This window comes from Mesorhizobium sp. M1050, assembly GCF_040318715.1.
Classification (GTDB): Bacteria; Pseudomonadota; Alphaproteobacteria; order Rhizobiales; family Rhizobiaceae; genus Mesorhizobium.
This window is the reverse complement of sequence record NZ_JAMYMV010000006.1, coordinates 1-181853: the sequence shown is the minus strand read 5'-3', so window position 1 is coordinate 181853 and position 181853 is coordinate 1. Positions and strand designations below refer to the sequence as shown.

Genomic DNA, 181853 nt, shown 5'->3' with positions numbered 1-181853 from the left:
CGCACACCCCGCGGCCGCGCGGTCGCCCCCCCACCCCCGCGCCCACACCCACACACCCCCCCCCCCGCGGGGGGGGGGGCGCCCGGGGTTCCCTACCAGCAGACCGAGGTCTATCGCTTCGGCAACAAGATCGTCGACGACTGGGAAGGAGAGGTGAACTCCTGGCCGCTGGACGAAGGGCTGATCGATTATGTCGCCAAGAGCTATGGCACCGAATCGGATGCGAATGCGCTCTATACGGCCGATGTGATCGCCAACAAGGGGATCGAGATCAACGGCAAGAAAGTCGACGCTTCGAGCCTTTCGCCGGAATTCCTCTCCGGCACATTGCAGGAAGCCGGCGGCGTGGAGGCAAACGTCGCCACCGGCTATCATGCCATCGAATTCCTGCTCTGGGGTCAGGACCTGCATGGCACCGGCCCGGGTGCCGGCGAGCGCCCCTATTCCGACTACGACCTCAAGAACTGCACCGGCGGCAATTGCGACCGTCGCGCCCAATACCTGAAATCGGCGACTGACCTTCTGGTCGGCGACCTGCAGAAGATGGTCAACGACTGGAAGGAAGGCGGTGCCGCACGCAAGGCCCTCATCGACGGCGACCCGAACACCGCCATCTCGATCATCTTCACCGGCATGGGCTCGCTATCCTACGGCGAACTGGCCGGCGAGCGCATGAAGCTCGGCCTGCTGCTGCACGATCCGGAAGAGGAGCATGACTGCTTCTCCGACAACACCTATAACTCGCATCTCTATGATGCCATCGGCATCCGCTCCGCCTATCATGCCAGATATACGAGGCTCGACGGCACCGTCGTTTCGGGTCCCTCGGTGGCCGATATGGTGAAAGCAGCCGATCCGGCGATCGACAAGGAACTGTCGGACAAGCTCGACGTGACGGTCGCCAAGATGGAGGCGATCAAGGCGCGGGCACTGGCTGGCGAGGCCTATGACCAGCAGATCGCCGAGGGCAATGCGCAAGGCAATGCGACCGTGCAGGCGGCAATCGACGCGTTGATCGACCAGACGAAGTCGATCGAACGCGCCGTTGGCTCCCTGAAACTCAGCACCATCGCCTTCGAAGGATCCGACAGTCTCGACGCACCCGACAAGGTGTTCAAGTAAGTCAAAGGGTTGGAGCCTGATCCGGAGCCGGGCAATCGGTGTCGGACGGGCTTCGATAGGAAATCAAGCCACACGGCGCGGGAGGCGCCGCCAGCCATCCGAGCAAACCAATGCTGATCTGCCATTGCAACATCATCACCGAGAGGGAAATCGAGCAGACGATCATTGCGCTGCTGGATCAGGACCCCTGGCAACTGATCGTGCCGGCAAAGGTCTATCACGCCATGCAAAAGCGCGGGCGCTGTTGCGGCTGCTTCCCAAATGTGGTGGAAACGATCATTCGGGTCACCGAAAATTACCACGCCCGCTCCGAGGCGAGCAGCGTCGATATCGTTTTACACCTGGATCGCGTCAGAAGCCTGCGCGTCCAATACGGGAGCAGAAATCATGAAAGGCGACCCCCAGGTCATCGAGCGGCTTAACGAGGCTCTTTTTCTGGAGCTGGGGGCCGTCAATCAGTACTGGGTACATTTCCGTCTGCTGGAGGACTGGGGATACGCCAAGCTGGCAAAGAAGGAGCGGGCGGAATCGATCGAGGAGATGCACCATGCCGACAAGCTCGTGGCCCGCATCATCTTCCTTGAAGGCCATCCGAACCTGCAGTCCGTGGCGCCGCTGCGCATCGGACAGAACGTCAAGGAAGTGCTCGAATCCGACCTTGCCGGCGAATATGACGCGCGTACCGCCTACAAGCGTTCACGCGAGATCTGCAACGACGCCGGCGACTATGTGACAATGAAGCTGTTCGAGGAATTGCTGGCCGACGAAGAGGGTCACATCGATTTCCTCGAGACGCAGCTCGACCTGCTTGCCTCGATCGGCGAGGAAAAATACGGCCAGCTCAACGCTGCATCGGCGCACGAGGCCGATTAAGGACATGCGGGGATGCGGCGCCTGTTAGAATTCATGCGCCGCGTGCGGCGGGCCGACGGCTCGCTGCTCCTTCGGAAGACGCCGGCCGGATTGGCGCGTCGGCGCTGTATCGTCTTCGCAATCGCGCTCTCCTCTTCCGCGATGGCAGGTGATCTTCAACCTGCCGGCCTCGCCACCACGCGCACCGACCTCAGTCCGAAGGATCAGGCGCGCGTCACCGCCATCACCAGGCCGACCGCTGATTTTTCCAGGCCTGAGCAGTTCGAGCTGATGCAAGGCGGCGCCGGCACGTTCAGGAAGGACGTCAGCCGCGATTCCTTCTCGCAATCCTCGGCCAACATCACCTTCGAGGAGGAGGGCGACTTCAAGCTCGGCAATGCCCTGTTTCGCAAGAACTGGGTGTCGTCGCCATCCTCGACGCAGGCGTCGGATGGGCTCGGCCCGCTGTTCAACGAACGCGCCTGCCAGAACTGCCATTTGAAGGATGGTCGCGGCCGTCCCCCGCAAGGCGATGCCGGCACGACTTCGATGTTCCTGCGGCTGGCGCGCGATGCCAGTACGGCCGAAGAGAAAGCAGCGCTTGTCGACCACAAGGTGCTGAACTTCCCCGATCCGGTCTATGGCGCGCAATTGCAGGACCTGGCGGTGCCCGGCCTGCGCAGCGAGGGCCGCATGCATGTCGACTATCAGGAGCGTAAGGTAGAACTGGCAGACGGCGCCGTGATTTCCTTGCGCAAACCCAGCTATTCGGTGGTCGATCCTGCCTATGGACCTCTCGATCCGCGCACCACGCTGTCGCCGCGCCTGACGCCGCCGATGATCGGCCTTGGCCTGATCGAAGAGATTGCACCAGCGGATATTCTTGCCAACGCCGATCCGCACGACCGCAACGGTGACGGCATTTCCGGCAAGCCGAACATCGTGCGGGACAGCTCCAGCGGCGAATTGACGCTTGGCCGTTTCGGCTGGAAGGCGCAAGCCGCATCGATCCGCCGGCAGGCGGCGGACGCTTTCGCCGGCGACATCGGCATCTCGACGCCGGAAGTGCCAAAACACTGGGGCGACTGCACCGCCACGCAAGTCAAATGCCTCGCCATGCCGAACGGCGTGCAGCAGCGTCTCGGCCCGGTCGAGGCGCCGCCGCCGGTGATGGATCTGGTCACCTTCTATTCGCAGAACCTGGCCGTGCGGGCGCGCCGCGACCTCGACCAACCAGATGTGCTCACCGGCAAGAAGGTCTTCTATGAGATCGGCTGCATTGCCTGCCACACGCCGAAATTCGTCACCCGTCGTGGCACGCCCAACAAGGCGCAAGCCTTCCAGTTGATCTGGCCTTATTCCGACTTCCTGCTGCACGACATGGGGCCTGATCTGGCCGACGGCCAGGCCGTAGGCGATGCGACGGGCAATGAGTGGCGCACGCCGCCTTTGTGGGGCATCGGCCTGACCGAGACGGTCAACGGCAATTCCTTCTTCCTGCATGACGGGCGCGCGCGCAGTCTGACCGAGGCGATCCTGTGGCATGGCGGCGAAGCGCAGAAGGCGCGTGACCGCTTTGCCGCCGCTGACGCGGCCGACCGCGATGCGCTGCTCAAATTCCTGGGGTCACTGTGATGCTCAAGCGCTCTGCATTGTTTCTCGTTCTCCCGCTGGCTCTGCTCGCCGTCCCGGCATCTGCGGCGGTCAAAGCCTCCGAAATCATCCAGGGGGCGATCGACGGCTTTGTTCGCCCAGCCTATGCCGGCCTGCACGAGCATGCGGAAGCCTTAACGAAAGCGATGCACAAGCTCTGCGAAGCGCCCTCGCAAGGGGAGCTCGATGCCGCGCGCGCGGCATTTTCCGCCACCGTCTATGCCTGGTCGTCGGCCGAAATCATCGGCTTCGGGCCGATCAAGGACAACAACCGGCTGGAACGCATGCTGTTCTGGCCGGATCGCAAAGGCATCGGCCTGAAGCAGGTGCAGGCGGCCTTGGCGAACAAGGATGCGACCGCCACCGACCCGGCACAGCTGGCCAGTAAAAGTGTCGCCATGCAGGGGCTGGGTGCGCTGGAATTCGTGCTTTATGGCGATGGCGCGGAAGCACTGACCGCGAAGGGCGATCCCTATCGCTGCGCCTATGGCGCCGCGATTGCCGGCAACATCGAAACCATGGCCGGCGACGTCAACGATGCCTGGAACAAGCCCAACGGATTTGCTGCCCTTTGGGCCAATCCGGGGCCACAGAACCCGCTCTACCGCGACGGCAACGAAGCGGTGACCGAACTGGTCGGCGTCTTCATCAATGAACTGGAAATGGTTCGCGATGTGCGCCTGAAAGGGTTTTTCGGCGACAAGCCGGATGCGGACAAGCCGAAACAGGCGATCTACTGGCGCTCGCAGAACACTGCCAATTCGCTAGCCGGCAATCTGTCCGGGATAGACACGCTGTTCCAGGCGTCGAAGCTTGGCGACGCACTGCCGGCCGATGCGCGCTGGATGGCGGAATCGATCCGTATCCAGCTGATCAATGGTATCGCTACCGCGAAGTCCATCCAGGGTCCGATCGACAAGGCGCTTGCCGATCCGGCACTGCGTGACAAGCTCGACCATTTCGCGCTGATCACCTCCAGCCTGTCGACCCTGATCGGCACCAGGCTGACCGCCGAATTCGGCCTGACCGCCGGCTTCTCGTCGCTGGATGGGGACTGAATTGAGAACCCCGCTGTTAGATCGCCGCGATTTCCTGAGGGCTGCAGGCGTTGGCTTCATCGCGGCAATGGCGCCGTCGGCCTGGGCGAAGGCGCTCGCGGCGGACGCCGTCTTCGCCACCGCCTTCGTCAAGCGTGATGGCAGCTATGGCGCCGCTGTCCTATCCGAGGCCGGCAAGATCCTGCACGCGATCGACCTGCCCGATCGTGGCCATGACGTCACCTTCGATCCGGTGTCGAAGCGTTCGGTGGTCTTCGCTCGCCAGCCCGGCACGTTCGCCGTTGTGTTCGATCATTCGGGCCGTGACGCGCCGTTGACCATCGCCAGCATCGCGGGCCGGCACTTCTTCGGCCATGGCGTGTTCTCGCCCGACGGGGCACTGCACTACGCCACCGAAAACCACTTCGACAACGCCGCCGGCGTGGTCGGTGTCTACGATGCGCGGTCCAAATTCAGTCGCGTCGGTGAATTCCCGACCTACGGCATGGGTCCGCACGAGCTGCTGCTGCTGGGCGACGGCAGGACGATCGCTGTTGCCAATGGCGGCATCGAAACCCATCCGGATTACGGTCGCGCCGAGCTCAACATCGCCACCATGAAGCCGTCCTATGTGCTCATTGACCGCCTCACCGGCGATCTCATCGAGAAGCATGAACTCCCGGAGGCACTGCACCAGTTGTCGATCCGCCACATGGACGCAGATCGATCCGGCACCGTCTGGTTCGGCTGCCAGTACCGGGGGCTGGGCACCGATCGCCCGCTGCTGGTCGGCCGCGCGGCGCGCGGCAAGGACTTGCAGTTGCTCGACATGCCGCAGGACGTGCTGTCCGGCTTCCGCAACTATATCGGTTCGGTCGCCGCCAATCCGGCTGCCGGCACCGTCGCCGTCTCGTCGCCGGAAGGCAATTCGCTTGTCGTGATCGATGCGGCGAGCAGCCGGATCGTCTCGGCCAGCGCACTAGTCGAGGTTTGCGGCGTGGCGCCCGACGGAACCGGCTTCATGGCCTCCACAGGCGCCGGCGAAATCGTCGAGAGCAGCGGTGCGACACGCTCCGAACCGGACTATGTCTGGGACAACCACATGCTGCGCATCGAACAGGCTGCCTAGATATTTCCTGCGGGCCGAAGCGAAGCCGCTTAACGAATTATGCACTATCCACTTGCGGTGGCGAGCCGTGGCAGGCACAGGGAACTCTCTTTCGAACCGGTCGCTTCATGAAACTGCTTGCCATCGACTGTGCCGCCAACCTCTGCGCCGCTTGCGTCTACGACGAGGCGGCGAAGCAGGAGCTTGGCCGTTCGGTGCTTAATCTCGGCAAAGGCCATGCCGAGCACCTGATGGCGGTCATTGCCGAAGCGCTGAAGGCAAGTGCCACCGACTATGCCGGTCTTGGCGCCATCGCCGTCTCCGTCGGCCCCGGTTCCTTCACCGGCCTGCGCGTCGGCGTCTCGACCGCGCGTGGCCTGGCGTTGGCGCTGAAGGTTCCGGCTATCGGGGTGACGACGCTCGAGGCGCTGGCTGCTGAGGCGGCAGCGGCATTTCCCGATCGCGCCGTCCTGGCGGCGCTCGATGCTGGTCGCGAGGAAATCCATGCCGCCCTTTATGATGAAATGTCGGTTTTGACTTACGGTCCGGCTGTCGCCACACTGGCTGACGTGGTGGCGATGGCGACGGAACGTTCTTCGGTGCTTGCCGGTACAGCGGCGGCGCTGATTGCCGCGTCGGCTGGAAGCGGCTTCGATATCGGGCCTCAGACGGCTACCGCCGATATTGTCACATACGCCCGTCTGGCTGCCGCCAAGGGTCCCGGCGAAAGGCCAAAACCGCTTTATTTGCGCGGCGCCGACGCCAAGCCGCAGGCCGGGTTCATTCTTTCAAGGCAAGAAAATTGATGCGCATACCTTTTCTCCAACCACGCCGCCGGGACTATGCGCTCGAGCCGCTGAAGATCGCCGACAGCCCGGCGGTCTCCCTGTTGCATCGCGAGGACTTTGTCCGCCCGTGGACCGATGGTGAATTCGCTGCCTTGCTCGAACAGGACACCGTATTCGGCTATGCCGCGCGTGAAACCGGACAGGGCGCCAAGCCTCCGGTCGGCTTCGTGCTGGCCAGGCTGGCGGCCGGCGAAGGCGAGATCCTGACCGTCGCGGTCGCTCGATCCCACCGCCGGCAGGGGCTCGGCTGGCAATTGATGGATGCGGTGTTGCGCGAACTTCACGCGCAGCGCGCCGAAGCGCTGTTCCTGGAGGTCGACGAGACCAATGTCGCGGCGATCGCGCTCTATCGGCGGTTGGGCTTCCGTGAGGTCGGCAAGCGACCGAATTACTACAAGTCGCCGGAACATGGACCGACCGGCGCGCTTGTTATGCGCCGCGATCTTCGCTAGCCGGAGGCCAGGGTAGGGCGATGATCAAGAAAATCAGGATTTTCCTGGCGCTGGGCCTCGTTGTCGCCGGTTCATTGGTCCTCGTGCCGTTACAGATCCTGTCGATGAAGACCGGCTGGTGGCCGGAAACCTTCATCCTCAAGATATGGCACAAGCTGATCATCAGGGCGGTCGGCATGCGTATCCACGTCAAGGGAACGCTATCGACCAAGCGTCCTTTGCTGGTGGCATCCAATCACATCTCGTGGACCGACATCATGGTGCTCGGCTCCATGGCCGACGTGAAGTTCATCGCGAGAGCTGATATGGAAGGCTGGCCGCTGATCGGCATGCTGTCGAAACTGCAACGCACCGTGTTCATCGAGCGCGAGCGCAAGCGGTCCTCCGGCGACCAGGCCAGCGAGATCGCCAGCCGCATGGGCAAGGGCGATGCCATGGTGCTGTTTGCCGAGGGCTCGACTGGCGACGGCAACATCGTCCTGCCGTTCAAGAGCACGCTGTTTGGCGCCGCCTCTATGGCGATTTCGGAAGGCGCGACGGAGCAGGTCTACATCCAGCCGGTGGCTATCGCCTATACGCGCCTGCATGGCGTGCCGCTCGGTCGCCGCCACCGCCCGCTTGCCGCCTGGATCGGTGATGAAGACCTAATGCCGCATCTCAAGGTGCTACTGGCAGAGGGCGCCCTCGACGTCGAGGTGCATTTCGGCGAGGCGATCGCCTTTTCCAAGGGTTCGAACCGCAAGGAAACGTCGAAATTGATGGAAAGCCGGGTGCGCGAGATGATGCAGGCAGCGCTTGCCGATCCGCGCCCGAGCCGCTAGCCCCGGGCAAGCAAACTGCAGGCGCATGCCGAGAATCGTCTGTTTTTTGTCACGGAAAGGCGTTAGAAGCCGCCTTATGGACTTGAACACGATAGAGCGCGACGACATCGACGCCGCGGCCCAAGCGATGGCCGCGCCTGCGGCAACCGCCAGGAAGGTCTTCGTCAAGACCTATGGCTGCCAGATGAACGTCTATGATTCACAGCGCATGACCGATGCGCTGGCCGCCGACGGCTATTCCACGACCGATGCCATCGGCGAGGCCGATCTGGTGCTGCTCAACACCTGCCATATCAGGGAAAAAGCGGCGGAAAAGGTCTATTCCGAGCTCGGCCGCATCCGCGATATGAAGGCCGAACGTGCCTTGGCCGGCCGCGAGATGCTGGTCGGCGTCGCCGGCTGCGTGGCGCAGGCTGAAGGCGCCGAGATCATTCGCCGCTCGCCGGCCGTCGATCTGGTCATCGGCCCGCAGACCTATCACCGGCTGCCTGACGTGCTGGCGCGGGTGCGCGGCGGCGAAAAGATCGTCGAGACCGACTACGCCATCGAGGACAAATTCGAGCATCTGCCGCAGCCGAAGCGCGCCGAGGTCATCAAGCGCGGCGTCACCGCCTTCCTCACCGTGCAGGAAGGCTGCGACAAATTCTGCACCTTTTGCGTCGTGCCCTACACCAGAGGCTCGGAAGTCTCGCGTCCGGTGGCGCAGATCGTCGCGGAGGCCGAGCGCCTGGCGGAAGCCGGCGTGCGCGAGGTGACGCTGCTTGGCCAGAACGTCAATGCCTGGCATGGCCGGGGCGAAAACGGCGAGGAATGGGGCCTTGGCCGCCTGCTGTTCAGGCTGGCCGAAATCCCGGGCCTGGCGCGGCTGCGCTACACCACCAGTCACCCACGTGACATGGACGACGAACTCATCGCCGCTCACCGCGATCTGCCGGCATTGATGCCTTATCTGCATCTGCCGGTGCAATCAGGTTCCGATCGCATCCTCAAGGCGATGAACCGCCGGCACACGGCCAAGGATTATCTGGCGCTGCTCGACCGCATCCGCACTGCCCGGCCCGACATCGCGCTTTCCGGCGATTTCATTGTCGGCTTCCCCGGTGAGACCGAAGCGGATTTCGAGGCGACCATGGAACTGGTGCGGCAGGTGAATTACGCCTCGGCCTTCTCGTTCAAATATTCGCCGCGTCCCGGCACGCCGGGCGCTGAAATGCCCGATCATGTTCCGGAGACGGTCAAGGATGAGCGCCTGCAGCGGCTACAAGCTCTGCTTCTGAAACAGCAGCAGGACTTCGGCACAAGCCTGGTCGGCAGCATCATCGACACGCTGATCGAGAAGCCCGGCCGACAGGCCGGCCAGAAGGTCGGCCGCTCACCGTGGCTGCAGCCGGTTATTGTTGATGAAAAGGCCGGCGAAATCGGTGACATTATCCAAGTGCGAATCACGAAGACGGGCTACAACAGCCTGTTCGCCGAATTGGCCTGAGGGTCTCGGCAGATGAGGAGAGACGGTTGAGCGCTGCGGAAGTTAAGAATCTACCCCAGGCCACGGCATCCGGGGCTTCTGATATGGCGCATATCGTTCTGACTTTCGACAACAACAAGCTTGCCAGCGCCCTTTACGGTCAGTTCGACGAAAATCTCGCCAGGCTCGAGCAGAAGCTCGGCGTCGACATCCGATCCCGCGGCAACCAGCTGACCATCAAGGGCTCGGCGTCAGCCGCAGAGCAGGCGCGCCGCGCCCTGGACAATCTCTACGGCATTCTCCAGAAAGGCGTCGATATCGGCCAGTCCGACGTCGATGGCGCCGTCCGAATGGCAATCGCCGCGGACGATCAGCTGACGCTACCGACGCTGGAGCGCAAGGGCAAGGTCTCCGCCGCCCAGATCGCCACCCGCAAGAAGACGATCTATGCCAGATCGCTCAACCAGGACGCCTATATGCGGGCGCTGGAGCGGTCGGAACTGGTGTTCGGCATCGGCCCGGCCGGCACCGGCAAGACCTATTTGGCGGTAGCGCATGCGGCGATGCTGCTTGAGCGCGGCATGGTCGAGCGCATCATTCTGTCGCGGCCGGCCGTCGAGGCCGGCGAGCGGCTCGGCTTCCTGCCGGGCGACATGAAGGAAAAGGTCGATCCCTATCTGCGGCCGCTCTATGATGCGCTTTACGACATGATGCCGGCCGACAAGGTCGAGCGCGCCATTGCCGCCGAAGTCATCGAGATCGCGCCGCTCGCCTTCATGCGCGGCCGCACGCTGGCTCACGCGGCCGTCATCCTCGACGAGGCGCAGAACACCACGCCGATGCAGATGAAGATGTTCCTGACACGTCTCGGCGAGAATTCGCGCATGATTGTCACCGGCGATCCGACCCAGATCGACCTTCCCTCCAACACCAAATCGGGCCTCGTCGAAGCCTTGCGGGTGCTGGACGGCGTGGCAGGCGCGGTCACCGTGCGCTTCAACGACGGCGACGTGGTCCGCCATCCGCTGGTGGCGGAAATCGTCAGGGCCTATGACCGGGATGCCAAATTGGCGCGCGGCCTCGGTGCCGAAAATTGATTTTGACGATGCGGCTTCATGCCTGAGGACATAATATCCGGCGACGGGAATGTTCCCGTCGACATCGATATCTCAGTCGAAGCGGGCGAATGGCCGGATGAGGCAAGCCTGAAGCGGCTGGTCGATCGCGCTGTCGCGGCTGCCTTTGCCGAGACCGGCGGGGCTGGCCATTCCGAACTCAGCCTCGTTTTTTCCGACGACACGCATATTCGAACCCTGAACGCCGGCTGGCGCGGCAAGGACAAAGCGACCAACGTCTTGTCTTTCCCGGCTTTTCCGCTTGTGAAAGGCGCTCCTTTGCCGCCGATGCTGGGCGACATCGTGCTCGCCGCAGAGACGGTCGCGCGTGAAGCGGCACTGGAAGACAAGCCGGTTGAGAACCATATCACTCATCTCGTCATCCACGGCCTGCTGCATTTGCTGGGCTACGATCACGAGACCGATGCGGATGCCGAGGCGATGGAGGCCGTTGAACGCGCAGCGCTCGCGAGACTTGCCATTCCCGATCCCTACGCGTAACTACATCTGATCAATTGACCGGACGACGATGAACGACAAACCAGAGACTGCCGCCCGCCCCGACGCCGGCAGTGCGACTAAGGCTTCCGATACGTCGGAAGAGGGATCAAGTCCCAGTACCATTACCTCTGGTGCTGCCAGCACCGGCAGCGCTGCCAGCGAAACCTCGCCTGCCGGCCCCTCCCTGTTCGACCGCGTGCTGCGTTTGTTCCGGCAACGCAACGGAACCAGCCTGCGCGAGGAAATTGCCGGCGCCCTTGCCGAGACGACGAGCGACGCCGGGGCCTTCTCGCCCGGCGAACGCGCCATGCTCAACAACATCCTGCGCTTGCGCGAGGTGCGCGTCGAGGACGTCATGGTGCCGCGCTCCGACATTCAGGCGGTCGAGATCACGACGACGCTCGGCGATCTGCTTGGCACCTTCGAGCAGTCCGGCCATTCGCGCATGCCGGTCTATTCCGAGACGCTCGACGATCCCCGCGGGATGGTGCATATCCGTGACGTGCTGGCTCACATCACCAAGATCGCGCGCGTCAAAAAAGGCCGCACGACAAGGAAAACTCCTGCCGCGACGGTTCTTGACCTCGCCCAGGTCGACCTCGCGCGCACCATTGGCGACCTCAGTCTGATCCGTCCGGTGCTGTTCGTGCCGCCGTCGATGCTTGCCTCCGACCTGATGGCCCGCATGCAGACGACGCGCACGCAGATGGCGCTGGTCATCGACGAATATGGCGGCACCGATGGCCTCGCCTCGCTGGAAGACATCGTCGAGATGGTGGTCGGCGATATCGAGGACGAGCATGATGACGATGAGCCGATGATTACCCGGAGCGGCGACGGCGTGTTCATTGTCGACGGCAAGGCCGAGATCGACGATGTCGCCAAGATGATCGGCGAGGATTTCGCCGCTGGCGAACATGGCGACTACGTCGACACCATTGGCGGCATGATATTCAACACGCTCGGTCGCGTACCGGCGCGCGGCGAGGTGGTTCAAGCCATTCCCGGCTTCGAATTCCATGTGCTGGATGCCGATCCGCGCCGCGTCAAGCGCGTGCGCATCGTGCAGAGCCAGAAGGGCGAGCGCCGCCGGCGCGCCACGGCCCGTGCCGAACAGGCGTGAGCGTTTCGCTCGCCCGATGACCGTCGACGACCCGTTCAAGCACGCAAGCCTGGGCTCCGGCGTGTTCTACAAGGATCCTCGAGCCGCGCTGGACTGGCTGGAGGCGGCTTTCGGCTTCGAGCGCAGCATGGTTATCAGCGATGCCGAGGCAAAGCTCGTCCATTCCGAGATGCGGTTTGGCGACAGCTACATCATCGTCGATTCCGAATGGACCGATCACGTCGCCAGCCCGGCCTCAGTCGCCGGCAAGAACACGCAGTCGGTCTATGTCAGGCTGAAGGACGGCCTGGATGCCCATTGGGAGCATGCCAGGGCCAGGGGTGCCGAGATCGTCCAGGAGCCGGCGGATCAGTTCTATGGCGAACGCCAGTATCGGGCACGCGATCCCGAGGGCCATGTCTGGACCTTCACGCAAACCCTGTGCTCTGTTTCTCGTGAAGAGGCCGAACGGCTGGGCGGCCTGCGCATCGAAGGCTGGCACCGCTAGGCTCGGTCCACCTCTGGCGATCTCCTGCCGTTTGGCCCGCGGACCGTGGCCTGTTAAATCTTGGCTATTGATTCGCGCGACTCGGAAGTATGCATGGTGCGCCTTGCCGGCCGGATAATTCTGCTTTGGGGTTGGGGGCGCGCGCTCGTGGCGTTTCTCGCTGGCGCGCTGGCGGTGCTTGGCCAGGCGCCTTACGATTTCTTCGCCGCCTGTTTCATCTCTTTTCCCGTGCTGGTCTGGCTGCTCGACGGCGTAACCGGTGATGCTTCCGGCAGCCTGGTGCGGCGCCTGCGGCCGGCCTTCGCCGTCGGCTGGTGGTTCGGCTTCGGCTATTTCCTTGCCGGCCTGTGGTGGATCGGCTCGGCTCTGCTGGTCGAGGCCGACAACTTTGCCTGGGCGCTTCCCTTCGCGGTGGTCGGCATTCCCTTCGCACTCGCCTTTTTCTACGGCTTTGCGGCCATGGTTGCGCGGCTGTTGTGGAGCAGCGACATCGGACGCATCGCCGCCCTTGCCTTCGGCTTCGGGCTGGCGGAATGGCTGCGCGACTTCCTGTTCACCGGTTTTCCCTGGAATGCCATCGGCTACGCGGCCATGCCCGTGCCGCTGTTGATGCAAAGCGTCTCGGTCACCGGCATGATCGGCATGAACGCGCTCGCGGTGTTCGTCTTCGCTCTGCCGGCGCTGCTGGCAGCGCGCCGGCATCTGCGCCTCGGCGCCGGATTGTTTGTCGCGCTTGCCGCTGCCCATGTCGGCTACGGCTATGTCAGGCTTGCCGCTCCCGAAAAACCTGCGGTTCACAGCCTGGACGTCCGCATCGTCCAGCCGGCCGTAGACCTCTCGGAAAAATGGGACGCCTCGGTGCGCGACCGCATCTTCGCAACCTTGATGGGACTATCGGCCAAGGCACCCGATCCGGGTCACGGCAAGCCGCAACTGATCCTGTGGCCCGAAACCTCGGTTCCGTTCCTCTTCACGGAGCGTCCGGACGCATTGACGGCGCTGGGCGACATGCTGGCACCCGGCCAGATGCTGATGGCCGGCGTCGTCCGCGAGGAGGGCGGTTCGGCCGCAAGTGCCGACAGCCGCTACTACAACTCCGTGGTGGCGATCGACGACAAAGGTGAAATCACTGATGCCGTCGACAAGGTTCACCTTGTGCCGTTCGGCGAATATCTGCCTTTCTCCGATCTGCTCGATCATTTCGGTATCGAGCAACTCGTTGCCGGGCCGATGAGTTTTGCGGCCGGCAACGAGCGGCACGCCATTGCGTTGCCTGATGGCATCCGTGCACTGCCATTTATCTGCTATGAGGTGATCTTTCCCGATCTCGTGGCAGTTGACGCTACGTCAGCACAGCTTATTGTGAACGTCACCAATGATGCGTGGTTCGGCGACACGCCGGGTCCGTATCAGCATTTCAGGCAGGCCCAGATCCGTGCGGTGGAGAATGGATTGCCATTGTTGCGTGCAGCCAACAACGGCATCTCGGCCGTCGTCGATCCGCGCGGGCGCATCGTCGATGCGCTGGCGATCGATGCCCGCGGCGCCATCGACGCCCATGTGCCGATTTCCGAACAGGCGGTCATCTCTCCTGGCCAACGACGCATTAACGGAATGCTGATCATGTTGCTGTTTGCCATTGCGGCCGCACTTTTGAGCGTAAGGCAGAGGCTACGGGTGAATTGACAGCCCACACATTAGAAACTCATACTGTAAGCGCCTGATATTTCTCGAAGTCGGTTGATCGTTCTGTTGGGGCAGTTGCCTCCGGCTTCATTTGGGCAGGAAAAAATAGAGAAGCCGAAAAAATTCGGCGAGGAAAAAATGATAGAAGATAACAAGAAGAAACCGAATCCGATCGACATCCATGTTGGCAGTCGCATTCGGCTTCGCCGCAATATGTTGGGAATGAGCCAGGAAAAGCTGGGAGAAAATCTCGGCATCACATTTCAACAAATTCAGAAGTATGAAAAGGGCACCAACCGCGTCGGCGCCAGCCGTCTGCAGGCGATCGCGTCCATCCTCGGCGTGCCTGTCGCCTTCTTTTTCGAGGATGCGCCCGGCCAGGAGGCCGTGGCAGGCCGGGGATTTGCCGAGGATGCGTCGATGGCCTTCGCCGTCGAATTCTGCGGCAGTCCCGAAGGCCTCCAACTCAACCGGGCCTTTGTCAAGATCGCCGACGCCAAGGTCCGCCGCAGGATCATAGATCTGGTCAAGTCTCTCTCCACCGACGATGCCGACTGATCCGCAATCACGCTTGGACCGGCGGCGCCCTGCCGCCGGTGGCACAAGATAACTGCAGCGACATTCATGCCAGAACCGAAGCATCGCTTGACGAGCGGCGCATCGCCCCGCTAACACGTGGCGCGCCAAAGTCGGCAGCCTGCCGATCGTTTTTCAAGAGGGGACACCCGTGACGCGGCAGAACTACTTCTTTACCTCGGAATCCGTTGCCGAGGGCCATCCCGACAAAGTCTGTGACCGGATTTCCGACGAGATTGTCGATCTGGTCTATCGCGAAGCCAAGAAGACCGGCATGGACCCATGGAAAGTCCGAGTCGCCTGCGAGACACTTGCGACAACCAACCGCGTCGTCATCGCCGGCGAGGTGCGCGTCCCGGAGACACTGCTGAAAAAGGACAAGGCAGGCAACATCCTCACGGATGCCGCCGGCCATCCCGTCGTCAATCCGGCCAAGTTCAAGTCGATCGCCCGCAAGGCGATCCGCGAAATCGGCTATGAGCAGGCCGGCTTCCACTGGAAGACTGCGAAGATCGAGGTCCTGCTGCACGGCCAATCGCCGGACATCGGCCAGGGTGTCGACAATGCCTCCGACCGTCAGGGCGAAGAAGGCGCCGGCGATCAGGGCATCATGTTCGGCTACGCTTGCCGCGAGACGCCGGATCTGATGCCGGCTCCGATCTATTACAGCCACAAGATCCTGGAACTGCTGGCCGCTGCCCGTCACGAAGGCAGCGGTGAAGCCGGCAAGCTCGGGCCGGACGCCAAGAGCCAGGTCACCGTCCGCTACGTCGACGGCAAGGCCGCCGAGGCGACGCAGATCGTGCTGTCCACGCAGCACCTCGATGCGAGCTGGGACTCGAAGAAGGTCCGCAAGGTCGTCGAACCCTATATCCGCGAGGCATTGGGCGAGCTGAAGATCTCCGACGACTGCATGTGGTACATCAACCCGACCGGCAAGTTCGTCATCGGCGGGCCGGACGGTGACGCCGGCCTGACCGGCCGCAAGATCATCGTCGACACCTATGGCGGTGCCGCTCCCCATGGCGGCGGCGCTTTCTCCGGCAAGGACACCACCAAGGTCGATCGTTCGGCGGCCTATGCGGCGCGCTATCTGGCCAAGAACGTCGTGGCGGCGAAACTCGCCGACCGCTGCACCATCCAGCTTTCCTACGCCATCGGCGTCGCCCAGCCGCTGTCGGTCTATGTCGACCTGCACGGCACCGGCAAGGTCGACGAGGCAAAGCTGGAGGAGGCGCTGCGCAGCGTGATGGATCTGTCGCCGTCCGGCATCCGCCGCCATCTCGATCTCAACAAGCCGATCTACGCCAAGACGTCGTCCTACGGCCATTTCGGCCGCAAGGCCGGCCGTGACGGGTCTTTCTCCTGGGAAAAGACCGATCTCGCCAAGGCGCTCAAGGACGCTGTCGCCGCCTGATAGCGACGCCGCAAAGTCCCGCCATGGACCCGAAGGACAGACCAAGCCGCGCGACCGAAGCCTTTTTCGGTCGCCGGCGCGGCAAGACCATGCGTCCGCAGCAGGCGGCCGCTCTGGAGAGCGGTTTCGGGAAATACCGACTCGATCTGACGGATGGACCGCCGGCCGATCTGCAAGCTCTGTTCAAAGCCGATGTTTCGGCGGTTCGCCTCGAGATCGGATTCGGCGGTGGCGAACATCTTCTCCATCGCGCGGCCGAGGCGCCCTCGATCGGCTTTATCGGCGTCGAGCCGTTCGTCAACGGCATGGCCAAGTTGATGATGGCGGTGCGGGAGAAACCGCTCGCCAATCTGCGGGTTTATGACGACGATGCCACCCGGTTGCTGGACTGGTTGCCGCAAGCCTCGCTCGACGGGATCGACCTGCTCTATCCCGATCCCTGGCCGAAGAAGAAACACTGGAAGCGGCGCTTCGTCAGCCCGGTCAATCTCGATCGGTTCGCGCGCGTGCTGAAGCCGGGCTCGAAGTTCCGCTTTGCGTCCGATATCTACACATATGTCAACTGGACGTTGCTGCATTGCCGTGCGCATGGTGCGTTCGCCTGGCAGGCTTCGGAGGCGGCGGACTGGCACCGGCCCTATGATGGCTGGCCGGGCACTCGCTACGAAGCGAAGGCCATTCGTGAGGGCCGGCGGCCGGCCTATCTCACTTTTGTCAGAACATAGGCGCGCTCACGGACGCACCAGCCTCCGGCCGCCGCAAAGGCGAGTCCACTCGCCAAATCTAGAAACGACCGATCCTGTTGAAGACAGCCGGATCCATTCCGAGCTTGCGCAGGTCGTCAGCACGCGGCTTGCGGCCCATTTGCACCGCGCGCGAGGCGGCGACCGCGCTGCCAAATGTCGTGAAGAGCTCGCCAATGGCGGAAAAGATCTTGCGGCTGGTCATGTCATGCCTCTCTGTGCTGTGTCGTGCATTCCTTGTGCGATGTGCTATAAATGGAAATGCAGCGGCAAGGCTCACAGGGGTTTCGCCGCAGGGAGGCCACGCGTCTGGCGCAACACTGGCGCCGCAATGGGTTTTGTGCGGCCCGCACGGCGGGCTTGAAAGACCGGCCGCGATCGTCTATATCAGCCTCAAATTCTTGGTCGGTATGACGAAGAGTGGGTCCACCCGGTCCCGCTCTTTTTTATTTCCTGCCGATAACTTCGGATAGAGCGACAGGATATCAATGACTGCAACGGCAAGCGAGGGCGACGATCGCATCATCCGCGAAAGCGGCATCGATGCGCGCATCGCGCTGATCGTCCAGCCGGTTCTGCGCGGCATCGGCTTCCGCCTCGTGCGGGTGCATCTGTCGGGCCAGAATGGGCTGACGCTGCAGATCATGGCCGAGCGCGAGGACGGCACCATGACCGTCGAGGATTGCGAAGAGGTCAGCCGGGCGGTGTCGCCGGCGCTCGACGTCGACGATCCGATCGAAAAGGCCTATCATCTGGAGGTCTCGTCGCCCGGCATCGACCGGCCGCTCGTCCGCAAATCGGATTTCGCGACTTGGACGGGTCATCTGGTCAAGATGGAGACATCGATCGTCGTCGCCGACCGCAAGCGGTTCAAGGGCAAGATCGTCGAGGCCGGCGAAGACGATGTGTTGATCGAGCGCGAAAAGGCTGCCTATGGCGAGGAGCCCACGGTGCGTGTCCCCTATGATGCGATTTCCGAAACGCGCCTGATCCTGACCGACGATCTCATTCGGGATGCCCTGTCGAAGGACAACAGGGCGCGCAAGGAAGCCAAGAAACGTCGCGGCGAACCGGACGACGATGAGTCGGGTACGGAAGCGGACGCCACGGAAGAACACGAACAGGAACTATGATTGAGCTGCTGGGCGCGAAGGTCCGGCAAACAGGCTCGGGAGAAAAACGATGGTTGTAAGCGCCAACAGACTTGAACTGCTGCAGATCGCCGACGCGGTCGCGCGCGAAAAGTCGATCGACAAGTCGATTGTCATCGCCGCCATGGCCGACGCGATCCAGAAGGCGGCACGTTCGCGTTACGGTCAGGAGACCAACATCCGCGCCGACATCAACCCGAACACCGGCGAGATGAAGCTGCAGCGGCTGATGGAAGTGGTCGAGAAGGTCGACGACTACGCCACGCAGATCGCCATTTCCTCGGCCCGCGAGCGCAATCCCGATGCCCAGCTCGGCGACTTCATCGCCGAACAGCTGCCGCCGATGGATTTCGGCCGCATCGCCGCCCAGTCGGCCAAGCAGGTCATCGTGCAGAAGGTCCGCGAGGCCGAGCGCGATCGCCAGTACGACGAGTACAAGGACCGCATCGGCGAGATCGTCAACGGCACGGTTAAGCGCGTCGAATACGGCAACGTCATCGTCGATCTCGGCCGTGGCGAGGCAATCATCCGTCGCGACGAACTGATCCCGCGCGAAAACTACAAATACGGCGACCGCGTCCGCGCTTATGTCTATGACGTGCGCCGCGAGCAGCGCGGCCCGCAGATATTCCTGTCGCGTACCCATCCGCAGTTCATGGCCAAGCTGTTCACCATGGAAGTGCCGGAAATCTATGACGGCATCATCGAGATCAAGTCGGTCGCCCGCGACCCCGGCTCGCGCGCCAAGATCGCGGTCATCTCGCGCGATAGCTCGATCGATCCGGTCGGCGCCTGCGTCGGTATGCGCGGCAGCCGCGTCCAGGCCGTCGTCGGCGAGTTGCAAGGCGAGAAGATCGACATCATTCCGTGGTCGCCATCGGCGGCGTCCTTCATCGTCAACGCGCTGCAGCCGGCGGAAGTCGCCAAGGTCGTGCTCGACGAGGACGCCGAGCGCATCGAAGTCGTGGTTCCCGACGACCAGCTGTCGCTGGCCATCGGCCGTCGCGGCCAGAACGTGCGGCTTGCTTCGCAGCTGACCGGCTGGGATATCGACATCCTGACCGAGGCCGAGGAATCCGAGCGTCGCCAGAAGGAATTCGTGGAGCGTTCGTCGCTGTTCATGGAAGCCCTCGACGTCGACGAGATGGTCGGCCAGGTGCTCGCCTCCGAAGGATTCACCAGCGTCGAGGAAGTCGCCTATGTCGATTCCGGCGAAATCGCCTCGATCGATGGCTTCGACGAGGACACCGCTTCGGAGATCCAGACCCGCGCCCGCGAATATCTGGAGAAGATCGAAGCCGAACACGACGACAAGCGCAAGGCGCTCGGCGTCTCGGACGAATTGCGCGAAATCCCCGGCATCACCACCGCCATGATGGTGACGCTCGGCGAGGACGGCGTGAAGACGATCGAGGACTTTGCCGGCTATGCCGCCGACGACCTGACCGGCTGGAAGGAACGCAAAGACGGCGAGACCAAGGTCTATCCGGGCGTGCTGGCCAATCATGGCGTGACACGCGCCGATGCCGAGCAAATGGTTCTGGCCGCCCGCCTCAAGGCTGGATGGATCACCGAAGACGAGCTTGCAGCCGAAGAAGAATCGGCTGACGAAGCCGTTGGTGCGTGAGGTGAAACCGCATCGCACCGAACCCGCCCTTGGACGAGATGAACGATCGCACCTGCATCGTCACCCGCAGGCAGGCCGAACCGGATGATCTGATCCGGTTCGTCGTCGGCCCGGATTCGGCCGTCGTTCCCGATATCAAGAGAAATTTGCCTGGCCGCGGTTGCTGGGTGAGTGCCGACCGCCTACATATCGACAAGGCTGCGGCGAAGAACCTTTTCGCTCGCGCCTTCAAGGCACAGGTGGTCGTGCCGCCCGATCTTGGCGGCATGGTCGACGGGCTGCTTTCCAGACACGCTCTGGGCATGCTCGGTCTTGCCCGCAAGGCAGGCGCGATTGCGCTGGGCGCCACCAAAGTCGAGAGCGCTGTGCGTGGCGGATTGGCGCTTTTCGTGCTCCACGCGACCGAGGCGTCCGACGACGGTGTACGCAAGATCAGTCAGGCACGACGGGCGACAGTCCATCTCGGCGGCCCTGTTATCCTTGCCTACAAACTTTTCTCCGAGGCCGAGTTGAGCTTGGCATTGGGGGGTACAAATGTGATACATGCTGCCGTTCTCGCGGGAGACGCGGGCAGGGCGGTCCAGAAGCGCATGGTTGCGCTCGACCGGTATCGGGGCGGTTCCCCGGACGATCTGGCAATGCTTGCGGCTGTTGCTGACGAAGATGATGCCGCAGAGGATATGGAATGAGCGATACGAAATCGGGTGACGACAATACGCTGAGTGTGACGCCGAAGAAGACCTTGACGCTGAAGCGCCCCGGTATGGAACAGGGCACTGTGCGCCAGAACTTCTCGCACGGCCGCACCAAGCAGGTCGTCGTCGAAACCAAGAAGCGCAAGTTCTCGATGCCTGGCGACAAGCCGGAGCCGGTTGCCGCCCCCGTCTTCACACCGAAGCCGGCGGTCGTGGCCGCACCCGTCGTCGTGCAGGAAGCGCCGAAGGCGCCGCCACCCCCGCCACCGGCCCCGGTCGAGCGCAGCGGCATGGTGCTGAACGAACTGTCGCGCAGTGAAATGGAAGCACGCCGCAGGGCGCTCGAGGGTTCGAAGGTTCGCGAGGTCGAGGACCGTCAGCGCGCCGCCGAGGAGGCCAAGCGCCGCGCCGAGGACGAAGAGCGCCGCAAGCGCGAACGCGATGAATCGGCGCGCCGCCAGGCCGAGGAAGAGGCGCGGTTGCAGACCGAGGCCGAGTCTCGCCGTCGGGCCGAGGAAGAGGCGCGCCGCCGCGCGCCGCTGACCGCTGAACTGGCGACGGTCGACGACGAAGAACAGGTCAAGCCGAAGCGGACTGGTGCCGGTGTGCCGGTGCGCCGTCCGGTTACGCCTGAAGTGGCGCGTCCGGCCAAGCCGACCAAGAGCGAAGAGGACCGCCGCCGCGGCAAGCTGACCCTGAATTCAGCATTGTCCGATGAGGATGCGCGAGCCCGTTCGCTGTCGTCGATGCGTCGCCGCCAGGAAAAATTCAAGCGCGCGATGCACAATGAGCCGCGCGAGAAAGTCATGCGCGAAGTGATCCTGCCAGAGACGATTACCATCCAGGAATTGGCGCAACGCATGTCCGAGCGTGCGGTCGACCTGGTCAAGTTCTTCATGAAGCAAGGCCAGATCCTGAAGCCGGGCGACGTCATCGACGCTGACACGGCCGAACTGGTTGCTACCGAATTCGGCCATACGGTTCGCCGCGTCGCCGAGTCCGACATCGAGGAAGGCCTGTTCAACATCGCCGACAATGCCGAGGACCTTGTGTCGCGTCCGCCCGTCGTGACGATCATGGGTCACGTCGATCACGGCAAGACCTCGCTGCTCGATGCCATCCGCAACGCCAACGTCGTCTCCGGCGAAGCCGGCGGCATCACCCAGCATATCGGCGCCTATCAGGTCGAGAAGAACGGTCACAAGATCACCTTCATCGACACGCCCGGCCACGCCGCCTTCACGGCAATGCGTGCTCGTGGCGCCCAGGCGACCGACATTGCCATCCTGGTGGTTGCGGCCGACGACAGCGTCATGCCGCAGACGATCGAATCGATCAGCCATGCCAAGGCGGCCGGCGTTCCGATCATCGTGGCGATCAACAAGATCGACAAGCATGATGCCGATCCGCAGAAAGTGCGCTCCGAACTGTTGCGCCATGAGGTCTTCGTCGAATCGATGGGTGGTGAAGTTCTGGACGTCGAAGTGTCGGCGACCAAGGGCACCAATCTCGACAAGCTGCTCGAGGCGATCCTGCTGCAGGCCGAAATTCTCGACCTGAAGGCCAATCCGGATCGTACCGCCGAGGGCGTCGTCATCGAAGCCCAGCTCGACAAGGGTCGTGGCCCCGTTGCCACCGTGCTGGTGCAGACCGGCACGCTGATGCCGGGTGACATCCTTGTTGCCGGCAACGAATGGGGCCGGGTACGTGCGCTGGTCACCGATCGTGGCGTGCAGATCAAGGAAGCGCCGCCGGCGATGCCGGTGGAGGTGCTTGGTCTGCAGGGTACACCGCAGGCCGGCGACCGCTTCGCCGTGGTCAACAACGAGGCCCGCGCCCGCGAAATCACCGAGTATCGCCAGCGTCTGGCGCGCGAGAAGGCGGTTGCCAAGCATGCCGGCCAGCGCGGTTCGCTCGAGCAGATGATGTCGCAATTGCAGACGAGCGGGCTGAAGGAATTCCCACTGGTCATCAAGGGCGACGTGCAGGGTTCGATCGAGGCGATCAACGCGGCGCTGGACAAGCTCGGCACCGACGAAGTGCGTGCGCGCATCGTCCATGCCGGCGCTGGCGCCATCACCGAAAGCGACGTCTCTCTGGCGGAGACTTCCGGTGCCGCGATCATCGGCTTCAATGTCCGCGCCAACGTCCAGGCGCGTGCGGCAGCTGTGGCAGCGGGCATCGAGATCCGCTACTACTCGATCATCTACAACCTCGTCGATGACGTTAAGGCGGCTTTGTCGGGCCTGCTGTCGCCGGAGCGTCGCGAGACCTTCATCGGCAATGCGCAGATCCTCGAAATCTTCGACATCACCAAAGTCGGCAAGATCGCCGGCTGCCGTGTCACCGAAGGCAAGGTCGAGCGTGGTGCGGGCGTGCGCCTGATCCGCGACAACGTCGTCATCCACGAAGGCACGCTGAAGACCCTGAAGCGCTTCAAGGACGAAGTTTCGGAAGTCCCCGGCGGCCAGGAATGCGGCATGGCCTTCCAGAACTACGAGGACATGCGCGTTGGCGACGTCATCGAGTGCTTCCGCGTCGAGATGGTGACCCGGACGCTCTGAGTTCGAGTGACTTTTCCATACGGGCGGTGGTCGAAGGGCCGCCGCCCGAGGTCTATTGAGAATGGCCCAGATGAGACATGAGGCGCGGTCCCATCCCGCGCTTCACGCTTTCAGGATTGAGAAAAATGCCCCGTCCAACCGCATCCAGCCCATCCCAGCGCATGCTGCGCGTCGCCGAACAGGTCCGCCATGCGCTGTCCGAAACCCTGCAGCGGGGCGAGATCATCGATCCGTTGATCGAGAACACCGTGGTGTCGGTCTCGGAAGTGCGCATGTCGCCCGACCTGAAGGTCGCCACTGCTTTCGTCTCGCCGCTCGGCGCCAAGGACACAGATGCGGTGGTCGAGGCTCTGAACAAGCATGCGAAGTTCGTCCGTGGCCGCGTCTCCGGCGCATTGCGGCAGATGAAGTTCATGCCGGAGTTCCGCTTCAAGCTCGACACCTCCTTCGATAATTTCGCCAGGATCAACGACCTGTTGAAGTCGCCCGAGGTGGCGCGCGATCTGGGTCCTGAAGACCAGGACAAAGACGACAACAAGGACACCGAATAGTGGCGCGTCGCGGCAAGAAGAAAGGCCGGCCGATCTCGGGCTGGCTGATCCTGGACAAGCCGGTCGGCATGGGTTCGACTGAAGCCGTCTCCAAGATCAAATGGCTGTTCCAGGCGGAAAAGGCCGGCCATGCCGGTACGCTCGATCCGCTGGCGTCCGGCATGCTGCCGATCGCGCTTGGCGAGGCCACCAAGACCGTGCCTTACGTGCAGGACGGCGCCAAGATCTATCGCTTCAATGTTGCCTGGGGGCAGGAGCGCTCCACCGATGACCTCGAGGGTCCGGTGACGAAGGAGTCCGGCCTGCGTCCGTCTGAAGCCGAGGTGCTTGCCCTTTTGCCGAAATACACCGGCGTCATCATGCAGACGCCGCCGCAATTCTCGGCCATCAAGATCGCGGGTGAGCGCGCCTACGATCTGGCCCGCGATGGGGCGACAGTCGATATTCCACCACGCGAGGTCGAGATCGGCCGGCTCGATATTGTCGGGCACAACGCCGACCATACGGTTTTCGAGGTCGAATGCGGCAAGGGCACTTACGTGCGCTCGCTGGCCCGCGACATGGGCCGCGACCTCGGCTGCTTCGGCCATATTTCCGAATTGCGCCGGGTCGAGGTCGAGCCGTTCACGCCAGAGGATTTCGTCACCATCGCCGAGCTGGAAGCCGCCCGTTTCGGCGTGCGGGATGAAGACAGCTCGGAGGCGACGGATGTCGCCGACGCGATAGAAGCCGCCGACACGATAGAAGTCGCTGACGCGGTGGAAGCGCCAATCGACTTCGACGCCATCGATGCGCTTCTGGTCGATACATCGGCTGCCCTCGACTGCCTGCCGCAAATCGCCATCAGCGACGATGCGGCGACCAAGATCCGCCTTGGCAATCCGGTCATCATTCGTGGCCGCGACGCACCGGTGGAAGCCGAGGAAGCCTGCGCCACGGCACGCGGCAAGCTGGTCGCCATCGGAGCGATCGAGCAAGGCATGTTCAAGCCCAAGCGGGTCTTTGCCGGCTGAGCGCACTCATCTAATGTCTGCGGGACATAGCGTTAGAGGGGCTCCATGGCAAAGGCTGAGGCGATCAAGAAGCGGGCGCCGGTGAAGACGCGGCGGCCGCCGGTCGGTGCATCGCCGGGCACGCTGATCGCCGACCCGTCGGCGCGGCGTAGCGAACTCAGGCTGACGCTGATCTCGCCAGAAAAATTCAAGACCATCGAAAATGCCAGCATCGACGACCTCAACACCCATTGCGACAAATGGCCGGTCATCTGGCTCGACTGTACCGGCCTCGCCAACATTCCGCTGATCGAGGAGATCGGCCGCATTTTCAGCCTGCATCCGCTGGCACTGGAGGACGTCGTCAACACTGGCCAGCGGCCCAAGGTCGACTTCTTCGAGGACCATGCCTTTGTCGTCGTCAGGATGATCGACGATGTCACGTCGCACCGCTATGAGCAGATCGCCGTCTTCTTCGGCAGCAACTTCGTCGTCACCTTCCAGGAACGTGAAGGCGATCCCTTCAATCCCGTGCGCAAGCGCATCGAAAGTTCGGCGCCCAACCGGTTGCGCGCGCGCGGTGCCGACTACCTCGCCTATGCGCTGATCGACGCCGTCGTCGACAGTTATTTCCCGCCGATCGAGTCGGCCGGTGAGATGGTCGACAGCATCGAGGACGAGATGCTGCATTCGCCGCACAAGCATCAAATGCGGCAGCTGCATGAATTGCGGCGCGATGCCAATGTGCTGAAAGGGGTGCTGTGGCCGATGCGCGACGCGCTGGCGACGTTGATCCGCAATGACGTGCCCTATGTGAAGGCCGAGACCAAGATCTTCCTCAACGATACGCTCGACCATTCGCTCAGGCTGATCGAACTGGTCGAAACCCAGCGCGACATGCTGACCGGCCTGATCGAGATGCATCTGTCACTGAGCCAGGCGCGCACCAACGACGTCATCAGCTATCTCACCATCGTCTCGGTCATCTTCATGCCGCTGACCTTCCTGGTCGGCATCTGGGGCATGAATTTCGATCCAGGGACTTCGCCCTGGAACATGCCGGAACTGAAGGCCTATTACGGCTATCCCTTGTCGCTTCTGTTCATGGCGCTTGTCGCGTTCGGGCTGATTGCCTTCTTCAAATGGAAGAAATGGCTCTGACAAGGATAGAACCGGCCATTTTAGCCTGAAAAGCCGGCTTGTGAATTGGGCTGGTGTTTTCCGGGGAATTGCACTATATGCGCCGCAGCATAGCGCTAAGACGCTTTGCCTGCACCGGCCCCTGCTGGACGACATCCCGGCTGAGGGCGACCCGTTTCCTCAAACAGATAAGGAAAAACACGATGTCGATTACTGCCGAGCGCAAACAGGAATTGATGGGTGAATTCGCAACCGCCAAGGGCGATACCGGGTCTCCGGAAGTCCAGGTGGCCATCCTTTCCGAGCGCATCAAGAACCTGACCGACCATTTCAAGGACCACAAGAAGGATAACCATTCCCGCCGTGGTCTGCTCGCTCTCGTCTCCCAGCGCCGCAGCCTGCTTGATTATCTCAAGCGCAAGGACGACGCGCGCTATCAGACGCTGATCGAGAAGCTCGGTCTGCGCCGTTGACGAATTGACCGGCGGGCTTTCTTCGGAGAGTCCGCCGGTCGCGCATTCTGCCAGTCGCATCGACTGGCCAGACCCGGTTTCGATCGTGCAGAGGGCACTCGAAACCGCCCATGGACGGTCATGGGGCAGGATTGCAGGACGCTCGTGCGCGCTCGCCCGCGCCGAAATTACCCGAGCCTCCCGTTGTCTTGCCCGTGGCTGCCCGAGAAAGGAAGCCAAGGGAAAGGGCATCCCGCACCGTGAAACGGCGCGGCCCTTTCCTCATATTAAGGACAAGATATGTTCAATCACCACAAAGTGGAAATCGAATGGGGCGGTCGTCCGCTCATCCTCGAAACCGGCAAGATCGCCCGCCAGGCTGACGGCGCGGTGCTCGCCACCTATGGCGAGACCAAGGTTCTCGCCACCGTCGTTTCGATGAAGGAGCCGAAGCCCGGCCTCGATTTCTTCCCGCTGACCGTCAACTACCAGGAAAAGACCTACGCCGCCGGCAAGATCCCGGGTGGCTATTTCAAGCGTGAAGGCCGTCCGAGCGAGAAGGAAACGCTGGTTTCCCGCCTCATCGACCGCCCGATCCGCCCGCTCTTCGCCTCAGGCTACAAGAACGACACCCAGATCGTCGTCACCGTCGTCCAGCACGATCTCGAGAACGATCCCGACATCCTGTCGATCGTTGCCACATCGGCTGCCCTGACGCTCTCGGGCGTGCCCTTCATGGGCCCGATCGGCGGCGCCCGCGTCGGTTACATCAACGGCGAATACGTGCTCAACCCGCATGTCGATGAGATGCAGGAATCGAAGCTCGACCTGATCGTCGCCGGCACCACCGACGCCGTGCTCATGGTTGAATCCGAAGCCAAGGAACTCGGCGAAGAGTTGATGCTCGGCGCCGTCATGTTCGGCCACAAGGGCTTCCAGCCGGTCATCGACGCCATCATCAGGCTGGCCGAAGTTGCCGCCAAGGAGCCGCGCGATTTCACCGCGCCGGACTATTCCGCCCTTGAAGCCGAGATGCTGAAGATCGTCGGCGACGAGCTCAGCACTGCCTACAAGAACGTCGACAAGCAGAAGCGCTACGCCGCCGTCGACGCCGTCAAGGCGAAGGTCAAGGCCGCGTTTGCCCCGGCTGAAGGCGAAGACGCCAAGTACACCTCCGAGCAGATCGGTGCCGTGTTCAAGGAACTCCAGGCCAAGGTCGTGCGCTGGAACATCCTCGACACCGGCTCGCGCATCGATGGTCGCGACCTGAGCACGGTCCGCAAGATCGTCTCGGAAGTCGGCGTCCTGCCGCGCACCCATGGTTCGGCGCTGTTCACCCGCGGCGAGACCCAGGCGCTGGTCGTTGCCACGCTCGGCACCGGCGAGGACGAGCAGTATGTCGATTCGCTGACCGGCATGTACAAGGAGAAGTTCCTCCTTCACTACAACTTCCCTCCCTACTCCGTCGGTGAGACCGGCCGCATGGGTTCGCCGGGCCGCCGCGAAATCGGCCATGGCAAGCTCGCCTGGCGCGCCATTCGCCCGATGCTGCCGAGTGCCGACCAGTTCCCCTACACGCTGCGCGTCGTCTCGGAGATCACCGAGTCCAACGGCTCGTCGTCGATGGCGACTGTCTGCGGCACCTCGCTGGCGCTGATGGATGCCGGCGTGCCGCTGGCCAAGCCCGTCGCTGGTATCGCCATGGGCCTGATCAAGGAAGGCGAGCGCTTCGCGGTTCTGTCCGACATCCTGGGTGACGAAGATCACCTCGGCGATATGGACTTCAAGGTCGCCGGCACCGCCAACGGCATCACCTCGCTGCAGATGGATATCAAGATCGAGGGCATCACCGAGGAGATCATGAAGATCGCGCTGGACCAGGCCAAGGATGGCCGCCAGCATATCCTCGGCGAGATGGCGCATGCTCTGACCGGCGCGCGTGCGGAACTCGGTGAGTTCGCGCCGCGCATCGAAGTGATGCACATTCCGACCGACAAGATCCGCGACGTTATCGGATCGGGCGGCAAGGTCATCCGCGAGATCGTCGAGAAGACCGGCGCCAAGATCAACATCGAGGACGACGGCACGGTCAAGATCGCTTCGTCCAACGCCAAGGAGATCGAGGCGGCGAAGAAGTGGATCCACACCATCGTCGCCGAGCCGGAAGTCGGCGAAATCTATGAAGGCACGGTCGTCAAGACCGCCGACTTCGGCGCTTTCGTCAACTTCTTCGGTCCGCGTGACGGCCTCGTCCACATCTCGCAGCTTGCCAACGACCGGGTCGCCAAGACCTCGGACGTGGTCAAGGAAGGCGACAAGGTCTGGGTCAAGCTGATGGGCTTCGACGAGCGCGGCAAGGTCCGCTTGTCGATGAAGGTCGTCGACCAGGCCACCGGCAAAGAACTCGCCCGCGACAAGAAGACCGAAGGCGAAGAAAACGCCGCCTGATCGGCCTGAACACACAATCGAAGCGGGCGCGCCGGTAGGTCGCGCCCGTTTTCATTTGAAGGGGACACGGGAATGTCTGCTGAGGCGTTGAAGACGCTTTTTCATCCGTTCGAGGCCGAGGCTGTCGCCTTGCCGCAGAAGGGTGAGCGCGTTCTCTTTCTCGGCGCTGAACCGGGCTTTCGCACGCCGCAAGGGTTCTAGGCAACGCTGCATCTCGTGCAAGGCTTCCGGCCGCATTTTCGCGCGCTGCAGGCCTCCGGCGTCATCGTCACCGCGCAAGCGGAAGGCGACGGTTTTGATATGGCACTCGTGCTGGCCGGCAGGCATCGCGGGCTGAACGAAGTGCGTATCGCGCAGGCGCTTGAGCGCGTGGCGCCGGGCGGGCTGGTCATCGTTGCCGGCGGCAAGGATGATGGCATAGCCAGCCTGCGCAAGCGCGTTGACGAACTTGTGCCGCTTGAGGACCATCTGCCGAAATATCACGGCATCGCCTTCTGGTTACGCCGTCCTGTCGATCTGGCTGCTGCGGAAGAATTGCGCGCCGCCAACCCCGCCTTGCTGGTTGAAGGCCGGTTCCATACCGCGCCCGGCATGTTTTCCTTCGACCGGATCGATACCGGCTCGAGATTGCTGGTTGAGAACTTGCCCAATGATCTGCGTGGCAACGTTGCCGATTTCTGTGCCGGCTGGGGCTATGTGGCGGCCGAGATCGCCGCCCGCTCACAGGGCCTGTCGGAGCTTGATCTCTACGAGGCCGAATTCGATGCGCTCGAAGCCGCGAAGCTCAATCTGGCAGGGGTTAGCCAGTCGGTCGCCAGGAACTTCTTCTGGGTCGATCTGTTGAAGGAACCGGTAGAGAAGCGCTACGACGGGATCGCCATGAACCCGCCCTTTCATCGCAGTCGGGCGGCCGAGCCCGAGATCGGTGCCGGCATGATCCGCGCTGCAGCCAAGGCCTTGAAGCCGGGTGGGCGGTTGTTCATGGTCGCCAACCGCCAGCTTCCTTATGAGCCGATCCTGTCGGCCGCCTTTTCGAGCCATGTCGAGCTCGCCCGCGACGGCATGTTCAAGGTGCTTGCCGCGCGCCGTTGATACAATGCGTAGCATTCAATGCAGATTGGCGACGCGTCGGACCTCGTCGGTGACATGCGCGTCGCCAATTCTGATCTTGAGTGGCGCCGGCCTGCCAAACAGATAGCCCTGCACCACCTCGCAGCCGGCCGCCCGCAGCAGCGTCGCCTGGCTTTCGGTCTCGACGCCTTCGGCAATGATGCCGACGCCGAGCGCGCGCGAAAGGCCGACGATCGTCGAGACGACCGCGCCTGAGCTGGAATCCGTATCGAGGCGGCTGACGAAGGACCGGTCAATCTTCAGCTTGCCGAATGAGAAGTCGATCAGGTAGCTCAAATTGGAATAGCCGGTGCCGAAATCGTCGACGGCGACCGAGATGCCCATGTCCGCAAGCTGCTTCAGGATGGCGGCGGCGCGGTCGCGATCCTGCATCATCGCCGTCTCGGTCACTTCCAGTTCCAGCCGCGACGGTTTGATGCCGGTGCTCGTCATGGTGTCGCGCACGGTGCCGACGAAGTCCTTGGTCATGAACTGCACGGGCGAGATGTTGACGGCGACGAAGCAGTCGTCGGGCAGATGCCGGGCGTCGCTGCAAGCCTTGCGCAGCACCCATTCGCCGATCGGGCCGATCATGCCGGTTTCCTCGGCGATCGGGATGAACTCCATCGGCGGGATCATGCCGCGTTCGGGGTGCCGCCAGCGGATCAGGGCTTCATAGCCGACGATGCGGCCGGTCGGTAGGTCGAGCTGCGGCTGGTAGTGAAGATCGAAGTCACCGCGCTCGAAGGCTGTATTCAGCTCGGATTCGATCCACTGGCGATGATCGGCGACCCTGCCCATTTCGGCATGGAAGACAGACCAGTTGCCGACGCCGCTGGCGCGGGCATTCTGCAGCGCCAGATTGGAGCGGCGCAGGATGAGGACGGGATCTACGCCGTCCTTGGGCATCGCCACAATGCCCACCGACAGGCTGACCGATTGCAGGTGAGTGCTGAGTTCATAGGGCTCCATCATCTCGTCGATGAGCCTCTCGATGGTGCTTTCCAGCGACCCGGACACCTGATTGTCGGGGAGTAGAACCGCGAATTCACCGGCGCCAATGCGTCCGATCAGCGCCCGCTGCGGGACGCAGCTCTTCAATCGCTTGGTGAAGGCGCGGATCAACTCATCGCCCTGGCTGTAGCCGATGGCGTCGTTGATCTGCTTGAAGCGGTCTATGTCGATGTCGATGAGGAACATCGGCTCGCCGGTCCGGCTTGTCGCGCACGCCGCCTCGGCAATCTTGCCGACCATTGCCGGACGCGCCAAAAGGCCCGTCAGTTTGTCGAAATGGGTTTCCGTGAAGACGAAATCCGCCGATTCATCCACGCCGGCGAAGAAGGACATCGCGGCTGCCGACGCCGCCAGTGCGCAAAGCGCGGCCATCATCGCGACCATCATGTCCGCGGAGATGCCGGCAAAGCCTTCGCCGAGACCGAGCTTCAGGCCCCAGAGTCCGAGGACGAAACTGCCGAGACCCGAGCTCGCTATGGTGAGCAATCGGAACACCGGTGTTCGCTTCGGGTTGCTGACGGCCGACATTGAAAGATCCCCAGAGTACGGGGCTTTCTAGCGGATATCTCCTTAAAATGAGTTTCCGCCAATGCATCTAATTTTATTCGACCGAAAGTATTTCTTTAGAGGGTTAAAGCGCGTCGCGTTGAAACGGATTCCGCCGGCGCATCTTAAGCCTTTGTTTCATAAATGTCGTTGTCCCAAGACCGCTGCGCACGCTTCGGCGACGTGCATTAGTCTCGTCCGCCGTCGGTCTGCTTCAATTCGTCCAGCGTCGGCATGGAAACGATGTGATAGCCGGAATCGACATAGTGGATTTCGCCCGTGACGCCGGACGACAGACCCGACAACAGATAAAGCGCGGAGCCGCCGACCTCGTCGATGGTCACCGTGCGGCGCAGCGGCGAGTTGCGCTGCTGATAGGAGAACATGTGGCGGGCGTCGGAAATGCCGGCGCCGGCAAGCGTGCGCACGGGTCCAGCCGATATGCCATTGACCCTGATGCCGCGTGGACCGTAATCGTTGGCAAGATAGCGCACACTGGCCTCCAGTCCTGCCTTGGCGACGCCCATGACATTGTAGTTCGGCATGACGCGGACCGACCCCGCATAGGTCAGCGTGATCATCGATCCACCGTCCTGCATCAGGGCGGCGGCATGGCGGGCGACCTCGGTGAAGGAGTAGCAGGAGATCACCATGGTGCGGACGAAATTATCCCGGCTGGTGTCGGCGTAGAGGCCTTTCAACTCGTTCTTGTCGGAAAAGCCGATGGCGTGGACGACGAAATCCAGCCCGCCCCATTCCTTGCCCAGGGTCTCGAACGTGGCGGCGACCGAAGCGCTGTCCTCGACGTCGCACGGCACCACCAGCGAGGCACCGAGCTTGTCCGCCAGCGGCTTGACCCGGCGCCCGAAGGCATCGCCCTGATAAGTGAAGGCGAGTTCCGCTCCATGTTCGGACAATTTCCGGGCGATGCCCCAGGCGATCGAATGATCGTTGGCGACACCCATGACAAGCCCGCGCTTGCCCTTCATCAATCCGTCCATGGCCGGCAAATCCTTATGCGGAATAGCGCTGGAAAACGAGCGTTGCGTTGGTGCCACCGAAGCCGAACGAATTTGACAAGACGGTGTCGATCCTGGCGTCGTCGATGCGCTTTCGCACGATCGGCATGCCCTCGAATTCGGGGTCGAGCGTCTCGATATGGGCGCTTTCGCCGATGAAACCGCCCTGCATCATCAGGATCGAATAGATGGATTCCTGCACGCCGGCTCCGCCGAGCGAATGGCCGGTCAGCGATTTTGTCGAGGTGATGTAGGGCATCTTCTCGCCGAACACCTCGCGGATCGCGCCCATTTCCTTGGAGTCACCCACCGGCGTCGAAGTGCCATGGGTGTTGATGTAGTCGACCGGCGTGGAAACCGTGGCCAGCGCCTGGCGCATGCAGCGAACCGCACCCTCGCCTGAAGGGGCAACCATGTCATAGCCGTCCGAGGTCGCGCCGTAGCCGACGATCTCGGCGTAGATCTTAGCGCCCCGCGCCTTGGCGTGCTCAAGCTCTTCCAGCACCAGCACGCCCGCGCCGCCGGCGATGACGAACCCGTCGCGATTGGCGTCATAGGCGCGCGAAGCGGTCGATGCCTTGTCGTTAAACTTCGACGACATGGCGCCCATGGCGTCGAACAGGTCCGACATCGTCCAGTCGAGATCCTCGTGGCCGCCGGCAAAGACTATGTCCTGTTTGCCCCACTGGATCAGTTCGTAGCCATTGCCGATGCAATGCGCCGAGGTCGAACAGGCCGAAGAGATCGAATAGTTGACGCCGTGGATCTTGAACCAGGTGGCAAGCGTTGCCGATGCGGTCGACGACATTGCCTTCGGCACCGCGAACGGACCGATACGCTTGGGACTGCCGTTCTTCAGAGTGGTCTCGGCTGCCTCGAAGATGGTGCGGGTGGATGGTCCGCCCGATCCCATGACGATGCCGGTGCGCTCGTTGGTGATGTCGCTCTCTTCCAGGCCCGCATCCGCGATCGCCTGATCCATGGAAACGTGGTTCCAGGCCGCACCTTGGCTTAGGAAGCGCATCGCTCGGCGGTCGATCATGGCGGATGGATCGAGCGTCGGCGCACCCCAGACCTGGCACCGGAAACCATGCTCGGCGAACGAATCGGAGAAACTGATGCCGGATCTGGCATCATGCAGCGAGGTTTGCACCTCGTTGGCATTGTTGCCGATCGACGACACGATGCCGAGGCCTGTGACAACGACACGTCTCATTCGCAACTCCTTCCAGGGATGCTGGCCAAGGGCCGGCTAGGAATTCTGGTCAGCCGACCGTCGGCTGTTTCGACAGACCGACCTTCAAATCCGTTGCCGCGTATATGGGCTCGCCATCCGCCTTTAGCCAGCCATCGGCGATGCCAAGCACCAGCCGGCCACGCATCACGCGCTTGAAGTCGATGCCGTACTCAACCTTCTTCACCGAGGGCGTGACCATGCCCTTGAATTTCACTTCACCGGTCGACAGTGCCATTCCCTTGCCGGGTTCGCCGAGCCAGCCAAGATAGAAGCCCGTCAATTGCCACATGGCATCGAGGCCGAGGCACCCCGGCATGATCGGATTGCCGATGAAATGGCAGGCAAAGAACCACAGGTCCGGCTTGATGTCGAATTCCGCGCGGATGAAACCCTTCTCGAAGGCGCCGCCCGTCTCGCTGATCTCGGTGATACGATCGAACATCAGCATGGGAGGATAGGGAAGCTGGGCATTGCCCGGTCCGAACAACTCGCCGCGGGCGCAGGCCAGCAATTCGTCATACTCGTAGCTGGATTTACCCGTCATCAACCTCATCCCCATACCGTTCGGGCTATCGGGTGCCCTGTCGTTGGCTTCCTAACACAATCTGTTTCAGGCCGGAAACCGGCGTTTGCGCTTAACCTGCTCGTTTGCCTGGGTCAATGCGCGCTATTGATCGCATTCGGACGACAGAATATATGTCCTGAAAAGGTCCGGTATCGGCAGAAGTTCATTATTTTGCCATTCTGGACGTGTCTTGGGGCGGAACTGTGAGGTTCGACGAGAAGATGGACCTGGACGGCCGGAAGGGAAATGTGGCTGTGGACAAGCGGGTCCGTGAAGCCGGGCTGAGGCCGACGCGTCAGCGCATTGCGCTGGCCGACCTGCTTTTCGCCAAGGGCGATCGTCATTTGTCGGCCGAGGAACTGCACGAGGAAGCGGTCGCCGCCGGCGTGCCGGTATCGCTGGCCACTGTCTACAACGCCCTTCATCAGTTCACCCAGTCGGGACTGTTGCGTATCCTCGCTGTCGAGGGCGCGAAGACCTATTTCGACACCAACACCTCCGACCATCACCATTTCTATATCGAAGGCGAAAACCGCATATTCGATATCGACAGCGGTCCGGTGACGGTCGCCAACCTGCCGGAGCCACCGGCGGGGATGGAGATCGCCAATGTTGACATCGTGGTGAGGCTGCGCCCCAAGCGCCGCGAAGGATCGGCGGGAGATTGAAATCGCTTGATCTGGCAATCCGGCTCGAATGGGCCATCGTTGCGGCAGCTGCCGTCGTTTTCTACGCCTCGACTGGCATGTCGTGGTGGCTCTTCGGGGTGCTTATCCTGGCGCCGGACTTATCGATGTTGGGCTATCTGGCGGGGCCGCGCGTCGGTGCCCTTGCCTATAACGCCCTGCACATCCTGATCGTACCGGTATTCCTGCTGCTGGCCGGGCACCTGTCCGGCAATGCGACCGTGATGGCGGTCGCATTGATCTGGATCGCTCACATCGCCATCGACCGTGCGCTGGGCTACGGCCTCAAGCTGTCGACCAGCTTTCAGGACACCCATCTCGGCCGCATCGGGCGCCAAACGACCACGGTCTGATACAGGCGACCAGACTGCGTGATACTGAACCGGTCGCATGGATTGCCGGGTTTGCCAGCCAGCAGGATTACGCTCCTGACACGGCCGCGTTGCCGTCACCGTGATTTGCCGGGCCTATATATATCTGATCCCGCGTCCTCTCGATGGGGTGGTCAGTTCTTGACTCGCTCGCCGGGGTAAGCGCCCCACACAATCGACTGGGCAAGCCAGCCGGTGTGGCCATCGAACGTCATTTCGCACCACTGGCCGTCGCAGGATTTGATCGTGCCCATGACGCCAGGCTCTACCATCGCGACCACCCGAGCGTCCTTGTCGGGGCTGTTGAGAAGGTTGATCTGAGCGCCCTTGCCGCGCTGCCACGGTGCGACGATTGCCGTGCGCCGGCCGGAAAGCAGCGACTGATTGATCCAGCCTTCCGAACCATCGGCATCGCGCACGCGGCGCCATGTGTCGAATTCCTGGATGATCTCCATCGGCAGGCCAGCCTTCATATACATCCAGTCGACCGAATAGTTGGCGCCGGGGCCGACGCGCGAGTTGACGCGGCCGGATTTCAGGCTGACGAATCGCGGCAGCGGCAAACCGCTCGGCCCGACCGTGACGACGCTCTGGGCAGGTGCTGCTGCACTCTGCGCCGCGGCAAGCGGAGAATAAAGCAAAGCGCCGAGAAGTGCTCCGCTGAGGGTCAGGCGAAACGACGCGAAACCAGACACTTTCATTCCTTTCGGCGCTTGCCTGGCGGCATCGGCGCCCCTTTTTCTTTGTCTTCGGCGGCACCGCTTGTTACATGGGGTAATCGGCACCGCGACCGGCTTTCAGTTTCGCCGGTCTTGGTTAAAGAGGTCTCAACGAGATCGGGGTACGAGGAAACAATGGCAGGCAAAAAGAAGCCTCTCGTCGTCATCACGCGAAAGCTGCCCGATCCGGTCGAGACCCGCATGCGCGAACTGTTCGACGCCCGGCTGAATGTCGAGGACAGGCCGATGACGCAGCCTGAACTGGTTGCCGCGGTCAAGGAGGCCGACGTGCTGGTGCCGACGGTGACCGACCAGATCGACGCGGCGCTGATCGCCCAGGCCGGCGACAACCTCAAGCTGATCGCCAATTTCGGCAATGGCGTCGACAAGATCGATGTCGAGGCCGCGGCCAAGAGGGGCATCACCGTCACCAACACGCCCAATGTGCTGACCGAGGACACCGCCGACATGACTATGGCGCTGATGCTGGCGTTGCCGCGGCGGCTGGCGGAAGGCGCCAACGTGCTCACCGGCGACAAGAAATGGGCCGGCTGGTCGCCGACCTGGATGCTTGGCCGACGCATTTGGGGCAAACGGCTGGGCATCGTCGGCATGGGGCGCATTGGCACGGCGGTTGCCAGGCGGGCCAAGGCGTTCGGCCTCTCGATCCACTACCATAACCGCCATCGCGTGCTGCCTGACGTCGAAGACGGGCTGGAGGCGACCTATTGGGAAAGCCTCGACCAGATGCTGGCCCGCATGGATATCATTTCGGTCAATTGCCCTTCGACGCCGGCGACCTTCCATCTGCTTTCGGCGCGGCGGCTGGCTCTGATGCAGCCCACGGCCTATATCGTCAACACCGCGCGCGGCGACATCATCGACGAGGAAGCGTTGGTCAGGCTCATCCAGGACGGTAAGATTGCCGGAGCCGGCCTCGATGTCTATGAGCACGAACCGGCTTTGAACAGCAAGCTGCTGAAGCTCGCCGCCAAGCACAAGGTCGTGTTGTTGCCGCACATGGGCTCGGCGACGCTCGAAGGCCGCATCGATATGGGCGAAAAGGTCATCATCAACATACGCGCTTTCGTCGATGGCCACCGCCCGCCGGACCGCGTGCTGCCGCTCAGAACCTGACGCAATCGAAACGCAGAATGAAAGACCAGGCTTACACAAGCACCTTGCGCATGGTGATCGAGGTCGGCTTGAAGAGCCCTCATGCGCCGTCCGCTCGGTTTCGTGAAAGCCGAGTCGGGCAAAGGCTGCATGGTTTGCGGTCAGTTCGATCCGCGTCTGAAGCTCGAGTGCCGCCTTGCCGCGGCTTAGGGCAAGATCTTCGACCGCCTGCATCAACCGCCGCCCAATACCTTGTCCCTGGCAGTCCGGCGCGACAGCGAGTTTGCCGACATAGAGTTCCGCCACCTTTTCAAGGGCAAAGATACAGCCGACGCTCCTGCCGTCCTTGAGTGCCACGAAGCCGGTCTCCCGCCGCGCCTTGTCCCGTAGAGTATCGGTGGTCAGCAGGCGGGCAGAGGAGGGTGGGTCGATCACGCCGTCCATCGAGGCGAAGGCGCGCATGATCAGTGCGAGCACATCGTCCCAACGGTCGAAATCGGCCGAAATCTGTGTGATGGAGACAGCTTCAGTCTGTTCCACGGGATCAGTTTCTCTTGTAGCGGATCGTGTCGAAACGCGCCGCCAGCCCATCATAGAGCAGCAGCCTGCCGACCAGCGGCTCGCCGACGCCGGTGATCAGCTTGATCGCCTCCATTGCCTGCAGTGTGCCGACGACACCGGTCAGCGCACCAAGCACGCCGGCTTCGGCACAGGACGGCACCAGCCCAGGCGGTGGCGCTTCGGGAAACAGGTCGCGGTAGCCCGGATTGGGCTTGCCGTCCTTGCCGTCCTCGAATGGCTTCAACACCGTCACCGAGCCATCGAAGCGCCCGACGGCGGCATGAACCAACGGTTTCCCAGCGCTCGCGCAGGCATCGGCCACCGCGTAGCGGGTTTCGAAATTGTCGGAACCGTCGACGACGATGTCATAGCCGGCGACGAGGGCAGGGGCATTGTCCGCAGTCAGCCGGAATGTGTGCGTTTCGACGCTGGTGTTGGGATTGATGCGGGCGATTGCCGCCTTGGCGCTGTCGGTTTTCAGCATGCCGACACTGTCCGTGCCGTGAATGACCTGGCGCTGCAGGTTGGAGAGCGAAATGGTGTCGTCATCGACCACGCCGAGCGTGCCGACGCCGGCTGCGGCAAGATATTCAAGCACCGGCGCGCCCAGCCCGCCGGCGCCGATGACCAGCACTCGCGCCTGTTTCAGCCTCTGCTGGCCAACGCCGCCGATCTCGGGCAGCACGATGTGGCGGGCATAGCGTTCGATCTCGTCGGCGGTCAGGGCGGCAGGGGTCATCGCCGGATCATATAGCGGCTGCAAAATCCTGTCAGGGGCTAATGCATGTCGCCCAAAAGTGTAGAGCGGTTTTGGGACAACGACATGCATAATCTCATGCATGTCGCCCAAAAGTGTGGAGCGGTTTTTGGGACAGAGTTAGATCGTTGGCCCAACTGTGCCGTGGTCGACAGTCAGGAATTGCGCACGCCCCTTGAGACTGGAAAAAAGCGCAGCATCGGTTCCGGTCATGAACACCTGGCAGTTCAATTCTTCAAGGATGGAAAATAGCGCCGCGCGCCGCCCGCCATCGAGATGCGCGGCGATCTCGTCGAGCAGCATGATAGGTGTCATGCCCGACATTTCGCCAGTCAACCGGGCATGTGACAGCACGATGCCGACCAGCAGCGCCTTTTGCTCGCCTGTCGAACAGAGCTCGGCCGGCATCGCCTTGGGACGGTGCCGCACCACCAGATCGGAACGGTGTGGCCCTTCGAGCGTGCGCCCGGCGGCACAGTCGCGGTCGCGGCCGTCTGCAAGCGTCCGGCGGAAGCTCTCCTCGACATCGACTGCCGGTGTGCTGGAAACCGCGGCCTCCAGGTCTCCTGAAAGGCCGATATCGGCCTGCGGAAACGGCCCCGTGTCAGGCAACCTGTCGATCATCGCGGCGAGCAGCCGCACCATCTCGGCCCGCGCCGCGGCGATCGCCACCCCGGTTTCTGCCATCTGCGTCTCGATCGCGTCGAACCAGCGGTCGTCTCGAGACCCATCTGTAAGCAGACGGTTACGACTGCGCATCGCTTTCTCGTAGTCGATCGCACGTTGCCCGTGGCCGGGGTCGATCGCCAGCACCAGCCGGTCGAGAAAGCGCCGGCGATCCGCGGCCGGCCCGGTGAACAACGCGTCCATCGCCGGCGTCAGCCACACCACGCGCAGCCATTCCAGCATGTCCTCGGCCGAACGCGCCGAAGCTCCGTTGATGCGCACCCGCCTGCCGCCTTCGCCGGGGTTGTCGCCACCGGAAATGCCTGTTCCGATCTCGACCTGGCCGTCAGGCCCGTCGAGCCGTGCATGCAGGGCAAAACCGCCGTCGCCGCCCTCGCGAGCGACGTCAGCGTAAGGGGCGCGGCGCAAGCCACGCCCCGGTGTCAGGAGGGAGATCGCTTCGAGGAGATTGGTCTTGCCGGCACCGTTGTCGCCGGAAAAAACCACGGCGCCCGGCGCCAGATCGATCGTCAGCGTCGCGTAATTGCGAAAGTTAGTAAGTGTAAGCTTACTTATGTGGGTCTGTGCCGGCAACCGCTATCCGCCTGTAGAGCGTTCATCGTTTCACGGAAACGCCGAACCGCTCTATCTCTTTGTTTCGACGCAATTCCGGACGGAAAGCCGTTTCACACCTTTCCTGGGACTGCTCTGGAAGTCGCCGCAACCATCATTCTCGTAGCCGGTCCCGGCTGCAGAGCCGGGCTGATGACTCGGCCGAGGCTACACTCGCATCGGCATCAGCACATAGAGTGCAGTTTCGTCGGCCATGTCGTGGATCAGCGTCGGCGAACCGGCGTCGGCCAGCATGAACTTGGCCTCCGTGCCGGTCAGTTGCGCGGCAACGTCGAGCAGATACTTGGCATTGAAGCCGATTTCGATCGGATCGGACGAATAGTCTGCGGCCAGTTCCTCGGTGGCGCTGCCTGAATCCGGATTGTTGACCGCAAGCGTCACCTGACCCTCGCTGATCGAAAGCTTCACCGCGCGGCCGCGCTCGGAAGAGATGGTCGACACGCGATCGACCGCGGCGGCAAAACTCTGGCGGTCGATGATCAGCTTCTTGTCGTTGCCGGTCGGAATGACCCGCTGATAATCGGGGAAGGTGCCGTCTATCAGCTTCGAGGTCAAAATTACGCTGCCGATGGTGAAGCGGATCTTGGTGTCCGACAGTTCAGTGGTCACCGCGACATCCGGATCGTCCACCAGCTTCTGCAGCTCGCTCACCGTCTTGCGTGGAATGATGATGCCCGGCATGCCCTCGGAACCCGCCGGCGCGTCGATCTCGGCGCGCGCCAGGCGGTGGCCGTCGGTCGCCACGGAACGAAGCTTCAGCTTGCCGCCGACCTCATGCGTGTGCAGGTAGATGCCGTTCAGGTAATAGCGTGTCTCTTCGGTGGAGATGGCGAACTGGGTCTTCTCGATCAGGCCTTTCAAGCCAACCGACTCGAGACGGAAGATATGCGAGAACGATCCGGCCGAAAGCTCCGGGAAGTCGGATTGTGGCAGGCACTGAAGGCGGAAGCTCGATCGGCCTGACGTCACCGTCATGGCATTGCCGTCCTCGTCCGTCTTAAGCATCACCTCGGCGCCATCGGCGAGCTTGCGCACGATGTCGTAGAGCAGATGTGCCGGAACCGTCGTCGCCCCGCCGCGCTCCACTTTGGCGGGCGTCGCTTCCGTCACCTCGAGGTCGAGGTCGGTCGCCTTCATTTCAAGGCTGGCGCCTTCGGCGCTGAGCAGCACGTTGGACAGGATCGGTATAGTGTTGCGCCGTTCGACCACACGGTGGACGTGGTTGAGCGACTTCAGGAGATTTGACCGTTCCAGGATAACACGCATGACGAAACAAGCTCGCTTGAATGAATGACGGGGTCACCAGTAAGCGGCACCCCGCGAAAGGTCTGAACAGGCTCAGAATCTGCGTAGACTGACAGGAAAAAATCAGCGAACGCAAGCCCGCGCGACCGGTTCGGGCCGGCTACGCGGGCTTTCTGGGGATAAAGCGTGCCAAGTCCGCGCGCCGGTGTCGCAAAACCGAAATCCGGGTCGATTCCATGCGCCGCCACGAGCCCGTTCCGGGCCCGAGCCGCACTGGCAAGCCATTGAATTCCGGCGTTGTTCCGGTTCGCCCCAGTCCGGTCAGGCCTGATCGTTGATCAACCGCCTCAACAACTCGAGTTCCTGCGCCAGCGTGTTGTCGTTGCCAGAAAGGTCCTCGATCTTGCGCACGGCATGCAGCACCGTGGTGTGATCGCGGCCGCCGAAACGCCGTCCGATCTCGGGCAGCGAGCGCGGCGTCATCACCTTCGACAGGTACATGGCGACCTGCCGCGGCTTGACGATGGTGCGCGTGCGCCGGTTGGACAGCAATTCGGTCTTCGACACATTATAGTGGCGCGCGACGATGCGCTGGATGTCCTCGATGCGGACCCGCTTCGGTTCACCGGTGCGATAGATGTGGCCGAGGATTTCGTCGATGCGGTCGATGGTGATCTGCGGCTCGAAGGATTGACGAAACAGCAGCTGGTTGAAGGCGCCTTCCAGTTCACGTCCGCTGCCGGTCACGGTACGGGCAACGTGATTGAGGATCTCTTCCGAAATATTCAGCGACCCGTCATCGACCCTGGCGGTGGCAAGGCGCAATTTGAGCATGCCAAGGCGCATGGAGAAATCGGGCGCCGACATTTCAAGCGCGACGCCGCCATTGAGGCGCGAGCGGACCCGCGGTTCAAGCGATTCCAGTTCCGACGGCGGCCGGTCGGCGGCAACGACGACCTGCTTGGCGCTGTCGAGCAACATGTTGATCAGGTGGCAGAACTCATGCTGGATGGACTTGCCCTGCAGGAATTGCATGTCATCGATGATGAGCAGGTCGATGTCGCGCAGCTGCTCCTTGAGCGTCAGCGCGTTGTTGTCGCGGATTGCGGTGGCAAAGCGCCACATGAAATACTCGGCCGTGAGATAGACGACGCGCGACTTTGGATTCTGCTTCAGCGATTCCGCCGCGATAGCCTGCAGCAGATGTGTCTTGCCGAGACCGACGGTTGCGTGAAGGAAAAGCGGGTTGAAACGCACCGCGCTCGATTGCGATTCCGCCACTGCCTTGGCGGCGGCGAAGGCCACCCGGTTCGACGGTCCCTCGATGAAGGAGCTGAATGTGTAGCGAGGATCAAGCGGTGACCCCAGCACATTGTGCCGGAATTCGCTCTCGACCGGTGTGCCCGGACGCGGGACCGGTGCACGCTCTGTCCGGCCGGGGCTGACGGTGCCGGCGGCGAGCGCAGTCTGCGTCTGGCGGGTCATCTTGCGTGCCGGCACCACCTCCGCCTCGGCCTGGCTACGGCCCTGGCGGGTCGCCGTGCGCACGACGATGTCGATCTTGAGGAGACCCGGATCCTCCTGCTTCCACAGCTCTGAGATGAGGTCGAGGTAATGTCCGTTGATCCATGATCGCAGGAATGCCGTGGGCACCGAGATGCGGACAATGCCCTTGGAAGCTTCCGCGACCTTCATGCGGCCAAACCAGCTAGAATAAACTTCGGTTCCCAGACGCGCCTTCAACTGGGCTTTCACCCGGTCGAATTTCTGTTCCGCGTCATTGGGGACCGCCATGTCGCTTGCTCCGATCAAAGTTCCAGGAAATGGGAGGTCGCCCGCAAGCTCCCTTTCGATGCCGCTCTGCATGATCTTTTCCTTGTCCTTCCGTACCTGTTTTCCACCGGGGATGCGCCTCCTGCATCCGGTTCCGGCGACTGCGTCTTCGCTACGATGTCCGCTGCCGCCGCCGGCAGATGAACGTCGCCCACTATCAGCGGGAACCGGTGCCGGCCCATGGAAGCCAGTCCGCGTTGGGTATGTCAGGGCAACACAACACCGTCCGGCGAAAAGAGCGCCGGCCGCCGTCTACCTGCCATGTCTAGTTACGCCAGTCCCCTACCGTATCGAAAAAAGACAAGCCAAATCGGTCCGCGGACTTGATCCGCGTTGCAAATCCCGCCAATTTAAGCTGGCCGATTCAGGCTGGGTTTAAGGCCCAGAGCCCGTCCCTTTCGATGGATCGACATTACCGAAATCGCTGTGGATAGGGCAAGGCCACGTCTAACGGATTTTTAAGGAATCTGGTTACTGGAGGCGAGTTCGAGCGGCGTACCGCAACGGCACATTTTAACAAAGCCATTGTGATTCAAACCCTTTTCCGGCGAATATGAAAAACCGCGCGCTGAGAGAAATATTCTGAAATAATTCACTTGACAGCCACTTGTCCCCCATCGCTCCGGCTCGATGTGGACAAGCTGTGGATCACCGCCGGTAAATGTCTGAAAATTAAAGACTATTTCTGGTAGCTAAGAATCTTTAAGTCGGCCCATTTCAAGCATGCTGACCAAGTGCAGGCATGCATACGCCGGCAAAGTATTCCCAATGGACAAATCCGCATAGAACGTCGTTTTCGGACATTCTTTTTAAGTGCTTGCCGGCAAACGAAAAAACCCGGCACAAACGGCCGGGTTCGAAGAACATCAGTCTAGGCAAGTAATGTTAGGCTGACAGGACTTTGACCCGTTGAGCCAGTCGCGACACCTTGCGGGACGCCGTGTTCTTGTGGATCACGCCCTTGGTTGCGGCGCGCATCAATTCCGGCTCCGCGATCTTGAACGCAGCCTGCGCGGCGGCCTTGTCACCGGAGGCAAGCGCCTCTTCGACCTGGCGGATATAGGTACGCACGCGCGAGCGGCGGTTCTTGTTGATCGCTGCGCGGCGTACGATCTTGCGCGTTGCCTTTTTGGCCGAGGATGTATTGGCCATGATGCCTCTCTTCTGATCTGGTAGGCGCATGCGGGATGCCGCAGGGCGCAAAAAACAAACGGGCAGCCACGGGGCCGCCTCGGTTGGTGCGGCTTATAGTTCAGCTTTTCCGGCGCGTCAACGCTGCCCGGCCTTCTTTTTGGCGGCCAACAGCCAACTTCTTCCCAGCCAAAGGATTGGCATCAGCGGTTGGTGAAATTCGGCTTCCGCTTCTCGGCGAAAGCCGCCATGCCTTCCTTCTGATCGTCCAGTGCGAACAGCGAGTGAAACAGTCGGCGCTCGAACCGCAAGCCCTCGGCAAGCGTCGTCTCGAAGGAGCGGTTGACAGCCTCCTTTGCCATCATCACCGATGGCAGCGAGAAACTGGCGATCTTGGCGGCCGCCTTCAGCGCCTCATCGACAAGATCGGCGGCGGGCACGACCCGCGACACGAGGCCCGAACGCTCCGCCTCGGCGGCATCCATCATCCGTCCCGTCAGGCACATGTCCATCGCCTTTGCCTTGCCGACGAAGCGGGTCAGCCGCTGCGATCCACCCATGCCTGGGATGACGCCGAGCGTGATTTCGGGCTGGCCGAACTTTGCCGTGTCGGCGGCAATGATGAAATCGCACATCATCGCCAACTCGCAGCCGCCACCGAGTGCATAGCCGGCGACCGCCGCGATAACAGGCTTTCGCGCCCGCGTAAGTTCCTCCCAGCCGACGAAGAAGTCTTGGGCGTAGGCGTCCGCATAAGAGATAGACTGCATCTCCTTGATGTCGGCGCCGGCGGCGAAAGCCTTTTCGGAACCGGTGATGACCATGGCGCCGATACCGGCATCGGCACTGAAGCCGTTCACGGCTGCGACCACTTCGGTCAGGATCTGCGAATTCAACGCATTGAGCGCCTGCGGCCGGTTCAGCCTGATCAGTCCGACCTTGCCATGCGTTTCGGTGATGATCGCTTCATAGGTCATGGCTGCTTCTCCTTGCTCGCGCTCGTCTAACTCACCGCTGACATGTCCGGCAATAGAACGTCGATCGGCCGCTCTGCACGATCCGTTCGATGTGGCCGCTGCAACCGGGCTTCGAACAGGCCTCTCCTTCGCGATCGTAGACCGCGAAGGAATGCTGGAAATAGCCCAGTGACCCATCGGTCTGCATATAGTCACGCAGTGAGGACCCACCCGCAGCGATCGCATCTGATATCACCGAGCGAATTGCCTGGGCGAGTTGTTCGCTTTGAGCATGGCCTTTCTTTCCCGGTTTGGCGATCGTGCCCGCCTCGCGCAGCGGCGATAGGCCGCCGCGCCACAGCGCCTCGGAGACATAGATGTTGCCGAGCCCGGCGATCAGTCGCTGGTCGAGAAGCGCTGCCTTCAGTGGTGATCGCCGCCCTTTCATCAACGAGGCAAGCAGTACGCCGTCCAATGTGTTGCCCGTTGGCTCAACGCCGAGCCCGGCCAGCATCGGGTGAACGTCCGGCGATCCTTCCGCAAACAACATGAAACCGAAGCGGCGTGGGTCGTTGAAGATCACGCGGGATCGGACGCCCGCCGGAGATACGACATGGAAGACGACGTGGTCGTGATTGGAACTCTTCGAGCGGTCATGCTGGAAGATGCCAGGCATGTCGCTGCCGTCCGTCGTCTCGATGCGGAATGAGCCCGACATGCCGAGATGGCAGATCAGCACCGGACCGCCTTCCAGGTCCATCGTCAGATATTTGGCCCGGCGGCCGAGGGCCGTGATCGTCTTGCCGGTCAGCCGCTGCGAGAACTTCTCGGGAAATGGAAAGCGCAAATCCGGTCGGCGCGCCTCGACACGGGCAATGGTGGCGCCTTCCAGGACCGGCTGCAGTCCACGCCGGACGGTTTCGACCTCCGGCAATTCAGGCATGGCCGCCAATCGCCGTATAGAAGGAAGTGCCGTAACGGCCGTGCGCCAGCCCAAGATGCTCGGCCACCGTTTCACCGATGTCGGCGAATGTCGTTCTCAGCCCGATGTCGCCGCCCTTGAAACCCGGTCCGGTGCCGATCACCGGAATGCGCTCGCGCGTATGATCGGTACCGCGCCAGGTCGGATCGTTGCCGTGATCGGCCGTCAGGATGAGAAGATCGCCCTGCCGCAGCCTTGCAAATGCTTCCGGCAGTCGCCGGTCGAACGCTTCGAGCGCGGCAGCATAGCCTGCAACATCGCGGCGATGGCCGAATTCGGTGTCGAAGTCGACGAAATTGGCGAAGACGAGATCACCGTTGCCGGCATCATCCATCGCGCCCAGCGCCTCGTTGAACATCGCCATATTGCCCGCCGCCTTGCGCTCCTGCGAAATCCCGCGATGGGCGAAGATGTCGCCGATCTTGCCGATGGCGATGACACGGCTACCACGCGCCGTCAGCCGGTCGAGCAGGGTCGGCTCCGGCGGTGGCACGGCGTAGTCATGGCGGTTGTAGGTTCGCTCGAAAGTGGCGGCGGTTTCGCCGACGAAAGGCCGCGCGATAACCCGTCCGATCCTCAGCGGGTCGACCAGCCTGCGCACCACCTTGCAGAATTCATAAAGCCGCTCGAGGCCGAAATGGACTTCATGCGCGGCGATCTGCAGCACCGAGTCGACAGACGTATAGCAGATCGGCATGCCGGTACGGATGTGCTCCTCGCCGAGCCGCTCGATGATCTGGGTGCCCGGCGCATGACAATTGCCGAGAATGCCCGGCACCTTGCCTTCGCGGATCATCGCCTCGGTCAGCTCGGCCGGAAAGGCGGGAACCGTATCCGGGAAATAGCCCCAGTCGAAGCGCACCGGCAGGCCGGCGATTTCCCAATGGCCCGACGGTGTGTCCTTGCCGCTTGAAACCTCCTGCGCGGCGCCGTGGAAGGCAGTGGTAAGCAGATCTGTCCCGCTACTGGCAAAGCCCAGTCCCGTCGCGGTTTCGGCAGCCTTGCCAAGCCCGAGCGAGGCCATGTGGGGGACAAACAGCGGTCCACTGCGAAGCCCTTCGCGATCCGCGCGGCCTTCTGCGCAGGCCTCGGTGATGTGCGCGAATGTGTTGGCGCCGGCATCGCCGTATCGATCGGCGTCGGGGGCGCCACCGATGCCGACGGAGTCCAGAACGAAGAGGAAAGCGCGCGCCATCGAGTTGTTGCCAGTTTGAATGACCAGACATAGGGTTCCGCGACTTCATTGGCAATTCGGAAACCAAACGGCAACGGCCAGGCGTGATGGTCCACTGATGTCGCCCAAAGCTGCGCAGCGGTTGGGCAACGACATGCACATACAAACGACATGCACATACAAAGAATGCATGTCATCAACGATGAGACGAGCATGGGCATGGGTCTAGAAAAACAGACGGCGGTTTTGTCATGAGCGTTGCGCTGAAGGTGTCTGCCGCCCTCATGCTGGTTCAGGCCACGTTCTGGTCCAATCCGGCGCATGCCGACTGGCGCGACGATATCGGCACGTTTCGCATCGGCATTGTTGCCGAGCCAGGCGCCGGCAATACCGTTCCCGGGCTGGCTGTGTTGACCGACGCCTACACCAAGGCCCTGGGTATGAAGGTCGAGTTTGTCGTTGCCCGCGACTATGCCGCGCTGATCGAGGCGCAGGCCAATGCCCGCATCGAATACGCGATCTATTCGGCGACCGCCTATGCGACGGCCTCGCAGCGCTGCTTATGTATCGAGCCACTTGTGGCTGCGGTCGATTCCAACGGCGCGACCGGTATCCGCTCCGTTCTGCTGACCCGGGACGGCAAGCTGCCCAATCTGGCGGCGATGGAGAGCCATCGCATCGCCATTGCGCCTTCTGACAGCGTCGGCGGTTCTCTTTTGCCACTGGTGGCGTTGGCGGCGGAAGGCCACAAGCTGGCGGAAGATGCACCGTTTCTGGTCCGCGCCGACTCGGCTGCAGCGGCCGAAACGATGCTGATTGATGGCACGGCCGATGGTCTGTTCGGCTGGGTGACGGCTGCGGCGGACGGTCAGCCGGAAGCATCGGGCACGCAGGCCAGGCTCGAAGCGGCAGGCCTTTCAGCGGCGGAACTTCGGGTCGTATGGACGTCTGGCCTGCTGAGATATGGTCCCCACGCGGTGCGTAGCGATCTCGACCCTGAAGCCAAGCGACGGCTCACCGTGTTCCTCACCAACCTCAAGTCGACGACTCCGGACATTTACCACCTCCTGGAACCGAAACATTCCGGTGGCTTCGCTGCCGTTGCCCCAAAGGACTACGAGATGGCGGCTTCTATCGTGCGCTTCGTCTCGGGCAGAGGTCAGCAGCACTAGCGCATTTCCAAAACGGAAAATCTGCGTAACGGCTTCTCACCTGCAATCGCGGTGGATTAAGAGCCGGAGCGGTTCTGCAAACTGCCTGGCCGTCATGGTTCAACAGTCGCTGCAAGTAACCGCCACGCTTCTGCGGGGACGCAGATAATAGGTTTCGCCCATCGTTATGTTGCTGAAAGCCGAGGTCAATCCGAGCTTCTGCTGGTCGCTCGCCGTCCAGGCGATGACCGGGATGTAGCCAAGATTGCTTTCGGCGCGGATGAGGAAGGTGTTGGCGACCATGAGCGGTGCTGGAACCGTGGTCTCCGTGGTCGCGGCGGCGCCGGGGCCGGCGACGCCTGCGACCAACTTGCGCGACCATACCACCAATGCCCTCGTCCCGTCGGCCGAGACCTGTATTGCCGTTATGGTGATGCTCGGGTTCGAGCGGTTGTAGGGTTGAAGGGTTACGGAGCCGATCTTCATGATGCCGTCGATGTCGGCTTTGAGGACGCTTGTCTGCTGGGTGACGAGATCAGCCACCATGCTGCCGATACGACTGACCTTCTTGCTGGTCTCGATGGCCTGTGACGCCTCCATTGTCAGGAAATACATGATCAGCAGAATGGGCATGATCAAGGCGAATTCGACTGCCGCGATGCCGCGGCGATCGGACCAGAATCGACTTGCTTTCCGCCAAATTCCCGTAATCCCAAGATGTGCCCCCGCACGCATCATGCCCATTGCCTTTTTTCTTCTTGCTGCTCGTGCATCCGCCTCGAACTCAGTTGTCGAACGGCTCGTTCTGCCAGGTTACCGATGCGAAATGCAGCGTCTTGTTGCCGCCCATCGACTGCGCCAACAGGTCGGTCATAATAGGCCATTTGTAAAAGACCCGAAGCATGTTCCGCGACCCCGCCGCCCCCCACGTAACAGCAAAGGGCGGCTCGGCGGTGCCGTTCGTCAGGATGATTTGGCCGCCCTGGATCTTGAAGCCGGCCGCGGCCGCGTCGGCGAACGTCGTATATTGGCGAAGATCCACTTGCAGCTGATTGGGACAATCCTGCGAGACCATGATCTCCAGTTTTGTGCAGATCGTGGTCGTCAAACTGTCTTTGGAGACGTCGGCCGCCTTCAACTGGCCAGTGCGCAATTGGCGCGCGACATCATCGGTGATGTTGGCCATCACTTCCTGGCTGGCGAACGAGATGCAGCTTTCCAGAATGGCAAAGACAAGCAGCGCGAACGGGACCGAAAGGATTGCGAATTCGATTGCCGTGGCGCCGCGCCGGTCGCGCAGAAAACGGCCGAAAAAACTTGGGCGTCTCGCCTTGTGTTCGCCTGCGGAGCCGAATTCCATGCTCATGTCTGATCCTGCCGGTCTCTATGCGGTCTCGGAGGGAGCATTAGCGCAAACCGATTGAGTTCCGGTTTGGATGATCGTTAAAGTCGGCGTTGGCTTCTTAACCAGGCGATAACCTGAACGGCATTCAGCTGCACCATCCTAGTGGCTGACACTCATTTCAGCTTCGGAGGACTTCTCCGCATCGCTCTTGTAAGAGCTTTCGCAATAGGGCGTGCAGGACATTGTCTGGATTTCGGCGCGCCTATAGATACGCACGGACGAGGCAGCCTGCCGCATGACGGTAACCTGCTCGTCGACGATTGGGCTGCCATCCGCATCGAGCACGACCAGATTGGTGACGCCGAAGCCTTTGCCGGTCAGCACGATCGTCGAGGCATCCTGCACGGAAGCGTCGGCGATTGCCGGGTTGCCGACCACTATTGTGTCGGCGGGGCGCGACAGTTTGACGATCTTGGCCTGGTTCATCGTGACCTCGATGCCGGCGCCGGCCATGGCTGGCGCGACGAAGGTCGTGGCGGCAAGAAGCGCGGCAATCACGATTGACGATCTCGGCTGGGCCATTGAGGCGCTCCACGCAAGCAGACTGATCAACGGAACATGAACGAGATTGGTGAACCAACGGTTAAGCATGCGGTGCTGCCAACGGTGTCATGGCCAGCAAGGGTGCTCGCGAGGCATGGTCCGGGTGCGGCCGCAAGGCTGCCAAATCCTGGACTGGAAGGTTCGGCGGCACTTTAGCCCGAAGTTAACCACGCAATATGTTCGAACCGGGAAAGGAATCGGTAAGGCTGTTTATTAAGCCGATCGAAAGAGCTTCTCCCTAGATTGGCAGCATCCGATCGACCATCACAGAAGTTGACGGAAGTGCTGTAACACGTGGAGTAGGAGCTCTCGAATGTCTAATCTCATCGCACGTTTTGTGAAGGACGAATCCGGCGCGACCGCTATCGAATATGGTCTGATCGCCGCTCTCATCGCGCTCGCCATCATCACTGGCGCCGGCGCGCTCGGCAATTCGCTCAACGCTAAGTTCACCGCCATCGGAACCACCCTGAACTCCGCGCCGGGCGGCGCCTGATCGGCCTTGTCGCCGAGCGCACTTGGATTGTGTTTTGGAAAAGGGCCGCCGCTTGGCGGCCCTTTTTCCATGCCGCTGCCAACATCACTCGTTTTTTCGGCCGGCCCTCATCAATCGTTAATCGAACATATCTAGGTTAAGCCCCGTGAAAGCCGACAATAGGCATAGCGCCGATGCTTGAAGCCCTGATCTTCGTGGTTTTTCCGTTCTGCATGCTGTTTGCCGCGATCTCTGACATGCTGTCGATGACGATCGCCAATCGCGTGCCGGTGCTGCTCGTCGTTGTCTTTGCGCTGGTTGCGCCTCTGACGGGTATGGAATGGGCGGCCTATGGCGGACATTTCGCCGCCGGCGCCCTGGTCCTTGCAGTGACGTTTGGCTTGTTTGCGATGGGCGGGATGGGCGGCGGCGACGCCAAGCTTCTGGCAGCCACCGCGATGTGGATGGGTCTCAACGTCAATCTCGTCGAGTATCTTGTGGCCTCGACAATCATCGGCGGCCTGCTGACGCTCGCGATCATCATCTACCGGAAGTCGTTGCTTGCGACCGTTACCGGCCAGAATCCGTTTCTGCGCCATTTCGCCGACGAGGCAAAGGGCGTTCCCTACGGCGTCGCGCTAGGCCTTGGCGGGTTGCTGACCTATCCGGATTCGCCCTTGATGGTATGGGCGCTCACCAGGCTGGCGGCCTGAGCACGATCTTTTTTATTATCTGCCTGCATTGCCGCAACCGGCTCGAAACAGGGCCGGCCCGGCCATTTTGGCCGGTCAGGGCGCGTTCCGGCTAATTTATGTAAACCTTAAATTAATCACGATCGTAAGCATTACATTAACCTTGTTTTGACGATTGCCGCTGCAAAGTCCGGCTTGGCTACGTGGTTTGCCAGGGCAAGGGTTCGGACAGATGCCAGCATCGCGATTGATAATTCTGAGCGTGGCGGTGGCCGCGGCGGGTGGTGCGGGCTATGTCGCGAAAAACATGGTGGCACCGCCGCCCCAGGTCGTCGTCGAATCCGGCCCTCAGGCCCCTGCGGTGGCTCTGCAGGATGTGCTTGTGCTTTCGGGCGACGTTCCGATGGGCAGCCCGATCGAAAGCAACATCGCCTGGCAATCCTGGCCCGCCGACGGCGTCAATGCGAATTTCATCACCCGCGCCGCCGAGCCCGAGGCGTTGGAGAAGCTGAAGAGTTCCGTTGCCCGTGTGGCGATGTATGCCGGAGAGCCTCTGCGGCGTTCCAAGCTGATCGGCGAGGGGCAGAGCTTCATGTCGTCGATCCTGCCTTCCGGCATGCGGGCGGTCGCCACGGCTATCTCGGCCGACACGTCGGCCGGCGGCTTCATTCTTCCGAACGATTTCGTCGATGTCATCATGACCCGCAGGGCCGATGCCAGCGCCGCTGGCGCCGGTTTCAACACCGAGACCATCCTCAAGAACATCCGCGTCCTGGCCATCGACCAGACCATTCAGGAGGATGAGGAAGGCAAGAAAACCAGGGTGGGCCAGACGGCCACGCTGGAACTGACGCCCAAGCAGGCAGAGATCATCACTGTCGCCCAACAAATGGCCGATCGCTTGACCCTGGCACTGCGGGCAGTCGCGGACACGCAGGAAAAGAATCTGGGTGAGGCCGACTATCTCGTTTCCGGCAATGGCCGCAGGGGAACGGTGAGGCTGATCAAGTCGGGCGAAGTTTCCGAGGTAGGGGCAAGGAAATGAGGCTAAGTGGTAAACTGCCGGCAATTGTAGCCGCGGCATTCGGCCTGCTGCTCGTCGGAACGAATGTGCAAGGCAGCATTGTCGAGGCAAAAAACGCTCAGGTCACGGCATCGACGGCCACCCAGCGCGTCAAGCTCGGTCTCAACAAGTCGGTGGTCATCGATTTGCCGAGCGATGCCTATGACATTCTCGTCGCCAACCCGGCGGTGGCCGATGCGGTGACCCGCACCGCAAGGCGCATCTACTTGTTCGGCAAGGCGGTTGGTGAGACGAACATCTTTGTCTTCGGCCCGAATGGCGAGCAGATCGTCAGTCTGGATCTGGCCGTCGAACGCGACGTTGCCGGCCTTGAGGATTATATCAGGCGCTTCCTCCCAACGTCGGCCATCAAGGTGGAGCTGCTCAATGACAACGTCGTCCTGACCGGAACGGTCGATACGCCGCTGGACGCAAAACGCGCGGTCGACCTGGCGACGATCTTCGTTTCGGGCGGTGAAGCGACGACGGGCCAATATTCGCAGACGGCGGCCGGCGGTTCGGCCCAGAGCGGTGTCGACATCAACAATCCGGACCAGGAGCGCCGCACCAGCAAGATCGTGAACCTGCTCCAGATCATCGGCGACGATCAGGTCACGCTGAAGGTGACGGTGGCCGAAGTCAGCCGTTCGGTGATGAAGCAGCTCGGCGTCAACATGGTCGGCAGCGGTGGCAGCAACGGCATCAGCTACGGCGCGATCAGCGATAATTTCATGGGTCTCGGCAAGCAGCTGTCGAACTCGGGCTTTCAGATCGGCGCGTCGGGGCTGCAGGCTTATGTCAACGCCATGGAGCAGTCCGGGGTCATGAAGACCTTGGCGGAGCCGACCCTGACCGCGGTTTCCGGCGAGAAGGCGACCTTCAAGGTCGGTGGTGAATACAACATGGTGTCAAACGTCGACCAGAAGGTATCCACCGACAACCAGACTGGGTTGAAGACCTACACTGTCGAAAAGATCGAGTACGGCATCGGCCTGGAATTCCAGCCGGTGGTGTTGTCTCCCGGCCGCATAAGCCTGAAAGTCCGAACCTCCGTTTCCGAACCAACAACCGAGGGATCCGTATCGTTGTCCGAAGGCGTGACGAGCGCCGGCATGAACGCCCTTTCGCTTCGCAAGCGTCTCGCCGACACCACGGTGGAACTGCCATCTGGTGGCTCCATGATGATCGCCGGCCTGGTTCGCGACGATGTCAGGCAAGCCGTCAACGGCTTGCCCGGGCTGACAAAAATCCCGGTGCTCGGTGCGCTCTTCCGCAGCAGGGACTTCGTGCGCAACGAGACCGAGCTCGTCATCATCATCACGCCCTATCTGGTGAAACCGGTCGCACGCAACGACCTTGCCAAGCCAGACGACAATTTCAACGCCGCCAGCGACGGCGCCGCCATGTTCCTCGGCCGCGTCAATCGCGTCTACGGCACCATGCAGACCGACAAGCCCAACGGCCGCTACCACGGCGTCGTCGGCTTCATCTACAAGTAAGCGGGGAAGCGGACATGTCTCAGTCAGCATTGAAGGCAAGCACCATCGCCACAAGGATGCGCTTTGGCAGTTCGCAGGTCAGCCGGCGAGCCGTTCCGGTCGTGGCGGTTGCAATGGCGGCGCTGCTCGCCGGCTGCGCCCATCGCGACAGCATCACGGTCGGCGCCATCCCGGATGACTATCGCACCAACCATCCAATCGTGATCGCGGAGAAGAACCAGAAGATCGACCTGCCTGTCGGGGCTGGTGACCGCGGCATGACCGGCTCGCAGCGCGATACGCTTCTTGGCTTTCTCGACGGCTATGACAAGAGCGCCGCCCCGACGCTGACGATTCAGGTCCCGAGCGGATCGGCCAACGAGGTTGCCGCGACGGCGGCCGGCCGTGATTTCGCCAGGCTCGCAGTCGCCAGCGGCATCAAGCGCAACCGCATCGTCGTGGTCTCATATCAGGCCGGCTCGAGCGAGACATCCGCCCCGGTTCGCATCTCCTATATCTCGGTGAGAGCCCAGACCGACAAATGCGGACGCTGGCCCGACGACCTCGTCGATACGTCGGAAAACAAGCACTATGCCGATTTCGGCTGCTCCTATCAGAATAATCTTGCCGCCCAGATGGCCAATCCGGCCGATCTGCTCGGCCCGCGCAAGCCCTCCACAATCGATGCTGAAAATCGCGGCGCGGTGATCGATGTCTATCGTGCAAGAGGCATTTCGGACGAGTTTCTCGGCAATTCGGAAGTGACGTACTGAGCCGCCAGTCTCGGATTGAACAGGCCACGGAAAAGAGCATGACGATGAGCAACCTTGCCTACGATGCCCCGGTGGATGGCAGCGATACCTCGCAGCAGGACATTGCCGCGATGCAGGCATTGCGGCCGATCCCGCGCATCTCGATCCAGGCATTTTGCGAGACCGAGGGAGTTGCCAATCCGGTCGAGCGCGCCGGCGAGGACCGCCGCATGACGAAGGCGCATCTCAAGGTCCATATGGGCGGCGTCCCCACCGCAATAGAATTCTACCAATCGGCGCCGACGCCCAACCTGATCCTGCTGGAATCGCGCAGCGAACCGAAGCAATTGCTGGAGCAACTCGCCCAGCTTTCGGAATATTGCGATCCGACCTCGAAGGTGGTGGTGATCGGTCATTACAATGATGTCGGCCTCTACCGCGAACTCATCCGCAACGGCATTTCCGAATATGTGATCGCGCCGGTGTCGATGGCCGACATCGTCAGCGTGATATCGTCGATCTTCATCGATCCGGAAGCCGAGCCGCTCGGCCGCTCGATCGCCTTTGTTGGCGCCAAGGGTGGTGTCGGCTCCTCGACGATTGCTCATAATATCGCCTGGGCGATGTCGACCCTGTTCAAATCCGAAGTGGTCGTTGCCGATCTCGATCTTGCTTTCGGCACGGCCAACATCAACTTCGACCAGGATCCGGCGCAAGGCATCGCCGAGGCCGTGTTTTCGCCGGAGCGTATCGATGAAGTCTATCTTGACCGGCTGCTGACTCAATGCGCCGAGCATTTGTCGCTGCTGGCAGCGCCTTCGACACTCGATCGGGTCTATGATTTCGATCCCGAGGCCTTCACGCAGCTCGTTGACACTGCTCAGCGCAGCGTGCCGCTTTTGGTTCTCGATGTTCCCCATGTCTGGACGGGCTGGACCAAGAACACCCTGATAAAGGCCGATGAGATCGTCATCACGGCGACGCCGGAACTGGCCAATCTGCGCAACACCAAGAACCTCGTCGACATGCTGAAGCGGCTTCGTCCCAACGATCCGCCGCCGAAGCTGATCATCAACCAGGCCGGCGTCCCGAAGCGCCCGGAAATTTCGCCGTCCGATTTCGCCGAGCCGCTCGGCCTGTCGGCAATGTCGGTCATTGGTTTTGATCCGTTGCTGTTCGGCAATGCCGCCAACAACGGACGCATGCTCGGCGAAATGGATGCCAAGAACCCGGTTGTCGCAATGATCAACGAAATGGCGCATGTGCTGACCGGGCGCAGCGAAATCAAGGCCAAGAAGAAGGCCGGGCTTGGCAATTTGCTCGGCAAGCTTTCGCGCAACAAGAAGTGACGTTTCAGCAGTGGAATCGGTAGTCGATCATGTTTGGTAAAAGAGGCAGCGACGACGGCAACCGGTTCACGCCGGAATTTCGCCCGCCAGCACCAGCGCCTGTTGCGCCGCCGGCTGCAAGTTCCACGGACACGGCGGTTCTGGCCAGGCCTGCGGCTGCGCCAAGCTCACCTGTCGCGCCGCCGGCGCGCCGTGCGGTCGAGGCGCCGCCATTGGCGCCTGAGCCGAAGCGGGCACAGCGCGAAAAGAGCGAGACTTATTACGACACCAAGAGCCAGGTCTTCTCCGCGCTTATCGACACCATCGACCTGTCGCAGCTTTCCAAGCTTGATCCTGAAAGCGCGCGCGAGGAAATCCGCGATATCGTCAACGACATCATCGCGATCAAGAATTTCGCGATGACGATCGCCGAGCAGGAGGAACTGCTCGAGGACATCTGCAACGATGTGCTCGGCTATGGGCCGCTCGAGCCGCTGCTCGCCCGCGACGACATCGCCGACATCATGGTCAATGGCTCCAGGAACGTCTACATCGAAGTCAACGGCAAGGTCGAGCAGACCGGCATTCGCTTCCGTGACAACCAGCAGCTCCTCAACATCTGCCAGCGGATCGTCAGCCAGGTTGGCCGTCGTGTCGACGAGTCCAGCCCGATCTGCGACGCCCGCCTTCCCGACGGCTCACGCGTCAACGTCATCGCGCCGCCGCTCTCCATCGACGGTGCCACGCTCACCATCCGCAAATTCAAGAAAGACAAGCTGACGCTCGATCAGCTGGTCAAGTTCGGCGCGATCTCGCCGCAGGGCGCCGAAGTTCTCAAGATCATCAGTCGTGTTCGCTGCAACATCGTCATCTCGGGCGGTACCGGCTCGGGCAAGACGACGCTGCTAAACTGCCTGACCAACTATATCGACCGCGAGGAGCGCGTCATCACCTGCGAGGACTCGGCCGAGCTGCAATTGCAGCAGCCGCACGTCGTGCGCCTTGAAACCCGCCCGCCCAATCTGGAGGGCGAGGGTGAAGTGACGATGCGCGACCTGGTCAAGAACTGCCTGCGCATGCGGCCCGAGCGCATCATCGTCGGCGAAGTGCGCGGACCCGAAGTGTTCGACCTTCTGCAGGCGATGAATACCGGCCATGACGGCTCGATGGGAACGATCCACTCGAACAGCCCGCGCGAATGCCTGAACCGTATCGAATCCATGATCGCCATGGGCGGCTATTCACTGCCGCAGAAGACAGTGCGCGAAATCGTCGTCGGCTCCATCGATGTGATCATCCAGGCGGCACGCCTGCGCGACGGATCGCGCCGCATCACCCACATCACCGAGGTGATCGGGATGGAGGGCGACGTCATCATTACTCAGGATATCGTCCTCTACAACATCAAGGGCGAGGACGCCAATGGCAGGCTGCTGGGAGAACATGTATCGACCGGCATCGGTCGTCCGCACTTCTGGGACCGTGCCCGCTACTATGGCGAGGAGCAGCGCCTCGCCATTGCGCTCGAGGCGATGGAGAAACGCGCTGACTGACGCATCTTGGGGCGTAAGGGTTCGAGCCAATGTTTGGATTTGACGGCACAGTACTGGCGTTTGTCGTACTCGCCGGCTTCAGCGCCGGCGCCGTCGCCTATGCATTTCTGTTCACTCGGATCAGCAACGAGAAACAGGTCGGCAAGCGGCTCGAAACGATCAGGACCGCCGAGACGGATCGCTCGGTCGTCAAGGCCTCGCGCGATCGCGCGGCGGAAGCCACCAAGCGGCGCAAGTCGGTTCAGGATTCACTCAACGAGCTCGACGCAAAGCAGAGAACCAAGGACAGCGCCGTCAAGAAACCGCCGCTGAAGGTCCAACTCCGCCAGGCCGGCCTGAAGACCACAGTAGAGCGCTTCTATATATATTCCGCCGTATGCGGCCTCGTTTTGACAATGGCCGCCTTTGTGGCCGGAGCGCCGAAGCTCGCCTTGCCTGGCGTGCTGCTGGCCGGGGCGCTCGGCCTGCCGCGCTGGTTCGTCTCGTTTCGTCGCGCGCGTCGGGTCAAGGCATTCCTCAACGAATTTCCAAACGCGCTCGACATCATCGTGCGCGCGGTCAAATCCGGCCTGCCGCTGAACGATGCCGTGCGCCTGATCGCCAACGAATCGCCCGAGCCTGTGAAGGCCGAGTTTCGTCGCATCGTCGATTCACAACAGATGGGCCTCTCGATCCCCGACGCAACCTTGCGCATGCCCGAAACCATGCCTTGCACGGAGGCGAGCTTCTTCGGCATCGTCATCCAGATTCAGTCGCAGGCCGGCGGCAATCTCTCCGAGGCGCTGGGCAATCTTTCGCGCGTGCTTCGCGATCGCAAGAAGATGAAGGCCAAGGTGCAGGCGCTGTCGATGGAAGCAAAGGCGTCCGCCGCGATCATCGGTGCGCTGCCCTTCATCGTCGCCTTTCTCGTCTACCTGTCGAGCCCGGCCTACCTGATGCCGCTTTTCACCACCAGCGTCGGAAATCTGATCCTTGGTTGCGCTGGGGTCTGGATGTCGATCGGCATCCTGGTGATGCGCAAGATGATGAACTTCGAAGTCTAGGATGCTGGCATGACCGAGCAAGTTGTCAAAACCCTGACGGATCCAAGCTTCCTGATCGCGCTACTGGTCGGAATAGCGGTGTTTGCGACCGTCTTCACTTTGCTGCCGGCGTTTGGCGGAAACCAGCTCAAGTCACGCATGAAAACCGTTGCGCTGGAACGCGACGAATTGCGTGCCAAACAGCGCGCCCGGCTTGCCGTCGAGGCGGATCGCCGTCGCAAGGGCCTGCGCGAGGAACAGTCTGTTGGCATGCGCAACATTGTCGACCGGTTGGATCTGAGGCGCGCGCTCGCCGACGAAGGCACGTTGCAGATACTTAAAGTGGCCGGGTTTCGGGGCCAGAATCCGCTGACGCGGTTTCTTTTCTTCCGTCTGGTACTTCCTTTTGTCGGCTTTGCGCTGGCCACAATCTACATCTTCGTGCTCGGGGCGTTGCCCGACAAGCCTTTGGTCATCCGGCTGTTCGTCTGTATCCTCGTTGCGTATGGCGGCTTCTACGCACCGGTCGTCTATGTCAACAACCGTGCCACCAAGCGCAAGCAGTCAATCCAGATGGCATGGCCGGATGGGCTCGATCTGATGCTGATCTGCGTCGAATCGGGCATGTCGGTGGAAGCAGCGCTGCGCAAGGTCGCCGATGAGATCGGCGCGCAATCGGTGCCGCTGGCGGAAGAATTCATCCTCACCAATGCCGAGCTTTCCTATCTGCCGGAGCGCAAGCAGGCCTACGAGAACCTGGCAAGTCGCACCGGACTGGATTCGGTCAAGTCGGTGTCGCAGGCACTCGTCCAGGCCGAGCGTTACGGCACGCCGGTGGCGCATGCGCTACGCGTGCTTGCCGCCGAAAGTCGCGACATGCGCATGAATGCGGCCGAGAAGAAGGCCGCCGCCTTGCCGCCAAAGCTCACCGTGCCGATGATCCTGTTTTTCCTGCCTGTGCTTTTCGCCATCATTCTGGGCCCCGCCGGCATTCAGGTCAGTCAGCGCGGCATCTTCGGAGATCGTCCGGCGCCGGCAGCATCTCAGTAGCAGCGCGGCAAATCCCTGTACGACATGTGAAAAAGCCGCGCTGGATGCAGCGCGGCTTTTTCATTCATTCAAGGTTCTTGCGGATTGCCGTTTCAGTTGGTCGCGGACTTTGACTTGTCCTGATCCTTGAGCTGGCTCCAGGCATTCTGCTGTGCCAGCATCTGCCTGAGATAGGCGACGTTCGCCTGCGCCTGCTCAGGCGAGAGTTCCTGCGAGGCGATCTTCTCGGCCTCGTCGAAACGGCCTTGCAGCCCGACGACCAGCGCCAGGTTCTGGCGGACCCGGCTGTCCGCATTGGGCTGCTGCGCGGCCGAGCGCATATAGGTTTCGGCGGTGCGCAGGTCCCCTTCCAGCACATAGGACATGCCAAGGTTGGAGAGCACCGAAGGCTCGTTCGGCTTGAGTTCGAGCGCCTTGCGGTAAAGCTGGCGCGCATTATCCTTCTGGCCGGTCTGGTCGAGAATGGCCGCTTCGGCCGACACCAGCCTCCAGTCGGGATATTCCGGTGTCTGAGCGCGGCGCACGGCGTCAAGCGCCGCCTCGAACTGGCCGTTGGCCGCCAGCGCCTTGCCATAGGCGGCAAGCACGTCACGATCCTTCGGCAGAGCGATCGCCAGCTTGCGCATCACGGCGAGCGACTGGTCGGCGTCACCATCCATCTGCAGTGCCGCCGCATAATTCGTCGCTATCCGCTTGTCGTTGGGGTTCCTGGCGTAGGATTGGCCAAGGGCGCCGGTGGCATTGTGCAGTTCTCCGGTCGACATGGTTTCCAGCGGTTTGCCTCCGGTGCGCCCGATCGAGCCGGTGGAGAGCTTGTCGGTTCCGCAACCGGCGACGCCCGCCGCGAGCGCCAGCGCAAGGGCCGTGGTGATGAGCCGTTTTCCCCTGGCGTTGATCGTGCTGTTGGTCGGCATGGCTACCTAAGCCTCCATTCATGCGCGGCCATTGCGTGGCCGTCTTCCCTCTCGCAGAAATATTCTGTTAACCCTAACGGACAGTTAAGAACGCCGAGTCGGGGGCGCCCGCCGCACGGAGACCATCGAATGCCTGTCGAACTCGTCGAGAAGAAGCTGCCGGGCGCACTGCCGGTCCATCTGGTCGCCAGCGACGGGCTGGACGCAGCCGGTCTCGCGCCAGCGGCTGTCGCCTGGGCCAGAGCCAACGGCTTTTCCGGCGAGGCAGGCAGGACGCTGGTCGTGCCTGGCGAAAACGGAGCGCTCGGCGGCGCGCTCTTCGGTACCGGCGATGGCGAAGGCGCGCTCGCCCTCGGCGCATTGTCGAGAGCCTTGCCGGAAGGCGACTGGCATTTCGCCTCGACGCCGGCCGAGCCGGAACTCGCGGCAATCGCGCTGATGCTCGGCGGCTATGTCTTCACCCGCTATGGCAAGAAACCTGGCAGGGCGCTACGCTTCGGCCTGCCGGCCGGTGTCGATACCGGGCGGGCTCGCCGCATTGTCGATGGCGTTTTCCTGGCCCGCGATCTGGTCAACACGCCGACCAGCGATATGGGCCCGGAAGACCTGGAGAAGGCGGTACGGACCCTTGCCGACAGGCACAAGGCCGAAGTCTCGGTGATCAAGGGCGACGAGCTCCTCGATCAAAATTTCCCGATGATCCACGCCGTCGGCCGCGCGTCGACCGCCGCGCCGCGCCTGATCGACATGCGTTGGGGGCAGCAAGGCGCGCCGAAGGTGACGCTGGTCGGCAAGGGTGTCTGTTTCGATACTGGCGGTCTCGACATCAAGCCGTCGTCCGGCATGCTTTTGATGAAGAAGGACATGGGCGGTGCCGCCAACGTGCTTGGCCTGGCCTCGATGATCATGGCTGCCGGGCTGGATGTGCGGCTGCGCGTGCTCATTCCGGCGGTAGAGAATTCGATAGCCGGCAACGCGTTCCGGCCCGGCGACGTGCTGTCGAGCCGCAAGGGCATGTCAGTCGAGATCGGCAACACGGACGCCGAGGGGCGGCTGGTGCTCGCCGATGCGCTGGCGCTGGCCGACGAGGAGGAGCCGCAGCTTCTGGTCGACATGGCGACACTGACCGGGGCTGCCCGTGTCGCGCTCGGTCCCGACCTGCCACCATTCTATACCGGCGACGAAACGCTCGCATTCGACCTCGCGGCGGCTTCTGTTGCGGTCGAGGATCCGCTGTGGCGGATGCCATTATGGCGGCCTTACGATTCAAAACTGGCGTCGAAGATCGCCGACATCAACAATGTCACCACGGACGGTTTTGCCGGCTCGATCACGGCGGCACTGTTCCTGAAGCGCTTTGTCGAAAAGAGTGTGGCCTGGGCGCATTTCGACATCTTCGCCTGGAACCCTGCCGATCGCCCGCATGGTCCTGCAGGCGGCGAGGCACAAGGCATCCGAGCTCTGGACTGGATCATCGCGAAACGTTTTGGCTAACGACGGTCCCGAAAAGTCGGAACCGGCTTTCTGCCAAAATCCCGATTCAGCAGGTTGGAAACTGAAACGGAACCGAAACAATTTGCCGTCATGCTGGCGCGATGTCGATTGCGATGCGCCCGAGCCAGGCCTTGCGACTGTGGCAGCAAGTGATGCTGTCGCAAGTGCGCAACGATGCACCCGATCTGACCATGCGCCAGACCGCGATCCTGTTCACAATCTATCTCGACCCGCCGCCACATACCGTGCGTGGGCTAGCTGCCCGCCTCAACGTCACCAAGCCGGTGATTACGCGCGCGCTTGACACGATGGGCGCATTGAAACTGGTATCGCGCCATCGCGACGAACTCGACAAGCGAAATGTGCTGATCAGACGCACGGTCGAGGGCGCTCTCTTTGTTGAGCGCTTCGGCGATGATATCATCGCCAAGGCCCATGAGTTACCCATCTAATTTCAGAGTTGCCGATTTGACTGCCAGGGATGCCCGCCTTCACGCTTTCCGTTCCGACCTCGCCGATGCACGGCTGAAGGGCGAAGTCGCCGCAGACCGCTTCGTTGCCGGTCGGCCGGCGCGGATCACTGCAGCCGTGGCCGATATCCGCAAGGCGCCGCGGCCGGATGCCGGCGTCAACACGCAAGCCCTGTTCGGCGACGATGTCCTGGTCTTCGAGGTCGCTGAGGGCTGGGCCTGGGTCCAGGCGGAACGTGACGGCTATGTCGGCTATGTCGCCGATACCATGCTGGGCGGGCGGGAACATGCGCCCACGCACATCGTCTCGGCACCACGCACTTTTCTCTATCCTGGACCCGATTTGCGGTTTCCGATCTCAGGACAATTGTCGATGGGATCGACGGTGACAGTGACGGATGCGGCCGAGACACGCGGCACCCACTATGCCGTTCTGCCCTCCGGCGAAGCGTTGATAGCAGGTCATCTGCGGCCTCTCGGTGAAGTGGCCACCGATTACGTTTCGGTGGCTGAGATGTTTCTCGGCACACCCTATTTGTGGGGCGGGGCTTCCGGCTTCGGCATCGATTGTTCGGGCCTGGTGCAACTGGCGATGCGCATGGCCGGCAGGAACGTGCTGCGCGATACCGACATGCAGGCGACGACGCTCGGCGAGCCGCTGGAACCGGGGCCCGCTTTCTCAGGGTTGCGGCGGGGCGACCTGGTGTTTTGGAAGGGCCATGTCGCCGTTATGACCGATGCCGACACCATGATCCACGCCAACGGCAACACCATGCTGGTGTCGCGCGAGGGACTGAAGGATGCCGTCGCCCGCATCGGCTACCTCTATGGCGGCCCGACGGGGTTTCGGCGGCCGTAGCAAAGAACGATCCCCTTTTGTTCCGATTCTTCTTGGCGATTGATTGCCGTCGCGCTAACTCTGGCACGTGACAGAGCAACCGCGCCTTGCCGAACAGAATGCCACCGTAGTCCTGCCAGAACCATTCATCCGATGGTTTGGCGAGAAAGGTTGGTCGCCGCGCGCCCATCAGATTGAACTTCTGTCGAAGGCCCAGGCCGGACAGTCGGTCCTGCTGATCGCCCCGACTGGCGCCGGCAAGACGCTGGCTGGGTTCCTGCCCTCGCTGACTGAACTTGCGAACCGGCCAAGGCGAAAGCCGGGCCAGGCGCATCGCGGCATCCACACGCTCTATATCTCGCCACTGAAGGCGCTTGCCGTCGATATCGAGCGCAACCTCGGCAAGCCGGTGGAGGAGATCGGGCTGCCCGTCACCATCGAGACGCGCACCGGCGACACCCCCGGGCACAAGCGCCAGCGCCAGAAGCTGGTGCCCCCCGACATCCTGTTGACCACGCCCGAGCAGCTGGCGCTGCTGATTGCAGCCAGTGATGCGAAACGCTTTTTCGAGGACCTGCGCTACGTCGTGCTCGACGAATTGCATTCACTGGTGACGTCGAAACGCGGACATCTGCTGGCGCTCGGGCTGGCGCGGTTGCGCAGCTTTGTCCCTGGCCTGCAGACGATCGGGCTATCGGCGACGGTGGCCGAGCCAGACGAGTTGCGGCGCTGGCTGGTCAGCCAGAATCCACCCAAAGAGTCGACAAGCCCGGGGATGGCCGAATTGATCGTCGTTACGGGCGGTGCGAAGCCGGAGATCTCCATCCTCGATTCGGAAGAGCGCGTGCCGTGGGCGGGGCATTCGGCGCGCTACGCCACGCCGGAGATTTACCACGAGATCAAGCGCCACAAGACGACCCTGTTGTTCGTCAACACCCGCAGCCAGGCGGAGCTGCTGTTCCAGGAATTGTGGCGGGTCAATGAGGATACCTTGCCGATCGCGTTGCATCACGGCTCACTCGACGTTGCCCAGCGCCGGCGCGTCGAGAAGGCGATGGGCGAGAATGCGCTGCGTGCCATCGTCGCCACCTCGACGCTCGATCTCGGCATCGATTGGGGCGATGTCGACCTGGTCGTGCATGTCGGCGCGCCGAAAGGGGCGAGCCGGCTGGCGCAGCGCATCGGCCGTGCCAACCACCGCATGGACGAGCCGTCCAAGGCGATCCTGATCCCGGCCAATCGTTTCGAGGTGCTGGAGTGCCGGGCCGCCCTCGATGCCAATTATCTCGGCGCGCAGGACACGCCGCCTCTGATCGATGGCGGCCTCGATGTGCTGGCCCAGCATGTGCTGGGCTGCGCCTGCGGCGCGCCATTCCGTGCCGATGATCTGTTCGAGGAAGTGCAAACAGCCGCGCCCTATGTCAGCCTCGATCGGTCGACATTCGATCGTGTCGTAGATTTCGTCGCCACCGGCGGCTATGCGCTGAAGAATTATGAGCGCTATGCCCGCATCCGGCTGAACAAGGATGGGTTGTGGCGCGTGTCCAATCCGCGCGTTGCCCAGCAATACAGGCTGAATGTCGGCACCATCATCGAGGTGCCGGCCCTCAACGTGCGTTACATCAAGGCCGGCAGCAAAGGCGCGGCTTCGCGCGGCGGCCGGGTTCTCGGCAAGATCGAGGAAGCCTTCCTCGAAACGCTGACGCATGGCGACACGTTCATGTTTGCCGGCAAGGTGCTGCGCTTCGAAGGCATTCGCGAGAATGAATGCTTCGTGTCGAACGCGCCGGGCAGCGATGCCAAGGTGCCCTATTATGGCGGCGGCAAGTTCCCGCTTTCGACCTATCTCGCCGAACAGGTCCGCATCATGCTGGACGACCCGCAGCGCTGGAAGAAGCTGCCCAAGCAGGTCGCCGACTGGCTGCGGTTCCAGGCCGACAAATCGGTGCTGCCCAAACGCAATGACCTGCTGATCGAGACCTTTCCACGAGGCAATCGCCATTATCTCGTGGCCTACCCGTTCGAGGGCAGGCTAGCGCACCAGACGCTCGGCATGCTGCTCACCCGCCGCCTCGACAGGACGGGAGCCAGGCCGCTCGGCTTTGTCGCCACCGACTATGCACTGGCGATATGGTCACTGGGCGACATGGGCACGATGTTCAAAGCTCGGAAGCCTTCGCTCAGTGCACTTTTCGACCAGGACATGCTTGGCGACGACCTCGAAGCCTGGCTGGCCGACAGCTGGCTTCTCAAGCGCACCTTCCGCAACTGCGCGCTGATTTCGGGATTGATCGAAAAACGCCATCCGGGGCAGGAAAAGAGCGGCCGCCAGGTCACCGTGTCGACCGATCTCATTTACGATGTGCTGCGCAGCCATGAGCCGGACCACATCCTGCTGCAGGCGACACGTGCGGATGCGGCGACCGGTCTGCTCGATGTCAGCAGACTTGCCGACATGCTCTCGCGCATCCAGGGTCGAATCGTGCATAAGGCGCTTGAACAGATTTCGCCGCTTGCCGTGCCGATCATGCTTGAGATCGGCAAGATGCCGGTGAACGGCGAGGCTGATGAAACGCTGCTTATGGATGCGGCGACATTGGTCGAGGAGGCAATGGGGCCGGGGATGGTCGAGGAATGAATTTTTCGCTGGCGCGCACATCGCTGATCGGCGAGGCCGACCTTGTCGGCATCGCCGGCGAGCGCGCCGTCTGCGATCCGCGCGGTGTGCTCTATTTTCCCGAGTTCAGGCTTCTGGCTGTGTCCGACCTGCATCTGGAAAAGGGTTCGTCGCTGGCAAGGCGCGGCACGCTGATTCCGCCTTACGACACCGGTGCAACCTTGCTGAGACTGCAGGCCGTGATCGCTGACTATCAGCCATCCATGGTCATCAGCCTGGGCGATAGTTTTCACGATGGCGGCGGCGCCGGACGCATGCATGCGAGCTTTCGCGAGCGGCTGGAGGCGCTGATGTCAGGCCGCGACTGGTTCTGGGTTGCCGGCAATCACGATCCGGAAGCACCCGGCGACCTGCCGGGCGAAACGGTGCGCGAACTCGCCATAGGCTCGCTGCTGTTCCGGCATGAGCCATCGAAGGTGCGCGTCGAGGGCGAAATAGCAGGACATCTGCATCCCTGCGCCCGCATCGTGCAACAGGGCCGCTCGGTGCGGCGGCGCTGCTTCGCTGGCGACGGCGGCCGCATGATCATGCCGGCCTTCGGCGCCTATACCGGCTCCCTCAACGTGCTCGACCGCGCCTATGCCGGGCTGTTCCGGCTGGATACTTTGATGGCCTACATGCTCGGCGCGGACCGCATTTTTGCGATATCCCGCTCGATGTTGCGGCCGGGCTGAGATTAACGTCCGTAGTACAGGGTAACCGTGTGCTTCGCCTCGGCGAAGAACAGCCAGCGCTCGACCAGCATGCCGGCGAATTGTGCCATCGCGGCGATCACCGAAACCACCGCCACGAACGGCCATGGCAAGGAAAAAGCGGCGACCAACAGTAAGACGGGCAGTGCGAAGGCCAGGAGTTGCGTGATCTGGCGCAGCCGCGCGCTGTGTTTGCGTGCGATGCGAAAACCCATTTCCTTGAGCAGGTAGTTTTCCTCGGTATGCGGCCATTCCAGCGACCGCACCGTGCCGCCGGCCAGCCCCGTCGCGGTGTTGGCGTTGGTTGCGATCTCCAGCCGGTCATTGTAGCGCCAGGTCGCCAGCTTCCAGCCCCAGCCGAGCATGGTTAGCAGCAGGCAAGCCGCCAGGAGCACCTTCGAACCAAGCGCAAATCCCTGCAACAGCGCGTTCATCAGCACACTGCCGGTCATTGCCGAAAAAATGAGGTAGCCGGGCAGGGTGAAGCGGCTGTGCCACTGGGCGATCGGTTTCAGCGACGCGTATATCATGCCGGTCGTGCAGACGGTGACCACGGCACCGCAGGTGGCCAACAACCCGGCAATGGCCACCCAGCCATTGGTCCGGCCAAAAAATATCCAGCCGATACCGAACAGGCCCGCCGGGATGAAGGTGATGACCGAGGCGACGCCTTCGCGCGACAGCCACGAGCTGCGCCATTGCGAGAAGGCCCGCCAAGCCCGTTCGGGTCTGCCGAGGTGGCCGGTCGAGGACAACAGCCCGGCCGCGATCAGCTCGAGCGCCAGGCCCATGCCGATGAAGCCCAGCCAGAAGTCAGGCGGAATGATCTGGAATCCTCCGAGCACGCCAAGCAGCGCCAGCAATCCATAGCCGGCGCCGGTGGCGGTGGTGAAGAAGACGACGGAGAAGGCTGGATGCATGGTCAGTTCGAAAGCATGCGGTCGACCCAGCCAAGAAAACCGCCTTCGGCCCGCACCGGTTCGAGGGCCGGCGCGGCAACCGATGCGGCGCGGTTGGTATGGGCGCGCGGCGGCAGGTATTTGTTGGTCGGGCGATAACCGAGCTCCGGCATCAGATCGACGCCGCCGCGCTCCGCCACCAGTTGCGAGACAGCCGACTGAGGATCGCTGAGATCGCCGAAATGGCGGGCACTGGTCGGGCAAGCGGCGACGCAGGCCGGCACGCGGTCTTCTTCGGCCAGATTGTCATTGTAGATGCGGTCGACGCACAGCGTGCACTTCTTCATCACCCCGACATCGGTGTCGAATTCGCGCGCCCCATAGGGGCAGGCCCAGCTGCACAATTTACAGCCGATGCACTTGTCCTCGTCGACCAGCACGATGCCGTCCGAGGCCCGCTTGTAGGAGGCGCCGGTCGGGCAGACGGTGACGCAGGCCGGCGTCTCGCAATGCAGGCAGGAGCGCGGGAAGTTGACCGTGCGCCCGCCCATCTCGGTGGTGTGCTCGTAGCTGTGAACACGGTTGAACCAGACGCCGTCGACATGGCCACCATAGGGATCGATGTCGGTCAGCGGCGCCATGTGGCCGCCGGTGTTCCACTCCTTGCAGGCGGTGACGCAGGCCTGGCAGCCGACGCAGGTGTCGAGATCGATGACTAGCCCTAGTTTCTTGCCGCTCTGACTTGGCAGACAGGTCATTCGGCCGCCTCTCTTGCCCTGCGGAACTCAGCGCCGAAGGTCAGCTTGTCGGGCGAGGGTTCGAAATGCGGTGGCTGCTGAAAACGCTCGAACTGCGGCTCGGTGAAGCCGGCTTCCTCGGCGGCGCATTTGACGACGCGCACGCGCAGATCGAACCACGCCGCCTGTCCGGTGACAGGATCGGAGTTCGAATAGCGTTTGCCCTGAGCATCGGCGGAAGTCTGGTCGCCGATGATATGGTTGAGCAGGAAGCCACGATTGGATTCGGCCGCGTCGTCCTTCAGCCCCCAGCTGCCGCGCCGCTTGCCGATGGCGTTCCAGGTCCAGACCGTGCTTTCGTTCACCCCGTCGATCAGCTTGATCTGCCCCTTCACTCTGCCATTGATGCTTTCGATCCACACCCAGTCGTCATCGACAAGGCCTAGATCTGCTGCCGTCCGCTGATGCACGAACAGCCGGTTCTGGCTGGTGATCTGTCTCAGCCACGCATTCTGCGACCCCCACGAGTGGTACATGTGCATGGGCCGCTGCGTCAGCGCGTGCAGCGGATATTTTTCGAGGTCGATGGCTGCTTCCTCGAAGGGCATGTACCAGAAGGGCAGCGGGTCCATGAAGGTCTCGATGCGCTGGCGATCGCCCTCCGGCGGCAAGACGCGGCCATGGCCGCGTGAGGCCAGGCGGAAGCGCTGCATCGGCTCGCAATAGAGCTGAAAGATGATCGGCTCCGCCTTGGGGATGAAGCCCATCTGCACGGCGAAGTCGAGATAGGAGCGATTGGCCATCTTGTAGTAGCGCTGGTCGTCAGCGAAATCGTGATGCCAGAAGCCGCCATTGTCGATGTAGCGTTGCAGCTGATCGGGGTTGGCCTCGCCCCTGCCGACCGACGCCCCGTCCTTGCCGCGCCAGCCGGCGAGCGGGCCGATGCCTGATGTGCGCTCATGGTTGACGATGTAGTCGGCATAGTCGCGGTACTTGGCCGTGCCGTCCTCGTCGACAAACCCTGGCAATCCAAGCCGCGCGCCGAGTTCGATCAGCACCGACTGGAACGGCCGGACATCACGGTCCGGTTCGACGACGGGATGGCGGATGGCGTCGCCCGGGCCATCGGCGTGGCTGATCGGCCGGTCGAGCAGGCTGATGCAGTCATGCCGCTCGAGATAGGTCGTATCCGGCAGGACGAGGTCGGCGAACGGCACGGTCTCGGAATAATAGGCGTCGGAATAGATGATGAAGGGGATCCTGTATTTTCCCGCGTCATCATGGTCGGTCAGCATGGCGATGGTCTCGACGGTGTTCATCGAGGAATTCCAAGCCATGTTGGACATATACATCATCAGCGTGTCGATCGGGTAAGGGTCACCGGCCCAGGCGTTGCGGATGACGGTGTGCATCAGGCCGTGCGCGGCCAGCGGCGCATCCCAGGAATAGGCCTTGTCGATGCGAAGAGGTGCGCCGGCCTCGTCGACCAGCAGGTCGTCCGGCCCGCAGACGAAACCGAGCGGCATGCCTTCAAGCGGCGTCATCGGCTTGACGGTCTTGCCGGCCGGCTTCGGACCGGGCGGCGCAGATCGGGGGTAGGGCGGCTTGAAGCGGAAACCGCCCGGCACATCCACCGTGCCCAGCAGCACCTGAAGCAAATGGAGGGCGCGGCAGGTATGAAAACCGTTCGAATGGGCCGAGATGCCGCGCATGGCGTGCATCGAAACAGGTCGCCCCTTGATCGTCTCGTGCCGACGCCCGGCCCAGTCGGTCCAGGCGATCGGCAGTTCGATCGTCTGTTCGAAGGCGACGTGCGCGAGTTCGGCGGCGATCCTGCGGATCGTATCGGCGGCAATGCCGCAGCGCTCGGCGACCGCGTCCGGTGCATAGCTCTCATCGAGGTAGCGGTCGGCGATCAACTGGAACACCGGAACGCAGTGGCGTCCGTCGATCGTGAAGCTGCCGGTCAGCGCCGGTTTCGCGCTGGCATCGGTGGCGCTGATCGGTATCTTCGCCATCCTGTCCCAGGCCAGCGGATTGCCCTCGCCGTCACGGACGAACAGCCCGTCATCGGCCGCACCCGGCTCCTGGACGACGAGGACGTGAGCGTTGGTGTAGCGCAGCAAATAGTCGAGATCGACGCGGCCCGCCCTGAGCAATTCATGGATAAGCGCGAACACGAACAGTCCGTCGGTGCCGGGCCGGATGCCGATCCAGTCATCGGCGATCGCATTGTAGCCGGTCCGGCACGGATTGATCGAGACGACTTTGGCGCCGCGCGCCTTGAGCTTGCCGAGACCGATCTTGATCGGGTTGGAATCATGGTCCTCGGCAACGCCGAACAGCATGAAATATCGGGTGTTGTCCCAGTCCGGTTCGCCGAACTCCCAGAACGAGCCGCCGATCGTGTAAAGGCCGCCCGCCGCCATGTTGACCGAACAGAAGCCGCCATGGGCGGCGAAGTTCGGAGTGCCGAACTGGCTTGCCCACCAGCCGGTCAAGGATTGGGATTGGTCGCGGCCCGTGAAGAAGGCCAGTTTCTTGGGGTCGGTCCGGCGGATGTTCGACAGCCGCTCCGTCGCGATCGAAAACGCCTCTTCCCACTCGATTTCCCGGAACTCGCCAGAGCCGCGCGGACCGGTGCGCAGCAATGGCTTCCTCAGCCTTGCCGGGCTGTAGTGCTGCATGATACCGGAGCTGCCCTTGCCGCAGATCACGCCGCGATTGACCGGATGGTCCTTGTTGCCGTTGATGTAGCGGACCTTGCCATCCTTGATGTGCACGTCGATGCCACAGCGGCAGGCGCACATGTAGCAGGTCGTCTTGGCGATGCTGTCGGAGACATCAGGCGAGGTGTCGACGCCATCGCCTTCATCCGGTGCGCGCGTGTCGGCAAGCGGGCGTTGCGATGGTGCCGAATTCGCGCCGCGCGGCGGTCTGTGCATCATGATCCGGGGGTGCCTGTACGGCCAACGGATTTGGCACGTGTCCTCGGTCCGGGGCCGCGCATGTAGTGCTCTTCCGGATGATAGCGATCGCCCGCCAACCGTCGCCTTATGCCGCGGGTCCAATGCGCAAACAGGGATCTGAACCGCTCGATCATTCTGCTCTCTGCGATATCTCGGCGAATTTGTTCTAAACTCCCAGAAAACTTAGAATAGAGGCATCGATCTGTCTAATTAGTTGTTCTTGTAAATTCGATCGATATTGGTTCTTAATGCGCTCATGACCCTGGACCAGTTGCGGATTTTCGTCGCCGTCGCCGAGCGCGGCCATATGACCAAGGCGGCGGAACTGCTGGGCATTTCGCAGTCGGCAGCATCGGCCGCCATCCGGGCGCTTGAAGAACAGCATGGCGTTCATCTGTTCAACCGGGTTGGCCGCAACATCGAGCTTGCCCAGACCGGACACCGGTTCCTGCCCGAAGCCAAGGCAGTGCTCGAACGGGCGGCTGCCGCGCGCAATGTACTGGAGCATGTCTCGCAGACGGTCACCGGCAGCCTCTCGATCGCCGCCAGCCAGACCATCGCCAGTTATTGGCTGCCGCGCCGGCTGGCGTCCTTCCATGAAGCCTATCCGGCCGTCAGGCTGAGCGTCAGCATCGGCAACACCAGGCAGGTCGAGGCCAATGTCCTTGATGGTGCGGCCGATCTCGGCCTGGTCGAGGGGCGCACTGAGTCCGACATATTGCGCCGCGCCAAGGTCGACGTCGACAGGCTCATGCTGGTGGTTGCCAGCTCGCATCCGGAGATCGCCGAGATTGCGCCCGGCCACCCCGACATCAAGGGCCTGCGCTGGATCATCCGCGAGGGCGGTTCGGGCACGCGCGAAGTGCTGGAGGATCTGGCGCGTCGCGAAGGAATTTCGCTCGCCGATTTACAGATATTCCTGGTGCTGCCGAGCAACGAGGCTATCCGCCAGGCGGTCGAGGCGGGAGCCGGCGCCACCATCATTTCGGAGCTTGTCGTGGCCCGTGCAGTGGCCGAAGGCAGTCTCAGGTCCGTGCCGCTCGAATTGCCGAAGCGCGACTTCGCCATGATCACGCATCGCGATCGCCAGGCAAGCCTTGCCCAGATGGCGCTGAAGGCGCACCTCGGCACCGGCGTCGACGAAACGGTGCCCGCCCGCCCGTGAATGGGCCGCGTCAGCCGAACTTTCGCTGAGCATCCAGCGCCAGGCCAAGTCCGACCGAGCCGAACATGTCGCCTTCGATGACGGATGCCTGCGGCACCAGCGACAGGATCTCTCGTCTGGCGAGCGGAATCGCGGTCGATCCGCCGGTCAGGAACACCGCGGTGATATCGGATGGCCTGACCTCAGCGTCCCGGATGGTCTGCGCCACCGTTCCTGTGACCCGCTCGATATCCCTGGCGATCGTGGCTTCCAGCCCGCTGCGCGTAATCTCGGCGGCGAACTCCGCGCCCGGCAGCCTCACCGCCACCTGAGCGGACGAGCTGTCGGTCAGCTCGATCTTGGCCTTCTCGACAAGTGCCGCCAGCGCGTGTCCATAGCGGTGTTCGACGATGTGGATGAAGCGGTCGACCAGGTCGGCGCGCTCGGCCTCGTAGCGGATCTGGCGCAGATGCGTCATCGCCTTGGCGGTGTAGACCAGGTTGATGCGCTGCCACGTCGCGAGGTCGATGAAGTAGCTTGCCGGCAGGTTGCGTTTGCCGTCCTTGGTTGGCGTCAAATAGCCGAGCTGCGGCATCACATGGGCGATGCTCAGCAGCCGGTCGAAATCCGTGCCGCCGATATGGACGCCCCGGCTGGCCAGGATGTCGTCCTTGCGGTCGAGCGAACGGGAGCGCCGCGGTGAAACGCGCACGACCGAGAAGTCCGACGTGCCGCCGCCCATGTCGATGATCAGCGCCAGCTCTTCCCTCGCCACCTTCTGCTCGTAGTCGAGCGCCGCCGCGATCGGTTCGAACTGGAATGCGATGTGCTTGAAGCCCTGGGCGCGCGCGGCGTTCTCAAGTTCGCTTTGCGCCTTCGCGTCGGCCTCGGCGTCGTCATCGACGAATTGAACCGGCCGGCCAAGCACCACGGTCTCGACGGCATCGCCGGCATCTGCTTCGAGCTTCTTCTTGAGATGGCCGAGGAACAGGCCGACGATTTCCATGAACCCGATCGAGCGCGCCTTGATACGGGTCTTCTCGTGCGCAAGCGAACTGCCGAGCACGCTCTTCAGCGAGCGCATCAGCCGGCCTTCGATGCTGTCGGTGTAGTTGGCGATGGCGTGGCGGCCAAAACAGGTGCGGTTGTCCTCGAAGTTGAAGAACACGGCACTGGGCAGCGTGATCTGGTCGTCCTCAAGCGTGACGAGGCGCGGCTGCCCGTTCCTGACCACGCCCACGGTGGAATTGGAAGTGCCGAAGTCGATGCCGGCGAAGGCTGGTCGCATGACAAGTTCCTGTATTGGTCGTCGACGAGCCGATAGGCGCCACGAGAAATCGCGCGCTGCCCGGGGACGGGCTGCTCTGCCGAACCGAATTGTTTGTGTCTGCCTGTTGGCTGGGAGCGCGGTCTACCGCATGCTCCCGCAAAGGGAAACCACTTTTCGGGAAAAGTTCTAAAAGCGCGTCGCGTTTGAACGAATTCAGGCGACGCGCCTTAGGTTTTTGATTCGATGCATGTCGTTCTCCCAAAACCGGGGCCACTTTTGGGCGACATGCATTAGTCTCTCCGGAAGATCAGCCTTCCGAGCCAGCCGGTCAGCATGGCTAGCGATATCGCGAAGACGCCGTAGAGGAAGGAATAATTGTGTGCGACACGGAAGATCGACTGTTCAAAACCGGATTTGCGGATTTCGAGCTGGGCCGAGCTCTCCTTGATGAACAGGCCGCTCTTGAACAGGAAGGCGCGCGCCTTGTGGGTGCCGACCGGAACGTTCGGCGCCAGCCTGACGGTGGCGCGGAACAGGTTCTGCGACAGGAATTGCACGCCGCCGACATTCTCGCTGTAGAGGCCGGTCGCCGACTTGCGCTCCCGCAGCGCCGCGGTGAATTCCTCGATCGTCGCCGGGCTGTCGCCGGGATCGGCGGGTTGCATGTAAAGGTTGGAGGCGCCGAGCGACAGCTGCTTGTAGCTGTTCGGCTCGGTGATGTCCTGCAACGGCCGCGTCGTCGCCACCGAATAGGACACCGGCACGTTCTCGAAGGTCTCGGAGTCCAGATTTATCCAGACGCCGAGAACGCGGTCCTTGCGGCGCACCACCACCGGCTTGGGTGGCCCTTCGAGCACGACGATGACATCATAGCGGCCCTGGCGCGCCACGAGTGGATCGGGATTTTCCAGCGAACCGAAGATGGTCAGGTCGGCGCCGGAAAAGCCGGCGGTGATTGAGACATTGTCGGTGGAGAGCCCGATCTGGATGCCTTCCGTCAGCGGGACCTGTGCCTTCGCCGGCACGGCGGCCGCAAGCAGCGACAGGAAAATGGCTGTTGCGAACGCGTTCGGAGCCCTCATCAGTTGAGGCCCGCGGCAGACAGCGAATAGAGGTTGGGCGGGGTGACGAAGAGACCGATGGCCAGTCGTATCGCTACCGCCAGCACCAGCACCGCCAGCAAGGCCCTGAGCTGTTCGCCGCGCAGCCTCTGGCCGGCCTTGGCGCCATATTGCGCACCGGCCACGCCGCCCGCCATCAGCAGGAAGGCCAGCACGACGTCGACCGTCTGGTTGGTGGTGGCGTGGACCAGCGTCGTATAGGCGGAGGTAAAGATGATCTGGAACAGCGATGTGCCGATAACGACATTGGTCGGCACTTTCAGGAGATAGATCAGCGCCGGCACCATGATGAAACCGCCGCCGACGCCCATGATTGACGACAGGAAGCCGATGCCGACGCCCAGGCCAAGCACTGGGATGACGCTGACGAACAGCTTTGAGGCCCTGAAACGCATCTTCAACGGCAAGCGATGGATCCAGTTGTGCTGCCCGGATTTCTTCAGCACCGGTGCCGCGCCGCTACGTGTGGCACGCAAGGCATTGACGCTTTCGACCAGCATCAGCCCGCCGACGGTGCCAAGCAGTACGACGTAGAGCAGCGAGATGAACAGGTCGAGCTGGCCGAGGCGGCGCAGGAAGGCGAAGACGTAGATGCCGGCAGTGGAGCCGATGATGCCGCCGGCCAGCAAGACCCCACCGAGCTTGAAGTCGAGCGTCCCTCGCTTCATGTGCGAAAGGACGCCGGAGACGGAGGAGGCGATGACCTGGTTGGCGCCGGTGGCGACCGCGATCGCCGGCGGTATGTTGTAGAAGATCAAGAGGGGCGTGATAAGGAAGCCCCCGCCGACCCCGAACATGCCCGACAGGAAGCCCACCGCCGCACCCATGGCCAGCAGGACGAAGACGTTGACGGAAATTTCCGCGATCGGGAGATAGATGCCCACCCGTCAGTCTCGATCAGTTCTGCCTGTCGGCGAATGCAACCGTTGCGGGCATCTTGGACCGACAAGCCAATTCGTTCTTGCGCCGGAGGTGCTGCGAAGTCAAACCGCGCTACGCCGCCGAAACAAAAAACATCTCAATCAGTTAACAGGCAAATGTGTGGCAAGGGCGTCGTGGAAGCGACGCCTCTGCCGTTATTTGCGCGCCAGCAGCGCCTTGACCAGTTTTTCATCGACCTCGCCGGTCGCCGGCATCTTGTTATCGGTCTGGAAAGCCATGATCGCGATCTTGGTCTTCTGGCCCATCTTGCCGTCGGCGCCACCGGCGTCATAGCCATTCTTGTTGAGAATGCGCTGGATATTCTGGACGGCCTTCGTCATGTCGATGCTGGCGGTCGTCTGCGGTGCGCCGTTCTGCCAGGATTCGGGAACGTCGGCCGAATTGGCTGCCGCGTCCAGCGGCTTGGCCTTCCACAGTTCGACCGCGGCGCGGGCGCGTTCGAGCTGCTCGGGCCGCAGCGCATTGGCGATCTCGTCACGCTTGGCCGCCGCATCCTTGTCGCCGGTCTTGGCGACGAGCGCGAACCATTTGTAGGACTCTTCGAGGTTCTGCTTCATGCCGACGCCCTTGGCGGCGAGGATGCCGAGGTTGAACTGGCTGTCCTTGACGCCGACGTCGGCCGCCGCCTGGAACCAGTGCGCGGCCGATTCATTGTCGGTCACGCCGTCCGCGGCCATGGCGAAGAGCACGGCCAGATTGTGCATGCCGCTGGCATTGCCCTGCTCCGCGGAAAGCTGGTACCAGGTCTTCGCCTTCTTGATGTCGCGCGCGACGCCGATGCCCTTTTCATAGAAGTTGCCGATGCGATACTCGGCCGGCGCAAAGCCGAGCTCCGCCGACTTCTCGTACCATTTGGCCGCTGCCGCCATGTCTTCCTTGACGCCGCGCGCCTCGGCATAACGCGAGCCGATCTCGAACAGCGCCTTGGCATCGCCACTGGCGGCGGCGTCGCGCAAGGCGTCCGGGCCGGCGTCAGCTGGAATGTCGATCGTGGCCGTGATCGCGGCCGGCGAAGCGTCCGTCGGGGGAACCGCGCCCGTGGTGTCCTTGGCTGTCGCCGGCTGGGCCGTCAACGGCTGGGTGCCGATGTCGGCATCGGTTGCGTCCGTGGCGGTTGAAACAGTCGGGGCCGGGGCAGTTGTGGCCGGCGCAGCCGAAGCTTTCGTTTCGAACATCGCCGCGCTGGCATCGACGGGCGCAGGAAGCGGCTCGGCTGCTAGCGCGGCCGTCGACGGATCGGCGCCTGGCGGCGTGGTTATCGTGCTTTGCGCCGCTACGTCGTCCTTGGTTGCCGGTTCGGACGGCTCGGATGGTCTCACGCCACGATCCGGCGCGCTTTCCGCTGCTGTGGGCCGAATATCGGTCTTTGGCTGGCCAGCGGCATCGAGTGAGGCGGTTTTCACTGACTGCGAGGCGACGATCGGCGCGACATCGTTGCTTGCCACCTGGGCGGGATCGGCGAAAAAGGCCTTGCCCAGTTGCAAGGCACCCAGCGCCAGCAAAATCGCGGTTGTCCCCATCAGGATCGGCTTGCGACGTGCCTTGAGCAGGTCGCCGATCCGCAGCGCCTTCACCGGTCCGGTCATCGTCGACTGGCGTTTCAGCGCATCGGCCTCGGCAGCCGCAGCTTGCGCCGCGCGCCGGGCCGCGGCGATGAAGTCCGATTTCGCGGCATCGGTGTCGCTGGGCTTGGCCGGCTGGCCGCGCTCGTCGCGCACGCGCTTCATGATGGCATTGAGATCAGGTGCGCCCGAGCCCGGCTCCAGCGGCCGATTGGCCATTCTCGGATCGAGCGGCTCGTCGAGATCGACGCTCGGTATTGGGGTGCTCGGCGCCGAGCCGGCCAGTGGCGGAATATCCGCTTCCTTCTTGCCCTTGAATGCGCGGGCCAGCCCGCCGAAGATCGATCTGCGGCCCGCTTGTTCGTTCTTTTCGGAACCCGTGTCGGAGCCCAGCGCAGCCATGGCGGCGGCAGCGGCGGCCTCGGCTGGCGTGCGGGTGCCGACACCGTGGCCGCTATGCGTGCCCAGGCCGCTATGCGTGCCCAGGCCGCTATGCGTGCCCAGGCCGCTGCGAGCGCCCGGCTCATTGCGCAGGCTGGAGCCGGCGCCGTCGAGATCCGCCATGTCCCCAGTCAATGGCAAGGGCTGATCGATATCCATCGACGGCGGCTCGACGGCCATCTTGGGTCGCCGTGCGCCGCGCCAGTTGCTCGGTTCGGCCGAAGCCGCGTCCAGCAATTCGCTCATCGCCTCGACCGGCTCGCTGGGTTCCAGCGAACCAAGCCGGTCCACGATCTTGAGCAACGTGTCGTGGATGGCCTCGAACGTTCGCGAATTGCGCTCGTCGGAGCGCCGCGTCAGCGTTTCAAGCGTCTTCAAATCCTGGGCAAGGCCGGAAACGGCCGTCGTGTTGGCACTCGAACCGGCCAACGATCGCACCGCGTTCTCGGCCGCTTCGCGCGCCGCGCCGAGGATGGAATCACGGGTTCCGGCCAGGGACTTCTCGATTTCGTCGAGACGTGGGCTGATGTCTTCGAATTCTGGCAGCGGCGTGCTGGGCTTGGAAAGATGGGCGGACAGGCCTGCGACCTGCGCCTCCAGGCTGCGGATCAGCGCCGGATCAATGCCGGCGACGTGCGCGGCCGACGCATCCAGCCGGCTTGAAATGTCTTCGAGCCGGCTTTCCAGGCCGCGGATCGCCGCTTCGCCCGCGGGATCGGGAACGCGCGTTTCCATGCGCTTGGCCAGTGCGGTGAAGCGGGCATCAATGGCGTCCATGATGCCGGCGCTGTCGATTTGCGGCATCCGCTGGTCAAGCCTGTCGGCAACCTCGTCAAGCCGGCGTTCGAGATCGCGAAACAGCATGTTGCTCTGTTCGATGGCGTCGCCCTGGCGGCGTTCCATCATGCCCGACAGCACGTCGAAGCGTTGATCCAGGCCGTGGAAGATGTAGTCGGCGTCAGGCATGGTAGGCGCCTGGTCAATCTTGTCGGCGATGAGTGCGATCTGCTTGGCCAGGCGCTCCATAGCCTGCTCGGGCAGATTGGCTCGGCCGGCGAGTTCGTCGACCCGGCTCGACAGAGTGCTTAGCCGGTCGATGACCGCGTTGCCGGGACGATCCTGCGCCACTTCCTCTATCTGCTGGGCAAGCGAGTCGATCCGCTTCTCGATGCGCTCGAAAGCCTCGTGGTCGAATGAATTGGCTTGTGCCGCTACCGTCGAGGCAACGATGGCGCGGGAAATCTCGTCCAGCCGCTCGTCGATGAGGCCAAGCGTGTCGCTGCCGCGGTTGTCCTGCTGGCTGGCGAAATGGTCGACGGCGCCGGCAAGTGCGCGCACCTTCTCCTCCAGCGAACGCAGCGACAGCGATTCCGGCAGGTTGTTGACGGCGTTGCTGATCTGCTCCAGCCGGTCGGTCAGAGCAGACAGGCCGGGGTCGTCCGAACGCTTGCGCTGGTCGGCGTCGACACGGTCTTCGAAAGCCGTCCAGCGGCGATCGAAATCGTCCCAGCGGCGGTCGACCCTCTGCACGCTCTCTTCGCGCGCCAGCGTGTCGAGCGCGGCTTTGACCTGCTCGAGTTCGAGCCGCAGCATGTTGACGCTTCTGTCGTCGCTCTTCTCGGCCAACGTCTGGATGGCGCCGGAAAGCCGTTCGAATTCAAGTCCGAGTTCGGCACTGCCCTTGGCCTGGGTACCGGGCTTGGCACCTGACTGGAAAGCCCGCTCGATGTCCTTGCGCAGTGCTTCGAATTCACGCTGCAGCCCTGATGTCATCTGGTGGCGCAATTCCTCGCGCATGCCGCGCAGTTCGCCGGCGATCTTGCCGACCATGGCAACGCCGTCTTCCTGGCCGCGCACGCGATCGATGTCGCGGGCAATGGCCTGGTAGTTCTGCCCGAAAGCGGCGGCTCCCTGCATCTGGGTCGTCGGGCGCGGCGCGGCCTGCGGATCCTCATACCAGCGCTGCTGGCTGGCGGGTCGGGCGGCGGGATAACGCGCGTCGGCGCCATATTGACGGGGATCTGGACGTGCCATCGGGTCCTCGCGCGTCCGCTCCAGCCGCTGCTCCAGCGTCTCCAGCGACTGGTTCAACTGCTCGAGCGTGGTCTGCGGCCTGCGCTGCCTGCCGGCGTTGAGTGTATCGAGATAGGACCGCTTGCTGTTCATAGGTGCGTCCGTCTTTCAGAATGGCTGGCTCGTGGCCAGTTCCCCCAAGTCTCTGTCGGAACGAAGGCGACCGGCGACAATGCCGCGGTGGAAGACGAGCTTCCCAGGTTACCACCCGCGCTCCGAAAAACCGTGAAAAATTCGATACAGGATAAACACGGGTAGCCGACGCGCCCACATTTCACCCAACGTGGTAAACAACGCGTTAACCAAATTTAAGAAGTTGCAAGGATGTTGGATGTCGGCCTGACGGTGCGGCATAAAGTTCGGAGCGTAGAACACCCTTGCGTCACAAGGCGGCAATCGGTATAGAATTGACGTAAACGTAAAAGGCGCGTCGAGCGTGCCGTTTTGCGATTTGTTTGTTGAAACCACGATTGGAAGCAGGCCCCCGCTTCCAGTCAGGCGACGCACGGTCCAGGAGACCGCGACGCCACCAGACGGGGAAAGCCAGTGACCATGAAGCTTATCTCGGCCGGCGAGACCGCGGCCAATACCAATATGTCTGTCGAAGCCGGCGAGGACCTTGTCCGCATCGGCGAGATGGCGAAAAAATACGGAGTGACGCTGCGCACGCTGCGTTTCTACGAAGACAAGGGCCTGCTCAACCCGCAGCGTGACGGTTCGACCCGTCTCTACACGCGCCGCGACAAGGCCCGGCTGAAGCTGATCCTGCTTGGCCGCAAGGTCGGGTTCTCGCTGCGCGACGTCAAGCAGATGATGGATCTCTACGATCCGACGGGTTCAAACACCAAGCAGCTGCGGCTGGCGCTGGACAAGTCGGAAAAGCAGCTTGCCCGCCTGCAGAAACAACGGGCACTGATCGATGACGCCATTAGCGAGCTGAGCGCCTCGATGTCGGCGGTGCGCCAGATGCTGGCCGAGCGTTCGGCACCACAGGCTAGCGTCGCTCGCTAAAGCAATTTCGGGAGTAGTGTGAAACGGTTCTCCCGGGTAAGTGCATAGCGTTTCCCCTTGGGAATTGCGCTACGCCTAAAGTCATCCGCTGACTGTCTGACGATCAAAGCCGCGTGGCAATGCCGCGCGGCTTTTCGTTTTCTCGCCTCCCGACCCATAGGGTTTCGGCTCGCGCGCTGCCGCACCGCCACGCTCATTGCTGCGATGGGCGGGAAATCTTGTTGCATCGAAAAATTGACGTTTACGCAAACGTCAATTTTTGCTATCTCCGCTCTCAACATGGGTCCGCATGCCGCACTGGCTGTCATCGGGGCGTTCGGACCGGGTTCGCAGGGTGGAGAAAACGCATGCCGACATACAGGGCTCCGGTCCAGGATACGCTGTTCGTGCTCAACGAGGTGCTGGGCTACCAGCGCTATTCGAACCTTCCCGGATTTTCCGACGCCACGCCCGATGTGCTCGAGGCGATCCTCGCCGAAGGCGCCAAGCTCGCCGAAAACGTCATTCACCCGTTGAACCGTGTCGGTGACATGGAAGGCTGCGTTCGTCATGATGATGGCTCGGTGACGACGCCGAAGGGCTTCAAGGAGGCCTTCGACCAGTATCGCGAGGGTGGCTGGATGGGACTGGCCGCACCGGTCGAGTTCGGCGGCCAGGGTCTGCCCTACGCCGTACACACTGCGGTCTCCGAATACATGGTCTCGGCTAACATGTCGCTGATGATGTATCCGGGCCTGACGCAAGGCGCGATCGCGGCAATCATCACCCACGGCACCGACGAGCAGAAGGCCAAGTGGCTGCCCAGGATGATCGAAGGCGTCTGGACCGGCACCATGAACCTGACCGAGCCGCATTGCGGCACCGATCTCGGCCTGCTGCGGACCAAGGCGGTGCCGAATGGCGATGGCACCTACAAGATTTCAGGTCAGAAGATCTTTATTTCGGCCGGCGAACACGACATGTCGGACAACATCGTCCATCTGGTGCTGGCCCGCATCGAGGGCGCGCCGGAAGGCGTCAAAGGCATCTCGCTGTTCATCGTGCCTAAACTCAAGCTCGATGCATCGGGCAATCCAGGCGACAGGAACACTGTCTCCTGCGGCTCGATCGAGGAGAAGATGGGCATCCACGGAAATTCGACCTGCGTCATGAACTATGACGAGGCGCAAGGCACGCTGCTCGGCGAGGCCAATGGCGGCCTGAAGGCGATGTTCACGATGATGAACGAGGCACGCCTTGGCGTTGGCCTGCAGGGACTGTCGTTGTCGGAGATCGCCTATCAGAACGCCGTTGCCTACGCCAAGGACCGCCTGCAGGGGCGCTCGCTGTCTGGGCCGAAAGCACCCGACAAAAAGGCCGACCCGATCATCGTCCACCCCGATATCCGCCGCAGCCTGATGACCATGAAGGCGTTCAACGAAGCCGGCCGCGCGCTGGCGCTGTGGACGGCGATCAAGTCGGATGTCGCCCACCGCGCCGGTGACGACAAGGACCGTCAGGCGGCCGACGACTACACCGGCCTGATGACGCCGGTGGTCAAGGGCGTGCTTACCGACAAGGGTTTCGACCATGCGGTCATGGCGCAGCAGGTGTTCGGCGGTCACGGCTACATCGAAGAGCATGGCATGAGCCAGTTCGTGCGCGATGCCCGCATCGCCATGATCTATGAAGGCGCCAACGGCATCCAGGCCCTCGACCTTGTCGGCCGCAAGCTCGGATTGAACGGCGGCCGCGCGGTGCAGGCCTTCTTCAAGGAGGTCGGCGAATTCTGCGAGGAAAACCGCGCCGACGATAAGATGGCGCCGTTCACCAAGGCAGTGAAGAAGGGCCTCAACGACCTGCAGGCCGCTACCATGTGGCTGGTGCAGAACGGCATGGCCAAGCCCGACAATGCGGGCGCCGCCTCGACCGACTATATGCATCTCTTCGGCCTTGTGGCGCTGGGCTACATGTGGGCGCGGATGGCCAAGGCGGCACTTGGCAAGACGGACGCCAATGGCGCTCAGTCGTTCTACGACAACAAGGTCGTGACGGGGCGCTTCTTCATGGAGCGGATCATGCCGGAGACATCGGCGCATCTCGCCCGCATTTCGAGCGGCGCCGACACGCTGATGGCACTGCCGGCGGAAGCGTTCTAAAGATAGTTCCCTCCCCCCCTTGAGGGGAGGGTGGCCCGAAGGGCCGGGTGGGGTCCTGCGTGAAGCGCGCCGACCTCACTCTGAAGATGCGCTCTGGGAGGAGTATCATACCAGCATGACCAACCCAGCCGAAATCCTTGGCCTTCCCAAACCCGCCTGGGCGGCGGACGAGGTCGGCATGCTCTACGACATGGCGCACCGCTTCATGTCGGAAGAGATCGCGCCGCGCTACGACGAGTTCGAGAAAAATGAGATGGTCGATCGCGAAAGCTGGCTGAAGGCCGGTGCGGCCGGCCTGCTTTGCGCCTCGATGCCGGAGGAATATGGCGGCTCGGGCGGTACCTTCGCGCATGAGAGTGCCATCATCGAGGCCATCGGCCATGTCGGTGTCGATGGCTTCGGCATCGGCCTGCACAACTCGATCGTTGCCCCCTACATCCTCCATTACGGCTCCGAAGAGCAGAAGAAGAATTGGCTGCCGAAGCTGGCGACCGGCGAGTTGATCGGCGCCATCGCCATGACCGAGCCCGGCGCAGGCTCCGACCTGCAGGGCGTCAAGACGCGAGCGCAGAAGGATGGCAACCAATACAAGATCAACGGTTCAAAGACCTTCATCACCAACGGCCAGCTTGCAAACTTCATCATAGTCGTCACCAAGACCGATCCGGAGAAGGGCGCCAAGGGCACCTCGCTGATCGTGGTCGAGACCGACGAGGTCGAGGGTTTCCAGCGTGGCCGCAACCTTGACAAGATCGGCCTGAAAGCCAACGACACCTCGGAGCTGTTCTTCAACGACATGCGCGTGCCGACCTCAAACCTGCTCGGCCACGAGGAAGGGCAGGGCTTCGTCCAACTGATGCAGCAATTGCCGCAGGAGCGCCTGCAGATCGGCACCGGGGCAATTGCCATGATCGAGCGGGCGCTGGCACTGACCATCGACTACGTCAAGGAGCGCAAGGCGTTCGGCAAGGCGATCATCGATTTCCAGAACACCCAGTTCAAGCTGGCCGAGCTCAAGACCGAGGCCACCATCGGCCGTGTCTTCTACAATGATTGCGTCAGCCGCCACATCAATGGCGGCCTCGATCCTGTGACCGCATCGATGGCCAAGTATTGGCTCAGCGACCTGCAGGGAAAAGTCGTCGACGAATGCCTTCAATTGCATGGGGGCTATGGCTACATGAATGAATATCCGATCGCCCGCATGTTCCGCGACGCCCGCGTCCAGCGCATCTACGGCGGCACCAACGAGATCATGAAATTGCTGATCGGACGCTCGCTCTAATGCATGTCGCCCAAAAGTGGTTCCGGTTTTGGGAGATCGACATGCATCAATCTAAAACCGTCGGATAAACCAAGGAGCAAGAGATGGCCGAAGCTTATGTCTATGACGCCGTGCGCACGCCGCGCGGCAAGGGCAAGAAGGACGGATCGCTGCACGAGGTGCCGGCGGTTCGGCTTGCCGCCAAGACGCTCGAGGCGCTGCGCGACCGCAATGGGCTGGACACCGGCACTGTCGACGACATCATCTTCGGCTGCGTCGATCCGGTCGGCGAGGCGGGCTCGGTCATTCCGCGTGCCGCCGCCTTCGAGGCCGGCTACGACACCAAGGCGCCGGGCATGCAGATCTCGCGCTTCTGTGCCTCGGGGCTAGATGCCATCAATTTCGGCGCCGCCAAGATCGCGCAGGGCGCCGACGAGATCGTCATCGCCGGCGGCGTCGAATCGATGTCGCGCGTCGGCATGGGCGCCTCCGGCGGCGCCTGGTTCATGGATCCCTCGGTCGGCCTGCCCGGCTGGTTCGTGCCGCAAGGCATCTCCGCCGACCTGATCGCCACCAAATACGGCTTCAGCAGAGACGACGTCGACGCCTATGCGGTCGAGAGCCAGAAGCGCGCCGCAAAATCCTGGGCCGACGGCCGCTTCAAGAAATCCGTCATTCCGATCAAGGACCAGAACGGCCTGACCATCCTGGACCATGACGAGCATATGCGCCCGTCGACCGACATGCAGTCGCTGGCCTCGCTCAACCCGTCCTTCGTCATGCCTGGCGAAATGGGCGGCTTCGATGCCGTCGCCGTGCAGAAGCATCCTGAGGTGGAAGAGGTCAACCACGTCCACCACGCCGGCAATTCGTCCGGCATCGTCGACGGTGCGGCGGCCGTGCTGCTCGGGTCGAAGAAGGCCGGCAAGGCGATGGGTATCAAGCCGCGCGCCCGCATCCGCACCTTCGCCAACATCGGCTCCGAACCGGTGCTGATGCTGACCGGTCCGGTCGACGTCACCGAGAAGCTGTTGAAGCGCGCCAAGATGAAGCTGTCCGACATCGACCTGTTCGAGCTCAACGAGGCCTTCGCCTCGGTGGTTTTGCGTTACATGCAGGCGTTCGACATTCCGCATGACAGGATCAACGTCAATGGCGGCGCCATTGCCATGGGCCATCCGCTCGGCGCCACCGGTGCGATGATCTTGGGCACGGTGCTGGACGAACTCGAGCGTCGTGATTTGAATACCGCCCTGGTGACGCTGTGTATCGGTGCCGGCATGGGCACCGCAACGATCATCGAACGCGTCTGACGGGAGAGAAACGATGAGCTATACAAATTTCACCCTCGACGTCGACGCCGACGGCATTGCGCTTGTCACCTGGGACATGCCGGGCCGATCGATGAATGTCTTCACCGAAGAAGCCATGCGGGAACTGAACGCCATCGTCGATCACGTGACGGGTGACGCCGCCATCAAGGGCGCGGTGATCACCTCCGGCAAGGATACCTTCTCCGGCGGCGCCGACATCACACTGCTGCAGAAGATGCTGACCACGTTCGCCGCTGAAAAGGATAAGGACGCCGAAAAGGCCACCAAGGCGCTGTTCGACAATGCCGGCATGATGACCGGCCTGTTCCGCAAGCTGGAAACTTGCGGCAAGCCATGGGTGTCGGCGATCAACGGCACCTGCATGGGCGGTGCCTTCGAGATGTCGCTGGCCTGCCACGGACGCGTTGCCGCCGACAGCGACAAGGTCAAGATGGCGCTTCCCGAGGTGAAAATCGGCATCTTCCCGGGCGCCGGCGGCACCCAGCGCGTGCCGCGCCTGACCGATCAGCAGCAGGCGCTGCAGATGCTGACCTCCGGCCAGACGCTGTCGCCGCAGAAGGCCAAGTCGATGGGCCTGATCCATGAGATTGCCGAGCCCGCCAAGCTGGTCGAAACGGCCAAGGCGATGATCAGGAATGGCTTGAAGCCGGTGGCGCCATGGGACGAGAAGGGCTTCAAACTGCCCGGTGGCCAGATCTATTCGCCCGCCGGCTTCAATCTGTGGCCGCCGGCCATCGCCATCCTGCGTCGCGAGACATATGGCAACTATCCGGCTGCTGCCGCGATCCTCAAATGCGTCTATGAAGGCCTGCTGGTGCCGTTCGACACCGCCTTGCGTATCGAGCAGCGCTATTTCACCGAGATCATGCAGACCAGGGAAGCGGCGGCGATGATTCGCTCGCTGTTCGTCTCGCTGCAGGAACTGAACAAGGGCGCCCGCCGCCCGGCCGGCGTGCCGGAAACCAAGTTCAAGAAGATCGGCATTCTCGGCGCCGGTTTCATGGGCGCCGGCATCGCCTACGTCACCGCCAAGGCCGGCATCCCGGTGGTGCTGCTCGATCGTGACATGGAGTCGGCCGCCAAGGGCAAGGCACATTCCGACAGCCTGATCTCGGATCAACTGAAGAAGGGCCGCGCCAAGCCCGAGGAGAAGGACAAGTTGCTGTCGCTGATCACGCCGACAGCCGACTATGCAGACCTTGCCGGCTGCGACCTGGTGGTCGAGGCGGTCTTCGAGGACTCGGGTGTCAAGAAGAGCGCCACCGAACAGGCGGAGGCCGTGTTGAAGCCATCGGCGATCTTCGCGTCGAACACCTCCACCATCCCGATCTCGGCGCTGGCCAAGAATTCGGCGCGGCCAAAGAATTTCATCGGCATCCACTTCTTCTCCCCTGTCGACAAGATGATGCTGGTCGAGATCATTTTGGGCAAGAAGACCGGTGACAAGGCGCTGGCCACGGCGATCGATTTCGTCCGTGCCATCAAGAAGACGCCGATCGTCGTCAACGACACGCGCGGCTTCTATGTCAACCGCTGCGTGCTGCGCTACATGTCGGAAGCCTACAAGATGCTGATCGAAGGCGTTCCGGCGCCGATGATAGAGAATGCCGCGAAGGCCGCCGGCATGCCGGTCGGACCCCTGGCGCTGACCGACGAGACGGCCATCGACCTTGCCCAGAAGATCATGAAGCAGATCATCCGGGATCTCGGCGACAAGGCGGTCGATCCGAAGCAGATGGCGCTGATCAACACCATGGTCGACGATCACGGCCGCTTCGGCCGCAAGAACGGCAAAGGTTTTTACGATTATCCCGCCAAGCCGGCCAAGAAGAAGCTGTGGCCGGGACTGAAGGAGCTCTATCCGCAGTTGGCGCCGGAGAAGGTCGACTATGAGGAACTGCAGCAGCGACTGCTGGTCACCATAGCGCTGGAAGCGGCCCGGGTGATGGAAGAGGGTATCGTCACCGACCCGCGCGAGGCTGATGTCGGCTCGATCCTGGCCTTCGGTTTCGCGCCCTACACCGGCGGCGCGCTGTCATATATCGACGGCATCGGCGCCAAGGCATTCGTCAAGATCGCCAAGGGCTTGCAGAAGAAATACGGCGCCGAGTTCAAGGCGCCCAAGCTGCTGCTCGACATGGCCGAGAAGGGCGAAAGCTTCTACGAGCGCTTCGATCCTTATACGAAGGGCGAGACCAGAAAGGCGGCGTGAGGCAGCCTTGCACTGTGGACAAGAGGATGGCTCCGGGTTAGAAGCGAAAAAGGTATTTTTTCCTGTTTGAAGGAGAGCAAGAATGCTCTCGCATGACCGTGTCTGGGCCGCCATAGATGCTCTTGCCGAGCGCTATTCGCTTTCGGCCTCGGGTTTGGCCAAGCGCGCGGGGCTCGATTCCACTGCGTTCAACAAGTCGAAGCGTCTGTCGTCGGACGGCCGGCCGCGCTGGCCTTCGACCGAATCGCTGGCCAAGATCATCGAGGCGACGGGCGCTTCGCTCGATGAATTCACCGGCCTGATCGAAGGCCGAGCCGCGACCAGCCATGCCGCCGCCCTTGCCCGCACACGCTCCGTGCCGTTGCTCGGTTTTGCCCAGGCGGGCGCCGGCGGCTACTTCGACGATGCCGGTTTTCCGGCCGGGCAGGGCTGGGATCTGGTCGAACTGCCGGCGCAATCCACCGAGAACTCCTATGCGCTGCAGGTGCAGGGCGATTCCATGCTGCCGCTCTACCGCAATGGCGATGTCCTCATCGTCGAACCGGGCGCCATCACCCGCAAGGGCGATCGCGTCGTCGTCAAGACCACCGCCGGCGAGGTCATGGCCAAGGTGCTGGAGCGCCAGACCGTCAAGTCGATTGCGCTGGTCTCGCTCAATCCCGATCATCCCGACCGCGATATTCCCATGCGCGATGTCGAATGGGTGGCGCGGATCGTATGGGCAAGCCAGTAGGTCGGCTGGTGCGTCTCCTTCATGTTGCCCTTTCGGTTCTGATGGTCCCGGTGATGGCGACCATGGTCGTCACGGGCGGCCGCACGCTGAAAGGAAGCGACAGCGTTGTCGTGCTGGACCAGCTTGATGCGGGCGCCGACACGATTTCGCAGCAAGGCGCCGAGACGGTGCCCGACGAGCCGGCCACTTCGGCCATTTCAGATCCACAGCCGCCGAAGCTTGCGCCGCATTCGAGGGCGATCGATCCCGAGCTCGTTGCACCGCCTCAGCGTGCCGCCGAGGAACTGGAACGGGTCGAGCCGCGCGAGCCGCTGAGCAAGCTGGCCCTGGCCGTGCCGCCCAAACCGAAAATGCCCGACGACTGGAACGGCACAAAGCTGTTCCAGCCGGTCGCGCCGGCCGCCGGCCGGATCGAAGCGAAGGGTTACTCGATCGCGGTTTCCGGCATCGACATCGTCAGTCAGGACGAGGTTTGCAGTGATGACGGCAAATCCTGGCCATGCGGCGTCCGGGCGCGGACGGCGTTCCGTGCCTTCCTGCGCGGCCGTGCGGTGGTTTGCAGCGTACCGCCCGACGGTGGTCGCGACCTGATCGCCGCCGAATGCCGGATCGGCAAGCAGGATGTCGGTCGATGGCTGGTCGAAAACGGCTGGGCGCGCGCCGCCAACGGTGGACCCTATGTCGAGGCCGGCGACAAGGCACGCACGGCGAAGAAGGGCATTTTCGGATCGGCTCCCGATCTGTCCGGCATGCCGGCAATGCCGGCCGCGCCAAGCCCGGCGCCTCAGGCGCCGAGTTCGATCCTGGAAGAGGTGGACGGCGTTCTCAAGCCAGCTGACCAGCCAGCGCCCGCTCAATAAGCGCCCGCGTTTCGGCAATGCCATAGAGTGCTGCGAACGATCCGAAGCGCGGACCGCGCTCCTGGCCGATCAGCACCTGGTAGATCATCTGGAAAAAGGCACCAGAGACGCCGGGGCCGCCTTCCGGGCTTTGCTTGGAATGATCCTGATAGCGTTCGATCCTGCGTGCGACGTTGAGCGATGCGTTCTGGATCGCTTCGCCATTGGCGTCATCCGGCAGCGCGCCGAGCGCCGCGTCGAGAGCTTGCAATGCCTCGCGCTCGACTTCGTCGGCCGGACGGAAGGTTTTCGTCGGCTTCACGAAGTCGTCGAAATAGCGGATCGCGTGGCCGACCAGCTGGTCGAGCTCGGGATGCGTCTCCGGCGTCACGCCTTGCGTGTGGCGTAAAATGAAGCCCCACAGCACATCCTTGTTCTGCGCGTTGGAGGCGCTGACCAGGTTGAGCAGCAGCGAGAACGGCACCGGCATGTCGATGGCGGGCGGGTTGCCGTCATGCATATGCCAGACAGGGTTACCCAGCCGCTCCTTCCAGTCCTGCCGTGGATACGCGGCAAGGAAGGTGTAGTACTCGTCCACGGCGCGCGGGATGACATCGAAATACAGTTTCTTGGCCTGCCGCGGCCGCTGGTACATGTAGAGCCCGAGGCTTTCGGTCGGCGCATAGGTCAGCCAATCGTCGATGGTCAGCCCGTTGCCCTTCGACTTCGAGATCTTCTGGCCGTTCTCGTCGAGGAACAGTTCGTAGACGAAGTGCTCCGGAGCCCGTCCGCCCAGTATGTTGCAGATGCGGTCGTACACCACCGCATTGGTCTGGTGGTCCTTGCCGAACATCTCGAAATCGACGCCAAGCGCTGCCCAGCGCATGCCGAAATCCGGCTTCCACTGCAGCTTCACGCGGCCGCCGGTGATCGAAAGCGTGGTCTCGGTGCCTTCGTCGTCAAAGGTTATGGTGCCGGCCTTGGCGTCGACATGCTTCATCTGCACGTAAAGCACGCGGCCGCTCTTCGGTGAAATCGGCAGGAACGGGCTGTAGGTCGCCTGGCGCTCAGGGCCGAGCGTCGGCAGCATCACCGCCATGATCTGGTCATAGCGTTCGGCAGCGCGCAGCAGCATCGCGTCGAAACGCCCGGACTTGTAATATTGCGTCGCGCTGGCGAACTCGTAGTCGAAGCCGAACGTGTCGAGGAAGCGGCAAAGCATCGCGTTGTTGTGGTCGGCGAAGCTGGCATAGTCGCCGCCGAACGGATTGGGAACCGACGACAGCGGCTTGTGCAGATGCGGCTCGAGTGCGGCGCGGTCCGGCACGCTGTCGGGTATCTTGCGCATGCCGTCCATATCGTCTGAAAAGCACAGCAACTTGGTCGCAACCTTATCCTGCGTCAGGACACGGAAGGCATGGCGCACCATCGACGTCCGCGCCACCTCGCCGAATGTGCCGATATGCGGCAGGCCGGACGGTCCGTAGCCTGTCTCAAACAGGATCGTTTGGGGAAAGTCGGCGTCTTTGTAGCGTTCGATTATCTTTTTGGCTTCCTCGAACGGCCACGCCTTGCTCTCGGTCGCGGCCGCCAGCACCTCGGGATTGAGATCGATGATGTTTGATCCCGCCATGTCACTTTATCCAAATTGTCCACCGGCCCAAGTCATTTAAGGCGGGGGCCGGAGCAGGGGTTGTTCAATCCGGTCTCTAGGCGTGCATTGCCGGAGCGTCAACGCGTGCGGCGCTTTTTCCTTGCGATGCAGATTGTGCATTCCTACGTTCGAGTCCCGGTTGAAGGAGAAAAAATTGCCGACGCCGCATGAAGCCCTGATCTACCTGATGGTCATCACCTCGGCCTCCGATCGTGACATGACCGATGTCGAACTGGCCAGGATCGGCGACGTTGTCCGCTCCTGGCCGGTATTCGAGGATTTCAATCACGACCGGCTGGTCAGTGTCGCCCAGGCCTGCCAGAAGCGCCTGCACGAAAAGGATGGGCTGGAAGGCGTTCTGGCAGAAGTCGCCGAGGCCCTGCCCGAGCGCTTGCGCGACACTGCCTATGCCGCCGCCTTCGAGGTGGCCGCCGTCGATCTTGAAATGCGCATGGAGGAAGTGCGGGTGTTGCAGCTGATCCGGCGTGAGCTCGATCTCGACACGCTGACGGTGGCTGCGATCGGCCGCGCCGCCAAGGCGCGGCTGCGTACGCTCACCTGAATATCAGCAGCGTCCTAGCAAAATCTGACGGGGACCGGATCAGAAAAAACTGACCGGGAAATAGCGCAAATAAAATTCGGCGAACGTGCCTTTCATCGAAATCTCCTGCAGCGCGTAGTCGAGCGCGGCGGCCAGTGCCGGATCGTCAGCCCGGGTGGCGATGGCCATGCCCGAGCCCAGATATTCGGGCGCCAGGTAGGGACCGCCGGCAAAGCGGCAGCAGCTCGCCGCATCCGAGCCGCCCAGCCAGAAGGCCAGGCGCATGCCGTCGCCGAAGGCGGCGTCGAGCTTGCCGGTCTTGAGGTCGGCATAGAGGTCTTCCGGCCTGTCGAAGGGGACGATCTGAACGGTGTTGAAATAGTCGCGCAGCATGCGCTCATGCGCTGAGCCGGCGACCACGCCGACACGCTTGTCGCGCAATTTGGCAAAGATAGGTTCGGCCAGCGCCTTGCTCTTCGGCATGATGAATCGCGCCGGAAACTGTAGATAGGAGCGCGAGAAGGCATAGGTCGCGCGCGATTCCGGCGTTGCGGCGATGCCGGCGATGATCGCCTCGCCTTCACCCTTCTGCAGTGCGCCTTCCAGCTCGGCCCAGGGCAAGGCCTGGATCTGGCATTTCTCGACAATGCCAAGCTCGGCGCAGATGGCGCGTGCCAGATCGATATGGAACCCGGACAGCTTTCCCGAGCCATCGAGGAAATTGAAGGGCGGGAAATCCGTGGTCGTCAGGAATCTCAGCCGGGGCAGCGCCGAAAGGTCTGGCTTGGGCAGTCGCTCCTTGGCATCCCATAGAACCGGAACTTGAGGCGCCGCGGCGCGCGCGCCAACGGCGAACGACAGCAATCCGATCATCATCGCAAGGGCGAAGGACCTCCACTGGAACGCCAAGATAAAACTCCGCCACGGTCGTGCTCGCACCGGTTTTCGTATGAAAATGGGACAGGCACAATGGTTTTTGATTTTGAACACGCCGATTTCAGGATATGAATTAGCCGGTTTGCAAATCAGCTTTGGCCGCCTTGGTGGGAAGATCAGGGTCGAAGCCACAGAATAAGCATGCGGTTGCAATCCGTGGTCGGTGGCAAAGTGTAAATCAGGCACGCATCATCGGCTGCAATGCATGAGGCAACATGGGGTTGATGTTGCGATGAGTCAGTTCGATCGCACGCTGGAATTCATAGACCAACTGCAGCACGCCGCAACGGCGGCAGCAGTCTGCGAAACGCTGCTGGGTATAACGTCGGATTTCGGTCTCACCGCACTGATGGCGGGAACCGTCCCGCAGCCGGGCACGCCGGCCGGCCAGCAAAAGCAGCATGTGCTTCTCTGCGATTGGCCTGGCGAGTGGCTGGAGCGCTACGTCGCGCGCAACTATGTCGATCACGACCCGGTCGTCAGCCATATGAAACAGTTGCAGGCGCCCTTCCAGTGGCGCGACGCCTCGCAGAGCATTCAGATAAACAAGAGCAGCGGCGAGGTGATGGGCGATGCCGGTGCCTTCAAACTGCGCGATGGACTGGCCTTCCCGCTGATCACGCTCGACGGCCAGATCGTCATGGTGTCGCTGGGCGGCGAGGCCGTGGAATTGTCCGCTGCCGAGTTTGGCCAGGTGTCGCTGGTGTCGACCTACGCGGTTGGCCGCGCCATGCAACTCCACACCATGGCGAGCAAGACCGTCGATCATATCGTGCTGACGCCGCGCGAGCGCGAATGCCTGCAATGGGCCGCCGTCGGCAAGTCCGAATGGGAGATTTCGCAAATCCTCGGCATCTCCGAGCACACCTCGGAGAAACACCTTCTTAACGCCAAAAGCAAACTCGGTGCCGTCAACCGGGTCCAGGCCGTCGCGGAAGCGATAAGGCGCGGCTATATTAGCTAGGTCGGCCGTGCCGGCCTGGAAATTCTTGCCTACGCGATCACGCAATTTTCTCATCGAAGCACGGCCGTATCTTCCTCTGAACACAGGAGACGGCGGAAATGCTTTTTTCTCTTACAACCCAGGAATTGATGGAACGTCCCGAGCTTTGGGAGGCTGTTCATCGGCTGCGCTACAAGATATTCGTCGAAGAGATGGGGTGGGATGATCTTAGGCGCCCCGACGGACTCGAACGCGACCAGTTCGATCATGACGAGGCCGTCCATCAGATCGTCGTCAGAGGTAACGAAGTCGCAGGCTATCAAAGGATGTTGCCGACCACGCGGCCACATCTGTTGACCGAGGTTTTGACCGACCTTTCCGAGGGAACGCCGCCATCGGGCCCAAACATCTGGGAATTGACCCGCTATGCGGTGGCTCCCGGTTTCCGCGATGGCCGCCGCGGCGTTTCAACCGTCGGCACCGAATTGATCGCCGGCTTCGTCGAGTGGGGGCTGAAGCGCGGCGTCGACAAGGTGATCATCGAGTTCGAGCCGATGTGGGTGCTGCGTGCATTGCAACTGCATTTCCTGGCAACCCCGCTGGGCTATCAGCGCACCTATGGCAACCAGCAGGTCGTAGCCACCTTGCTGACCTTCAACGCGCACACGCTCGACGTGGTGCGTTCGCGCCGCAATCATTTTGCTCCGGTGCTGACCAGGGGATACCCCGACATGCTCGGGCAAAGGCGTGCGTCATGAGATCGGAGACAATCATGAGCACACATCCGCAACCTGAACTTCGCAACCACACGCTGGTGGTCACCGTGTCATCGAGTGACAGCCGGCCGGTGCTGGACAGGAGAGCCTATGAGAGCCTGGCAAAGACTTTCCATGAAGCCGCCGACAATGAGGAGGTGCGCGTCGTCGTACTGCGTGGCCTGGCAGGCTGCTTCTGTCTCGGCGGCGACTTCTCCGAATTCCTCGACGCCAGCAAACACCAGAAACTGATCGCCGCCGTCACCGATCTGTTCCGCACGCTGGCGACATTTCCAAAGCCCATCCTTGCCTGCGTCGACGGCGATGCCGTCGGGGTCGGCTGCACCATCCTGTTCCATTGCGACATGGTGATCGCGTCTGATGAAAGCACGTTCCGGGTGCCATTCGTCGATTTTGGCCTGGTGCCGGATGCGGCGACCAGCATTCTGGCGCCGCAGAAGCTTGGCTACGCCGGTGCTTTCCGCTTCTTCTGCCTCGGCGATACGCTTCGCGCCGCAGATGCCAGGGCGCTCGGCCTCGTCGCGGAGATCGTGCCGGGCGGCAGCGTCGAGGAAGCGGCGCTCGGCCGGGCAAGGCAGCTTGTCAAGAAGCCGGTCGCCGCCCTGCTGCAGACGCGCGGCCTGCTGAAGGGGAACACGCAGGTACTATGCGACCGTATCGACCAGGAGATTTCGCTTTTCCAGCAGGCGCTGCAGGACGACACCACGCTGCGGCGATTGCAGCGCATCGCCTGGCTGGCAGCCTAATGCATGTCGCTCAAAAGTGGCCCCGTTTTGAGACACGACATGCATGGAAACAAAGATCTAAAGCGCGGCGCATGAATCCGCTTCGACGCGATGCGCTTTAGGACAAACGAGGAGAAAAGCATCGCCGCGTGCCCCTGGCTGCGCGGCGCAAAAAGTCAATCCTGCTTGCCCAGGAACGACGGCCCTTCGCCGATGAGCTTCTTGTCCTCCTTGCCGATCACGTCGAGGTCGCGCCCGTCATAGGGCAGCGACATCAGGATGCGCCGCATGACCGCCAGCCGCGCGCGCCGCTTGTCATTGGCCCGCACGATGATCCACGGCGCGAACTCCTTGTGGGTGCGCTCGAACATGGTATCGCGCACCTCGGTGTAATCGTCCCACTTGGTGATGCCGGCAACGTCGATCGGTGAAAACTTCCAGCTCTTCAGTGGGCTGAAGCGGCGATCGTGGAAGCGCTCCAGCTGCGTTTCCCGGCCGATGTTGAGCCAGAATTTGAAGAAGTGGATGCCCTCGTTGGAGATCATTCGTTCGAAATGCGGCGTCTCGTCAAGAAACTGCTCGTGCTGCTGCGGCGTACAGAAACCCATCACCGGCTCGACGCCGGCGCGGTTGTACCAGGATCGATCGAAGGTGACGAATTCGCCAGATGTCGGGAAATGATCGACATAGCGCTGGAAGTACCATTGCCCCATCTCGGTCGGGGTAGGCTTGGTCAGCGCCACGTTGCGTGCCGTGCGCGGGTTGAGGTACTGGCGCACCACGAAGATCGTGCCGCCTTTGCCTGCGGCGTCGCGGCCCTCGAACAGCGCCATCACCCGTTTGCCGGTCGACTGCAGCCACGCCTGCGCCTTGACCAGCTCGATCTGCAACTTCTCGAGCGTCTCGTCATACTCCTCGCTCTTCATCTTCCTGTCGTAGGGATAGCCGCCGGCGGTCAGCTTGTTGTCCTCGACCCAGTCGGGAAGGGTGGGGTTTTCGATGTCGAACGCCCGTTCCTTACCATCGACCCTGATCTTCAGCGGCCCCGAAGTCGGTGCAGCTGAAACTTCCTTGGCTTTTTTCATCGAGACGAACCCTTTCCAGCTTCCGGACTCATGCTATTGGGAGTGCTGCAGCGCCGCGCCCGCTTTGGACGGGCAAAGGACGCTGTAGCACTTTTGATTTGCGCATGATCCTTTCAGAAAATCGATCTCCGATTTTGGGTCATGCGCTGGACCGGTCCAGCGGAAGGTTCCGTCGCCCTACAATCGGGGGCGAAGGCATGGGGTGCGGGCGCGCGAGAGATGGCTGACCTGGACGCAGAGCAGAGAAGCATCGCGCAAACCGTAGCCACCCGGCTGTGGAACAGCCGCTGGCTGCTTGCGGCCGGTGTCGTTGCGGTTGTCGCTGTTTATGCCTTGGCCGCGATTTCAGCCTATGTCGTCCTCGCGGCACTGCTGATGCTGCTTGCTGCGGCAATGCTGCCGGCCGCCGGCACGCGCCGGTCCACCGAGAGCGGCTCCGCCATCGAGGCCACCGGCTTGCAGCGGCTCTCCGGTGAATATCTGGCGGCCGCCGTCGCCGATCCGCTGATCATCTTCGACCGGACCGCCACCATCGTCCATGCCAATGCCGCCGCCTTCGCCGCCTTCGGCGGGATCGCGCCGGGCATGTCGCTGTCGTTGAAGTTCCGGGCGCCGGAAATGCAGGCTCTGCTGGATGGCGTGCTATCGGGTGATGTCGCCTCCGATGTCGTCGACTACAACGAGAAGCTGCCGGTCGAACGGGCTTACCGGGTGAGCGCATCCTCGGTCGGTCACGCCACCGATCTGTATGTGCTGGTGTTCAAGGACCAGAGCGAAACGCGCAGGATAGACCGCATGCGCGCCGACTTCATCGCCAACGCCAGCCACGAACTGCGCACGCCGCTCGCCTCCATCGCCGGCTTCATCGAAACGCTGCGCGGGCCGGCCCGCAACGACCCGGCGGCGCGCGATCAGTTCCTGCAGATCATGCAGAGCCAGACCGGTCGCATGGCGCGTCTGATCGACGACTTGTTGTCGTTGTCGCGGCTCGAAATGAAGCCTTATCTGAAGCCTGGAACCGAGGTCGATCTGCGCGAGACAGTCGACAGCGTCATCGATTCACTCGGACCGCTGGCCAAGGAAAACGGCGTTGCCATCGAGCGGGATTATGCCGATGGGCCGCTGGATGTACCCGGCGATCGCGACGAGCTCTTCCAGGTTTTCGAGAACCTCCTGGAAAACGCCTGCAAATACGGGCAGTCGGGCGGGCGCGTCACGGTGTCGATCGCGCACAGCGATGCCGGCTCGGAGCCCGGCATCGACGTGACCATCAGGGATTTTGGCCCCGGCATTCCCGAGGAGCACATTCCGCGCATCACCGAACGCTTCTATCGCGTCGATGTCGAGACCAGCCGGACCCAGAAGGGCACCGGCCTCGGCCTATCGATCGTCAAGCATATCCTGACGCGCCACAACGCCAGGCTTTCGATCAAGTCCGAGGTCGGCAAGGGCGCCGCCTTCACGGTTCATTTGCCGACGCATTGATATCGCCCTAGTTTTCGAGGGGACGGTTTCTTTTTTCTGTCATCCGGCTAGCGTATCAGCGGGGATTCGAGGAAACGACTCAAAAAGCACCCCGTGGGAAGGCATATTGCCATGCAGTCCGTGCACATCGTCAGCGCCTATGACGACGAGCTGAAATATCTGTCGAAGCGCATCGCTGCGATGGGTGGCCATGCCGAGCGCATGGTCGAGCAAGCGATCGCCGCGTTGGTCAATGCCGATCCTAGCCTGGCCGAGAAGGTTATCCGCGACGATGCCGTGCTGGATGAAGGGCAACGCGAAATCGACGATAAGGCGATCATCATCATTGCCAGGCGTCAGCCGATGGCGACGGATTTGCGCGAGATCGTCGGGACCATTCGCATCTCCGCCGACCTCGAACGGGTTGGCGACCTCGCCAAGAACGTCGCCAAGCGGGTGGTCGCCGTCACCGACGGACGCCAGCCGACCAGCCTGTTCCGCGGCCTTGAGGCCCTGGCCAACCTTGCGCTGGCCCAGCTCAAGGAAGTGCTCGATGTCTACGCATCGCGGTCCGTGGAGAAAATTGGCTTCGTTCGCGACCGCGACGACCAGATCGACGCTATGTACACGTCCCTGTTTCGTGAGTTGCTCACCTACATGATGGAAGACCCGCGCAACATCACGCCTTGCACGCATCTGCTGTTCTGCGCCAAGAACATCGAGCGTATCGGTGATCACGCCACCAACATCGCCGAGACCATCTACTATACCGTCACAGGCGAGCAGTTGCCGGCTGAGCGGCCCAAGGGCGACAAGACCGACAAGATAGGCCTTTCCGAGACGCTGCCGGGGAAGTGAACGGCCGCCTCTCGAACCGGCACACGAATTAAGCTAAGCTTTCCGGGCTTTGCCTCTATCCGCGTCCGTGGATTGTTTCGGGAGGTCGTGATGGAAAACGTTCGGAACCTGATCCCGGAGGCTGCGTCGGCTTCCGGCATTATCGCTTGCGGCGTCTACACGGCCGGACGTCGCATTGCCGACATTCCTATCGAGGAAGCCGGCGAATGGGCAAAGAAATCCGGTCATGTCGTCTGGATTGGCCTGCTCGAGCCCGATCGCAACCTGCTGCTGCGCGTCCAGGCGCAATTTCACCTGCATGAGCTGGCGATCGAGGATGCCGAGCACCCGCACCAGCGGCCGAAGATCGAGCAATATGGCGATGCCTTGTTCATCGTCGCCCGCACCGCGCAGCTGATCGACGGCCGGGTCACCTTCGGCGAGACCCATTTGTTCGTCGGCAGCGGCTATATTGTCAGCGTCAGGCACGGCCCCTCGACGTCCTATGCCGCCGTTCGTCAGCACTGGGAAAGCTGCCCGCATTCGCTGGCCAAGGGAGAGGATTTCGTCCTCTACGCCATTCTCGATTTCATCGTCGACAATTACATGCCGGTGCTCGAGCAGATCGAGGACGAGGTCGAAGTGATCGAGGACAGGGTTCTGCTGAAGCCGATGACCGGTCCCGACATCGAGCGGCTCTATATGCTGCGCCGCGATCTTTTGCGCCTGCGCAATGCAGCGCTGCCGCTGGTCGAAGTCTGCCGTCGGCTGACCAGTGCCGAGCTGCCGCAAATTCATACAGCCATGCACCCGCTGTTTCGCGACGTCACCGATCACATTCGCACCGTTCAGGAGAAGATCGACAGCCTGCGCGAGGTGCTGGCGTTCGCCTTCGAAGCCAGCCTGCTGGTCGGCCAGAGCCAGGAAACGGCGATCTCCAAGAAGCTCGCCTCCTGGGCAGCCATCCTGGCGGTGCCGACGGCATTCGCCGGCATCTACGGCATGAATTTCAGCGATATGCCGGAACTGAAGATGGAATACGGCTACCCGATGGTGCTGGCCACGATCGCGCTGATCTGCACGTTCCTCTACTGGCGATTTCGCAAGAATGGGTGGCTGTGAAAGAGAGCGAATAGCGAATAGCGAATAGGGAGTAGCACAAAAAACGGCTTGCTTCCTGTCACAAAAGCCAGCCGTTTCTATTCGCTATTCGCTATTCGCTATTCGCTATTCGCTATTCGCTATTCGCTATTCGCTATTCGCTATTCGCTCAGCGACTCCGCCGCCGCTCCGATGCCGGCTGGAACGCCACGCGGGCGTGATACTTGCAGTAGGGACCGGTTTCGGCGGCCTCGTTGCCGCAGAAATGGAAGTCCTCGGAAAGCGGATCACCGTTCGGCCATTTGCAGGTCCGCTCGGTCAGCTCGACGAGTTGTAGATGCCGCGAGATCGGCAACACGACATTCTCGACCGGGCGGATGTAGTGGCGCGCCACCGGTTCGGCGTCGAACTGCGTCTGCAGGGCCGTCGCGCCGATCGACGTCGTGACGTGACGCACGGCAGTTGCTGCGCGCGACACCGATTTCTGAACCGTCGCCCCTTGCGTCGCCTTCTTTTGGCGTGCCGGGGTGGCGGTCGAACGGCCGCGGCCCGACAGTTTCAGCCGGTGCACCTTGCCGATGACCGCGTTGCGGCTGACCCCTCCAAGCTGCGCGGCAATCTGGCTTGCGCTCAGACCCTCCGACCACAATTTCCTGAGAAGTTCTACCCGCTCGTCAGTCCAGTTCATGAGACCGCGCTCCTGCTAAGCGTGCGGCAATCGGAATCCACTCCCGACCCGGCAACATTTACCGGGGCAGACACCACATATATCTGGTGATTAGGTCCGCCGCACGAAATCTAGTTATTTCTCGACTACAATTACCTTATGCGCTGACTCGGTGACAAGAGTCCCAAGTGCAACACGAATCGGTTTTTTCGGTTTTCCCCAACTTGCCCGGTCGCTTATGAGCCGGCGTCTCGTCAGAGGGCTTGCCGCGCGCCACTACGCGACGTTTTCGTTGACTTCATGGCCGAAAAACACGATAAGCCGCACAAGCCGCCGCTTTGGCGGCTTTTTTGATTTTCCGGTACCGGAGACGCATATAATGAGCGGTTCGGCGCTTTACGAGACCTTTGCTCGAGCACCCCTGGCCTTCGACCATGGGGAAGGCACTTGGCTGGTTACCGACAAGGGCGAGCGATATCTCGATTTCGCTGGCGGCATCGCCGTCAATTCGCTGGGCCACAGCCATCCGCATCTGGTCGCCGCACTCACCGAACAGGCAGCCAAGCTGTGGCATGTCTCCAACCTCTACGAGATTCCGGGGCAGAGCCGGCTGGGCGAGCGGCTGGTCGACGCCACCTTCGCCGACAAGGTGTTCTTCACCAATTCCGGCGCCGAGGCGCTCGAATGCGCGATCAAGACGGCGCGGCGCTACCATTTCGTCAACGGACACCCCGGGCGCTTTCGCGTCATCACCTTCGAAGGCGCCTTCCACGGCCGCACCCTGGCGACCATCGCGGCGGGTGGTCAATACAAGTACCTTGAAGGTTTCGGACCCAAGGTCGAAGGCTTCGACCAGGTCGGCTTCGATGACATCGACGCCGCCGAAAAGGCGATCACGCCGGAGACGGCGGCGATCCTGATCGAACCGGTGCAGGGCGAGGGCGGCATCAGGCAGGTGCCGACGCAATCGCTGAAGCGGCTGCGGCAATTGTGTGAGCAACACGGGCTGCTCTTGATCTTCGACGAGGTTCAGTGCGGCATTGGCCGTACCGGCAAGCTGTTCGCGCATGAATGGGCCGGTGTCACCCCCGATATCATGGCGATCGCCAAGGGCATTGGCGGTGGCTTCCCGATGGGCGCCTGCCTTGCAACCGACGAAGCGGCCGTCGGCATGACCGCAGGCGTGCATGGCACCACGTTCGGCGGCAATCCACTGGCCATGGCGGTCGGCAACGCCGTGCTCGACGTGGTGCTGGAAGAGGGCTTCCTCGAGGACGTCCAGCGCAAGGCGCTGCTGATGAAGCAGGGGCTCGCGTCGGTCGCCGACGAGTTTCCCGAGGTCATCGAGGACATCAGGGGTACCGGGCTGATGCTCGGCCTCAAATGCGCCATGCCCAACACCAAGGTGAACTTGGCATTGCGTGACCAGCACCTGCTGGCGGTTCCGGCCGGTGACAACGTCATTCGCCTGTTGCCGCCGCTAACCGTCACCGACGCCGACATCCCCCCCCCCCCCACCCGCAGCCGCGCCGGCGCCACGGGCCTGGGGGCGGCGAGCCCCCCCGCCGCCGCGAAGTAATCCCGGAACCATTGCTGATGTCAGTTCGCCATTTCACCGATCTTTCCGCTGTCTCAGAAGGCGATCTGCGCCTGATGCTGGACGATGCGGTGGTGCGAAAGGCCCGCCTCAAGGCTGGCGAGCGCACCAAGCCGCTCGAAGGCAAGGTGCTGGCGATGATCTTCGACAAGCCGTCGACGCGCACGCGCGTCTCCTTCGACGTCGGCATGCGCCAGCTTGGCGGCGAGACCATCATGCTGACCGGCACCGAGATGCAGCTCGGCCGTTCCGAGACCATTGCCGACACCGCCAAGGTGTTGTCGCGTTATGTCGACGCGATCATGATCCGCACCACGTCGCATGAGCGGCTGCTGGAGCTGACCGAGAACGCTACCGTTCCGGTGATCAACGGACTGACCGACGATACCCATCCCTGCCAGCTGATGGCCGATATCATGACCTTCGAGGAACATCGCGGTCCGGTCGCCGGCAAGACCATCGCCTGGACCGGCGACGGCAACAATGTGCTGCATTCGCTGCTCGAGGCCTCTGCGCGCTTCCGCTTCAATCTCAACGTCGCCGTCCCCGAGGGCAGCGAACCGGCACAAAAGCATATCGACTGGTCGCAGGCGCATGGCGGCAAGCTGCACTTCACCCGCTCGCCCGAGGAAGCCGTCGACCAGGCCGACTGCATCGTCACCGATTGCTGGGTGTCGATGGGCCAGGAGCATCGCGCCCGTGGCCACAACGTGTTCTCGCCCTACCAGGTCAATGCCAAGCTGATGGCCAGGGCCAAGCCGGACGCGCTGTTCATGCACTGCCTGCCGGCGCATCGCGGCGAGGAGGTGACCGACGAGGTCATCGACGGGCCACACTCGGTGGTCTTCGACGAGGCGGAGAACCGGCTCCATGCCCAGAAGGCCGTGCTCGCCTGGTGCCTCGGCGCTTGATCTCTGGGAGCTTGATCTCCGGGCGCGTGATGCCTATTTGCGCCGCATCACGCAAATCAAGCGCGTTTCGACGCATGCTCCCGAGAGGGCGGCATGGCCGCGCCCTGGAGCTTTGTTATGTTGGAAACCTATCGAGTGACTGAACATCACCCCAAACTCGGCGAATTCGGCTACGCCGGCGACGATCATGTCGTGCCCTTCGAAGTCGGCCCGCTCGACGTGCGCGGCCGCACCGTCCAACTCGGGCCGATGCTCGATGCCATCCTCAGTCGCCACGATTATCCCGAGCCGGTCGCGCGGCTGCTGGCGGAGGCGTGCGTGCTGACGGTGCTGCTCGGCACCTCGCTCAAATTCGAGGGCAAGTTCATCCTGCAGACCCGCACCGACGGGCCTGTCGACATGCTGGTCGCGGATTTTTCCACGCCCTCGGCGCTGCGCGCCTATGCGCGTTTCGATGCCGACCGGCTGGAGGCGCTGGTCGCGGCGGGCGAAACGTCCCAGCAGACTATGCTCGGCACGGGCGTGCTGGCGCTGACCATCGATCAGGGCGCCCACACGCAGCGCTATCAGGGTATCGTCCAACTCGACGGCGAGACGCTGGAAGATGCGGCGCGCACCTATTTCCGTCAGTCGGAGCAGATTCCGACCGATCTCAGGCTGTCGGTGGCCAAGCTATTGACGCCCGGCCTGGGCGGCACCCGCGAGCAGTGGCGCGCCGGTGGCATCCTGGCGCAGTTCCTGCCGCAGTCGCCCGAGCGCATGCGCGTGCCGGATCTGCCGGGCGGCGATGGCGATCCGCGCGAGGAGATCCACGATCCGGCCGACAATTCCTGGCACGAGTTGCTGGCGCTGCTCGGCACCATCGAGCCGACCGAACTGATCGATCCGACGATCGGCGCCGAGCGGCTGCTCTACAGGTTGTTCCACGAGCACGGCGTGCGCGTTTTCGGCGGCGTACCGGTCGCCGACCTGTGCTCGTGCTCCCGGGACAAGATCCGCGGCATCCTCGAGGGTTTTTCCGCCCAGGAGATCAAGGACAGCACAGAGGACGGCGGCATCCACGTCGCCTGCGAATTCTGCTCGAAGCAATATGACTTCGACCCGGCGGAGTTTGCGGCGCAGTAGAGAAAAACACGCCTCGCCGGCTGCCTTGCGGCCGGTGAGGCAAATTAATTCACCGTCCGCCGCGTCCCCGGCAGGTCGAGTGAAAATGCGGGGATGGCGATGTCGAACGTCTCGCCCCGCTTGTTGCGCATCGTGTAGTGCCCGACCATGATGCCGGACGGTGTCGAGAGTGGGCAGCCGGACGTGTACTGGTAGCTGTCGCCGGGATTGAGTTCGGGCTGGTCGCCGACGACGCCAGGGCCGCGTACCTCTTCGACCCGGCCAGTGCCATCGGTGATGTGCCAATAGCGCGACAACAGCTGGACGGAATCGTCCGATTGATTGTCGATCGTTATCTGATAGCCCCAGACATAGCGGTTCTCGGACGGATCCGAGCGATCCTCCAGATAGAACGGCCTGACCTGCACTTCGATGTTGCGCGTGACGGCGCTGTACATAAGCGGCTCCAATACAATCCGGTAACTTTCGGCGCTCCGTGATGGCCGGTCAACGGTGCGCGTCCTATCGTCGCGGTCTGCAGGGCAGGTGCCGGCAAAGAATGTCATTTAAGTGACACGTGACGATGGTCAATGATGGTGTGTGCCGATCAATGCTGCGCGACTCGGGCGCTCCGTCGAACTGTTGAGATCTGTCGTCATGCCCCTAGATTGTTCTGGTGGGCGGCTTTCCTGGAGTTACCGGATCTCGATGGAACTCACTCTCGTAGTCGCCACGCTTTCAATTGCTCTCATCCTCTCAAATCTCGCCAGCATCGTGCTTGCGGCTTCGCGTCTGAAACGGCGCCGCGCTATGGCGCCGCCGGCCGGCAAGCCGCGGCCGGTGTCGATCGTCGTGCCGTCGCGTGGCGTTGAGCCGTTCACCCTCGAGACGCTGGAGCGCGCCTTCTCGCTCAACTGGCCGCGTTACGAGCTGATCTTCTGTGTTGCCCATGCCGACGATCCAGTGGTCAGGCTGATAAACAGGGCGATTGCCCGGTTTCCCAAGGTGCCGGCCCGGCTGCTGGTCGGCGACGACCGTATCAGCGCCAATCCGAAGCTCAACAATTGCGTCAAGGGCTGGGAAGCGGCGCGGCACGACTGGGTTGTCCTGGCCGATTCCAACGTGCTGATGCCGAGAGACTACGTCCAGCACCTGATGGCTGCATGGCGACCCAATACCGGCCTTGTCTGCTCGACGCCAATCGGCTCGCGACCGGCCGGCTTCTGGGCTGAAGTCGAATGCGCTTTCCTCAACACGCTGCAGGCGCGCTGGCAATATGCGGGCGAGGCGCTTGGCCTTGGCTTTGCCCAAGGCAAGAGCATGCTCTGGAACAAGCCGATCCTCGATGCCAATGGCGGCATTCGCGCGCTGGCCGCCGAGATCGCCGAGGACGCCGCCGCGACCAAGCTGGTCAATGGCCTCGGCCTGCGCGTCAATCTCGTCGCCGCGCCTTTCGAGCAGCCGCTCGGCCGGCGCACATTTGGCGAGATCTGGTCGCGCCAGGCCCGTTGGGCGCGCCTGCGCCGCGTCACCTTTCCGCTGTTCTTCGCGCCTGAAATCCTGACTGGCGCGGTGGTGCCGCTGGTGCTGGCGCTGATTGCGGCGGCAAGCGCCGGCATCAGCCCCTGGGCAACCGCCATTGCCGTGCTGGCGGCCTTCTACCTTCCCGAGTGCGTCCTGGCCTGGTCAAAGGGCTGGTGCCTGTCGCCACGCATGGTCGCGGCGATGGTAACGCGCGACCTGATCCTGCCTGCGATGTGGGCGCGCGGCTGGCTCGGCGGTGCCGTCGAGTGGCGCGGCAATGCGATGACCATCGGCACCAAGGCGGCCAAGCTGGAAGAGACGCCATCCGGCGCCTGAAAGCCAAAGGCTTGCTATTTGGCCTTCAGCGCCTGCGCGATATCCTCAAGCAGATCTTCGGTGTCTTCCAGGCCAACCGACAGTCTGAGCGTGCCCGGCCCGATGCCGAGTTCGGCGCGCGCCTCATCGCTCAGGTTCTTGTGAGTTGTCGTCGCCGGATGGGTGATCAGGCTCTTGGCATCGCCGAGATTGTTGGAGATCAGCACGATATCGAGCGCGTTCTGCAAGGCGAAGGCCGCCTGCTTGCCGCCTTTGACATCCAGGCAGATCAGCGTCGAGCCACCCGACATCTGCTTCTTTACGACATCAGCCTGTGGGTGATCGGCGCGGCCGGGATAGATGACGCGGGCGATTTCCGGCCGCTCGGCCAGGAAATCCGCGATCTTGCCGGCGCTTTCCGTCTGCTGGCGCACGCGCAGCGGTAGCGTCTCCAGGCCCTTCAGCAGCGTCCAGGCGTTGAAGGGCGACAGGCTGGGCCCGGTGTGGCGGAAATAGTCATGCAGGTTCTCGTCGATCCACTTCTTGTCCGACAGGATGACGCCGCCGAGACAGCGCCCCTGGCCGTCAATGTGCTTGGTCGCCGAATAGACGACGATGTGGGCGCCGAGTTGCAAGGGCTTCTGTTGCAAGGGCGTGGCAAAGACGTTGTCGACGATCAGCCTGGCGCCGATCGAATTGGCGAGCGAGGCAACCGCGGCGATATCGACCACTTCCAGCGTCGGGTTGGTCGGGCTTTCCAGAAAGAACAGCTTGGTGTTCGGCTTGACCGCCTTTTCCCAATTGGCGACGTCGGTGCCGTCAACCAGCGTCGCCTCGATGCCGTATCTTGGCGCCAGCGTCTCGACCACCCAGCGGCAGGAGCCGAACAGTGCACGGGCCGCCACGATATGGTCGCCGGCCTTGGCGCTGCACAAAAGCGCTGCCGTTACCGCAGCCATACCGGAGGCGGTGGCGCGGGCGTCCTCGGCGCCCTCGAGCGCGCACATGCGCTTTTCGAACATGTCGACGGTCGGATTGGCGTAGCGCGAATAGATGAAGCCCGGCTCCTCACCCTTGAAACGGGCTTCGGCGGCCTGCGCCGTTTGATAGACGTAGCCCTGGGTGAGGTAAATCGCTTCCGACGTTTCGCCGAAACCGGAACGCAGCGTTCCGCTGTGAACGAGTGCCGTTTGAGGCTTCCAGTTGCGCTTGTTGGTGCTCATCGCTCTTCTTCCAGACACAAAAAAACCGGCCGCGAAAGTCGCAACCGGTCCATACGGCCTCGCGGCCCGACGGTCCTTTAGCGACTTGTTTAACGTGGCTGCAAGCCGACCGGCCAAATCACCACGGGATAACGACCCTTTAGACCCGCGCCACGCTTGCGTCAATTGCCGGCTTGATTAAGAGGTTTGTACCAGCAGCGTTGCAGCGGAGTCAGCTTTGCGGCAAACAGGCATTCTTCCCGATCAGGACATTTCGGCGCTCTTCCAGTCCGGCGCGCTGAAGTCGGCGCGTGCGCTTGACGCCGACCAGATCCAGCCGGCCAGTCTTGATCTCCGGCTCGGCGACAAGGCCTGGCGGGTGCGTGCCTCCTTCCTGCCGGGTCCCAACCACAAGGTTTCGGAAAAGCTCGACCGGCTGAAGCTGCATGAGATCAATCTGGCCGAGGGCGCGGTGCTGGAGACCGGCTGCGTCTATATCGTGCCCTTGCTCGAAAGCCTGGCATTGCCGGCGAACATTTCGGCTTCGGCCAATCCCAAGAGCTCGACCGGGCGGCTCGACATCTTTACCCGTGTCATGACTGATCGCGGCCACGAGTTCGACAAGATCGCCGCCGGCTATCATGGTCCGCTCTTTCTCGAGGTCAGCCCGCGCACTTTCCCGATCGTCGCGCGCACCGGTTCGCGACTGTCGCAGATCCGTTTCCGCACCGGCAATGCGCTGCTGTCGGAAGCCGAACTGCATCAGTTGCATCGCGCGCAGATATTGGTCGCGACGGAGCCGCCCAACATTTCCGGCGGCGGCATCGCGCTGTCGATCGACCTGAACGGCGATCAAAGCGGTCTGGTCGGCTACCGCGGCAAGCATCACACCGGTCTCGTCGATGTCGACGAGCGCGCTGCGCAGGAGGTCGTCGACTTCTGGGAGCCGATCCACAAGAGCGGCGCTGGCGAACTGGTGCTCGACCCCGATGAATTCTACATTCTTGTGAGCCAGGAAGCGGTGCATGTGCCGCCGCTCTACGCCGCCGAGATGACGCCCTTCGATCCGCTGGTCGGCGAATTCCGCGTCCACTATGCCGGCTTCTTCGATCCGGGCTTCGGCCATTCGGCGTCCGGTGGCACCGGCAGCCGAGCGGTGCTGGAAGTGCGCAGCCACGAAGTGCCGTTCATCCTCGACCATGGCCAGATCGTCGGCCGGTTGGTCTACGAGCACATGCTGAAGCGGCCGCAGGCGCTCTATGGCACCGATCGCGGCTCCAACTACCAGGCGCAGGGTTTGAAGTTGTCCAAGCATTTCCGCCCCGCGCGCTGAACCCATTACCCGCAGGCAAAATACTTGCCTGCGCTGGCTCGCCATGCTTGGCTGCCTTTCTGGTCGTCAAGCTGGCGGCGTTCAAGGGGAACCAAGAAAATGCAGATCTCGAAATGGATCATATCGGCAGCAGGCGCTGCCATGCTGGTGATGGCGGCCGGCTCGCTGTCGCAGGCGCAGGAAAAGATCAAGATCGGCACCGAGGGCGCCTATCCGCCGTTCAACACCATCACCTCGGACGGCAAAGTCGAAGGCTTCGATATCGACATCGCCAACGCGCTGTGTGCGCAGATGAAGGTCGAGTGCGAAATCGTCACCCAGGACTGGGATGGCATCATCCCAGCCCTGCAAGCGAAGAAGTTCGACGCCATTATCGCCTCGATGAGCATCACCGAGGAGCGCAAGAAGCAGGTCTCCTTCACCAACAAATACTACACGACACCGCTCGCCCTGGTGGCGCCGAAGGACGGCGACCTCACCTCGACCGAACCGGCGGCGCTTGCCGGCAAGACGGTCGGCGCGCAGGCCTCGACCACGCAGGCCGACTATGCCCAGAATGAATATGGCAAGGCGGGCGCCGAGGCAAAACTCTACCCGACCCAGGAAGAAGCGATCACCGACCTGACGAACGGCCGGCTTGACGCTGTGATCTCGGACAAGTTCGTGCTGATGGACTGGCTGAAGAAGGCAAGCGAGGGTTGCTGCAAGCTGGTCGGCGACGTCAAGGGCACGGAGACACAAGCCGGCATTGCCGTTCGCCTGGAAGACACGGCGCTACGCGACAAGCTCAATGCGGCCATCGACGCGATCGTTGCCGACGGCACCTACAAGAAGATCCAGGCCAAGTATTTCGACTTCGATATCTATTGAAGCAGCAATCTCCCCACTTGAGGGGGAGATGGCCGGCAGGCCAGAGGGGGTCGGCTCGACCGGATGCAACCTTCTTGCGACAGATGGAGGTTGGCGCTTTACGCGAGGCACCCCCCTCTGTCGCCTTTGGCGACATCTCCCCACGAGGGGGAGATCACCCTTTCAAAGCGCCTTTACCGCCACCTTCACCGGCTGTTCGATCTCGAGCGGATTGCGCAGCGGCAGGCCGAAATCACTGGCCTCGATCTCGAACACGTCGCCTGGCTCGGTCTTGATGCCGTCGGCGAAGGACAGTGTCGCCGTGCCGAACATGTGCACATGCACGTCGCCTGGTTGGCGGAAGGCGGCATATTTGAAGTGGTGATGCTCGAGATTGGCGATGGTGTGGGACATGTTCGCTTCGCCGGACAGGAACGGCTTTTCCCACAGCACCTCGGTGTCGCGCACGATGCGCGAGGTGCCGCGGATGTCAGCCGGCAGGTCGCCGATCAGGATCTCCGGGCCGAACGAAGCGTTGCGCAGCTTGGAATGGGCGAGAAAGAGATAGTTCACGCGCTCGGTGACGTGGTCGGAAAACTCGTTCGACAGCGTGAAGCCGACGCGGAAGGGCGCGCCATCATCGCCGATGACGTAGATGCCGGCCACCTCAGGCTCTTCGCCGGCGTCGTTGGCGAAGGCCGGTGACAGGAGCGCCGCGCCTGGCGCCACCGCCATCGTGCCGTTGCCCTTGTAGAACCATTCCGGCTGCACGCCGATCTGGCCTTTCGCGGGCTTGCCGCCGTCCAGCCCCATGCGAAACATCTTCATGGAATCGGTCAGCTGCTCCTCGCCGTCGGCGCTGAGCTTCTTGTGCATGGAATCGCGTGTCGCGGCCGAACCCAGATGCGTTAGCCCGGTGCCGGTCAGGTGCAGATGCGCCGGGTCTGGATGGTTGATCGGCGACAGCAGCCGGCCCTTCTTATAGGCGGCCTCGAGGTCGACCGTCTCGCCAAGCCCCTTGCGCTCGATCAGCGCGACGAGGCCGACGCCGGTGCGGGCGGCCTCCATCGCCAGCGAGTACACGCTGCGGGCGCCATTGATGATCCGGGTCTTGCCGCCGTTGCGGGCAACGACACGGATTGTCTCGGCGTCATCGAGAATCTGGGAGATCAGCATGATGGATCCTCTCTCATTTGTCTTGGCCCGGCTGCCATTTGGCAAACCTTAACCTGCGCGGCTCGGACCTCGCCGCGCCACGGGTTGAACTCTTCGTCCGGATTGCGCTCGCGGGCCTGGTCCTTGAGGGACTTCTTTACGCCGGCAGGTTTACCGGCAGCGCCGCGATCGTATGCCTCCTGCTTGCCTCGCCTAAAACCTGTTCAAGCCTTGTTCTTGTTGTACACGTCGAAGATCACGGCACCGAGCAGCACCAGGCCTTTGACCACCTGCTGCCAGTCGACATTGACGCCCATGATCGACATGCCGTTGTTCATCACGCCCATGATGAAGCCGCCGACAACCGCGCCGATGACCTGACCGACACCGCCCATCGCCGAGGCGCCGCCGATGAACACGGCCGCAATCACGTCGAGCTCGCTGCCGAGGCCGGCCGCCGGCACAGCTTGTCCCAGCCGCGCCGCTATGATCAGGCCGCCAAGCGCAGACAGCACGCCCATATTGACGAATACCATCAGCGTGAGCCGCTCCGTCTTGATACCCGACAGCTGCGCCGCCTTGGCGTTGCCGCCCATTGCATAGATGCGGCGGCCGATGGTCATGCGCTTGGTGACGAAGACGAACAGTGAGATCAGCACGCCCATGACGAGCAGCACCACCGGCAGGCCCCTGTAGCTGGCGAACTGGTAGACCAGGAACAGTGCCAGCGCGCTGCCAACCAGCGTCTTGATGACGAACAGGGGAAAGGGCTCGGCCTCATAGCCATGGCGTTCGCGTTTGCGTCGTGTGCTCAGCCCGAAATAGGCGTAGGCCAGCACAGCGATCAGGCCTAGCACGATCGTCGTCATGTGCAGCGTCAGTCCGCTGCCTATGATGGTCTTGCCGGCCGCGTTCACCGTCGGCGGGATAAGCGTCAGTGGCCCGATGACATCCGGGATAAAGCCGGAGCTGAGCGCCTTGAAGCCGTCGGGAAGCGGTCCCACCGAGGATCCGCCGCCCAGCAGCGCCTGGCAGATGCCGCGGAAGATCAGCATGCCGGCCAGCGTGACGATAAAGCTCGGTATTCGGTGATAGGCGATCCAGTAGCCTTGCGCCGCGCCGATCGCGCCACCCACGATGAGGCAGATGATCGACACCACCAGCGGATTGCTCAATGGGCCGAGCGGCCAGATGACCATCATCATCGCCGCCAGTGCGCCGATGAAGCCGGCGACGGAGCCGACGCTGAGATCGATGTGGCCGGAGACGATCACCAGCAGCATGCCCAGCGCCATCACGATGATGAACGAGTTCTGCTGCACCAGATTGCTGAGGTTCACCGGCTTGAACAGCGTTCCGGAGGTGGTGAACTGGAAGAACACCATGATGGCGATCAGCGCCAGTATCAGGCCATATTCGCGCAGGTTCGTCGTCAGCGCCGAGACGGCGATACGGGGGCGCTGCTGCACGTCTTCGGCAACGCTGCTCTGCGGGGCGGGGGCGCTTTCTGTACTCATGCTGCTTTTCCTTCTCCCCGAACGATGGCGCGCATTATTTTTTCTTGGCTGGCGTCCACCGCGGGCATTTCGCCGACGATGCGGCCTTCGTTCATGACGTAGATGCGGTCGGTGATGCCGAGCAGTTCTGGCATTTCCGACGAGATGACCACGATCGCCTTACCTTCGGCGGCGAGGCGGGCGATGATCGTGTAGATTTCGTATTTGGCGCCGACATCGATGCCGCGCGTCGGCTCGTCGAGGATCAGCACTTCCGGGTCGGCGAACAGCCATTTCGACAGGACCACCTTCTGCTGGTTGCCGCCGGAAAGATTGCCGGTCATCTGATAGACGCTGGAAGCGCGGATATTGGTCTTCCCGCGATAGTCGTTGGCGACGGAGAGCTCGCCCAGGTCATCGATCACGCCATGGCGCGACACGCCGCCGAGATTGGCCAGAGTGATGTTGTGCTTGATATGGTCGATGAGGTTGAGACCGAAGGTCTTGCGGTCCTCGGTGACGTAGGCAATGCCGTGTTCGACTGCCCTGCTCACCGAGGAAACATCGATCGGCTTGCCCTTGAGCAGCACTTCGCCAGTGATATGGCGGCCATAGGAGCGGCCGAACAAGCTCATCGCGAATTCAGTGCGGCCGGCGCCCATCAATCCGGCAATGCCGACCACTTCGCCCTTGCGCACATTGATGTCGATGCCCTTGATCACCTGCCGATCGGCGTGGAGCGGATGATAGACCGACCAGTTTTTCACTTCGAACACGACCTCGCCGATGTCAGGCTCGCGCGGCGGATAGCGGTCGTCGAGCGAGCGGCCGACCATCGAGGTGATGATGCGGTCTTCCGAGATGTCCTTCTTGGCCAGCGTCTCGATGGTACGCCCGTCGCGGATGACGGTGACCTTGTCGGCGACCCGGTTCACCTCGTTGAGCTTGTGCGAGATCAGGATCGAGGTCATGTCTTGCCGTTTGAATTCGAGCAGAAGGTCAAGCAGCGCCTGGCTGTCCTTTTCGCTGAGCGATGCCGTCGGCTCGTCGAGGATCAGCAGCTTGACCTCCTTGCTCAGCGCCTTGGCGATCTCGACCAGCTGCTGCTTGCCGACACCGATATTGGTGATCAGCGTCTTGGGGTCCTCCTTGAGGCCCACTTTCTTCAACAGGGCGCTGGTGCGCGCCTCGTTGGCATTCCAGTCGATGACGCCGTATCTGGCGTGCTCGTTGCCGAGGAAAATGTTTTCGGCGATCGACAGCATCGGCACCAGGGCAAGCTCCTGGTGGATGATGACGATGCCCTTGTGTTCACTGTCGTGGATGCCTTTGAAGTGGCATTCCTGGGCGTTGAAGATGATCTGGCCGTCATAGGTGCCTGTGGGATAGACGCCCGACAGCACCTTCATCAGCGTCGACTTGCCGGCGCCGTTCTCGCCGACCACGGCGTGGATTTCGCCTTCCTCGACGCTGAGGTTGACATTCGACAACGCCTTCACGCCGGGGAACGTCTTGGTGATGTCGCGCATCTCCAAAATCGTCGAGACCATGGGGACTACCGCTCCTTGAGAGGTCGGCAAACACTGCCGGCGAGGTCGGTGAACAATACCGGGCTCGCTGGTTAACGAAAAGGGGCCCTGCGTTGCGCAGGACCCCTGACTTTGTAACCGGGGTTACTTCAGTTCGTCGGCCTTGATGTAGCCGGAGTCGACGACCAGTGCCTGGTAGTTCGACTTGTCGACGTCATGCGGCGTCAAGAGGATCGAGGGGACGACCTTGACGTCGTTGTTGTAGGTCTTTTCATCAAGCCCGTCCGGCTTGCCGCCCGAGAGCACCTTGTCGACGAGCTGGACGGTGGCCTTGGCCAGTTCACGGGTGTCCTTGAACACGGTCGAGTATTGCTCGCCCGAGATGATCAGCTTGACCGAGGCGGTCTCGGCATCCTGGCCGGTCACAACAGGCCAGGGCTGTGCGTCCGTGCCGTAGCCGACGGCGCGCAGCGAGGCGGTGATGCCGCGCGACAGGCCGTCATAGGGCGACAGAACGCCATCGACGCGGCTGCCATCCGAATAGTTGGCCGACAGCAGATTGTCCATGCGCGCCTGGGCGGTGGCGGCGAGCCAGCGCAGCGTGCCGACCTTGTCCATGCCGGTCTGGCCGGACTTGATCTTGATCGAACCATCGTCGATCAGCGGCTGCAGGACGGATATCGCACCGTTGTAGAAGAAGAAGGCATTGTTATCGTCCGGCGAGCCGCCGAACAGTTCGACGTTCCACGGCTTGGTGTTCGGGAAACGCTCCTTGAGGCCCTTGACCAGCGAATTCGCCTGGATGACCCCGACGCCGAAATTGTCGAAGGTGGTGTAGTAGTCGACATTGCCGGTCTTCTTGATCAGGCGGTCGTAAGCAACGACGACGACGCCCGCATCAGCGGCCTTCTGCAGCGCATCCGACAGGGTGGTGCCGTCGATCGAGGCGATGATCAGCGCCTTCGGCCCCTTGGTGATCTCGTTTTCCAACTGGCTGAGCTGGTTGGGGATATCGTCCTGTGCGTACTGCAGGTCGACAGTGTAGCCGAGAGCCTCGAGCTGGGACTTGACGGCGTCGCCGTCGTTGATCCAGCGCTGCGAGGTCTTGGTCGGCATCAGCACGCCGACAAGACCTTTATCGGCTGCATGCGCCGAGTAGGTCATGGCAGCGATGCCAAGGGCCGCGACGGCGGCCAGTGTCTTGATGATTTTCACTATAACTCTCCCTGGTTGATGGACGCGGCACCCCGGGGGTCGCGGGCCGCGCAATCGTGCAGAAGTGCCAAAGCACTGCTGCCGTCATATGGATCTCCGGTATCCTCCCATGGCCCCGAGGCGCTGATTTCAATCGATACGATTTTTCTCGTCATCGACCGTCACGTCTCGGAACGCGCGAAGGGTGTGATCCTTTGCCATAACTGTCAAATGCGATCTTTGATGGTTGCTATATCACATTTGGTATGCACTAAGAGGCGAGATCGACCGGCGCGTTCTCTGGCGACGGTAAGGGCAAGTAGGGGAAACGCAATGCCTGCGCTGCGGAATTCTGGTTCAGGTTCAAACCGTTACAAAGAAAAACCGGGCGATGGCGAAACGCTTCTGCGCAGCGGTCTCAGTCTACGTCACATGCGAATGATCGTCGCGCTCGACGACCATGGCCGGGTCAGCGCGGCGGCCCAGGTGATGAACATTTCGCAGCCGGCGGCCTCGCGCATGATCGGCGAGATGGAGGCGGTGCTGGAGGTCAAGCTGTGCGAGAGACTGCCGCGCGGCATAACTTTGACGCCCTACGGCAAAGCTTTGGCCAGGCGCGCGCGGTCGATCCTGCTGGAGATGCGCGAGGTGGATCGTGAGATTTCCGAGCTCAAGGCGGGCAAAGGAGGGGCGGTGTTCCTAGGTGCCGTTACGGCGCCGGCGATCGAACTGGCGGTGCCGGCAATCCGCGAAATCCGCCGCATCTATCCGCGCATCGAGATCACCATGCAGGTCGAAACCTCCAACGTGCTGGCGCGCGAGCTGATCGCCACGCGCCATGATTTCATCATCGCGCGCATCCCCGATGATCTCAACCCGCGGCTGTTCGAGTCGCGCGTCATCGGCGTCGAGAAGGCCTGCCTGATCGTGCGCCGGGGCCATCCGCTCACCAAGGGCGAGCCGGTGCGGCTGGAAGACACCGCCGCCTATGATTGGGTTTTCCAGTCGGGCGGGTCGCCCTTGCGCCAAGCGATGGAGAGCAATTTCCTCAACCGCAACATCGCCTTGCCGGATCGCATCCTCAACACCAGCTCACTGCTCTTGACCCTGGTCATGGTTGCGCAGTCCGATGCCATTGCGCCGGTATCGATCCAGGTGGCGAAGTTCATCCAGAATCCCGACGGGCTGGCCGGCGCCATCGATGTCGTCCAGACCGAATTCGACATTGAGGTCAGGCCCTACAGTCTGATCACTGTGAGGAACCGCGCGCTGTCGCCAGCCGCCAAGATGCTGCACGATTTCATTCTGAGAGAGGTGGGATGACAGCTGGAGCGGGTAGCGGGAATCGAACCCGCGCGTTCAGCTTGGGAAGCTGACAAGCTACCATTACATCATACCCGCGCGCGTTCTGGTTATCATGACGGCACAGGCTCGGGCAACCGCAAAGCCGCCCGAACCCAAGCCAATCGCGTCAGACTGAGTGTCGACATCGGCAAGGTGAAAAATTAGCCCGAAGCGATTGCCGTGCGCTCGAACCCAACATCTGAATATCTCTGCCGGTCCGGTAGTCGGCAGGCTGGCGGATTACTCGTCGCCACCGCTATCGTCGCCACCGCCGTCATCCCCACCGCCGTCGTCCCCGCCACCGGAATCATCGTCGCCGGAACTGTCGTCGGCGGCATCGCCATCGTCGCCGCCGTCGGAATTGTCTTCCGCGGCGGGAGCATCGGTGTCGTCGGTTCCGGAAGCCTCTGCCTGATCGCTCGGCTCCGTCGCCGAATCGCTCGCGCCGTCAGCTGTTGCGTCCGCTTTGCTGTCCGAGCTCTCGTCGGTAGCCTCGCTGTTGGCCTCGGAGGTGAATTCCTCGGAAGAGGCGGTCGCCTCCACCGTCGTCTCGGATGATTCGTAGGTGGCAGTCATCTCCTGGCTATATTCGCTGTAGAACTCCGAATAGCTGAAGGCAGTTGCGACAGACCAGCTTGTCCACGTCGCGACAGTGACGACATCGACGGCGGTTTCGTAGCTGCTAAGCGTGATCGTGCCGTTGGAGTTGTATGACTTGCCATCGCGATAGCAGTCGAATCGGAAGTCGGATTTGCCTGCTTTGGCCCAATGGTAGACCACCGTATCGACATCGATCGGCTTGTAGATCTTGTGGCCGTGGACCTTGGCAATCACGTCGCCAGGCTTGATGCCTTGCTTTTCGCCGGTGCCACCAGGCTTCACCGACAGCACAAGGACGCCGTGGGCGTGTGGCTTGAGTTTGAACTCCTTGCGTACAGTGCCATTGATTGGCAGCAGGACCGCTTCGATCGCCCTGGAAATATAAGGCTTGGGCAGCTTGACATCGCCGTTGAGCGCGTATGCGTTTGTCGAATAGGAAATAGGAATTGCTGCCAGATGCAGCGCCCAGGCCAGACTGAAAACGGCCTTGGAAAATTTTCCAGCCCGTCGCTTTAACATAAACATAATTGATGTCATCCCCTGTGGGATGCCAGCCCTCCGGCATCACCAGCCGGCAGCGATAGCATGAATTAGCCAAGCATGAAGTTAACGTCGACGACTTTCCGGGACTATTTCTCTGATTTTTCTGACGATCAGTGCATGCCGCATGCCAAGGTTCGAATGCTGGCGAAGCCGGTTCGCGGCGGCACGCGGCAGGATCAGGCGCCGGGCAGGTAAATCACCGCGTAATCATCCGCATAGGCCCGGTTCCAGCCCAGCTGGTCGAAGAAGGGAATACGGCTGTCGCCGGTCGACAGCAGTGCCCAGCCTATCGCGTATTTCTTCAGCCGGGCCTCGAGGAGCGGCTTGCCGTCGCTGTGTCCCGTTTCGTCATCGGTTTTTGTGAATCCGCCCAGGAACAGTTGGTCCGTCCGTCCGTCGATATAGGTCTTGATGCCGTGGAAAATCAGCGTGCCGCCGAAATTGTAGGAATTCAGCACGTTGCCGGACAGATGGTGGCCTTCTGCGAAGGCCAGCGCGCCGCTGGCCGACGTCTTCGGGCTCGGCGCGACCTGATAGGCACTGCTGAGCAGGCCGATCCCGCCGATCGTTAAGACGGCCGCCGCACCGCAGATCGCGTAGAACCGCCTTGCGAGGAATGTTTCCAGTCTGTCGCGCTTTTCCACCAGCCATGCGGTGGCTGAAAGAGAGGGATATTGCTGCGCGACCTCGATCGCGATCACCAGGGGAACCAGCAGGAAGAACAGATACATGAAACGCACATGGGCGAGATAGACATGCAAGGTGAAGACGACGAACAACGCCTTGGCCCAGCCAATCCGCAACCGTGACACCAGAAGCCCGAAAAGCGCCAGCAGTATCGCAACTTCCTGGACGGGGCTGTCCGGCTGGCTGAACGGTTTCCATTCCATGATCAGCGGCACCGCCTCGTTGCCGTAGGCGACGGTGAGCGTGGCTAGGATGGCTTTCACGCCGTAGGGATGCATCAGGCTGACCAGCGGGCAAAGCAGGCCGAATGCGATCCACTTCGCTAGGAGGGCGGGTTTTGACAGGCCCGTGCGCGCCAGCAGATCGAGACTGGCGAACGCCGCGATGATGAAGCTCAGGGTGAAGGTGGCGTGCAGGTTCGCCCACAATACGACCAGCACAAGCGACCACCAGGGCGGCGCCCGTTCTTCTCTTGCCGCACCAAAGAGCACCGCCGTCCAGATGACGATGATCGGGAAGGTGAGGACATGCGGACGCGCCGTAAAGATCGGGTTGATCAGGAACATTGCGGCGAAGGCGAGCGTAATCGCCAGGATCGGCTTCAGCCACGCGCTGAGAAACCACCCCATCAGGAAAACCGTCAGCGAAATCGAGGCGATGATCAGGGTGACCACCCCGTTCCAGCCTCCTGCCTGGTAGGCAAGGGCCAACACGATCTGCCCCAGCCATTCCTTGGCAATCCATGGCTGGCCGGCAAAAGTGTGGGAATAGGAGTCGACTGTCGGAAATGTCCGGTTTGCCAGGAAATCCAGCCCGACCTTCACTTGCCACCAGCTATCGGGATCCTGCAGGGTGGCACCGGCTTGGGCAGCCAGTGCCGCTGCCATCGCCCAGGCCGCTAACAGGCAGAAGATCAGCCTGTTCCGCTGTGCGTCCTCGAGTGACGGCGTGGCCAGCAAGATTGCCTTGGTCTGGTTCATGTCGCAGCTCCAGGCCATTTTGCGTTCTTTCCGGTCAAGGGATCGGGATCATCCGCGCTGCCGACGAACACGAAACGGGCCGAGCCGACATAGAAGATGACTGAGTAAAGGCAGTTTCCCGCCAGATGGACCAACGGGTTTTCGATGTAGCCGGCAGACATGGCGGTGACCACGACGCCCAGGTTGGCACCGTAGGCGATAAGGAAGGTGATCGCGTATCGCACGACCGCGCCTGGGCGAAAGCGACCGGCACGGCTGAATGTCCATTGGCTGTTGAGGAAGAAACCGAGGGTGAGGCCGGCGGCATAGCCCGCCGCGTTGGAGGCGATATCGCCGAAGCCGAGCGCCAGCCCAGCCAGGATGAGCGTATATCCGAGCGCCGTGTTAAGGAGCCCGATGGCACCAAATCGCAGCATCCGCGAGAAATCACACGGAAAAGCCGATCGCATCCTGCCCATGCCGTTCCCGCTGCGCCCGGTCGAACTCCGCCTCAAGCACGTGCGGCCCTCTTTGCCATCTCCTGCAAGCGATGGACGGGCAGTTCCCCGTCCTCGGCTGCCTGGCTGCGCGAAACGACCTCGTTGACGAAGTAGAGCGGCCTCCGCTTTGTCTCCATGTACATGCGCCCGAGATACTCGCCGAAGATGCCAAGCACCATGAGCTGGACGCTGCCGAGGATCAGCATGATCGCGGCAAGGCTGGTCCAGCCGGGCAGCACGTTTCCGACCGACCATTCCAACAGCGTGTAGCCGAGCACGAACAGACCCAGAAGCCCGAACATCATCCCGAGCAGCGAGGCGAACCGCAGGGGCGCGATGGAAAAGCTGGTCATCGCGTCGATCGCCAGAAGAACCATTTTCTTCAGGGGATAGTGGGTGGTGCCGGCAAAGCGCCGGTGCCGCTCATAGGGGAAAGCCACCTGTTTCAGCCCGATCCAGCTCACCATGCCACGAATGAACCTGTAGCGCTCGGGCATCGCGTTCAGATGGTCGAGCGCGCGGCGGCTCATCAGCCGGAAATCCCCGGAATTCGGGGCTATGTCGACGTCGACCATGCGGCGCAGCAAGCGATAGAATATCGAAGCGGAGGTGAGCTTGAACCAGCTTTCCCCGTCACGGCTCAGCCTCTGACCGTAAACGACATCGAAGCCTTCGTTCATCTTCGCCATCATCGCGCCGAGCAGCTCAGGCGGATCCTGCAGGTCGGCATCGAGAATGAGAATGCGCTGGCCGCGGCAGAATTCGAGCCCCGCGCTCAACGCGATCTGGTGGCCGTAGTTCCGGGCAAGGTCGATGGCGACGACATGATCGTCCTTTTCGGCCAGCTTGAAAATAGCGTCTCGCGAGCCGTCGGTGGCGCCATCGATGACAAGGACGATCTCATACGAGGAGCCCAGTTCCAGACATGCCGCCGTCACCCGTCGATGCAGTTCGGCCACCCCGTCCAGCTCATTGTAGCATGGGACGACCACCGACAGCATGACGCCGCGTCGCGCGGTGTTTTTCTGCGTCTCCACCAAAGGCCTTGCTCCCGCTATTCGATTGGGAATAGCGGCAATTGGTTAGAAAACAGATAAGCCAGCAGGATCGGACACGGCCGTCGGCCGGCTGCCACGCCTTGGCACTGCTTGCGGCCACGCCAATGCCTCGCTCGAGGTGTTCGCCATCCCGCAAAACTGCCGGCTTGAAGCCGGCAAGCCAAGTGCGTATGTCTGGCCGACGCCCTCGAGTCTGGGTGCCTCTATCTGGAGACAGCCCTTGTCCGCACTGACACGCTTTCTCGGCGACTCGCCGCTCAAGGTGATCCTGAAACTGCTGGTCGTGTCGTTCCTCGTCGGCCTGGTCATGAATGCCTTCGGCTGGTCGCCGATGGATGTGTTCTACGGCATCCGGAAGTTCTTCATCGACCTGTGGAATCTTGGCTTCCACGCCATCGACCGCTTCTTCGGCTACATCCTGCTCGGTGCGGCGGTCGTCGTGCCGGCCTTCATCCTGCTGAGGCTTGCCAACTATCGGAAGTAGCTACCGGGCATAGTCCGACGCCACCTCGAACAGGATGGCGTGCCTCGCCGCCAGGGCGGGCACGTCCATGGAATAGCCGCCGCCGATGACGCCGCAGACGGAAATGCCCTGCGCGCGAAAATGGCGGATGACCATATCGTCGCGCGTGCGTAGCCCGTCATCCGATAGCGACAGCCTGCCAAGCCGGTCTTCGGCATGGACGTCGACGCCAGCATTGTAGAAGACGATGTCCCAATGCGCTTTGGCGGACAGTTCCGGCAGGGTGGCGGCGAGCCTTTCCATGTAAGCGGCGTCACCCGTTCCATCGGGCAGCGCGACATCGAGGTCGGAGGCGACCTTGCGCACAGGGTAGTTGCGGTCGCCATGCATGGAAAAGGTGAACACGCGCGGATCGTCCGCGAGAATGTCCGCCGTGCCGTCGCCCTGATGCACGTCGAGGTCGACCACCAGGATGTTTGTGGCGGCGCCTTCGGCGAGCAAGACCAGCGATGCGACGGCAACATCGTTGAAGGTGCAAAAGCCCGCACCTTGCGCACGCCGCGCATGATGGCTACCGCCGGCGGTGTTGCAGGCGATGCCGTGGCGCAGGGCGAGCCGCGCCGCCAGCACCGTGCCGCCGGTGGCAAGCTGCGCGCGCAGCGAGACACGAGGCCCGATCGGAAAACCAATCTCGCGTTCGATCTTCTCGGGCACGGCGCAACTGATGACCTGATCGACATAGTCGGCCGCATGAGCGAGCTTCAGCCATGACGCCGGCGCGGGTTCCGCAGAGTTGAGCGCGTCGGGCCCGGCCAGTCCGCGTGCGCGCAAGGTATCCATCAGCAGCGGATATTTGCTCATCGGAAAGCGATGGTTGACCGCGAAGCCGGCGTCGTAGTCGGGGTGATGGACGATCTGCAAAGGCATGAACTGGATCCGGCGGGCTCGCGCCAGACCGGGTAATTCGGTTGGCCTTCGCGGGAAGAGTGATTGCGCGATGCCGGGAAAATGGGGCACACCGGCGGTTCGATCAAGCCGCAATCAGCAAGGCAGCAATCCTTGGACAAGGGTGTAACCCCAGCCGACGCCAGATACTTTGTCGTCACCAACCGTTCCGTGCTCGCCATAGCGGTGCCGATGACGCTTGCCTATCTGACGACGCCGATGCTCGGCCTGGTCGACACGGCTGTCGTCGGTCAGTTCGGTGACGCTGCCCTGCTCGGCGGCCTGGCGGCCGGCGCCCTCATCTTCGACGTCGTCTTCACCACTTTCAATTTCCTGCGCTCGGGCACCACCGGCCTCGTCGCCCAGGCGTTCGGGCGCGGCGACGCCCTGGAGGAACAGGCGGTGTTCTGGCGCGCCGTGCTGATCGCGGTTGTCGCCGGCATCGTGCTCGCGGCACTTGCGCCCCTGGTCGCCATCGCCGGGCAGAAGTTCATGGGCGCCGAACCGCGCGTCAGCGAGGCGATGGGCGTCTACATCCGCATCAGGCTGCTCGCGGCCCCCTTCTCGCTGATCAACTATGCCATTCTCGGTTATGTGCTGGGGCGCGGCGAGGGCGGACTCGGTTTGATGCTGCAATTGGTGCTGAACGGCATCAACATCGCGCTCTGCTTCTTGCTCGGCCTGGAACTAGGCTGGGGCGTCATCGGTGTCGCCTGGGCGACTGTGACCGGTGAGTTTCTTGCCATGCTGCTCGGCCTGGCGATCGTCATCCGCCGGTTCCGGGCGGCCCCGCCCTTGCCGCGCCATCGCCTGCTCGACATGGCTGCCTTTGTGCGCATGCTGTCGCTCAACCGCGACATCATGATCCGCTCGTTCTCGCTGCTCGCCGCCTTCGCGCTGTTCACCCGCCAAGGCGCGCAGTTCGGTACGGTGACGCTGGCCGCCAACGCCGTACTGATGAATTTCTTTCTCGTTGCCGGCTACTTTCTCGATGGCTTTGCCACCGCCGCCGAACAGCTGGCCGGTCGTGCCGTCGGCGCGCGTGCCGCCGCGCCCTTCCGCCAGGCGGTGCGGCTGACTCTGTTCTGGGGGTTTGGGCTGGCGGGTGCCGCGACGCTGGTGCTGCTGTTTGGCGGCGCCGGTCTGGTTGCTCTTGTGACGACATCGGAGGAAGTCCGTTCGGTGGCCGACATCTACCTGCCGTGGGCGGCATTCACCGCGCTGAGCGGTGTGCTGGCGTTCCAGATGGATGGCGTCTTCATCGGCGCCACCTGGTCGCGCGACATGCGCAACATGATGCTGCTGTCGTTCCTCGTTTTCGCGGCCGCGCTGCTGACTCTTGCGCCAGCCTTCGGCAACAATGGACTTTGGGCGGCGTTGCACGTTTTCCTGCTCGCACGCGGCTTCAGCCTGCTGACGATCCTGCGGCTCAGGGTGCGAACCGCGTTTTAGACAGTGCCCCCGGAAGGGCCTGCGCCGTCCAGAGCTCCGAACCCCAGGTTAGCAATGGCCTGGCGGCAGCCAGTTCGGCGGTGTCGGCAGCTTTTGTGCCGGTAGCTTTTTGCGATAGGAATTTTTTCTTGACTCTGTGCCCTCAGCTATGGTACATATTCGTCCATGGTGCTGATTTGCGCCAGTGACCCGCCGCTAGGCGGGTTTTTCGTTTAATGCTCCGTCAGCCTACGCGCCGGCGAAGGCTCCGAAGGAACCCGTTAACCCGAATTCGTTGCCCTGCTGCGCCGTCGGGTGAACTTGCACTTCCAGTCGACTTCCAACAGACTTGATGCACCAATTGTTCCAGGGTGAGCTTATGCGAAGCTACCTGCCATATGTCTTGGGCGCGGCGCTGGGATTGCTCGCTGCGTTCATTCTCTCCGCGGTTTCTGGCATCGGAGGAACCGCACAGTTGCTTCTCTTCGGGGTTTTGCCTGCCATCGGCGGCACCATCTGCGAGCGGGCCGTCAGTCGCAATCTACGCTCCTGAGAGCAGTTCAGAGTTGCTTGGACGCCCAGAAGTCGAGGCGGCTGTCGCGCAACTCGCAAATCGACTTCAGCCGTTCTTTTTCGACGAAACGGACCATCCCGGCGACGATCCGGCCCGGCAGTGCCGGCCCGGCGTAGATCATGCTGGTGTAGAGCTGGACGAGATCGGCGCCAGCCCGGATCTTTTCCAGTGCCGTGTCGGTGGAATCGACGCCGCCGACACCGATGATGGCAAGCTCCGGCCCGAGCAGTTTGCGCATCCTGGCCAGAACGATGGTCGAGCGATCGAACAAGGGCTTGCCCGAGAGCCCGCCGGTCTCACGCGCGGCGTTGCCGCTGCGCAGCGCCGGCCGGGAGATTGTGGTGTTGGAGACGATGACACCGTCGATCCGTTTCTCGGTGACCTCGGCGGCGATGTCCTCCAACTCCGCCTCGAGCAGATCCGGGGCGATCTTGAGGAACACCGGCGGCTGGGCTGTTGCCGCGGCGCCCGCTGCCATGACCCGCGACAAGAGCTCACCAAGCTGCTCGCGCGCCTGCATGTTGCGCAGGCCCGGCGTGTTGGGCGAGGAGATATTAACGGTGAGATAGCTAGCATAGGGCGCAAACCGCGATACACCGCGCTCGTAGTCGCCGATGCGCTCAGTGCTGTCCTTGTTGGCGCCGATGTTGACGCCGACGATGCCGCCACGCCCCTTGCGTGCGGCAAGGCGTTTTTCAGCCGCTGCATGGCCTTCATTGTTGAAGCCCAGCCGGTTGATCACCGCTTCGTCGGCCGTCAGTCGGAAAATGCGCGGCTTCGGATTGCCGGCCTGCGGCAGTGGCGTGATCGTGCCGACCTCGGCAAAGCCGAAGCCGAGGCCAAGCAGCGCGTCGGGTACTTCGGCGTTCTTGTCGTAGCCGGCGGCCATGCCAAGCGGGTTGGGAAAATCGAGGCCGCAAAGGCTGACCGTCAGCCGCGCATCGCGTGTCGTCCGTCCCCCGACCGGCAGGCCGCATCGCAGCGCCGTGATTGACAGGCCATGCGCGGTTTCCGGATCGAAGGCGAACAGCAGCCTCTGGCCGAGCCGGTCGAGCATGCTCATTGCCCCTCCAGTGCCGGGAACTGGTGCACGCCGTCTGCGCCAAGCGGCAGCGGTCGCACCCACAGCACGGCGTTGAGGTCGAGCGGACCATAAAGATGCGGAAACAGCGCGCCTCTGCGCGAGACCTCGTATTTCAAAGCAGCACCCAGGCTAGCGCCGTCGATGGCGACCAGCAGAAGGTCGGTCTGGCCGGCAAAGTGCCTTGCCGCCGTTTCCTTGACCTGCGCTGCCGTGGAAAAATGGATGAAGCCGTCGGCGACATCGATCGGCGCGCCGGTGAAGCGGCCGTTTGTTTCGGCCTCGCGCCAAGGCGCTCGCGGGGTTATCTTGTAGATAATCTGAGACATGGTTGCGCTATAGTCCGAACCAGCCACGCGGGAAAGGCCACGCCAAGGGTCTTCCCCATTTCCGGCGCAAACATGCGATATTTCAGGCCTTGGCCATGGAGGACAACATGCGTCTGCAGCACATCTTGATCCCCGCCGCGCTCGTTTCGCTGGTCGCGGCTTCAGCTTATTCGGAAGAAACCGACCGCTACCGGCTGGAAAAGTCTGATAACGGCTATGTCCGCATGGATACCCAGACCGGCGCCATGTCGATCTGCGAGGAACGGTCCGGCCAGCTCGTCTGCAAGATGGCGGCCGACGAGCGCGCCGCCTTTCAGGACGAGGTCGACCGCTTGCAGACCTCGATGAAGGCAATGGACGAGCGCGTCACCAAGCTCGAGAATTCGCTCTCCGCCCGCCTCGAATCGAAACTGCCGAGCGAAGAGGATTTCAACAAGACGATGAGCTACATGGAGCGGTTCCTGCGCGGCTTCATGGGCATCGTCAAGGATATGGACAAGGACGACGGCGCCCAGCTCAACTCGCAGAAGACTTGAGGGCTCCAACGAGGGAAAACGCGGCGCGCTGGCTTTGCCGCTTGAAAACAGCGCGCAGCCCCTCATAATCGTCCAACTGATCCCGGAAAAAAGCTAAAAATCATCGGGGGATTCGGGGAGGGACATTTGCCGGCAGGCTATTCTTTCGTCATCGCCGACGATCATCCACTGTTTCGCGGTGCGCTGCGCGAAGCGCTCGCCGGCATCGGCAATGTCGCCGCCATCCACGAGGCCGGCGATTTCGAGAGCGCCAAGGCGCTGGTCGTGGCCAACGAGGATGTCGATCTGGTGCTGCTCGACCTGTCGATGCCGGGTGCCAGCGGCCTCTCCGGCCTCATCTCGCTGCGTGGTATCCATCCGGCGGTGCCACTGGTCGTGGTGTCGGCGCACGACGATCCGGCGACCATCAGGCGGGCGCTCGATCTCGGCGCTTCCGGCTTCATCTCCAAATCGGCCAGCATGGAGGAGATCCGCAGCGCCGTGCAGTCAGTGCTTGCCGGCGATATTGCGGCACCCGTCGGCGTCGATCTCGGCGTCGAGCGCGATCCCGAAATATCCGACCTGATCAAGCGCCTGCAGGCGCTGACGCCGCAGCAGACCCGCGTGCTCGGCATGCTGGCCGAGGGCCTGCTCAACAAGCAGATCGCCTACGAACTCGGCGTCTCCGAGGCCACCATCAAGGCGCATGTCTCGGCCATCCTGCAGAAGCTCGGCGTCGACAGCCGCACCCAGGCGGTAATCCTCCTGTCCAAGATCGGCAGCGACCCGCTGCAGCCGACGAGCTGATCGCCAGGGCGCCCTGTTCGATCGGAATACTATTCAATCAGAGTACTGAACCTCGGTCCGCCCGATCGGTCGCGCGTTGGAACTCGCGGAACTGATGGCCGCCCGCCTTTTGACGCTATTCGGCCGCCGATGCCAGCCGCCTGACCCTAGCCATCATCGAGCGCAGCACCGCAGGTTTCAGCGGCTTGTTGATCACCGGAATCTCAAGCCCGCCCGCGGCAGTGCGCACCTCGTTGGAACGGTCGGCGGTGACCAGCACGGCCGTCAGGTCATCGCCATGGATCGCGCGCAGTCTGGCGATGATATCGAGACCGGTTTCGCCGTCGAGATGGTAGTCGGCAAGGACGATGTCCGGGCGGGGCATCGCAGAACTCTCCAGATCCTTTGAGCCGGACACCGTATCGACATTGCAGCCCCAGCCTTCGAGCAGGAGCCGCATGCCGTCGAGGATGCGGGCGTCGTTATCGATGCACAGCACGTGCAACCCGGCCAGCGAAGCCGTCGCGCGGGCAGGAGCCCTGGTTTCGATTTCGCGTCGCGGCTCCTGCACGGCCGCCACGGGCAGGATGACGGAAAAGCGCGTGCCCTTGCCGGGAGTGGAAAAGATCCGGATCTCCAGGCGCAACACCCGGGCGATGCGGTCGACGATGGAGAGGCCGAGGCCGAGGCCCTCGGCTTCGCGCGCGCCTTCGTCGAGTCGGGTGAATTCGCGAAAGACGGTGTTCAGCTTGTCGCCGGCGATGCCGATGCCGGTGTCGACCACCTGGATCTCGGCCAACTCGCCGCGCCGCCTGACGCCGACCAGCACACGGCCGTGGCGCGTGTATTTGATGGCGTTGGAGACGAGGTTCTGGATCAGGCGGCGCAACAAATTGCGGTCCGTCGTCACGGTCACCGATGACGGCATGATCGTCAACTCGAGCTTCTTTTCGGCTGCGAGCGGCCGAAAGTCGTTGCCGATCTGGCGCAGCAATCCGTCGAGGTTGAAGGCTGTATCGTCCGGCCTCATCGCGCCGGCGTCGAGGCGGGAGATGTCGAGCACGGCGCCAAGGATGGTCTCGACCGATTCCAGCGAGGATTCGATGTTGACCGCTGCCTTGCCGGCAGGCCCCTTGCCGGCTTTCTCGATCAGCGATGAGCAATAGAGCCGGGCGGCGTTCAGCGGCTGCAGGATGTCGTGCCCGGCGGCGGCGAGAAAGCGCGTCTTGCCGAGATTGGCCTCCTCGGCGAGCATCTGCGCCTGCGCCAGCTCCTCGTTGACCCGCGTCAGCTCCATGGTGCGGGTCTTGACGCGCTGCTCCAGCGATTCATTGGCCCGTTTCAGCGCCAGATCCTGCTCGACGCGTCCGGAAATGTCTGCATAGGTGGCGACGATGCCGCCGTCCGGCATCGGGTTGGAGCGCAGCTCCAGGATGCGGCCGCTGGTCTTCAGCTCCATCTGCCAGGGGCTGACGAAACTGGTCAGCCGGTTGAGCATGGCCACGCGCTGGTCGGCAGGGATGTCGCCGCGCTCGGCAAGATGGCGCAGGATGCGGTCGAGCGAGACGCCGACCTGGCCCATCTCGTCGGGCAGGTCGAAAAGCGCCCGGTACTGCCGGTTCCAGCAGATCAGGCGGAAGTCCCGATCGAAGACTGTGATGCCTTGCTCCATCTGGTCGAGCGCAATCTGAAGCAGGTCGCGATTGTGCTGCAGCGCCTCGGTGGCGTCGTCGAGCAAGCGAAAGGCATCCTTGGATTCGCGGTCGTGGCGTCGAAACAGCAGCGACAGGATCAGCCGTGCCGAGGAGGAACCGACGGCGCTGGCCAGCAGTTGCTCGGAAAAGCGGATGACGTCCATGCTCGCCTGCTCGTTGCCGTGCAGCGAAGTGCCGTTGGTCCTTTCGAACGACTGGAAGGAGCGCTCGGTGCGCTCGACGCCGAGATAGCGCCCGATCGTATCCTTGAGGTCGTTGACGGTGATGGCGGTGCGGAAGCGGCGCAGGCTGGGCATCGGACCGGCATCGCGAGGCACGAAGATCGACGCCTGGATGCGTTCCAGCGGAACCGATGCGCGCGAGAGGGAACCCAGCACGAAGAACACCGCGTTGATCGACAGGCTCCACAACACGCCGTGGTTCAGCGGTTCGGCGACGGTGCCGAACAGGGCCTGCGGCCGTAACGCCTCGAAGCCAAACAGCCCGTGCACGATGATGCCGGTATCGGATGCGGCAAGCGATGGAAACAGCAGCGTGTAGCCCCAGACGAGAATGCCGGCGACCATGCCCAGCGCCGCACCCCGGCCATTGGCGCCGCGCCAGATCAGCCCGCCGATCAGCGCCGGCGCGAATTGGGCGATGGCCGCGAACGACATCAGGCCGATCGACGACAGGCGCACGCTGTTGGTGCTCTCGCGATAGTAGAGGAAGGCGATGAACAGCAGGATGAAGATCGCCCCGCGCCGCACGTTGAGGATGAGCGTCGACCAATCTTCGTTCTCGGAGGTCGATGTCTTGAGCAGGCGGCGCACGAACAGCGGAATGACGAGGTCGTTGGAAATCATGATCGACAGCGCCACGCTCTCGACGATCACCATGGCGGTTGCCGCCGACAGCCCGCCGATAAAGGCCGCCATCGCCAGTACGTCATGACCGCTGAACAAGGGCAGCGACAGCACGTAGAGATCGCTGCTGGTCCCCGTGCCGACCAGCGACAGGCCGGCAAAGGCGATCGGCAGCACGAACAGATTGATCGCTACGAGGTAGAGCGGAAACACCCATGTCGCGGTGCGCAATTCGGCCTCGCCACGGTTCTCGACGATGGTGACGTAGAACTGCCGCGGCAGCATCACGATGGCAAATCCGCTCAGGCAAGTCAGCACCAGCCAGGTGGCCAGCGAGGTGTTGTAGCTCATCGCCTGCCGAACCTGCGCATTCTGGGCAAGCTTGTCGAACATATCGCCCGGGCCGCCGAAGATCAGGAAGGTGACCATCAGGCCGATCGCCAGGAAAGCGGCAAGCTTGACCACGGTTTCCACCGCAACCGCCAGCACCAGCCCGTCCTGGTGTTCGGTGGCGTCGGCGTGGCGTGTGCCGAACAACACCGCAAACAGCGCCAGCAGCATGGCGACGACCAGCGAGATGTCGCTGACGAAGGGATCGAAGGAGGGCGGCGATCCCGTATAGTGCTCGACCATCAGGCTGACCGAACCGGAGATCGCCTTCAACTGCAGCGCGATATAGGGCACCGCGCCGATGGTGGCGATCAGCGTGGCGATCGCCGCGACAGTGAAGCTCTTGCCGTAGCGGGCGCCGAGGAAGTCGGCGATCGAGGTGATCTTCTCGGTCTTGGCCAGCCGGACGATGCGGTTGAGCAGCGGAAAGCCGAACACGAACACCAGCACCGGGCCGGTATAGATGCCGAGGAATTCGAGGCCGCGTTCGGAGGAGAGGCCGACCGAGCCGAAGAACGTCCAGGACGTGCAGTAGATCGCCAGACTGAGCGCGTAGATGAAGGGCCGGGCCCGGCTTGGCTCGGAAATGGCCGAGCGGCGGTCGCCCAGGCTGGCGATGGCGAACAGCAGCGTCACATAGGCGATCGCGATGATGACGATGAACAAGCCCTGCACGCCGGCAATATCCTCCTTGTGCCGAATTTCAACCCGGCTTGCCCAGACGCAATCACAGCTTGGCTTCCGAGTCCATCACGGCTTTGGATGCATGAAGGCTGTGATTTCCGATGCATGTCGACCAAGGAGCGCGGCAGTTTTGGGCAACGGCATGCGCAAGAACAAGCGGCCCAAAGCGCGGCGTGACGCGCTTACCGGACGGCCGTCGGGGAAGGAGAAACCGGTTGCTTCCTGCTTTTTGCCGATGTTGCAACCGGAGGTTTTTGTTATGTTTGTCCTCGGGTCGATGCCTGAGGACGGGAAACGGCAGCTCGGCCGGTCGTGACAAGGAGGATCGAATGCTGAAAGAGTTCCAGGAATTCATTTCCAAGGGCAATGTGATGGACCTTGCGGTCGGCGTCATCATCGGCGCGGCCTTTGGCAAGATCGTCGATTCCCTTGTCAACGACATCATCATGCCGATCGTCGGCGCGATTTTCGGCGGCCTGGACTTCAACAACTATTTCCTGGGGCTCTCCTCGGCCGTCAACGCCACCTCGCTGGCAGACGCTAAAAAGCAAGGCGCTGTTTTCGCGTATGGCAGCTTCATAACCGTAGCGTTGAACTTCCTTATCCTCGCTTTCATCATCTTCCTGATGGTCAAGGCGGTGAACAACATGCGCAAGCGGCTTGAGCGCGAGAAGCCCGCTGCGCCGGCCGCTCCGCCGCCCGCCGATGTCGCGCTGCTCACCGAAATTCGCGACTTGCTCGCCAGGAGATAGACGGATCAGCTCTTCTGGACCAAAACCCCGGTCGTTCGCGGCCGGGGTTTTCTGTTTTGGCATCTGCTAAGGAGCGCTGATCAACGCCCGAGATCGGAACGGACCCGCTCATGACCCTGATTGACAGCCTTCGCGCCGAAGCCCGCGCCGCGCCCGAAAGCGGCATTGTCGCCGTGGTCAATTACGGCCGCCTGCGCGAGGGCATGATCCCGCTCTGGGCCGGTGAGGGCGACCTGCCGACGCCTTCGTTCATCACCGATGCCGCGTCAAAGGCGCTGGCCGGCGGCGAAACGTTCTACACCTGGCAGAAAGGCATCCCCGATCTCAGGCAGGCGCTTTCCCGCTACTACGCCAGGCATTTCGGCAAAACCTTCCCGGAGGAACAATTCATCGTCACCGGATCCGGCATGCATGCCATCCAGCTGGCGCTCGACGCGCTCGCCGGCGCCGGCGACGAGGTGGTTTATCTGTCACCGGCTTGGCCGAATTTCGACGCCGCCGCGGCGATAGCGGGAGCCATTCCTGTTGCGGTCACGCTGGACCATTCCGGCAATGGCTGGTCCTGCGACGTCGAGAAGATCGCAGCGGCGATCACGCCGCGCACAAAGGCACTGTTCATCAACACGCCGTCCAATCCCACCGGCTGGACCGCCGATCACGAGACCTTGCAGGCAATCCTCGATCTCGCGCGCGCCAAAAATATCTGGATCATCGCCGACGAGATCTATTCGCTGTTCCACTATGACCCTGGCCGCGCGCCGTCTTTCCTCGACATCGCGACGGCGGAGGATCGCATCCTCTACGTCAACAGTTTTTCCAAGAACTGGGCGATGACCGGCTGGCGTGTCGGCTGGATCAAGACACATCCGTCCCTGCAGCAGGTGTTCGAGAACTTGATCCAGTATTCGAATTCCGGCGTTGCCCAGTTCATGCAGCGCGGCGCGGTTGCGGCCCTTGATGAAGGCGATGCCTTCGTTGCCGAACAGGTAGAGCGGGCGCGCAAGGCGCGCGATCTGGTCTGCGGCATTCTGGGCGCCGCCGGCCGTGCCCGGTTCACCGTGCCGCAAGGTGCGTTCTATCTTTTCTTCACGGTCGACGGCATCACAGATTCACGCACTGCTGCCTTCGACATCGTCGACAAAGCCAATGTCGGCCTGGCTCCCGGCACGGCTTTCGGCCCCGGCGGCGAAGCCTTCCTCAGGCTGTGCTTCCACCGCCGCCTCGACCAGATCGAGGAAGCGGCGCATCGTCTGGCGAATTGGATGAAGACTGTTTGAGCCGTTGACGCAGAAACCCGCGTCAGATGGCCGCCGGAGGAGAGTTTTTCAGCCGCCTGACTTGGGCACCAGCAGCGGAATGATCCGGTCGCTCTTGGCCACGGACGGCCGACCGGCGGAGCCGTAGGGAATGCCGAGCGCGTCCCAGGTCTCGACCAGCGCGTCCTGCAGTTCGGCGATCAGTGCATCGGAGTGGAACGGCGTCGGCGTGATGCGCAGCCGCTCCGTGCGGCGCGGCACGGTCGGGTAGTTGATCGGCTGGATGTAAAGGCCGTGAACGCCGAGCAGGCGGTCGCTGGCCATCTTGCAAAGTTCCGGATCGCCAACCAGGACTGGCACGATGTGGGTCGGCGAGTCCATCACCGGCAGGCCGGCGGCAGAGAGTATCTGCTTGGTCCTCGCGGCCTGCTGCTGCTGGGCGTCGCGCTCGGCCTGCGAGCGCTTGAGATGGCGGATCGACGCGGTCGCGGCAGCCGCGATCGCCGGCGGCAGCGCGGTGGTGAAGATGAAGCCCGGCGCATAGGAGCGTACGGCGTCGATCACTGCACTGGTGCCGGCGATGTAGCCGCCTAGCGTGCCGAATGCCTTGGCCAGCGTGCCTTCGATGATGTCGATGCGGTCGGCCAGGCCTTCGCGCTCGGTGATGCCGCCGCCGCGTGGTCCGTACATGCCGACGGCATGCACTTCGTCGATATAGGTCATGGCGTTGTAGCGCTCGGCGAGCTCGACGATCTGCTTGATTGGCGCGATGTCGCCATCCATCGAATAGACGCTTTCGAAGATAATCAGCTTGGCGCGTTCGCGGCCCGCCGCCTGCAACAGGCTTTCCAGGTGCGCGACGTCATTGTGACGGAAGATCTTCTTCTCGGCGCCCGAGCGCCGTACGCCTTCGATCATCGAGGCGTGGTTCAGTTCGTCCGAGATGATCAGGCAATTGGGCAAAAGCCGCGCGATGGTCGAGATCGAGGCTTCGTTGGAAACGAAGCCGGAGGTGAAGACGAGTGCCGCTTCCTTTTCGTGCAGGTCGGCAAGCTCCAGTTCGAGCTCTACCAGCGGGTTGCTGGTGCCGGAAATGTTGCGGGTGCCGCCGGCGCCCGAGCCCATCCTGCCGGCTGCATCCTGGAACGCGGCGATGACATCGGGATGCTGGCCCATGCCGAGATAATCGTTGGAGCACCAGACGGTGATTTCCTCGGCGCGGCCGTTGGAACGCCAGATGGCGCGCGGAAACTTGCCCGCGATTCGCTCGAGGTCGGCGAAAACGCGGTAGCGACGCTCAGCATGGAGCTGGTCGATCGCTTCCTCGAAGAATCGCTGGTAGTTCATGTCGGCTTCCCAATTTTTGCGCGGGATCATAATCATTGCCCTATTGGTCGTCCACCAGGCCTTTCTGGTCAAAATGCCACGCCCCGGACCTGTTCCTATCGACCACGGATCGTGGCCTATTCCCTTGATGTGGATCAATTTTGTTTCAGGACGATGCCACGTGCAGACAATGCTGGTTACCATGAGTTCTAATGGCCACCAGGCAGGCTTTCCAGTAAGGCGGGGGTTGAGACAGTTTCCGATAAATCTTGAGATGCGAGGTCGCGGATGACAGTTTTGGTAACAGGCGGCGCCGGCTATATCGGCAGCCATATGGTCTGGGAGCTGCTGGATGCCGGCGAGAGCGTGGTCGTTCTCGACCGTCTTTCGACCGGCTTCGAATGGGCGGTAGCGCCGGAGGCAAAGCTGGTGGTTGGCGATGTCGCCGACAGGGAATTGGTCGGCTCGATCATCAGGGAAAACAAGGTCGACGCGATCATCCATTTCGCCGGTTCCATCGTGGTCCCGGAATCGGTCGCCGATCCGCTTGGCTATTACGAGAACAACACCTGCAAGACGCGCACGCTGATCGAGACCGCGGTGCGCGAAGGCGTGCCCAATTTCATCTTTTCCTCGACCGCGGCCGTCTATGGCGGCGCCGGACTGGAGCCGGTGCGCGAGGATGCCCGCCTGGCGCCGGAATCGCCCTATGGCCTTTCCAAGCTGATGAGTGAGTGGATGCTGCGCGATGCGGGGATCGCGCACGGCCTGCGCTATACCGCGCTGCGCTATTTCAACGTCGCCGGCGCCGACCCGAAGGGCCGCACCGGGCAGTCGACGCCGGGCGCCACTCATCTGATCAAGGTCGCCTGCGAGACGGCGCTCGGCAAGCGGCCGTTCATGCAGGTGTTCGGCACCGATTATCCGACGCCGGATGGCACCTGCATGCGCGACTACATCCATGTCAGCGATCTGGCGGCGGCGCACCGCCTGGCCCTTCAGCGGCTGCGCGCCGGCGGACAAAGCCTCGTCGCCAATTGCGGCTATAGCCATGGCTACTCGGTGCTCGAGGTCATCGACAGCGTGCGGCGCGCCTTTGGCCATGATTTCGAGGTGAAGATGGGCGATCGCCGTCCCGGCGACGCCGCGGCGGTGGTTGCCAACTCGGATCTCGCCCGCGCCGAACTCGGCTGGGAGCCGCAACGCGACGACCTCGACCAGATCGTTGCCGACGCGCTCGCCTGGGAGCGCATCCTGACCGGCAAGAACTCCGCTCGGGGCTGAGCCAGGTTCTCGCAAGGGCTCGCAAGGCGGGCACTGAAGCGCTATTGAAGGCATTCGCGGCACGGCATTGAGGCGCCGTGCCGCGAGGCGCTTTGGGGGATGGCATGAAAATAGCGGTGCTCGGGGCCGGTGTCGTCGGTACGGCGGCCGCCTTCTATCTGGCCAGCGACGGCCACGAGGTCACCGTGATCGAGCGCCATCCGGCGCCAGCGCGCGGCACCAGCCAGTCGAATGCCGGCCTGGTGTCTCCGGGGGATGCTACCGCCTGGGCTTCGCCGGCGGCGTTGAAGACGTTCCTGCGCGCGCTTTACAACCATGATCTCGGCATCAAGGTCCGGCTGCGCTTCGATCCCTATTTCCTTGCCTGGAGCCTGCGCTTCCTGCGCCAGTGCACGAAAGAGCGCCTGCGCGCCAACAGCCGGGTCAAGTTGCGCCTGGCGCTCTATTCGCGCGATTGCATCAACGCCATCTCGGCCGAGACTGGCATCGCCTATGACGAGCGCAAGAAGGGCATCCTCTATTTCTTCCGCTCGCAGCACAGCCTCGACACTGGCACCGACAATTATCGCTATCTGGCCGAGCATGGCCTGCCGATCGAGATCGTCGGCCGCGAGCGGCTGGTCGAGCTTGAACCGGGTCTTGCCGGCGTGAAGGAAAAGATCGCCGGCGGCGTCTATTCGCCGATCGACCAGACCGGCGATTCCCGGCAGTTCGTGGAAAAACTCGCGGCCTATTCAGCCGAAAAACTTGGCGTGAACTTTCTCTACGGAACGACGGTCGAGGGCCTCGCCATCGAGGGCGACCGGGTGAGTGCGGTGATGACTTCGGCCGGACCGGTCACCGGGGATGCCGTGGTCATCTCGATGGGACCGGAAAGCGGCCTGCTCGGCCGCCGCTACGGCATCGACCTGCCTGTCTATCCGGTGAAGGGTTATACCGCGACCATTCCGCTGGAAGACGAGAGCAAAGGGCCGACCATGGGCGGCGCCGACGAGGACCAGTTGATCGCCTATTCAAGGCTTGGCAACCGGTTGCGGCTCGCCTCGACCGCCGAATTCACCGGCTTTGACCGCAGCCATAAGCCCAGCGACTTCGCCGCCATGTTCAGGACCGGCAAGGACCTGTTTCCTGGTGCCTTCGACGAGAAGAAGGCGGAGCTGTGGGCAGGCCTGCGGCCGATGATGCCGAACTCGGTGCCGGTCATCGGCCGGGCGCGCTATAGGAATCTTTATCTCGACACCGGCCACGGCCATGTCGGCTGGACCATGGCCTGCGGCTCGGGAAAATTCCTTGCCGACCTCGTCGCCGGCCGCAAGCCGGAGATCGATCCGCAAGGGCTGGTCTACGGGGACTAGGATGTCGGGACCGCAAGTCGCCATCGACCTTGGCCGCATCGAGCGCAATGCGCGCACTATCGTCGAGCGCTGCGCGCTCTCGGGCATCAAGGTCTTCGGCGTCACCAAGGGCACTTGCGGCATGCCGCAAGTGGCGCGCGCCATGCTGCGCGGTGGCGTTGCCGGCATCGCGGAATCCCGCTTCGAAAACATCCGCCGGCTGCGCGACAGCGGCATCAACGCGCCGATCATGCTACTACGCAGCCCACCGATGGCGCGTGTCGAGGAGGTGGTGCGCACCGTCGACATCAGCCTGCAGTCGGAACTCGCCACCATCCGCGAGATTTCGCGCATCGCCGAGCGCATGGGCCGTGTCCACGACATCATGCTGATGATCGACCTCGGCGATCTCCGCGAAGGCATCTGGCCGAATGACCTGATCCCGACGGTCGAGCAGATCCTGCAATACAAAGGCGTGCGCATTGCTGGCATCGGCACCAATCTCGGCTGCTTCGGCGCCATCATGCCGACGTCGGAAAATCTCGGCCAGCTCGTCGCCCACGCCTACAAGACCGAACGCCTGTCCGGCAAAAGCCTCGACGTGATTTCCGGCGGCGCCTCGTCGTCGCTGCCACTGCTGCTCGAGGGCAGACTGCCGGCCGGCATCAACAATCTGCGGGTCGGCGAGGCGATCCTGCAGGGCGGCGTCGAGACCTTCCGCGACACGCCGTGGGCCGAACTCGAACCCGATGCCTGCCGGCTGACCAGCGACATCATCGAGGTCAAGCTCAAGCCGTCACGGCCGATCGGCCAATCCGGCTTCGACGCCTTCGGCAACCAGCCGGTCTTCCCCGACGAGGGCGACAGGCTGCGCGCCATTGCCAATATCGGCCGCGAGGATGTGCTGGTCGAGGGCCTGACGCCGATTGCCAAGGGGATAAGGGTAATCGGCGCCTCCAGCGACCACCTGTTGCTGGATGTTGCCGATGCCGATCCGCCGCTGACCGTTGGCGACCGCGTCGCCTTCCGCATGAGCTATGGCGCCATGCTGCTGGCAATGACCTCGGAATATGTCGAGAAGGCCCCGATGCACGATGTCGAGGACTTCTCCGGCCGCAAGATGGTGCAGATCACCGCCGAGCAAGGGGCTGCCGGCATCCTGGCCCGTGAAGGCACCGGTGCGCGGCTGGAAGCGATGAATTTCGACGTCGTGGAACTCGCCGATATCGAGCGGCCGCCATCGGGGCTGATCCGGCTGACGGCCGGCGCCGACCGTCGCGTCGCTCACAAGGCGCTGACCGCAACGGCGCGCGCGACGCATTCCTTCGGCCTGATCTGGATCGATTCCATCGCCGCCCTGATGCCCGAGGAAGAGGACGGCATAGACCTGCCGGAAGGCTCGGTCCTGGCGCGCACACTCGGTCTCGACCACAAGGCGGGTGCGCTGCAGCCGCAGCTGTCGCCGGAGAATGTCGTCATCGTCGGCTTGCGCCATGCCGATCCGGCCGAAGCGCGGGTGCTGAAGGATTCGCGCGTGTCGGCCTTCACCATGACCGATATCGACGCCATGGGCATGCGCGACCTGATGCATGAGGCGATCCGCATTGCCACCTCGGGCACGCAAGGTTTTCACGTCAGTTATTCGCCGACGGCAACCGAATTCGCCAGCTGGGCGGCGGGCTCCGGCGGCCTCACCGTGCGCGAAACGCATCAGGCGATGGAGGCGATCGCGCTCTCCGGCGGACTGCTGTCGATGGATGTTTCCGGTCTGACCGCGGATCTGGAGCCTCGGATCGGCGCCGACGTGGTCAACTTCGTCATGTCGGCTTTCGGCAAGCGGATTTTGTAGTCAGCTTTGCGCTTCGACCGCCGCGCGCCAGGCGCTGACGTAGTCGGCCCAGACCGGGTCGGTCGGCAGTTCTATTCGTTCGCCCTTGCCGTGCGCTGTTACCGGACCCGACGCCAGCAGCGCGGCGCCGATGCTGGTGCCGGTAGCAGCCTCGGATGCGACCACGGTGCGCCCCGTCGCTGCCGCCAGCATGCCGACAAAGAGCCGGTTGCGGGCAAAGGGGCCTTCGACAGTGGTCGGGCCGTCGGCACCGATCAAATCGAGGCAGGTCGCCGTCATCAGCGCCAGATAGAACGAGATGGCGGCAAAGCGGTGGCCGCTTGTCATCCCGTCGGCGTTGAGCCATGCCGCGGCATCATGCGGGAAAGGCCCCGATCCTTGCTGGGTCGATGGCAGCAGGAGCACTTTTCGCGCCAACACGGCGCCGACATCATCTTCGCTCCACTGCTCCGGCCGGTCCTTCGTCAGCACGGAAAATTCGCGCCCGCCCATGAAGCGCGCCGAGGGAACGGGATTGCCGAGTGCGTTGACATTGACCAGCGTGTCGCGTGCCGCATCCAGCGCAATCTGTTTGCCGCCGACCGCCATCGACACCACCCAGGTGCCGGTCGAGACGACGGAGAAGGGCGGCTTGTCGGAGAGAAGATGCGGCAGCAGCGAGGCGTTGGAATCATGCAGGCCGCAGAAGACGGGCGTTTGCGGGTCAAGGTCGGTTCGCACCGCGACACTGGGCAGAATCGGGCCGAGGCGGTCCCTGGCTGGCCTCACCGGCGCCATCAAGCCGCGCCACTCCAGGCTGTCGACCAATGATGAAAAATCGGCCGTCCACGGGTTCCACAGATCGGTGTGACAGCCGAGCGAAGTCACCTCGCTGGCGGCGATGCCGGTCAGGCGCAAGGCCCAGTATTGCGGGTACATCAGCATCGCGGCGGCGTTGGCGAATTCCGCCGGGAAGCTTTTCTGCTGCCAGAAGAATTGCGCGCCGAGATTGAGGCCGAGCGGCAGGCGCGGCGTGCCGGTCTCGGCGAAGGGCGGACGGATCGCGTCGTAATCCACGGCGAGGCTTTCGGGGCCATCGAATTCATAATCGAGCACCGGCAGCACCAGTTCGCCCGCGGCGTCGACCAGCGCGGCCGTCGCGCCATGTGTGGTGATCGATATGGCGTCGATGCGCTGTTCGCGGTTGAGGCCGGCAAGGCTGTCGAGGATGAATGTCCACAAGGCCTCGACATCATGATGCGGGTAGGGCGCCTGCCGCACCGGTGCATTCGCCATGCGGCGCAATGCTATCTCGCTCAGCGTCGCGAGGTCGACCAGTGCCACCTTGGCGTTGGTCTTGCCGATGTCGATGACGGCGATGTGGCGTATCGTGCTCATTCCATGTGGAACACGGTTTCCAGCGGCACGGCCACCGGTTCGTTGTCCGGCCTCGTCTCCATGATGTCGGCCATGTGTGCCCACCAGCGCTGCATCTCCGGATGCCTAGGCAGGTCGTCCATGCCGTGGTCGTCTCGGCGCCACAGCACGCCGAACAGGATGTTGGTCTCATCATCGAGATGGATGGAATAATCGGAAACGCCGGCCTGCTTCAGGAGCGCGACCAGCGACGGCCAGATCTCGTCGTGGCGCTTCTTGTATTCGGCCTTCATGCCGGGTTTCAGCTTCATCTTGAACGCGTATTTCTGCGGCATCAACGTCCTCCGCGTAGCCGCCGCCAGACGATCGGCAGAGCGATGACGATGATCAGGAGCAGGCCGATGAAGATCGACATGACGATGCCGGGCACGTTGAGCAGGCCAAGCCCGAAGGTCACCAGCCCCATGATGAAGGCGGCCAGCACGACGCCAAGGATGCTGCCGGCGCCGCCGAGGATGCTGACGCCGCCGAGCACCACCATGGTGATGACTTCCAGTTCATAGCCCTGCGCGATCGAGGGTCGCGTCGAGCCGAGGCGCGAGGTGATCAGCACCGAGGCGATGCCCGACATCAGGCCGGTCAGGCAGAACAGGATGAACTTGGTGCGGCCGACGCGCACGCCGGAAAATTGTGCTGCGACCGGGTTGTTGCCGATGGCAAAGACACGACGGCCGAAACTCGTGCGGTGCAGAAGGAACCAGTAAACGACGGCTGCGATGAGGAAGAGCACCAGTTCGAACGACACCACCCACCAGACATAGCCCTGGCCGAAGAAGGCGAAGCTATCGGGATAGCCCTTGTAAGCCTGGTCGCCGAGGATGATGAAGGCGATGCCGCGAAACAGGCTCATCGTGCCGATGGTGACGACGATGGAGGGCAGTCCGAGCCTTGTCACCAGCAGGCCGTTAAAGGCGCCGCAGCCGAGCCCGACGACGATGCCGATCAGCACCAGCACCGGCATGCCGGCCCCGGCCTGCACCGCCATGCCCATCATGGTCGACGCCAGCGCGATGATCGCGGCCACCGACAGGTCGATCTCGCCCGAAATGATCAGCAGTGCCATGGCGAAGGCGATCAGACCCTTCTCGGTGAAATTGAAGGTGAGATCGGACAGCGAGTACGGGTCGAGGAAATACGGCGAGGCAAAGCTGTTGATGGCGAAGATCGCCACCGCCACCACGACCAGCAGCGCTTCCCAGGAAAAGATCGCCGAACGCAGCGGCTTGTCGAGCCGGTCGGGAATGTGGCGCGGGGCAGGGATGTCGGTCATGCCGCCTCCACCTTTCTCAGGATGATGCGGCCCTGCCGGCGTTCGCCGCGCGCGTTGAGCACGACGGCCAGAATGATGGCGCTGCCCGAGATCGCCATCTGCCAGAAGGGCGAGATGTTGATGACCGGCAGTGCGTTGGAGATGATGCCAAGGAACAGCGCGCCGAGCACTGCGCCGCCGACCGAGCCGATGCCGCCGGCGATCGAGATGCCGCCGATGACGCAGGCGGCGATGATGTTGAGTTCATAGCCGTTGGCGACCTCGACCGAGGCAATCACATAGCGGGAGATCCAGAGATATCCCGAGAGGCCGCCGATCATGCCGGAGATGCAGAAGACGATGAATTTCGTCCGGCCGACATCGATGCCGGCATAGACCGAAGCCGTCGGGTTGACGCCGATGGCATAGATCGAGCGGCCGAGCGCGGTGCGCGTCATCAGGACGAAGAATAGCACGATGACCAGGATGGCGATCCAGGACAGCACCGGAATGCCGAGGAACGCCGCCCGCTGGAAGCCGATGAAGTCCGAGCTCATCTTGTCGGCATTGACCCAGGCGCCGCCTGACAGGACGAAGGTGGCACCGCGATAGATGGTGAGCGTGCCCAATGTCACCACGATCGAAGGGATGTTCAGCCGCCAGACCAAAAGGCCGTTGATGGCGCCGAGCACCAGGCCGACGACCAGGGCGATGCCAATCAGCAGCGGGATCGGGATTGCCGGATGCGCGGCGTTCAGCATTGCCACTACCATGCCGGTGAAGCAGAGATTGGACGCCATCGACAGGTCGATCGACCGGGTCAGGATCACAACCATCTGGCCAAGCGCCAGGATCATCAGGATCGAGGTGTCGTTGAACACTTGGCGCAAATTGCCGGGATCGGCAAAGGCGGGGAAGCGCGTCGATATCAGCCCGATCAGCACGACGATGGCGGCAAGCAACCAGATTTCACGATATTTGAAAAATGCTTTCATGCGGCGATCCCTGCTGCCGTCCTGACCAGCGTCTCGGCGTCCAGGCCCTTGTTGTCGAAGACAGCAGCAACGAGACCCTCGCGCATGACCACGATGCGGTCGGACATGCCAAGGATTTCCGGCAGTTCCGACGACACCATGATCACCGACAGGCCCTGCGCCACCAACTCGGCCATGAAGCCGTGCACGGCGGCCTTGGAGCCGATGTCGATGCCCTTGGTCGGCTCGTCCAGGATGATCACCTTGGGAGCCGTCGCCAGCCATTTGGCGATGACGATCTTTTGCTGGTTGCCGCCCGACAGCGTGCCGACATCCTGGCTGAGCGAGGAGGCGCGCAGGTCGAGCCGCTCGGTAAAGGAGCGGGCGAGCGCGAATTCTTCCGACAGCCGCAGCAGGCCGGATCTGGAGGTGCGCTTGAGCGAAGGCAGCGAGACGTTCTGGAAGATCGGCAGGCCGATCACCACGCCCTGCTTGCCGCGCTCTTCCGGCACGTAGACGATGCCGGCTTCGATCGAATCCGCCGCCGATTTCGGCGCGATCGCCTTGCCTTCGAGCGTGATCGTGCCGGCTGAGGTGCGTGTGATGCCCGATATCGCCTGCATCACCTCGCTGCGACCAGCGCCGACAAGGCCGTAGAAGCCGAGGATTTCGCCCTTGTGCAGTTCGAAACTGATATCGTTGAACTCGGTCGGATGCGACAGGCCGGAAACGGAAAGCACCGGCGCGCCGATCTCAGCCTTGCGCTGCGGAAAGATATGGTCGACAGCGCGGCCGACCATCAGGCGCACGATCTGGCTTTGGCCCGCATCCCTGATCAGGCCTTCGCCGACCATCTCGCCATCGCGGAACACCGTGTAGCGGTCGGCTATGCGGTAGATCTCGTCGAACTTGTGGCTGATGAACAGGATCGCCTTGCCTTCGCTCTTGAGGAACTCGATCAGCAAAAAGAGCTCCTCGATCTCCTTCATCGAAAGGGCGGCGGTCGGCTCGTCCATGATGACGATCTGAGCGTCGATCGACATGGCCCGGGCCACGGCGACCAAATGCTTGTTGGCGATGCCGAGATCCTTCAGCCGGGCGTCGGCGTGGATATGACCCGCATGCATGGTGTCGAGCACTTCGCGGGCATTCTTGCGCATCGTGCGCCAGTCGATGGTGCCGAAACGCGTGCGCGGGGCGTGACCGAGAAAGATGTTCTCGGCAACCGTCAAATCGTCGAACAGCACGGTTTCCTGGTGGATGGCGGTGACGCCGTGTCCGAAAGCCGCGTGCGCGCTGGGCAGGGTGACGGCTTGGCCGTCGATGCTGATTGTGCCCGTGTCGGGCTGGTAGATGCCGGTCATGATTTTGACCAGGGTCGACTTGCCGGCACCGTTCTCACCGATCAATGCGGTCACCTGCCCCGGATAGAGCGACAGGCTGACATTGTGCAGCGCGCGCACGCCGGGAAAGCTCTTGGAGATGCCGGACAGCGTCAGGCGTGGAGCCAAGGCCGGAGGCCGCTCGGTTGCCGCGCTGTGTTGGGCTGTCGCGTCCATAGTCGTATCAAGCCCTGAAACAAGGTCCGTTTGAAGTCGCGGGGGGGGGGGGGGGGGGGGGCGCCGGCGCGGGGGGGGGGGGCCGCGGGGGGGGGCGGTGGGGTGGGGGGGCCACCACCTCCCCTCACCCCCCCCCCCCCACCCGGGGGGGCTGGGGCGCGGGGGGGTGGCGCCCCCCCCCCCCCCCGCCAGTTTGAAGAGCGCCCAGGATCAATAGATCTTGGAGAACTTCTCGATGTTCGACTTGTCGAACTGGAAGGGCGGAGCCATCGCAGCCGAGTTGGTGTCGTCGAGCGTGACCTTGCCGACGCGGCCGATCGACAGCGTGGCACCAGGCTTCGCCTCTTCCTTCTTCACCGCCAGATCATGGGCGAGGTAGACGGCCGAATAGCCGAGGTCGATCGGGTTCCACAGCGCAACCGCCTGGCTGGCGCCGTTGTCGATGAACTTCTTGAACTCGGACGGCAGCGCCAGACCGGTGACATTGACCTTGCCGATCAGGTTCGCATCGGTGACGACCTGGGCGGCGGCGACGACGCCGACGGTGGTCGGCGCAATGATCGCCTTGAGGTTCGGATAGGACTTCAACAGGCCCTTGGCCTCGTCCGTGCTCTTGGCCGAATCGTCATCGCCATAGACGGTGGCGACGAGTTTGATCTTGGGGAACTTCTCCGGCAGGATTTTCTTGGCCGCATCGATCCAGGCGTTCTGGTTGGTGGCGGTCGAGGAGGCCGACAGGATGGCGACTTCGCCGCCTTCCGGCAGGTAATCGGCGGCAAGCTTGATGATGGTCTCGCCGATCAGTCCGGTGTCGGACGGGTTGAGATGCAGCTGGCGACCTTCCTTGGCGACGCCCGAATCCCAGGAGATGACGGTGATGCCGCGTTCCATCGCCTTCTTCAGCACCGGCACCAGCGCGTCGGCGTCATTGGCCGAAATGGCGATGGCGTTGACCTTCTGGGCGATCAGCGAATTGACCACTTCGATCTGCGCTTCGGCGGTCGCTTTGGTCGGGCCGGTGTAGATGATGTCGACGTCGCCGAGTTCCTTGGCCGCCTCTTCGGCGCCCTTGTTGGCGGCATCGAAGAAGCCGTTGCCGAGCGACTTCACCACCAGCGCGATCTTGACGTTCTCGGCATAGGCTGCATTCACGAACATGGCGGCTGAAAAGGCCGCGGTCACCATCAATTTCTTCAAGAAGCTCATCGAATATCCTCCCTTGAGCGTTGCATTCCATCGCCGCTGCTGGCGTGAGAGTGTCTCAGGCCTGCAGCGAAGATTCTTCCTTTGCCGACTTGCGGGCGACGATCAGCGTCACGCCGGCGGTCTCTAACATCTTGGCCTCGCGATCCTCGATGCCGTCATCGGTGATGACTGTGGCGATGCGCGAAAGGCCGCACAGGATCAGGCTGGAGCGTTTGCGGAATTTCGAGGAATCGACCAGCACCACCAGTTCGTCGGCCTGGTCGATCAGTTTCTGCTCCGCCTGGATCAGCAGCGGGTCGCCCTCCATCAGGCCGAGCGGGCCGAGCCCCTGTGCGCCCATGAACATGCGGCGCGCATAGAAATTGCGCGTCACGTCATTGTCGAAGGGCGACAGGATGATGTTCTGCTCGCGATAGATCGTGCCGCCGGACAGCATCACCGTGTTCTTGGAGTGCTTGAGCAGGTGCTCGGCGATCGGGAAGGAATTGGTGAAGATCGGCATGCGGCGGCCGGTCAGGAAATGTACCATCTGGAAGGTGGTGGTGCCGCCATTGATGATGATCGGCTCACCGTCCTTGCACAGCTCGACCGCTTCACTCGCGATTGCCCGCTTCTGCGAGGCGTTGATTGTTTCATTGACGGAAAAGGGCCGGCCGGCCAGCCCAATGAACTGCGGCGGCGAGATTGCTTCAGCGCCGCCACGCACACGGCGCAGGCGCTTTTGGACATGGAGTGCCGCGATGTCACGCCGGATCGTCGCCTCGGAGGACTCCGTCAGGTCGACCATCTCCTGCACCGTCACCACAGGTTTTTCCTGGACGGCGGACAGAATGATCCTGTGGCGCTCTTTTTCGTGCATGGTTCCTCCCTGCCTCGGCATCTAGGCACCCAAAACGCGCAGTGTCAATCATTTCCGATCATATAATTTCATTGTGCAGTGCAATATGATCGGTCTTGATCGTTTGTGATTGACAAGTCGGCTGCTTCCGTGGAAATTCGGGCAAAATTGGCCGCACCGTTTGCGTGCCTTCGGGAGGATTGCATATGCTCGACAAGCGCACCGGCACGCGGCTCGCCAATCTGTGGGACGAGGCCAAGGCTCAAGCGATGAGCGAGCCGGAACTTCTGGTCTATCGCTCGAACACGCTTGGCTCCGACAAGCGCGTCACCAATTATGGCGGCGGCAACACCTCCTCGAAGATATGGCAGAAAGACCCGCTCACCGGCGAGGATGTCGAGGTGCTTTGGGTCAAAGGCTCGGGCGGCGACAGCGCCTCGATCAAGCTTGACGGCTTTGCCACCCTCTACATGGACAAGCTGCGCGCGCTCAAAGGCCTCTATCGCGGCGTTGAGCACGAAGACGAAATGGTCGGCTTCCTTCCGCACTGCACCTTCAACCTTAATCCGCGCGCCGCCTCGATCGACACGCCGCTGCATGCCTATGTGCCGAAGCCTTTTGTCGATCACATGCATCCGGACGCCATCATCGCCATTGCCGCGGCCAAGGATTCCAAGGCGCTGACCGGGGAGATCTTCGGCGACGCCATCGGCTGGCTGCCGTGGAAGCGTCCCGGCTTCGAACTCGGCCTGTGGCTGGAGAAATTCTGCCTCGAACATCCCGCGGCCAAGGGCGTCATCCTGGAAAGCCACGGCCTGTTCACCTGGGGCGACACTCCTCGGGAATGCTATGAGACGACGATCTCGGTGATCAATCAGGCGATCGAATGGTTCGAGCGCCGCTCCGAAGGCGTCGCCATCTTCGGCGGCGAAGCGGTCAAGTCGCTCGATTCCGCTTCACGCCGCGCCATTGCCGCGAAACTGATGCCGAAAATCCGCGGCCTGATCTCGGAAAAGAGCCACAAGACAGGTCATTTCGACGATTCGCCCGCCGTTCTCGAATTCGTCAACTCCAGGAATCTGCGCCCGCTGGCGGCGCTCGGCACGTCGTGCCCTGACCACTTCCTGCGCACCAAGATCCGTCCGCTGGTCATCGAGTTCGATCCGGCAAAGCCCGATGTCGATGCCGTCATCGCGCGCCTCGCCGACGACGTCGCGGCCTATCGTGTTGGCTATCAGGCCTATTACGACAGCTGCAAGCACGCCGACTCGCCAGCCATCCGCGATCCCAACGCCGTTGTCTATCTGATGCCCGGCGTCGGCATGTTCACTTTCGCCGGCGATAAGGCGACGGCGCGCATCTCAGGCGAATTCTACGTCAACGCCATCAACGTCATGCGCGGCGCCTCGACCGTCTCGTCCTATGTCGGCCTACCCGCGCAGGAAGCCTTCGACATCGAGTACTGGCTGCTCGAGGATCTGAAGCTGCAGCGCATGCCGAAGCCGAAGGCGCTTGCCGGCCAGATCGCGCTGGTCACCGGTGGCGCCGGCGGCATCGGTCGCGCGACCGCCAACCGGCTGCTGAGCGAAGGCGCCTGCGTCGTGCTGGCCGACATTGACGAGACAGCGCTCGCCAGCGCCAATGACGAATTGTCCAAAGCCTATGGCAAGGATTTCGTCCGGCCGGTGCCGATCAACGTCACCTCGGAGGAGCAGGTTATCTCCGGCTTTGCCGAGATGGCGGTCGAGTTCGGCGGCATCGACATTCTGGTGTCGAACGCGGGCCTCGCCTCCTCGGCGCCGATCGAGGAGACGACGCTGGCGCTGTGGAACAAGAATATGGATATCCTGTCGACCGGGTATTTCCTGGTCTCCAGGGAGGCGTTCCGACTGTTTCGCGTGCAGAACATCGGCGGCAACGTCGTCTTCGTCGCCTCCAAGAACGGACTTGCCGCCTCGCCCAACGCCGCCGCCTACTGCACCGCCAAGGCCGCCGAGATCCATCTCGCTCGATGCCTCGCACTGGAGGGAGCGGAAGCCCAGATAAGGGTCAATGTCGTCAACCCGGACGCGGTGCTGCGCGGCTCGAAGATCTGGACCGGCGAATGGAAGGAACAGCGCGCCGCCGCCTATAAGATGTCGACCGACGATCTGGAGGAGCACTATCGCTCGCGTTCGATGCTGAAGCGCTCGGTCTTCCCCGAAGACATCGCAGAGGCAATCTATTTCTTCGCCTCCGACATGTCGGCCAAGTCGACCGGCAACATCGTCAATGTCGACGCGGGCAACGCGCAGAGTTTTACGCGCTAATGATCTGAAGGCGGCGCCGCCGACGCCGAAGCGCTTCCGGCAGACGGATGACGGGCAGCGCTGGCCGAAAGCATTTTGGGAGGAATAGCAGTGTCCGAAACCATCATCTCCGCCGACGTCGTCGGCAAAGACAACGCCGCGCGCAAAGCCAACCTCGAGCGCGACTACGCCTCGCTCGGCGAGCGCCTCGACCGTCGCGGCATCGCCATCGATGCCATCCGCGACAAGGTCGAAAAGTTCGCCGTGGCGATCCCGTCCTGGGGCGTTGGCACCGGTGGCACCCGCTTTGCCCGTTTCCCCGGCGCCGGCGAGCCGCGCGACATCTTCGACAAGATCGAGGACTGCGCCGTCATCAGGCAATTGACGCAGGCGACGCCGACCGTTTCTCTGCACATTCCGTGGGACAAGGCCGACCCGAACCGGCTGAAGCAGGCGGCCTCGCGCTTTGGCCTCGGCTTCGACGCCATGAACTCCAACACTTTCTCGGATGCGAAGGACCAGAAACTCTCCTACAAATTTGGCTCGCTGTCGCATGCCGATGCCGGCACGCGCCGGCAAGCGGTCGAGCACAATCTCGAATGCATCGAGATCGGCGAGGCACTGGGTTCGAAGGCGCTGACGGTGTGGATCGGCGACGGCTCGAACTTCCCCGGCCAGGCCAATTTTGCGAGGGCGTTCGAGCGCTATCTCGAGGCGATGAAGCAGATCTATGCCGGGCTGCCCTCTGACTGGAGGCTGTTCAGCGAGCACAAGATGTACGAGCCGGCCTTCTATTCCACCGTCGTGCAGGATTGGGGCACCAACTACATCATCGCTAGGGAACTGGGCGACAAGGCGTTCTGCCTGGTCGATCTCGGCCACCACGCCCCCAACGTCAACATCGAGATGATCGTCTCGCGGCTTATCCAGTTCAAAAAACTTGGCGGCTTCCATTTCAACGATTCGAAATATGGCGACGACGATCTCGACGCCGGTTCGATCGATCCCTACCGGCTGTTCCTTGTCTTCAACGAACTGGTCGATGCCGAACTTTCCGGCGCCGAGGGTTTCGACCCGGCCCATATGCTCGACCAGAGCCACAATGTCACCGATCCCATCGAAAGCCTGATGCTGTCGGCGGTCGAGGTGCAGCGCGCCTACGCGCAGGCGCTGCTTGTCGATCGCAAGGCGCTCGAAGGGTGCCAGGACGACAACGATGCGCTGATGGCGACGCAGACGTTGAAAGTCGCTTACCGCACCGATGTCGAGCCGATTCTCGCCATGGCTAGGCTGAAGACCGGCGGCGCCATCGACCCGGTTGCGGCCTATCGGGCGGCGGGCTACCGCGCCAAGGTCGCCGCGGAACGCCCGGCGGTCGCCGGCGGTTCGGGCGGCATTGTCTGAGGCGAACTCCCAGCCGATATTGCCCCTCACCGGTTTGCTTCGTGAGGGACCGTTTTGTGAATGGACTCGATTGATCCGAGAGGCTCTTCTAGGCGCACCCCCCGCCCGGAGAACCGCCATGCCTCTCAACCGTCGAACCCTGATCGCCGTTAGTCTCTCCGTCGCCTTTGCGATTGCGCCACTACAGTTGACTTTTGCTGCCTCGCCGGCGCCGGCCAAAGGCGAGCACGGCATGGTGGTGACGGCCCAGCATCTGGCCTCCGAAGTCGGCATCGAAGTCTTGAAGAAGGGCGGCAATGCTGTCGATGCGGCGGTTGCCGTCGGCTATGCACTCGCCGTCGTCTACCCCAATGCCGGCAATATCGGCGGCGGCGGCTTCATGACCATCCGCTTCAAGGATGGCAAATCGACCTTCCTCGATTTCCGCGAGCGGGCGCCGCTGTCGGCGACCAAGACCATGTATCTCGACAAGGACGGCAACCCGGTGAAGGGTGCCAGCCTCGACGGCTATCTCGCCGTCGGCGTGCCGGGCTCGGTGGCTGGTTTCGAGATGGCACGCGAAAAATACGGCAAATTGTCCCGCCAGGATCTGATGGCGCCGGCAATCAGCTTTGCCAAGGATGGCTTCATCCTCAATCAGGGCGACGCCGTCTCTTTTGCCGGCAGCGCCGACAGGCTGGCGAAGGACCCCGCCGCCGCCGCCATTTTCCTGAAACCCGGCGGCAAGCCCTATGGCATCGGCGAGAGGCTGATCCAGCCTGATCTTGCGGCCTCGCTCGCCGCCATTTCCGAAAAAGGTCCTGATGCCTTCTATAAAGGCGCTATCGCAGACGCCATCGTCAAGGCGAGTGGCGCCAAGGGCGGCATCCTGGCCAAGCCGGATTTCGAACAATATGCGGTCCGCGAACTGAAGCCCGTGACCTGCTCCTATCGCGGCTACGAGATCACCTCCTCGCCGCCGCCAAGCTCAGGCGGCGTCATCATCTGCGAAATCCTCAACGTGCTGGAAGGCTATCCGCTGTCCTATCTCGGTGCAGGCTCGGCCGAGACGGTCCATGTCATGGTGGAGGCGATGCGCTACGCATATGTCGACCGCAATTCGGCGCTAGGCGATCCCGATTTCGTCGACAACCCGGTCACGAAACTGCTTGATAAGGCCTACGCCAAGGATATCCGCGACAAGATCGACCCGTTCCGGGCCGGCGTGTCGCAGGACCTGATGCCGAAGGGTTTTGGCGAGAGCAAGGAGACGACCCATTATTCGATCATCGACAGTGACGGCAACGCAGTCGCGGTCACCTACACGTTGAACGGCTCCTTCGGCGCCGGCGTTGTCGCCGATGGCACCGGCATCCTGCTCAACAACGAGATGGACGATTTCACCCAGAAGCCCGGCGTGCCCAACCTCTATGGCCTGGTTCAGGGCGAGGCCAATGCCATCCAGCCCAAGAAGACGCCGCTTTCGTCGATGAGTCCAACCGTGGTGGCCAAGGACGGCAAGCCGTTCATGGTCATAGGCAGCCCCGGCGGCTCGCGCATCATCACCATCACACTGGAAGCCATCGTCAATGTCATCGACCATGGCATGAACATCCAGGAGGCGATCGACGCGCCGCGTATCCATCACCAGTGGCTGCCCGATAAGGTCTATATCGAGCCGTTCGGTCTGTCGCCGGATACCGAGAAGCTGCTGGCCGGCATGGGTTATCACCTCGATCTCGCTGACCAGACCTGGGGCCAGGCGGCAGGCATCCTGGTCGGCGGCAAAAGTCTGGCGGAAATCGAGAAGGGCGGCGGCGCGCGCTACAATGGCGCCATCGACAGCCGCGCGGCCTCTGGCGAGGCGCTTGGATACTGAGCTTGGCAAGGCTGGAGATGGGCTTGGAGCAGCGTAGCGATTCGGGTTGATCGCCCGCTGCTCAAGCGGGTTGGCGCATAGAAGCAATGGTCGTCACAAGACCAGCGTGATGGTGGAGGCAATCAGCATCACGGCGGCAATGCCGACGAACAGCGCGTAGATGCGCGGTCGGTCGAGCAGCAGCGCGTTGCCGGATATCCAGGCGGACGTGGCGCCGCCAAGCGCGAAGAGGAAGCCGTTGCGGTGCCCGAAGACCATCGATGCGGCCATCAGTCCGCCAATGATCAGCGCGCCGAATACGATGATCACGGCAACGGCGTATTTCTCGAAATCGTTGCCGCTCCCCATGCTCGGACCGATCGCGTTCAACGTCGGCAGGTCGTCCGGATCGAAGGGGTTGGTCGACCCATACTCGTCTTGACCGACAGGCTCTCGCATCATTCGTTCTCCGTATAGCGGCAACAAATCATCAAGCCTTGCCGAGCGCAACCCGATCGCACTGCCTTGATGCGTTCGACCGGTCTTTTGACGCCTTCTGGCGGCGGTTCGCAGCCGCCTTTTTGATTCGCGCCCTGGCCGTCTTCGGGTCTCTGGCTATCCGGGACCCGGCGATTGCCGTCCCTCTATCATGGAATGCAGTCGTGGAGGAAAAATGATTCGGCACGTGGATTGCGTTTCGCGGACTGCGATTTTCGCGTGATGCGCACGGGGCTCCCGCAGGCCGAATCGCCTGCGGCCGGCGGACGGGTTGCGCCTGACAATCCGTCTGGCAAAAAAGCAGGCCTGTCGGAGCGCGTAAATGTTGACTATTAAGTTCATGTTTCATAGTCAATCGGGAGTCCAAATCGAAAAGCAGGCGCGCCGCAGTGCAGAGAGACCGAGAGCTCCAGCCGAGAGCCATGCCCGATCATCCGTGTCGAATGACCCGGCGCCAGGCACTGGGGCTTTTCACGCTGCCGTTCGCGGGTATGGCGTCGGCGACGGCCGAACCCCGCAGGCGGCGCATAGTCTGCCTCGATGACGGGCTGGCCGAGACCTTGCTTATGCTGGGTGTGACGCCGGTTGCCATTGCCGACCGTCAAGTGTGGGAGACCTGGGTCGTCGAGCCGCCGCTGCCGGCCGATATCGCCGATGTCGGCACGCTGCTCGAGCCCAATCTCGAATTGCTGCAGCAGCTCAAGCCCGACATCATCCTGTCCGTGCCGTATATCGACGGCATCAAGCCGCTGCTCGAACGCGTGGCGCCGGTGACGACGATCGGGCTCTATACCGAAGCCGGGCAGCCCTATCGGCGCGCCGTCGAGGCGACGCGCCAACTCGCCAGGCTTGTCGGCAAGGAAAGCGAAGGCGAAGCGCTGATCGCGGCAACGGATGCTTATTTTTCAGAAGTTCGCCAGCAGCTGGCGCCGCTTTCGGCGCAGCCGATCTATGTCGTCAGCTTCATGGACCCGCGCAATGTGCGCGTCTACGGCAAGAAAAGTCTGTTTCAGGAGGTGTTCGACCGTATCGGGCTCAGCAACGCCTGGACGGGCGAGACCAATTATTGGGGGTTTTCGACCGTCGGCATCGACGGTTTGGCGACAGCCAGCGACGCACGCCTGGCCTATCTCGAACCCTTGCCCGAGGGCGCCGGCGGCACGCTGACCGAAAGCCCGGTCTGGAACGCCATGCCCTTCGTGCGCAACCGCTCGATCATGCGTCTTCCCGCCGTCCTGATGTTCGGCGCGCTTCCGTCCGCGACCCGCTTTGCCCGGGTCCTGGCGTCGGCAATGACCGCGGAAGCTGCTCATGGCTGACGGTGCTGCGACCATCGTTCAAGAGGGAAAGCCTGCGTCGGCCGGCCGAGCCTTGCCAGGGGGCTTTCTCGGCAACCAGCCGGTAGGCGCGATCCTGCTTTGTGCCATGCTGCTCGCGGCGGGGGTAGCGGCAACCGTCTCAAACCTCACGGTGCAGCTGCCATCGGCGCTCTGGCTCCAATCGCTCGCCGCCCCCGACATCGCCGACATGCGACAGGTGCTCGTCCACTACGCCTTCCTGCCCAGGCTTGCGGTCAGCCTTTTGTGCGGCGCCGCACTCGGGCTTGCCGGAACGGTCCTGCAACAGGTTCTACGCAATCCGCTCGCCTCGCCCGAAACGGTCGGCGTCTCGGCGGGCGCCTATCTGGCGCTGGCACTGGCGACGCTTCTGTCACCGTCCCTGCTTGCGTTCGGCCGCGAATGGGTGGCGCTGGCCGGCGCCTTCACGGCGCTGGCCGCCGTCTTCGCTCTGTCCTGGCACAAGGGCCTGTCGCCGCTTTCGGTCGTGCTGGCGGGGCTTGTGATCAGCCTCTATGCCGGCGCCATCGGTGCCGCGCTCATTGTGCTGCGGCATGAATGGCTGGCCAGCCTGTTCATCTGGGGCGCCGGTTCGCTCGGCCAGCAGGACTGGTCGACGACGCTGTGGCTTTTGCCACGCATCGGCACTGCTGCGCTGGCGATCTTCCTCATGGTGCGGCCGCTGACCTTGCTAGGCCTCGACGATGAAGGCGCGCGCAGCCTTGGCGTGCCGCTCGGCGCCTATCGCTTCGCCGGACTGGCAACCGCCGTCGCGCTGATCGCCTTCGTCGTTGCCGCTGTAGGCGTCATCGGCTTCGTCGGCCTGGCCGCAGCCACCCTTGCGCGCATCGGCGGTGCACGACGGCTGGGCCAGCAGCTGGTGATGGCGCCGCTCGTCGGCGGCGCGCTGCTGTGGGCCGCCGATCAGGCCGTGCAGATCGCCACCGGACCGCAAGGCGACCTGCTGCCGACCGGCGCGATCACCGCACTTCTCGGCGCGCCGCTGCTGCTCTGGCTGCTGCCGCGGCTTGCGCTTGGGTTGGAAACCCCGGCCTTGACGGCCGCCCGCCTGCCGCGCGTAAACCGGCCCGACCTCCTGCTGGCGGCGATCGGCTTGGCTCTGCTTTTGCTGCTGGGGTTGGCTTTGCTCTATGGCCCGGGGCCGCATGGCTGGACCTTTGCTTTCGGCGACGAGCTACGGCCAATGCTATCGTGGCGGTGGCCTCGCGTGCTTGCCGCGGCGAGCGCCGGCGCCATGCTGGCGCTCGCCGGGCTGATGATGCAGCGGCTGACCGGCAATCCGATGGCCAGTCCCGAAGTGCTGGGCATCAGCGCCGGCGCCGCGCTCGGCATGATGGTGGCGCTGTTTGCGCTCTCCGATGCCGGACGCCCTGTTCAGACGGCAGCGGCAACCATCGGCGCCTTCAGCGCTCTTCTGGTGACGCTGTCGATCGGCCGCCGTGCCGCCTATGCGTCGGAGCGGTTGCTGCTTGCTGGCATTGCACTGACGGCCTTGTTCGATGCGCTGATCCTTGTGCTCACCGCCACCGGCGATCCTCGCGCAATGCTGCTGCTCAACTGGCTCACTGGTTCGACCTATGGCGTCGATATTGGCGCCGCCCTGCTGACCGGTGGCATCGCCGTCTGCCTCTTCGCGCTCGCGCCGCTCTTCATACGCTGGCTCGACATCCTGCCGCTCGGCTCCGCCGCCGTGCAAGCCCTTGGCATCAACCTGAAGAGGACGCGGCTTCTCGTGCTGCTGATGGTCGCGGCGCTCACCGCCGCCTCGACGCTGATCGTTGGCCCGCTGACCTTCATCGGCCTGATGGCGCCGCACCTTGCCCGTCGCCTTGGCCTTTCCCGTGCGCTGCCGCAGGCCATTGGCGCGGTGCTCGTCGGCGCGCTGATCATGGTCGTCGCCGACTGGATCGGTCGCACAGCCATCTTCCCACGCCAGATTCCCGCCGGCCTCGTCGCGACGCTGATCGGCGGCCCGGTGCTGATGTGGCTGCTGCGAAGGTGAGACGCACAGACGAATTCGAGCGGACGATGGCGAAGCATCTTGATGCTTTTCCCTGCGTGCACCCCAGCTTCGAGCTGCATGCCTGCGAGAACCACATGTCGATCCTGCCGGTCACCGTCAATCGCGCGGTGAGGGGCGCCAGCTACCGGCCGTTACCCTTCAACGCTGCAATGACCTGTTCTCGTTGTGTGGCCTCCTCCGCGTTCATAGCGCCAAAGCGCAGGGCGCAGCGGAATGTTTCCCCCGGCGCGACGCGAACCAGGCGACCTCTTTCCTTCGCCGCAAGATAGCCGTCGGGTTCGGCGGTCGCCGGCAGCACGAGGCCAAGCGCGTCCTGATCGGCACCGCGCGTGATCCAGCGCACGGCATAATTGAGCTCTTCGGGGCGAAAGCTGACGAAATCCGCTGTCCGGTCCGGATGGACCTGTAGGGCGTGCGCCCAGCCCTCGTCGTCTGCCTTCGCCTTCATCGTCAGCACGAGTTCGGGATCGATCGGCTCGCCCTTGGTCAATATGCGATGCCGCGAAGGGTCGGCTACGACGGCGTCGCGATAGGCAAGATAGCTTTCGCTCGGTTCAAAAAAGGGTGGAAGCACTTGGCGCACGACAATGTCGGCGTGATCATCGGCGACGGTGTCGATCAGGCGCCCGCCATCGGCCGGCCTGAAGTTGATGTGCGCCAGATACATCAGCTCCATGGGTGTGCGTTTCAGGTTCTCGATGGCAATGTCGACGGCCACGCTTGTGGCGTCGCGCTGCAGCCGCACAGTAGGCTTCATCACATAGTCGTGGCCGAAGGCGACGGTCTGTCGGCAGTGCCCGGTCAACGCCATGAAGGGCCCTTCGGAATTGCTGCCGGCGATCAGTTGCACATGCCCATAGGGCGCATTTGGCAGGTCGCCGTGAAGCGGGTGGCGGTCATCCGGGCCAGGATTGCCCATCGCGGTGGCGCCGCAGTGAATGAAGAACGCGCCGTAGTTCGAGAGGTAGTCCCGGGTCACGACGGGCTCGTCGAACATCGAGCGCATGGTCAGGGAGCGGTTGAGGAACGTTGCGTCCCAAATCTGCTGTCCCTGGAAGGGCAGCGTGACGATTTCGCCCTTTGCGTTGCTGATCCGAAGACCAGCAACACCGGATCGATAGCGAAAGGCGGTGGCGAGAAGCCCCCGATAGCGGGCCACGATTGCTTCCGACGGGCCGAACAGCTCGGGCACGAGGTCGACGAAAACGTGATCGGAGTACTCGGGATACATTGTTTCGACCTCGATCTGTCGCAGGCGCATGCCGATAGTCGCAGGAAACCTCTGGAAATCAACGGCAGCGCGTCAGGCTCAACCAGGACGGCTGATGGCGGAGCGTCTCGGCGCCCCGGGAGAGCGCTTCGTCGGCTCTATCGCGCACGCCGCTTTGCAACAAGCCCCGATTTCTATTTGGCTGAGGCCGGGGGCAGCTCGTACAGAGTGGCGCCGCTCTCCTGGCCACGCTCGACATAGCCGATGATATGAAACCATCTGGCGACGTCAGGTCCCTGGAGCCAGCTGCGCGAGTGGATGGGGAGGTTGCCGGCAAGCGCCTGGATGTGCCTGATATGCCGCTTGCAGAAGCGAACGGTCGCGGCACGGAAGAAATCCTCCTGCGCTGCAAACAGCGTATCGGCGGCGTCGCTGTTCTCATGCCAGGCGATGATCGCCACGGCCTTGTCGCCCTCGACGAGTGCGTGAGCACGGCCTTCTTTCAAATTCATCATCAGATTGTCGTAGGCGATCTTGCTGTCCTTGCCGGCCGCCACGTATTCATCCGACATCCGCTTGGAGAGGCCGTGAAACACATCCTCCAGATCCCCAAGCGTTGCTGCGCGTGCTCTCATTTCTCCTCCTAGCGCCCCGGCAGGCAGTTTGCCCTAAGGTTGGGGGATCACCAAGCAAATCAAATCCGCCAGCAGCCTGATGTGAGCAAAGTGATTTCGCCGTCACTACTGCCGTCACCAAATCCCTTGAAACCAAGCCATTGAAAAAGGCTCTCGTGCCTCCTTGCGCACCTGGATGCGGACGGCCCGGCTGTGCACTTGACGTTGCGCAGACCATCACCATCTCGAAGGGCGTGCCGCGATGGCGCACCGATTGCTTGCTCGCAAAAGACGTCGAAAAAGATGGAGGAAGTGATGAACGACGTTCGCTTTCCCGAACCCGTATTCCTTAAGTTCCGCACCGCATCGCGCAAGGTCGCAAGCAGCTTCGAGGCGTTGGAGTGCCTGGACCAACAGTGGCCCGAATGGGCGCGCGGACGCAACTGGCGCGCAGCTTCGCGCGCCTGTCGCGACGCGCTGGACGGCTGGCGCAGCGCGCGCGACGCGCAAAAGGCCTTGCTGAAAGCGGCAAGGAGTGCAGGGGTCATCGCTGCGGAAGCGCACTCTCGCGGCAACTCCCGCTCGGTCCGAATAAACGAAGGCCTGCGACCCGACGCGCTATTCAGTGAACGGCAATGACGCCGTCGACGGCGTGCCATTCCGACGGTCCGGCAAGGCGATGGCGAGCGCACGGAGTGTAGTGTGTCCCTTCCAACTCTCGCTCCGGTTACGAGGAAATCCTTAGCTCGGGAAATTCCGGGCAAGGTCATACTCCTGGCGGATATAGTTTGCGGGCCGGCAAGAAATTTCGGCGGGAACAAAGCTTCCTCATCATCGTTCATTCGCCGCCCGGACGTACTCGTCGCTCACCCGTCCGGTCGTGTCGTCCGCTGCTCGATCTTTGGCGCAGGCGCCTGCTGTTGAAAGACGAAAAATGGAGGAAGCTATGAAACGAACCCTTGTAATCGCCGCCGCACTGATGGGCTTGTTGGGTGCTCCCGCAATTGCTGCGACTCACTATTGGGTCGCCAAGGACACGAGCACGAAGACATGCACCGTGGTCTCTTCGAAGCCCGACGGAGTAAAGATGACGGCCATCGGCAAGAAAATGTACTCGAGCTATTTGAGTGCAGACAAGGCTCTGAGGGTTTTGGCCGCCTGCAAGAGCTGACAAGCATGCTGTTAGCCCGCCCGGGCATGCCCAGGCGGGCTTTGCGCCAGCTCGAATGGCTCTCCTCTCGACGAACATCTCGTCTTCAAGGGCGGCACCTCGCTCTCGAATGCTAATATCGTCATCCGGCGGTTTTCGGAGGGCGCCGATCTCACCTATGACATCCGGACGACCGCGCCCGAGCTGGTGGGCGACGATGGCGAGGTCTTGCCGAAGACTCGCAGCGAGGTTAAGCGCTGGCCGAGTGAGGTGCGCAAGCACTAGCCGGACTGGGTGGCTGGGACTGTTCAGCCGATCCTTGCCGACACGTTATCCGCTATGCGTGGTGTGCCCGCGTTCTGGCGGCTTTCTGCGCTGCCTGCTTCCGTCCGCGAGCGCCTTTCGTTTCGGCGGCCTTCTTCGCGGCGGCCGAGCGCTCTTCAGCCGTCCGGCGCGAGGCCGCACGCTTGGCCTGCTGCGACAGTGCCTCATGCGACGCTGTGCTCTTCGGCTCGTGCTCCAGCACCTTGGAGACGGCTTTCGAGACCTGCGGGCGGCGTTTCGGCCTGCGTTCGCCCTGGCCGGCCTCGTAGGCGTATTCGGCGCTTTTGCGCGTGCTCTCCTTCACCTTGCCCTTTTTGGGCGGGGGCAGGTCTACGCCTGCACGTCTTGCCTCGGAAAGTCCGATGGCGATGGCCTGCTGGGTCGATCGCGCGCCGTGTTCGCCCTGGCGAATTTTGTCAATCTCCTCGTGCACGAACTCGCCGGCCTGGGTGCTCGGCGACTTGCCCTCACGCTTGTCCTTTTGGGCCTTTTCGATGGTTTTCTTATCCGGCATTGTCTTTCTCCCACATAAGGATTGCGACAGCCATTCGGGTTGCAGTGCTCGCTGTCTCTGTCCCACCTGAGGTCCTAACGCGTTGAGGACGCAAATGATCCCGGGCCGGGTGATCCAAGGCGCGGCAATCAGGATGTCGATCTCTCCGAACTCAGATGGCGCGAGAACCAACGGCTCGCGAGGTCCGAGCCTTCGTCCAGGGCGCCTGGCCCTTCGAACAGATGCGTCGCGCCCGGGACGATGGCGAGTTCCTTCTCGCAGTGGAGTGCCGACAGCGCCGAGCGGTTGAGCGCGATCACCTGCGTGTCCGCGCCTCCGACGACGAGCAAGGTCGGCGCCCGAACTTGCGGCAGGGCGAGCGCTGCAAGGTCGGGCCGGCCACCACGCGAAACCACGGCCGCAGCCCGGTCGGGCCGCTCGGCCGCCGCCACCAGCGCGGCACCGGCGCCCGTACTTGCGCCGAAATAGCCAAGCGGCAGGAGCGACGTGTTCGGCGAGGCGCCGAGCCAGTCCGTGACGCTGATCAGCCGGTCGGCGAGCAGCCCGATATCGAAGCGCAACTCGGCAGTGACTTGGTCGATCCGCTCCTCTTCGGCCGTCAACAGGTCGACGAGGAACGTGGCGAGGCTCGCCTCGTTCAGCCGTCCGGCCACGTAGCGGTTGCGCGGGCTGTGGCGGCTGCTTCCGCTGCCATGGGCGAAGAGCACAAGGCCGCGAGCATCCGGCGGCATCGACAGATTGCCCTCAAGCGTGACGCGATCCGCGGGAACGCGCACGACCTGCTCGCTGACTGAAACCCCGTCCATACCCACCTCCGCTACGTTGATCTTTTGCCGCGCGCCGAGCCGGCGGCCGCGTGCCCGGCCGATGCCTCTTCGGATAGCGAGACCTCTTTGGAAGCGGCAGGCTTGGGCACGGATTTGGCGAGGAGCGCGCGGACCTCTTGATCGCTCGTCTGTGAGAAATCCACGTACCACCGGCCGACACCAAGGAGCGGCTCTGGCGTCGTCGCGCAAACCACCTCGTCGGCGTCTGCCCGCATCGCGTCGCAAGTGTCGGGGCTGCCGACGGGAACGGCCGCGACGATATGGGCGGCGTGGCTTTTTCGGAGCGCCTTGATCCCCGCCCGCATCGTTGAACCGGTCGCAAGCCCGTCATCCACGAGGATAATGGTTCGTCCGTTCAACCGCGGCGGGGGCCGCCCGCCCCTATAAAGGTGCTCGCGGCGCAGAAGCTCTTTTTCCTCCTTTGCGGCGACCGCGTCGATGACATCTGGCGGGATCGCGAGACCGCCGACAATTTCGTCGTTCAGGACCCGTACGCCGGAGGGCGCGATTGCCCCCATGGCCAGTTCCTCGTGGCCGGGAACGCCGAGCTTGCGCACGACGAGGACGTCGAGCGGTGCCTTGAGTGCCTGCGCGACCTCGTAGCCAACCGGCACGCCGCCTCGGGGCAGCGCCAACACGATCACGTCGTCGCGCCCGGCAAAGCGAACGAGCTCTTCGGCTAGTTGCCGCCCGGCCTCGCGGCGATCTGAAAAGACGATAGCCATGATTTTCGATCCGCGTGCATCTGTTTCCCAGAGTATGTCTTCCCCAACCTGCTTGAGCCTTGGGCCTCAACGGCTAGCCTGCGGCTACTCCCGTGAACAAGCCTGCGGCGCCGGCACTCTTTTGGAACTCGCTCGCTGCTTGGACGTTCCAAGAATAGTTTCGATCGCGAGGTGCCATCACGCGCATTAGCGCGGATCGAGAACACTGCAGATAGTGATCTGTACGAGCCTCGTCCGACCACCCGGCAACCTCGCGATCCCCAGCAACGGCCGCGTTTTGGCGACTTGTTGCCTCGGCAATCAGAGAGAGGAATATCCCATGCAAGTTCAGGAGATCATGAGTCATAGGACCGAACTGGTCGGCCCGAACACGACAATCAGGGATGCCGCCCGGAAAATGCGGGCCGACAATCTCGGAGCCCTTCCTGTCGGCGAGAATGACAGGCTGGTCGGCATGGTGACGGACCGCGACATCGTGATGCGCGGCGTCGCCGAGGAGCGCTCAGCCGGCAACACCACCGTTCGCGAGGTCATGTCCGAGCATGTCTATTGGTGCTTCGACGATGCCGACATCAGTGATGCGGCGAAGATCATGGCCAAGCATCAGGTGCGGCGCCTTCCGGTGATCAACCACGATAAGCGCCTCGTCGGCGTCATTGCCCTGGCCGACCTCGGTCGCACCGACGAGGAAGCCGCCAAGATCGCCCTCGAAGGCGTTTCCGAGGCGACGGACGATCCCCGCCGCTAGGCGACTGTCCGGCTGCTCCTTTTCGAGTTCGCCGGTCCTGCTCTTGTCGTCGAGACGAAAGACCAGCTCGAATCCGGTCAAGACGGAGCCGCCGACGACGCTGAATGCCGACCGGGGAACGCCCACCGGGAACAACAGGCAGGCACGGCTGTTTGGTCACATCAGCCGTAATCGGATTTGATTGGAAGGAGGATTTCGATGAGTGCCACCGGACTCGACGTATTCGACAAGACACTGCAGACGACGAATATCTGGCTCGACGAGATCATGGACGAGATCGGGCCGGATCGGCAGATCGCCTGGCATGTTCTCGGCGCGGTACTGCACGCGCTGCGGGACCGCATGCAGCCGGATCTTGCAGCCCACCTCGGCTCGCAGCTTCCGATTCTGGTGCGCGGCGCCTTCTACGACCAATATCAGCCTTCCAAAGCTCCCGAGAAGATGCGGTCGCTCGACGAGTTTCTCGCCAAAATCGAGGCGGAGCTGGAATTGACCCGTCCGGTCGATTCCAAGGATGCATTCAGGGTCGTGTCCAAGGTGCTTGCCCATCATGTCGGAGAAGGACAGATGCACAAGGTCTGGGAATCCCTGCCAGGGGAGATCAGACACGTCGCCGACGCTCAGCAAGCGGCGCCAACGGTGCCGACGCGGCCTTCTCGGTCGCAATCCTCCCTGGGAAAATAGCAAATGCCACTCACTCTTGTCAGACGGGCGTTCCCGACAGGGCCGGCTTGGCACCGCCTTGCAAAGCGGGGCTCGAATACCATTCGATCAGGAACGGTGATCGCTCGATCCGGCCGGGATCCCGCAGCGCCTTTGCCAGCTGGTCTACAGCTTCCGGCTCATTGCTGCTTTGAATGAATTACTATGCTCCGGGACCAGCGACTCGCGGAGGCATTGCACGCGGGGTTTCGGCCGCTCGCAGCGCCGCAGTCCCACGACGACCGTCCTCCCGAAAGGCGCGATGCCCTGCCTGAACCTTTCCGACCAGCGACGCGAGCGCGTTCTCGTCGAGCGTCTCGGTTTCGAGCAGCCTGCGTGCCGCCTTTTCGAGGAGATCGCGCCGTTCGGTGAGCAGGCCCACCGTTCGTTCGAAAGCCGCCTCGACAATGCCGCGCACTTCAGTGTCGATGGCGTCGGCGGCGGCCTCGCCGTAATCGTGCTCGCGCGGCCCGCCGGCGAGCGGGTTGGGGGCCAGGAAGGAGCGTGGGTCCTTTTCCAGAACCACATGGCCGAGTCTTGCCGACATGCCGTAACGCGTCACCATGGCGCGCGCTATGTCGGTTACCTTGGCGAGATCATCAGCGGCTCCGGTGGACAGGTGGTCGAATACGATCCACTCCGCCGCCCTGCCGCCGAGCAGCACCGCCATCTTGTTGTCCAGTTCCTCGCGCGTCATGAGGAAGCGGTCTTCGGTCGGGCGCTGGATGGTGTAGCCGAGCGCGCCGACGCCACGTGGTATGATCGATACCTTGTGCACCGGATCGACGCCAGGCAGCGCCATGGCGACCAGTGCGTGGCCCATTTCGTGATAAGCGACGATCTCGCGCTCTTTCGGGTTCAACAGCCTGTTGCGCTTTTCGAGCCCGGCGACGATGCGCTCCACCGCGTTGTTGAAATCCTCCATTGTTACGGCATCCGCCTTGCGGCGCGTGGCAAGCAATGTCGCCTCGTTCACGAGATTGGCCAGGTCGGCGCCGGTAAAGCCGGGCGTCAGTGCGGCCACTTTTTCCGCATTGACATCCGTCGCCAGCTTCGACGTGGCCATATGCACCTGCAGGATCTTGATGCGACCCTGCTTGTCCGGCCTGTCGACCAGCACTTGTCGATCGAAGCGGCCAGCCCGCAGAAGTGCCGGATCGAGGATCTCGGGGCGGTTCGTCGCGGCCAGCAGCACGACGCCGATCTGTGGATCAAAACCGTCGAGTTCGACCAGAAGCTGGTTGAGCGTTTGTTCCTTTTCATCGTGGCCGCCGACCGTGGTTCCTCGGGCGCGGCCAAGTGCGTCGAGTTCGTCTATGAAGATGATCGCAGGAGCCCTGGACCGAGCCTGCTCGAAGAGGTCGCGCACGCGCGCGGCCCCGACCCCGACGAACATCTCGACGAACTCGGAGCCGGAGATCGAGAAGAACGGCACCTTGGCCTCGCCCGCGACAGCCTTGGCGAGCAGGGTCTTGCCGGTGCCTGGCGGCCCGACCAGCAACACGCCTTTGGGCATGCGTCCGCCGAGGCGGCCGTATTCGCCCGGGTTCTTCAGAAAATCCACGATCTCCTGCAACTCGGCCTTGGCCTCGTCCACTCCCGCCACGTCGTCGAACGTCACCCCGGTATTGGCTTCGACGTAGATTCTGGCCTTGCTCCTGCCGATCTGCATCAAGCCACCGACGCCGCCGTCCATGCGTCTTAGAAGCAGCATCCACAAGCCAAAGAAGACGAGCACCGGCACAACCCAGGAAAGCAGGTCGCTCAGGAAAGTGCTTTCGACCTGGCCGGTGACCGTGACACCGTGTTCCTGCAGGTCACGGGCGAGGTTAGGCTCGACCCGCGTGGTGATGAATAGCGGCTTGCCACCCTGTGGCTCCTTGAAGCGGCCTTGGATGAAACGATCGGAAACCTGCACCTCGGCGATTTTGCCGCCGTTCAGTAGGGTCTCGAACTCGCTGTACGGGATCTGCGCGACGTGCTGCGTCGTGGCATAGAAATATTGGAAGACCATCACGCCCGAGAAGGCGGCGATCCAGTACCAAATATTGAACCGCGTCTTTCTGTTGTTCATGTCCATGGCAGCCTCCGGCATGAAAACTGATATAGGTCGCTGCGCGCGCGCGGCATCGCTATCGGCCCGGTCCGCCGCAAAAAAGTAGGATGTCCTGACCCGCCGCCGACGATCCCTGGGATCGGTCATTGTCCTCGGCCGACCGGCACGCCCAGTGAACCTGCCAGGCCGTTTTCATTGCGCTCGCTCAACCGAACAGGCGCACCTCAAATTGACCAAAGCCTATCCAAAGCCAACCGCCAAACAGCCATGATCCCTGTCCAGAGGCGTCGCGGCCTTGATCTCCACATTGGAGACTGTGCCGCTCCAAACAAAGCACTGAGCCCACGGTGCGATTTTGGCGCCGCCGCCGGCCTGCCAAAACCTTGCGAATTTGGACTTCGGACAGCGGCATTCTGAGGGTATCTCCTTGTCGACCTGGCCCAACACCCTCAAAAGTACCCCTCAAAACCTACGCATGAAATGAGACTACGTGGGACGACTTGAGAAGCCCAGCACGTCGAGCGGCAGAAAACACAGCGAAATTCGCGCTGTGTGAGACTGTCTGAGACGGCTTGAGAAGAATAGATGGTGCCCAGAGGCGGAATCCAAGCAAATGAAATCGGGCTTTGCTTTCAAATCGTTGTGGTTTGCTCAGTCACGACACCGACCAACAGGAATACCAACAAAATATTTCTGTGGATTGGTTCGGTTCCCAAACTTCGCTCTGCTTGCTACGACGCCGGCATACCGCATCTTATCTCAAAAGCCGATAGTGGTTGCTACTTGGGGTGGCCCAGTTCGTCCCGTCGATGACATCCCATGATGTGGGCGAGTCGAGAGAGCGCTACATCGCGAGTCCCACTATCGAAGAGGCTTCGGGCCGATATCGTTCGAAAAGTTCGACGCGCCGTAAAGTCTACACCAACCATAGAATCCCGTTTCGCAGAAGCGTATCGCAATGGAATCAGGATTCACTTTTACGGTCTCGACCGAGCGCCATTCTATTCAGATGCTATGGGCACAACGCGGCTTTTTTTACAATATCGATCAGAATCGTATTGGCTCACGACAGCTTCTGCCCCTTGCGGTCCTGATTGATGGCGAATTTTTGGCTGGAGGTGTAGTGCAACCGAGGCGAGACGGTAAGAACTTGCCCCGGAGGCAGCTTTCGGGTGAGCTTCCTCAAGCTGCCGGCTGTATGGCCGCTCGCAGCAGCATGCCAAAAAGGTCGCGCGGCTCGTCGGGATCGGCAAGCAGATCGAGTTCCTCGTAGAGGCCCGTCGCCTGCAACTGGTCGCGCACATAGCGCAGCGCCGAAAAATCCTCGATGGCGAAGCCGACGGAATCGAACAGCGTGATCTGCTTGGCGTCTCGCCGGCCTTGCACCTTGCCGGCGATTACTTGCCAGAGCTCGGTCACGGGATGGTTGGGATCCAGCTGCTGGATCTCGCCCTCGATGCGTGTCTGGGGCGGAAACTCGACGAAGATGTCGGAGCGCAGCAGGATATCCTTGTGCAGTTCGGTCTTGCCGGGGCAATCACCGCCGACCGCGTTGACGTGAACGCCGGAACCAACCATGTTGTCGGTGAGGATCGTGGCGCACTGTTTGTCGGCGGTGACGGTCGTGATGATCCCGGCCCCTTCAACCGCTTCCTGCCCGGTTGCGCAGATGGTGATGTCGAATCCCATGCCAGCCAGGTTCTTCGCGCATTTCCGCGAGGCCGAGCGGTCGATGTCGTAGAGCCTGAGCCGATCGACGCCGGTCAGCGCCTTGAAGGCGATCGCCTGGAATTCCGATTGGGCGCCATTGCCGATGATAGCCATGGTGCGCGCGCCGCCCGGCGCCAGATACTTGGCCGCGACAGCTGACGTGGCGGCGGTGCGCAGCGCGGTCAGGATTGTCATTTCGGTGAGCAGCATCGGGTAGCCGCTGCCGACATCGGCGAGCACGCCGAAGGCGGTGACCGTCTGCAAACCCTGGCGCATGTTCTTCGGATGGCCGTTGACATATTTGAAGCCGTAGAGGCGTCCATCGCTTGTCGGCATCAGTTCGATGACGCCGTCGTGGCTGTGCGAAGCGATGCGAGGCGTTTTGTCGAAAAGTTCCCAGCGACGGAAGTCTTGCTCGATGTAGCCGGCGAGCTCGGTCAGGAAGCGCTCGACACCGATGGCGTTCACCAGCTTCATCATGCGGTCGACGCTGACGAAGGGGACGATGTTCAGCTTTGCCGTGGCCATGATCAAAAACTCCCGGAATGGCTGCGGGTGGGGCGATCCATGATACGGCGGCCCATCAGGCTCGCCGTCAGGTCGACCATCAGCGTCGCGGTGCGGCCACGCTCGTCCAGAAAGGGATTCAATTCGACCAGGTCGAGGCTGGAGACGAGGCCGCTGTCGGACAGCATCTCCATCACCAGATGCGCCTCGCGGAAAGTCGCGCCGCCGGGAACCGTGGTGCCGACCGCCGGCGCAATGGAGGGGTCGAGGAAATCGACGTCGAGGCTGACATGCAGCAGCCCGTCCTCTGCAGATACCCGCGCCAGAAAGGCGCGCAGCAGCGGCGCGATGCCATGCTCGTCGATGGCGCGCATGTCGTGGACGGTCACGCCCGCCTGGTTGAGCGCGTGGCGCTCGGCCGGATCGACACTGCGCAGGCCCATGGTGCAGATGCGCTTGGGATCGACCGCAGCCGGCAGATCCGGAAAATAGCCGCTAAAACCTGGCTGGCCGCTGGCGTAAGCGAGCGGAACGCCGTGCAGATTGCCGCTGGCGGTGGTGTCGAGCGTGTGGAAGTCCGGATGCGCGTCGAGCCACAGCACGAACAGCGGGCGCCCGGCCTCGGCGGCGCGGCGGGCGAGGCCCGACACGGTCCCGGCCGAGATCGAATGGTCGCCGCCGAGAAAGATCGGCATGGCGTCCTCGCTCGCCGCGTAGGCTGCCGCGGCAATGGCGGATGTCCAGGCCGATATCTCGGGCAGGGCCTTCAGCGCCAAATTGCCATGCACCACGCGCCTCGCCGGAATTGCCTGGACGGCCCCCATGTCCTCGACAGCGTGGCCGAGGCCGGACAGCACTTCAGCAAGTCCGGCCGTCCTGAGCGCACTCGGCCCCATCTCACATCCCATTCTGCCGGCGCCATCCTGCACTGGCGCCCCAACGATTCTGCAACGCATTGTCTGTTCCGCGACCCAATTTCGAATGAGCGCGAGGAGATCATGGCGAGCCGGCAATATGAACAGGTAGAATTGGCAATTCGAAAAGCATTGTTTATCGTGATGGCAGCAAAATTGGCCAAAATGGTAATCCCAATGGATGCGCTGGACGAACGGCTCGTGACCTTGCTTCGGCATGATGCGCGGCGCAGCGTGTCGGACCTCGCAGTCGATCTCGGCGTCTCGCGCGCCACGGTCAGGGCACGGATGGAGCGGCTGGAGCGATCCGGCGACATCATCGGCTACACGGTGGTGCTGCGCGCCGACGCCGTTGATCAGCGCATCCGAGGTATCATGCTGATTGAGATTGAGGGCCACGCCGCTGACCGCGTGGTCCGGGCGCTGGGCGGCTTCCCGGAAGTCTCGACCATCCACACCACCAATGGCCGCTGGGACCTGGTGGTCGAGCTCGGGACCGCATCACTGACCGATTTCGATGCGGTGCTGCGGCGCATCCGGCTCATAGCCGGCATAACGGGCAGCGAAACCAGTCTGCTCCTGGCGACGCCGCGCACGACCCGGGCACGACTGGCCTAGCTGTGCCGCTTAGCCGTTGCTACCAGCCAGAAACTGACGGAAGCGGTCCGATCGGCTGGCGGTGAAGAGCTCGCCTGGCGGTCCTTCATCCTCGACCAGTCCCTTGTGCAGGAACACGACCTTGCTGGAGACATCTCTGGCGAGACCCATCTCGTGGGTTACCACAAGCATCGTCCTGCCTTCTTCGGCAAGCGCGCGCATGACGCGCAGGACTTCGCCGACAAGTTCGGGATCGAGCGCTGACGTCGGCTCGTCGAACAGCATGACTTTGGGCCGCTGGGTCAACGCCCGTGCGATTGCCGCCCGTTGCTGCTGGCCACCGGACAAGTGCGCCGGATAGTGATTGCGCTTGTCGGCAATACCCACCTTGGCCAGCATCGCCTCCGCCTCTTCCACGCATTCCGCGCGAGGACGTTTCTGGACGTGGATAGGTGCCTCGATCAGGTTCTCGAGGATAGTCATGTGGGACCAAAGATTGAACCCTTGAAACACCATGCCCACGCGTGCGCGTATACCTTGCAGCTGCCGTACGTCGGACGGTCGCGTCTTCCCGCCCTTTTTCTCAAGCAGGATTGTTTCGCCCCCGACCTCTATGCGCCCTTCATCCGGAATTTCCAGCATGTTGATGCAGCGCAACATTGTCGATTTTCCCGATCCGGAAGAACCAAGGATCGAGACCACGTCTCCCTCCCTGGCCTCCAGGGAGATGCCCTTCAGAACCTCCAGATTGCCGAACGTTTGCGGAGCCCCGTCACGCTGACGGCCGGTTGATGCGGGTCTGTCATCGTGCAAGCGCGCCAGAGCCAGCACGATGGCCAGGACGGTTCCGAGGGCCACCGACGAAACTGCCAGTGCTGCCCGGATTCCGAATTGCCCATCCGGTGAGTTGGGCTCAGCTTGAGCGGGGCATTCACCCAGATGCTTTTACAATAGGCCATCCGCACAGAGCGCCGCTCAAAGGGGGCGTAAGCCCGACCAGCGCATCCATACTCCGTCTCGGCTACGGTCGGGCGGTTTTTGCCTTTTGGATCAAGTAAGACTAGTTCTCGTATCGGGGGATGAAGGCGATGCGCGACTTACCCAAGAACGTTGACGCCGACGCAGTGATCGAGATCGGCCGCTACCTCGATGATCAAGGGAAGGGAGCGCCCGTTTCTATTGCGGATGCGAACAGGATCGTCCGGAAAACTGCAGGGACCAAGCTGACCGCTGTTGAACTGGAAGAACTGATCCTGGAATGTGCGGCAGCGCGCCATTTGGCAGTGGTTCTGGATTCCCGCGACTGATCGGCCGTTGCATCATTTTGAAATCAGGGTTGGCGCGGTCTCGCGCTCGGGCAACTCGTTGGTTGGCCCCGCCGCAAGGCCGCGCCGACCATATCTCAACCCAGCGCGTATGCCTGACAGGAGGCGAGAACGCTGTCAGGCATACGTTGAGGAGCAGCAGCATGCGCCGGACAGTGACGTCCCGCCTTCTAGTTGGTCTTCAATTGACCAACACGGTTTTCGGCAATCCAGCGGGCGGCAAGCACCAAAGCGCCCATACTGAAATCCTTGCCGTGTTTGGCCACCATCTCTTCCGACAGCTTGGCCAGCCGTTCGAAAAATTCGTCCTTGCTCTCGTCCCCTGCGGTGAGTCCGGTCTGCATGTGATCCTCCTGTTTCATGTGGGCTGCGTCCGCTATTTGAACATCTCCGCGGGAAAGGTGACGATCGCGGCGGTGCCATCGACGGAACCCACCGCGAGGTGTCTGCCGTCGCCGGACCAGGCAAGCGCGGTGACGGCGCTGCCCAAAGGCCTGACGAGGAGTTCGTCGCGCGAGCCGATCTGGGCGATGGTGATACGGCCGTTGGCGTAGCCCGCCGCAATCAGTTTCTTCTCCGGGTGTGCCGCCACCGCCTCGACAAGAACCAGCCCGGCGCGGCCTGTCTCCAGCGCACCCGAGGTTTCGCCGCCAACAGGCGGGGCGGTCATCGACCAGCCGGCGATCCGGAACGCGCCCGAGGCAAAGAGCGCATTCACCGGCTGGCTCCAGCACACGGTGCGGACCGGCGATGGAAACCCTGCAACGTGGTCTGCTCTTCCATCAGCCAGACTGACCAGAGCAAAGCCCCCGGTTTCGAGCCCGCAGGCCAGCCAGGTGCCGTCTATGCTCCAGCGGATCGACACCGGGCGCGCGGAAAGGGGGATGTCGCATATCAAGGCGGCGTCGCCTTCGACCACCCAGATCGACAACCCTTCGCCAAGGCCGCAGGCAAGTCGCCGCCCGCCCGGCGAGAAGGCAAGGGCATCTGTCGACGATGTCACATCGCGTTCCAGCCGCGTGGCATCGCCTTGGCCGTGCGACAGGAAGACATCATGCCCGTTGCTGACAGCCGTCATATCCGCCTTGGCGCTGTGATCGATGGCGACGACTCGTCCGTCGATCTTCAGCAGTGCGGCTGCGACGTCACCGCCGGCGGTCATGTGCAGCACTTCGCCGCTGGCCGCGCCGACGAGAAAGCCGGAAGGCGCATAGGTGGCGAGCGGGACGTCGGCGTCACCGAATGCCGCCGTGGCAACCGATGGCACTGGCGGCTTCTCCCTGGGGCGGATCGTCGTCTGGCCGAGATCGTTGCTCACCCTGATCCGCGCTTCCGGCGGCTCGTGATCCGCAATCGCGGCAATGGCGATTGTTCCGTCGACTGCGGTGAAAGCGACAGCCGAGCCGTCGGCGCTGAAGCGCAGATCGGCGATCGCCGACGGCCGCTGCCAACTGCGGCCCAGAAGGTCGAACAAGGTCAGGTTCTGCATCGTCTGCTGGTTCATGCTGTCTCTCCCATCAGTCCTCGTTCGCCGCTGCGGCAAGCTTACGGTCGACGTCCTCGACATCGCCTTCCGCAGCTATGATGCGATCCTCGCAAGCCGTGCACGCTTGCGCGATCGCCGCCGCGTTCTGCCCTGCCTCATGCAAGTCCCGCACCAGTTGCTCGGTGGCGCCGCTTCTGCCGATTTCGAGTTCCAGGCGCAGCACGTCCATCTCGATGCCGGCGCGTTTCTGGTTGAGCCGCAGTGCTTCCGCGGTAAGCGCCGAGACGCTGGCGACGAGATCGAGCCGGCGAGCAAGCAGCGCGTCACGCCGGGCTGTGTGGGATCCTCCGGTCATTTTTCGCTCTTCAAAGGTTGCGGCGGTTTTTCGAAGGCCGACAGCAATTTGGGCAACGTGCCGGCCTGCGACTGGAACTGTTTTTCGGCCGTCTCGATGTGGCTCTTGAGCTGGTCCCAGATGTCGACGCGGATCATCGATGTCGTATCGCCGGTCAGGCGCTCGATCTCTTCGACACGGAACTGGCGCGTCAGCGAAACCCCGGAAAACACGAAGTCGCGCAGCAGGATCGCATGGCTTTCGATGAACAGATGGATCATCGGATGCGTCTTTGTGGTGACGCCGCCGGCGGCAAGCTCGGCCCTGATGAAGTCCTGGAAATGGTTCTGCAGGCGGTGTTGGCTCTCGCCCATGAAGCGCATAACGAAGACCAGGTCGCGCGGCATCAGCTTCACGAGATCGCCGGTGACGCCATCGGCATGGCTGGATATTGGCTCGGGCGGTTCCCTTCGGTCTCTATCGTTCGGCATGGTCCTTCTCCAGCGTTAGGCCTGTGCGTGCCCATGACCGTCAAATAGTAGAGATAGACGAAGATTTAAACAGAAAATATGAGTTTCAGGATTTGCTGCAATTGCTAACTAAACATGCTGCGCGCGCGAATATACGGCAAATATTACAGGCGTAAGTTACAACTGTAAAAGAACGTTACAGTTGGCTGCCGGGGCGCGAGCCGAAAGAGCGGCAATTTTGCTTTGAGCGCCAGCCGTCAGGCTATTTCGAAACTGGCACGACGCTTGCACTGTTCATTCTCACAAGAAGCCCATCGCGCTTGACGCGGTGCCAAAAGAACGAAGGAACGGAGGAAGCAGAACCGCTTCGATACGCCCATCGCATATGCGGTTGGCGCTGCGGCTCCCTGTCAGACGCCTCGAAACCTTTGCCCCGATCCACTTGAACGGCCGGACCTAGGGTCGCGCCTCGACGCGCAACGCTTTGTCATGCCGCTCGCACTCTCACTGGCGGTGCTTGCCGCTTCATGCCGGGGTCAAGGGACCCGCGGCTCAAAACCTGGTGGAGGCTTATGACCATGACGTCTCTGACGCTCAACAAGATTACCTCGCAACGCGGAATCTCCGTCGGCGAGGCGACCAAGAAGATTGCCGATCTCGGCTGGAATCCTTCCTACGTCCAGGAAGCGATGACGTTTCCGACCGACTACAAGATCAACAAGACGCCGCGCGACCCGATGAAGCAGGTCCTGCGGTCCTACTTCCCGATGCAGGAAGAGAAGGACAACCGCGTCTATGGCGCGCTCGATGCCGCCTTGCGCGGCGACATGTTCCGCAATGTCGAGCCGCGCTGGGTCGAGTGGATGAAGCTCTTCCTGGCCATCATTCCCTTCCCGGAAATTTCGGCTGCCCGCTCGATGGCGATGGTCGCCCGCATCGCACCTGGCGAGGAACTGCGGACCGGTTTCACAATGCAGATGATCGACGAGTTCCGCCACTCGACCATCCAGATGAATCTGAAGAAATGGTACATGGAGAACTACATCGATCCGGCCGGCTTCGACATCACCGAGGAAGCTTTCGGAAAGTGCTACGCCACCACCATCGGCCGGCAGTTCGCCGAAGGTTTCATCACCGGCGACACCATGACCGCCGCCTGCATGTACCTGACCGTTGTCGCCGAGACCGCCTTCACCAACACGCTGTTCGTCGCCATGCCTTCGGAGGCCGCCCGCAACGGCGACTACGCGCTGCCGACCGTCTTCCTGTCGGTGCAGTCCGACGAGAGCCGGCATATCGGCAATGGCCACTCGCTGCTGATGGCAGCACTCAAGGAGCCGGAAAACCACCTCTTGCTGGAGCGCGACCTGCGTTACGCCTTCTGGCAGAACCATGCGATCGTCGATGCGGCAATCGGCACCTTCATCGAATACGGCACCACCAACCGCGACAAGAACAAGGAATCCTACGCGGAAATGTGGCACCGCTGGATCTATGAGGACTATTATCGCACCTACATGCTGCCGCTCGAGAAATACGGCATCAAGGTCCATCACGACGACGTCCAGGCGGCCTGGGAACGCATCACCAAGAAGAACTATGTTCACAAGGTAGGACAGTTCTTCGCGGTCGGCTGGCCGGTCAATTTCTGGCGCATCGAAGCCCAGACCGACAAGGACTTCGAGTGGTTCGAGCACAAATATCCAGGCTGGTACGCCGAGTTCGGCGATTTCTGGAAATGGTACGCCAAGCTCAGCCACAAGGGCGAGAAGGTGCTGCTGTTCAACAGCGACGTCGGCTACGTCTATCCGCACCGCTGCTGGTCTTGCCTCGTTCCGTGCCTGATCCGCGAGGACATGGTGGTCGGCGAAATCGACGGCCAGCTTCACACCTTCGCCCATGAGCTTGACAAGTGGACCGCAACGGTCGCCTTCGCCGACGAGTATCAGGGTCGTCCGACGCCCGCGATGGGCCGCTTCAGCGGCAAGCGCGAGTGGGAGACGCTCTATGACGGCTGGGATCTGGCCGACGCGATCAAGGACCTGAACTTCGTCCGTTCCGACGGCAAGACGCTGGTTCCGCAGCCGCATCTGCGATTCGACGACAAGGAGATGTGGACGCTCGACGATGTGCGCGGCAACAAGCTCGGGTCGCCGCTCAACGCGCTGCGTGCCATGTCGCCCGCGGACCGCGAGAAGCACCTGGCGGAGTACGCCAAGGGCTTCACCATCACCCCCTGTAACTGATCAGGCCAAAGGGGGGCGGGTTCGTCCCCGCCCCTTCCTTTCACTGGAGGTCCGTATGTCGGAAACCCACACGGTCAGGCTCAGCCCGGTTGGCGTCGAATTCGACGTCGAGCATGGCGAAACGGTGCTCAACGCCGCCTTCCGCCAGGGCATTGCCCTGCCGCACGGCTGCAAGGAAGGGCAATGCTCGGCCTGCAAAAGCGTGTTGCTCGAAGGCGAAGTCGACATGCTGAAATACTCGACTTTCGCGCTGAACGACATGGAGAAGGAGAGCGGGCACGTCCTGTTGTGCCGCTGCATCGCCTTCTCCGACCTGGAAGTCGAGCTCCTCAACTACGACGAGGAGATTTTGGCGAAAGCGATCGCCGTGAAGACGTACAAGGGCCGGATTGCTCGGATCGAGCACCTGACCCACGACATTCGCGGCATCGAGATCGAACTCGGCTCCCCAATGAAGTTCTGGGCGGGGCAATATGTCGACATCACGGTTACCACGCAAAAAGGGGAGACGATTACGCGCTCGTTCTCCATGGCAAATACGCCGGACCAAACCGAAAAACTCTCCTTCATCATCAAAAAATATCCTGAGGGAAAGTTTTCCGGAGAACTCGATTCTGGAGGCATCGAAGCCGGAGCCGAAGTCACCGTCGTCGGACCCTACGGAACCTGTTTCCGCCGCGACGAACGGCAAGGACCCCTGATCCTGGTCGGCGCCGGCTCGGGCATGTCGCCGATCTGGTCGATCCTCAACGATCACCTGAAGAGCGGCGAGAAGCGTCCGGTCTATTTCTTCTACGGCGCCCGCACCCGCAACGACCTGTTCTATCTCGACAGGATCGCCCAGCTGGTCGGCAAGCATTCCGACGTCACCTTCATTCCCGTGCTGTCGCACGCCAATGACGACGCCGAATGGCAAGGCGAACGTGGCTTCGTGCACCAGAGTGTGGACGCCATGCTCAAGCAACTGGCGGTCGACGGGCAGGGCGATGTCCATGCCTGTGGCCCGCCGCCGATGATCGATGCGCTGCAGCCGGTCCTGTTCATGAACGGCTTCGAAACCGAGCGGATCTTCTTCGACAAGTTCACCACATCGGCAGGTGCAACGCCAGCCCATTGAGGGCGGCAACGCACGGCCAACCACAACTGCAACAAGGGAGAGAGACTATGCCTGCAACCTCGAGTTCAGTCGGATCCGGAGCCGCCGGCGCGGCGATCTTCGCCGACTCCGACAGCCGGAAATACCGGTATTTCGACCCGAAAGGCCAGCGCGCCACCCACTACGAGGACATGACGGTCGACGTTCAGCCCGACCCGGAACGCTACCTGATCCAGGACTGGATCATCTCCTTTGCCGACGGCAAGGGCGCCTATGTCAAGCAGAACACCGCCGCCCAGAGTTCCAACTGGCACGCCTTCCGCGCGCCCGACCAGGAATGGGAGCGCACGCACTACCAGCGCCAGTCGAAGATCGAGACCATGGTGCAGAGCGTCATCAACAATGCGCGCAAGTCGGGCACGCCGAAGACCTTCGACAAGGCCTGGGTGAAGATCCTGCAGACGCAGCTCGGCGCCTGGAAACATGCCGAATTCGGGCTCGGCACCTCGCTGATGCAGGCGCAGCGTTACGGCTACACCCAGATGATCAACAACGCGACGCTGACCAACTCGTCCTACAAGCTGCGGCTGGCCCAGGACATCACGCTCTATCTCGCCGAGATCGGCATGGACCTGCCCGGCTGGGACGACGAACTCGGCAAGAAGGCCTGGCTCGAGGACAAGAACTGGCAAGGCACGCGCGAGGCGGTCGAGACCATCATGGGCGCGACCGACTATCTCGAGCAGTACTTCGCCATCAACATCATCTTCGAGCCGCTGGTGGGCGAAGTCTTCCGCTCCGGCTTCCTGATGCAGATCGCCGCCGCAAACCACGATTTCATCACGCCGGCGGTGATCTCGGCGGCCGAGGCCGACTACGAGCGCAACCTCGCCAACACGATCGACCTCATGCATCTCCTCGCCAATGACGAGAAGCATGGCGCCGCCAACAAGAAGCTCTTCCAGGGCTGGGTCAAGAAGCACGGCGCGCTCGCCGACAAGGCAGCCACCGGCCTGCAGCCGATCTGGTCGATGCCGCATTCCAAGCCGGTCGCCTTCGCCGATGTCCGCGCCAAATCCGAAGAGCGGATTGGCCAGATCCTCGGCGAACTCGGCCTCAAGCGCTGAAACAGGAGAAATCGTCATGTCACTAGCAGCACGCGACGCAACGCATTCCAACATCTTTAAAGCGATGAAGGACATCACCTTCGAGCAGACGATTTCGCACCAGTGCGGCGTCACCATGAACGACTCGGTCGAGGCTCGCGCCATCGCCGAATTCATGGGCCAGAAGCCGGGGGTGACCATCACCTACCAGCCGGCGCTGATCCGCATCGATGGCACCGGCAAGCTGATCTTCAAGATGGATGCGATCGGCGAATATCTCGGCCGCGAGATTTCGGCCGAGACCTTCGAGGTCAACACCTCCACCCATTACGGCCGCATGGTTCGCGTCGACGACAACACCGTAATCCTGTTCGGCAACATGGATGAGATGTTCGAATACATCGAATAGCCGCCCAGAAATCTGGCGCGCCGTTGCATACGGCGCGCCGACCCGTCAACGCGATCATTGTGGAGGCAAGTATGTACAGGACACCGGAAGGCAAGGACATTTTCGTGGTCGACGGCCACACCCATTTCTGGGACGGCAGCCCGGAAAACCAGAAAAATATCCACGGCAAGCAGTTCATCGAATGCTTCTATGCCTATCACACGGGCTTGAGCCCGAAGGAACAGCTGTGGGAGAAGAGCAAGTTCGAGAAATACAGCGCCGACGATCTCTATCGCGACCTGTTCATCGACGGTCCCGATGATGTGGCGATCGTGCAGTCGACCTATCTCAAGGACTTCTACAAGAACGGCTTCAACACGATCGAGCGCAACGCCGAGGTGGCCAAGCGCTATCCTGAGCGTTTCATCGTCAACGGCGCCTTTGATCCGCGCGACGGCGAAAAGGCGCTCGAATACATCCACTTCCTCAAGGAGACCTACAACGTCAAGGGCGTGAAGATGTACACGGCCGAATGGAACGGCGCTTCCAAGGGCTGGAAGCTCACCGATCCCGATGCTTACAAGTGCTTCGAACTCTGCGACAAGCTCGGCATCAGGAACATTCACGTCCACAAGGGCCCGACGATCATCCCGCTCAGCAAGGACGCCTTCGACGTGCATGACGTCGACCATGCGGCGACGGATTTCCAGAATCTCAACTGGATTGTCGAGCATTGCGGCCTGCCGCGCCTCGACGATTTCTGCTGGATCGCGACGCAGGAAACCAATGTCTATGGCGGCCTGGCGGTAGCGCTGCCCTTCATCCATTCCCGCCCGCGCTATTTCGGCGAGGTCATCGCTGAACTGCTGTTCTGGCTCGGGCCGGAGAAGATTCTGTTCGGTTCCGACTATGCGATCTGGACGCCGCGTTGGCTGGTCGAGAAGTTCTGGGCCTACCAGATCCCGGAGGACATCGCCGCCGAACGTGGTGTGCAACTGACCGACGAGATCAAGGAGAAGATCCTCGGCCTCAACGCCGCGCGTCTCTACAACATCGACGTCGAAGCCAAGAAGAAGGCGCTCGCCAGTTCGCCCTTCAGCATCGCGGCGGAGTAGGAGCCATGGCAACCGCCAATGTTTCCGGCGACTGCCAGAAGGAACTCTGGCGGCGCCTTGGTGAGGTCAACGACCCCGAACTCGACGAACCCATCACCGAGATGGGCTTCGTCGAGCGGGCTGATGTGACAGGCGATGGCAGTGTGGATGTCGATTTCCGCCTGCCGACCTACTGGTGCTCGCCGAACTTCGCGTTCCTGATGCTGGACGGCGTGCGCAAGGCGCTCGACCAGCTCTCCTGGTCGCCGGCCTATCGCGTCAAGCTGCACGACCACATGTTCGCCGACGAGGTCAATCGCGGCATGGTGGAAGGCAAGAGCTTCGGCGATATTTTCGCCGTGCTTGCCGAGGATCAGGATCTCGGCGCCTTGCGCGAAACCTTCGCAATGAAGGCCTTCAAGCGGCGCCAGGAGGCAGTCCTGCGCGGCCTCAAGGCGAACGGCCTGACCCATCGCGAAATCGTCGGCATGGACCTGCCGGCCTACGACGTTGCGCGGTTCGAGCCGGGCGAGGCGGCCAAACAGAAGCCACGCTACCGGGCGGCGCTGCTCGAGCGGTTTCCGGACCGCCGGGCGGATGATTCCGTCTTCGTGACCTGGGAAGGGCTGCGCATACCGCCCGATGCACTCGGTGCCCATCTCGCCGAACTGCGCGGTGTGCGCATCAACATGGAGTTCAACGGCGCGCTGTGCCGGGGGCTCAAGCAGACCCGATACAAGGAACTGGATGTGGTCGACGGCGAACCGACGCTGGTCGATTTCATTCTGGATCGCGTGCCGGCACGAACCGCGCCGACCGCCTGAAGCAGATCTGAAAGCAACGGCCTCCCTCGCACGAGGCCCCTAATCAACAACCCGCCCGTAAGGCGGAAGGAGGAACCATGCCCAAAATAATGCTTCACAATTCCGAAGCCCGCCGTGCTCTCGCCCGTGGTGTCTTTCGGCTGGCCGCTGCCGTCGAACCGACGCTCGGCCCCAAAGGCATGAACGCTATGATCGACCGGCCGATCGGCACCCCGATGGTGACACGCGACGGTGTCAGCATCGCCTCCGAGATCGAGCTGCACGACCGTTTCGAAAACATGGGCGCGCAAGTCGTCCGCGAGGTGTCGATGCAGACCAACGAGATCGCTGGCGACGGCACCACGACGGCCATCGTGCTCGCCAACGCGCTCATCCAGGGCGGCGTCGAGGCGAATGAGCGCGGCGTGAAATCCGTCGATCTGTGCAAAGGCATCGACCTCGCCGTGGCGGCGGTGGTGGCGGCACTCAAGGCCTCGGCCAAGCCGGCCAAGGGTAACGGCATCCTGGCGTCGGTCGCCAACATCGCGGCGACCAATACCAAGCTCGGCGCACTCGTGGCAGAAGCCCATCAGCGGGTGGGCGCAGAAGGCGTCATCACCACCGACTTCAGCGTCACCACCGAGACCACGCTCGATGTCGTCGAGGGCATGTCCTTCGAACGCGGCTACCTCTCGCATCACATGGTGACCGATCAGGAGAAGATGGAGGCTGTTCTCGAACGGCCTTACATCCTGATGACCGACCTTAAGATCAAGGAGCCCGAACAGCTCGATGCTGTTCGCCGCATCGCCGACGAGGACGGTCGCCCACTGCTGATCGTGTCCGAGGAAATGTCGCCGGAAGTGGTGGTGACACTGCTCGGCAAGCAGGGACCGGGAAGATACCTCGTTGTCCATCCCCCGGAATATGGCCATTGGCGCAAGGCGATGATGGAGGACCTGGCCATCATCACGGGCGGCAAGGTGATCGCGCGCGATCTTGGCGGCCGGCTGGAGGATATCACCCCCGAGGATCTTGGTACGGCCGACCGGGTGAAGACCAGTTCGTCCTATACCTCCATCATTCGTGGCGGCGGCGATCATGCGGCCATCGCCTCGCGTCGCGCCCAGGTGCAGCGGCAGTATGAGGCTTCGCCGCCCAACATCGACCAGGACAAGCTGCGCGAACGCCTGGCCAAGCTCTCCGGCGGCACCGCGATCCTCTATGCCGGCGGCGTTACGCCGGTCGAGCAGAAGCGGACCATCCAGCTGATCGAGGATTCCTTGAACGCGGTGCGCGCCGCATCCGAAGAGGGCGTGGTCGCTGGTGGCGGCTCCGCACTCGCCCAAATCGCGCCGCTGCTCGACAAGGTAGCGGCTAGTGTCGATGGCGATGTCGCCGAAGGTGTGCGCCTGGTGCGCTCGGTGCTGTCGCGGCCGCTGTGGCGTATCGCCGCCAATGCCGGCGCCGATCCCGAAGCGGTTGTGGTCGAGGTCACGCGCATCAATGGCGGCTACGGCTACAACGCGTCGACCGGCGCATATCAGAACATGTTCGAGGCAGGGATCATCGACCCCGTCCGCGTCACTTACACAGCACTCGCCAACGCAGCATCGGTGGCGACACTGATCCTGACCACAGAAACGCTGATTGGCCATCTCGCCGAGGATGAGGACCCGACGGCGGGGCCAGCACGTGGCGGCGGCTCCGAAAGGCTCGGCCGCGCCTGAAGCAATCCAGACAATCTCGACGTTGAAAGGACACAGCCATGAAAGCTGCCAGACTCTACGAATACGACCCCAAGATGAACGTCCAGCTCAGGATCGAGGAGGTCAAGGCGCCGACGATCACCGCGCCCGACGAGGTGATCGTGCGGGTCGGAGCCGCCGGCCTCTGCCGCACCGATCTGCACATCATCGAAGGTGTGTGGAAGCCGACCATGGATCCCGAAGGCACGCTGTTGCCCTACATCATGGGACACGAGAATGCCGGCTGGGTCGAGGAAGTTGGCAGCGGCGTCAGATCGGTCAAGCGCGGCGACGCGGTGATCTGCCATCCGTTCCGCTCATGCGGCATCTGCCTCAACTGCCGTCATGGCGAAGACATGTATTGCGACAACGGCCAGTTTCCCGGCCTGGGCATGAATGGCGGCTTTGCCGAGTATTTCATCACCAGCGAACGCTCGCTGATCAAGCTCAATGCCAACATCACGCCGATCGAAGTGGCGCCGCTGGCCGATGCCGGCATCACCGCCTACCGTGCCGCCAAACGTGCCGCAAAGCTGCTGCGGCCAGGCAGCTATTGCGTGCTGCTCGGCATAGGCGGGCTCGGCCACATCGCGCTGCAATCGCTGCACGCGATCTCGGGCTGCCGCATCATCGCCGTCGATCGCGAGCCGGCGGCGCGGGTGCTGGCCAAGGACCTTGGCGCCGATTTCATCCTCGATGGCGGGCCAAATGTTGTCGAGGAGGTCGCCCAGATCACCGGCGGCGGCGCCCATGTGGTGATCGACTTCGTTGGTGAACTCGGGGTCGAGAACATCTGCTGGAAGATGGTGCGCAAGGGCGGGCAACTGTTCGTCGTCGGCTACGGCGGCAACATCAACGTGCCGACCGCGCATCTCGTCATCGAGGAGATCAACATCGGCGGCAGCCTGGTCGGCAATTTCACCGAGCTGGTCGAACTGATGGAGCTCAACGCCGACGGCAAGGTGAAGATGCACTACACCGAATACAATCTCGCCAGCATCAATACCGCGCTCGACGATTTCAAGAACCGGCGCTTCACCGGCCGTGGCGTCATCGTACCCTGAAACAATTGGACCGGACTTCGCGCGAACGGGCGCGGCGTCCAGTCCCCACCATCATCCAGAGGGAGAGAAAAATGAACAAATATATCTGTGAGTTCATCGGAACCTTCGCGCTCGTTTTCTTCGGCTGCGCGACGGTTCTGTTTATGCGCTCCGAGGTCGGCCTGCTCGGCGTCGCCTTGGCCTTCGGCTTGTCGGTGGTGGCGATGGCTTATTCGATCGGGCCGATTTCGGGCGCCCATCTAAATCCGGCTGTGAGCCTCGGCTTCTTCGTCTCAGGCCGAATGAAATCAAATGACCTCATCGGCTATGTGGTCGCGCAGTGCACAGGTGCAATTGTTGCATCGGCGGTGCTCTACGTCATCGCACAAGGCAAGGGCGGCGGCTTTGACGTGGCGACGAATGGCTTCGCCCAGAACGGCTGGTCGGCCTATTCGGCAACGTCGGCGTTTCTGTTCGAAGCGATCGCCACGTTCCTGTTTCTGCTCGTCATCCTTCGCGCTACCGCCGAAGGCGGCGCAGGTCCTCTGGCTGGCCTGGCAATCGGGCTGACGCTGGTCATGATCCATCTCGCCGGCATTGCTGTGTCCGGATCGTCGGTCAATCCGGCCCGCTCGCTCGGCCCGGCGCTCTTTGCCGGTGGAACCGCTCTATCGCAACTCTGGCTCTATATGGTGGCGCCGTGCCTTGGCGCGGCCGCTGCCGGACTGGCATTGCGCGTCGGGGTGATCGGCGCGAGCGAACCGGCGGCTCAGCCGGCCTGATTACTTGCCGGCAAGCTTTTTTCCTGAATCCTGTGGCTGATGCCATTGCGTTTTCCATGTTGGGACGTCAGCGAAGCGCGATCCCGAAACGAGATTCTTTGCTTCGAGCTTTGGAAAAACGGGAGGACAATATGGATCTTATCACAGGGTTGGCCGTCGTCATCGGCATTATGGGCGGCATTGCAACGTGGGCGGCGATCATCATCGGCAACCCCTATTTGCTGATCTGGGTGGTATTCGTCGGCTGGGGTAGTTTCTATCACTGTGGCGGCAAGGAAGCCGGGTTCAAGAACTCGGCGGTTGCGAACCTCTGGGGGGCCATCTGCGCGGCCGGCGCATTGATAGCACTGACGTCCATTGGCGTTACGGCGATCATGGCCGGTATTTGCGTCGGTATTTCAATCATAGTCCTGATTCTCGCCGCCAAGTTGCCCTTGCTGAGCGCCATTCCGTCGGCGGTCTATGGCTATGCAACGACCGCCGCGCTTTATCTACTTGGTGCCGCCGCTTACGGCGAAGGCATCAGCGGCATTACCAAGGTCGCGGCGGCTGTGGTTGTCTCGCTGATCATCGGCAACATTCTCGGCTATCTCTCGGAGAAAGTGACAGGTGCTGTCGTAAAGGCCTGATCGATCCGGCGATCGCTGCCTGAAGGCGTTTTGCGGTCGACGCACTTCCCCGCTCACGCGACGGGCGAATGCCGCTTTTTTTGTCGGTGAGCGACCCGAGTCTACCTTCCATGTTTGACGGAAGCATATCCAGCGTTGCTGAAGTAGTTTGCGCATTCGTCTGGCTTGATAGTGCCGACGAGTGTGCCGAGATTGCGCCAAGTGTCTTCTACGGTGCGCTTCCGGGCGTGTCGCATCCAATGCTTGATCTTGGCGAAGGTCTGCTCGATCGGGTTGAGATCGGGCGAGTATGGCGGCAGGAACCAGAGCTTTCGCCGGCGGTGCCCTGATCGCATGAGGGATGGCTGCAGATTTATAACTGCCCAAATTGTCCATGATCACGATGTCGCCGGGCCGCAGGGTTGGGAACAGTTGCTGACGCACATAGGCGCGGAAGCATTCACCGTTGAAGGGGCCGTCGAAGACACATAGCGCGGTGAGTTTGTCGCAGCGCAACGCGCCCAGGAAGGTCAGGCGGGCAGGGCCGGCGCCGGCTTGGTTAGGCCTAGCCTAGTGCCCGTCCATAAACGGTAAGCTGCTGAAATTACTGGAGGAATCACCAAATTTCCGCAGGAAAGGCCCGACGGTTTCAGGT

161 protein-coding genes, 1 tRNA gene, 5 pseudogenes and 1 riboswitch are annotated in these 181853 nt (G+C 62.5%); of the genes and pseudogenes, 99 read left to right on the top strand and 68 right to left on the bottom strand.

Features of this window, described 5'->3' with window-relative positions; all coding sequences use genetic code 11:
• From NKH57_RS05945 to trmB, 18 genes are all read left to right on the top strand, one after another.
• A partial coding sequence (locus NKH57_RS05945; RefSeq protein ID WP_352942543.1) for an imelysin family protein occupies positions 1-1122 on the top strand: 1122 nt, incomplete at its 5' end.
• A 110-nt stretch (positions 1123-1232) separates the two neighbouring features.
• A complete protein-coding gene (locus NKH57_RS05940; protein ID WP_352942541.1) occupies positions 1233-1544 on the top strand; it encodes a (2Fe-2S)-binding protein in 312 nt (103 codons plus the stop codon).
• Complete coding sequence (gene bfr / locus NKH57_RS05935; RefSeq protein WP_023758135.1) at positions 1510-1995, top strand: bacterioferritin; 486 nt, start codon at positions 1510-1512, stop codon at positions 1993-1995. The genes NKH57_RS05940 and bfr overlap by 35 nt, the downstream gene beginning before the upstream one ends.
• A 12-nt stretch (positions 1996-2007) precedes the next feature.
• Complete coding sequence (locus NKH57_RS05930; RefSeq protein ID WP_352942539.1) at positions 2008-3609, top strand: di-heme oxidoreductase family protein; 1602 nt, start codon at positions 2008-2010, stop codon at positions 3607-3609.
• Entirely contained in the window at positions 3609-4685 is a 1077-nt protein-coding gene (locus tag NKH57_RS05925; protein WP_352727057.1) for an imelysin family protein, read from the top strand. Before NKH57_RS05930 ends, NKH57_RS05925 begins: the two co-directional genes overlap by 1 nt.
• A 1-nt stretch (position 4686) precedes the next feature.
• The gene (locus tag NKH57_RS05920; RefSeq protein ID WP_352942536.1) at positions 4687-5793 is read left to right on the top strand and encodes a DUF1513 domain-containing protein; all 1107 of its coding nucleotides are present in this window, start codon (positions 4687-4689) and stop codon (positions 5791-5793) included.
• Positions 5794-5900: 107 nt separating this feature from the next.
• Positions 5901-6578, top strand: coding sequence for a tRNA (adenosine(37)-N6)-threonylcarbamoyltransferase complex dimerization subunit type 1 TsaB (gene tsaB / locus NKH57_RS05915; protein WP_352942534.1), 678 nt, complete (start codon positions 5901-5903; stop codon positions 6576-6578).
• Positions 6578-7072, top strand: a complete 495-nt coding sequence (rimI, locus tag NKH57_RS05910; protein WP_023758130.1) for a ribosomal protein S18-alanine N-acetyltransferase — start codon at positions 6578-6580, stop codon at positions 7070-7072. Before tsaB ends, rimI begins: the two co-directional genes overlap by 1 nt.
• A 20-nt stretch (positions 7073-7092) precedes the next feature.
• Positions 7093-7893, top strand: a complete 801-nt coding sequence (olsA, locus tag NKH57_RS05905; RefSeq protein ID WP_352942531.1) for a lyso-ornithine lipid O-acyltransferase — start codon at positions 7093-7095, stop codon at positions 7891-7893.
• Between the two features lie 76 nt (positions 7894-7969).
• Entirely contained in the window at positions 7970-9379 is a 1410-nt protein-coding gene (gene miaB, locus NKH57_RS05900; protein WP_352942529.1) for a tRNA (N6-isopentenyl adenosine(37)-C2)-methylthiotransferase MiaB, read from the top strand.
• Between the two features lie 83 nt (positions 9380-9462).
• Positions 9463-10455 (top strand): PhoH family protein, encoded by a 993-nt coding sequence (locus NKH57_RS05895; RefSeq protein WP_023758127.1) that lies wholly within the window; start codon positions 9463-9465, stop codon positions 10453-10455.
• Positions 10456-10473: 18 nt separating this feature from the next.
• On the top strand, positions 10474-10974 hold the full coding sequence (ybeY, locus tag NKH57_RS05890) for an rRNA maturation RNase YbeY (RefSeq protein WP_352942526.1): 501 nt from the start codon (positions 10474-10476) through the stop codon (positions 10972-10974).
• Positions 10975-11002: 28 nt separating this feature from the next.
• Positions 11003-12097, top strand: coding sequence for a hemolysin family protein (locus NKH57_RS05885; protein WP_023758125.1), 1095 nt, complete (start codon positions 11003-11005; stop codon positions 12095-12097).
• Positions 12098-12113: 16 nt separating this feature from the next.
• The gene (locus NKH57_RS05880) at positions 12114-12584 is read left to right on the top strand and encodes a VOC family protein (RefSeq protein ID WP_352942522.1); all 471 of its coding nucleotides are present in this window, start codon (positions 12114-12116) and stop codon (positions 12582-12584) included.
• A gap of 93 nt (positions 12585-12677) precedes the next feature.
• Entirely contained in the window at positions 12678-14270 is a 1593-nt protein-coding gene (gene lnt, locus NKH57_RS05875) for an apolipoprotein N-acyltransferase (RefSeq protein WP_352942520.1), read from the top strand.
• A 138-nt stretch (positions 14271-14408) separates the two neighbouring features.
• Positions 14409-14828, top strand: coding sequence for a helix-turn-helix domain-containing protein (locus NKH57_RS05870; protein ID WP_023758122.1), 420 nt, complete (start codon positions 14409-14411; stop codon positions 14826-14828).
• A 169-nt stretch (positions 14829-14997) separates the two neighbouring features.
• Positions 14998-16263: a methionine adenosyltransferase gene (metK, locus tag NKH57_RS05865; RefSeq protein ID WP_352942518.1), complete on the top strand. Its 1266-nt coding sequence runs from the start codon at positions 14998-15000 to the stop codon at positions 16261-16263.
• Positions 16264-16286: 23 nt separating this feature from the next.
• Entirely contained in the window at positions 16287-16988 is a 702-nt protein-coding gene (gene trmB / locus NKH57_RS05860; protein WP_352942515.1) for a tRNA (guanine(46)-N(7))-methyltransferase TrmB, read from the top strand.
• Between the two features lie 58 nt (positions 16989-17046).
• Here the strand turns inward: trmB and NKH57_RS05855 are convergent, their stop codons facing one another.
• The gene (locus NKH57_RS05855) at positions 17047-17211 is read right to left on the bottom strand and encodes a hypothetical protein (RefSeq protein WP_023758119.1); all 165 of its coding nucleotides are present in this window, start codon (positions 17209-17211) and stop codon (positions 17047-17049) included.
• Between the two features lie 283 nt (positions 17212-17494).
• Between NKH57_RS05855 and rimP the strand changes: the two genes are divergently transcribed.
• From rimP to NKH57_RS05805, 10 genes and pseudogenes are all read left to right on the top strand, one after another.
• A complete protein-coding gene (rimP, locus tag NKH57_RS05850) occupies positions 17495-18139 on the top strand; it encodes a ribosome maturation factor RimP (RefSeq protein ID WP_023758118.1) in 645 nt (214 codons plus the stop codon).
• A gap of 49 nt (positions 18140-18188) precedes the next feature.
• Positions 18189-19784, top strand: coding sequence for a transcription termination factor NusA (gene nusA / locus NKH57_RS05845; protein ID WP_023758117.1), 1596 nt, complete (start codon positions 18189-18191; stop codon positions 19782-19784).
• A 38-nt stretch (positions 19785-19822) separates the two neighbouring features.
• Entirely contained in the window at positions 19823-20473 is a 651-nt protein-coding gene (locus tag NKH57_RS05840) for an RNA-binding protein (protein ID WP_352601447.1), read from the top strand.
• Positions 20470-23043 (top strand): translation initiation factor IF-2, encoded by a 2574-nt coding sequence (infB, locus tag NKH57_RS05835; protein WP_352942511.1) that lies wholly within the window; start codon positions 20470-20472, stop codon positions 23041-23043. Before NKH57_RS05840 ends, infB begins: the two co-directional genes overlap by 4 nt.
• Positions 23044-23168: 125 nt before the next feature.
• A complete protein-coding gene (gene rbfA, locus NKH57_RS05830; RefSeq protein ID WP_352601443.1) occupies positions 23169-23594 on the top strand; it encodes a 30S ribosome-binding factor RbfA in 426 nt (141 codons plus the stop codon).
• Entirely contained in the window at positions 23594-24607 is a 1014-nt protein-coding gene (truB, locus tag NKH57_RS05825; protein ID WP_352942508.1) for a tRNA pseudouridine(55) synthase TruB, read from the top strand. The genes rbfA and truB overlap by 1 nt, the downstream gene beginning before the upstream one ends.
• A gap of 45 nt (positions 24608-24652) precedes the next feature.
• A complete protein-coding gene (gene corA, locus NKH57_RS05820; RefSeq protein ID WP_352942505.1) occupies positions 24653-25747 on the top strand; it encodes a magnesium/cobalt transporter CorA in 1095 nt (364 codons plus the stop codon).
• Between the two features lie 77 nt (positions 25748-25824).
• Positions 25825-26199: a 30S ribosomal protein S15 gene (rpsO, locus tag NKH57_RS05815; RefSeq protein ID WP_274533684.1), complete on the top strand. Its 375-nt coding sequence runs from the start codon at positions 25825-25827 to the stop codon at positions 26197-26199.
• A 279-nt stretch (positions 26200-26478) separates the two neighbouring features.
• The gene (gene pnp / locus NKH57_RS05810; protein ID WP_352942502.1) at positions 26479-28626 is read left to right on the top strand and encodes a polyribonucleotide nucleotidyltransferase; all 2148 of its coding nucleotides are present in this window, start codon (positions 26479-26481) and stop codon (positions 28624-28626) included.
• A 72-nt stretch (positions 28627-28698) separates the two neighbouring features.
• Positions 28699-29718, top strand: a pseudogene (locus tag NKH57_RS05805) (class I SAM-dependent methyltransferase).
• A 15-nt stretch (positions 29719-29733) separates the two neighbouring features.
• Here NKH57_RS05805 and NKH57_RS05800 read toward each other — a convergent pair.
• The 4 genes from NKH57_RS05800 to fabA all read right to left on the bottom strand — a co-directional run bounded on the left by NKH57_RS05800 (position 29734) and on the right by fabA (position 34096).
• Positions 29734-31278 (bottom strand): putative bifunctional diguanylate cyclase/phosphodiesterase, encoded by a 1545-nt coding sequence (locus NKH57_RS05800; protein ID WP_352727033.1) that lies wholly within the window; start codon positions 31276-31278, stop codon positions 29734-29736.
• A gap of 206 nt (positions 31279-31484) precedes the next feature.
• Positions 31485-32297 (bottom strand): enoyl-ACP reductase FabI, encoded by an 813-nt coding sequence (gene fabI, locus NKH57_RS05795; RefSeq protein ID WP_023758108.1) that lies wholly within the window; start codon positions 32295-32297, stop codon positions 31485-31487.
• 13 nt (positions 32298-32310) lie between these two features.
• Positions 32311-33531: a beta-ketoacyl-ACP synthase I gene (fabB, locus tag NKH57_RS05790; protein ID WP_352601429.1), complete on the bottom strand. Its 1221-nt coding sequence runs from the start codon at positions 33529-33531 to the stop codon at positions 32311-32313.
• A 49-nt stretch (positions 33532-33580) separates the two neighbouring features.
• On the bottom strand, positions 33581-34096 hold the full coding sequence (gene fabA, locus NKH57_RS05785) for a 3-hydroxyacyl-[acyl-carrier-protein] dehydratase FabA (protein ID WP_023758106.1): 516 nt from the start codon (positions 34094-34096) through the stop codon (positions 33581-33583).
• Between the two features lie 242 nt (positions 34097-34338).
• On the opposite strand from fabA, the gene irrA reads away from it, so the two are divergent.
• The gene (irrA, locus tag NKH57_RS05780) at positions 34339-34785 is read left to right on the top strand and encodes an iron response transcriptional regulator IrrA (protein WP_352942551.1); all 447 of its coding nucleotides are present in this window, start codon (positions 34339-34341) and stop codon (positions 34783-34785) included.
• On the top strand, positions 34782-35156 hold the full coding sequence (locus tag NKH57_RS05775) for a DUF4260 domain-containing protein (RefSeq protein WP_352942497.1): 375 nt from the start codon (positions 34782-34784) through the stop codon (positions 35154-35156). The genes irrA and NKH57_RS05775 overlap by 4 nt, the downstream gene beginning before the upstream one ends.
• Before the next feature lie 152 nt (positions 35157-35308).
• Here NKH57_RS05775 and NKH57_RS05770 read toward each other — a convergent pair whose 3' ends face one another.
• Positions 35309-35869 carry an SH3 domain-containing protein gene (locus NKH57_RS05770; RefSeq protein WP_023758103.1) on the bottom strand — a complete coding sequence of 187 codons (561 nt, stop codon included), beginning with the start codon at positions 35867-35869 and terminating at the stop codon, positions 35309-35311.
• A 159-nt stretch (positions 35870-36028) separates the two neighbouring features.
• On the opposite strand from NKH57_RS05770, the gene NKH57_RS05765 reads away from it, so the two are divergent.
• Positions 36029-37030, top strand: coding sequence for a 2-hydroxyacid dehydrogenase (locus tag NKH57_RS05765; protein WP_023758102.1), 1002 nt, complete (start codon positions 36029-36031; stop codon positions 37028-37030).
• 31 nt (positions 37031-37061) lie between these two features.
• On the opposite strand, the pseudogene NKH57_RS05760 reads toward NKH57_RS05765, so the two are convergent.
• The 9 genes and pseudogenes from NKH57_RS05760 to NKH57_RS05720 all read right to left on the bottom strand — a co-directional run bounded on the left by NKH57_RS05760 (position 37062) and on the right by NKH57_RS05720 (position 46968).
• Positions 37062-37600: pseudogene (locus NKH57_RS05760) on the bottom strand (GNAT family N-acetyltransferase).
• On the bottom strand, positions 37554-38309 hold the full coding sequence (locus NKH57_RS05755) for a molybdopterin-synthase adenylyltransferase MoeB (RefSeq protein ID WP_352601421.1): 756 nt from the start codon (positions 38307-38309) through the stop codon (positions 37554-37556). The pseudogene NKH57_RS05760 and the gene NKH57_RS05755 overlap by 47 nt, the downstream one beginning before the upstream one ends.
• A gap of 138 nt (positions 38310-38447) precedes the next feature.
• The gene (gene recF, locus NKH57_RS05750; protein WP_352830453.1) at positions 38448-39587 is read right to left on the bottom strand and encodes a DNA replication/repair protein RecF; all 1140 of its coding nucleotides are present in this window, start codon (positions 39585-39587) and stop codon (positions 38448-38450) included.
• Between the two features lie 186 nt (positions 39588-39773).
• Positions 39774-40892 (bottom strand): DNA polymerase III subunit beta, encoded by a 1119-nt coding sequence (gene dnaN, locus NKH57_RS05745; RefSeq protein ID WP_023758098.1) that lies wholly within the window; start codon positions 40890-40892, stop codon positions 39774-39776.
• 300 nt (positions 40893-41192) lie between these two features.
• Complete coding sequence (dnaA, locus tag NKH57_RS05740; RefSeq protein ID WP_352727025.1) at positions 41193-42665, bottom strand: chromosomal replication initiator protein DnaA; 1473 nt, start codon at positions 42663-42665, stop codon at positions 41193-41195.
• A 924-nt stretch (positions 42666-43589) separates the two neighbouring features.
• Entirely contained in the window at positions 43590-43856 is a 267-nt protein-coding gene (rpsT, locus tag NKH57_RS05735) for a 30S ribosomal protein S20 (protein ID WP_013533694.1), read from the bottom strand.
• Between the two features lie 182 nt (positions 43857-44038).
• Entirely contained in the window at positions 44039-44812 is a 774-nt protein-coding gene (locus NKH57_RS05730; RefSeq protein WP_023758096.1) for an enoyl-CoA hydratase, read from the bottom strand.
• Between the two features lie 31 nt (positions 44813-44843).
• Positions 44844-45734, bottom strand: a complete 891-nt coding sequence (gene mutM, locus NKH57_RS05725) for a bifunctional DNA-formamidopyrimidine glycosylase/DNA-(apurinic or apyrimidinic site) lyase (protein ID WP_352942490.1) — start codon at positions 45732-45734, stop codon at positions 44844-44846.
• Positions 45727-46968 (bottom strand): phosphopentomutase, encoded by a 1242-nt coding sequence (locus tag NKH57_RS05720; RefSeq protein WP_352942487.1) that lies wholly within the window; start codon positions 46966-46968, stop codon positions 45727-45729. The genes mutM and NKH57_RS05720 overlap by 8 nt, the downstream gene beginning before the upstream one ends.
• A 230-nt stretch (positions 46969-47198) precedes the next feature.
• Between NKH57_RS05720 and NKH57_RS05715 the strand changes: the two genes are divergently transcribed.
• A complete protein-coding gene (locus NKH57_RS05715; RefSeq protein ID WP_352942484.1) occupies positions 47199-48119 on the top strand; it encodes a phosphate/phosphite/phosphonate ABC transporter substrate-binding protein in 921 nt (306 codons plus the stop codon).
• Positions 48120-48218: 99 nt separating this feature from the next.
• On the opposite strand, the gene NKH57_RS05710 is transcribed toward NKH57_RS05715, so the two are convergent.
• The 3 genes from NKH57_RS05710 to NKH57_RS05700 all read right to left on the bottom strand — a co-directional run bounded on the left by NKH57_RS05710 (position 48219) and on the right by NKH57_RS05700 (position 50025).
• Complete coding sequence (locus NKH57_RS05710; protein ID WP_352727141.1) at positions 48219-48836, bottom strand: TadE/TadG family type IV pilus assembly protein; 618 nt, start codon at positions 48834-48836, stop codon at positions 48219-48221.
• Positions 48837-48882: 46 nt separating this feature from the next.
• A complete protein-coding gene (locus tag NKH57_RS05705; protein ID WP_352727020.1) occupies positions 48883-49464 on the bottom strand; it encodes a TadE/TadG family type IV pilus assembly protein in 582 nt (193 codons plus the stop codon).
• 138 nt (positions 49465-49602) lie between these two features.
• Positions 49603-50025: a pilus assembly protein N-terminal domain-containing protein gene (locus NKH57_RS05700; RefSeq protein ID WP_352601402.1), complete on the bottom strand. Its 423-nt coding sequence runs from the start codon at positions 50023-50025 to the stop codon at positions 49603-49605.
• Positions 50026-50359: 334 nt separating this feature from the next.
• Here NKH57_RS05700 and NKH57_RS05695 point away from each other — a divergent pair, with 334 nt between their 5' ends.
• From NKH57_RS05695 to NKH57_RS05655, 9 genes are all read left to right on the top strand, one after another.
• Positions 50360-50542: a Flp family type IVb pilin gene (locus NKH57_RS05695; protein ID WP_352601400.1), complete on the top strand. Its 183-nt coding sequence runs from the start codon at positions 50360-50362 to the stop codon at positions 50540-50542.
• A 173-nt stretch (positions 50543-50715) separates the two neighbouring features.
• On the top strand, positions 50716-51234 hold the full coding sequence (locus NKH57_RS05690) for an A24 family peptidase (RefSeq protein ID WP_352727018.1): 519 nt from the start codon (positions 50716-50718) through the stop codon (positions 51232-51234).
• Between the two features lie 211 nt (positions 51235-51445).
• On the top strand, positions 51446-52258 hold the full coding sequence (cpaB, locus tag NKH57_RS05685; RefSeq protein WP_023758088.1) for a Flp pilus assembly protein CpaB: 813 nt from the start codon (positions 51446-51448) through the stop codon (positions 52256-52258).
• Complete coding sequence (locus NKH57_RS05680; protein ID WP_352601394.1) at positions 52255-53775, top strand: type II and III secretion system protein family protein; 1521 nt, start codon at positions 52255-52257, stop codon at positions 53773-53775. Before cpaB ends, NKH57_RS05680 begins: the two co-directional genes overlap by 4 nt.
• A gap of 14 nt (positions 53776-53789) precedes the next feature.
• Entirely contained in the window at positions 53790-54527 is a 738-nt protein-coding gene (locus NKH57_RS05675; protein WP_352942477.1) for a CpaD family pilus assembly protein, read from the top strand.
• A gap of 38 nt (positions 54528-54565) precedes the next feature.
• A complete protein-coding gene (locus tag NKH57_RS05670; protein WP_352942474.1) occupies positions 54566-55855 on the top strand; it encodes a CpaE/TadZ family protein in 1290 nt (429 codons plus the stop codon).
• Between the two features lie 29 nt (positions 55856-55884).
• The gene (locus NKH57_RS05665) at positions 55885-57387 is read left to right on the top strand and encodes a TadA family conjugal transfer-associated ATPase (RefSeq protein WP_023758084.1); all 1503 of its coding nucleotides are present in this window, start codon (positions 55885-55887) and stop codon (positions 57385-57387) included.
• Positions 57388-57416: 29 nt separating this feature from the next.
• Positions 57417-58430, top strand: a complete 1014-nt coding sequence (locus tag NKH57_RS05660; protein WP_352942471.1) for a type II secretion system F family protein — start codon at positions 57417-57419, stop codon at positions 58428-58430.
• Positions 58431-58439: 9 nt separating this feature from the next.
• The gene (locus NKH57_RS05655; RefSeq protein WP_352942468.1) at positions 58440-59459 is read left to right on the top strand and encodes a type II secretion system F family protein; all 1020 of its coding nucleotides are present in this window, start codon (positions 58440-58442) and stop codon (positions 59457-59459) included.
• A 92-nt stretch (positions 59460-59551) separates the two neighbouring features.
• Here the strand turns inward: NKH57_RS05655 and NKH57_RS05650 are convergent, their stop codons facing one another.
• Entirely contained in the window at positions 59552-60373 is an 822-nt protein-coding gene (locus NKH57_RS05650; RefSeq protein WP_352601384.1) for a tetratricopeptide repeat protein, read from the bottom strand.
• Positions 60374-60502: 129 nt separating this feature from the next.
• Here NKH57_RS05650 and NKH57_RS05645 point away from each other — a divergent pair, with 129 nt between their 5' ends.
• The 5 genes from NKH57_RS05645 to pdeM all read left to right on the top strand — a co-directional run bounded on the left by NKH57_RS05645 (position 60503) and on the right by pdeM (position 66526).
• Positions 60503-61867: a leucyl aminopeptidase family protein gene (locus tag NKH57_RS05645; RefSeq protein WP_352942465.1), complete on the top strand. Its 1365-nt coding sequence runs from the start codon at positions 60503-60505 to the stop codon at positions 61865-61867.
• Positions 61868-61968: 101 nt separating this feature from the next.
• Entirely contained in the window at positions 61969-62319 is a 351-nt protein-coding gene (locus NKH57_RS05640; protein WP_023758079.1) for a MarR family winged helix-turn-helix transcriptional regulator, read from the top strand.
• On the top strand, positions 62303-63196 hold the full coding sequence (locus NKH57_RS05635; RefSeq protein ID WP_352727005.1) for a C40 family peptidase: 894 nt from the start codon (positions 62303-62305) through the stop codon (positions 63194-63196). The genes NKH57_RS05640 and NKH57_RS05635 overlap by 17 nt, the downstream gene beginning before the upstream one ends.
• 67 nt (positions 63197-63263) lie before the next feature.
• Positions 63264-65813 carry a ligase-associated DNA damage response DEXH box helicase gene (locus NKH57_RS05630; protein ID WP_352942461.1) on the top strand — a complete coding sequence of 850 codons (2550 nt, stop codon included), beginning with the start codon at positions 63264-63266 and terminating at the stop codon, positions 65811-65813.
• Positions 65810-66526, top strand: coding sequence for a ligase-associated DNA damage response endonuclease PdeM (pdeM, locus tag NKH57_RS05625; RefSeq protein ID WP_352601377.1), 717 nt, complete (start codon positions 65810-65812; stop codon positions 66524-66526). The genes NKH57_RS05630 and pdeM overlap by 4 nt, the downstream gene beginning before the upstream one ends.
• Positions 66527-66528: 2 nt before the next feature.
• On the opposite strand, the gene NKH57_RS05620 is transcribed toward pdeM, so the two are convergent.
• From NKH57_RS05620 to NKH57_RS05610, 3 genes are read right to left on the bottom strand one after another with little or no spacing between them, the layout of a single operon-like run.
• Positions 66529-67464: a dimethyl sulfoxide reductase anchor subunit family protein gene (locus NKH57_RS05620; RefSeq protein ID WP_352942458.1), complete on the bottom strand. Its 936-nt coding sequence runs from the start codon at positions 67462-67464 to the stop codon at positions 66529-66531.
• 2 nt (positions 67465-67466) lie between these two features.
• Complete coding sequence (locus NKH57_RS05615) at positions 67467-68201, bottom strand: 4Fe-4S dicluster domain-containing protein (protein ID WP_352942455.1); 735 nt, start codon at positions 68199-68201, stop codon at positions 67467-67469.
• Entirely contained in the window at positions 68198-71128 is a 2931-nt protein-coding gene (locus NKH57_RS05610) for a molybdopterin oxidoreductase family protein (protein ID WP_352942452.1), read from the bottom strand. The genes NKH57_RS05615 and NKH57_RS05610 overlap by 4 nt, the downstream gene beginning before the upstream one ends.
• A gap of 277 nt (positions 71129-71405) precedes the next feature.
• Here NKH57_RS05610 and NKH57_RS05605 point away from each other — a divergent pair, with 277 nt between their 5' ends.
• On the top strand, positions 71406-72314 hold the full coding sequence (locus NKH57_RS05605) for a LysR substrate-binding domain-containing protein (protein WP_352942450.1): 909 nt from the start codon (positions 71406-71408) through the stop codon (positions 72312-72314).
• A gap of 10 nt (positions 72315-72324) precedes the next feature.
• Here the strand turns inward: NKH57_RS05605 and NKH57_RS05600 are convergent, their stop codons facing one another.
• The 4 genes from NKH57_RS05600 to NKH57_RS05585 all read right to left on the bottom strand — a co-directional run bounded on the left by NKH57_RS05600 (position 72325) and on the right by NKH57_RS05585 (position 79795).
• On the bottom strand, positions 72325-73581 hold the full coding sequence (locus NKH57_RS05600) for an Hsp70 family protein (RefSeq protein ID WP_352942448.1): 1257 nt from the start codon (positions 73579-73581) through the stop codon (positions 72325-72327).
• 272 nt (positions 73582-73853) lie between these two features.
• Positions 73854-74645, bottom strand: coding sequence for a TIGR02186 family protein (locus NKH57_RS05595; protein WP_352830403.1), 792 nt, complete (start codon positions 74643-74645; stop codon positions 73854-73856).
• The gene (locus tag NKH57_RS05590) at positions 74645-75568 is read right to left on the bottom strand and encodes a sulfite exporter TauE/SafE family protein (protein WP_352942446.1); all 924 of its coding nucleotides are present in this window, start codon (positions 75566-75568) and stop codon (positions 74645-74647) included. Before NKH57_RS05590 ends, NKH57_RS05595 begins: the two co-directional genes overlap by 1 nt.
• A gap of 192 nt (positions 75569-75760) precedes the next feature.
• Positions 75761-79795, bottom strand: a complete 4035-nt coding sequence (locus NKH57_RS05585; RefSeq protein ID WP_352942443.1) for a peptidoglycan-binding protein — start codon at positions 79793-79795, stop codon at positions 75761-75763.
• Positions 79796-80254: 459 nt separating this feature from the next.
• On the opposite strand from NKH57_RS05585, the gene NKH57_RS05580 reads away from it, so the two are divergent.
• From NKH57_RS05580 to NKH57_RS05550, 7 genes are all read left to right on the top strand, one after another.
• Positions 80255-80713, top strand: coding sequence for a MerR family transcriptional regulator (locus NKH57_RS05580; protein ID WP_352601517.1), 459 nt, complete (start codon positions 80255-80257; stop codon positions 80711-80713).
• 347 nt (positions 80714-81060) lie between these two features.
• Positions 81061-82851 carry an acyl-CoA dehydrogenase gene (locus NKH57_RS05575; RefSeq protein WP_352942441.1) on the top strand — a complete coding sequence of 597 codons (1791 nt, stop codon included), beginning with the start codon at positions 81061-81063 and terminating at the stop codon, positions 82849-82851.
• 115 nt (positions 82852-82966) lie between these two features.
• Complete coding sequence (locus NKH57_RS05570; RefSeq protein WP_352942439.1) at positions 82967-84136, top strand: acyl-CoA dehydrogenase family protein; 1170 nt, start codon at positions 82967-82969, stop codon at positions 84134-84136.
• A gap of 83 nt (positions 84137-84219) precedes the next feature.
• Positions 84220-85428 carry an acetyl-CoA C-acetyltransferase gene (locus NKH57_RS05565; protein WP_352942436.1) on the top strand — a complete coding sequence of 403 codons (1209 nt, stop codon included), beginning with the start codon at positions 84220-84222 and terminating at the stop codon, positions 85426-85428.
• A gap of 13 nt (positions 85429-85441) precedes the next feature.
• Positions 85442-87661: a 3-hydroxyacyl-CoA dehydrogenase NAD-binding domain-containing protein gene (locus NKH57_RS05560; RefSeq protein WP_352942434.1), complete on the top strand. Its 2220-nt coding sequence runs from the start codon at positions 85442-85444 to the stop codon at positions 87659-87661.
• A gap of 82 nt (positions 87662-87743) precedes the next feature.
• Positions 87744-88394 (top strand): S24 family peptidase, encoded by a 651-nt coding sequence (locus NKH57_RS05555; protein WP_023758060.1) that lies wholly within the window; start codon positions 87744-87746, stop codon positions 88392-88394.
• Between the two features lie 8 nt (positions 88395-88402).
• Complete coding sequence (locus NKH57_RS05550) at positions 88403-89254, top strand: thermonuclease family protein (RefSeq protein WP_352727139.1); 852 nt, start codon at positions 88403-88405, stop codon at positions 89252-89254.
• Here the strand turns inward: NKH57_RS05550 and NKH57_RS05545 are convergent.
• The gene (locus NKH57_RS05545) at positions 89220-90866 is read right to left on the bottom strand and encodes a lysine--tRNA ligase (protein ID WP_352726980.1); all 1647 of its coding nucleotides are present in this window, start codon (positions 90864-90866) and stop codon (positions 89220-89222) included. The genes NKH57_RS05550 and NKH57_RS05545 overlap by 35 nt on opposite strands.
• 175 nt (positions 90867-91041) lie before the next feature.
• On the opposite strand from NKH57_RS05545, the gene NKH57_RS05540 reads away from it, so the two are divergent.
• A complete protein-coding gene (locus NKH57_RS05540; RefSeq protein WP_023758057.1) occupies positions 91042-91449 on the top strand; it encodes a tellurite resistance TerB family protein in 408 nt (135 codons plus the stop codon).
• Positions 91450-91488: 39 nt separating this feature from the next.
• Here NKH57_RS05540 and NKH57_RS05535 read toward each other — a convergent pair whose 3' ends face one another.
• On the bottom strand, positions 91489-92301 hold the full coding sequence (locus NKH57_RS05535) for an ABC transporter substrate-binding protein (protein ID WP_502905861.1): 813 nt from the start codon (positions 92299-92301) through the stop codon (positions 91489-91491).
• A gap of 295 nt (positions 92302-92596) precedes the next feature.
• Between NKH57_RS05535 and NKH57_RS05530 the strand changes: the two genes are divergently transcribed.
• The 3 genes from NKH57_RS05530 (at position 92597) to NKH57_RS05520 (ending at position 94829) form a co-directional block, all read left to right on the top strand.
• A complete protein-coding gene (locus tag NKH57_RS05530) occupies positions 92597-93328 on the top strand; it encodes a helix-turn-helix transcriptional regulator (protein ID WP_352726976.1) in 732 nt (243 codons plus the stop codon).
• Between the two features lie 98 nt (positions 93329-93426).
• Positions 93427-94065, top strand: coding sequence for an acyl-homoserine-lactone synthase (locus tag NKH57_RS05525; RefSeq protein WP_352601343.1), 639 nt, complete (start codon positions 93427-93429; stop codon positions 94063-94065).
• A 14-nt stretch (positions 94066-94079) separates the two neighbouring features.
• Positions 94080-94829: an enoyl-CoA hydratase-related protein gene (locus NKH57_RS05520; RefSeq protein ID WP_352942428.1), complete on the top strand. Its 750-nt coding sequence runs from the start codon at positions 94080-94082 to the stop codon at positions 94827-94829.
• 155 nt (positions 94830-94984) lie between these two features.
• On the opposite strand, the gene ppk2 is transcribed toward NKH57_RS05520, so the two are convergent.
• Positions 94985-95893, bottom strand: coding sequence for a polyphosphate kinase 2 (ppk2, locus tag NKH57_RS05515; protein WP_352942425.1), 909 nt, complete (start codon positions 95891-95893; stop codon positions 94985-94987).
• Positions 95894-96112: 219 nt separating this feature from the next.
• Between ppk2 and NKH57_RS05510 the strand changes: the two genes are divergently transcribed.
• The 3 genes from NKH57_RS05510 to NKH57_RS05500 all read left to right on the top strand — a co-directional run bounded on the left by NKH57_RS05510 (position 96113) and on the right by NKH57_RS05500 (position 99316).
• Positions 96113-97378, top strand: a complete 1266-nt coding sequence (locus tag NKH57_RS05510; protein WP_352942422.1) for an ATP-binding protein — start codon at positions 96113-96115, stop codon at positions 97376-97378.
• 111 nt (positions 97379-97489) lie between these two features.
• A complete protein-coding gene (phoU, locus tag NKH57_RS05505; RefSeq protein ID WP_023758050.1) occupies positions 97490-98215 on the top strand; it encodes a phosphate signaling complex protein PhoU in 726 nt (241 codons plus the stop codon).
• 90 nt (positions 98216-98305) lie between these two features.
• Entirely contained in the window at positions 98306-99316 is a 1011-nt protein-coding gene (locus NKH57_RS05500; protein ID WP_023758049.1) for a magnesium and cobalt transport protein CorA, read from the top strand.
• A 148-nt stretch (positions 99317-99464) separates the two neighbouring features.
• On the opposite strand, the gene NKH57_RS05495 is transcribed toward NKH57_RS05500, so the two are convergent.
• The gene (locus tag NKH57_RS05495) at positions 99465-99983 is read right to left on the bottom strand and encodes a GcrA family cell cycle regulator (protein ID WP_023758048.1); all 519 of its coding nucleotides are present in this window, start codon (positions 99981-99983) and stop codon (positions 99465-99467) included.
• A gap of 358 nt (positions 99984-100341) precedes the next feature.
• On the opposite strand from NKH57_RS05495, the gene NKH57_RS05490 reads away from it, so the two are divergent.
• The 3 genes from NKH57_RS05490 to NKH57_RS05480 all read left to right on the top strand — a co-directional run bounded on the left by NKH57_RS05490 (position 100342) and on the right by NKH57_RS05480 (position 103595).
• Entirely contained in the window at positions 100342-101541 is a 1200-nt protein-coding gene (locus NKH57_RS05490) for an aspartate aminotransferase family protein (RefSeq protein WP_352942417.1), read from the top strand.
• A gap of 17 nt (positions 101542-101558) precedes the next feature.
• A complete protein-coding gene (argF, locus tag NKH57_RS05485; RefSeq protein ID WP_031259776.1) occupies positions 101559-102470 on the top strand; it encodes an ornithine carbamoyltransferase in 912 nt (303 codons plus the stop codon).
• Positions 102471-102563: 93 nt separating this feature from the next.
• Positions 102564-103595 carry an Hsp33 family molecular chaperone gene (locus NKH57_RS05480; RefSeq protein WP_352830366.1) on the top strand — a complete coding sequence of 344 codons (1032 nt, stop codon included), beginning with the start codon at positions 102564-102566 and terminating at the stop codon, positions 103593-103595.
• A gap of 44 nt (positions 103596-103639) precedes the next feature.
• Here the strand turns inward: NKH57_RS05480 and apaG are convergent, their stop codons facing one another.
• Complete coding sequence (gene apaG / locus NKH57_RS05475) at positions 103640-104032, bottom strand: Co2+/Mg2+ efflux facilitator ApaG/CorD (protein ID WP_023758044.1); 393 nt, start codon at positions 104030-104032, stop codon at positions 103640-103642.
• Positions 104033-104282: 250 nt separating this feature from the next.
• On the opposite strand from apaG, the gene NKH57_RS05470 reads away from it, so the two are divergent.
• Positions 104283-105434, top strand: a complete 1152-nt coding sequence (locus NKH57_RS05470) for a ceramide glucosyltransferase (RefSeq protein WP_352601332.1) — start codon at positions 104283-104285, stop codon at positions 105432-105434.
• Positions 105435-105448: 14 nt separating this feature from the next.
• On the opposite strand, the gene NKH57_RS05465 is transcribed toward NKH57_RS05470, so the two are convergent.
• Positions 105449-106636 carry an O-succinylhomoserine sulfhydrylase gene (locus tag NKH57_RS05465; RefSeq protein WP_352601330.1) on the bottom strand — a complete coding sequence of 396 codons (1188 nt, stop codon included), beginning with the start codon at positions 106634-106636 and terminating at the stop codon, positions 105449-105451.
• Between the two features lie 57 nt (positions 106637-106693).
• A riboswitch (SAM riboswitch) is annotated at positions 106694-106771 on the bottom strand.
• Between the two features lie 82 nt (positions 106772-106853).
• Between NKH57_RS05465 and NKH57_RS05460 the strand changes: the two genes are divergently transcribed.
• Positions 106854-107948 carry a 2'-deoxycytidine 5'-triphosphate deaminase gene (locus NKH57_RS05460; protein WP_352942412.1) on the top strand — a complete coding sequence of 365 codons (1095 nt, stop codon included), beginning with the start codon at positions 106854-106856 and terminating at the stop codon, positions 107946-107948.
• 99 nt (positions 107949-108047) lie between these two features.
• Positions 108048-108818 carry an ABC transporter substrate-binding protein gene (locus tag NKH57_RS05455; protein ID WP_352942409.1) on the top strand — a complete coding sequence of 257 codons (771 nt, stop codon included), beginning with the start codon at positions 108048-108050 and terminating at the stop codon, positions 108816-108818.
• A 162-nt stretch (positions 108819-108980) separates the two neighbouring features.
• On the opposite strand, the gene araD1 is transcribed toward NKH57_RS05455, so the two are convergent.
• The 4 genes from araD1 to chvE form a co-directional block, all read right to left on the bottom strand.
• Positions 108981-109973, bottom strand: a complete 993-nt coding sequence (araD1, locus tag NKH57_RS05450) for an AraD1 family protein (protein ID WP_352601324.1) — start codon at positions 109971-109973, stop codon at positions 108981-108983.
• A 203-nt stretch (positions 109974-110176) separates the two neighbouring features.
• Entirely contained in the window at positions 110177-111469 is a 1293-nt protein-coding gene (gene mmsB, locus NKH57_RS05445; protein ID WP_023758038.1) for a multiple monosaccharide ABC transporter permease, read from the bottom strand.
• Entirely contained in the window at positions 111466-112998 is a 1533-nt protein-coding gene (gene mmsA / locus NKH57_RS05440; protein WP_352942404.1) for a multiple monosaccharide ABC transporter ATP-binding protein, read from the bottom strand. The genes mmsB and mmsA overlap by 4 nt, the downstream gene beginning before the upstream one ends.
• A gap of 123 nt (positions 112999-113121) precedes the next feature.
• Positions 113122-114192, bottom strand: coding sequence for a multiple monosaccharide ABC transporter substrate-binding protein (gene chvE, locus NKH57_RS05435; RefSeq protein WP_352601320.1), 1071 nt, complete (start codon positions 114190-114192; stop codon positions 113122-113124).
• A 312-nt stretch (positions 114193-114504) separates the two neighbouring features.
• On the opposite strand from chvE, the gene NKH57_RS05430 reads away from it, so the two are divergent.
• On the top strand, positions 114505-115494 hold the full coding sequence (locus NKH57_RS05430; protein ID WP_352601318.1) for a LysR family transcriptional regulator: 990 nt from the start codon (positions 114505-114507) through the stop codon (positions 115492-115494).
• 4 nt (positions 115495-115498) lie between these two features.
• Here NKH57_RS05430 and NKH57_RS05425 read toward each other — a convergent pair.
• From NKH57_RS05425 to NKH57_RS05405, 5 genes are all read right to left on the bottom strand, one after another.
• Positions 115499-115572: transfer RNA gene (locus NKH57_RS05425), tRNA-Gly, on the bottom strand.
• Positions 115573-115755: 183 nt separating this feature from the next.
• Entirely contained in the window at positions 115756-116640 is an 885-nt protein-coding gene (locus tag NKH57_RS05420) for a PDZ domain-containing protein (protein ID WP_352942400.1), read from the bottom strand.
• A gap of 194 nt (positions 116641-116834) precedes the next feature.
• Positions 116835-118325: a hypothetical protein gene (locus NKH57_RS05415; protein WP_352942397.1), complete on the bottom strand. Its 1491-nt coding sequence runs from the start codon at positions 118323-118325 to the stop codon at positions 116835-116837.
• Positions 118322-118741, bottom strand: a complete 420-nt coding sequence (locus NKH57_RS05410) for a GtrA family protein (protein WP_352942394.1) — start codon at positions 118739-118741, stop codon at positions 118322-118324. The genes NKH57_RS05415 and NKH57_RS05410 overlap by 4 nt, the downstream gene beginning before the upstream one ends.
• A 74-nt stretch (positions 118742-118815) precedes the next feature.
• Complete coding sequence (locus tag NKH57_RS05405) at positions 118816-119805, bottom strand: glycosyltransferase family 2 protein (RefSeq protein ID WP_352942547.1); 990 nt, start codon at positions 119803-119805, stop codon at positions 118816-118818.
• A gap of 277 nt (positions 119806-120082) precedes the next feature.
• Between NKH57_RS05405 and NKH57_RS05400 the strand changes: the two genes are divergently transcribed.
• Positions 120083-120346: a DUF6460 domain-containing protein gene (locus NKH57_RS05400; RefSeq protein WP_352601310.1), complete on the top strand. Its 264-nt coding sequence runs from the start codon at positions 120083-120085 to the stop codon at positions 120344-120346.
• Here NKH57_RS05400 and NKH57_RS05395 read toward each other — a convergent pair whose 3' ends face one another.
• Positions 120347-121252: a histone deacetylase family protein gene (locus tag NKH57_RS05395; protein ID WP_352942391.1), complete on the bottom strand. Its 906-nt coding sequence runs from the start codon at positions 121250-121252 to the stop codon at positions 120347-120349.
• 132 nt (positions 121253-121384) lie between these two features.
• Between NKH57_RS05395 and NKH57_RS05390 the strand changes: the two genes are divergently transcribed.
• On the top strand, positions 121385-122722 hold the full coding sequence (locus NKH57_RS05390; protein ID WP_352942388.1) for an MATE family efflux transporter: 1338 nt from the start codon (positions 121385-121387) through the stop codon (positions 122720-122722).
• 539 nt (positions 122723-123261) lie between these two features.
• Here the strand turns inward: NKH57_RS05390 and NKH57_RS05385 are convergent.
• Together NKH57_RS05385 and NKH57_RS05380 are read right to left on the bottom strand one after the other, a co-directional pair.
• Positions 123262-124338 carry a quinone-dependent dihydroorotate dehydrogenase gene (locus tag NKH57_RS05385; protein ID WP_352942385.1) on the bottom strand — a complete coding sequence of 359 codons (1077 nt, stop codon included), beginning with the start codon at positions 124336-124338 and terminating at the stop codon, positions 123262-123264.
• On the bottom strand, positions 124335-124685 hold the full coding sequence (locus NKH57_RS05380) for a DUF952 domain-containing protein (RefSeq protein WP_352942383.1): 351 nt from the start codon (positions 124683-124685) through the stop codon (positions 124335-124337). The genes NKH57_RS05385 and NKH57_RS05380 overlap by 4 nt, the downstream gene beginning before the upstream one ends.
• A gap of 107 nt (positions 124686-124792) precedes the next feature.
• On the opposite strand from NKH57_RS05380, the gene NKH57_RS05375 reads away from it, so the two are divergent.
• Both NKH57_RS05375 and NKH57_RS05370 read left to right on the top strand, forming a co-directional pair.
• Positions 124793-125221, top strand: a complete 429-nt coding sequence (locus NKH57_RS05375) for a hypothetical protein (protein WP_352942380.1) — start codon at positions 124793-124795, stop codon at positions 125219-125221.
• A gap of 126 nt (positions 125222-125347) precedes the next feature.
• Entirely contained in the window at positions 125348-126007 is a 660-nt protein-coding gene (locus NKH57_RS05370; RefSeq protein ID WP_023758021.1) for a response regulator transcription factor, read from the top strand.
• A gap of 115 nt (positions 126008-126122) precedes the next feature.
• On the opposite strand, the gene NKH57_RS05365 is transcribed toward NKH57_RS05370, so the two are convergent.
• Positions 126123-129611 carry a PAS domain-containing hybrid sensor histidine kinase/response regulator gene (locus NKH57_RS05365; RefSeq protein ID WP_352942377.1) on the bottom strand — a complete coding sequence of 1163 codons (3489 nt, stop codon included), beginning with the start codon at positions 129609-129611 and terminating at the stop codon, positions 126123-126125.
• Positions 129612-129949: 338 nt separating this feature from the next.
• Here NKH57_RS05365 and mscL point away from each other — a divergent pair, with 338 nt between their 5' ends.
• The gene (mscL, locus tag NKH57_RS05360) at positions 129950-130372 is read left to right on the top strand and encodes a large conductance mechanosensitive channel protein MscL (protein ID WP_013533610.1); all 423 of its coding nucleotides are present in this window, start codon (positions 129950-129952) and stop codon (positions 130370-130372) included.
• A 110-nt stretch (positions 130373-130482) separates the two neighbouring features.
• A complete protein-coding gene (locus NKH57_RS05355; protein WP_352942374.1) occupies positions 130483-131649 on the top strand; it encodes a pyridoxal phosphate-dependent aminotransferase in 1167 nt (388 codons plus the stop codon).
• Between the two features lie 48 nt (positions 131650-131697).
• Here NKH57_RS05355 and hemA read toward each other — a convergent pair whose 3' ends face one another.
• Positions 131698-132975 (bottom strand): 5-aminolevulinate synthase, encoded by a 1278-nt coding sequence (hemA, locus tag NKH57_RS05350; RefSeq protein ID WP_352942371.1) that lies wholly within the window; start codon positions 132973-132975, stop codon positions 131698-131700.
• Between the two features lie 267 nt (positions 132976-133242).
• On the opposite strand from hemA, the gene galE reads away from it, so the two are divergent.
• The 3 genes from galE to NKH57_RS05335 all read left to right on the top strand — a co-directional run bounded on the left by galE (position 133243) and on the right by NKH57_RS05335 (position 137421).
• A complete protein-coding gene (gene galE / locus NKH57_RS05345) occupies positions 133243-134238 on the top strand; it encodes a UDP-glucose 4-epimerase GalE (protein ID WP_352601293.1) in 996 nt (331 codons plus the stop codon).
• A 104-nt stretch (positions 134239-134342) separates the two neighbouring features.
• Positions 134343-135593, top strand: coding sequence for a D-amino acid dehydrogenase (locus NKH57_RS05340; protein ID WP_352942368.1), 1251 nt, complete (start codon positions 134343-134345; stop codon positions 135591-135593).
• 1 nt (position 135594) lies between these two features.
• Positions 135595-137421 carry an alanine racemase gene (locus NKH57_RS05335; RefSeq protein ID WP_352942365.1) on the top strand — a complete coding sequence of 609 codons (1827 nt, stop codon included), beginning with the start codon at positions 135595-135597 and terminating at the stop codon, positions 137419-137421.
• Here the strand turns inward: NKH57_RS05335 and NKH57_RS05330 are convergent, their stop codons facing one another.
• From NKH57_RS05330 to NKH57_RS05300, 7 genes are all read right to left on the bottom strand, one after another.
• Positions 137422-138798, bottom strand: coding sequence for an FGGY-family carbohydrate kinase (locus NKH57_RS05330; protein ID WP_352942362.1), 1377 nt, complete (start codon positions 138796-138798; stop codon positions 137422-137424).
• Positions 138795-139112, bottom strand: a complete 318-nt coding sequence (rhaM, locus tag NKH57_RS05325; protein ID WP_023758013.1) for an L-rhamnose mutarotase — start codon at positions 139110-139112, stop codon at positions 138795-138797. Before rhaM ends, NKH57_RS05330 begins: the two co-directional genes overlap by 4 nt.
• On the bottom strand, positions 139112-140107 hold the full coding sequence (locus tag NKH57_RS05320; protein WP_352942359.1) for an ABC transporter permease: 996 nt from the start codon (positions 140105-140107) through the stop codon (positions 139112-139114). The genes rhaM and NKH57_RS05320 overlap by 1 nt, the downstream gene beginning before the upstream one ends.
• Positions 140104-141081 carry an ABC transporter permease gene (locus NKH57_RS05315; RefSeq protein WP_352942355.1) on the bottom strand — a complete coding sequence of 326 codons (978 nt, stop codon included), beginning with the start codon at positions 141079-141081 and terminating at the stop codon, positions 140104-140106. The genes NKH57_RS05320 and NKH57_RS05315 overlap by 4 nt, the downstream gene beginning before the upstream one ends.
• A complete protein-coding gene (locus tag NKH57_RS05310; protein ID WP_352601279.1) occupies positions 141078-142619 on the bottom strand; it encodes a sugar ABC transporter ATP-binding protein in 1542 nt (513 codons plus the stop codon). Before NKH57_RS05310 ends, NKH57_RS05315 begins: the two co-directional genes overlap by 4 nt.
• A 210-nt stretch (positions 142620-142829) precedes the next feature.
• A complete protein-coding gene (gene rhaS, locus NKH57_RS05305; RefSeq protein WP_023758010.1) occupies positions 142830-143825 on the bottom strand; it encodes a rhamnose ABC transporter substrate-binding protein in 996 nt (331 codons plus the stop codon).
• A 55-nt stretch (positions 143826-143880) separates the two neighbouring features.
• Positions 143881-144684 (bottom strand): DeoR/GlpR family DNA-binding transcription regulator, encoded by an 804-nt coding sequence (locus NKH57_RS05300; RefSeq protein ID WP_352601277.1) that lies wholly within the window; start codon positions 144682-144684, stop codon positions 143881-143883.
• 185 nt (positions 144685-144869) lie between these two features.
• On the opposite strand from NKH57_RS05300, the gene NKH57_RS05295 reads away from it, so the two are divergent.
• From NKH57_RS05295 to ggt, 3 genes are all read left to right on the top strand, one after another.
• Positions 144870-146972 carry a bifunctional rhamnulose-1-phosphate aldolase/short-chain dehydrogenase gene (locus tag NKH57_RS05295; RefSeq protein WP_352734132.1) on the top strand — a complete coding sequence of 701 codons (2103 nt, stop codon included), beginning with the start codon at positions 144870-144872 and terminating at the stop codon, positions 146970-146972.
• A gap of 90 nt (positions 146973-147062) precedes the next feature.
• Positions 147063-148355, top strand: a complete 1293-nt coding sequence (gene rhaI / locus NKH57_RS05290; protein WP_352942350.1) for an L-rhamnose catabolism isomerase — start codon at positions 147063-147065, stop codon at positions 148353-148355.
• Between the two features lie 118 nt (positions 148356-148473).
• Positions 148474-150213, top strand: a complete 1740-nt coding sequence (gene ggt, locus NKH57_RS05285) for a gamma-glutamyltransferase (RefSeq protein WP_352942347.1) — start codon at positions 148474-148476, stop codon at positions 150211-150213.
• Between the two features lie 93 nt (positions 150214-150306).
• Here the strand turns inward: ggt and NKH57_RS05280 are convergent, their stop codons facing one another.
• A complete protein-coding gene (locus NKH57_RS05280; RefSeq protein ID WP_032907080.1) occupies positions 150307-150654 on the bottom strand; it encodes a hypothetical protein in 348 nt (115 codons plus the stop codon).
• Positions 150655-151133: 479 nt separating this feature from the next.
• Here NKH57_RS05280 and NKH57_RS05275 point away from each other — a divergent pair, with 479 nt between their 5' ends.
• The gene (locus NKH57_RS05275) at positions 151134-152009 is read left to right on the top strand and encodes an ABC transporter substrate-binding protein (protein WP_352942344.1); all 876 of its coding nucleotides are present in this window, start codon (positions 151134-151136) and stop codon (positions 152007-152009) included.
• Complete coding sequence (gene fhuB / locus NKH57_RS05270; protein ID WP_352942341.1) at positions 152002-154050, top strand: Fe(3+)-hydroxamate ABC transporter permease FhuB; 2049 nt, start codon at positions 152002-152004, stop codon at positions 154048-154050. Before NKH57_RS05275 ends, fhuB begins: the two co-directional genes overlap by 8 nt.
• Before the next feature lie 142 nt (positions 154051-154192).
• Here fhuB and NKH57_RS05265 read toward each other — a convergent pair whose 3' ends face one another.
• Together NKH57_RS05265 and NKH57_RS05260 are read right to left on the bottom strand one after the other, a co-directional pair.
• Positions 154193-155332, bottom strand: a complete 1140-nt coding sequence (locus NKH57_RS05265; RefSeq protein WP_352942338.1) for a DUF4432 family protein — start codon at positions 155330-155332, stop codon at positions 154193-154195.
• 143 nt (positions 155333-155475) lie between these two features.
• The gene (locus NKH57_RS05260) at positions 155476-155916 is read right to left on the bottom strand and encodes a hypothetical protein (RefSeq protein WP_023758000.1); all 441 of its coding nucleotides are present in this window, start codon (positions 155914-155916) and stop codon (positions 155476-155478) included.
• Positions 155917-156210: 294 nt separating this feature from the next.
• On the opposite strand from NKH57_RS05260, the gene NKH57_RS05255 reads away from it, so the two are divergent.
• The 3 genes and pseudogenes from NKH57_RS05255 to NKH57_RS05245 all read left to right on the top strand — a co-directional run.
• Positions 156211-156534 (top strand): DUF982 domain-containing protein, encoded by a 324-nt coding sequence (locus NKH57_RS05255; RefSeq protein WP_352942335.1) that lies wholly within the window; start codon positions 156211-156213, stop codon positions 156532-156534.
• 307 nt (positions 156535-156841) lie between these two features.
• A complete protein-coding gene (locus NKH57_RS05250; RefSeq protein ID WP_352942332.1) occupies positions 156842-157066 on the top strand; it encodes a hypothetical protein in 225 nt (74 codons plus the stop codon).
• A 72-nt stretch (positions 157067-157138) separates the two neighbouring features.
• Positions 157139-157330: pseudogene (locus NKH57_RS05245) on the top strand (nucleotidyl transferase AbiEii/AbiGii toxin family protein); the annotation flags it as partial.
• Between the two features lie 52 nt (positions 157331-157382).
• On the opposite strand, the gene NKH57_RS05240 reads toward NKH57_RS05245, so the two are convergent.
• From NKH57_RS05240 to NKH57_RS05230, 3 genes are all read right to left on the bottom strand, one after another.
• Positions 157383-157883, bottom strand: a complete 501-nt coding sequence (locus tag NKH57_RS05240) for a DUF6496 domain-containing protein (protein WP_352601259.1) — start codon at positions 157881-157883, stop codon at positions 157383-157385.
• A 128-nt stretch (positions 157884-158011) separates the two neighbouring features.
• On the bottom strand, positions 158012-158689 hold the full coding sequence (locus tag NKH57_RS05235) for a dienelactone hydrolase family protein (RefSeq protein ID WP_352942329.1): 678 nt from the start codon (positions 158687-158689) through the stop codon (positions 158012-158014).
• 11 nt (positions 158690-158700) lie between these two features.
• Positions 158701-159435 (bottom strand): phosphoribosyltransferase, encoded by a 735-nt coding sequence (locus tag NKH57_RS05230; RefSeq protein ID WP_023757995.1) that lies wholly within the window; start codon positions 159433-159435, stop codon positions 158701-158703.
• 337 nt (positions 159436-159772) lie between these two features.
• Here NKH57_RS05230 and NKH57_RS05225 point away from each other — a divergent pair, with 337 nt between their 5' ends.
• Positions 159773-160183 (top strand): CBS domain-containing protein, encoded by a 411-nt coding sequence (locus NKH57_RS05225; protein ID WP_352734114.1) that lies wholly within the window; start codon positions 159773-159775, stop codon positions 160181-160183.
• A gap of 198 nt (positions 160184-160381) precedes the next feature.
• Positions 160382-160867 (top strand): DUF2267 domain-containing protein, encoded by a 486-nt coding sequence (locus tag NKH57_RS05220; protein ID WP_352942324.1) that lies wholly within the window; start codon positions 160382-160384, stop codon positions 160865-160867.
• 181 nt (positions 160868-161048) lie between these two features.
• Here NKH57_RS05220 and ftsH read toward each other — a convergent pair whose 3' ends face one another.
• From ftsH to rocF, 3 genes are all read right to left on the bottom strand, one after another.
• Positions 161049-162965, bottom strand: coding sequence for an ATP-dependent zinc metalloprotease FtsH (ftsH, locus tag NKH57_RS05215; protein ID WP_352942321.1), 1917 nt, complete (start codon positions 162963-162965; stop codon positions 161049-161051).
• A gap of 1158 nt (positions 162966-164123) precedes the next feature.
• Positions 164124-165179 carry an ornithine cyclodeaminase gene (ocd, locus tag NKH57_RS05210; RefSeq protein ID WP_352942318.1) on the bottom strand — a complete coding sequence of 352 codons (1056 nt, stop codon included), beginning with the start codon at positions 165177-165179 and terminating at the stop codon, positions 164124-164126.
• 2 nt (positions 165180-165181) lie between these two features.
• On the bottom strand, positions 165182-166114 hold the full coding sequence (gene rocF / locus NKH57_RS05205; protein WP_352942315.1) for an arginase: 933 nt from the start codon (positions 166112-166114) through the stop codon (positions 165182-165184).
• A 135-nt stretch (positions 166115-166249) separates the two neighbouring features.
• On the opposite strand from rocF, the gene NKH57_RS05200 reads away from it, so the two are divergent.
• Positions 166250-166690, top strand: coding sequence for an Lrp/AsnC family transcriptional regulator (locus NKH57_RS05200; protein WP_111543746.1), 441 nt, complete (start codon positions 166250-166252; stop codon positions 166688-166690).
• A gap of 9 nt (positions 166691-166699) precedes the next feature.
• Here NKH57_RS05200 and NKH57_RS05195 read toward each other — a convergent pair.
• Positions 166700-167475 (bottom strand): annotated as a pseudogene (locus NKH57_RS05195) (ABC transporter ATP-binding protein).
• 282 nt (positions 167476-167757) lie between these two features.
• Between NKH57_RS05195 and NKH57_RS05190 the strand changes: the two are divergent.
• A complete protein-coding gene (locus NKH57_RS05190) occupies positions 167758-167976 on the top strand; it encodes a hypothetical protein (RefSeq protein WP_352942312.1) in 219 nt (72 codons plus the stop codon).
• 188 nt (positions 167977-168164) lie between these two features.
• Here NKH57_RS05190 and NKH57_RS05185 read toward each other — a convergent pair whose 3' ends face one another.
• The 4 genes from NKH57_RS05185 to NKH57_RS05170 are packed head-to-tail and all read right to left on the bottom strand — an operon-like array spanning position 168165 to position 170305.
• The gene (locus NKH57_RS05185) at positions 168165-168338 is read right to left on the bottom strand and encodes a hypothetical protein (protein WP_352942309.1); all 174 of its coding nucleotides are present in this window, start codon (positions 168336-168338) and stop codon (positions 168165-168167) included.
• A 32-nt stretch (positions 168339-168370) separates the two neighbouring features.
• Positions 168371-169498, bottom strand: a complete 1128-nt coding sequence (locus tag NKH57_RS05180; RefSeq protein ID WP_352942306.1) for a WD40 repeat domain-containing protein — start codon at positions 169496-169498, stop codon at positions 168371-168373.
• Positions 169499-169511: 13 nt separating this feature from the next.
• Entirely contained in the window at positions 169512-169835 is a 324-nt protein-coding gene (locus NKH57_RS05175; RefSeq protein ID WP_023760295.1) for a hypothetical protein, read from the bottom strand.
• Complete coding sequence (locus NKH57_RS05170; protein ID WP_352942303.1) at positions 169832-170305, bottom strand: hypothetical protein; 474 nt, start codon at positions 170303-170305, stop codon at positions 169832-169834. Before NKH57_RS05170 ends, NKH57_RS05175 begins: the two co-directional genes overlap by 4 nt.
• A 551-nt stretch (positions 170306-170856) precedes the next feature.
• Here NKH57_RS05170 and NKH57_RS05165 point away from each other — a divergent pair.
• From NKH57_RS05165 to NKH57_RS05120, 10 genes are all read left to right on the top strand, one after another.
• The gene (locus NKH57_RS05165; protein WP_023760297.1) at positions 170857-172530 is read left to right on the top strand and encodes an aromatic/alkene/methane monooxygenase hydroxylase/oxygenase subunit alpha; all 1674 of its coding nucleotides are present in this window, start codon (positions 170857-170859) and stop codon (positions 172528-172530) included.
• A gap of 55 nt (positions 172531-172585) precedes the next feature.
• On the top strand, positions 172586-173647 hold the full coding sequence (locus NKH57_RS05160) for an NADH:ubiquinone reductase (Na(+)-transporting) subunit F (RefSeq protein WP_352942301.1): 1062 nt from the start codon (positions 172586-172588) through the stop codon (positions 173645-173647).
• Positions 173648-173694: 47 nt separating this feature from the next.
• Complete coding sequence (locus tag NKH57_RS05155; RefSeq protein WP_352836612.1) at positions 173695-174753, top strand: aromatic/alkene monooxygenase hydroxylase subunit beta; 1059 nt, start codon at positions 173695-173697, stop codon at positions 174751-174753.
• A 16-nt stretch (positions 174754-174769) separates the two neighbouring features.
• A complete protein-coding gene (locus tag NKH57_RS05150; RefSeq protein WP_023760300.1) occupies positions 174770-175141 on the top strand; it encodes an MmoB/DmpM family protein in 372 nt (123 codons plus the stop codon).
• A gap of 71 nt (positions 175142-175212) precedes the next feature.
• On the top strand, positions 175213-176235 hold the full coding sequence (locus tag NKH57_RS05145) for an amidohydrolase family protein (protein WP_023760301.1): 1023 nt from the start codon (positions 175213-175215) through the stop codon (positions 176233-176235).
• Positions 176236-176240: 5 nt separating this feature from the next.
• Positions 176241-177038 (top strand): iron-sulfur cluster assembly protein, encoded by a 798-nt coding sequence (locus tag NKH57_RS05140; RefSeq protein ID WP_352942296.1) that lies wholly within the window; start codon positions 176241-176243, stop codon positions 177036-177038.
• Between the two features lie 77 nt (positions 177039-177115).
• Positions 177116-178747: a molecular chaperone GroEL gene (locus NKH57_RS05135; RefSeq protein ID WP_352942293.1), complete on the top strand. Its 1632-nt coding sequence runs from the start codon at positions 177116-177118 to the stop codon at positions 178745-178747.
• A 38-nt stretch (positions 178748-178785) separates the two neighbouring features.
• Entirely contained in the window at positions 178786-179829 is a 1044-nt protein-coding gene (locus NKH57_RS05130; protein WP_023760304.1) for an NAD(P)-dependent alcohol dehydrogenase, read from the top strand.
• A gap of 71 nt (positions 179830-179900) precedes the next feature.
• Positions 179901-180590, top strand: a complete 690-nt coding sequence (locus tag NKH57_RS05125) for an MIP family channel protein (RefSeq protein WP_352942290.1) — start codon at positions 179901-179903, stop codon at positions 180588-180590.
• Positions 180591-180739: 149 nt separating this feature from the next.
• Complete coding sequence (locus NKH57_RS05120) at positions 180740-181219, top strand: DUF1097 domain-containing protein (protein WP_352942287.1); 480 nt, start codon at positions 180740-180742, stop codon at positions 181217-181219.
• Between the two features lie 101 nt (positions 181220-181320).
• On the opposite strand, the pseudogene NKH57_RS05115 reads toward NKH57_RS05120, so the two are convergent.
• A pseudogene (locus NKH57_RS05115) lies at positions 181321-181732 on the bottom strand (transposase); the annotation flags it as partial.
• Between the last annotated feature and the right edge of the window lie 121 nt (positions 181733-181853).

Bases quoted from the DNA above. Each gene is read 5' to 3' on its own strand.
- mmsB (WP_023758038.1), bottom strand. From the start codon at position 111,469: ATGAGTACAGAAAGCGCCCCCGCCCCGCAGAGCAGCGTTGCCGAAGAC.
- NKH57_RS05280 (WP_032907080.1), bottom strand. From the start codon at position 150,654: ATGATGCGAGAGCCTGTCGGTCAAGACGAGTATGGGTCGACCAACCCC.
- NKH57_RS05150 (WP_023760300.1), top strand. From the start codon at position 174,770: ATGTCACTAGCAGCACGCGACGCAACGCATTCCAACATCTTTAAAGCG.
- rbfA (WP_352601443.1), top strand. From the start codon at position 23,169: ATGCCCCGTCCAACCGCATCCAGCCCATCCCAGCGCATGCTGCGCGTC.
- NKH57_RS05585 (WP_352942443.1), bottom strand. From the start codon at position 79,795: ATGAACAGCAAGCGGTCCTATCTCGATACACTCAACGCCGGCAGGCAG.
- NKH57_RS05765 (WP_023758102.1), top strand. From the start codon at position 36,029: ATGGCAGGCAAAAAGAAGCCTCTCGTCGTCATCACGCGAAAGCTGCCC.
- NKH57_RS05175 (WP_023760295.1), bottom strand. From the start codon at position 169,835: ATGACCGGAGGATCCCACACAGCCCGGCGTGACGCGCTGCTTGCTCGC.
- NKH57_RS05705 (WP_352727020.1), bottom strand. From the start codon at position 49,464: ATGAGCATGGAATTCGGCTCCGCAGGCGAACACAAGGCGAGACGCCCA.
- rpsT (WP_013533694.1), bottom strand. From the start codon at position 43,856: ATGGCCAATACATCCTCGGCCAAAAAGGCAACGCGCAAGATCGTACGC.
- fabA (WP_023758106.1), bottom strand. From the start codon at position 34,096: ATGACGGGTAAATCCAGCTACGAGTATGACGAATTGCTGGCCTGCGCC.
- NKH57_RS05200 (WP_111543746.1), top strand. From the start codon at position 166,250: ATGGATGCGCTGGACGAACGGCTCGTGACCTTGCTTCGGCATGATGCG.
- NKH57_RS05700 (WP_352601402.1), bottom strand. From the start codon at position 50,025: ATGGCCCAGCCGAGATCGTCAATCGTGATTGCCGCGCTTCTTGCCGCC.
- pdeM (WP_352601377.1), top strand. From the start codon at position 65,810: ATGAATTTTTCGCTGGCGCGCACATCGCTGATCGGCGAGGCCGACCTT.
- NKH57_RS05420 (WP_352942400.1), bottom strand. From the start codon at position 116,640: ATGTTTATGTTAAAGCGACGGGCTGGAAAATTTTCCAAGGCCGTTTTC.
- NKH57_RS05560 (WP_352942434.1), top strand. From the start codon at position 85,442: ATGAGCTATACAAATTTCACCCTCGACGTCGACGCCGACGGCATTGCG.
- dnaN (WP_023758098.1), bottom strand. From the start codon at position 40,892: ATGCGTGTTATCCTGGAACGGTCAAATCTCCTGAAGTCGCTCAACCAC.
- NKH57_RS05405 (WP_352942547.1), bottom strand. From the start codon at position 119,805: ATGCTGTCGGTGGTCGTCCCATGCTACAATGAGCTGGACGGGGTGGCC.
- NKH57_RS05925 (WP_352727057.1), top strand. From the start codon at position 3,609: ATGCTCAAGCGCTCTGCATTGTTTCTCGTTCTCCCGCTGGCTCTGCTC.
- NKH57_RS05615 (WP_352942455.1), bottom strand. From the start codon at position 68,201: ATGACCTGTCTGCCAAGTCAGAGCGGCAAGAAACTAGGGCTAGTCATC.
- rimP (WP_023758118.1), top strand. From the start codon at position 17,495: ATGACTGCAACGGCAAGCGAGGGCGACGATCGCATCATCCGCGAAAGC.
- NKH57_RS05570 (WP_352942439.1), top strand. From the start codon at position 82,967: ATGACCAACCCAGCCGAAATCCTTGGCCTTCCCAAACCCGCCTGGGCG.
- argF (WP_031259776.1), top strand. From the start codon at position 101,559: ATGTCAGTTCGCCATTTCACCGATCTTTCCGCTGTCTCAGAAGGCGAT.
- dnaA (WP_352727025.1), bottom strand. From the start codon at position 42,665: ATGGCGGTCCCCAATGACGCGGAACAGAAATTCGACCGGGTGAAAGCC.
- NKH57_RS05635 (WP_352727005.1), top strand. From the start codon at position 62,303: ATGAGTTACCCATCTAATTTCAGAGTTGCCGATTTGACTGCCAGGGAT.
- NKH57_RS05610 (WP_352942452.1), bottom strand. From the start codon at position 71,128: ATGATGCACAGACCGCCGCGCGGCGCGAATTCGGCACCATCGCAACGC.
- NKH57_RS05240 (WP_352601259.1), bottom strand. From the start codon at position 157,883: ATGCCGGATAAGAAAACCATCGAAAAGGCCCAAAAGGACAAGCGTGAG.
- NKH57_RS05930 (WP_352942539.1), top strand. From the start codon at position 2,008: ATGCGGCGCCTGTTAGAATTCATGCGCCGCGTGCGGCGGGCCGACGGC.
- NKH57_RS05165 (WP_023760297.1), top strand. From the start codon at position 170,857: ATGACCATGACGTCTCTGACGCTCAACAAGATTACCTCGCAACGCGGA.
- araD1 (WP_352601324.1), bottom strand. From the start codon at position 109,973: ATGCTGATCTCCCAGATTCTCGATGACGCCGAGACAATCCGTGTCGTT.
- ybeY (WP_352942526.1), top strand. From the start codon at position 10,474: ATGCCTGAGGACATAATATCCGGCGACGGGAATGTTCCCGTCGACATC.
- NKH57_RS05375 (WP_352942380.1), top strand. From the start codon at position 124,793: ATGCGTCTGCAGCACATCTTGATCCCCGCCGCGCTCGTTTCGCTGGTC.
- NKH57_RS05465 (WP_352601330.1), bottom strand. From the start codon at position 106,636: ATGAGCACCAACAAGCGCAACTGGAAGCCTCAAACGGCACTCGTTCAC.
- NKH57_RS05555 (WP_023758060.1), top strand. From the start codon at position 87,744: ATGCTCTCGCATGACCGTGTCTGGGCCGCCATAGATGCTCTTGCCGAG.
- NKH57_RS05535 (WP_502905861.1), bottom strand. From the start codon at position 92,301: ATGATCGGATTGCTGTCGTTCGCCGTTGGCGCGCGCGCCGCGGCGCCT.
- NKH57_RS05575 (WP_352942441.1), top strand. From the start codon at position 81,061: ATGCCGACATACAGGGCTCCGGTCCAGGATACGCTGTTCGTGCTCAAC.
- NKH57_RS05190 (WP_352942312.1), top strand. From the start codon at position 167,758: ATGCGCGACTTACCCAAGAACGTTGACGCCGACGCAGTGATCGAGATC.
- NKH57_RS05220 (WP_352942324.1), top strand. From the start codon at position 160,382: ATGAGTGCCACCGGACTCGACGTATTCGACAAGACACTGCAGACGACG.
- NKH57_RS05530 (WP_352726976.1), top strand. From the start codon at position 92,597: ATGAGTCAGTTCGATCGCACGCTGGAATTCATAGACCAACTGCAGCAC.
- NKH57_RS05675 (WP_352942477.1), top strand. From the start codon at position 53,790: ATGTCTCAGTCAGCATTGAAGGCAAGCACCATCGCCACAAGGATGCGC.
- NKH57_RS05655 (WP_352942468.1), top strand. From the start codon at position 58,440: ATGACCGAGCAAGTTGTCAAAACCCTGACGGATCCAAGCTTCCTGATC.
- NKH57_RS05855 (WP_023758119.1), bottom strand. From the start codon at position 17,211: ATGACCAGCCGCAAGATCTTTTCCGCCATTGGCGAGCTCTTCACGACA.
- NKH57_RS05730 (WP_023758096.1), bottom strand. From the start codon at position 44,812: ATGACCTATGAAGCGATCATCACCGAAACGCATGGCAAGGTCGGACTG.
- fhuB (WP_352942341.1), top strand. From the start codon at position 152,002: ATGGCTGACGGTGCTGCGACCATCGTTCAAGAGGGAAAGCCTGCGTCG.
- NKH57_RS05135 (WP_352942293.1), top strand. From the start codon at position 177,116: ATGCCCAAAATAATGCTTCACAATTCCGAAGCCCGCCGTGCTCTCGCC.
- miaB (WP_352942529.1), top strand. From the start codon at position 7,970: ATGGACTTGAACACGATAGAGCGCGACGACATCGACGCCGCGGCCCAA.
- NKH57_RS05640 (WP_023758079.1), top strand. From the start codon at position 61,969: ATGTCGATTGCGATGCGCCCGAGCCAGGCCTTGCGACTGTGGCAGCAA.
- cpaB (WP_023758088.1), top strand. From the start codon at position 51,446: ATGCCAGCATCGCGATTGATAATTCTGAGCGTGGCGGTGGCCGCGGCG.
- olsA (WP_352942531.1), top strand. From the start codon at position 7,093: ATGATCAAGAAAATCAGGATTTTCCTGGCGCTGGGCCTCGTTGTCGCC.
- NKH57_RS05480 (WP_352830366.1), top strand. From the start codon at position 102,564: ATGGCCGCGCCCTGGAGCTTTGTTATGTTGGAAACCTATCGAGTGACT.
- NKH57_RS05490 (WP_352942417.1), top strand. From the start codon at position 100,342: ATGAGCGGTTCGGCGCTTTACGAGACCTTTGCTCGAGCACCCCTGGCC.
- NKH57_RS05295 (WP_352734132.1), top strand. From the start codon at position 144,870: ATGCTCGACAAGCGCACCGGCACGCGGCTCGCCAATCTGTGGGACGAG.
- apaG (WP_023758044.1), bottom strand. From the start codon at position 104,032: ATGTACAGCGCCGTCACGCGCAACATCGAAGTGCAGGTCAGGCCGTTC.
- rimI (WP_023758130.1), top strand. From the start codon at position 6,578: ATGCGCATACCTTTTCTCCAACCACGCCGCCGGGACTATGCGCTCGAG.
- rhaS (WP_023758010.1), bottom strand. From the start codon at position 143,825: ATGAGCTTCTTGAAGAAATTGATGGTGACCGCGGCCTTTTCAGCCGCC.
- NKH57_RS05885 (WP_023758125.1), top strand. From the start codon at position 11,003: ATGAACGACAAACCAGAGACTGCCGCCCGCCCCGACGCCGGCAGTGCG.
- NKH57_RS05525 (WP_352601343.1), top strand. From the start codon at position 93,427: ATGCTTTTTTCTCTTACAACCCAGGAATTGATGGAACGTCCCGAGCTT.
- NKH57_RS05160 (WP_352942301.1), top strand. From the start codon at position 172,586: ATGTCGGAAACCCACACGGTCAGGCTCAGCCCGGTTGGCGTCGAATTC.
- NKH57_RS05125 (WP_352942290.1), top strand. From the start codon at position 179,901: ATGAACAAATATATCTGTGAGTTCATCGGAACCTTCGCGCTCGTTTTC.
- mmsA (WP_352942404.1), bottom strand. From the start codon at position 112,998: ATGGTCTCGACGATTTTGGAGATGCGCGACATCACCAAGACGTTCCCC.
- nusA (WP_023758117.1), top strand. From the start codon at position 18,189: ATGGTTGTAAGCGCCAACAGACTTGAACTGCTGCAGATCGCCGACGCG.
- mscL (WP_013533610.1), top strand. From the start codon at position 129,950: ATGCTGAAAGAGTTCCAGGAATTCATTTCCAAGGGCAATGTGATGGAC.
- NKH57_RS05340 (WP_352942368.1), top strand. From the start codon at position 134,343: ATGAAAATAGCGGTGCTCGGGGCCGGTGTCGTCGGTACGGCGGCCGCC.
- NKH57_RS05595 (WP_352830403.1), bottom strand. From the start codon at position 74,645: ATGAGGGCTCCGAACGCGTTCGCAACAGCCATTTTCCTGTCGCTGCTT.
- NKH57_RS05315 (WP_352942355.1), bottom strand. From the start codon at position 141,081: ATGAAAGCATTTTTCAAATATCGTGAAATCTGGTTGCTTGCCGCCATC.
- trmB (WP_352942515.1), top strand. From the start codon at position 16,287: ATGGACCCGAAGGACAGACCAAGCCGCGCGACCGAAGCCTTTTTCGGT.
- NKH57_RS05665 (WP_023758084.1), top strand. From the start codon at position 55,885: ATGTTTGGTAAAAGAGGCAGCGACGACGGCAACCGGTTCACGCCGGAA.
- fabB (WP_352601429.1), bottom strand. From the start codon at position 33,531: ATGAGACGTGTCGTTGTCACAGGCCTCGGCATCGTGTCGTCGATCGGC.
- lnt (WP_352942520.1), top strand. From the start codon at position 12,678: ATGGTGCGCCTTGCCGGCCGGATAATTCTGCTTTGGGGTTGGGGGCGC.
- NKH57_RS05250 (WP_352942332.1), top strand. From the start codon at position 156,842: ATGAAACGAACCCTTGTAATCGCCGCCGCACTGATGGGCTTGTTGGGT.
- NKH57_RS05330 (WP_352942362.1), bottom strand. From the start codon at position 138,798: ATGAGCACGATACGCCACATCGCCGTCATCGACATCGGCAAGACCAAC.
- NKH57_RS05355 (WP_352942374.1), top strand. From the start codon at position 130,483: ATGACCCTGATTGACAGCCTTCGCGCCGAAGCCCGCGCCGCGCCCGAA.
- NKH57_RS05940 (WP_352942541.1), top strand. From the start codon at position 1,233: ATGCTGATCTGCCATTGCAACATCATCACCGAGAGGGAAATCGAGCAG.
- NKH57_RS05410 (WP_352942394.1), bottom strand. From the start codon at position 118,741: ATGCTGCGATTTGGTGCCATCGGGCTCCTTAACACGGCGCTCGGATAT.
- NKH57_RS05335 (WP_352942365.1), top strand. From the start codon at position 135,595: ATGTCGGGACCGCAAGTCGCCATCGACCTTGGCCGCATCGAGCGCAAT.
- NKH57_RS05715 (WP_352942484.1), top strand. From the start codon at position 47,199: ATGAGCGTTGCGCTGAAGGTGTCTGCCGCCCTCATGCTGGTTCAGGCC.
- NKH57_RS05600 (WP_352942448.1), bottom strand. From the start codon at position 73,581: ATGCGACCAGCCTTCGCCGGCATCGACTTCGGCACTTCCAATTCCACC.
- NKH57_RS05225 (WP_352734114.1), top strand. From the start codon at position 159,773: ATGAGTCATAGGACCGAACTGGTCGGCCCGAACACGACAATCAGGGAT.
- NKH57_RS05385 (WP_352942385.1), bottom strand. From the start codon at position 124,338: ATGAGCATGCTCGACCGGCTCGGCCAGAGGCTGCTGTTCGCCTTCGAT.
- fabI (WP_023758108.1), bottom strand. From the start codon at position 32,297: ATGGACGGATTGATGAAGGGCAAGCGCGGGCTTGTCATGGGTGTCGCC.
- infB (WP_352942511.1), top strand. From the start codon at position 20,470: ATGAGCGATACGAAATCGGGTGACGACAATACGCTGAGTGTGACGCCG.
- ggt (WP_352942347.1), top strand. From the start codon at position 148,474: ATGCCTCTCAACCGTCGAACCCTGATCGCCGTTAGTCTCTCCGTCGCC.
- NKH57_RS05800 (WP_352727033.1), bottom strand. From the start codon at position 31,278: ATGTCGGCCGTCAGCAACCCGAAGCGAACACCGGTGTTCCGATTGCTC.
- rpsO (WP_274533684.1), top strand. From the start codon at position 25,825: ATGCGCCGCAGCATAGCGCTAAGACGCTTTGCCTGCACCGGCCCCTGC.
- NKH57_RS05140 (WP_352942296.1), top strand. From the start codon at position 176,241: ATGGCAACCGCCAATGTTTCCGGCGACTGCCAGAAGGAACTCTGGCGG.
- NKH57_RS05310 (WP_352601279.1), bottom strand. From the start codon at position 142,619: ATGGACGCGACAGCCCAACACAGCGCGGCAACCGAGCGGCCTCCGGCC.
- NKH57_RS05430 (WP_352601318.1), top strand. From the start codon at position 114,505: ATGCCTGCGCTGCGGAATTCTGGTTCAGGTTCAAACCGTTACAAAGAA.
- NKH57_RS05180 (WP_352942306.1), bottom strand. From the start codon at position 169,498: ATGAACCAGCAGACGATGCAGAACCTGACCTTGTTCGACCTTCTGGGC.
- NKH57_RS05720 (WP_352942487.1), bottom strand. From the start codon at position 46,968: ATGGCGCGCGCTTTCCTCTTCGTTCTGGACTCCGTCGGCATCGGTGGC.
- NKH57_RS05235 (WP_352942329.1), bottom strand. From the start codon at position 158,689: ATGGACGGGGTTTCAGTCAGCGAGCAGGTCGTGCGCGTTCCCGCGGAT.
- NKH57_RS05680 (WP_352601394.1), top strand. From the start codon at position 52,255: ATGAGGCTAAGTGGTAAACTGCCGGCAATTGTAGCCGCGGCATTCGGC.
- mutM (WP_352942490.1), bottom strand. From the start codon at position 45,734: ATGCCTGAATTGCCGGAGGTCGAAACCGTCCGGCGTGGACTGCAGCCG.
- rocF (WP_352942315.1), bottom strand. From the start codon at position 166,114: ATGCGTTGCAGAATCGTTGGGGCGCCAGTGCAGGATGGCGCCGGCAGA.
- NKH57_RS05155 (WP_352836612.1), top strand. From the start codon at position 173,695: ATGCCTGCAACCTCGAGTTCAGTCGGATCCGGAGCCGCCGGCGCGGCG.
- irrA (WP_352942551.1), top strand. From the start codon at position 34,339: ATGGACCTGGACGGCCGGAAGGGAAATGTGGCTGTGGACAAGCGGGTC.
- tsaB (WP_352942534.1), top strand. From the start codon at position 5,901: ATGAAACTGCTTGCCATCGACTGTGCCGCCAACCTCTGCGCCGCTTGC.
- hemA (WP_352942371.1), bottom strand. From the start codon at position 132,975: ATGAACTACCAGCGATTCTTCGAGGAAGCGATCGACCAGCTCCATGCT.
- NKH57_RS05230 (WP_023757995.1), bottom strand. From the start codon at position 159,435: ATGGCTATCGTCTTTTCAGATCGCCGCGAGGCCGGGCGGCAACTAGCC.
- galE (WP_352601293.1), top strand. From the start codon at position 133,243: ATGACAGTTTTGGTAACAGGCGGCGCCGGCTATATCGGCAGCCATATG.
- NKH57_RS05495 (WP_023758048.1), bottom strand. From the start codon at position 99,983: ATGAACTGGACTGACGAGCGGGTAGAACTTCTCAGGAAATTGTGGTCG.
- NKH57_RS05660 (WP_352942471.1), top strand. From the start codon at position 57,417: ATGTTTGGATTTGACGGCACAGTACTGGCGTTTGTCGTACTCGCCGGC.
- pnp (WP_352942502.1), top strand. From the start codon at position 26,479: ATGTTCAATCACCACAAAGTGGAAATCGAATGGGGCGGTCGTCCGCTC.
- corA (WP_352942505.1), top strand. From the start codon at position 24,653: ATGGCAAAGGCTGAGGCGATCAAGAAGCGGGCGCCGGTGAAGACGCGG.
- NKH57_RS05170 (WP_352942303.1), bottom strand. From the start codon at position 170,305: ATGCCGAACGATAGAGACCGAAGGGAACCGCCCGAGCCAATATCCAGC.
- NKH57_RS05415 (WP_352942397.1), bottom strand. From the start codon at position 118,325: ATGAACCAGACCAAGGCAATCTTGCTGGCCACGCCGTCACTCGAGGAC.
- NKH57_RS05840 (WP_352601447.1), top strand. From the start codon at position 19,823: ATGAACGATCGCACCTGCATCGTCACCCGCAGGCAGGCCGAACCGGAT.
- bfr (WP_023758135.1), top strand. From the start codon at position 1,510: ATGAAAGGCGACCCCCAGGTCATCGAGCGGCTTAACGAGGCTCTTTTT.
- NKH57_RS05145 (WP_023760301.1), top strand. From the start codon at position 175,213: ATGTACAGGACACCGGAAGGCAAGGACATTTTCGTGGTCGACGGCCAC.
- NKH57_RS05380 (WP_352942383.1), bottom strand. From the start codon at position 124,685: ATGTCTCAGATTATCTACAAGATAACCCCGCGAGCGCCTTGGCGCGAG.
- NKH57_RS05620 (WP_352942458.1), bottom strand. From the start codon at position 67,464: ATGCATCCAGCCTTCTCCGTCGTCTTCTTCACCACCGCCACCGGCGCC.
- NKH57_RS05510 (WP_352942422.1), top strand. From the start codon at position 96,113: ATGGCTGACCTGGACGCAGAGCAGAGAAGCATCGCGCAAACCGTAGCC.
- NKH57_RS05130 (WP_023760304.1), top strand. From the start codon at position 178,786: ATGAAAGCTGCCAGACTCTACGAATACGACCCCAAGATGAACGTCCAG.
- NKH57_RS05645 (WP_352942465.1), top strand. From the start codon at position 60,503: ATGCCTGTCGAACTCGTCGAGAAGAAGCTGCCGGGCGCACTGCCGGTC.
- ocd (WP_352942318.1), bottom strand. From the start codon at position 165,179: ATGGCCACGGCAAAGCTGAACATCGTCCCCTTCGTCAGCGTCGACCGC.
- ppk2 (WP_352942425.1), bottom strand. From the start codon at position 95,893: ATGAAAAAAGCCAAGGAAGTTTCAGCTGCACCGACTTCGGGGCCGCTG.
- NKH57_RS05605 (WP_352942450.1), top strand. From the start codon at position 71,406: ATGACCCTGGACCAGTTGCGGATTTTCGTCGCCGTCGCCGAGCGCGGC.
- NKH57_RS05755 (WP_352601421.1), bottom strand. From the start codon at position 38,309: ATGACCCCTGCCGCCCTGACCGCCGACGAGATCGAACGCTATGCCCGC.
- NKH57_RS05520 (WP_352942428.1), top strand. From the start codon at position 94,080: ATGAGCACACATCCGCAACCTGAACTTCGCAACCACACGCTGGTGGTC.
- NKH57_RS05690 (WP_352727018.1), top strand. From the start codon at position 50,716: ATGCTTGAAGCCCTGATCTTCGTGGTTTTTCCGTTCTGCATGCTGTTT.
- NKH57_RS05565 (WP_352942436.1), top strand. From the start codon at position 84,220: ATGGCCGAAGCTTATGTCTATGACGCCGTGCGCACGCCGCGCGGCAAG.
- NKH57_RS05455 (WP_352942409.1), top strand. From the start codon at position 108,048: ATGCAGATCTCGAAATGGATCATATCGGCAGCAGGCGCTGCCATGCTG.
- rhaM (WP_023758013.1), bottom strand. From the start codon at position 139,112: ATGCCGCAGAAATACGCGTTCAAGATGAAGCTGAAACCCGGCATGAAG.
- NKH57_RS05255 (WP_352942335.1), top strand. From the start codon at position 156,211: ATGAACGACGTTCGCTTTCCCGAACCCGTATTCCTTAAGTTCCGCACC.
- NKH57_RS05880 (WP_352942522.1), top strand. From the start codon at position 12,114: ATGACCGTCGACGACCCGTTCAAGCACGCAAGCCTGGGCTCCGGCGTG.
- NKH57_RS05580 (WP_352601517.1), top strand. From the start codon at position 80,255: ATGAAGCTTATCTCGGCCGGCGAGACCGCGGCCAATACCAATATGTCT.
- NKH57_RS05395 (WP_352942391.1), bottom strand. From the start codon at position 121,252: ATGCCTTTGCAGATCGTCCATCACCCCGACTACGACGCCGGCTTCGCG.
- NKH57_RS05650 (WP_352601384.1), bottom strand. From the start codon at position 60,373: ATGCCGACCAACAGCACGATCAACGCCAGGGGAAAACGGCTCATCACC.
- NKH57_RS05470 (WP_352601332.1), top strand. From the start codon at position 104,283: ATGGAACTCACTCTCGTAGTCGCCACGCTTTCAATTGCTCTCATCCTC.
- ftsH (WP_352942321.1), bottom strand. From the start codon at position 162,965: ATGGACATGAACAACAGAAAGACGCGGTTCAATATTTGGTACTGGATC.
- NKH57_RS05870 (WP_023758122.1), top strand. From the start codon at position 14,409: ATGATAGAAGATAACAAGAAGAAACCGAATCCGATCGACATCCATGTT.
- NKH57_RS05185 (WP_352942309.1), bottom strand. From the start codon at position 168,338: ATGCAGACCGGACTCACCGCAGGGGACGAGAGCAAGGACGAATTTTTC.
- NKH57_RS05265 (WP_352942338.1), bottom strand. From the start codon at position 155,332: ATGCGCCTGCGACAGATCGAGGTCGAAACAATGTATCCCGAGTACTCC.
- NKH57_RS05710 (WP_352727141.1), bottom strand. From the start codon at position 48,836: ATGATGCGTGCGGGGGCACATCTTGGGATTACGGGAATTTGGCGGAAA.
- NKH57_RS05545 (WP_352726980.1), bottom strand. From the start codon at position 90,866: ATGGCGGGATCAAACATCATCGATCTCAATCCCGAGGTGCTGGCGGCC.
- NKH57_RS05260 (WP_023758000.1), bottom strand. From the start codon at position 155,916: ATGAGAGCACGCGCAGCAACGCTTGGGGATCTGGAGGATGTGTTTCAC.
- NKH57_RS05320 (WP_352942359.1), bottom strand. From the start codon at position 140,107: ATGACCGACATCCCTGCCCCGCGCCACATTCCCGACCGGCTCGACAAG.
- NKH57_RS05670 (WP_352942474.1), top strand. From the start codon at position 54,566: ATGACGATGAGCAACCTTGCCTACGATGCCCCGGTGGATGGCAGCGAT.
- NKH57_RS05300 (WP_352601277.1), bottom strand. From the start codon at position 144,684: ATGCACGAAAAAGAGCGCCACAGGATCATTCTGTCCGCCGTCCAGGAA.
- NKH57_RS05695 (WP_352601400.1), top strand. From the start codon at position 50,360: ATGTCTAATCTCATCGCACGTTTTGTGAAGGACGAATCCGGCGCGACC.
- NKH57_RS05895 (WP_023758127.1), top strand. From the start codon at position 9,463: ATGGCGCATATCGTTCTGACTTTCGACAACAACAAGCTTGCCAGCGCC.
- phoU (WP_023758050.1), top strand. From the start codon at position 97,490: ATGCAGTCCGTGCACATCGTCAGCGCCTATGACGACGAGCTGAAATAT.
- NKH57_RS05500 (WP_023758049.1), top strand. From the start codon at position 98,306: ATGGAAAACGTTCGGAACCTGATCCCGGAGGCTGCGTCGGCTTCCGGC.
- NKH57_RS05275 (WP_352942344.1), top strand. From the start codon at position 151,134: ATGACCCGGCGCCAGGCACTGGGGCTTTTCACGCTGCCGTTCGCGGGT.